This window comes from Paraburkholderia sp. SOS3 (genome assembly GCF_001922345.1).
GTDB lineage: Bacteria > Pseudomonadota > Gammaproteobacteria > Burkholderiales > Burkholderiaceae > Paraburkholderia.
Window position 1 is genome coordinate 687672 of sequence record NZ_CP018812.1, and the last position, 230686, is coordinate 918357.

208 protein-coding genes (1 of these 208 running past the window's edge) are annotated in these 230686 nt (G+C 61.7%); 108 read left to right on the plus strand and 100 right to left on the minus strand.

Translation table 11 applies throughout. The annotated features are described in order from the left end of the window. From BTO02_RS23060 to BTO02_RS23070, 3 genes are all read left to right on the plus strand, one after another. On the plus strand, positions 1–649 hold the 3' end of the coding sequence (locus BTO02_RS23060; RefSeq protein ID WP_075159551.1) for a Rieske 2Fe-2S domain-containing protein. 662 nt of this gene lie to the left of the window's left edge; the window shows 649 of its 1311 coding nt (coding positions 663–1311); its start codon lies off the left edge, out of view; it ends in the stop codon at positions 647–649. Positions 650–821: 172 nt separating this feature from the next. Beyond that, entirely contained in the window at positions 822–1784 is a 963-nt protein-coding gene (locus tag BTO02_RS23065) for a PDR/VanB family oxidoreductase (protein ID WP_075161288.1), read from the plus strand. Between the two features lie 151 nt (positions 1785–1935). After that, entirely contained in the window at positions 1936–3021 is a 1086-nt protein-coding gene (locus BTO02_RS23070; protein WP_075159552.1) for a porin, read from the plus strand. A gap of 68 nt (positions 3022–3089) precedes the next feature. Here the strand turns inward: BTO02_RS23070 and BTO02_RS23075 are convergent, their stop codons facing one another. The 3 genes from BTO02_RS23075 to BTO02_RS23085 all read right to left on the minus strand — a co-directional run bounded on the left by BTO02_RS23075 (position 3090) and on the right by BTO02_RS23085 (position 7262). Further along, entirely contained in the window at positions 3090–4703 is a 1614-nt protein-coding gene (locus tag BTO02_RS23075; protein WP_075161289.1) for a hybrid sensor histidine kinase/response regulator, read from the minus strand. Between the two features lie 10 nt (positions 4704–4713). Then, complete coding sequence (locus BTO02_RS23080) at positions 4714–6219, minus strand: ATPase domain-containing protein (protein ID WP_075159553.1); 1506 nt, start codon at positions 6217–6219, stop codon at positions 4714–4716. A gap of 125 nt (positions 6220–6344) precedes the next feature. After that, positions 6345–7262, minus strand: coding sequence for a LysR family transcriptional regulator (locus BTO02_RS23085; RefSeq protein ID WP_075159554.1), 918 nt, complete (start codon positions 7260–7262; stop codon positions 6345–6347). A 153-nt stretch (positions 7263–7415) separates the two neighbouring features. Between BTO02_RS23085 and BTO02_RS23090 the strand changes: the two genes are divergently transcribed. After that, positions 7416–8180 (plus strand): SDR family NAD(P)-dependent oxidoreductase, encoded by a 765-nt coding sequence (locus BTO02_RS23090; protein WP_075159555.1) that lies wholly within the window; start codon positions 7416–7418, stop codon positions 8178–8180. 90 nt (positions 8181–8270) lie between these two features. Here the strand turns inward: BTO02_RS23090 and BTO02_RS23095 are convergent, their stop codons facing one another. The 3 genes from BTO02_RS23095 to BTO02_RS23105 form a co-directional block, all read right to left on the minus strand. Further along, on the minus strand, positions 8271–9563 hold the full coding sequence (locus BTO02_RS23095) for an SUMF1/EgtB/PvdO family nonheme iron enzyme (protein WP_075159556.1): 1293 nt from the start codon (positions 9561–9563) through the stop codon (positions 8271–8273). A 104-nt stretch (positions 9564–9667) separates the two neighbouring features. Next, a complete protein-coding gene (locus tag BTO02_RS23100; RefSeq protein WP_075159557.1) occupies positions 9668–10324 on the minus strand; it encodes a helix-turn-helix domain-containing protein in 657 nt (218 codons plus the stop codon). A 246-nt stretch (positions 10325–10570) separates the two neighbouring features. Then, positions 10571–11035, minus strand: a complete 465-nt coding sequence (locus tag BTO02_RS23105; RefSeq protein ID WP_075159558.1) for a universal stress protein — start codon at positions 11033–11035, stop codon at positions 10571–10573. A gap of 270 nt (positions 11036–11305) precedes the next feature. Between BTO02_RS23105 and BTO02_RS23110 the strand changes: the two genes are divergently transcribed. After that, positions 11306–11995 carry a FadR/GntR family transcriptional regulator gene (locus tag BTO02_RS23110; protein WP_075161290.1) on the plus strand — a complete coding sequence of 230 codons (690 nt, stop codon included), beginning with the start codon at positions 11306–11308 and terminating at the stop codon, positions 11993–11995. 143 nt (positions 11996–12138) lie between these two features. Continuing rightward, positions 12139–13653: an MFS transporter gene (locus BTO02_RS23115; protein ID WP_075159559.1), complete on the plus strand. Its 1515-nt coding sequence runs from the start codon at positions 12139–12141 to the stop codon at positions 13651–13653. 181 nt (positions 13654–13834) lie between these two features. Here the strand turns inward: BTO02_RS23115 and BTO02_RS23120 are convergent, their stop codons facing one another. Beyond that, positions 13835–14431 carry an acyl-homoserine-lactone synthase gene (locus BTO02_RS23120; RefSeq protein WP_075159560.1) on the minus strand — a complete coding sequence of 199 codons (597 nt, stop codon included), beginning with the start codon at positions 14429–14431 and terminating at the stop codon, positions 13835–13837. A gap of 150 nt (positions 14432–14581) precedes the next feature. Between BTO02_RS23120 and BTO02_RS23125 the strand changes: the two genes are divergently transcribed. Further along, complete coding sequence (locus BTO02_RS23125) at positions 14582–14890, plus strand: helix-turn-helix transcriptional regulator (protein ID WP_075161291.1); 309 nt, start codon at positions 14582–14584, stop codon at positions 14888–14890. Here the strand turns inward: BTO02_RS23125 and BTO02_RS23130 are convergent. Continuing rightward, complete coding sequence (locus tag BTO02_RS23130; protein WP_075159561.1) at positions 14874–15578, minus strand: helix-turn-helix transcriptional regulator; 705 nt, start codon at positions 15576–15578, stop codon at positions 14874–14876. The genes BTO02_RS23125 and BTO02_RS23130 overlap by 17 nt on opposite strands. Before the next feature lie 519 nt (positions 15579–16097). On the opposite strand from BTO02_RS23130, the gene BTO02_RS23135 reads away from it, so the two are divergent. The 4 genes from BTO02_RS23135 to araD all read left to right on the plus strand — a co-directional run bounded on the left by BTO02_RS23135 (position 16098) and on the right by araD (position 21569). Next, on the plus strand, positions 16098–17039 hold the full coding sequence (locus BTO02_RS23135; RefSeq protein WP_075159562.1) for a dihydrodipicolinate synthase family protein: 942 nt from the start codon (positions 16098–16100) through the stop codon (positions 17037–17039). A gap of 81 nt (positions 17040–17120) precedes the next feature. Further along, positions 17121–18701, plus strand: coding sequence for an aldehyde dehydrogenase (NADP(+)) (locus BTO02_RS23140; protein WP_075159563.1), 1581 nt, complete (start codon positions 17121–17123; stop codon positions 18699–18701). 155 nt (positions 18702–18856) lie between these two features. Next, positions 18857–19798, plus strand: a complete 942-nt coding sequence (locus BTO02_RS23145) for an SMP-30/gluconolactonase/LRE family protein (RefSeq protein ID WP_075159564.1) — start codon at positions 18857–18859, stop codon at positions 19796–19798. A gap of 13 nt (positions 19799–19811) precedes the next feature. Then, positions 19812–21569: an L-arabinonate dehydratase gene (araD, locus tag BTO02_RS23150; RefSeq protein WP_198039310.1), complete on the plus strand. Its 1758-nt coding sequence runs from the start codon at positions 19812–19814 to the stop codon at positions 21567–21569. A gap of 89 nt (positions 21570–21658) precedes the next feature. On the opposite strand, the gene BTO02_RS23155 is transcribed toward araD, so the two are convergent. Next, positions 21659–22036, minus strand: a complete 378-nt coding sequence (locus BTO02_RS23155; protein WP_075161292.1) for a DUF3005 domain-containing protein — start codon at positions 22034–22036, stop codon at positions 21659–21661. A 480-nt stretch (positions 22037–22516) separates the two neighbouring features. Between BTO02_RS23155 and BTO02_RS23160 the strand changes: the two genes are divergently transcribed. Both BTO02_RS23160 and epsC read left to right on the plus strand, forming a co-directional pair. Continuing rightward, complete coding sequence (locus tag BTO02_RS23160; protein WP_075159566.1) at positions 22517–22750, plus strand: hypothetical protein; 234 nt, start codon at positions 22517–22519, stop codon at positions 22748–22750. A 266-nt stretch (positions 22751–23016) separates the two neighbouring features. Continuing rightward, a complete protein-coding gene (gene epsC / locus BTO02_RS23165) occupies positions 23017–23958 on the plus strand; it encodes a serine O-acetyltransferase EpsC (RefSeq protein ID WP_075159567.1) in 942 nt (313 codons plus the stop codon). A gap of 86 nt (positions 23959–24044) precedes the next feature. On the opposite strand, the gene folE is transcribed toward epsC, so the two are convergent. Together folE and BTO02_RS23175 are read right to left on the minus strand one after the other, a co-directional pair. Further along, positions 24045–24695, minus strand: a complete 651-nt coding sequence (gene folE / locus BTO02_RS23170) for a GTP cyclohydrolase I FolE (protein ID WP_075159568.1) — start codon at positions 24693–24695, stop codon at positions 24045–24047. 400 nt (positions 24696–25095) lie between these two features. Further along, the gene (locus BTO02_RS23175) at positions 25096–25482 is read right to left on the minus strand and encodes a hypothetical protein (protein ID WP_075159569.1); all 387 of its coding nucleotides are present in this window, start codon (positions 25480–25482) and stop codon (positions 25096–25098) included. A 526-nt stretch (positions 25483–26008) separates the two neighbouring features. On the opposite strand from BTO02_RS23175, the gene BTO02_RS23180 reads away from it, so the two are divergent. Both BTO02_RS23180 and BTO02_RS23185 read left to right on the plus strand, forming a co-directional pair. After that, entirely contained in the window at positions 26009–26710 is a 702-nt protein-coding gene (locus BTO02_RS23180; RefSeq protein WP_075159570.1) for a 3-oxoacid CoA-transferase subunit A, read from the plus strand. A gap of 15 nt (positions 26711–26725) precedes the next feature. After that, the gene (locus BTO02_RS23185; RefSeq protein WP_075159571.1) at positions 26726–27421 is read left to right on the plus strand and encodes a 3-oxoacid CoA-transferase subunit B; all 696 of its coding nucleotides are present in this window, start codon (positions 26726–26728) and stop codon (positions 27419–27421) included. A gap of 136 nt (positions 27422–27557) precedes the next feature. Here the strand turns inward: BTO02_RS23185 and BTO02_RS23190 are convergent, their stop codons facing one another. Then, entirely contained in the window at positions 27558–27809 is a 252-nt protein-coding gene (locus BTO02_RS23190; protein WP_075159572.1) for a hypothetical protein, read from the minus strand. A 187-nt stretch (positions 27810–27996) separates the two neighbouring features. Between BTO02_RS23190 and BTO02_RS23195 the strand changes: the two genes are divergently transcribed. After that, on the plus strand, positions 27997–28518 hold the full coding sequence (locus BTO02_RS23195; protein ID WP_075159573.1) for a DUF6496 domain-containing protein: 522 nt from the start codon (positions 27997–27999) through the stop codon (positions 28516–28518). 65 nt (positions 28519–28583) lie between these two features. Here BTO02_RS23195 and BTO02_RS23200 read toward each other — a convergent pair whose 3' ends face one another. The 4 genes from BTO02_RS23200 to BTO02_RS23215 all read right to left on the minus strand — a co-directional run bounded on the left by BTO02_RS23200 (position 28584) and on the right by BTO02_RS23215 (position 32187). Next, complete coding sequence (locus BTO02_RS23200; protein ID WP_442953521.1) at positions 28584–29669, minus strand: branched-chain amino acid ABC transporter substrate-binding protein; 1086 nt, start codon at positions 29667–29669, stop codon at positions 28584–28586. Between the two features lie 525 nt (positions 29670–30194). Further along, positions 30195–30650 (minus strand): universal stress protein, encoded by a 456-nt coding sequence (locus BTO02_RS23205; RefSeq protein WP_075159575.1) that lies wholly within the window; start codon positions 30648–30650, stop codon positions 30195–30197. Between the two features lie 212 nt (positions 30651–30862). Continuing rightward, entirely contained in the window at positions 30863–31354 is a 492-nt protein-coding gene (locus tag BTO02_RS23210) for a hypothetical protein (protein ID WP_075159576.1), read from the minus strand. Between the two features lie 218 nt (positions 31355–31572). After that, positions 31573–32187: a LysE family translocator gene (locus BTO02_RS23215; protein ID WP_075159577.1), complete on the minus strand. Its 615-nt coding sequence runs from the start codon at positions 32185–32187 to the stop codon at positions 31573–31575. Between the two features lie 546 nt (positions 32188–32733). Between BTO02_RS23215 and BTO02_RS23220 the strand changes: the two genes are divergently transcribed. Both BTO02_RS23220 and BTO02_RS23225 read left to right on the plus strand, forming a co-directional pair. Beyond that, the gene (locus tag BTO02_RS23220; RefSeq protein ID WP_198039311.1) at positions 32734–33585 is read left to right on the plus strand and encodes a helix-turn-helix domain-containing protein; all 852 of its coding nucleotides are present in this window, start codon (positions 32734–32736) and stop codon (positions 33583–33585) included. Between the two features lie 314 nt (positions 33586–33899). Next, entirely contained in the window at positions 33900–35318 is a 1419-nt protein-coding gene (locus tag BTO02_RS23225; RefSeq protein WP_075159579.1) for an undecaprenyl-phosphate glucose phosphotransferase, read from the plus strand. A gap of 106 nt (positions 35319–35424) precedes the next feature. On the opposite strand, the gene BTO02_RS23230 is transcribed toward BTO02_RS23225, so the two are convergent. After that, positions 35425–35670, minus strand: coding sequence for a flagellar transcriptional regulator FlhD (locus BTO02_RS23230; protein ID WP_075159580.1), 246 nt, complete (start codon positions 35668–35670; stop codon positions 35425–35427). Positions 35671–35790: 120 nt separating this feature from the next. Here BTO02_RS23230 and BTO02_RS34435 point away from each other — a divergent pair, with 120 nt between their 5' ends. Both BTO02_RS34435 and BTO02_RS23235 read left to right on the plus strand, forming a co-directional pair. Next, complete coding sequence (locus BTO02_RS34435; RefSeq protein WP_156883956.1) at positions 35791–35976, plus strand: hypothetical protein; 186 nt, start codon at positions 35791–35793, stop codon at positions 35974–35976. 45 nt (positions 35977–36021) lie between these two features. Continuing rightward, positions 36022–36825, plus strand: coding sequence for a helix-turn-helix domain-containing protein (locus BTO02_RS23235; protein WP_232243638.1), 804 nt, complete (start codon positions 36022–36024; stop codon positions 36823–36825). Positions 36826–36869: 44 nt separating this feature from the next. Here the strand turns inward: BTO02_RS23235 and BTO02_RS23240 are convergent, their stop codons facing one another. From BTO02_RS23240 to BTO02_RS23255, 3 genes are all read right to left on the minus strand, one after another. Next, on the minus strand, positions 36870–37862 hold the full coding sequence (locus BTO02_RS23240) for a GlxA family transcriptional regulator (RefSeq protein ID WP_075159582.1): 993 nt from the start codon (positions 37860–37862) through the stop codon (positions 36870–36872). A 773-nt stretch (positions 37863–38635) separates the two neighbouring features. Beyond that, positions 38636–40093, minus strand: a complete 1458-nt coding sequence (locus BTO02_RS23250) for a hypothetical protein (RefSeq protein ID WP_075159584.1) — start codon at positions 40091–40093, stop codon at positions 38636–38638. Between the two features lie 21 nt (positions 40094–40114). Then, entirely contained in the window at positions 40115–41146 is a 1032-nt protein-coding gene (locus tag BTO02_RS23255) for an acyltransferase family protein (RefSeq protein WP_075159585.1), read from the minus strand. 378 nt (positions 41147–41524) lie between these two features. Here BTO02_RS23255 and galU point away from each other — a divergent pair, with 378 nt between their 5' ends. The 32 genes from galU (at position 41525) to BTO02_RS23415 (ending at position 74249) form a co-directional block, all read left to right on the plus strand. Then, positions 41525–42412 (plus strand): UTP--glucose-1-phosphate uridylyltransferase GalU, encoded by an 888-nt coding sequence (gene galU / locus BTO02_RS23260; protein WP_075159586.1) that lies wholly within the window; start codon positions 41525–41527, stop codon positions 42410–42412. A gap of 50 nt (positions 42413–42462) precedes the next feature. Then, a complete protein-coding gene (locus BTO02_RS23265; RefSeq protein ID WP_075159587.1) occupies positions 42463–42891 on the plus strand; it encodes a hypothetical protein in 429 nt (142 codons plus the stop codon). Positions 42892–43238: 347 nt separating this feature from the next. Further along, positions 43239–44345 (plus strand): polysaccharide biosynthesis/export family protein, encoded by a 1107-nt coding sequence (locus tag BTO02_RS23270; RefSeq protein ID WP_075161293.1) that lies wholly within the window; start codon positions 43239–43241, stop codon positions 44343–44345. Beyond that, positions 44342–44779, plus strand: coding sequence for a low molecular weight protein-tyrosine-phosphatase (locus tag BTO02_RS23275; protein ID WP_075159588.1), 438 nt, complete (start codon positions 44342–44344; stop codon positions 44777–44779). The genes BTO02_RS23270 and BTO02_RS23275 overlap by 4 nt, the downstream gene beginning before the upstream one ends. Before the next feature lie 16 nt (positions 44780–44795). After that, entirely contained in the window at positions 44796–47027 is a 2232-nt protein-coding gene (locus BTO02_RS23280) for a polysaccharide biosynthesis tyrosine autokinase (RefSeq protein ID WP_075161294.1), read from the plus strand. A 132-nt stretch (positions 47028–47159) separates the two neighbouring features. Beyond that, complete coding sequence (locus tag BTO02_RS23285; RefSeq protein WP_075159589.1) at positions 47160–48236, plus strand: glycosyltransferase family 4 protein; 1077 nt, start codon at positions 47160–47162, stop codon at positions 48234–48236. A 1-nt stretch (position 48237) separates the two neighbouring features. Next, a complete protein-coding gene (locus tag BTO02_RS23290; RefSeq protein ID WP_232243639.1) occupies positions 48238–49341 on the plus strand; it encodes a polysaccharide pyruvyl transferase family protein in 1104 nt (367 codons plus the stop codon). Then, positions 49271–50449 (plus strand): glycosyltransferase, encoded by a 1179-nt coding sequence (locus tag BTO02_RS23295; RefSeq protein ID WP_232243640.1) that lies wholly within the window; start codon positions 49271–49273, stop codon positions 50447–50449. The genes BTO02_RS23290 and BTO02_RS23295 overlap by 71 nt, the downstream gene beginning before the upstream one ends. Beyond that, entirely contained in the window at positions 50446–51702 is a 1257-nt protein-coding gene (locus BTO02_RS23300; protein WP_075159591.1) for a hypothetical protein, read from the plus strand. The genes BTO02_RS23295 and BTO02_RS23300 overlap by 4 nt, the downstream gene beginning before the upstream one ends. Positions 51703–51728: 26 nt before the next feature. Continuing rightward, positions 51729–53102 carry a glycoside hydrolase family 71 protein gene (locus BTO02_RS23305; protein ID WP_075159592.1) on the plus strand — a complete coding sequence of 458 codons (1374 nt, stop codon included), beginning with the start codon at positions 51729–51731 and terminating at the stop codon, positions 53100–53102. Positions 53103–53224: 122 nt separating this feature from the next. Further along, on the plus strand, positions 53225–53926 hold the full coding sequence (locus tag BTO02_RS23310; RefSeq protein ID WP_075159593.1) for a hypothetical protein: 702 nt from the start codon (positions 53225–53227) through the stop codon (positions 53924–53926). Positions 53927–54146: 220 nt separating this feature from the next. Beyond that, positions 54147–54785, plus strand: a complete 639-nt coding sequence (gene dhaL / locus BTO02_RS23315; RefSeq protein WP_075159594.1) for a dihydroxyacetone kinase subunit DhaL — start codon at positions 54147–54149, stop codon at positions 54783–54785. Positions 54786–55094: 309 nt separating this feature from the next. Beyond that, complete coding sequence (locus BTO02_RS23320; protein WP_442953498.1) at positions 55095–55895, plus strand: transporter substrate-binding domain-containing protein; 801 nt, start codon at positions 55095–55097, stop codon at positions 55893–55895. Between the two features lie 126 nt (positions 55896–56021). Beyond that, a complete protein-coding gene (locus BTO02_RS23325) occupies positions 56022–56702 on the plus strand; it encodes an amino acid ABC transporter permease (RefSeq protein ID WP_075159596.1) in 681 nt (226 codons plus the stop codon). Further along, entirely contained in the window at positions 56699–57352 is a 654-nt protein-coding gene (locus BTO02_RS23330) for an amino acid ABC transporter permease (protein ID WP_075159597.1), read from the plus strand. Before BTO02_RS23325 ends, BTO02_RS23330 begins: the two co-directional genes overlap by 4 nt. After that, a complete protein-coding gene (locus BTO02_RS23335) occupies positions 57336–58058 on the plus strand; it encodes an amino acid ABC transporter ATP-binding protein (protein ID WP_075159598.1) in 723 nt (240 codons plus the stop codon). The genes BTO02_RS23330 and BTO02_RS23335 overlap by 17 nt, the downstream gene beginning before the upstream one ends. Positions 58059–58597: 539 nt before the next feature. Continuing rightward, entirely contained in the window at positions 58598–59608 is a 1011-nt protein-coding gene (locus BTO02_RS23340) for a porin (RefSeq protein WP_232243641.1), read from the plus strand. A gap of 203 nt (positions 59609–59811) precedes the next feature. Further along, positions 59812–60558, plus strand: a complete 747-nt coding sequence (locus BTO02_RS23345; RefSeq protein WP_232243642.1) for a GntR family transcriptional regulator — start codon at positions 59812–59814, stop codon at positions 60556–60558. Further along, positions 60555–61337, plus strand: a complete 783-nt coding sequence (locus BTO02_RS23350; RefSeq protein WP_075159600.1) for an ABC transporter ATP-binding protein — start codon at positions 60555–60557, stop codon at positions 61335–61337. Before BTO02_RS23345 ends, BTO02_RS23350 begins: the two co-directional genes overlap by 4 nt. A gap of 10 nt (positions 61338–61347) precedes the next feature. Beyond that, the gene (locus tag BTO02_RS23355; protein ID WP_075159601.1) at positions 61348–62157 is read left to right on the plus strand and encodes an ABC transporter permease; all 810 of its coding nucleotides are present in this window, start codon (positions 61348–61350) and stop codon (positions 62155–62157) included. Positions 62158–62221: 64 nt separating this feature from the next. Next, positions 62222–63235, plus strand: a complete 1014-nt coding sequence (locus BTO02_RS23360; RefSeq protein ID WP_075159602.1) for a zinc-binding dehydrogenase — start codon at positions 62222–62224, stop codon at positions 63233–63235. A 14-nt stretch (positions 63236–63249) separates the two neighbouring features. After that, the gene (locus BTO02_RS23365) at positions 63250–63690 is read left to right on the plus strand and encodes a PaaI family thioesterase (protein WP_075159603.1); all 441 of its coding nucleotides are present in this window, start codon (positions 63250–63252) and stop codon (positions 63688–63690) included. Positions 63691–63709: 19 nt separating this feature from the next. After that, a complete protein-coding gene (locus tag BTO02_RS23370) occupies positions 63710–64621 on the plus strand; it encodes a VOC family protein (RefSeq protein ID WP_075161297.1) in 912 nt (303 codons plus the stop codon). Beyond that, positions 64608–66143 carry a class I adenylate-forming enzyme family protein gene (locus BTO02_RS23375; RefSeq protein WP_075159604.1) on the plus strand — a complete coding sequence of 512 codons (1536 nt, stop codon included), beginning with the start codon at positions 64608–64610 and terminating at the stop codon, positions 66141–66143. Before BTO02_RS23370 ends, BTO02_RS23375 begins: the two co-directional genes overlap by 14 nt. 43 nt (positions 66144–66186) lie before the next feature. After that, positions 66187–67782 carry a UbiD family decarboxylase gene (locus tag BTO02_RS23380; protein WP_075159605.1) on the plus strand — a complete coding sequence of 532 codons (1596 nt, stop codon included), beginning with the start codon at positions 66187–66189 and terminating at the stop codon, positions 67780–67782. 84 nt (positions 67783–67866) lie between these two features. Then, on the plus strand, positions 67867–68883 hold the full coding sequence (locus tag BTO02_RS23385; protein WP_075159606.1) for an ABC transporter substrate-binding protein: 1017 nt from the start codon (positions 67867–67869) through the stop codon (positions 68881–68883). 34 nt (positions 68884–68917) lie between these two features. Continuing rightward, positions 68918–69514 carry a UbiX family flavin prenyltransferase gene (locus BTO02_RS23390; protein ID WP_075159607.1) on the plus strand — a complete coding sequence of 199 codons (597 nt, stop codon included), beginning with the start codon at positions 68918–68920 and terminating at the stop codon, positions 69512–69514. 134 nt (positions 69515–69648) lie between these two features. Then, positions 69649–70377: a GntR family transcriptional regulator gene (locus BTO02_RS23395; protein WP_075159608.1), complete on the plus strand. Its 729-nt coding sequence runs from the start codon at positions 69649–69651 to the stop codon at positions 70375–70377. A 125-nt stretch (positions 70378–70502) separates the two neighbouring features. Continuing rightward, on the plus strand, positions 70503–71465 hold the full coding sequence (locus BTO02_RS23400) for an ABC transporter substrate-binding protein (protein WP_232243643.1): 963 nt from the start codon (positions 70503–70505) through the stop codon (positions 71463–71465). Continuing rightward, a complete protein-coding gene (locus BTO02_RS23405; protein ID WP_232243644.1) occupies positions 71462–72718 on the plus strand; it encodes an aromatic ring-hydroxylating dioxygenase subunit alpha in 1257 nt (418 codons plus the stop codon). Before BTO02_RS23400 ends, BTO02_RS23405 begins: the two co-directional genes overlap by 4 nt. Then, the gene (locus BTO02_RS23410; RefSeq protein WP_083615332.1) at positions 72711–73220 is read left to right on the plus strand and encodes an aromatic-ring-hydroxylating dioxygenase subunit beta; all 510 of its coding nucleotides are present in this window, start codon (positions 72711–72713) and stop codon (positions 73218–73220) included. Before BTO02_RS23405 ends, BTO02_RS23410 begins: the two co-directional genes overlap by 8 nt. A gap of 12 nt (positions 73221–73232) precedes the next feature. Next, the gene (locus BTO02_RS23415; RefSeq protein WP_075161300.1) at positions 73233–74249 is read left to right on the plus strand and encodes a D-2-hydroxyacid dehydrogenase; all 1017 of its coding nucleotides are present in this window, start codon (positions 73233–73235) and stop codon (positions 74247–74249) included. 293 nt (positions 74250–74542) lie between these two features. On the opposite strand, the gene BTO02_RS34440 is transcribed toward BTO02_RS23415, so the two are convergent. From BTO02_RS34440 to BTO02_RS23430, 3 genes are all read right to left on the minus strand, one after another. Further along, a complete protein-coding gene (locus BTO02_RS34440; RefSeq protein ID WP_156883957.1) occupies positions 74543–74776 on the minus strand; it encodes a hypothetical protein in 234 nt (77 codons plus the stop codon). A gap of 51 nt (positions 74777–74827) precedes the next feature. Further along, a complete protein-coding gene (ilvC, locus tag BTO02_RS23425; protein ID WP_075159610.1) occupies positions 74828–75844 on the minus strand; it encodes a ketol-acid reductoisomerase in 1017 nt (338 codons plus the stop codon). A gap of 201 nt (positions 75845–76045) precedes the next feature. After that, entirely contained in the window at positions 76046–76990 is a 945-nt protein-coding gene (locus tag BTO02_RS23430; RefSeq protein WP_075159611.1) for an AEC family transporter, read from the minus strand. Positions 76991–77353: 363 nt separating this feature from the next. On the opposite strand from BTO02_RS23430, the gene BTO02_RS23435 reads away from it, so the two are divergent. Next, complete coding sequence (locus BTO02_RS23435) at positions 77354–78286, plus strand: LysR family transcriptional regulator (RefSeq protein WP_075159612.1); 933 nt, start codon at positions 77354–77356, stop codon at positions 78284–78286. A gap of 284 nt (positions 78287–78570) precedes the next feature. On the opposite strand, the gene BTO02_RS23440 is transcribed toward BTO02_RS23435, so the two are convergent. Genes BTO02_RS23440 through BTO02_RS23450 form a run of 3 tightly spaced genes read right to left on the minus strand, consistent with a single transcriptional unit; the run spans position 78571 to position 80809 of the window. Further along, a complete protein-coding gene (locus BTO02_RS23440) occupies positions 78571–79200 on the minus strand; it encodes a glutathione S-transferase family protein (RefSeq protein WP_083615511.1) in 630 nt (209 codons plus the stop codon). 14 nt (positions 79201–79214) lie between these two features. After that, the gene (locus tag BTO02_RS23445; protein ID WP_075161301.1) at positions 79215–80093 is read right to left on the minus strand and encodes an aromatic ring-hydroxylating oxygenase subunit alpha; all 879 of its coding nucleotides are present in this window, start codon (positions 80091–80093) and stop codon (positions 79215–79217) included. Next, on the minus strand, positions 80090–80809 hold the full coding sequence (locus BTO02_RS23450) for a Rieske (2Fe-2S) protein (protein WP_075159614.1): 720 nt from the start codon (positions 80807–80809) through the stop codon (positions 80090–80092). Before BTO02_RS23450 ends, BTO02_RS23445 begins: the two co-directional genes overlap by 4 nt. 322 nt (positions 80810–81131) lie before the next feature. Between BTO02_RS23450 and BTO02_RS23455 the strand changes: the two genes are divergently transcribed. The 4 genes from BTO02_RS23455 to BTO02_RS23470 all read left to right on the plus strand — a co-directional run bounded on the left by BTO02_RS23455 (position 81132) and on the right by BTO02_RS23470 (position 86384). Next, positions 81132–82544, plus strand: a complete 1413-nt coding sequence (locus BTO02_RS23455) for an amidase (protein ID WP_075159615.1) — start codon at positions 81132–81134, stop codon at positions 82542–82544. 327 nt (positions 82545–82871) lie between these two features. Beyond that, a complete protein-coding gene (locus BTO02_RS23460; protein WP_075159616.1) occupies positions 82872–83501 on the plus strand; it encodes a cysteine hydrolase family protein in 630 nt (209 codons plus the stop codon). A 77-nt stretch (positions 83502–83578) separates the two neighbouring features. Then, a complete protein-coding gene (locus BTO02_RS23465; protein ID WP_075159617.1) occupies positions 83579–84856 on the plus strand; it encodes a YbfB/YjiJ family MFS transporter in 1278 nt (425 codons plus the stop codon). A 406-nt stretch (positions 84857–85262) separates the two neighbouring features. Continuing rightward, positions 85263–86384, plus strand: a complete 1122-nt coding sequence (locus BTO02_RS23470) for a beta-propeller fold lactonase family protein (protein ID WP_075159618.1) — start codon at positions 85263–85265, stop codon at positions 86382–86384. 132 nt (positions 86385–86516) lie between these two features. Here the strand turns inward: BTO02_RS23470 and BTO02_RS23475 are convergent, their stop codons facing one another. Further along, positions 86517–88946: a TonB-dependent receptor domain-containing protein gene (locus tag BTO02_RS23475; RefSeq protein ID WP_083615333.1), complete on the minus strand. Its 2430-nt coding sequence runs from the start codon at positions 88944–88946 to the stop codon at positions 86517–86519. A 240-nt stretch (positions 88947–89186) separates the two neighbouring features. Here BTO02_RS23475 and BTO02_RS23480 point away from each other — a divergent pair, with 240 nt between their 5' ends. Beyond that, on the plus strand, positions 89187–90296 hold the full coding sequence (locus BTO02_RS23480) for an ATP-binding protein (protein ID WP_083615334.1): 1110 nt from the start codon (positions 89187–89189) through the stop codon (positions 90294–90296). On the opposite strand, the gene BTO02_RS23485 is transcribed toward BTO02_RS23480, so the two are convergent. The 11 genes from BTO02_RS23485 to BTO02_RS23535 form a co-directional block, all read right to left on the minus strand. After that, complete coding sequence (locus BTO02_RS23485) at positions 90197–90928, minus strand: response regulator (RefSeq protein WP_075159619.1); 732 nt, start codon at positions 90926–90928, stop codon at positions 90197–90199. The genes BTO02_RS23480 and BTO02_RS23485 overlap by 100 nt on opposite strands. Next, positions 90925–92163: a pyrroloquinoline quinone biosynthesis protein PqqE gene (gene pqqE, locus BTO02_RS23490; protein ID WP_075159620.1), complete on the minus strand. Its 1239-nt coding sequence runs from the start codon at positions 92161–92163 to the stop codon at positions 90925–90927. The genes BTO02_RS23485 and pqqE overlap by 4 nt, the downstream gene beginning before the upstream one ends. Further along, entirely contained in the window at positions 92160–92477 is a 318-nt protein-coding gene (gene pqqD, locus BTO02_RS23495) for a pyrroloquinoline quinone biosynthesis peptide chaperone PqqD (protein WP_075159621.1), read from the minus strand. Before pqqD ends, pqqE begins: the two co-directional genes overlap by 4 nt. Then, positions 92474–93211, minus strand: a complete 738-nt coding sequence (gene pqqC, locus BTO02_RS23500) for a pyrroloquinoline-quinone synthase PqqC (RefSeq protein WP_075159622.1) — start codon at positions 93209–93211, stop codon at positions 92474–92476. Before pqqC ends, pqqD begins: the two co-directional genes overlap by 4 nt. 14 nt (positions 93212–93225) lie before the next feature. After that, a complete protein-coding gene (gene pqqB / locus BTO02_RS23505) occupies positions 93226–94146 on the minus strand; it encodes a pyrroloquinoline quinone biosynthesis protein PqqB (protein WP_075159623.1) in 921 nt (306 codons plus the stop codon). 51 nt (positions 94147–94197) lie between these two features. Next, positions 94198–94764, minus strand: coding sequence for a cytochrome b (locus BTO02_RS23510; protein WP_075159624.1), 567 nt, complete (start codon positions 94762–94764; stop codon positions 94198–94200). Positions 94765–94830: 66 nt separating this feature from the next. Further along, positions 94831–95724 (minus strand): formylmethanofuran dehydrogenase subunit C, encoded by an 894-nt coding sequence (locus BTO02_RS23515; RefSeq protein ID WP_075159625.1) that lies wholly within the window; start codon positions 95722–95724, stop codon positions 94831–94833. After that, on the minus strand, positions 95721–96680 hold the full coding sequence (fhcD, locus tag BTO02_RS23520; RefSeq protein ID WP_075159626.1) for a formylmethanofuran--tetrahydromethanopterin N-formyltransferase: 960 nt from the start codon (positions 96678–96680) through the stop codon (positions 95721–95723). Before fhcD ends, BTO02_RS23515 begins: the two co-directional genes overlap by 4 nt. A 32-nt stretch (positions 96681–96712) precedes the next feature. Continuing rightward, on the minus strand, positions 96713–98464 hold the full coding sequence (locus BTO02_RS23525; RefSeq protein WP_075159627.1) for a formylmethanofuran dehydrogenase subunit A: 1752 nt from the start codon (positions 98462–98464) through the stop codon (positions 96713–96715). Continuing rightward, on the minus strand, positions 98461–99945 hold the full coding sequence (locus BTO02_RS23530) for a formylmethanofuran dehydrogenase (RefSeq protein WP_075161303.1): 1485 nt from the start codon (positions 99943–99945) through the stop codon (positions 98461–98463). Before BTO02_RS23530 ends, BTO02_RS23525 begins: the two co-directional genes overlap by 4 nt. 215 nt (positions 99946–100160) lie before the next feature. Then, positions 100161–100928 (minus strand): HisA/HisF-related TIM barrel protein, encoded by a 768-nt coding sequence (locus BTO02_RS23535; protein WP_075159628.1) that lies wholly within the window; start codon positions 100926–100928, stop codon positions 100161–100163. Between the two features lie 13 nt (positions 100929–100941). On the opposite strand from BTO02_RS23535, the gene BTO02_RS23540 reads away from it, so the two are divergent. The 3 genes from BTO02_RS23540 (at position 100942) to BTO02_RS23550 (ending at position 103983) form a co-directional block, all read left to right on the plus strand. Further along, complete coding sequence (locus BTO02_RS23540; protein ID WP_075159629.1) at positions 100942–102057, plus strand: ATP-grasp domain-containing protein; 1116 nt, start codon at positions 100942–100944, stop codon at positions 102055–102057. Then, complete coding sequence (locus BTO02_RS23545; protein WP_075159630.1) at positions 102054–103292, plus strand: hydantoinase/oxoprolinase family protein; 1239 nt, start codon at positions 102054–102056, stop codon at positions 103290–103292. The genes BTO02_RS23540 and BTO02_RS23545 overlap by 4 nt, the downstream gene beginning before the upstream one ends. A 100-nt stretch (positions 103293–103392) precedes the next feature. Beyond that, a complete protein-coding gene (locus tag BTO02_RS23550; protein WP_075159631.1) occupies positions 103393–103983 on the plus strand; it encodes an amino acid kinase family protein in 591 nt (196 codons plus the stop codon). A gap of 96 nt (positions 103984–104079) precedes the next feature. Here BTO02_RS23550 and BTO02_RS23555 read toward each other — a convergent pair whose 3' ends face one another. The 3 genes from BTO02_RS23555 to pqqA all read right to left on the minus strand — a co-directional run bounded on the left by BTO02_RS23555 (position 104080) and on the right by pqqA (position 105750). Further along, positions 104080–104778, minus strand: coding sequence for a (5-formylfuran-3-yl)methyl phosphate synthase (locus tag BTO02_RS23555; RefSeq protein ID WP_075159632.1), 699 nt, complete (start codon positions 104776–104778; stop codon positions 104080–104082). Positions 104779–104903: 125 nt separating this feature from the next. Further along, the gene (locus BTO02_RS23560) at positions 104904–105521 is read right to left on the minus strand and encodes a DUF447 domain-containing protein (RefSeq protein ID WP_075159633.1); all 618 of its coding nucleotides are present in this window, start codon (positions 105519–105521) and stop codon (positions 104904–104906) included. A gap of 154 nt (positions 105522–105675) precedes the next feature. Beyond that, a complete protein-coding gene (gene pqqA / locus BTO02_RS35425) occupies positions 105676–105750 on the minus strand; it encodes a pyrroloquinoline quinone precursor peptide PqqA (protein ID WP_075161304.1) in 75 nt (24 codons plus the stop codon). A 355-nt stretch (positions 105751–106105) separates the two neighbouring features. Between pqqA and BTO02_RS23570 the strand changes: the two genes are divergently transcribed. The 5 genes from BTO02_RS23570 to BTO02_RS23590 all read left to right on the plus strand — a co-directional run bounded on the left by BTO02_RS23570 (position 106106) and on the right by BTO02_RS23590 (position 111292). Beyond that, positions 106106–107599 carry a form I ribulose bisphosphate carboxylase large subunit gene (locus BTO02_RS23570; RefSeq protein ID WP_075159634.1) on the plus strand — a complete coding sequence of 498 codons (1494 nt, stop codon included), beginning with the start codon at positions 106106–106108 and terminating at the stop codon, positions 107597–107599. 79 nt (positions 107600–107678) lie between these two features. Next, positions 107679–108137, plus strand: coding sequence for a ribulose bisphosphate carboxylase small subunit (locus BTO02_RS23575; protein ID WP_075159635.1), 459 nt, complete (start codon positions 107679–107681; stop codon positions 108135–108137). A 56-nt stretch (positions 108138–108193) separates the two neighbouring features. Next, positions 108194–109222 (plus strand): CbbX protein, encoded by a 1029-nt coding sequence (gene cbbX, locus BTO02_RS23580; protein ID WP_083615335.1) that lies wholly within the window; start codon positions 108194–108196, stop codon positions 109220–109222. 10 nt (positions 109223–109232) lie between these two features. Continuing rightward, a complete protein-coding gene (locus BTO02_RS23585; RefSeq protein WP_075159636.1) occupies positions 109233–110351 on the plus strand; it encodes a class 1 fructose-bisphosphatase in 1119 nt (372 codons plus the stop codon). A 68-nt stretch (positions 110352–110419) separates the two neighbouring features. After that, positions 110420–111292, plus strand: coding sequence for a phosphoribulokinase (locus tag BTO02_RS23590; RefSeq protein WP_075159637.1), 873 nt, complete (start codon positions 110420–110422; stop codon positions 111290–111292). 58 nt (positions 111293–111350) lie between these two features. On the opposite strand, the gene BTO02_RS34445 is transcribed toward BTO02_RS23590, so the two are convergent. The 4 genes from BTO02_RS34445 to BTO02_RS23605 form a co-directional block, all read right to left on the minus strand. Continuing rightward, on the minus strand, positions 111351–111878 hold the full coding sequence (locus BTO02_RS34445; RefSeq protein ID WP_156883959.1) for a hypothetical protein: 528 nt from the start codon (positions 111876–111878) through the stop codon (positions 111351–111353). Next, positions 111875–112507, minus strand: coding sequence for a glycoside hydrolase family 19 protein (locus tag BTO02_RS23595; RefSeq protein WP_075159638.1), 633 nt, complete (start codon positions 112505–112507; stop codon positions 111875–111877). The genes BTO02_RS34445 and BTO02_RS23595 overlap by 4 nt, the downstream gene beginning before the upstream one ends. Before the next feature lie 8 nt (positions 112508–112515). Further along, complete coding sequence (locus BTO02_RS23600) at positions 112516–114489, minus strand: SH3 domain-containing protein (RefSeq protein WP_075159639.1); 1974 nt, start codon at positions 114487–114489, stop codon at positions 112516–112518. Positions 114490–114903: 414 nt separating this feature from the next. Further along, positions 114904–115233, minus strand: coding sequence for a hypothetical protein (locus BTO02_RS23605; protein WP_075159640.1), 330 nt, complete (start codon positions 115231–115233; stop codon positions 114904–114906). 178 nt (positions 115234–115411) lie between these two features. Between BTO02_RS23605 and BTO02_RS23610 the strand changes: the two genes are divergently transcribed. Beyond that, on the plus strand, positions 115412–116191 hold the full coding sequence (locus tag BTO02_RS23610) for a DeoR/GlpR family DNA-binding transcription regulator (protein ID WP_075159641.1): 780 nt from the start codon (positions 115412–115414) through the stop codon (positions 116189–116191). A gap of 48 nt (positions 116192–116239) precedes the next feature. After that, on the plus strand, positions 116240–117394 hold the full coding sequence (locus BTO02_RS23615) for an MFS transporter (RefSeq protein ID WP_075159642.1): 1155 nt from the start codon (positions 116240–116242) through the stop codon (positions 117392–117394). On the opposite strand, the gene BTO02_RS23620 is transcribed toward BTO02_RS23615, so the two are convergent. The 5 genes from BTO02_RS23620 to BTO02_RS23640 all read right to left on the minus strand — a co-directional run bounded on the left by BTO02_RS23620 (position 117391) and on the right by BTO02_RS23640 (position 125812). Next, a complete protein-coding gene (locus BTO02_RS23620; protein ID WP_075161306.1) occupies positions 117391–118515 on the minus strand; it encodes an ABC transporter permease in 1125 nt (374 codons plus the stop codon). The two genes, BTO02_RS23615 and BTO02_RS23620, sit on opposite strands and share 4 nt — an antisense overlap. 2 nt (positions 118516–118517) lie before the next feature. Then, positions 118518–121337 (minus strand): ribosome-associated ATPase/putative transporter RbbA, encoded by a 2820-nt coding sequence (gene rbbA / locus BTO02_RS23625; RefSeq protein WP_083615336.1) that lies wholly within the window; start codon positions 121335–121337, stop codon positions 118518–118520. Further along, on the minus strand, positions 121301–122377 hold the full coding sequence (locus BTO02_RS23630) for an HlyD family secretion protein (protein ID WP_075159643.1): 1077 nt from the start codon (positions 122375–122377) through the stop codon (positions 121301–121303). Before BTO02_RS23630 ends, rbbA begins: the two co-directional genes overlap by 37 nt. Beyond that, a complete protein-coding gene (locus BTO02_RS23635; protein ID WP_075159644.1) occupies positions 122374–123870 on the minus strand; it encodes an efflux transporter outer membrane subunit in 1497 nt (498 codons plus the stop codon). Before BTO02_RS23635 ends, BTO02_RS23630 begins: the two co-directional genes overlap by 4 nt. Positions 123871–124264: 394 nt before the next feature. After that, positions 124265–125812 (minus strand): methyl-accepting chemotaxis protein, encoded by a 1548-nt coding sequence (locus BTO02_RS23640; RefSeq protein WP_075159645.1) that lies wholly within the window; start codon positions 125810–125812, stop codon positions 124265–124267. Positions 125813–126134: 322 nt separating this feature from the next. Here BTO02_RS23640 and BTO02_RS23645 point away from each other — a divergent pair, with 322 nt between their 5' ends. Then, the gene (locus BTO02_RS23645; RefSeq protein WP_075159646.1) at positions 126135–128822 is read left to right on the plus strand and encodes an excinuclease ABC subunit UvrA; all 2688 of its coding nucleotides are present in this window, start codon (positions 126135–126137) and stop codon (positions 128820–128822) included. A 125-nt stretch (positions 128823–128947) separates the two neighbouring features. Here the strand turns inward: BTO02_RS23645 and BTO02_RS23650 are convergent, their stop codons facing one another. Next, positions 128948–129346 (minus strand): VOC family protein, encoded by a 399-nt coding sequence (locus tag BTO02_RS23650; protein WP_075159647.1) that lies wholly within the window; start codon positions 129344–129346, stop codon positions 128948–128950. A 99-nt stretch (positions 129347–129445) separates the two neighbouring features. On the opposite strand from BTO02_RS23650, the gene BTO02_RS23655 reads away from it, so the two are divergent. After that, a complete protein-coding gene (locus tag BTO02_RS23655) occupies positions 129446–130150 on the plus strand; it encodes a helix-turn-helix transcriptional regulator (protein WP_075161308.1) in 705 nt (234 codons plus the stop codon). A 27-nt stretch (positions 130151–130177) separates the two neighbouring features. Here BTO02_RS23655 and BTO02_RS23660 read toward each other — a convergent pair whose 3' ends face one another. From BTO02_RS23660 to BTO02_RS23675, 4 genes are all read right to left on the minus strand, one after another. Further along, positions 130178–130726, minus strand: a complete 549-nt coding sequence (locus tag BTO02_RS23660; protein WP_075159648.1) for a lipocalin family protein — start codon at positions 130724–130726, stop codon at positions 130178–130180. Between the two features lie 208 nt (positions 130727–130934). Then, positions 130935–132425 carry a PepSY-associated TM helix domain-containing protein gene (locus BTO02_RS23665; RefSeq protein ID WP_075159649.1) on the minus strand — a complete coding sequence of 497 codons (1491 nt, stop codon included), beginning with the start codon at positions 132423–132425 and terminating at the stop codon, positions 130935–130937. A gap of 14 nt (positions 132426–132439) precedes the next feature. Continuing rightward, the gene (locus BTO02_RS23670; protein ID WP_232243645.1) at positions 132440–134740 is read right to left on the minus strand and encodes a TonB-dependent receptor; all 2301 of its coding nucleotides are present in this window, start codon (positions 134738–134740) and stop codon (positions 132440–132442) included. A gap of 204 nt (positions 134741–134944) precedes the next feature. Beyond that, positions 134945–135304: a DUF2946 domain-containing protein gene (locus tag BTO02_RS23675; RefSeq protein WP_075159651.1), complete on the minus strand. Its 360-nt coding sequence runs from the start codon at positions 135302–135304 to the stop codon at positions 134945–134947. A 331-nt stretch (positions 135305–135635) separates the two neighbouring features. Here BTO02_RS23675 and BTO02_RS23680 point away from each other — a divergent pair, with 331 nt between their 5' ends. From BTO02_RS23680 to BTO02_RS23695, 4 genes are all read left to right on the plus strand, one after another. Continuing rightward, positions 135636–136580 carry a metallophosphoesterase family protein gene (locus BTO02_RS23680; RefSeq protein ID WP_075159652.1) on the plus strand — a complete coding sequence of 315 codons (945 nt, stop codon included), beginning with the start codon at positions 135636–135638 and terminating at the stop codon, positions 136578–136580. Positions 136581–136720: 140 nt separating this feature from the next. Further along, positions 136721–137098 (plus strand): c-type cytochrome, encoded by a 378-nt coding sequence (locus tag BTO02_RS23685; RefSeq protein WP_075159653.1) that lies wholly within the window; start codon positions 136721–136723, stop codon positions 137096–137098. A 166-nt stretch (positions 137099–137264) separates the two neighbouring features. Continuing rightward, complete coding sequence (locus tag BTO02_RS23690; RefSeq protein ID WP_075159654.1) at positions 137265–138092, plus strand: AraC family transcriptional regulator; 828 nt, start codon at positions 137265–137267, stop codon at positions 138090–138092. An 80-nt stretch (positions 138093–138172) separates the two neighbouring features. Beyond that, positions 138173–138601 carry a cupin domain-containing protein gene (locus tag BTO02_RS23695; protein ID WP_075159655.1) on the plus strand — a complete coding sequence of 143 codons (429 nt, stop codon included), beginning with the start codon at positions 138173–138175 and terminating at the stop codon, positions 138599–138601. Here BTO02_RS23695 and BTO02_RS23700 read toward each other — a convergent pair. Beyond that, complete coding sequence (locus tag BTO02_RS23700; RefSeq protein WP_083615337.1) at positions 138598–139287, minus strand: PqiC family protein; 690 nt, start codon at positions 139285–139287, stop codon at positions 138598–138600. The genes BTO02_RS23695 and BTO02_RS23700 overlap by 4 nt on opposite strands. Before the next feature lie 362 nt (positions 139288–139649). Between BTO02_RS23700 and BTO02_RS23705 the strand changes: the two genes are divergently transcribed. The 10 genes from BTO02_RS23705 to BTO02_RS23750 all read left to right on the plus strand — a co-directional run bounded on the left by BTO02_RS23705 (position 139650) and on the right by BTO02_RS23750 (position 150098). Then, the gene (locus BTO02_RS23705; RefSeq protein ID WP_232243646.1) at positions 139650–140306 is read left to right on the plus strand and encodes a DUF3313 domain-containing protein; all 657 of its coding nucleotides are present in this window, start codon (positions 139650–139652) and stop codon (positions 140304–140306) included. Positions 140307–140382: 76 nt separating this feature from the next. Beyond that, on the plus strand, positions 140383–141186 hold the full coding sequence (locus BTO02_RS23710) for an NAD(P)-binding protein (protein ID WP_198039312.1): 804 nt from the start codon (positions 140383–140385) through the stop codon (positions 141184–141186). Continuing rightward, complete coding sequence (locus BTO02_RS23715; protein WP_075159658.1) at positions 141183–142913, plus strand: SulP family inorganic anion transporter; 1731 nt, start codon at positions 141183–141185, stop codon at positions 142911–142913. Before BTO02_RS23710 ends, BTO02_RS23715 begins: the two co-directional genes overlap by 4 nt. Before the next feature lie 37 nt (positions 142914–142950). Continuing rightward, a complete protein-coding gene (locus BTO02_RS23720) occupies positions 142951–144405 on the plus strand; it encodes a DUF2252 domain-containing protein (RefSeq protein ID WP_232243647.1) in 1455 nt (484 codons plus the stop codon). Positions 144406–144589: 184 nt separating this feature from the next. After that, positions 144590–144889 (plus strand): hypothetical protein, encoded by a 300-nt coding sequence (locus BTO02_RS23725; protein ID WP_075159659.1) that lies wholly within the window; start codon positions 144590–144592, stop codon positions 144887–144889. 46 nt (positions 144890–144935) lie between these two features. Next, positions 144936–145811, plus strand: a complete 876-nt coding sequence (locus BTO02_RS23730) for a DUF2092 domain-containing protein (RefSeq protein WP_075159660.1) — start codon at positions 144936–144938, stop codon at positions 145809–145811. Between the two features lie 11 nt (positions 145812–145822). Beyond that, the gene (locus tag BTO02_RS23735; protein ID WP_075161311.1) at positions 145823–146740 is read left to right on the plus strand and encodes a hypothetical protein; all 918 of its coding nucleotides are present in this window, start codon (positions 145823–145825) and stop codon (positions 146738–146740) included. 132 nt (positions 146741–146872) lie between these two features. Beyond that, positions 146873–147634: a bestrophin-like domain gene (locus tag BTO02_RS23740; RefSeq protein ID WP_075159661.1), complete on the plus strand. Its 762-nt coding sequence runs from the start codon at positions 146873–146875 to the stop codon at positions 147632–147634. A 68-nt stretch (positions 147635–147702) separates the two neighbouring features. After that, the gene (locus BTO02_RS23745) at positions 147703–148740 is read left to right on the plus strand and encodes an amino acid ABC transporter substrate-binding protein (RefSeq protein ID WP_075159662.1); all 1038 of its coding nucleotides are present in this window, start codon (positions 147703–147705) and stop codon (positions 148738–148740) included. A 17-nt stretch (positions 148741–148757) separates the two neighbouring features. Continuing rightward, positions 148758–150098, plus strand: coding sequence for an SLC13 family permease (locus tag BTO02_RS23750; protein ID WP_075159663.1), 1341 nt, complete (start codon positions 148758–148760; stop codon positions 150096–150098). Between the two features lie 170 nt (positions 150099–150268). Here BTO02_RS23750 and BTO02_RS23755 read toward each other — a convergent pair whose 3' ends face one another. The 4 genes from BTO02_RS23755 to BTO02_RS23770 form a co-directional block, all read right to left on the minus strand. After that, positions 150269–151936 carry a PAS domain-containing sensor histidine kinase gene (locus tag BTO02_RS23755; protein ID WP_232243649.1) on the minus strand — a complete coding sequence of 556 codons (1668 nt, stop codon included), beginning with the start codon at positions 151934–151936 and terminating at the stop codon, positions 150269–150271. Positions 151937–151994: 58 nt separating this feature from the next. After that, positions 151995–152354, minus strand: a complete 360-nt coding sequence (locus tag BTO02_RS23760; protein WP_075159664.1) for a response regulator transcription factor — start codon at positions 152352–152354, stop codon at positions 151995–151997. A 79-nt stretch (positions 152355–152433) separates the two neighbouring features. Further along, positions 152434–152829, minus strand: a complete 396-nt coding sequence (locus BTO02_RS23765) for a response regulator (RefSeq protein ID WP_075159665.1) — start codon at positions 152827–152829, stop codon at positions 152434–152436. A gap of 15 nt (positions 152830–152844) precedes the next feature. Beyond that, positions 152845–154293, minus strand: a complete 1449-nt coding sequence (locus tag BTO02_RS23770; protein ID WP_075159666.1) for an RAD55 family ATPase — start codon at positions 154291–154293, stop codon at positions 152845–152847. A gap of 292 nt (positions 154294–154585) precedes the next feature. Between BTO02_RS23770 and BTO02_RS23775 the strand changes: the two genes are divergently transcribed. From BTO02_RS23775 to BTO02_RS23795, 5 genes are all read left to right on the plus strand, one after another. Beyond that, positions 154586–156958 carry an ATP-binding protein gene (locus BTO02_RS23775; protein ID WP_075159667.1) on the plus strand — a complete coding sequence of 791 codons (2373 nt, stop codon included), beginning with the start codon at positions 154586–154588 and terminating at the stop codon, positions 156956–156958. Positions 156959–156967: 9 nt separating this feature from the next. Beyond that, positions 156968–157405 (plus strand): response regulator, encoded by a 438-nt coding sequence (locus tag BTO02_RS23780; RefSeq protein ID WP_075159668.1) that lies wholly within the window; start codon positions 156968–156970, stop codon positions 157403–157405. A gap of 74 nt (positions 157406–157479) precedes the next feature. Next, entirely contained in the window at positions 157480–159114 is a 1635-nt protein-coding gene (locus BTO02_RS23785) for a sensor histidine kinase (RefSeq protein ID WP_075159669.1), read from the plus strand. Positions 159115–159150: 36 nt separating this feature from the next. After that, positions 159151–159843 carry a biliverdin-producing heme oxygenase gene (locus BTO02_RS23790; protein ID WP_156883961.1) on the plus strand — a complete coding sequence of 231 codons (693 nt, stop codon included), beginning with the start codon at positions 159151–159153 and terminating at the stop codon, positions 159841–159843. 240 nt (positions 159844–160083) lie between these two features. After that, entirely contained in the window at positions 160084–160704 is a 621-nt protein-coding gene (locus BTO02_RS23795) for a LysE family translocator (protein ID WP_075159671.1), read from the plus strand. Positions 160705–160748: 44 nt separating this feature from the next. Here BTO02_RS23795 and BTO02_RS23800 read toward each other — a convergent pair whose 3' ends face one another. Then, positions 160749–161681 (minus strand): MBL fold metallo-hydrolase, encoded by a 933-nt coding sequence (locus BTO02_RS23800; RefSeq protein ID WP_075159672.1) that lies wholly within the window; start codon positions 161679–161681, stop codon positions 160749–160751. Positions 161682–162209: 528 nt separating this feature from the next. Between BTO02_RS23800 and BTO02_RS23805 the strand changes: the two genes are divergently transcribed. Next, positions 162210–164597: a phosphocholine-specific phospholipase C gene (locus BTO02_RS23805; protein ID WP_075161313.1), complete on the plus strand. Its 2388-nt coding sequence runs from the start codon at positions 162210–162212 to the stop codon at positions 164595–164597. Between the two features lie 129 nt (positions 164598–164726). Here the strand turns inward: BTO02_RS23805 and BTO02_RS23810 are convergent, their stop codons facing one another. After that, the gene (locus BTO02_RS23810) at positions 164727–165689 is read right to left on the minus strand and encodes an acetyltransferase (protein ID WP_075159673.1); all 963 of its coding nucleotides are present in this window, start codon (positions 165687–165689) and stop codon (positions 164727–164729) included. Between the two features lie 63 nt (positions 165690–165752). Continuing rightward, positions 165753–166445 carry a phosphoribosyltransferase gene (locus BTO02_RS23815; RefSeq protein ID WP_075161314.1) on the minus strand — a complete coding sequence of 231 codons (693 nt, stop codon included), beginning with the start codon at positions 166443–166445 and terminating at the stop codon, positions 165753–165755. Positions 166446–167335: 890 nt separating this feature from the next. On the opposite strand from BTO02_RS23815, the gene phaZ reads away from it, so the two are divergent. Next, on the plus strand, positions 167336–168622 hold the full coding sequence (phaZ, locus tag BTO02_RS23820) for a polyhydroxyalkanoate depolymerase (protein WP_075159674.1): 1287 nt from the start codon (positions 167336–167338) through the stop codon (positions 168620–168622). A gap of 154 nt (positions 168623–168776) precedes the next feature. Further along, the gene (locus tag BTO02_RS35215) at positions 168777–169040 is read left to right on the plus strand and encodes a hypothetical protein (RefSeq protein ID WP_442953504.1); all 264 of its coding nucleotides are present in this window, start codon (positions 168777–168779) and stop codon (positions 169038–169040) included. 67 nt (positions 169041–169107) lie between these two features. Here BTO02_RS35215 and BTO02_RS23830 read toward each other — a convergent pair whose 3' ends face one another. From BTO02_RS23830 to BTO02_RS23850, 4 genes are all read right to left on the minus strand, one after another. Beyond that, the gene (locus BTO02_RS23830) at positions 169108–169425 is read right to left on the minus strand and encodes a chaperone modulator CbpM (RefSeq protein WP_075159675.1); all 318 of its coding nucleotides are present in this window, start codon (positions 169423–169425) and stop codon (positions 169108–169110) included. Further along, positions 169422–170372, minus strand: coding sequence for a DnaJ C-terminal domain-containing protein (locus tag BTO02_RS23835; RefSeq protein WP_075159676.1), 951 nt, complete (start codon positions 170370–170372; stop codon positions 169422–169424). The genes BTO02_RS23830 and BTO02_RS23835 overlap by 4 nt, the downstream gene beginning before the upstream one ends. A gap of 138 nt (positions 170373–170510) precedes the next feature. Continuing rightward, positions 170511–172067: a methyl-accepting chemotaxis protein gene (locus BTO02_RS35430; protein WP_075159677.1), complete on the minus strand. Its 1557-nt coding sequence runs from the start codon at positions 172065–172067 to the stop codon at positions 170511–170513. 329 nt (positions 172068–172396) lie between these two features. Next, positions 172397–172999: a hypothetical protein gene (locus BTO02_RS23850; protein WP_232243650.1), complete on the minus strand. Its 603-nt coding sequence runs from the start codon at positions 172997–172999 to the stop codon at positions 172397–172399. Positions 173000–173934: 935 nt separating this feature from the next. On the opposite strand from BTO02_RS23850, the gene BTO02_RS23855 reads away from it, so the two are divergent. From BTO02_RS23855 to BTO02_RS23885, 7 genes are all read left to right on the plus strand, one after another. Next, positions 173935–174438 carry a DUF1097 domain-containing protein gene (locus tag BTO02_RS23855; protein ID WP_075159680.1) on the plus strand — a complete coding sequence of 168 codons (504 nt, stop codon included), beginning with the start codon at positions 173935–173937 and terminating at the stop codon, positions 174436–174438. 204 nt (positions 174439–174642) lie between these two features. After that, entirely contained in the window at positions 174643–175665 is a 1023-nt protein-coding gene (locus tag BTO02_RS23860; RefSeq protein WP_083615338.1) for a CobW family GTP-binding protein, read from the plus strand. Continuing rightward, complete coding sequence (gene nthB / locus BTO02_RS23865) at positions 175662–176405, plus strand: nitrile hydratase subunit beta (RefSeq protein ID WP_075159681.1); 744 nt, start codon at positions 175662–175664, stop codon at positions 176403–176405. Before BTO02_RS23860 ends, nthB begins: the two co-directional genes overlap by 4 nt. A 16-nt stretch (positions 176406–176421) precedes the next feature. Beyond that, positions 176422–177045 (plus strand): nitrile hydratase subunit alpha, encoded by a 624-nt coding sequence (nthA, locus tag BTO02_RS23870; protein ID WP_075159682.1) that lies wholly within the window; start codon positions 176422–176424, stop codon positions 177043–177045. A gap of 10 nt (positions 177046–177055) precedes the next feature. Further along, positions 177056–177409 (plus strand): nitrile hydratase accessory protein, encoded by a 354-nt coding sequence (locus BTO02_RS23875; protein WP_075159683.1) that lies wholly within the window; start codon positions 177056–177058, stop codon positions 177407–177409. A gap of 41 nt (positions 177410–177450) precedes the next feature. Continuing rightward, complete coding sequence (locus BTO02_RS23880) at positions 177451–178500, plus strand: HoxN/HupN/NixA family nickel/cobalt transporter (RefSeq protein WP_075159684.1); 1050 nt, start codon at positions 177451–177453, stop codon at positions 178498–178500. Between the two features lie 93 nt (positions 178501–178593). After that, on the plus strand, positions 178594–179643 hold the full coding sequence (locus tag BTO02_RS23885; RefSeq protein WP_075159685.1) for a GlxA family transcriptional regulator: 1050 nt from the start codon (positions 178594–178596) through the stop codon (positions 179641–179643). An 88-nt stretch (positions 179644–179731) separates the two neighbouring features. Here BTO02_RS23885 and BTO02_RS23890 read toward each other — a convergent pair whose 3' ends face one another. The 5 genes from BTO02_RS23890 to BTO02_RS23910 form a co-directional block, all read right to left on the minus strand. After that, complete coding sequence (locus BTO02_RS23890; RefSeq protein WP_075159686.1) at positions 179732–181930, minus strand: xanthine dehydrogenase family protein molybdopterin-binding subunit; 2199 nt, start codon at positions 181928–181930, stop codon at positions 179732–179734. Between the two features lie 3 nt (positions 181931–181933). After that, positions 181934–182395, minus strand: coding sequence for a (2Fe-2S)-binding protein (locus BTO02_RS23895; protein ID WP_075159687.1), 462 nt, complete (start codon positions 182393–182395; stop codon positions 181934–181936). Between the two features lie 546 nt (positions 182396–182941). After that, positions 182942–183733, minus strand: coding sequence for an SDR family oxidoreductase (locus BTO02_RS23900; RefSeq protein WP_075159688.1), 792 nt, complete (start codon positions 183731–183733; stop codon positions 182942–182944). Positions 183734–183833: 100 nt separating this feature from the next. Beyond that, positions 183834–185171, minus strand: a complete 1338-nt coding sequence (locus tag BTO02_RS23905) for an MFS transporter (protein ID WP_075159689.1) — start codon at positions 185169–185171, stop codon at positions 183834–183836. A 21-nt stretch (positions 185172–185192) separates the two neighbouring features. Then, positions 185193–186131 carry a 3-keto-5-aminohexanoate cleavage protein gene (locus BTO02_RS23910; protein WP_075159690.1) on the minus strand — a complete coding sequence of 313 codons (939 nt, stop codon included), beginning with the start codon at positions 186129–186131 and terminating at the stop codon, positions 185193–185195. Positions 186132–186295: 164 nt separating this feature from the next. On the opposite strand from BTO02_RS23910, the gene BTO02_RS23915 reads away from it, so the two are divergent. Both BTO02_RS23915 and BTO02_RS23920 read left to right on the plus strand, forming a co-directional pair. Next, positions 186296–187324: an AraC family transcriptional regulator gene (locus BTO02_RS23915; protein ID WP_075161317.1), complete on the plus strand. Its 1029-nt coding sequence runs from the start codon at positions 186296–186298 to the stop codon at positions 187322–187324. 118 nt (positions 187325–187442) lie between these two features. Next, positions 187443–188336 carry a 2OG-Fe(II) oxygenase gene (locus tag BTO02_RS23920; protein ID WP_075159691.1) on the plus strand — a complete coding sequence of 298 codons (894 nt, stop codon included), beginning with the start codon at positions 187443–187445 and terminating at the stop codon, positions 188334–188336. A 51-nt stretch (positions 188337–188387) separates the two neighbouring features. Here the strand turns inward: BTO02_RS23920 and BTO02_RS23925 are convergent, their stop codons facing one another. The 4 genes from BTO02_RS23925 to BTO02_RS23940 form a co-directional block, all read right to left on the minus strand. Continuing rightward, complete coding sequence (locus BTO02_RS23925; RefSeq protein WP_075159692.1) at positions 188388–189059, minus strand: hypothetical protein; 672 nt, start codon at positions 189057–189059, stop codon at positions 188388–188390. A gap of 62 nt (positions 189060–189121) precedes the next feature. Beyond that, on the minus strand, positions 189122–190591 hold the full coding sequence (locus BTO02_RS23930) for a cytochrome-c peroxidase (RefSeq protein ID WP_075161318.1): 1470 nt from the start codon (positions 190589–190591) through the stop codon (positions 189122–189124). 198 nt (positions 190592–190789) lie between these two features. Next, positions 190790–193111: an alkaline phosphatase family protein gene (locus BTO02_RS23935; protein ID WP_075159693.1), complete on the minus strand. Its 2322-nt coding sequence runs from the start codon at positions 193109–193111 to the stop codon at positions 190790–190792. 664 nt (positions 193112–193775) lie between these two features. Next, the gene (locus BTO02_RS23940; protein ID WP_075161319.1) at positions 193776–194315 is read right to left on the minus strand and encodes a YkgB family protein; all 540 of its coding nucleotides are present in this window, start codon (positions 194313–194315) and stop codon (positions 193776–193778) included. 454 nt (positions 194316–194769) lie between these two features. Here BTO02_RS23940 and BTO02_RS23945 point away from each other — a divergent pair, with 454 nt between their 5' ends. Continuing rightward, positions 194770–195603: a class I SAM-dependent methyltransferase gene (locus BTO02_RS23945; RefSeq protein WP_075159694.1), complete on the plus strand. Its 834-nt coding sequence runs from the start codon at positions 194770–194772 to the stop codon at positions 195601–195603. A 42-nt stretch (positions 195604–195645) separates the two neighbouring features. Here BTO02_RS23945 and BTO02_RS23950 read toward each other — a convergent pair whose 3' ends face one another. The 3 genes from BTO02_RS23950 to BTO02_RS23960 all read right to left on the minus strand — a co-directional run bounded on the left by BTO02_RS23950 (position 195646) and on the right by BTO02_RS23960 (position 197295). Beyond that, a complete protein-coding gene (locus BTO02_RS23950) occupies positions 195646–195960 on the minus strand; it encodes a hypothetical protein (protein WP_232243651.1) in 315 nt (104 codons plus the stop codon). A 4-nt stretch (positions 195961–195964) separates the two neighbouring features. Beyond that, positions 195965–196348, minus strand: a complete 384-nt coding sequence (locus BTO02_RS23955; protein ID WP_075159696.1) for a VOC family protein — start codon at positions 196346–196348, stop codon at positions 195965–195967. A 116-nt stretch (positions 196349–196464) separates the two neighbouring features. After that, the gene (locus BTO02_RS23960; protein ID WP_075159697.1) at positions 196465–197295 is read right to left on the minus strand and encodes an oxidoreductase; all 831 of its coding nucleotides are present in this window, start codon (positions 197293–197295) and stop codon (positions 196465–196467) included. Between the two features lie 94 nt (positions 197296–197389). On the opposite strand from BTO02_RS23960, the gene BTO02_RS23965 reads away from it, so the two are divergent. Further along, the gene (locus tag BTO02_RS23965) at positions 197390–198361 is read left to right on the plus strand and encodes an AraC family transcriptional regulator (RefSeq protein WP_075159698.1); all 972 of its coding nucleotides are present in this window, start codon (positions 197390–197392) and stop codon (positions 198359–198361) included. A gap of 25 nt (positions 198362–198386) precedes the next feature. On the opposite strand, the gene BTO02_RS23970 is transcribed toward BTO02_RS23965, so the two are convergent. The 3 genes from BTO02_RS23970 to BTO02_RS23980 all read right to left on the minus strand — a co-directional run bounded on the left by BTO02_RS23970 (position 198387) and on the right by BTO02_RS23980 (position 200128). Further along, a complete protein-coding gene (locus BTO02_RS23970) occupies positions 198387–198818 on the minus strand; it encodes a hypothetical protein (protein ID WP_075159699.1) in 432 nt (143 codons plus the stop codon). Between the two features lie 132 nt (positions 198819–198950). Then, positions 198951–199646, minus strand: a complete 696-nt coding sequence (locus BTO02_RS23975; protein ID WP_075159700.1) for a hypothetical protein — start codon at positions 199644–199646, stop codon at positions 198951–198953. Next, positions 199646–200128 carry a glycoside hydrolase family 108 protein gene (locus BTO02_RS23980; protein ID WP_075159701.1) on the minus strand — a complete coding sequence of 161 codons (483 nt, stop codon included), beginning with the start codon at positions 200126–200128 and terminating at the stop codon, positions 199646–199648. Before BTO02_RS23980 ends, BTO02_RS23975 begins: the two co-directional genes overlap by 1 nt. 411 nt (positions 200129–200539) lie before the next feature. On the opposite strand from BTO02_RS23980, the gene BTO02_RS23985 reads away from it, so the two are divergent. After that, complete coding sequence (locus BTO02_RS23985; RefSeq protein ID WP_083615339.1) at positions 200540–201136, plus strand: CBS domain-containing protein; 597 nt, start codon at positions 200540–200542, stop codon at positions 201134–201136. Positions 201137–201356: 220 nt separating this feature from the next. After that, on the plus strand, positions 201357–203153 hold the full coding sequence (locus BTO02_RS23990; protein WP_075159702.1) for an L-lactate permease: 1797 nt from the start codon (positions 201357–201359) through the stop codon (positions 203151–203153). Between the two features lie 22 nt (positions 203154–203175). Here BTO02_RS23990 and BTO02_RS23995 read toward each other — a convergent pair whose 3' ends face one another. From BTO02_RS23995 to BTO02_RS24020, 6 genes are all read right to left on the minus strand, one after another. Beyond that, a complete protein-coding gene (locus tag BTO02_RS23995; RefSeq protein WP_075159703.1) occupies positions 203176–204114 on the minus strand; it encodes a dihydrodipicolinate synthase family protein in 939 nt (312 codons plus the stop codon). A gap of 305 nt (positions 204115–204419) precedes the next feature. Continuing rightward, entirely contained in the window at positions 204420–204899 is a 480-nt protein-coding gene (locus BTO02_RS24000; protein WP_075159704.1) for a diacylglycerol kinase, read from the minus strand. Positions 204900–204920: 21 nt separating this feature from the next. Beyond that, the gene (locus BTO02_RS24005; RefSeq protein ID WP_198039313.1) at positions 204921–206609 is read right to left on the minus strand and encodes a sulfatase-like hydrolase/transferase; all 1689 of its coding nucleotides are present in this window, start codon (positions 206607–206609) and stop codon (positions 204921–204923) included. Between the two features lie 208 nt (positions 206610–206817). Beyond that, a complete protein-coding gene (gene cls, locus BTO02_RS24010) occupies positions 206818–208089 on the minus strand; it encodes a cardiolipin synthase (protein WP_075159706.1) in 1272 nt (423 codons plus the stop codon). A 197-nt stretch (positions 208090–208286) separates the two neighbouring features. Continuing rightward, a complete protein-coding gene (locus BTO02_RS24015) occupies positions 208287–208895 on the minus strand; it encodes a uracil-DNA glycosylase family protein (protein WP_075159707.1) in 609 nt (202 codons plus the stop codon). A 90-nt stretch (positions 208896–208985) separates the two neighbouring features. Beyond that, positions 208986–209876 carry a LysR substrate-binding domain-containing protein gene (locus BTO02_RS24020; protein ID WP_075159708.1) on the minus strand — a complete coding sequence of 297 codons (891 nt, stop codon included), beginning with the start codon at positions 209874–209876 and terminating at the stop codon, positions 208986–208988. Between the two features lie 103 nt (positions 209877–209979). Between BTO02_RS24020 and BTO02_RS24025 the strand changes: the two genes are divergently transcribed. Beyond that, entirely contained in the window at positions 209980–211248 is a 1269-nt protein-coding gene (locus BTO02_RS24025) for an MFS transporter (protein ID WP_075159709.1), read from the plus strand. 257 nt (positions 211249–211505) lie between these two features. Next, positions 211506–212516, plus strand: coding sequence for a bile acid:sodium symporter family protein (locus BTO02_RS24030; RefSeq protein WP_075159710.1), 1011 nt, complete (start codon positions 211506–211508; stop codon positions 212514–212516). Here the strand turns inward: BTO02_RS24030 and BTO02_RS24035 are convergent. The 9 genes from BTO02_RS24035 to BTO02_RS24075 all read right to left on the minus strand — a co-directional run bounded on the left by BTO02_RS24035 (position 212457) and on the right by BTO02_RS24075 (position 225320). Continuing rightward, positions 212457–213380, minus strand: a complete 924-nt coding sequence (locus BTO02_RS24035) for a LysR family transcriptional regulator (protein WP_075159711.1) — start codon at positions 213378–213380, stop codon at positions 212457–212459. The two genes, BTO02_RS24030 and BTO02_RS24035, sit on opposite strands and share 60 nt — an antisense overlap. A gap of 60 nt (positions 213381–213440) precedes the next feature. Further along, entirely contained in the window at positions 213441–216839 is a 3399-nt protein-coding gene (locus BTO02_RS24040) for an ImcF-related family protein (RefSeq protein WP_232243652.1), read from the minus strand. Between the two features lie 146 nt (positions 216840–216985). Beyond that, positions 216986–218230 carry a hypothetical protein gene (locus BTO02_RS24045; protein WP_075159712.1) on the minus strand — a complete coding sequence of 415 codons (1245 nt, stop codon included), beginning with the start codon at positions 218228–218230 and terminating at the stop codon, positions 216986–216988. A 9-nt stretch (positions 218231–218239) separates the two neighbouring features. After that, positions 218240–218530 carry a PAAR domain-containing protein gene (locus BTO02_RS24050; protein WP_075159713.1) on the minus strand — a complete coding sequence of 97 codons (291 nt, stop codon included), beginning with the start codon at positions 218528–218530 and terminating at the stop codon, positions 218240–218242. Between the two features lie 32 nt (positions 218531–218562). Continuing rightward, the gene (locus tag BTO02_RS24055) at positions 218563–219633 is read right to left on the minus strand and encodes a WD40/YVTN/BNR-like repeat-containing protein (RefSeq protein WP_232243653.1); all 1071 of its coding nucleotides are present in this window, start codon (positions 219631–219633) and stop codon (positions 218563–218565) included. Between the two features lie 175 nt (positions 219634–219808). After that, a complete protein-coding gene (locus tag BTO02_RS24060) occupies positions 219809–220642 on the minus strand; it encodes a hypothetical protein (protein ID WP_075159714.1) in 834 nt (277 codons plus the stop codon). A 15-nt stretch (positions 220643–220657) separates the two neighbouring features. Next, positions 220658–221902 (minus strand): WD40/YVTN/BNR-like repeat-containing protein, encoded by a 1245-nt coding sequence (locus BTO02_RS24065; protein ID WP_232243654.1) that lies wholly within the window; start codon positions 221900–221902, stop codon positions 220658–220660. A 1-nt stretch (position 221903) separates the two neighbouring features. Further along, on the minus strand, positions 221904–222815 hold the full coding sequence (locus tag BTO02_RS24070; protein ID WP_075159716.1) for a hypothetical protein: 912 nt from the start codon (positions 222813–222815) through the stop codon (positions 221904–221906). Positions 222816–222818: 3 nt separating this feature from the next. Next, positions 222819–225320: a type VI secretion system Vgr family protein gene (locus BTO02_RS24075; RefSeq protein WP_083615342.1), complete on the minus strand. Its 2502-nt coding sequence runs from the start codon at positions 225318–225320 to the stop codon at positions 222819–222821. Between the two features lie 635 nt (positions 225321–225955). Here BTO02_RS24075 and BTO02_RS24080 point away from each other — a divergent pair. Next, complete coding sequence (locus tag BTO02_RS24080; protein WP_075159718.1) at positions 225956–226318, plus strand: DUF4148 domain-containing protein; 363 nt, start codon at positions 225956–225958, stop codon at positions 226316–226318. Between the two features lie 159 nt (positions 226319–226477). Here BTO02_RS24080 and BTO02_RS24085 read toward each other — a convergent pair whose 3' ends face one another. The 3 genes from BTO02_RS24085 to BTO02_RS24095 are packed head-to-tail and all read right to left on the minus strand — an operon-like array spanning position 226478 to position 230538. Next, entirely contained in the window at positions 226478–227860 is a 1383-nt protein-coding gene (locus tag BTO02_RS24085) for a DUF6513 domain-containing protein (RefSeq protein WP_075159719.1), read from the minus strand. Next, a complete protein-coding gene (locus tag BTO02_RS24090) occupies positions 227839–228438 on the minus strand; it encodes a flavoprotein (RefSeq protein ID WP_075159720.1) in 600 nt (199 codons plus the stop codon). The genes BTO02_RS24085 and BTO02_RS24090 overlap by 22 nt, the downstream gene beginning before the upstream one ends. Positions 228439–228444: 6 nt before the next feature. After that, on the minus strand, positions 228445–230538 hold the full coding sequence (locus BTO02_RS24095) for a sigma-54-dependent Fis family transcriptional regulator (RefSeq protein WP_075159721.1): 2094 nt from the start codon (positions 230536–230538) through the stop codon (positions 228445–228447). Between the last annotated feature and the right edge of the window lie 148 nt (positions 230539–230686).

Sequence of the window (230686 nt, forward strand, 5' to 3'; positions counted from 1 at the left end):
CGTCGAAGACACGCGGTTCGGTGTCAGGCTGTACACGCTTCGCAAAGTGGACGGATCAGACCGCTCGTCCATCCGGATCACCAATTTTGTTATGCCCAACGCCTGCGCAGTCGGCGGCTTCGAGGGATACCTCGGTGAAGGCGGCCTGACCATGCTTTGGGATGTGCCAATCGACGACCAGCATCATTGGCGCTGGGAGTTCATTTTCCATCGAAGCGGGAAGCTGGATAAGGAAGCGCTCGAGGCCCAATACGAAGCCGAAAAAGAAGAAGGCGACCGCATGCGACGCAAATGGGACGATCTGTATTCTCAGGATCGCGAATCGATGAAGGGGAAGGCTTATCTGGGTCTTGGGGAATGCTTTTCCGTCCACGACATCGCTATCACGCAGTCGCAGGGAACCATACACCAACAGGCGCATGAGCACTTGTCGTCCTCCGACATCGCTATCGTGCGCGCGCGCCGGATGCTCGACGAAGCGGCGCAGGTCGTTGCGGAAGGGGGCGATCCTCGCGGCATCGTTCGCGCCGATGCCGATAACGACTTCCGCGACATGGTGGTCGTGACTGGAGAGATTTCAAGCGGCGAGTCCAAGGAAGAGTATTGCAACCGTTTCACAAAGCGTTCGGATCTGTTCCGGCCGCAATAGCGCCCGCCTGGTTTGAAACGCGTTGTTGCGTCGTATGGGCATGCATGCGATCCGGTCTCTGTCGGAGAAGGAAAAAAGACCCGGCGCGCGTGCAGTCACGCCAGACGGGGCCCGTTGTCCTTCGTCTATGGCGCCGATCGTGTGGTTAGACTTATCGAGAACTCTTCTTGCCATGAATTCCATCGCTGTTCGCATCGCTGTCGCCGATACCATTGCCCAAAACATTCGCTTGCTGAGGTTGGAGTCTCTCGATGGCGCAAACCTCCCCGCATGGGATCCCGGCTCTCATATCGATCTGCATCTCGGCGAAGGGCTGATCAGGCAATACTCGCTGTGCGGTCCGCAAGGCAACTCAAATTGTTACGAGGTAGCGGTCAAGCTGGAGCCCGAATCGCGCGGCGGATCGAAGTTTGTTCATGAATCGCTTGCGGCCGGAAGCGAGCTCCGCATTTCGGTGCCGCGCAATCACTTCGCGATGGCAGAACAGGCGGACATGACCTATCTCGTAGCGGCCGGTATAGGCATCACGCCGATCATCAGCATGGCGCGCGCGCTCAGGGAAAAGCGGCGGAAGTTCAAGCTTTTTTATTTCGCGCGTTCGCCTGACCATGCGGCGTTCATGGACGAACTCCAGGATGCATCGCTTCGAGAATCCTGCCGGCTCCTCTTCGGGCTGGAGCGTCACGAGGTCGACAGTGTGCTCAGCCAGGCACTCAAGGATGGTTGCGAAGGCAGTCACCTGTACATGTGTGGGCCCAAGCCGTTCATGGACACAGTCCATCTGGTCGCCACGCGTTGCAAGTGGCGCGAAGACCATATTCATCTCGAGTATTTCGTTAACACGAAAGCGACTGAACAGAGCACGCAAACTTCGTTTGAAGTAAAGCTTGCCCGGTCGGGAAGGACCGTGACGATTCCAGAGAACAGGACGATCGTCGATGTATTGCGCGAAGAGGGTATCGACACGGAGACCTCGTGCGAACAGGGCGTTTGCGGAACCTGTGTGACCAGAGTGCTGGACGGCGTACCCGAGCACCACGACTGTTTCCTCACTGCTCAGGAGCAGGCAAAGGGAGACTGCATGGCTGTCTGCGTCTCGCGCTCCAGATCAAGACTGCTTGTACTGGACCTTTAATAGCAATGCGGATACGTGGCAATTCGAAGATAAATGAATGAAGAAAATTAAAACGCGTTGTTCCGGCGCGCAGTGATAGTGACCGGGCAATGGATAAATAATAAAAATTTATAAAAATAAATACGCATTACTATATAAATTGGAGACGTCGATGAAAGAAAGGTGGAGGTTGGGCCTTATGTCGCTTTATGTCATGACGGCAGGAAGCGCATTCGCCCAGGGTAACGTTATCTTGTATGGAATTGTCGATACTGGCGTCCAGTACTACAACCACGCTACATCGTCGGGCGGATCGGTCATTGGAATGCCTGGTCTGTCGGGCAAGTTGCCATCGCGCTTTGGACTCAAAGGCGTGGAGGAACTTGGTGGTGGATACAAGGCGTTCTTTGTGCTTGAGAACGGGTTTGCAGTAAACAACGGATCGTTAGGCTATGGCGGAAGAATTTTTGGTCGCGCGGCCAATGTAGGTCTGGAGAGCAAATATGGAAGCCTGACGCTGGGCAGGCAGATGAACATGACGTTATACGCGCTCAGCGACGCGGACATCATAGGGCCGGCAAATCACTCTCTGGCCGTCTTCGACACGTATTTGCCGAACGCACGCAGCGACAACGCGATCGGGTACATGGGGAAATGGCGCGGGTTTTCCGTCGGCGGAACGTATAGTTTCGGTCGCGACGCCGCTGGCCCTGCGGGCCCATCGGCAACGAATTGTGGAGGGCAGATTCCTGGCGACCTTGTCGCATGCCGACAGTGGACCGCGATGCTCGCATACACCTCGGAGAACTTTGGACTTGCAGCATCCTATGACGTCATGCGCGGCGGTCCTGGAGCCTCAGCTCCGTTGTCCAGCACTTCCGATACGGATACACGAACCATTCTGGATGGCTATGCGAAATATGGGGATCTGAAGTTTGGTGCGGGTTGGATCAGACGGAACACGTCCAGCGCAAACCACACTCAATCGGACCTTTTCTTCGCAGGCGCTAGCTATCTGCTGATGCACACGCTAGCGATCGAAGCAGAGGCAGTACGGTACATATTGCGCACGCATTCGGATGCGACTCTGCTCGTTGGCCGCGTAACCTGTTTCTTGTCCAAGCGGACATCCGTATATTCGTCCGCCGGATACATGTTGAATAGCCAGTTTTCGGCCGTCCCGGTATCTGCAGGAGGTTCCGTCGGGATGGGAAAAAATCAGGTCGGCGTGATGGTCGGAATGCAGCAGCGTTTTTAGAGCGGATGCACGCGAGAGTCGTGCGCGTGGGATTCGTGACACGGGCAACGCGAGCGTCGCCGGCAAGCTCAACCGCGAAGGCCCCGTTCGACGTCGTCAGAGGTACGGGCTTCCCGCGTATCGGCTCGATGCGCGTGCCGGCTGTTGAACAGCGTCATCAGGCTTTCGGGCTCGATTGGCTTGACAAGGTGATGGTCGAAGCCAGCGGCCCTGGAACGCATCACATCATCGACCTGACCATATCCCGTGACGGCGATCAGCACGGCGTGAGCCATCGCGGGCATCGCCCTGATCCGGCGCGCAACCTCATAACCGTCCATGCCGGGCAGTCCAATGTCCAGCAACACAATGTCAGGCAGATCGCGCGCGCATTCGCGCAGCGCCTGAGGTCCGTCGAACGCTGTGCGTAGCTGGTGGCCTTCGATTTCGAGAAGAAGGGACAGCGAGCTCGCTGCGTCGACGTTGTCGTCCACAACCAGTATGTTCAGGCGATCGTGCGCCTCGCGTTGCGCCCGCGACGGCGTATGCATGGTGTCCGGTGTGGCGTGCACGACCGGCAAGGTGACCGACAGGCGTGTGCCGTGCCCGAGCCCGTCGCTGAATGCGGCAACGCTTCCGCCATGCATACCGACAAGCGATCGGACCACCGAAAGCCCGATTCCGAGGCCGCCCTGTGCGCGATCGAGTGCCCGGTTCGATTGCGAGAACAATTCGAAGACATCGCGTAGTTCTTCCGGCGAAATGCCCGTACCGTTATCGCTGACCGATATGACGACCTTGCTCCCGTCGATCTTGACGCCGATTTCGATAATCCCGCCGTCCGGCGTGTACTTCGCCGCGTTGTCGAGCAGATTGCCGAAAACCTGCGCCATGCGCGTCGGGTCTGCATCCAGATAAACTGGCTTGTCCGGCAAATCCATGCGCAGCGTGTGCCGGCGCGCTTCGATGGAATGTATCGCTACTTCGACCGATGCAGTCAGGATAGGCGCGAGTTCAACGGTCGCGCGCTTCAACGTGATTTTGCCGGTCGTGATTCTCGATACATCCAGCAGATCTTCGAGCAGATTTGCCAGATGGCGGCTTTGCCGTTCGATAATTTCGCGCGCCCACTGTACCCGCGGTGGCAGCGACGCATCGACGGTCCGGATCGTTTCCGCTGCATTGCGAATGGGCGCGAGCGGGTTGCGCAACTCGTGCGCAAGCATCGCAAGGAACTCGTCTTTCTGACGGGCCGCGACCACCAACTGCGCATTCGCCGCCACGCGTTCCGCGATCATCGCGCGCGCCTGGTACTGTCTGCGTCTCGCTCTTAGCGCACTGCGCGCGGCGCTTACCAGCGCTCCGCGGCTCACGGGGCGTTCGATAAGGACGACGTTGCCCAACGCTTCCAGACGGCGCGCTTCCGACGTCAGCATGCCCTTCTTGCCGTTACCGGTGAGCAACACGAAAGGGAAGTCCGACCACGGCGGTTCGGAGTCGAGCCACGCACCCAGCGAACTCAGCGCCTGTATGTCGAGTGATTCGTCGGCAATCAACGCGCACGCAGCGCCTTCATGCATCAGTGCGACCAGATGTGCGACATCGACGCAGACAACGCAGTGCATTCCATGATCCGACAGCACGCGCGCGACGACTTCGGCGTCGCGGCCCTGGGGTGCGATGATGAGAATCCGCTCTTCCAAGCACTCTTCCTCAGTCGTTCGGCCGCGCACCGAGCAGCGGCTCGCCGCCGCGATAGGACGGCAATCCGGCAAGCACGCCCTCGAAGTCTTTCAATGGCGGCCCGACGCGCAGGCCGCCGGAATCGATACGGAACTCGCGGATCGTGCGTTCATGCGAACTGGTGCGGCTCTTCAGAACCGACAGCGCTGACAGCACCTCGCCCGCGCTCTCGAAGAACCTGAAGACCAGCATCGCATCGCTTAGATAGCTGAGGTCGATATCCGATGCAACGTTGCCAATCAGCCCATGTTGACCGAGCACCATCAGCGTCGTGATGCCCTGCTGGTTCAAATAACTCAACAACTCGTGCATCTGCAACAGCAGATAGCGATGCCCCGGCATCGCCTGCATGTAGGCATTCAGGCTGTCGATGACGACCATTGTGGCGCCCGCCTGCTCGATGGCCTCGCGCACCAGCGAGATAAACTGACCGGGCGACATTTCGGCCGGATCGATCTGCTGCAGCAGCAATTTGCCGCTCTCGATGTATGCGTCGAGTGGCATGTTCAACTGCCTCGACCGCGACATCAGAGTGCCAAGCGTTTCATCGAACAGCATGTATTTGACACACTCCCCACGCTCGAGCGCGCCGAGCGCGCACCGCACCGCCGTCGTGGTCTTGCCCGCGCCGGAAGGGCCGACCAGCAACGTGCTGGTTCCCGGCGCCAGGCCGCCGCCGAGCAGGGCATCCAGTTCGGGCACGCCGGTCGTCTGAGGGTAGGTCCCAAATTCGCGACGGTGCTGAGCCGCGACAAGCCGCGGATAAATCGTGATGCCGCCGGTGTCCAGTTTGAAATCGTGATGTCCGCCCGCGAACTTGACGCCACGCATCTTGACGACGCGCAGACGGCGCTGCTCGACTCCATACTCCTGCACTCTCTGGTCGAGTTCGATCACGCCGTGGGTAATGCTGTGCAACTGCAGGTCGCCGAGCTGCGAGGTTTTATCGTCCAGTAGCCATACTGTGCAACCTTGGGTCGAGAAGAACTGCTTCAACGCGAGTACTTGGCGTCGATATTTCAAGGCATCCTGGGCCAGCAGCCGCAATTCCGAGAGGCTGTCGAACACCAGCCGCCGAGGATGCAGATCGAGCACTTTGCGTTTGACTTCCTCGACGGTCTCGCCGAGTTCGACTTCGGACGGATGCAATATGGACTGCCGGGCCTCCGACGAGAGCCCGTCCTCGCTGACCAGCTCGTGGATATGCAGGCCCTCCAGCGACCAGTGATGGGAGGCCGCCACCGTCTGCAGCTCCGCTGCGGTTTCGGACAGGGTGATGTAGAGGCCCGTCTCTCCGCGCCTCAATCCTTCCAGTAAGAAATGCAGACCCAGCGTAGTTTTTCCGGCACCGGGTACGCCTTCGACGAGGTAGACGCGGTTTTCGATAAGGCCGCCATCGAGTATGTCATCCAGCCCGGCTACGCCGGTGGATATTCGCGCAGGCAGCGGTGCGACTATGCGGTTGGTTTCGGGCATATTTTCGACTCTTGATCTATGCGGGTTCACCAATTGCAAGTTCCGTGCCACTGCGTCTCGGTACGAAATGTGCGCAGCGCCCATCCGGCTCGACGATCGCACATGCAACGACCCAGGACCGTCGCTCATTTAGGCCATCGCCACGACGGCTCGGAGAGGTGCAGGGCGAAGTAATCGGACAGCGCGCTGACCTTCGCGGGCCGCGCGCGTGCCGACGGCGTGACGAAATAGAGCCCGCCCTTTGTCAGAGACCAATCGGTGAGAATCGCTTCGAGGCGGCCATCGGCGAGATATTCCCCGGCAATGAATTCCGGCAGTTCCGCGATCGCAAGGCCGTCGAGCAGTGTGGGCAACAACGCATCGGAGTTCGTCACGCGTAGCGGCCCGGTCGGCATGACCGGCTCGACCTCGCCTGCGTCGTTCGTGAAGTGCCATAGATCGCTGCGCGCACGATATGCATACGACAGACAAGGGCGATCCACCAGTTCACGCGGATGCATAGGCCGTCCCTCGCGCTTCAGATACGCGGGCGACGCCACGACGTATTGCGTCACCGCGCATAGCCGCCTCGCCACCAGCGAAGAATCCGGCAGCGCCGCAATACGCAGCGCCGCGTCGAAACCATCGGCGACCAGATCGACCGAAACGTCTGACAGATGCAGATCGATCGACACCTCGGGATACGCGCGAAAGAAGGCTGGCAGCAGCGGCGCGACCCAGCGCAGGCCGAACGACATCGGTACGGCGAGGCGTACCGTGCCGCGCGGCTGTAGCGACATCTCGCGGGCGACGCTCTCCGCTTCTTCCGCCTGACGATAGATTTCGCCGGCCTTTTCGCAGATCGTCCGGCCGAACTCCGTGAGCGCAAGCTGTCGCGACGTGCGATTGAAGAGGCGCGCGCCTAGCCGGTCTTCGAGACGGGCGACGCCGCGCGACACCGTCGCTACGGACACCCCCATCGTTCGCGCCGCAGCCGCAAACGATCCTTCCTCCGCCACCTTGGCAAACATGGCCAGTCCTTCGAAGTCGGGCAGCTTCGGCATAAAGCCTCATCTTTGCAAATTTGCAACGTTGGATTTCGATTAATTCTATTTCGAACTGACGGGTGCGTCGATATTCTCCTTTCATCGCAGCAAGCAACACGAGACGCCGCGACCCAATCAAGGCATCCAACTATTGATCGAAGGAGCAACACCATGGCACGCACACTCGACGGCAAGACCGCACTTGTCACCGGCGCGACCAGCGGCATCGGTCTCGCGACCGCTCAGCGTTTCGCGGCAGAAGGCGCGCACGTGTACATCACTGGCCGCCGTCAGGCCGAGCTTGATGCCGCAGTCAAGGGCATCCGGGACGCGGGCGGCAACGCGACGGGCGTACGCGTCGACTCGGCGAAACTCAATGAGCTCGATGCGCTGTATGCCCAAATCAAGGAAGAACGGGGCGGACTTGACGTGCTGTTCGCCAATGCCGGTGGCGGTTCGATGCTGCCGCTCGGCAGCATCACGGAGGAACACTACGACGACACGTTTGACCGCAACGTGAAAGGTGTGCTGTTCACCGTGCAGAAGGCGCTTCCGCTGCTCGCCGAAGGCGCATCGGTGATTCTCACGGGCTCGACGGCCGGGAGCGCCGGCACCGCCGCGTTCAGCGTGTATTCGGCTTCGAAGGCCGCGGTACGCGCGTTCGTGCGCAGTTGGATTCTTGACCTCAAGGATCGACAGATCCGCGTGAACACGATTAGTCCGGGCGCGACGCGCACGCCTGGTCTGCTCGAACTTGCGGGCCCCGACGCGGCACAACAGCAAGGCCTCGCCGACTACCTTGCTAGTCAGATTCCGCTGGCGCGCCTTGGTAAGCCGGAGGAAATCGCAAGCGCAGCCTTGTTTCTCGCATCGGACGACGCGAGCTTCGTGAACGGTGCCGAGCTGTTCGTCGACGGTGGCCAGCAGCAGATCTGAGCGCGGCTCAGGCGTGGTTTGGGGACGACGGGCGCGGTGCTGAATGACCGCACCCGCGGATTGGCCCGGAAGAACATCGGGCTTGACTGGTTAGTTCTTCACGCACCTGAAGCCAGCATAGACATACTGATAGCGCGGCTGAAACCAGTTGCGAAACGTCGGCCGCAGCATGCATTGCGCGGTGCGCGGCGAGCCGCCCTTGATTACATAGTGCTGGCCGTCGAAGAAGTTCGCCGAGTAGCCGAGATAGAACGGAAACGCTTCGAAGCCGGGCAGCGGTTCGAATAGCGACTGCGTCCATTCCCATCCGTTGCCGAACATGCCTTCGACGCCGAACCTGCTCACGTTCCCGGGATGCGCGTGTACTGGCTGCGGATCCCAGCTGCGGAAATCGAAGTTGCCGGGCAGCGCGTCGGCCTGTGGCGTGCCTTCGATTGCGCGCTGCCATTGCGCTTCGGTCGGCAGTGCCTTGCCCGTCCATCGAGCATACGCGCTGGCTTCCGCGTGGCTCACATAGACAGGCCAATCGATCGGCAACGGCACTTCGTCGAACATCGTGCGCAAAGTCCAGCCGCTTTTATCGCGCGTCCAGCCCACCGGATGCTCGATGTGCTCCGCTTCTTTCCACGCCCAATCCTTGTCGGACCAGTACGCGCGAGTGCCGTAGCCGCCGGCATCGACAAACTGCAGGAATTCGCCGTTCGTCACCATGTAGCGGTCGATGTCAAACGCGTCGACATCGACGTGCTGTTCGCCGTATTCATTGTCCCAGCCGAATTGGCCGCTCTCGCGCGACATGCCGAGCGTGGCGCGGCCCGCAGGCACGTGAACCATCGTCGTTGCGTGCGCAACCTTGCCGGCAGTGGCCGATTGCGATGCGCGTGCCGGCGCGAGCTTCTGCTCGAGCGGCAACTGATGCAGCATGTACGCGAGCGTTTCCGCGTGCATGAGCCGGTGCTCGATCGCGACCTGCATCAGTTGCGCAGGCGAATTCGTCGAGACGTCGTCTGCGTCGAAGTCGAATTTCGCAAGCGCATGATCGATTTGCGCACGCGCACGCTGCGCGTAATCGCGCACGACGTCGAGCGACGGCCAGTCGGACGGTTGATCGGTCGGGAAACCACCGTCGACCGGATCGATGCCGAACGCGAACAGTTTGTCGAGGTCGGTATCGAACACGGGCAGCGGGAACAGGCGGCCTGCGAACAGGTTGTGGTCGAACGCCTCGAGATGGCCGATATAAAAGACGATGCGGTGACGTTCGCGGATCGGTCTTTCGTACAGATGTTCGGGTTTGACGACGGCGAACAACGCATCCGTCACGCTACGGGCGTCGTGCAGACGTTGAACAAGCGGGTGTTGCAAACGAAGATCGCGATTCATTTCGCCGGGTCTCCTTGCGAAGGGGACGGGTTTAAGACTGTAACGCGTATTCACTTTTCATGTGAAGCGCGTGGGCAAAGTCCCGGCGACGAGCGATTTAACGGTTACAGGTCACGCAGTCCTTCCAGATCGACAATACGAATGAATTTGCCGCGCGCGTCGATCAGACCGCGCTTCTGGAATTTCGACAACGTGCGGCTGACCGTTTCGAGCGTCATGCCGAGGTAACTGCCCATGTCTTCACGCGTCATGCGCAGATTGAATTCGGCCGACGAATAGCCGCGCTGCGCATTGCGCTCCGACACATCGAGCAGAAACGCCGCAACGCGCTCGTCGGCGTTCAACGAGCCGAGCGTGAGCATCTGGCTCGCCTCGCGCACGATCTGCTCGCCCATCAGCTTGTGCAGCCGTTCCTGCAACGCGCCGCTTTCGCGGCACAGGCGCTTGAGGGCCGCATATGGAACGATGCACACGGAACTGTCCTCGAGGGCGATCGCGCTGCACGCATGCGTGTCGCTGCTGACGCCATCGAGTCCAAGCGATTCGCCAGCAAGACGCAGACCCGTCACCTGTTCGCGGCCGTCGCGGTGCGCCATGGTCGTCTTGAGCGAACCGGAGCGCACCGCATACAGGTTCTCGAAGGGAGCGCCGGCTCGATACAGCGGATCGCCGCGGCGCACCGCGCGCGCCTTGCAGATCAGCGCTTCGAGCTTCGGCAGTTCTTCTGCCGACATGCCTTGCGGCATGCACAGATGGCGCATCGCGCATGTGGAGCAGCGCGCGACGTGGCGGGCCGCCGGGATGGCGGGGGCCGACGGGCCCACGGAGCCTGCAGCGTGGACGCGCGTGAGCGGCTGCGCGGCAATCGGAGTAGTGGCGGGTGTCAGCATGGCGAAGGGCGCTGTAAGGAAAGAGTGCCCCATTGTCCCACTGCGTATGCGCGCGACTTCGCGTCAAAATGACGCTCCCCCCGTTGCGCGGGATGCCGCGCGTGTCCGGTTGTGTCTTTACGCCGCGTTTTCATGGCCCGCCGCGGCTGGCACCAGCAGCACCGGCAGCGTGGATTGACGCACGCAGCGCTCCGCAACGCTGCCGAGGATCAGCCGCTGCATGCCGCGGCGCCCGTGCGTGCCCATCACGAGCAGGTCCGCGTGGTAGTCGGCTGCGGCCTTCAGCACGAGCGTCGGCACATCGTCGTTCGGCGATGCCTCGCCCACCGTCACGTCGCCGCTGACATTGCGCGCCTGCATCGCCTGCGTGAGTTCGACGGTCAGTTCCTTGCCCTGCTGGACGAACTGCTTCTGCAGAATGCCCGGATCGTATCCGGGCGCTTCGAAATACATGGGCGTGTTCTCGACGACGTAGTAAGCGCGCAATGTCGCGCCGAACGACGCGGCGAGATGAACCGCAGCTTCGAATGCGCCGCGCGAGGTCTTACTGCCGTCGACTGCTACAAGGATGCGTTTGTACATGGAAGCTCCGCGCAGTAAAGGTGTCGATGGTGCGTCTATTGCCAGGAAAGCTTAATTGATTGGAAGCGCGAGTGTGCGAATTCGCATGATGTCAATCAAATGCTTAGCAAGTTTCGGTATCCGTCGCGGCCGCCGGCAGTGCTTCCTGAGCCGTGTGGCGCTTACGATTCGGACCGGTCCTGCATGCCGGCGGTATTCTTTTTTATCGTGTGGTTCGCGCGAGTTGCCTTACAATTATGCTCCATGATGACAAGCCGCCTGCCATAGATGATCAACGAGCGAAAATCGACGGGCCTACCAGACAAGATATACGGCGACATCCTCAACCGCATTCTCGAGGGCGAATACAAGGAGGGCGAGCGGCTGCCGACCGAGCACGCGCTTGCCGAACGCTTCGAGACCTCCCGGCCCACCGTGCGCGAGGCGCTAGCGCGCTTGCGTGCGGACGGGATCATCGTCACGCGGCATGGTTCGGGCACGACGGTTGCCCGGCGCCCCGATCCGGATGTGCGCCGTTTCGCGCCGCTCGAATCGCTTTCCGATATTCGCCGCTGCTACGACTTTCGCATCGTGACCGAAGCGGGCGCTGCCTCGCTTGCCGCGCAAATGGCCGACGACGGAGACATTGCCGCAATCGAGCATGCGTGGAACGAGCTCGAGCGCGTGATCGAAACGCAGGGGATCGGCGCGAAGGACGACTACGCATTTCATCTTGCGGTCGCACGCGCGTCGAAGAACCAGTTCTTCATCACGATGATGTCGTTCATCGAAGAACAGATCGCTTTCAGCATGAACCTGTCGCGCAACCTTTCTCTCGTGAAAACACTCGAGCGGCAAAGGCTCGTGCAGGCCGAGCATCGCGCGGTACTCGAAGCGATTCGCGCGCACGACGCGAGGGCTGCCGGCGAGGCAATGCGCATGCATCTGATGAACGCGCGCGATCGCATGTTCGGTTCGTGAAGCCGCCGCGGTGTGCTGACCTCCTTTTCCACCTTTCAGGCCGTTTTTGTCGTGCCTTTTTGCGCGCTTGACCGCGTCGTGCCGAAGTGAATTCTCCCCAACCGAAGTCTGTCGTCCTGCCCTTTCGCGATGCTTTGCTGGCCATGCTCGGCATCGGCCTCGTCAATATGCTGGTCGCGCTCGACCAAACGGTGGTCAGTACTGCGTTGCCATCGATCGTCTCCGAACTGCGCGGCTTCGAGTACTACGCATGGATTGCCAGCGCGTATCTGCTCGCGTCGGTCGTCACGGTGCCGGTGTTCGGCCGGCTCGGCGACTATTTCGGCCGCAAGCGCTTCGTGATCGCCGCGGTGATCGTGTTCACGGTCGCTTCGCTGTTGTGCGGCGTCGCGACAAGCATGCCGTTTCTCGTCCTGGCGCGCGGGCTGCAAGGCGTCGGCGGCGGGATGATGGTCGGTACCGCATTCGCGTCGATTCCCGATCTGTTCCCCGATCCGCGCGAGCGCGTGCGCTGGCAGGTCGTGATGGCGGCGGCGTACGGTATCGGTACGGCGGCCGGTCCGTCGCTGGGCGGCTGGATGAGCCAGCATCTCGGCTGGCGTTCGACATTTCTCGTCAATCTGCCGGTCGGCGCGCTCGCGCTCTATTTCATCTGGGCGCATTTGCCGTATTACAAGCGCGAACACGTGGGCGAAGTGCGCATCGACTGGGGTGGCGCGCTGCTCGTCGCACTCGTGCTCGGCGGTCTTCAGACGTTTATCGAGGCCGTGCCGAAAGACGGGTTGACGGGCGCCAACGTGGCGCTTGCCGGCATCGTCGCGATCGGCGCGGCGCTGCTGCTGGCCTGCGAGCGCCGCGCAACGCACCCGATCATCCCGCTCGATCTGTTCAAGGATGCGCAGCTCGTCACGCTGTTCACGCTGTCGGTGTTGTCCGGCTTCGTGATGTTCTCGCTGATCTTTTTCGCGCCGCTGCTGCTGCAAGGCGGTTTCGGGCTGTCGCCGCAACAGGCCGGTCTGCTCGCGACGCCGATCGCCGCGTGCATTGCGATCGGCAGCATGATCAACACGCGCGTCGTCATTCACATGTCGCGGCCGACCATGATTCTTTCGATCGGCTTCGGGCTGCTCGTCGCGGCATCGATCGGGCTCTCGGTCGCGACGCCTGTGACGCCGCATCTGTATCTCGAGCTTTCGATGGCGGCCGTCGGCGTCGGACTCGGCTTTATCCTCAACAATCTGAACGTGTTCGGCCAGGAAATCGCGGGTCGCGAGCGCTTCGGCATCACGACCGCGCTGCTGCAGTCGACGCGGATGGTCGGCGGCATGCTCGGGACGAGCATCGTCGCAACGATCATCAATCGCCGTTATGTGTCGGGTATTGACGACACTTTGCGCGTGCTCGGCGAGCCGGTCGCCGCGAAGTGGCGCCCGACGCTCGGCGATCCGCGCGTTCTCGTCGACGAAAGCTTGCGCGACTCGTTGCTCGTGCAACTAAAACGCGCGGGGCTCGAAGGGCCCGCGTTGCTCGAGGCAGCGCGGCACGTGCTCGTGCAATCGATTCATATCGGCGTCGTGCTGACCGGTTGCGCGGCGTTGGCAGCGGCGCTGCTCGTGCGCAAGATTGCACACATCACCTTCCGGGGACGTGGCCGATAGTCGATAGCCGCTGCAACTCGCATGGGCGAGCGGGCGAAGCACATCGTGCGGGGTAGCCGCAGCGCGCGCATCAGTGCGGGCCGAAGCGCAACCGTAGGCGCGTGTTGAGTCGTCGCAGCAGGCGTGAACACGCCTGTGCGCTTGGTGACCCTCGTCGTCGCGAGCGGCTAGCCGTTAGCCGCTATGCCGCAACCGCCATCTGGCCGAACAGCGCATTGCGCGTTTGCTCGCTGACCGCGATATCGAGCGCTACCGCGCGCTCCACGCCGATCTGCACCGGCGCGCCGAGCCGGCCGATCTCGATGCCCGTTCTGCGCAGCAGGCGCTCGATCGGCGTGGTCGTCACGGTCACGTAACGCGTAATGCCCATCTTGTCGGCAAACGTGACGAGTTCCTTGATCGCGTGCATCGTCACATCGGCAAAGCCGAAGCTTTGCTCCTGGTCGTCGCCGGCCTCGATCGCGAAGCGGCTCAGTTCCCAGATGTGCCGTCCGAGCGGCGCAGCATTGCCGTGCAGAAGCTGCGGGAACGTATCTCGCAGCATGTTCGGGCCTTCGGTTGGCATCAGGCGCCAACAGCCGCGTACGCGGCGTGTCGAGTCCTGAATCAGCATGTAATGCGGTCCCAGGGCGTCGTAGCCGTCGACCTCCATCCCCGCGATGATCGGAATGTCCCATCCCATACGCCCGTGAAACACGCGGGCTCTCAGACGGTACATCTCGTGGAGGTCAGTGTTGTCGAACTCTTTCGGGGTACCAATTCGAATCGCTGCATGCATGATGTTCTCCTCGCCCGGGTCCGTTCCCGTACGCAGAAAAACTTATGCATTCTGGATAGATATTTGCACCTATCCACCTGGATAGGTGTCCGGGTAGTCTCCGCGTCATCAAAATTGAGATGAACATTGCCCAACCCAATGGGGATTACCATGGAACTGCTGGAAAATCATTGGCAAGCCGCCGTGCAAAACCGGACGACGGATGTTTCGTCTGCTGTCGACCGTGTTTTAATCATCGCTTATCGGAAAAAGAGAAAGGAGAGCCAACGGCAGTTTTGGGCTCGTTTCGGGGTTACGCAATCGCGGGGCAGCCGTTTTGAGTCGGGTGCGGAAATTCCCGCGCCGGTGTCGATTCTGCTTGGTCTTTATTTTTCGAAAACGGTCACCGACGGCGATCTTGGCAAAGCCGGCCGGGTAATGTCCGGTGAGGCGCGGGAACTGATCAACCTGGATCAATAAGGCCGAGTTGCGTCGCAATGACGGCCGCGGCGCGCCGCGAGTTCACGCCGAATTTCGCACGGATATTCTTCAGATGGAAGTTCACCACGGCTTCCGAACATCCGAGGATGTGCGAAATTTCCCACGTAGACTTGCCGCGCGCCGTCCATTGCAGGCATTCGCGCTCCCGAGGCGTCAGTTTCGGTAACAGCGCCTGCGCGTGGTTATTCAGGTACGGCTGGCTCGTATCGATCACAAGATCGCGCAGCAAAACGAGATTTGGCAACACCACGTCGATGTGGCGCCAGAATTCGCTCGTCGGGTTGCTGTCGTTCACGAAGCAGATCATTCCTTTTTCCTGCTGCGGGCCGTGAATCGGTAATGTCACGCCCGCGCGCAGGCCATGCAGGCGTGCTTCCTCATACATCGACTGCTGCGGGTTTGTCGAGAACAGGTCAGGTGACCAGATCAGCGGCGATGACTTCGTCACGCAGTGCGTGACAGTGGGGTCGATGTGCGCAAAGCCGTGCGCGTCGTAAAACTGACGCCATGCGGGTGCGTACGTGCTGCGCAGGAAGGAATTCTCCATCCGGATACTTGGACGCGGCACGATCGCGACCAGCACGCGGTTGAACCCCCATCCTTCGGCGAGGCGGGCAAGTTCGGCGAACCACGTGCTGTCGTCGGTTGCGTTGAGCATCGGCGACAACTGCTCAAAATAAGGTAGCGACAAGGCAGTTCTCTCAGGGCGCGGCGAGCCATGCCGCGGGCTCCAGCCGCGCGCGCGATGACCACTGTTTCTGTACTGTATCAATTTAGCATCATTATTCTTCTTTTACTGAAAAAGCGCGATAGCCGAAATAATTGATTCCAAACCTTACGTAAAAATCAGACGTAGCATTCGGAATTGACGAAAATGGTCGCCTTATATGGCGTTTTATCGAAACAGTTTCGGCAATCGCAGCCTAAACTGCGGGCGATAGCGCTCTAATGGACATCCGAAAGCGATTCCAATAATAAGGTTATATCCGTGCGGCAGTGCCGACACCCGTAGCCGAGCTACCGACCTTTCTTCGGATGTTTGCAGACCACTTCGCTACCAGTATGAACCATTGGTTGCGCCGACGAATACGCATTGTCCCTGATATGCGTACATGTTGCAAAGTTGTTTGACAACATCGGGGGTCAGATGTACCGTGGTTCCAGCGCATTTCCGACGCGAGCCGCCATGAACGTTGCCCCGATTCACGAGCTTGAGTTCTCTGCAAGCGTGATGGCGGTGCCGCCACTTGCGCGCCGTGCCGATTTCAGTCTCGACGCCGTAGAGAACGCCAAGCTGATTCGCCATATCGAATCAGGCGGTGTGCGCACGGTGCTTTACGGCGGCAATGCGAATTTTTATCACGTCGCCGTTAGCGAATATCGGGATCTGCTCGATATGCTTGCGGCAAGCGCCGGGCCGCACACGCGCGTGATCCCGGCGCTCGGCGCGGACTACGGCAAGATGCTGGACGAGGCGCGCATTCTCGCGCAAACCTCGTACCGTACGGCGATGGTGTTGCCGTTCTCGGGCTTTACCACGTCGGCAGGCGTCGAAGCAGGGCTTGCGCGTATTGCCGACGTTGCGGGCATACCGCTCACGCTGTACATCAAGAGCGAGGACTATGTCGACGTCGACGCACTCGCGCGTCTCGTGAATCGGGGCACGCTGATTGCGATCAAGTACGCGATCGTGCGGCGCAATCCGGCGCACGATCCATATTTGCGCAGACTACTCGAGCAGGTGGATCGCGTGCGTGTGATTTCGGGCATGGGCGAGCGGCCAGCGCTCGTGCATGTGCAGGAATTCGGACTCGCCGCATGGACCACGGGTTCGGGTTGCATCGCACCGCATGCGGTGACGGCGCTGCTAAACGCGGTGAAGTCGAATCGCGATCGCGAAGCGCGGCGCCTCTATGACGCGTTCATGCCGCTCGAAACCCTGCGCGATGAAATCTCGCTGATCCGCGTGCTGCATGACGCGGTGACGATGTCGAAAATCGCGGACATGGGGCCGATTCTTCCGCTGCTCAGTTCGACGCCGATCGAACATCATGCGAAGATCGATGCTGCGACGCAGGCACTGCTCGCATTCGAACGCCATCTCGCGGTTTCTTCCGCGAGCAACTGAAGGCGCATACCCACTATTTGGTTTTGAGCCGCGCACAACAACTTCAGTGAGCGCTGCGCGGCACACGACAGGAGTTGCAACATGCAGATTACCGGAGACATGCTGATCGGCGGGTCCGCGGTGCGCGGTACCAAAGGCACGCTGCGCGCGTTTGACCCGGCCCGCAACATCGAGATCGAGCCTGAGTTCGGCGCAGGCGGTACGGTGGAAGTGGACCGTGCCTGCGAACTGGCCGCGCTTGCGTTCGATCCGTATCGTCAGGCGCCGCTCGAAAAACGCGCGCGCCTTCTCGAAGCGATCGCGGACAACATCGTCGAGCTCGGCGACACGCTGATCGAACGCGCACAAGCTGAATCGGCGCTGCCGAGAGCGCGCCTCGAAGGCGAACGCGCGCGCACGGTCGGCCAGTTGCGCCTCTTTGCATCGCTCGTGCGCGAGGGCCGCTGGCTCTCGGCGACGATCGATCCCGCGATGCCGGAGCGCAAGCCACTGCCGCGCTCCGATCTGCGTGCACAGAAAATTCCCGTTGGACCCGTTGCAGTGTTCGGCGCGAGCAACTTCCCGCTCGCATTCTCGGTTGCGGGCGGCGACACGGCGTCGGCACTCGCGGCCGGCTGTCCGGTCGTCGTGAAGGCGCATCCGGCGCACCTCGGCACGTCGGAACTCGTGGGCCGCGCGATCCAGAAAGCCGTGGCCGGCAGTGGCTTGCCCGAAGGCGTGTTTTCACTGCTCGTCGGCGCAGGCAATGAGATCGGCGAAGCGCTCGTCGCGCATCCATCGATCAAGTCGGTCGGCTTCACCGGCTCGCGCCGGGGCGGCGTCGCGCTCGTGAATATTGCTTCGAAACGTCGCGAGCCGATTCCGGTGTTCGCCGAGATGAGCAGCGTCAACCCGTTCTTCGTGTTGCCGGGCGCACTGGCAAAGCGTGCTGAGGCAATTGCAAACGGCTTCGTCGATTCGGTAACGCTCGGCGTCGGCCAGTTCTGTACGAACCCGGGTATCGTGCTGTTGCTCGAAGGCCCGAACAAACAGATTTTCATCGATGCCGCCGCCAAGGCACTCGCGCAGAAGGGTGCGCAAAGCATGCTGACTCCCGGCATCGCAAACGCCTATAAAGATGGCGTTTCGCAGCGCCGCGAACTGAATGGCGTGCAAAGCATTGCGCAAGGACAGCAAACCGATGCGACGTGTTCAGCGCTGCCCGTGCTGTTCCAGACGAACGCGATGCAGTTTCTCGCGACCGCGCAGCTCGAAGACGAAATCTTCGGACCGACGTCGCTTATCGTCACGTGTAGCGACATCGACGAAATGATCAAGGTGGCCGAATACATCGAAGGCCAGTTGACCGCGACGCTGCAGATCGAGCCGGAAGACTACGAGCTCGCGCGGCGCCTGCTGCCGACGCTCGAGCGCAAGGCGGGCCGCATTCTCGCGAACGGCTATCCGACGGGCGTCGAAGTGTGCCACGCGATGGTGCACGGCGGGCCGTATCCGGCGACGTCCGATTCGCGCGCGACGTCGGTCGGCGCGATGGCGATCGAACGCTTCCTGCGCCCGGTCTGCTATCAGGATCTGCCTGCCGCGCTGTTGCCCGAGGCGTTGCACGACGAGAACCCGCTGAAGCTGCTGCGCATTCTGAACGGCAAGCCTGCGCTGGCGTAATACGGCGCGACGCGACACGTAGAAGTAGCGAACGTGCCGGGCCAAGGAAGGCCCGGCACGTCAACGTTCGAACCTGTACCAGAACCCCACGACGCGCAACGCGCAACATACCCGCCTCATCGCGCGCCGCAGCGTCCACGACGACCGACCCCGCGATGACCGACAACACCCGCCGCTATCCCGATCCCGCCGTTCGTATTCTCGATCCACGTTTTTCCGCCTTGCGGCTCGCATCCGCATCGGTCGAGTGCCTGTTTCAAGGTGCGCGCTGGTCCGAAGGACCTGTGTGGTTCGGCGACGGGCGTTATCTGCTGTGGAGCGACATCCCGAACAATCGAATTTTGCGCTGGGACGAAGAGACCGGCGCAGTGACGCCGTTCCGCCGTCCGTCGAACAACGCGAACGGCAATACACGCGATCGCGAAGGTCGGCTCGTGACCTGCGAGCACCTGACGCGCCGCGTAACACGCACCGAATACGACGGTTCGATCACGGTGCTTGCAGATCGCTACGAAGGAAAGCGCTTCAATTCGCCGAACGATGTCGTCGTCAAATCGGACGGCTCGATCTGGTTCACCGATCCGAGTTTCGGCATCGACAGCTTCTATGAAGGCGAAAAGCAGGATCCCGAAATGCCGCAGCGCGTGTATCGCGTCGATGGACAGTCCGGTGAAGTCACACTCGTCAACGACGACGTGACCGGTCCGAACGGCCTTGCATTCTCGCCCGACGAATCGGTGCTCTACATCGTCGAATCGCGCGGCGAGCCACGCACGATTCGCGCTTTCGATGTCGTTCAGAACGGCCGCTCGCTCGCGAATAACCGCATACTTATCGATGCAGGGCCGGCCGGTACGCCTGATGGTTTCCGTGTCGATATCAACGGCAATCTTTGGTGCGGCTGGGGCATGGGCACGGACGAACTCGACGGCGTGCGCGTGTTCTCGCCGCAGGGCGAAGCGCTCGGCCATATCGCGTTACCCGAGCGTTGCGCGAACGTTTGTTTCGGTGGCCGACATCGCAACCGGCTTTTCATGGCCGCGAGCCACGGGCTTTACGCGTTGTATGTCAATACGCAGGGCGTCAAAGGCGGCTAAAAGACTGCGACGGATGCCTAACCAATCAGGAGCACGTGTGGCAAAGAGGAAGACACCAGAAGAACTGCGCAGCCATCGCTGGTATGGCGTAAATGACCTGCGTTCGTTCGGCCATCGCTCGCGCACGGCGCAGATGGGCTACGGCCGCGAAGAGTATGCGGGCAAGCCGGTCATCGCGATCCTCAATACGTGGAGCGAGATCAACCCGTGCCATACGCACTTCAGGCAGCGCGTCGAGGAAGTGAAGCGCGGCATCTGGCAGGCCGGCGGCTTTCCGGTCGAACTGCCGGTGCAGACGCTTTCCGAGCCGTTCCAGAAGCCGACGACCATGCTCTACCGCAATTTCCTCGCGATGGAAGTCGAGGAGACGCTGCGCTCGTATCCGGCCGATGGCGTCGTGCTGATGGGCGGCTGCGACAAGACCACGCCCGCATTGCTGATGGGTGCGATCTCGATGGATCTGCCGGCCATTTTTCTGCCCGCGGGCCCGATGCTGAACGGCAACTGGAACGGCCGCACGCTCGGCTCCGGCTCCGATACCTGGAAGTACTGGGCCGATCTGCGCGCCGGCAAGATCACCGAAGACGACTGGCGCGGCGTGGAAGGCGGCATCGCGCGCTCGCCGGGCCACTGCATGACGATGGGCACCGCGTCGACGATGACGAGCGCAGCCGAAGCGCTCGGCTTCACGCTGCCGGGCTTCGCATCGATTCCGGCGCCCGATTCGCGCCACGCGGTGTTGGCCGCGAAAACGGGCATGCGCATCGTCGACATGGTCTGGGAAGACCTGAAGCCGTCGGACATCGTCACGGCGCGCTCGGTCGATAACGCGGTGACGACCTGCCTTGCGCTGTCGGGCTCGACCAACGCGATCGTGCATATGATCGCGCTCGCGCGGCGTGCCGGCGTCGATCTCACGCTCGAGCGCTACGACGACGTCGCGCGCCGCACGCCGGTGCTCGCGAATATCCGGCCGACGGGCCAGTACCTGATGGAAGACTTCTATTACGCGGGCGGCCTGCGCGCGATGCTGAAGGAGCTGGGCGAGCTGATCGACGGCACGCAGCGCACCGTGAACGGCAGGACGCTCGGCGAAAACATCGGCGATGCGGAGATCTTCAATGACGAAGTGATCCGCCGCCGTGCGGCGCCGCTGATGCGCGACACGGGCCTCGCCGTGCTGCGCGGCAATCTCGCGCCCGACGGCGCGGTGATCAAGCCCGGCGCCGCTGATCCGAAGCTGCACGTGCATACGGGGCGGGCCGTCGTGTTCAAGGACTACAACGACATGGCCGCGCGCATCGATAGCGACGCGCTCGATATCGACGAGCGCTGTGTGATCGTGCTTCAGCACGCGGGTCCGGTCGGCGCGCCGGGCATGCCCGAATGGGGCCAGCTGCCGATCCCGCAGAAGCTGCTGAAGCAGGGCGTGCGCGACATGGTGCGCATCTCGGATGCGCGCATGAGCGGAACGAGCTACGGCGCATGCGTGCTGCACGTTGCGCCGGAATCGTTTATCGGCGGCCCGCTCGCGCTCGTGCGCGACGGCGATCTGATCGAACTCGACGTGCCGCAACGCAGGCTCAACGTGCTGATCAGCGACGCGGAACTCGCGAGCCGCAAGGCGCAGTGGGTCGCGCCGGCACCGCGTTTCACGCGAGGCTACGGCGCGATGCACCAGATTCATGTGATGCAGGCCGACAAGGGCTGCGACTTCGATTTCCTGCAGCGCGGCGGCGCGGTGCCCAACGGCGAGCCTGAGATTCACTAGAAGCGGAAGGCAAGCCAGACCGATTCTGTCGCAATACGTTAAATCGCCCGACGAAAAAAAAGCGGCAAACGCAATACAGATTATCCTCGCTACTTGTTGCGTTTGAACTCGATCACTCGCCCGGGCCGTCGATGATTGAGGGCATAGTGGACACGACCGCGAAATTCCGGGTCTGTTTGCGCACGCGCTTTTTCGTCCGGATGACCGGTGTCGTCGGGCATCATCATGCCCTTCTCGACCACCGTATAACCGGGCTCCACTGCAAGCAGCACGCCGCTGCCGCCGGGCCGGCTATCGAAACCTGCGAGGCCATCGTCCGCTTCGGGCACATGATTGTCGAGCGTCGCGTTGCTCGTCGTCACTTCGTCCGGTCCGATCTTGCCATATCCCGCGAGGCGTGCGGCTTCGCGGTTCTTGCCATCGGTGTCGACAGTGCTGTCATGGGTGCGATCGTTGTGCATTTCCATGCTCAGCGTCGACCGTTCAGGTGAGTTCGTCTGCGAATGATCTCGCGCCTGCTCGGGATGTTGCGATGGATCGGGCTTGTCGCCTTGAGTCGGGTTCATCTGCGTTCCTCCTTACGAATCGGCTTCAATGTAGAGCCAGCAAATCCCGTTCCGGGCGAAGCATGAGGAACGAAGAAGCGCGCGAACACGCGCGCGGACCGGTGCAAGCGCGCAGTGCGCACGATCGAAGCGATGTCGACGATGGCGGTGATCACGCCGGTATGGCAGCAAGACGACTAAAGTGTCCACTAAGCGCGCTCGGCATTTTTTTGTGTTTTTTTAATGGACGCGAATTTTCTACAGAGTATCATCGACTTTCGACCAGGCGTTGGCGGTTAGTAATAATCCTAAGCTTTACGGCGCCACAGTAATGGCCGACGTGGGTAGTACGGTAATGCACTTTCTCGAACCGTCATTGAGGCAGTCAGGAGCTGATGACTCATGCATGTCGATGCTGCATTCACTCATCGTGGCTATTTGTTGAACTGCTCGCCGGCGCGCGCCGGCGACGGAACCTGGCAGGCGTATGTCGTCGTATCCCGATCGAGCGATGGCGAGCTGGTCGCCAACCGGTTCTTTCCCTCCGAACTCCGCTTCACCGATGAAGCCACTGCAATCGCGCATGCGCGCGACTGGGCTGTGCGCTGGATCGACGCAAGCAGTTTGACGATCTGACGCAAAGGGCCGCGCGGCCACCGCGGCCTCATGCATTGCGCGCCTGATCACTCGCTTGATCGCCTATTTCATGCTGCGGTTGATACCACGTTCCACCTCACATTCGATTTCCCCCCATCGATGCATTTGAATCATTAGCCTCCTGTGCCAGAAGGCGTGTGTTTCGGCACGGGCGAAGCCGCGCTGCGCGGGTCCGCAAAAAACGCGGTAATCTCTGGGGACAATTCACTTCCTGCCGTGCCCCCCGCACGGCGGCCGTCCTTGCCATGTCAAACGTTTCGCCGAACCAGTGGGGTCTCGAACAGATCGTTGCCGATTTGCGCGCGTCGCGCGAACAGCTGCATCGCACGCGTCATCCGCGCGGCATTCGCGAACTGCCGTCGCGTCAGGCGGTGATCGATATCCTCGCCGGCCTGCGCGCAGCGCTGTTTCCAACGCATTGGGGTGCGCCCGATCTGACCGATGAAAGCGTCGACTATTACGTCGGGCACACACTCGAAAGCACATTGCGCCTGCTTGCCGAACAGATTCGCCGCGCACTGCGCTTTCTTCCAGAACACGCTGAAACGCCGGATGCGAATCTCGGTGTGCGCGCCTTCGAAGTCGCACGCGAATTCGGCACGCAGTTGCCGGCAATTCGCGCGCTGCTCGTGAGCGACATTCAGGCGGCCTACACCGGCGACCCGGCGGCGCAGCACATCACCGAAATCCTGCTCTGTTATCCGGGCGTGTGGGCAATGACGCACCACCGTCTCGCTCATGCGCTGCATCGCCTCGGTGTGCCGCTGCTGGCGCGTTTCATCAATGAGATCGCGCACTCGGCCACCGGGATCGACATCCACCCGGGCGCGCAGATCGATTCGAGTTTCTTTATCGATCACGGCACGGGCGTCGTGATTGGCGAAACCGCGATCATCGGCAAGCACGTGCGCGTTTATCAGGCTGTGACGCTCGGCGCGAAGAGCTTCGCGGCAGACATCGACGGCGCGCTGATCAAGGGCAATGCGCGGCATCCGATCGTCGAAGACGATGTTGTGATCTACGCGGGCGCAACGATTCTCGGGCGCGTGACGATAGGAAAGGGCTCGGTGATCGGCGGCAACGTGTGGCTGACACACAGTGTGCCGCCGGGCAGCAGCGTATCGCAGGGCAAGGTGCGCGAAGGCGAGCGCAACCGCGATCGCGGCAACGACGACAGCGCGCGCTAGCGCTCGAGGCGCAGACGCGGCTGCGCGATCAAGCAGCGTGACGGCCGACGACCGCAAGGCCGCGTGCGCCGGGCGGCCGCAATGCCCTACGTATTCGCAACGAGCACCGACGACGGGCTGCTGACTATCGACAGAAACTCACGTCGCGTCGAAGGGTCGGTACGGAAAGTACCAAGCATCCGCGATGTCACCATTTCAGCGCCGGCCTTGTGCACGCCGCGCGTCGACATGCATTGGTGCGAGGCCTCGAGAATCACGCCGACGCCTTTCGGCTGCAGGATCTCGTTCAGCGTGTCGGCAATCTGCACGGTCATCTTTTCCTGAATCTGCAGACGCTTTGCGAACGCATCGACAAGACGTGCGAGCTTCGAAATGCCGACCACGCGATGCTCGGGCAGATAAGCAACATGCGCACGGCCGATGATCGGCACCATGTGATGCTCGCAATAGCTTTCAAAGCGAATGTCCTTGAGGACGATCATTTCATCGTATCCGTCCACTTCGGAGAACGTGCGCGCGAGGATCTCGCGCGGATCGATTTCATAACCTGCGAAGAATTCTTCGTATGCACGTATCACGCGCGCCGGCGTATCGATCAGACCTTCGCGCTGCGGGTCGTCTCCGGCCCAGCGCAACAGCACGCGCACGGCGTCTTCGGCTTCTTCGCGAGTCGGGCGGGAGGCTTCCGCGCTTTTCTTCGGCGTGGCGGATGCCAGCTTCTCTTTGTTTGTCGTCATTTTTCCTCCAGTCCCATGCTGTTATCGATTGTCCGGATCGCGGGAACGCGTGCGCCCTGTGATGTCGTCGACGATCACGGTGATCGGCACTTTGAGTAATCGAAGATTTCGTGCCAGCCGATACCGGCATACCGGCACGAATTTACCTGATTGTATCGAAGGCCACGCGTTGCTGATGCGGGCGGCATCCTGCGTTGCACCAGATCACAGGGATTACTGCTGGCGGCGAGAATTCGGGGAAACGACTGGCGAAGAGTCGGTTGCGTTACGCGCTGATTAAGGAAATGATCGTTCGCGCATTCATGCGCTTTACGCGCTATGTCGGCTGCAGGGAAGAGATGTCAGACGAGTGCCCAGCCGGCCGCGCGACGTTAACGCGACAGCACGCGCGGATCGACCTTCACGCGTGAGCCGGATTCATGCGAATGTGCTTGAGCCATTCCTCGGCCGACGGCAAATGCGATACGAGCGCGATCGCTTGCGCGTCGCCGTCGTCCTGGACCGCGATGTAGCTCTCATTGAGAATGGCCGACTGCAGATAGAAGAGAAACGTCAATGCGCGGATGCCGTATCGGCTGGCTACGGCATCGAGCGAATCGACTTCGTCCAGCAGTTCGCGCACGAAGCGCGACGAGAGGCTCGCGCGATGCATCGAAACAATCGCTTCGACTGCCATGTCGGCCGACCTGGCGGGATCGTCGTCAGGGATGTCGGTCGCGCGAATGGCTTCGGAGTGGACGAGGCACTGCATCACGTCGGCAGTAAAGTCGGCACACGAGTACGTCATAATCTATTCCGGATAATCTGACTCACACGCTCGTTAGACAGCCTTCTTACGTTGTTTGCAGGATAGTAAGCAATCCGATATGTGGGCTGGCCAGCGAGGCAGCGAAAATGCGGCTGACCATCATTTATATCAAAAACAGCGGCCTTTAGCAGCCAGCTTGTCGGAATGTCGGCGGCTCAATGCGAAGTAGCGGTTGGTTTGCCCGCCGATATGTACATCCGCTTGCTTTATTTATGCCGAATGGTTCGGCGCGTCGTCATATCGTTATACGACACGTGCAATGAATGAATAAAGCAGCACGGTCTTTCGAATAGCTAATGGATTTTTCCTGAACGCGCGCCGACTTGACTGGCGCTCTCGACGTGCCTCACGTGCACGGAAACCCCGGCCTTGACAACCGATCGTGCCGGCTCGGATAATGCCCTTCGAGCGTTCGCTAAACGAATCGATGTTCTTATAGCGAACAAATTGCGATCCGATCGGCGCGATCAAATCGCACCGAAAGCCATTCGCAACAGGAACCGTGATGATCAACAAGATTTTCGATTCTCTTCAGTCGGCCATTGCCGATGTGCACGATGGCGCGACCGTCATGATCGGCGGCTTCGGTACGGCGGGCATGCCGGCGGAACTGATCGACGCGCTGATTGCGCAAGGCGCGCGCGAGTTGACGATCGTCAACAACAATGCCGGCAATGGCGATACCGGACTGGCCGCGCTGCTGAAGGCAGGGCGCGTGCGCAAAATTGTCTGCTCGTTCCCGCGGCAGACCGATTCGTATGTGTTCGACGCGCTCTACCGCGCCGGCGAAATCGAGCTGGAACTCGTGCCGCAGGGCAATCTGGCCGAGCGTATTCGTGCAGCGGGCGCAGGCATCGGCGGCTTTTTCACGCCGACCGGCTACGGCACGGAACTCGCGAAGGGCAAGGAAACGCGCGTGATCGACGGCAAACCTTACGTGCTGGAAATGCCTTTGCATGCCGATTTCGCGCTGATCAAGGCCTACAAGGGCGATCGCTGGGGCAATCTGATCTACCGGAAGACCGCGCGCAATTTCGGCCCGATCATGGCGAGCGCCGCGAAGACCGCGATTGTGCAGGTGTCGGAAGTCGTGCCGCTTGGCGCGCTCGATCCGGAAGAAATCGTCACGCCGGGCATATTCGTGCAACGCGTAATCGAGGTGCCGCAGGCGGCGCATCGCATTTCGTCCTCCGCTGCGGCGGCCTGACGAGGAGACCAGAAAATGAACCGACTGACTCGCGATGAAATGGCAAAACGCGTCGCGCGCGATATTCCAGAAGGCGCCTATGTGAATCTTGGCATCGGCGTACCGACGCTTGTCGCGAATCATCTTGCGGTCGACAAGGAAATTTTCCTGCATAGTGAGAACGGCCTGCTCGGCATGGGACCCGCGCCCGCACCGGGCGATGAAGACGACGAACTGATCAACGCGGGCAAGCAGCATGTCACGCTGTTGACCGGCGGCGCGTTTTTTCACCACTCCGATTCATTTGCGATGATGCGCGGCGGTCATCTGGACTACTGCGTACTCGGCGCGTTCCAGGTATCGGTGAACGGCGACCTCGCAAACTGGCACACGGGCGCATCCGATGCGATTCCGGCGGTTGGCGGCGCGATGGATCTTGCAATCGGCGCGAAGCAGGTGTTCGTCATGATGGAGCATCTGACGAAGCAGGGCGAGAGCAAGATCGTCGAACAGTGCTCGTATCCGGTGACGGGCGTCAACTGTGTCGACCGTATCTATACGGATCTCGCGGTGATCGACGTGACCGGCGATGGGCTCGTCGTGCGCGAGATCTTTTCCGACATCGAATTCGCGAAGCTGCAGAAGCTGACCGGCGTGCCGCTCAAGGACGGTACGAAACTCGCGACCGGCGCGGACGCACTAACCGGTGCAGCGGCCGCGCGCGTGGCGTAAAAATGGACAGCGCCGCATGCTGCGGCCAACGGCGTCGAACATCTGTACCGGACCTTGCGGTAATACGACGTGCGTGGACCACAGGCCTCAAGCGGTAGAACGCTTGAGCGCTCAAAGGAAAAACGCAAAGGCCCGATCACTCTTCGGCGTCGTGCTCCGCCACAAACCTGCGCAAATACGCCAGCACCGCCGCCTCCGCCGCGCGATGATCCGCGCAACTCTTCGAGCCCGCGCTTTCCTCGTCGCCGAATAGCGTCGACGGCGCGTCATGCACGTCGACTTCCTGTCCCTCGCGGAACACGCGAATCTCGTGCACGTCTTCCGCGTATTCCGCGACCCAGTGAATCCCTTCGATATGGGCGCCTGCCCTGACTGGCGGTATCTTCATCACGGATCTCCACGTGTGCCGCAGACGAATGTCGGCGCTTGCCATAACCATACGCCGTCGGCGCGCTTCGCGCATCCGGGTTTCGCATGCCGCGCATGGTGAACGGGCGTCCACTTGCCGACACGTGCCCGGCGAGGCACACAGGTTGCTCGAATGCTGGAGCCTACAGCCATAGTGGAGGACTGTCATGCCTGAGAAAAAAACTCTGAGCCGCGCTAAAGCCGATAAGCGCGCGGGCAAAGCGCCGAGCACGCAGGCCGGCGAATTCGTGAAGGAAGAGGTCGATCACGTCCGCGAAGGCAAGCACGGCGTGCGTTCGGCGAAGCAGGCGGTTGCGATCGGCTTGTCAAAGGCGCGGCGCGCCGGCGTGGCATTGAAGCCCCCGAAAGCCGGCAAGACGAGCGAGGCGACGCGCAAGAAAGCGGAGAAAGACTCGGCCGCAGGTAAGAAATCCACGGCGAAACGTAGCGCAAGCACGGAATCGAAGACCAAGCGCTCGCGCGTGACGACGTCTGTGCTCAAGCGCGAGAGCGGCCGCGACGCGTCGAGTGCCGCGATGTCGAAGCAGACGAAGGCTGCTGCTAGCCGACGGTCCGCCGCGAGTCGTTCCGCTGCCGCGAAGAAGGGCGCGGCGACGAAGGGCGCGTCTGCCCGCTCGGCTGCCGCGACGAAGGGGGCACACACAAGAGCGGCACGTGCGCATCACTGAGGCGAATCGGATGCGGCGCGCTGCGACGCAGCGAGCCGCAGCGCGCCGCGCTCGCGCCTGGATCGTTACATCTGCACCGAGGTGATCAGCGTTCGCTTCCCGCCCTTGTAGTCGTATAGCGAAATGACGCCGTGCTTGAGGTCGCCCTTCGAGTCGAACGCCGTCTCGCCGATCACACCCTTGTAGTCGGTGTTCGGCATCGCGGCGAGGATTTTCCCAGGATCGGTCGAGTTCGCGCGCTTCATCGCATCGATAAGGATGTTCGTTGCGTCATACGCGAACGGCGCGTAAATCTGGACCGGCTGACCAAAGCGCTTCTGGTACTTCGCCTCGAATTCCTTGCCGCCTGGCATTTTCTGAAGCGCCATGCCGATGTCCGAGCACACGATATTGCCGGTCGCATCGCCGGCCAGGTCAGCGAGCTTTTCGCTGCACGCGCCGTCGCCTGCCAGCACCTTCGCGCGCACGCCGAGCTGCTTCGCCTGCTTCGCGAACGGGCCGGCCGTCGCATCCATGCCGCCGTACATGATCGCGTCTGCATTCTCACCCTTGATCTTCGTCAGAATCGCGCGGAAATCGACGGCCTTGTCGTTCGTCGCATCGTGCGACAGCACGTCGAGGCCCAGAGACTTCGCAGTCTTCTCGAACTCGTTGGCTAGGCCTTGGCCGTAAGCGGTCGAATCGTCGACGATCGCAACGCGCTTCACCTTCAGGCTCTTCGCCGCATAGTTTGCGAGCGCTGGACCTTGCTGCGCGTCGGTCGCCACGACGCGATACGTTGTCTTGAAGCCCTGTAGCGTATAACTCGGATTCGACGCGGCAGGCGAGATCTGCACGATGCCCGCGTCGCTATAGATTTTCGAAGCCGGAATCGACGTACCCGAGTTCAGATGGCCTATCACGCCGATCACCTTGTCATCGACGAGCTTCTGCGCGACCTGCGTCGCGGTACGCGGGTCGGCTGCGTCGTCTTGCGCGTCGAGCACCAGCGTAACCTTCTGGCCGTTGATCGTAAGTCCCTTTGCGTTGCTTTCCTCGATTGCGAGGCGCACGCCGTTTTCAATGTCTTTTCCGAGATGCGCAATCTGTCCTGTTGTCGGAGCGACGTCGCCGATCTTGACCGTCTCGTCCGCATGAGCGACGCTAAACATTGCTAACGTAATAACGGCCGCCGAGCAAATCTTCGAATAGGTAGTGTCCATTTGTCCTTTTCCGGCTAAACGGGTAAATAAAGACTTCTTATTGAGCTGCCGTCTTCCGTTGGATAGAGGCAGATGCGCGAATACGCCGCAACACGTTTGAGATGCTGTCGAACGTGGTCCGCCTAGTCAGGACACGTCATCAGATCAGATATTCCGGGAATGTACTGTCTTTAATCCGGAAAGATGAGGGAGCGCGAAAATGCCAGGGCAACCCAGGCATGCGCGCAATGCGAGAGTTGCGCATGAACATGTGTGGCACACCGGTGCCGAGAATCGAAATTGTGCCATCGCCAGAACACCGCATCGGTGCCCATGCATGTCGTCGACGTGCGCGACACGATGCGTCGAGTAGCAACGCGTGCAAACCTGGATGCAGTGCGATCAAAGCAGCTACATAAAAGTAGGCATGCAAGATGTTGGATGTCGCGGGTGGGTCTGCGACCTTGCGTGAATACCACCCGCCTGTCCACGGCCCTACGATATAAATGCGGGACGCCTGCCGCGCGGCGTAGCCCTATCTTTGACAAGCGTGACAGGGCAAGGTGCAAGGCGCACGAGCCGATGCAGAATCGCGCGTGTGGTCCAGCGCTCGAACAGCGACTTGAATGCGCAGCCGATCACAATCTGCCCGACGTTGTACTCGGTCGCGTATTGAACGATCTCGTCGACCGGATTGCCGATCTTTAGCGCCAGATGAACGGCCTGTCCGCGCGCCGCGAAGTCGGCCTTCAGCGATTCGAGCAAATACTGACGGGAATCGACGCTCGCCGCGATGGCGCTGTCCGTTGCGATGTCGAGTCCTATTTTGGGAAGCGGCACGACCGAGAGCACATGCAGCCTGACGCCGTTGCGCGACGCAACCTCGGCGGCCAACAGAACGCCGCCATACGAAACCTCGGAGCCATCATAAACGGCCAACACGTACTTCATTGCCAGTCTCTCTTTCGTGATCGACAGCAATTGAGACGTCCGCCGGCAGGGCCTTATTCCAACGTGTGCAAGAACACAGAGAGGGCGAACCGAACGTAACGAATGAAAAACGGATGACGCGAAAAAGAATTGAAACGCCGGCAATGGCAGCGCCGTTGCCGGGGCACGGAATCGCAAAACCTCATGCCGTGTTCAACTCGATAGCCCGCTTCTTACTGCTGCACGCGAGAGACGAGCCTTTCACTGAGCTGAACGACTTCGAAAAGCGTACCGGACGTGGAGCGCGCGGCGAGCAGACCCGCGCGCTGCAAGTTGCTGCTCTCCGAATACGCGAGTTCGACCAGGTAGTTCGGCAAGAGCAGTGCCGCCGCGGTGATCTTCGTGGCCTCATCGCGCCCTACTACTCCGAACGCATGCATGATTTCACGTAGCTCGAGTGCGGTATGCGCAAGCAGCCAGAACTTTAAAATTTCCTTGTCGGATTCGTTGAGCCGCGACTGCTCATCGAGACGGTCGACCAGTTCAACGGTGGCGCGCGCAGCCCGCACGCGGTCGGAAACGTCCGACGCGGGCGGTGCTTCACGGTCTGCAATGCGCGCGAGAAAAAGCCCCTGATTTTCCGCGAGATGATGCTGGCGGCTCAGGCGCCGGAGCAACACCGTGACGGTGTCGTGCGGCGAAGGATGATGTCGTAGACCTAGCATGGCTTGCCAAACACGAATGCAATACGGGGAAGCGCGAAGTGTCGCTAACGAAGCTCCAGAAGCCGAAGCCTCGGACGCGAGTACGCAGAGGCAACACTAGCACGCCTGAATCGCGTATGCACCCATTCATTCACGCCGATGCGCGCGAACGAACCATGGTTCGCCGCGCGCGAGTGCGCCCGGACACGAAATTGCCGCGCTTGCACCAGCCGGGTTGCTTACGCGAAAAAGCGCAGCGCAATCGGATAGAGCGACGCGACGAGCAGCGCCGCCATCGCGACGTTGAACGCGCGCAGCCAGCCCGGTTTCGCTAGCAAGCGCCGCACCGCGGTGCCGAAAGCCGCCCACAGGCAGATGCAAGGCAAGCCGATCACATAGAACACGGCCGCCATGATCGATGCGTTGACATCGAAGTCGGTGCTTAGATGAATCGTCGTGGCGGCGGTTAGCACCATCATCCACGCCTTCGGATTGATCCATTGGAAAATCAGCGCTTCGTAAAAGCGCATCGGGCGGCGCTCGCCTTCGCGCACGCGCATTTCGCCAGACGTGCCGATTTTCCATGCGAGATACAGCAGATACACGACGCTCGCGGTTTCGAGCACCGTGTAAAGCAGTGGAAACCGTTGAAAAACCGCGCCGAGGCCGAAGCCAACCGACAGCATCAACACGACGACGCCCGCGCTAATACCGAAAATGTGCGGCACGGTGCGTCTGAAACCGAAGTTCACGCCGGAGGCCAGCAGCATCGTGTTATTGGGGCCGGGCGTGATGCTCGTGACGAGCGCGAACAGAATGCCGGCAGGCAACGCGCTCAGCAGCTCGACGGACATGGGCAGTCTCCGGTTGCAAGGGACGAAAGTGACTTGTTAGTTTCGACGTTAGTCTATCGACCTAAACCAGTACAGTACCGATACAGATGCATAGATGAAATCCTGTACAGATCGGACCAGACCCACCGCAGGCGACCATGCGGCGATGCTGTTGGCGGCATGGCACGCGGCGAGGCCGCCCTGCCGTAGTGTCGTCGTTGCTGGCGGAAAAGATATCGCCCAAAGCGGTCGAACCCCGAAGTGAAGCGAGCGTTCCTGCGACGGCCAAAACATGGTGCAGTTCAGCCATGAACTCGTGGGTCGAGACTGCGGCTCGCTAGACTCCGGGCTCGTATCGGAGTTCGAGCACAAGCCAGTCTACAAATGAACGACACGACTTCTGAGCGATCGGCTGGACATCGCAGTCCGCATCAGAAACACGCGTTCGGACGACGAAAACGGATCGACGAGGAGCTGCATATTGCAGTTCTGGTCTTTCCAGGATTCTCGTCGCTGGACGTTGCCCTCATCGATCAGATATTTCATTACGCGAACCGACTCAACGGCATGAACGAGCGCCGTTATCTGGTCCGGGTGCTGTCCGTAAGCGGCGGCCTCGTCAGGGGAACGGCGAGGATGAAAGTGTGGAGCGAGGTCCTCGGATCATCGCCGGTAGACATCGCATTCGTCGCCGGGGGAGACGGCGTAAGCGCCGCAACGTGCGACGCGCGCCTGCTCGGCTCGATCCGGGAAGCGCATCGCAAAGGTTCGCTCGTCATCGGCGTTGCCGACGGGCGCTCGCTCATCGAGGCGGCGGGTGTGCCGCCTGCGGACGTAACAGGCGGGCTTAGCTCGCTATTCCGGCAGGGCCATCGCGCAACCGGGCATACGGATGTCGCCGCGCAACTGCATGACATCTACGATCCCGGTGGCGCGCTCTTCAGTGCGTTGTCGATTGTGAGTCGCGACCTTGGAATGCCACGAGCCCAGGAAGTGGGTGAGCGAGTCATACCGGATTCGAGTCGCCGGCTGTTCGCGTTTCCCGGTGAGCCAAGCGAAGACATGCGGCGCGACAAGATGCGTGAAGCGGCAGAGTGGATCGAACAGAACTGCAGCAGACCGATTACGGTCGCAGACATTTCCCAATTCGCGCTGATGAGTAAGCGGACCCTGCTGCGGCACTTCACGCAGGTGATAGGCATGACTCCGTCCGACTATCTGCTCAAGGCCCGTTTCGAGCTCGCGTGCAGGTTGCTGATCTCCACTGCACTGCCGATCGACAAGGTGGCGAGGCGTTGCGGCTTCAGCAGCGGCATGGCGCTGGCGAAACTGTTCCGGCGGCGCCTGTCCGTGTCCGCGAGCGAGTATCGTGCGGCTGCGCGCTCGCAACAGGACACCGCCGCGCAGGACAAGCCGTAGGGTTCCTGAGATACATCGGATAGCGAAATACATTTCATCCGGGGATCATGCCGCCAACATATGGTTTTTTTCGGTCATGTCAATTTCGACAAGAAGCGTGCTTAGTATGATTCGATCCGGTCAATTCGCATGACGCAACGGTCACGAGGAGTATCGAAGTGAGTCGGCTTAGCGCGGATCCGGCCGCCGCGGTCCACGGCGTGGTCATCCGGCCCATCAGAAGAAGGCGCGCGTGCGCCTTTACTTGCAATCACATCAACGCGCGGATGGCGCGGCGCTCGAGCAGCGCGCACGTGCGGACTTAGGAGCGCGCCATGCAGGCCGATATTCTCCAGCGCGGCGTAACGGTACGCAACGACCTGAATGGCGTCGTCGCGAGGCTTGCCGATGTCGCGACGATTGCAGGGATCGCCGAGCTGACGGCACAGTCGCGCTTCGGCAGCCTTCTCACGCAAGGGACGCTCGATGCACTGTTTGTCGCGTTTTCGATTGCGTGCGCGCTAGCGTTGATGCCGGCGTTCGGCGTGTATCGATCGTGGCGCGGGCGCCCAACGATACAGCTTGTAAAGCGTGTTCTGCTCGCATGGACATGCGTACAGGCTTGCTGCGTCCTGCTGATCTTCTCGCTTCACTATGCAAGCGATGTGTCGCGCCAGTGGTTCGGGTGCTGGACCGTGGCCGGCGCCGCCGCGCTCGCCGGCACACGTATGGTCGCGTATACGATATTGAGCCGGCTGCGTCATGCGGGCCTCAACCAGCGCCTTGTGGCGCTGGTCGGTGAAAACGCGCATTGCCAGGACGTGCTGCGCAGGATCGATGCCGTGCCGGGCAGTGGCTTTCGATCTGCGGCGGTGTTCGACTCGCGAGGACGCGCGCATGGTACGCCGCCGGGGTTGCGCGTCTTCGCCGAGTTTGACGCATTCGTCGACTATGTACGGAAGGCCGGCATCCAGGAATTATGGCTCGCACTGCCGCTCTCCGAGCAGGCAACGATCCTGCGCTTTCTCGACACCTTCCGCGACGAGCTGATTAATATCCGTCTCGTCCCGGACGTGCGCGGCATGACGTTGTTCGAGGGCGGACTCGTCGAACTAGCCGGCTCGCCGGCCATCAACCTCGCTGCGTCGCCGCTTTCGCCAGCCGCACTCGCTCAGAAAGCGCTATTCGATCGCGTGTTCGCATGCGGTGTGCTGCTTGCGCTGGCGCCGCTCTTTGCAGCGATCGCGGTGGCCGTCAAGTGTTCGTCCCCGGGCCCCGTGTTCTTCCGGCAAAAACGCAAAGGCGCGGACGGCCGCGTATTTCGCATCTACAAATTCCGCTCGATGCGGGTTCATCAACAGACGCAGGGTGTCGTGCAGCAGGCGACGCGCTCGGATCCGCGCATTACTCGGGTCGGCGCATTCCTGCGCCGTACCAGTCTCGACGAGTTGCCGCAGTTCATCAATGTGCTGCGCGGCGAGATGTCCGTGGTAGGTCCGCGGCCACACGCGATCGAACACGACGAGCTTTACGGCAAGCTGATCGACCGATATATCCACCGCTACCGGATCAAACCGGGTATCACAGGCTGGGCGCAGGTGAACGGATATCGCGGCGAAACCGACCGGATCGAAAAAATGCAACGCCGCGTCGAATACGACCTCTACTACCTGTGCAACTGGTCGCTGGTGCTGGATATGCGAATCGTGGCCGCGACCGTAGTCAAAGGCTTCATTCACCGTAACGCGTATTGACTGGCGACACCGGGCAATGCAGCGCCTGATGGCTCGGAAGCGGGGCCGCGAGGCGCTGCGACGATAGGCGGCCGGGAGCGTCGTGCGCTCCTCAGCCGAGCGACTTTCAATGCAGGATGCTCGCGAAGATCGAGGCCGGCCCCGTATGCAGCTGGCAAACCAGTTCCACCGATGTCGCGAGCGCATCGATCTGGGATGGCGTCAGTTCGCCGATCAACGTCGTCATCTCGTCCGAGAAGCCGAATATGCTCGTGCCGTTGCGTCGGTCTTCGAGAATCAGCCGCTGCGCAAGGCGGAGATAAGTGCGATTCCAGTCGCTGATCTCATCCAGCAGGTCTTCGTCGTTCGACATGGAGGCAGCGTGTGAAAAGGTGGGCATTTGTAGCATCGGCAACGACACGAAAGCTCGGTCATACCGATATAGGCATCCTTAATAGTCTAACGATCCAGATTGCAGGCGGGCGCCAAAAGCATGTCGGATTCGGTCAATGTCAAAGCGGACCGAATGATCTGGACCCAAACCGTCAAGACCTGGCGTCAATCCGCCACCGTGTCGATGGCCGGCTTTGCCTTTCGTAACATTGTTGTTGCAAGGCGGACACAATGTCTTGTTGCGATGCGCTTTATCGCGCGGCGCGGCGCATACGGGGTTGATTAAGGAGACGCGGCAAGAGCGCGGATGCAGCCTACCCGGCACGACAAATTGAAAACTATAGGCATTGCAGTATTCGACGGCTTTTCACTGCCGGAAATTGCGCGGATCGTGGAATCGTTCGAGCGTGCGAACGACCTGAGCGAGCGCGGCCGGCACACTCCGGACTGCTACAGAGTCCACCTGCTATCGAGCCTCGGAGGGCGTATCGCCAGTTCATCCGCCGTGCTCGTCTGGACCGAAAGCATCGAGACCGGGCGTCAGCTCGATGATCTGCATGCGCTTTTCGTCGCCGGCGGCCCGGGCGTCAGTCATGCGTTGCGCGACGACGTTCTGCTCGCGTGGTTGCGTCGCGCGTGCGCGCTGACGGGCTATGTATTTCCGGTCGACGAGGGGCACCTGCTTCTCGATGCAGCCGGATTCGCGCCTTACACCGGCTCGCCGCCCAGAATGAGCACACTGCTCGCGCAGTTCGTTCCCAACCCGTTTGCCGAGATTATCCGCCGCAACGAGACGAACAACGTGAGCGAGAAGATCCAGTCGTCGGCACGCTGGCTCGAAGCGAACGGCCATCTGCAGGTGGGCGTCGACGAAGCGGCTCGCATGGCGCAGATGAGCGAGCGCAATTTCCTGCGGCGATTCAAGGCGGAGCTCGGCGTGACGCCGTCGGATTATCTGCTTTACGTGAGGCTCGACATGTCGTGCCGGATGCTTGCGGAGACAACTTTGCCGGTCGGCAGTATCGCGCGCCGCTGCGGCATCGGCAGCGGAGGGCGGCTCGCGAAGCTGTTCCGCAAACACCTCGGCAAGACGCCGACCGCCTACCGGGCCAATCATCGGCGGCCCGGTGCCTAGTGGAGAGGCCATGGCGCTCGCCGGGACGAGCGCGCGGCCGGCGCTCAGCTGGAGGTCCTCGATGCTTCCCGGCCCATCCGGTAGTCGGTCGGCGTAGTGGAAAGATATTTCCTGAATAGCTTGGCCAACTGGCCGCCGCTGCCGATGCCGCAGCGGCGCGCGATCTTGTCTACCGGAAGACGCGATTCCACGAGCAATCGGCAGCTCATGTTCAGACGCGCGCGCAGCAGGTAATCGGAAGGCGTGATGCCCATTTCGCTCTTGAAGCGTCGCAGGAAGTTCCGCTCGCTCATCGCTGCAACCTGAGCGGCGTCGTCGATCGAGATCGGCTGGTCGACATTTGCTTCGAGCCAGCGCGCGGATTCCATGATCTTCTCGCTTATCTGCGGCACCGCTCTACCGGTGATCGGCGAGGCGAACGGCGTCTTGTGATCGGGTACGACCGATTCGGAAACAAGTTGGGCGAGCTCCGCGCCGAGATCTTGCTTCACGATTCTCAACGCAGTATCGACGGCCCCCGGCGGCTCGCCAAACGGTCTTCGCGGATAGACGTCGCGCCATTCATGTCCTGCTTCGAATAGCGGCTGGTCGCGACTCGTGAAGCCCGCCGCCTCGAGGAGCTGCTGGCCTTCCTGAATCGAATGAACGATTTCGCTGGACGGATGCCTGCGGCGCAGCCAATCGCGCAGCCGCTCGTCCCGGCATGCCTGCTGCGCGCCCGTGCCACCGGCGACGAACAGCATATGCACGTCATTGGTGTCGCGGTAACTCTCGACGCTCTCGGTCCAGACAAAGACGGAAGACGAACTGGCAATGCGGCCGCCGGCTGCCGACCATAGAGAAACGTCGTAACGCGAGCGGCCGATCGGTCTCGGCGACACGAGCGCGTTGGCTTTCTGGAAAACTTCGATGATTGCGGCGATCCCCGGCAACGCAAAGCCGTTAAAAAGGGCAATGTCGATGCGCGTGGTTCGGTCTACGTTGAGCTTCGAGATGTTTTGCCGCAAAGCATGTGGCACGGTCCGATTCAACTCCATTTGTTTTCCCCGAGTGATCACGACTCCCAGAGCTCTTTGGTGCGCTCTGTGTTTATTTGTGTCGACGCATCCTATACAAACGGTTCTATCGCCGTTATTGCATGGCCGATTAGGTCAAGACATTGGCTGCTTGAGACACAGTAGGCAATATGTACACCGAACTTCCATGCATTGTGGATTCGATGTGTATCGATATTCTGCTGGGAGTGATGAGTCAAAAAAATGTCGCACCCTGAAGCAGATACAAGGGCATGAAGTTGTTTCGAACTCTACTGCGACGATATTGATTCAAGTAAAACGCAGTCGCGCAAACGATTGCGCGAAAAAAATAAATCTCGAGTGCATCAGTTCCTTTACTCACCTTCTCTATTGAAATAACGCGCATAAGGTCGATGCCGATCGGCATACCCGCATGCCGCTAGTCGGGTCGCGATATTGTTCATTTGGACAATATGTTGCCGTTGTCCGCCAAACAGATGTACATGGGAATCGCGATCACTAGAATGGCGCCTGGTCACTCGAAGCGGACGGCCGCGAGCGCGTCTTCTTCGGGATTCTTGCCCGCCGTGCCCCCCGCCGGCGGGCCTTTTTCATGCTCGCCTGGAGCTGCGGCAAAAGGGAAGCTTTGCGCAACGCTGCTCGCGAAACAGTTGCCGCAGTTGACGGTGGCGGAAATCGTGTCACAACTCGATTACAGTCGCGCATGATGCTGCGCAGGTGCGGTGCAGGTGCGGTCAAGTCATCGCACGAAACGCGTCGTCACGAAGGCACGCTCACGGGGCACCGCGTGGTGTTCGGCTCGCGTGGCGTTGTCCAGCATGCGGCCACCTCAGCGCAAAGCCAATTGGGATACCGAACAGAAGCACCCAGCGAATCATGTAATAAACAAGCACGTTCGAGTCGAACAGGAAATAAAGGAACGGCATCGGCCACAAGACGGCGGCAAGCGCGGTCCAACGCCTCGAGGCGTTGGCGACCGCGTTGACAATGACCAGCAGCCAGGCCGGAATCAGGAACGACAACACAAACCCTGCGAAGCCGAAGTTCACCAGAAACTCGCCGGGCATTCCGAACAGCAGTGTCGTTTTTTCGAGCGTGCCGCGTTCGACCGCTTTTACGATATCGGTCTTTTCCTCGGCGAATGTGTCGGGCTTGTCTTGCCAGACAGCGGTGGGAATGATCGACGCAAGTGCGCCGACGAAACTTCGACCCATCGCAAGCCTATAGGCCGGTTTGCTGATCTCGTTGATTGCGACCGTTTGCACGTCGAAGCGCGACAGATCGCGGAACAGAAACGAACTCAGGGGCCCCATGCTCAGCTCCAGATCGCGTTGCTCCGCGAAACGTTCGGGCAATTTTCCAAGCTCGGAATAACCAAGGCCTAGCTTCAGTGGTATGAGCAGAATGCCCGCCAGCAAAACACCAAGCCCGAACAGGCGCGCCTTTGCGGCGCTGATTGGCTGAACGAAGCCATGATAGAGAAACAGCGCGAAGACGAGCACGAAAACGATGCCTTGGCGGCTGCCTGCAATACCGGCGGAAAGCCACCCCAGAACGCCGAGCTGCACGAAAGCGAGTAGTGTCAAAAGCCTGTTCCGGCGCCGGCGTACGGTCAGGCAGACGAACACCCACAGCGGAGACGTGTTCGCAAATGCCTGGATGACACCGAGTCCTCGGAACGGGTCATATTCGGTGCCGTTGCTTTCGAGACGGGTGTCGTACAACTGGGCGATGCGTGAATATCCCCCGAGTTTCACATAGATGAATGCCAGTGCGCATAGCGACAGCGCCGCAAACAGGTAGGCAGGAATGCCTGCTTGCGCGGTGCGGTTGGTATTTACCGGACGTTCGACGAGCGCACGGCTCTTTGCGTCGAGCACGAGTTTGACTAGCGTGATGCCGAAAATGCAAAGCAGATACCAAACGATGACGGGCGCGCTGTCTTGCGGATATAGCTTCAGGTAAATCTCGTCGCCGGCCAGCAATTGCCAGAGCGGAAAGATGCCGAAAAAGAAAAAGAGAAAAAACCGGAACCAGCGAACCGTTTGATTGCGTGGCCTGATCGCCAGGATTGCGACGATCAGCATCGCGTTCAATACGATCGTCAGTGCATGAGCGCGCTCGGTATAAAGGACGAAGAACGCGACTGCGCATAGCACGCCGGTGGCAAGCGTTGCTGTCAGCGGGTGAGCGCCCTGCCGCCGCGCGACAATGCGTTGGACGATGGTCATAGGCTGGGCCTGGAGCGGCTGCTACAAGTGTTGATCCACTGGCTGGGCGACGCGCCTCAGTCGTCGCAGCGCGGCTTTTGCATGCCGGTTGAGATTGACCTCCACAACCGAATAGCATGCATAGCCCGCGATCGATGCAACCAGACAAAGCGAGGCGACCGACACGGCGGCATCACGCTGGATGCCGAAATGGCGGATCGCGAATCCCGCAGCAGCGAGAGCGAACGGATGCGAAAGATACAGCGAATACGACGCATCGCCGAGCGCGCAGCACGCTCGCACGATGACGCTGCGCGAAATGGACCGGATCGCCGATTCGCCGCCGACGACCGCGCAGAAGATCAGCATGAACGGTATGCCGTAGATCAGCACGCGATTCACGTGTGGATCGAACGCACTCAAGCCAACCAGGGCAAGCAGTCCCACCGTCAGAAGAAGCAGATTGCAGAGCGGGCGGCAAAAGGTGCTACGAAGATACAGGTAGGCGCCGATCCCCATGACGAACTCGAGCAGCAACGGATCGGTCAGAAACCGGGCCGTGAAATCGGCGGGTCGGGCGACAATGCCCAACACGACCAGCGCAAGCATGACGGCACTGACGAAGAACAGTCTGCCGCGAAGCGCAAAGCGCAGTGAAGCGGCGAACACGATGTAGAACCAGAATTCGTAGCTGAGCGTCCACCCGGTCTGGATCAGAAACTTGGCGCCGGTCGGAACGAGCACGAATGAACCGAACACGTCGGTCACGCCGCCACTACTGTTGACGAGCGCCGGATTGGCGACATAGGCCGCCAGCGCGACCAGTGTGAGTGTCCAGTAGAGAGGAACGATCCGCAGAAATCTCGCCGAAAGAAACTCGCGAGCCGTGGTCCGTCTGCCCGCGGTAACGTGGCACATGATGAACCCGGAGATGATGAAGAACAGGTCCACGCCTGATCCGCCGAACTCCCATATGCTGCCGTCGCCGGACAGTTGACCCTGTTTGTGAACCGCATGACATACCACGACCAGCACGGCCGCGATCGCCCGCAATATCTGAACGGAAAGCAACATCTGTGAGCCCGAAGAGGTTCTTGTTGAGCGATTTTCGACGTGGCCTTAACGCACGGCGCAGCCGGATATTACGCATGCGAAGTCAAAACACGGCTTTGCGGCGCTTTTCGACCAGACGTTGTCGGCTCCGAACCAATCTATTTGCAGCGGGCTGGCCCAGAGCGTGGGGTGAACGTTGAATCGTTTTCCTGACTATTTTTAATCCGCCGCGAAAGGTCACGTTACCAAAAATGCCAAAACGTGGTGCGCTTCGGCCAGGCCGCGGCGGCCTCACCATGCTTCATCTACTCTTCGCGCCAGTCGTGCGGAAGCTGACGATAGCCCCGGCCATCGTGTACGGAACGGGACGACGAATTCACAGGATGCAATGGATTACTCATGCTCAACGTTACCAAAGCGGTCTTTCCGGTAGCAGGCCTCGGCACACGGTTTCTCCCGGCCACCAAGGCAAGCCCGAAGGAAATGCTGCCGATCGTCGACAAGCCGCTGATCCAGTACGCAGTGGAAGAAGCGATGGCAGCGGGCATCACGGAGATGATCTTCGTCACGGGCCGCAGCAAGCGCGCGATCGAAGACCACTTCGACAAGTCGTACGAGATCGAAGCGGAACTCGAAGCGCGCGGCAAGGCGAAGCTGCTCGAGCTCGTGCGCAGCATCAAGCCGAGCCACGTCGACTGCTTCTACGTGCGCCAGCCCGAAGCACTCGGTCTCGGGCACGCGGTGCTGTGCGCCGAGAAGCTCGTGGGCGACAACCCGTTCGCGGTGATTCTCGCGGACGACCTGCTGTACGGCACGCCGCCCGTCATGCAGCAGATGATCGAGGTGTTCGACCACTATCACAGCTCGGTTATCGGCGTCGAAGAGATTCCGCGCGACGAGACGAAGTCGTACGGCATTGTCGACGGCAAGGAATGGGAAGACGCGATCATCAAGATGTCGGGCATCGTGGAGAAGCCGGCGCCGGACGTCGCGCCGTCGAATCTCGGCGTGGTCGGCCGCTATGTGCTCAAGCCGCGCATCTTCGAACATATCCGTGCGCTGAAGCCGGGCGCCGGGGGCGAACTGCAGCTGACCGACGCGATCCAGTCGCTGCTCAACGACGAACAGGTGCTCGCGTACAAGTATCACGGCACGCGTTTCGATTGCGGCAGCAAGCTTGGTTACCTGAAGGCGACCGTCGAGTTCGCGCTGCGTCACCCGGAGCTCGCGGGCGATTTTCGCGCCTATCTCGACGAACGCGAAAGCGTCGTCGCGACGATCGACTAGCAGCCGGTTCAGGTGGCATCGGAGACACGATGGACTCGAGCCGGAATCCCATGCGCATAGGGCTTCGTCTGTGGGGCTTCTACGACTTCGAGGTCGAGGGCTGGCTTCAGGACCTTCCCCGTTCCGGAGGTAAAGACTCGTGGGAAATCGCACTGCATCGTGACGGCGAGGGGTTCGACATGATGATCCATCTCGTCAGATCGACGTCCGCGTCGTGCGGACCGTTTTGCTGGAACTGCGTCGGCGCCGATCGGGCGATGCAGCGGTCGATCGGCAGTCTGACGACGCACCTTGCGCTTTTCTTTGGCGACGTGCGTCGTTTGCCTGCGCATCGATCTGGCCTATGGATGTTGCTCGACGGATGCAGCGAACAGGCGGCGTTGCATACGGTGGCCGAAAACGTCGTCATTCCATTGGTTTCGCATGCCAGACGGGCGAAAAGAGCGCGGCATGCGATGGCGTTGCTGACACACGAATAATCGTTTCCCGACTTTGGCCGCCATCTTTCCCCCGTCCTTGGCAGGCCAAATGTTTCGCCCTTCATGACGTTGCGTCATGAAGGGCTTTTTTTTCCGACATCGATCTCGCAAGTGCGGATGCAGGCAGGTCGAGATAGCGGATGAACCACCTTTGCCAATTCCGCCAACCTTTTGTCCTGATCGGACGGAACGGAATTGGACGGCGATTGCCGCGAATATGATTCGCCTCGAAAGCAAGGGACGCAAGTTGGCGTGAATGACGCGATGCGAAAAGGAATGCGATGCGAGAGACGGGCGATCAGATTGCAAAGGATGTCATCGGCGGTGGCCTATGCAGGTTGCTGTTCATGGGTCCGATATGCGCGCTTTCCGTCGTGCTGGCGTCGTGTGCGGTGGCGCCCGGTCAGAAGATGACCCAGCCTGCGTCCATCGACGTTGCTCACGATGCAGAAGGGGTAGCGCAAACCGCTCCGGTGCCGATCGTGAACATCGACACTGCGCTGATCGCACAACAGCGTGCGCTCAAGGTCGAGGACGGCGAACGCGCTGCGCGCGATCTGTCTACCGTGCCGGCGCCGTATCTGGTCGGGCCTGCCGACGTGCTGCAGATCACCGTTTGGGACCATCCCGAACTCGCGATTGCGCAAGGCGCGCCAGGCCAGACTACGACCCGCACAGCGGACCCGGTCCCGGGCTTTGTCGTGGACCAGGATGGCAACCTTCAGTTTCCGTTTGCGGGCACCTTGCACGTAGCCGGACTGACGCCGGCGCAGATCCAGGAAAAGCTGCGAGCGGCATTGGTCAAGCCCTTCGAAAAGCCGCAGATCACGGTTCGTATTGCGTCGTTTCGTGCGAAGCAGGTCTTTATCGAAGGTGAGGTTCGAACGCCTGGCGTGCAGCCTTTGAACGACGTTCCGATGACGCTTTACGACGCGATTGGCAGGGCCGGCGGATTCGCGGCCACAGCCGATCAGAGCCGCCTGCTGCTGGTGCGCAACGGCAAGTCGTATCGGATCGATATGACGTCGATGTTCGAGAGCGGATTCAACCCGGCGCAGATCGTCTTGCATAACGGGGACCTTTTGCGCGTGAAGGCGCGCGACGACAGCGGCGTGTACGTGATGGGCGAAGTGACGAAGCCGTCCACCGCGGTGCCGATGCGCGACGGAAAGCTCACGCTGAGCGACGCGCTGTCGCAGGCCGGCAGTTTCAACAGTGCATCGGCGGACCCGGCCCAGGTGTACGTGATCCGCGACGCAACGACGACGCGTCCGCAGGTCTTTCACCTCGATGCGAAATCGCCGGTCGCGATGGTTCTCGCGGATCAGTTTCCGCTCGCGCCTCACGACGTCGTATACGTCGATGGAAACGGCCTTGTCCGCTTCAGCCGCGTGCTGAATCTGTTATTGCCCGCGGTGAACGCGGGACTCACCGGGGTGATCGTCGGGAAATGATGAACAGGATTCTTGTGGTCTGCGTGGGCAACATCTGCCGCAGCCCGATGGCCGAGTATGTATTGCGCGGCCGGCTTGGCGGAATCGCGGTTGCATCGGCAGGTCTCGATGCGCTCGAGGGATATGCAGCCGATCCCGACGCGGTCCGCGTGTCCGCGGAGCGCGGACTCGATATCACGCCGCATCGTGCACGCCGGGTCAACATGGCGCTCGTCAACGAGGCCGAGCTGATCCTGACGATGGAAGCGGCCCATACGCGCGAACTGGTTCGCCGGTATCCGACCTCTCATGGAAAAGTATTCCGTCTGGGCGAAGCCGAAGATTTCGACGTGCCCGACCCCTATCGGAAACCGATCGACCGGTTTCACGATTCGTTTGGTTTGATCGTTCGCGGCGTCGATGCATGGACTTCGCGTATCAAGGCGCTCGCTTAGACGGATGTCAAAAACGATGAGCAATAAAATCGACAACACGACGGTCGACCTCGGCGAAGGCGATACCGACTTCGTCCGGTATATGGATGTCCTGATCGGCAGGCGGCGGACCGTTGCCGCGATCTGCCTGATCGTGCTGATCCTCGGGACCGCCTATGCGTTTCTCGCCCGGCCGCGCTATGAAGCCAACATCATGGTTCAGGTGGAAGAGGACAACCCCACCAGCGCAGGCTCTCTGCTCAACGACGTGTCGTCGCTGTTCGACGTGAAGACGCAGGCTGAGGGCGAAATCGAAATTCTGCAGTCGCGCGCAGTTGTCGACCAGGCCGTACAGGATCTCAAGCTTTATATCGAGGCCGCCCCGCGCTATTTCCCGTTGTTCGGCTGGCTGATCGCCAGGCATTCGAAACATCTGTCGACGCCGGGTCTATTAGGTTTCGGCGGATTTTGCTGGGGCGTCGAGTCGATCAAGGTCGATACGTTCGACGTACCAGATGATCTCCAGGGCGAGCGATTCAAGCTCACGCTGCTCGATGGCGGCCGATTCCGCCTGACCGAATCGGATCTGGACACGCCGATCGAAGGCACGATCGGTCGCATGGTGGTCTCCGATCAGAGCGTCGGACAGATTCGCCTGCGGATCTCGTCGGTCAACGGCGAGCCCGGCGCTGCATTCACTCTGATCCGGAATTCGGAGCTCAAGACTTTAGCTGACCTGCAGAAGCAATTGACGGTCGAACAAAAGGGCAAACAGAGCGACATCATCGTGGCGTCGCTGCGCGGCAGTAACCCGGAAAAGACGGCGAGAATCCTCAATTCGATCGGATTCGCTTATGTCGCGCAAAACATCAAGCGCAAATCAGCGGAAGCGGACAAGTCCGCCGCTTTCCTCGAAGGTTTGTTGCCGAACCTTAAAAGCGATCTGGAGAAGGCCGAAAAGCGCTACAACGATTACCGGAACCGGCACGGCACCTACGACCTGGGCCTCGAGGCGCAGAGCCTGCTGCAGGAGACCGTCGCATGGCAGACCACGCTGCTGACGCTACAACAAAAACGTTCTGAACTGACCAGCACCTTTTCGCCCGATTATCCGTCCGTGCGAGCGATCGACCGGCAAATCGACGACATGCAGCAACGGCTCAAAGGCGTCGACGGTCGCATGAAGCTTCTGCCGGATCTGGAGCAGGGAACGGTCGCGTTGCTGCGAGACGTGCAGGTCGATACCGATATCTACCTCGGTGCGCTCAGCAACCTGCAACAGCTGAGGCTCGTGTCGGCCGGCAAGGTCGGAAGCGTGCGTCTCGTCGATCATGCGCGTGTGCCCGAAGAGCCCGTGCAACCGAAAAAGCCGCTCGTCATCGCCTTGTCGCTCATGGGCGGATGGATGCTCGGGGTTTGCGGCGCATTCGGCCGCGAACACCTGTACGGCGGCGTGACCGATGCTCAGGACATCGAACGCTACGCGAGACTCAGCGTCTACGGCGCCATTCCGTACTCGCAGCAACAGCGATTTCTCGACGATGCACTGCGTTCGCACGGCCGCGGTCTCTCTCTGCTAGCAAGCCGGGATCGGGCGGACCCATCCATCGAGAGTCTGCGCAGCTTGCGAACCGCCCTGACGTTCGCGATGCTGGAGGCGCGCAACAACCGCCTGCTTCTGACGGGGCCTGGACCAAGTGTCGGCAAGTCGTTTGTCGCGTCGAACCTGGCGGCGATCATCGGTGGCTCCGACAAGCGAGTGCTGCTGATCGATGCGGACATGCGGCGCGGTCACCTGCACAAGTACTTCGGTATCGCCCGGGGCCGCGGGCTGTCGAACATTCTCTCTAACCAGGCATCGTTCGACGACGTGATCAATCGCGGCGTGTCGCCAGGGCTCGACCTTGTCACCACCGGCAGCATCCCGCCGAACCCGTCGGAACTGCTGATGAGCAAGGGCATGGTTCGACTGCTCGATCGTGTCGGCGACATGTACGACCTCGTTGTCATCGACGCGCCACCGGTCCTCGCAGTGGCGGACGCCAGCATTCTTGCGGGAAGCATGGGAACCACGTTCCTCGTGGCCCGATTCCAGAAGACGGTGATCGGCGAGCTGACCGAAAGCGCGAAACAGCTCGAACGTGCAAACGCGTCGCTAAAGGGCGTGATCTTCAACGCCGTCGATGCGCGCGCTTTCGGCTATCGCTCGAAGTACGGCTCATACCGGTATATCGCGTATCGCTACGAGCGGGCCAGAGCCGCCGAGTGAGCGAGGCCGGTTGTTGCGGCTGTTTGAAGTGTGCGAGGGGTTTAGCGGAAGCACATCGCAGGTTGTGAAAAGAAGCGGACCCGTGCGGTGCTGACGCACTGTACGGCGCAAATATCCAAAGCGGGGCGTGACATGAAAATCGTTCATGTAGTCGAGACCTGGATTGGCGGAATTGCCAGCTACGTACGTGCATTGATGATCGAGCAGCGAAACCTCGGGCACGAGGTCGTGCTGCTCTGCGATCCGATGAATCTCACGCAGGTTCAGGTGGGAATCGCTGACGTGGCGGTGGTTCACTATCGATCCAGCCGCAATCCACTGCTGTTTCCGGTCGTCGCCCGGAAGCTGAAGCAACTGATCGACGACATCGACGCGGACGTGATTCACTGCCACAGCACCTATCCGGGCCTTTACGTGCGCCTGAGCCGATATCGAGACCCGAAACGCGTGCTTTACACGCCGCACGCGTGGTCCTTCATGAAGCGGGACACGCCGGCGGCGATCCGGCACCTCTTCGCATCGGTCGAGCGAGCGCTGTCGAAGCGATGCACGAGGATTCTTTGCATGTCGTTCGACGAAGTGCGCGCTGCCCGACGCTACCGCATCCCGCTAGAAAAAATCGATCTCGTGTACACCGGCATTTCGGCCGACGCGGTTGTCGAGCGTGGCACCGGGCAGGCGGTAACGCAGGATGCCGGCCTGTCGATTCAGGTCGGCTATTTCGGCAGGCTCGACTATCAAAAGGGATTCGACATTCTTCTTGGCGCCATACCGCGTCTGAAGGACGGCTTGCACGTGCACATATTCGGCACGGCGGTTCGGGGAGGCGTGAATCTGCGTGCCGACGACCCGTGTGTCACATACCACGGTTGGGTGGGTCCGGAGGAGACCAGCCGGGCGATGAAGCAGATGGACGTGATCGTGGTGCCCTCGCGTTGGGAGGGCATGGCGCTCGTTCCGATCGAGGCGATGCGTGCGGGGAAGGTGCTCGTTGTCTCCAATGAAGGTTCGTTGCCGGAGCAGGTGATTCATGGCTACAACGGCCTGATGTTGCGCGAGTTGACCAGCGAATGCCTGGCCGGGCAGCTCAACGCTTTGTCGCTTGAAGAATGCCGTCGGATGGGCGCCAATGCGCGCCATGTATTCGATCACGCGTTTCGCGCCGATCGCTTTTTCAGATCGATGATGAGCTGCTATGAGAGCGCATGACGTGTTTCTGCTGCACGCCTATAGCCCGCGCAACAGCGGCGACGGATTGCTCGTGAAGTTGAGCCTCGAGGCCATCCGCGCGGCCGGAATACACCAGCGCGTGACGGTGGTGTGTCTCGACAAGGCGGCCTTCGCGAACTACCTCGACGATCCTGATGTCGAGCTGATTTCGCTTGCGGAGTTTGTTCTGAGGACTGCCGTTCGAGTGGTCTCGCGACGTCCTGCGATATTTTTCGGCGTCGGCGGCGGATATCTTCGCTCCGGAAATCCTGCTGAAGGATGGAAGGCACTGATCGCGCATGGCACGCAAATTCTTTGTGCCGCAATCAGTGCGGGAAGCCGGACCATTTATTTGCCGCAAAGCGTTGGACCATTCAATGGCCTGCCCGGCTTCGTTCTGAAGCGGTTGATCCGACGTTGCGTCGGAACGATATTTCTGCGCGACGACAAGAGTAATCTGGAACTGCAGCACTGGCGCGGTATCAGGATCGGGGACCTCGTGGTGCTCGAGATCGCAAGGCGGGTGCAGTTGACGGTGGTTCAACCCGCAATAGACCGGCAGAAGGTGTATTTCGTGTTTCGCGACCTGAGCGGCAAGCCTTACTCGGACGCTTATCTGCGAAACGTCAAGCGCCTCGCGGAGCTGATTCCGGACGCGGAGTTCGTTTTGCAGAGTTCCGGACGAGGCAATAGCGACGACGAGTTCTACCGCCGTGTTTTCGGTATCGAATGCCGCACGTCATTGCGCGAGGCCCTGCAACAGCGCGACGCGATCGTCGTTTCGGTGCGCCTGCACGGAAGTCTGGAAAGCGTGCTGGCCGGCGTGCCGAGCATCCATCTGTCTTACGAGCGAAAGGGCGTCGCCGCGTATCGCGATCTGGGCCTCGACGAATACGTCTTTCATGCCAGTGACTTCGATCCGGCTGCGATAGCGACGCTGGTCGAGCAGTTGCGAACCGTGCCGCATCTGTTCTGGCATCGTTTGAACACGGCATCGGCGAACCGCTACGACGAATTGCTGGAGTACATCAAGAATGAAACGCGACACTTCGATCACGCTGCTGATGGACGGAAACTTCTCGCGAGTCGGGACCGAAGTTTATAGCCCGCACATGGGCTTCGAGAAATTCGCAGCCCGTTTTACGCAGAGTTTCGACGAGGTGCGTATCGCCGCGCGCTCGTTCCCGGTAGCAAGGGCGATCGGCACGCGCGTGACCGGCGAGCGCACATCGTTCCTCGATCTCGGCGCCCATCGGGGTGTCGCTGCGCTGCTGGCCGGCATTCCGCGTCTCATCGCGCGCGTCAGCCGGACTGTCGCGGACGCCGACGTCCTGCTGATTCGCTTTCCGGGGAACATCGCGCTACTGGCGATGCTTGTTTGCCGGTGGCGCGGCAAACGTTTTTCGACCGAAATCGTGGCCGATCCGGCTGATTATTTCAGCGATGCGGCATCGCGGCACCCGCTGCGGCGGATCGCGCGCGCGGTGCATTGCTGGGCAACGCGATATGCCGCGACGCACGCCGAGACCGTTCGGTACGTCACGGCCTACACGCTGCAACTCGAGTATCCGGCACATGACATACGAGGCGTCTTCGGCTTCAGCGACGTCTATCTTCCCGATTCGATGTTCGATCAGGAGGCCGCCCCGGCGAACCATCCGCAAGACAGCTTCGGGATCGTCAACGTGGCGATGATGCACAACGAAAGCAAAGGCCATACGGTGCTGATTCACGCGATAGCGCGGCTTCGCGCGCGTGGGCTCAATGTGCATGCGACCTTGATCGGAGACGGCTCGCTGCGCGAGAAATTCGTCAGGGAAGCGAAGCAGGCCGGCGTTGACGGCGCCGTGCATTTCGCGGGATCGATGGGCGGCGAGGAAGTGCGAGCGGCGGTCGCGCGGCATTCGCTTTTTGTGTTGCCGTCCTTTCAGGAGGGTATGCCGCGCGCCATGCTCGAAGCGATGGCACTCGGCGTGCCGGTTATCGCGACTCAGGTCGGCGGCATTGCCGAGGTGCTCGAAGTCAAAGAGCTCGTCACGCCCGGTGACGTCGCGGGCCTGTGCGATCGCATCGAACGTATCGTGAGAAATCCGGCGCTCCGTAGAAGCGAGGCGCAACGGCACCGCTCGATCGCGCGAAGGTTCCAGTTTTCGACGTTACAGTCGCACTATCTGACCTACTGCGCGGAGCTCAAGGCAAGGAGTGTCACGTGAAGAAGGACTTCCTTTACGTGGTGCTGGCCTCCGCGCTTCCCGCGCTCGGCAATTTTGTGGCCGTCGCATTGGCCTTGCGTCACCTGGACCCGGATTGGCTTGGACGATCGTACGCGCTGCTCGCGTTTTTCTATATTGCCATCGACCTTTTCAATTTCGGTTCCCCGCGTATCTTCACGATCGATCGTGTCCGGTCAAAAGTCTCGACGCTCATCTTTCTCGATGTCGCGAGTGCGGTGGGTTCGACGATCGTCTTTGCGTCGATTACGCATTTCATCGCGCAAAGGGGCCTCGTTGCCGAACCGCGTTTCGCATGCAGCCTTCTGATCGCGCCGGCATGCTTCGGGCTCTCGCACTTTTCACTCGGCGTGCTGCGGCTTTACGGACGCAGTGCGGTCGTGTGCGCAGTGTCGACCGTGTCGGCGTTTAGCCGTGTCGCGGTAGTGTGGCTGATCGTCGCGAGACCCGGTCTTCAGCCGATGCTTCCCGACCTGCTGCTGCTGGTGGAAGCGGGATACGGCGCGATGCTGCTGCTGACTTATCTTGTTACCGTTGTTTCCGGCAATACGTACGTGGGGGACTTCGACGCTTCGCCGGCCGGCGCCGGAAGATTCAATCCGTGGACATTCGGCTACCTTGCTTTCCTCAAGGAACATCGCAAGGAGATCCTGGGAAGCTGGTATTCGAATGCGGTCTTTTCCGGCGCCAAGCATGCGGACATCATGCTTGTCACATTGGTGCTGGGGCCGTCGGCCGCCGCACTGTACCGCGGTGTCAAGAGTGTCCACAATCTCGCGTTCAATAGCGGTCAGGCGTTCGCCCTGGTCGTTGCGAGCAAGCTTGGTGGTGCGATGTCGTCGTTACGGAGGGTGCGGCGCGCGCTGTTCGCATTGGCAGCCGTTGGCGGTGTTGCACTGGTCGCGTCGACCAGTTGGGTCGCGCTGCGTGTTCACCTGTTCCCCACGGCTTCGTTAGGCGAACCGATTCGTCAATTCGCCTTCATGTTCGCCGCGTTTCTCGGTGCCGGCGTGATCTTCGTTTGCAGAATCTATTCGCTGCATGTTTTCTCGATCGATCAGCGGTCGTTTGTCAGGCTGTCCTCACTCGAGGCCGGAGCGTCGCTGCTGCTCGTCACTATGCTGTCCTATGGGCTCGGACTGATCGGCGCGACGCTGGGGCCGGTGCTCGGCGGAGCACTCGTGCTCGGCCTGTCCGCGCGCCTAAGCACGAAACCCATCGCGGTTTCGGCCTGAATCCCGACTTCAGACTGGCGTGAACGATGAAACGACGGAGATTGCTTGAAGCGGCGGCTGCGGCTTCGTGGGCCGCGCTACCGGGCGGGCATGCGCTCGCGGCAGCGGTAGCGGGGCAGCCGGCGGCGCCCGTGTCGCGGAAATACGTGTTCGCGCATTACATGGTGGCGTGGCCGAGGGGCGGCCCGCATGCGGTGCTCGGGGACTACGCCGCGGAGATACGCGATGCCATCGCGCACGGGATCGACGGATTCGCGCTCAATTGCGGTGGTTGGCACGCGAGCGAGCCGCAGTACAAACAGCGCGCCCTGCTTCTATACGAGGCGGCCAGAGGTTTTTCAGGCCGCTTCAAGCTCTTCGTCTCCATCGATGGGAACGCGCAGAACGAACTCGACGATATCGTCGCGACCACACGCGGTCTGGATGCGCAACTGATGCAGGACGGCAGACCCGTGTTGTCTGCATACGGACTCGGCGGCAGGGATCCGGGACGATGCGACGCACTGATCCGTCAGGCGTGTCAGCTCGGCGCGTGGTTCATACCGCATTTCTCGCCGGGCAGGGGAGAAGCGGTGATCGGGCCGGAGCAGGCAGCGGAGATCTCGAAGCGGGCCGCGTCTGCTGACGGTTATTTCTTTTTCGGCGCGGCGGCATTGCCGGACTCGCTGGCTCGCTCGATCAGGCTGCTCTCCTATACGCTCAAGCGCGAAAGGAAGGCGTTTATGGCGCCCGTCACGCCTTATTACCGGGGCCTTGCGTCCGGCACCAACTATCGCGCGTTCGAAACGAATGGTTTCAATGGCATGGCGGACGAATGGCAAGCAGCGATCGACGCCGACGTGGACTGGGTGCAGATCGTGACGTGGAACGACTGGGCCGAGTCCACTTACGTCGCACCCATCGGCTCGACGTCCAGCGCGCTCGTGTACAACAAGCGGTTTGGCATTCTGTTGAACCATACCGGCTATCTCGATGCGAGCCGCTATTTCATCGATTGGTTCAAATCGGGCATTAAACCGGCCATCGAACGTGACGAGATATTTTATTTCTACCGGCTGCATCCAGTCGATCTGCAGACTAACCTGATCGATGCAATCTCCAGCCGCGCGGCGTTTCCGCCGCGCAGCACGGGGCGATTGACGTCCTATATCCATGTCACAGCGTTCGTCGCTCAGGACGCGAGTCTGCAGGTGACGTGCGGACCGAATCGCTGGGTGTTGCCGTTGCATGCAGGTTTCAATGAAGCTGTGTTCCCGTGGACGCCCGGGCGGCCACGCTTCGTTCTAGTCAGAAACGGTCAAGCGGTTCTGCAGAAGGTGGGTGAAGAGACCATCACGCGCAACGACTATAGTGGCGCGTTCAATTACTTTAGCGGAAGCATGAGAGGCCCCGTGTCGTAAAGGCGCTTGCTTGCAGCGATGCGCGGCACCGAATGCGAGCGGCGTAAGCGAGTTTGTTTGGATCCGCCAATAGCGGAGAGCAATCGGCCGTATGTATCGACTGGCCGCTGCGGGAATTTACGATGATGTACTTCGAAGCGGGCCTGCTTGCGGCAGAGGAGCATGAAATGGAGTACGCAGTCGGTATAGTTGGTCAAGCGATGCATCGAACGCCCGCCGCGGGCACGGCAATCGCGCCGCGCCCGCGGCGCATCGCCCTCGTTTTGCTGAGCGGCTTTTCGCTGATGTACCTTGGGCGTGTGGTCGAAACCTTCGACGTCGCCAATCGGTTTTGCGACACAGGTGATCGCATTGACGACACGTACGAACTGTTATTCCTGTCCGCCAACGGTGGTGCAATCCGATCTTCGTCCGGCGCGCTGATCTGGTCGGACTCGATCGAAACACGCTATGGCGGCAGCATTCATGCGGTCTTTGTGCTTGGCGGAGAGGCGGAGGCGGCGGGCCGGGATGAGCGTTTGCTTGCATGGTTGCGTCGTGCTTACAGGCAGACCGTGGCGGTTCAGGCAGTCGGTGGCGGCCGCGGTGTGCTGGAGTCCGCCGGACTTTGCTGCAAAAGCGCTGTTGATGAGAATGCCGCCCATGCTGGTGCGATAGAAAGGCCGATTGACGAGCCGGACGTGGATCGCGATGCCGACGACGCGCTTGCCGACGCGCTATGCGTCGTCAGCCGAGACTGCGGCGACGAGACTGCGCGGGAAGTCGCAGCGCGGCTGGTGCACACTTCGGCGCGTCGTCTGCCCGGACCGGACGGATCGTGCTGACAGGCGCTACGGTCCTGGTTGCTTAACCGCCATGCCGTCACGTTCCAGCCGTGGCTGGAAGGCTGCGTGAATCGGCTCTCCGTGCGTCGCTTATGCGGCGTGGCCAAATCGAGGCGACAACGCTTACCAGACGCAACTTCGGGCCGGGGCGAATGGCAGTAACTCGCTGCCGCTGCACAGCCTGCTAATATTTCCTCTTCGACGGCAGGAGGAGTCCGGCATGAACGGCAGAACGGTCATGGCGTGCATCGAGGCTGCGCATGCTACGTTGAAAAAGCACACCGATGAAATCGCAGCGCTCGACCAGCAGATCGGCGATGGCGACCATATCTTCAACCTGTTACGCGGCGTCGATGCGCTGCTTGCGATGCGGGCCGATATCGAGGCCAAAGCGTTTGCGCCCGCGTTGGATCTTGCCGCGTCGAAACTGCTGTCGACCGTCGGTGGATCGTCCGGGCCACTATTCTTTTCGCTCGTGCACGGAATGGCGAAAGCGTCGGGCGACGTTACGGGCGCTCCGGGTGTGGACCACATCGCGCGCATCTTTGCGGCGGGCGTGGACGCCGTCGCGCAGCGCGGCAAGGCGGGCATCGGCAGCAAGACGATGATGGACGTGCTGATTCCCGTGGCGTCGCGTCTTGCGGAACTTGCCGACAGCGATGCGCCGCCTGAGGCCGTGCTCGACGCATTGCCGCAGGTCGCCGAAGCGAGCATGCTCGCGACGCGCGACATGCTCGCAACCAGGGGGCGCGCATCCTTTCTCGGCGAGCGTGCGCGCGGTCACATCGATCCGGGAGCGCGCTCGACCCAGTTGATGATCGGGGCCATTTGCGCGCAGCTCGCGCAGGACGGACCGTGAAACGAGCGCCGGCCATGAAGGAGATTCATTGACGACGTCGACGACGCTCTGGCCGGCGGCCTGATCGGGTTCGCACTGCGCGGTGAGAGGTGTGACTGATCCCGAGCCTGCGCCCTATTGGTGCATGCGCGAAGCTGGTGCGCAGCGAGACGTTCCAGGCGACACAAGCTGCGATGATGTGGGTCATTTGACATGATCGGATCGCCGCTGCATCCGCGTCTGTAAGCGGGCGCCTGAATTTCATTGCGATTGGCGCGCTTATTGCTGAAGCCTGCCAGCCGTCCAGAACCCTCAATGGAATTCAGAACAATGAACCGCATCCGCCGCACCTGGCTTGCAGCGATTTCGATCGCCGTCTCCGTCACGCCGCTTCTGTTGAACGCCACACCCGCGCACGCCGATGCGCTCAATACCATCATGCAAAGCGGGGTGCTGCGCGTGGCGGTGCCGGAAGACTACCCGCCGTTCGGCTCGATCGGTCCTGATATGCAGCCGCGCGGATACGACATCGATACCGCCGCGCTGATCGCGAAGGCGCTCAAGGTGAAGCTGCAACTCGTTCCGGTGAACAGCGCGAACCGCATTCCGTATTTGCAGACCAACAAGGTCGACCTGGTGATTTCGTCGCTCGGCAAGACGCCCGAGCGCGAAAAGGTCATCGATTTTTCGACGGCCTACGCACCGTACTTCCAGGGCGTGTTCGGGCCTGCGAACATCAAGGTGACGAGCGCCGCAGATCTGACGCCGAATCTGACAGTGGGCGCGACGCGCGGCGCGCTGGAGGAAATCGCGCTTACGCAAATGGCGCCGAAAGCCAATATTCACCGCTTCGAAGACAACAACGCGACGATCCAGGCGTTTCTTTCGGGGCAGGTCGACCTGATCGCGGCGGGGAACGTGGTAGCCGCCGCCATTCTGGCTAAGAATCCGCCTCGCCGCCCGGAGATGAAATTCATCATCAAGAACTCGCCGTGTTTCGTTGGCCTGAACAAGAACGAACCGGCGCTGCTCGCCAAGGTCGACGACGCCATCGCGCATGCGAGGCAAGACGGCACGCTCGAAGGCCTGTCGAAGAAGTGGCTCGGCCAGCCGCTGCCCGCGGGCCTCTAGACAGCGATTGATCGTTTTTGCGCGGGCACAGGCGTGGCGGCAACTTGAGTCGCCACGCGCCTATGCCATGCGGGTGCGCGCCTCACCGGCGCAGCGATTCACGTTGTCGAACGGAACACGGTTCTCATGAGCTATCAGCTTGAATTCAGCGACCTCGACGCTTATGCCGGCATGTTCGCAAGCGGCGCAGCCGTCACGCTCGCGCTTACTGCGCTCGCCACTTCGCTCGGGCTTGCCGTCGGCGTGGGCGGCGCCGCCGCATGCGATACGCGCGCGCCCGGGCTCGCGTGGTTACGCGGCCTCGTCGGCGTTTACGTCGAAGCGATCCGCAACACGCCGTTTCTGATCCAGTTGTTTTTTCTATTCTTCGGCTTGCCTGCGCTCGGCATTCATATCGGCGAATATGCGGCCGCCGTGCTTGCGATGACGCTCAACCTCGGAGCGTACTCCGTCGAGATCGTGCGCGCGGGCGTGGCCGCCGTGCCGCGCGGCCATCTCGAGGCCGCTGCGGCACTGGCGATGTCGCCGGCGCAGACGTTTCGCCACGTCGTGCTGCCGCAGGCCTTTGCGAAGGTGTTTCCCGCGCTCGTGAGCCAGATCGTCATCACAATGCTCGGCTCCGCTGTGGTCTCGCAGATCTCGGTTGCGGACCTCACGTACGCGGCAAGCTATATTCAGTCGCGCAATTTCCGTGCATTCGAAACGTATTTCGTGATCACGCTCGCTTATCTCGGCCTTGCGCTCGTACTGCGGTTCGCCTTGAACGCGGCCGGCCAGCGCCTGTTCTCGCGGAGAGCAGCACGATGATCGAATTCACGTTCTGGCAGATTCTGGAGAATCTGCTGCTCGCGGCGCGCTGGACGATCGTACTGTCGCTGGTGTCGTTCATTGCAGGCGGAATCGTCGGCGTCGCGCTGCTGGTTATGCGCGTGTCGGGTTCGCCATGGCTGCGCGGCATCGTGCGCATCTACATCGAGATCTTTCAGGGCACGCCGCTGCTGATGCAGCTTTTCGTGGTGTTCTTCGGCCTGCCGCTTGCGGGCATCAACGTCGAACCGTGGGTGGCCGCGACGCTTGGCCTGACGTTTTTCACGAGCGCCTACCTCGCCGAGATCTGGCGCGGCTGCGTCGAAGCGATTCCGAAAGGGCAATGGGAAGCCTCGGCGAGCCTGGCGATGAATTATTTCGAACAGCTTCGCCATGTGATCCTGCCGCAGGCTGCGCGCATCGCGATCGGGCCGACGGTCGGGTTCGGCGTGCAGGCAGTCAAAGACACCGCACTCGTGTCGATCATCGGCTTCACGGAGCTCACAAAGGCCGGCACCGCGATTTCGAATGCGACGTTCAGGCCGTTTCTCGTGTACGGCCTGGTCGCCGTCATCTATTTCGTGCTCTGTTATCCGCTCACGCTGTCCGCGCGTGCGCTGCAAAGGAGATGGCATGCCGCTGCTCGTTGAAGCCAAAGGCGTCGAAAAGAACTTCGGCGCGAATCAGGTCCTGAAAGGCATCGACTTCGCGGTAGAGCGCGGGCAGGTGGTGACGATCATCGGGCGTAGCGGCTCGGGCAAGAGCACGTTCCTGCGCACGCTGAACGGGCTCGAGAGCATCGACGCCGGTTCGATCGAGATAGACGGCGAGCACATCGACGCGCGTCACGCGGATTTGCGCGCTCTGCGGATGAAAGTCGGCATGGTGTTCCAGCAATACAACCTGTTTCCGCATCTTTCCGTGGGCCAGAATGTCGCGCTTGCGCAGACGGTAGTGAAGAAGACGCACCGGGAAAAGGCGTATGCGATTGCGGAGACCATGCTCGAACGGGTCGGTCTCGCGGACAAGTTCGACGCTTATCCCGATCAGCTGTCAGGCGGTCAGCAACAGCGCGTCGCAATCGCGCGCGCCCTCGCAATGAAGCCGGCCGTGCTGTTGTGCGACGAGATTACCTCGGCACTCGACCCGGAGCTGGTCGGCGAGGTATTGAGCGTGGTCGAAAGTCTCGCGCGCGAAAACATGACGCTCATCATGGTCACGCACGAAATGCGCTTCGCAAAGGCGGTCAGCGATCGCGTCGTGTTCATGCACCAAGGGCGTGTATGGGAAAGCGGCACCCCGGAAGACATCTTTGAAAAGCCGTCGACCGTGGAGTTGCGGCGTTTCGTTCAGTGACGCTCCTGGAGCGGCCTGTTTCATTGCGTTGACCTGCGCGCACTCAAATCCATGGGCGGCGATCCAGTCGTGCCGTCCATGCGTCTCTCTTGCCGACCGAGTCGCTCGGCAGATCCTGGTCTCTTCAAAAGAACAGTCATAACGACGCGCTCCTCGCGCGGGTCGACAGTTTCGACGCTGTAACGGCGACGTCCGTTTATCGCGCAGATGAAATGGCGCGAACTTCTCCCGCAGCCGGTTTTTATCCCTGTTTTTCGGCTGTTCGTGAGCATTTCACGACTTAAAAATTTTGAAATTGTTCTTGTGTCAGATTTTTTTGTCGTTCTAAATTCCCTGAAACGAACGACCTACCTGATGTTGGTGAGCAGCCCACAGTGGGTTGCGAAGAATGGTGTTCGGTACCGGTTTCATCGGGAGAGTTACCGGGGAAAAGTGGATGTGGATCTGTTCAATACGATTAGGCATCCAAAGTTAAACGATATATAACCGGGTTGAGAAAAATGCTTAAGTCGATTCAAAGCTGCTCAGCGGTTGTTCTAGTGCTTGCGGCCGTTGCATCCAAACCGGCATGCGCAGAGGTCACGCTATACGGAATTCTTGATACGTTTGTCGGTTATACCAACGCGGGCGGAAAAGGCGCCCAGACCGCGGAACAGAGCGGTGGTCTCTACGCAAGCCGCGTCGGTCTAAAAGGCAGCGAAAATCTCGGAGGCGGCCTGCGTGCGACATTCGACCTCGAGAACGGCATTCTGACCAACAACGGCGCGGCCACGGATTCGACGCTGGCGTTCAGCCGTAACGCGTGGGTAGGTCTCGCGAGCCGTTACGGCGAAGTGCGCTTCGGACGGCAAAACTCCGCTCTACTGATCATGCACAGCCGGTTCGATGCATTCAACGGCGGGACGTACGGCTCCTTGCTGCACAACGCATCGTCGTTCACGTTCCGGTACGACAACATGATCACGTACTGGTCGCCAAACGTGGCGGGTTTTACGTTTTCGGGAGGCGTTAGCCTCGGTGGGCAGACATCGCCGCACGACGCATTGAACGCCTACGTGGGGGCGATCGACTACACGCACGGCCCCGTTTATCTTGGTGTGAGTCACGCCGAGCAGAACGGCGCAAACGGCGAAGTTCTCACGAAAACGACCTTTGCCGGCGGCAGCTATCAATTTGGCAACCTGACCGGCTACTTCGGCTTTTATCGCGGTAACAACCTTGGCGCGAATCTCAACACGAATGTCGCCGGTAAGTATCACAGCGTGTACTGGCTCTCGGGCGGGTACCTGGTTACGCCTGCATTGCGCGTGACGGCCGGCTTCGGCTATGTGCAGGACAGCACCGCGCAACACAACAACGCGGGCGAGGTCAGTCTCGGAGCGTTCTACAACCTGAGCAAACGCACGCTTGTTTATGCGAGCGTTGCGCGTCTCGTCAACCGGCATGGTGCAACCTACGCGCTGATCGGCAATGGGCCTATCACGCCGAACACGCCCGCTCGCGGTGAGGGCGCAACAGGCGCCCAGCTGGGCATCGTGCAGTTTTTCTGACGGTGCGTGACGTGAGAGTAGCGATGGGTGTCGCGATAGAAGATGAACCCGCGCTTGAACGAATGTCCCTTGTTTTTCTCATCTGAACAGCTCAGAAGCACTCAATTTTTTCGCGTGCAATTTTTTTATGGCTGTTCTAAGTTAACTCAACGCCTGCCCAGAAACACGCTTGTGAGCAGCTCACGAATCGAAGGAGAGATGTCGTGGAAGAGTCAGCCGTTGCGTCGCCGGTGCAGTTGATCGATTGCTCGAACGAAGCCAAGTTGCTTAGCGAGCGCGCATGCTCCGCCATCCGGCATGACATCCTGTCGTGCGTGATCGAACCCGCGGCGACACTGACCGAAGCTTCGCTGATGGCGCGTTACGGCATCGGCAAGGCGACGTGCAGGGTTGCGCTGCAGCGGCTCGTGCAGGAAGGTTTTTTGCGAGCGGTGCCGCGGCAAGGCTACGTGGTGCGGCCCATCACGCTGAAAGACGTCGAGGAGGTATTCGCACTGCGCCTGCAACTCGAACCACTTTCCGCACGGCTCGCCGCGGGTAGGGCCGATATCGGGCTGCTCAGGGATCTCGAACGCGCTTGCCGCAACGACGATGTTTCGCTGGGCATCAGCAATCGCATCGGCATCTTCATGGACGCAAACGCAGCCTTTCATATGGCGGTTGCGGAAGCGTCGGGCAACAGCCGGCTCGTGAAGACGCTCGGCGGACTGCTCAACGAGATGGCGCGGCTCGTGGCGCTCGGCTTCGGCGTGCAGAAGACGAAGCCGGAAATTCGCCACGACCACACGAAGATGATCGATGCGCTCGAAAGCGGCAATGGGCGCCGCGCCGAACAGATCGCCTACAGGCACGTCGCGACGTTTCGCGACATGACAATGGAGAAAGTGATGGCCAGTCTCAGAGACACCCACGCGGGCTCACCGATCGTCCCGTTGCGAGGTACGCGATGAGCGCGATGCCGATGCGGGTCGTCGCTGCCGCGGCGAGCGAGCCGGTGCGTCATGCAGTCGAACTTGCGCATGTGTCGAAGCGCTTCGGCAAGCTCGCGGTGCTCGACGACATTTCGCTCGCGGCGCCCGTGGGCTCCGTGCTGGCTATCGTGGGCGCGTCCGGGTGCGGCAAGAGCACGCTGCTCAACATCATCGCCGGGCTCATGAAGGCCGATAGCGGCAACGTGCGGATCGACGGAGTGGCGGGCAAGCGCTCCGAAGACACGCGCGTGATCAGCTACATGTTTCAGGAGGACCGGCTGCTGCCGTGGCGCACGATCGTCGCCAACGCGGAGTTCGGACTCGAGGCCGGTTCGCTCAATGCAGATGTGCGCCGCGAGCGTGCGCTCGAGATGCTGCATATGACGGGCCTCGAGGGTTTCGAGAACGCATATCCGCACGAACTGTCGGGCGGCATGCGCAGCCGCGTCGCTTTGGCGCGCAGCCTCGTCGTCAGGCCGTACATCCTGCTGATGGATGAGCCGTTTTCGAAGCTCGATCCGCAGATGCGCTCGCAAATGCACGCAGAGCTGCTGCGCGTGCGCGAACAGTTGAAGATGACGGTGGTGTTCGTCACGCACGACGTCGAAGAAGCGATCGTGCTGGCCGACCGCGTCGTCGTGTTGCGGCCGCGCCCGGGACGAGTGCGCGACGTGCTCACTATCGATCTCGCGCGTCCCCGCGACCCGCTTGCGGCCGACGTGGCTGAAACCGTGCGCCGCGTGCGCGCTCTCATCTAAGGACAATGCAATGTCGTCGGTACCCGTAGCATCTTCCGCTTTGCCGGCTCGATCCGCACGGATGGGCAACTTCGTGCGCGTTGCGTTGCAGCGTCTGTCTCTTGTGGCGGTGTTGCTGGTTTTATGGTGGCTCGCCGCGCAACGCGTACCGGCGTTCATTCTGCCCGGTATCGGCAAGACCTGGGATGCGCTGCGCGAACTCGTCGCGTCCGGCACGTTTACCGAAGATCTGAGCATCACGCTGTACCGGGTGGTGGCGGGTTTCGTGCTCGCGGCACTGGTGGGCACGCCGCTCGGCATTCTGCTCGGTTCGAACCGCACACTCGGCCACTATTTCGAACCGGTGCTATCGGTGCTCAACACGGTCTCCGCCGCGATCTGGGCCATCTTCGCGCTGATCTGGTTCGGCATCTCGAATGGAACGACGATCTTCGTGGTGTTCATGGAAGCAATGCCGCTGATCCTGACCAACGTCTGGCAGGGCTCGCAAAGCGTCAACGCCGAATACGTCGAGCTGGCCCGTAGTTTTCAGATGTCGCGTGCGAAGGTGATGGCGAAGATCTATCTCCCGACTGTGCTGCCCTACTTCTTTTCGGGGGCGCGGCTTGCGTTCGGTTTCGGCTGGCGAGTGTCGCTTGTCGCCGAGACGATCGGGTCGTCAAACGGCGTCGGCTACCGGTTGCGCCAGGCCGCCGACCTCGTTCAGACCGACCAGGTGTTCGCATGGACGCTCACCCTGATCTGTCTGATGGTCCTGCTCGAATACGGCATTCTGAAGCCGATCGAGAACTACCTTTTCCGCTGGAAACGACGGGTGTAACCCGCTAACAAGAATCACCACAAACCCCTTTGATTATTCTTGCTGGATATATATAGGATTCCATATGAGTGAAATGATGAAAGCATTGATTCTCGATGAGCATGGCGATGTCGACAAGCTGCGTGTCGGCGAAAAGCCGGTGCCGAAGGCGATTGCGCAGCACGTCGTCATTCGCGTGCGTGCGTCGTCGTTCAACTATCACGACGTGTTTACCGTGAGAGGCATGCCCGGCATCAAGGTGCCGCTGCCGGTCGTGATCGGACTCGATATGGCGGGCGAAATCGTCGAGGTCGGCGACGACGTCGAAGGCTGGCAGGTCGGTGCGCGAGTGCTCGTGAATCCGCTCAACAAGAAGAAAGGCCTGATGGGCGAAATGCTGGACGGGGGCATGGCCGAGTACTGCCTTGTCGCCGCCGATCAACTGATCGCGATGCCCGACGAAGTGAGCTTCGAGCAGGCCGCGTCGTTGCCGGTCGCATACGGTACTGCGCATCGCATGATCGTGACACACAAGACGATCAAGGCCGGCGACCGCGTCGTGATTCTCGGCGCGAGCGGCGGCGTCGGCACGGGCTGCGTCGTGCTCGCCAAGATGCTCGGCGCCGAAGTGGTAGCCGCCGCGGGCAGCGCCGACAAGGCCGAGCGACTGAAGGAGCTCGGCGCGGATCACGTGATCAACTATAAGGAAGTCGATTTTTCGAAGTGGGTCATCGAAAAATACGGCAAGCCGCAGCGCCGCAACTATGAAGGCGGCGCGGACGTCGTGATCAATTTCACGGGCGGCGACACGTGGGTGCCGTCGCTCCGGTGCATCAAGCGCGGCGGCAGCCTGCTCGTGTGCGGCGCGACAGCCGGGCACGATCCGAAAGAGGATTTGCGCTACATCTGGAGCTTCGAGCTGCGCGTGATCGGCTCGAATAGCTTCTATGACGACAACCTGTCCGCGTTGATGGAACTGATTCGCACGAAGCAGATTTCCGTGCAGATCGACAAGGTGTTGCCGCTCGAACAGGCCGCCGAGGGCTTGCGCATGATTCGCGACCGCGAAGTGCTCGGCAAGATCGTCGTTACCCCTTGAGCGCGGAGACCAACATGACGGAAACAACAAAGCTGAGCGCCGAAGACATCCAGGCGCTGCTCTCGCGCGGTCCTTATCATCAATGGCTTGGTCTGCGAGTGTTGAGCGTCGGCGAAGGGGAAATCGAAATCGCCGCGACGTGGCGCGAGGAATGGGTCGTCAACCCGGAACGGCGCTATACGCATGGCGGCATTCTCGCCGCACTCGTCGATCTGACCGCCGACTGGGCGCTCGTTTCGAAAACGGGCAGAGGCGTGCCGACGATCGATCTGCGTGTCGACTATCACCGTGCGGCGATGCCGGGCGATCTGGTCGCGCGCGGCAAGGTCATCAAGTTCGGCAGTTCGGTGTCGGTCGCCGAGGCGTCCATATACGACCAGACGGGCGTATTGCTCGCGAGCGGCCGCGGTGTCTACTCGACCGCGCCTGCCCCCGCTCCTGCGCCGAAAGCGTGACCGCGACGTGATGCAGCGCATGAACACCCGCCCCTCGAGCGCCATCGGTCGGATACTCGATCACGTCGTGGTCAACGCGATGTTCGACATCGACGCCGCCGCGGACTGTTTTACCGAACTCGGCTTCGCGCTGACGCCGCGCGGTCATCACTCGCTCGGCTCGGTCAACCATCTGATGATGTTCGGCGATCACTACCTCGAACTGGTGGGTTTGCCGGCCGGTTCGACGCGGTTGCGGCGCGAAATACTCGAAAGCCGCCTCGGCATCGACGGGCTCGTGTTCAGAACCGATGACGCGCATTCCACCCATGCGCGGCTGATCGCCGCGCGCATCAAGGCAACCGAGCCTCAATCGTTCTCGCGGCCGGTGGCGATCGACGGCGTCGAGCAACTGGCGAAGTTCGCGACGACGCGCCTCGAACCCGGTGAGCTGTCCGCGGGACGTGTCTACTTTTGCGAGCACCTCACGCCGCAATGGGTGTTCCGCGACGAATGGACGGTGCATCCGAACCACGCAACGCGACTCGCTGAACTCGTCGTGGTGAGTGCGGAGCCGCGCGCCGAAGCGCAACGCTATGCGCTGATCGCCGGCGAGGGCAGCGTGGCGGATACGGCGGATGGCGCCGGCGTGCAATTGAGCCTGCAGGGGTTCGGCTTGCACTTCGTCGACGCAGCCGGATATCGGGTCCGCTACGGGCCGCTTGCGTGCCACGCCGCCGACCGTGCGAGCTATTTCGGTGCGCTCGTCGTCGAAACCGCGGATCTGCATTCCATGGGCGAAAAGCTGGCATCGATGGCGTGCGGCGATCCTGCCATGGTGAAAGTTGTCCACACAACGACCAGCGACGGCGCACCGGCCGTTCGCGCGCTGCTGCTCCCATTCAACACCTTGATCGAATTTATCGGAACTGTCGAACATGCACACTCCTGAGAATCTCGGCGACCTGATCGACGCCGCACGCGATCCGCACAAGCTTGCGTTGATCGCGCTCGGGGACCTGGACGAAACGGAGGACGGCTGGCGCGACACGCGCATCACGTACGGCGAACTCGACGCGCTGGCCAACGGCGTGGCCCGCGCGTTGGAGCGGCGCGGGTTCGCACGCGGACAGCGCATCGCGATTCTTGCCGCCAATTGCGCGGAGTACGTGGCGGCCTTGCTCGGCATCATGCGCGCGGGGCTCGTCGCGACGCCCGTCAACTTCAGGTTTCCGCAAGCGTTGTCGACGTTCGTCATACGCGACAGCGGCGCGCAACTGGTGTTTTGCGATGCGGCGCGGCTGGCCGATTGCCCGGCTGATCTGCCGACGGTGGTGTTCGATTCGGACGGCGCCGACGGCTTTGCATCGTTCGTCGATCCCGGCGCCTATGACGCCGTCGTGCCCGAGCCGGGAACGCCCGCGATGTTTCTCTATACGTCAGGGTCCACCGGCAAGCCCAAAGGCGTGATGCTGTCGCACGACAGTCATCTATGGGTCGCCCGCACGCGTGCCGCCGCGCAACCCCCCGAGGCGCATCGATTCCTCGTTGCGGCGCCGCTCTATCACATGAATGCGCTGACGCTCGTGCTGATGTCGCTATACGGCCACGGCACAGTGGTGCTGCTGCCGCAGTTCAAGGCACGCGCCTACATCAGGGCCATCGAACGCTATGGCGTCACGTGGCTGACGTCGGTTCCGCCGATGATCGCGATGATGCTGCGCGAACCAGACCTGCTCGCGCGCACCGATCTCGCGTCGGTGCGCTTTATCCGGATGGGTTCGGCGCCGGTCGGCGAAAGCCTGCTCGCGCAGATCGCCGAGGTGTTCCCCAATGCGAAAGTGACGAACGTGTATGGGACGACCGAAGGCGGGCCGATCGTATTCGGTCCGCATCCGGATGGCCTCGAGCCGCCGCCGCTGTCGGTGGGCTACCCGCACCCCGAAGTGCGGGTCAAGCTGCTCGAAGCGCCTGCACATGACGCGGCGACTGGCGTGCTGGCGGTCAAAAGCCCGGCGGTAATGCTTGGCTATCACAACCGCAAAGACTTGCCGGTCCCGCTGACCGACGACGGTTTCTATATCACCGGCGACGTATTTCATCGCGACGAGCAGGGCTTTTTCACATTCGTCGGCCGCGCCGACGACATGTTCGTTTCGGGCGGCGAGAACATTTTTCCCGGCGAAGTCGAACGCATGCTCGAAACGCACCCCGATATCGCGCAAGCCTGCGTCGTGCCGGTGGACGACGACATCAAGGGCACCAAACCCGTTGCATTCGTTGTGCGCCGCGCGGGCGTCGCGCTGACGGAGGACGACGTGAAGCGATACGCACTTGCACACGCGCCTGCCTATCAGCATCCGCGCCGGGTCTGGTTTGTCGACGCGCTGCCGCTTGCGTCGACCAACAAGATCGATCGCGCGGTATTGAAACACACTGCACACGCGGAACTGTCCGCAAGCGGAGCCGCCTGATGACCAAACGGAATTCCGCACTCACCCCATCGAGGAGACCGGCATGAAAGAGAATTTTCGCGCGTTTCTGGAGCGGCTCAGGGCCGGCCAGGAACTCATCGATATCCGCCAGCCCGTCGATATCCGGCACGTTGGCACACTCGTCGACCAGAGCGACAAGGCGCTGCTGTTCCATAACGTGATCGGTTACGACATGCCGCTGCTGTCGGGCATCATCCGCACGCAGAAGCGCGCGATGATGGCGATGGGCTGCGACAACTACTTCGAAATCGAGAAGATGCTGCAGCGTGGCATCCAGAATCCGATCGCGCCAGTCTATGTCGATACGTCCGCGACGAAGGAGGTCATTCTCAAAGGCGACGACGTCGATCTGTTTCGCCTGCCCGTTCCGATGTCGTCGATCTACGACGGCGGCCCGATGATCACCGCAGGCATCGTGATTTCACGCGACCCCGAATACGGCCTGAACAGCGGTATCTATCGCTTCATGGTGAAGGAGAAGGCGCTGACCGGCATCGACATCGTGACGCCGAATAATATGCGCATGTTCGCGCAGCGCGCATACGAGCAGGGCAAGCCCTGTCCGATTTCGATTTCGATCGGCAACCACCCGATGGAGATCATGGGAGCGGGCTATCGTGCGCCGATCGGCGTCGACGAAATGGCGATCGCGGGCGGCATTCGCGGCACGCCGGTCGAACTCGCACCGTGCGAGACCGTCGATCTGCCTTATATCGCGGACTCCGAAGTGGTGATCGAGGCGGAAATCCTGCCGACCGGATGGACGCAGCCCGAAGGCCGATTCGGCGAATTCACCGCGTTGATGGGCGGCTTGCACTGGAACCCGAATGTGCGCATCAAGGCGATTCTGCATCGGCGCGACGCGATGTATTACTCGCTGCATATGCCGTGGGAGAACACGTGGCTTGCCGCGCCGACGCGTTATCAGGCGATTCGCAGCGCATTGCGCACGGCGGGCGTGCAGGTCAAGGACATCAACGTCACGCTCGGCGGCCGCGCGTTCTGGCACGCGGTGATCTCGATCCGCAAGCAGGCAGGCGAGGGCAAGAATGCGCTGCTCGCGGCACTATCGGTGATGGACCTCAAGCATGTGGTGGTAGTCGACGACGACATCGACGTATTCAACGGCGAGGAGGTTGAATGGGCCATCGCCACGCGCGTACAGGGCGACCGCGATCTGATCGTGATTCCGGGCGCGCGTGCGAAGCCGCTCGATCCGAGCTTGCCGGTGATGCCGCCCGGACAGGTGCCGACCGGCGCGAAAGTCGGCATCGACGCGACGATTTCCGAAGGCATTCCGCATGAACGCTACGAGCGCATTTCGTATGCCTACGCGGATACCGCGAAAATCGCCGATTACGTCGCGGGCAAAGCCGACGAGGGCGTCGTGTCCGGGCCGGGCAAAGTGGAAGACGCGGCACGCGATGCGCTCGCTGCGATCGGCGAAACGCCGCTTTACTACACCGCGCTTGCCGAACGTCTGTCCGGCTACGACTTCCAGACGCTGGCGCGTGCGCTGGGTCTGTTGCACGAGCGCGGGCAGATCTGGAAAACCGCGGAAGGCAAGCTATGCATCCGCGGTTCGCGGTTCGACGCGGTGCCGCCCGCTTCGCGGTGAGGCACGGCGACCGGCCCTCCACCTTCAACCTGGGCTGCGTCGCCGCGACGAGGCGGCGGCGCAGCCCTTCCAGGAAGAGCTGACATGACGCAATTTCTCCAGCGCGCGACGCGACTGCTATTTGCCGCCGCGTTCTGCCTCGCTTCAATTGCAACCCAGGCCGCACACGCCGCACCGTTGCGGATCGGCTACTGGACGAGCGGCGTGAGCCTCGGCCTCGGCGCGGTGCTCGAAACCGGCGATTTCCTGAAGAAAGCCGGCATCGACGACGCGCGCTTCGTGCACTTCGCCGAAATCAACGCGCCGGCAAGCGGGCTCGCGGCGAACGTGATCGACATCAGTTTCAGCGTGCCGGCCACGAGCGCATTCAGTATCGCGGCGACGGGCGTGCCGGTCAAAATCTTCGGCGCGACGGCGCCGGCGGACGTGACTTTCGTTGCGCCCGCAACGTCTTCCGTTACGTCGCTGGCCGGTTTGCGCGGCAAGAAGGTCGGCATGTCTCCGGCGGGCAGTTCGGTCGCGCTGATGACCGCGGCGGTGCTCCGCGCGAACTACGGCTTCACGCCGGCGGATTACGCCCTCGTGCCCGGCAACGAAGCACGGCTGGCACAATTTCTGATGCAGCAGCAAGTGGATGCGGCTGCGCTGCGTTCGGTCACCGTTGCTCAGCTCACCGAAGTCAAAACGAAACGGCTCGGCACGCTTGCCGACGAGTGGCGCAAGCTCACGCATTCGGACGCGATGCCGTACCTCGGCGTCGGCGCCGCGCGCAGCGAACTGATTCAACGCGATCCGCAAACGGTGGCGAAATTCATCGTCGCGGTTCATAACGCGATCGCGTGGGGCAATGCGCACCCCGATCAGGTCGCCGCGATTCTGCAGAAGGTGGCGAATCTGCCGGCCGACGATGCACGCATCTATGCCGCACATTGGGCCGAACTCAACACGATTTCGTTCGAGCCGACCGATATCGAAACGCTCAAGCGCGAACACGAGATCTTCGCGGCAAGCGGCACGATCAAGGGAACGCTGCCGGCGGACGTGTTCGTGACCGAGCCGTATCAGATGGCGAAGAAGATCATCGCCGCGCAAAAGCCGTGAGCGCCCCGTATCGATCGAAGACGCGAGACCCGTCATGGATATGAACTCACTACCGTTAGGTACCCGCCGGCGCATCGTCGTCGGCATCAGCGGCGCGTCTGGTGCGGTCTATGGCGTGAGGCTGCTGCAACTGTTGCGCGAGCTCGACGTCGAGACGCACCTCGTCGTCAGCCGTTCGGCGCAGGTGACGATGGCGCAGGAGATGGACATCCAGCTCGCGGACGTGAAAGCGCTCGCCGACGTCCATTACCCGAACGCCGATATTGGCGCGGCGATTTCGAGCGGTTCGTTTCGCGTCGACGGGATGATCGTTGCACCCTGCTCGATCAAAACGCTGTCGGAGATCGCGACCGGCTGCACGAGCTCGCTGCTCTCGCGCGCGGCCGACGTGATGTTGAAGGAGCGCAGACGGCTTGTGCTGATGGTGCGTGAAACGCCGTTACATGCCGGACATATCCGCAGTCTTGCGGCAGTGACGGAGGCGGGGGCGATCGTTTATCCGCCGGTGCCCGCGTTTTATGCGCGGCCGGCGTCGATCGAAGAGATGATCGACCACACGCTTGGCCGGGTACTCGATCTATTCGGCATCGATGCGCGGACAGTGCGCCGGTGGCAGGGCGCCGTCGGTTGAATTAAAGATATTTTGACCGCTATTTACTCCGAAATTTGCCTCTCCTAGAATGGGTTTCAGAAAGGCTGTGAGGTGCTCACAAAAGCACGTAAGCCTAACAAGCGAAACATAACGGGTGAGTGAAGCGAGGTTCTATGCGAGCAAAGATCGTATCAGCGGGTAAGGCGGCCGGCGAGAGCATGCTGCTGGGCGAATCCACGTATATCGCCATCAGGCAGGCCATTCTGTCCTGCACGTTGCAGCCGGGCAGCATGTTGACCGAAGCGGAGTTGATGGATCGATACGGTGTCGGCAAGTCCACCTGCCGCCTTGCGCTTGCGCGCCTTACGCACGAGGGCCTCGTGCGTTCGGTGCCGCGCCATGGCTATGTGGTCGTGCCGATCACGTTGAAGGACGTCGAGGAAGTGTTTGCACTGCGCCTGATCCTCGAACCGGAAGCCGCGCGGCTTGCGGCCGGGCACGTCGATGCGAAAGCGTTGATGCGTATCGACAAGGCGGCGCGCGGCAATACCGCGTCGAAGAATCACGGTAACCAGATCGGCTTCTTTCTCGACGGCAATCGCGCATTTCATTTGCAGATCGCATCGGCGTCCGGGAACGAGCGTCTGGTACGCAGTATCTCCGTGCTGTTCGACGAAATGGCGCGTCTCGTCGCACTGGGCTTTAGCGACGAGGACGACAGCCCGGAAATTTCCGGCGATCACCGGCTGCTGGCCGAAGCGCTCGGCGCCGGCGACGGCAAGACCGCGTCGCGCATCGCACGGCGGCATGTCGAGCGGTTTCGCGACATGACGATGGAGCGCGTATTGCGCAGCATGAAGGAGGATTTCGAGCACGCGCCGCTGATGGCAACAGGGAGGTAGGCGAGCGGGGCGCAATGTCTCGCAGCCCGATTCGGGTCCTCGATTCGAGGTCGTTTCACATAGGCCGCACGGCCGCATCCGCGTTCGACACAATGAAGATATCTCGTGTTATTTCGCAGCTTCTGATGATCTGCATTTTCGCGTTCGGCGCCATGCGCGGTGCCGTTGCGGCCGAATTGCGCGTCGGCTACTGGACGAGCGGCATCAGCGTTGGTTTCGGCGCGGTGCTCGAAGCACAGAAGTTCTTCGAGAAGCAGGGCTTGCAGGTGAAGTTCGTGCATTTTCCCGATGTGAACGGGCCCACGACGGCGCTAGCCTCCAATGCGATCGATCTCGCGTTCGGCGCGAGTCTTGCCGGTGCATTCAGCCTCGCCCAGCAAGGCGTGCCGGTGCGCATCGTCGCGGCCACGCAGCTGGTCGACGCGCAAGTCGTGGTGCTTGCCGATTCGCCGATACGCAACTTTAGCGAGCTGCGCGGCAAGAAGATCGGCATGTCGCCGCTCGGCAGCGGGACGACCGGTGTCGGCACCGCGGTGCTCGACGGTAACTACGGTCTGAAGCTTGCCGATTACCGGCTGATAGCCGGCGACGAGCCTCGTCTTGCGCAGTTTCTGCTGCAAAAGAACGTCGACGCCGCGGTGATACGCCCGACGACGGTCGCTCAGGTGTCCGACAGCGCGACCCGGATTCGCGTGCTCGGCACGTTGTCCGATCAGTGGAAGCAGATGACCCGGTCTTCGTCGCCGCCATACATCGGCGTAGCCGTGATGCGCGACGAGTGGCTGAAGAGCAATCCGGCCGACGCGCCGAAGGTGCTCGCCGCCATGCGCGAAGCGGTGCAGTTCGGCGCCGCGAATCCCGATGCGGTCGTATCGATCCTGAAGAAGGCGGCCAACCTGAACGACAGCGGCGCGCGCTTTTACGGCGACCACTGGAGCACGATGAACACGGTCTCGCTTGAGCCCGTCGACATCGCCACGCTCAAGCGAACGTTCGACGTGTTCAAGGCGTCGGGTACCTTGAAGGGCGAGTTGCCTGCGGACCTGTTCGACCCGAAACCCTATCTTGACGCGGAGAAGATGAAATGACGACGAGCACCGTCGCTATGCCGGCGAGCAGGATCGTATGGCCTGCGGAAGGCATCACGCGCGTGCCGCTGCGTGTGTTTTCCGATACGGCCACCTATGAACGCGAGCAGGACGCGGTATTTCGCGGTCCGACATGGAGCTTTCTGTGCCTCGACATCGAGATACCGAACCCTGGCGATTACGTGACGACGAAAGTCGGGCATACGTCGGTGATCGTCGTGCGGCATCAGGACGGCGGCATCCGCGCGCTCGTGAACAAATGCGTGCATAAGGGCTCGGTGCTGTGTTACGAAGCGCAGGGCAACCGCAAGCGCCCGAATTTCGTCTGCCCGTACCACAACTGGGTCTATAACTTCGAAGGCGAACTGACGAGCGTCGCCTTCGAAAAGGGCGTGCAAGGCAAGGGCGGCATGCCCGACGATTTCGACAAGACGCAGTTCCGCTTGACCACGTTGCGCGTGGCGAGCATCCGCGGACTCGTATTCGGTTCGTTTTCGGTTGAAGCGCCGCCGCTCGAAGACTATCTCGGTCCGACGATGGTCGCGCATATCGAGCGCACGCTATACGGCAAACCGAAGATTCTCGGCCGCTACAGCCAGGTCATGCACAACAACTGGAAGCTGTACGTCGAGAATAGCCGCGACAACTATCACCCGAGCCTGCTGCACGCATTCTTTTCGACGTTCAAGATCAACCGGCTGTCGGCGGAAGGCGGCACGCTGCAAGACGAGGACAGCCGTCATCACATCACGTTTACCAAACGCTTTACCGACGCCGGCGACGCGGCATACGACTCCGGCATCATCCGTGCGATGCGCGACGACTTCGGGTTGAAAGACCCGTCGTTGATCGACCAGTGGATGGAGTACCCGGATCAGATCACCAACGCGATCCAGAGCATCTTTCCGGGCTTCGTGCTGCATCAGATCATGAACTCGATCGGCGTGCGCCAGGTGGTGCCGCTCGGGGTCGACCGTTGCGAATTGATCTGGACCGTGCTCGGTTTCGAGGAAGACACGCCGGAGCAGACGCTGATCCGCCGCAAGCAGAGCAACCTCGTCGGTCCGGCCGGGTTCGTATCGATGGAGGACGGCACGATCGGCGCGTTCGTCGAGAAGGGGATTCGCGGCGACCTCGACGATGCCGCAGTGATCGAGATGGGCGGCAAGGGCACCGGGCCGATGGCGACCCGAGCAACGGAGACATCCGTGCGCGGCTTCTGGAAATTTTATCGGGAATTGATGCATGTCTAGCACGACCACGCGGTTTCCCGACATCGAAGTCGGCTCGCAGACGATGGCGCGTATCAGCCGCCTGAATGCGCACTATTGCAGCGCGATCGACAATGGCGATCTCGAACGCTGGCCCACATTCTTCGCCGACGATTGCACGTATCGCATTCTGACCCGCGCCGATTTCGACGCGGGCCGCGATTTCGGCATCTGGTTCTGCAACACGCGCGGCATGCTGCTCGATCGCGTCAGCTCGATACAGTCGGTCAACGTGTTCGAGCCGCATGTGTATCGCCATGTGATCGGCCCGACGGAAATCGTCGGCGTCGACGCGGACGGCACGATTCGTTGCGAGACCAGCTATATGGTCGTGCGCACGGGCTATGAGGGGACGATGGTGGTGTTCAGTGCAGGCCGGTATGTCGACGCGGTGCGCATGGAAGGCGAGGCCGCGCTGCTGCGGGAACGCACGGTCGTCACCGATTCGTGCCGCTACGACACGCTCGTCGCGTTGCCTTTATAACTGGCCATGTCGATGCGCGAAGCAACAAAGCGTTTCCGGTTGCACCTCGAAAGCCAGAGCCGGCAGGCGTCGGCGTTCCATCTGGACCCCGCGGCCTGGCAGCAGGCGTCGCTGCGCCATGCGGAGCTGGCACGGCACATCGACGTATCGTTCGGCTGGGACGGCGAGCGGTTCGCCACGCCGCTCGACGACGTCGATTTTCTGCTCGCCTCGCGTTTTCCGCATGCGGCGGTCAACGATGCGCAGCGCTTGCGATGGATTCATACGACCGGCGCCGGCGTCGACCAGTTGTTGCCGCTCGACGGTCTGCGCGACGACCTGATATTGACGAACAGCAGCGGCATTCATGTCGACAAGGTTGGCGAGTTCGTGCAAATGGCGCTGCTGATGCTGAATGCGCAACTGCCGGCGGTATTGCGTGCGCAGCATGAACATCGCTGGGATGCGCGACTGACCGCGCCGATTCGCGGCAAGACCGTGCTTCTGATCGGCCTTGGAGATCTCGGACTTTCGGCGAGCCGCGCGGCGAGAGCGCTTGGTTTGCGCGTGCTCGCGCTCAATCGCAGCGGTCGCGCACCGGAGCCGGCGGCGTCGGAAACCGCTATGCCCGATGTGCTGGCGTCTGTGTCGGAGCTCGATAGGTGGCTTCCCGAAGCGGACTTCGTTGTCGTCACCGCGCCGTTGACGCCGGCAACGCGCGGCCTTCTTTCCGCCACACGTCTTGCGGCGATGCGACAGGGCGCGTGTGTCGTGAATCTGTCGCGCGCGGCACTCGTGGACTATCCGGCATTGTTCGAGCGGCTGCGTGCGGGCGCTTGCGGCGGCGCGGTGCTCGACGTATTCGAGCCCGAGCCGCTTGCGCACGACAGCCAGGTATGGGACGTGCCGGGTTTGATCGTCACGCCTCACATCTCATGCGACGCGCCGGATTACAACCAGCGTGTGCTCGATTTGTGGTTCGGCAATTTCGCAAGATGGCTGCACGGCGAACCGCTTGCCAATATCGTCAGCCGCGCGCGGGGGTATTGAATCGAATAACTGCGAGGCATTTGCTTCGCAGTTAGTGGGAGCCCGCCAAAAGGCCGCCTGCGATTCCTCGCAGATCGTGTCGAATAACTCCCAAGGGGGCGCAGCCTAGCGGCGTCGCATTCGTCAAGGCATTGGGTGAGAAGGGCAATTACGTCGAACTCGTCGAACTCGTTGAACGCGAAGCGGACATCAGCGCTGGATTCGTTCGAACGGCTATCACGACGTGATCGACCAGTTCCCGAACTGGAGATGGTCAGGCGGCAATCGGCGAACTGGAGCAAGGCTGAGGCGCTTCAAGGTGATAAACGATCTTGCCAAGCCAGCGCGATAGCAAACAAAGCGCAGTTGCGGGCAACGAGACGATGGCGATGGGCGCGTCGGCCGCGCTGAAAGCGGCGAAACGCAGCGGCGTGATCGTCGTCGGCATCGACGGCAGCAACGATGTGCGCGATGCGATCATGCACGACGATATTTGCGCGACGGTGCTGCAACCGGCCGCGCTGGCGGCCACCGAAGCCGTCGACCAAGCCGGCAAAGTCGAAGTTGGGCGATGGCGTACTTCCAGAAGTCGCACGCCGTCAGTTCACGCTTTTATCGACGAGCTTGTTCTTCGCGATCCACGGCATCATCGCGCGCAGCTTCGCACCGACCTGCTCGATCTGGTGCTCGGCCGTCAGACGGCGGCGCGATTGCAGCGTCGGCGCACCGGCGCGGTTTTCGATGATGAAGCTCTTCGCGTATTCGCCCGTCTGGATGTCTTTCAGCACGTCCTTCATCACCTTCTTCGTTTCGTCGGTGATGATGCGCGGGCCCGTCACGTACTCGCCGTACTCGGCGTTGTTCGAGATCGAGTAGTTCATGTTCGCGATGCCGCCTTCGTAGATCAGGTCGACGATCAGCTTCAGTTCATGCAGGCACTCGAAGTACGCCATTTCCGGCGCGTAACCGGCCTCGACCAGCGTCTCGAAGCCGGCCTTGATCAGATCGACCGTGCCGCCGCACAGCACGGCCTGTTCGCCGAACAGGTCGGTTTCGGTTTCTTCGCGGAAGTTCGTCTCGATGATGCCGGCACGGCCGCCGCCGTTCGCCGCCGCATACGACAGCGCGATATCGCGCGCCGCGCCCGATTTGTCCTGCGCAACCGCGACGAGGTGCGGCACGCCGCCGCCTTGCGTGTACGTGCTACGCACCGTGTGACCCGGCGCCTTCGGCGCGATCATGATCACGTCGAGGTCCGCACGCGGAATCACCTGGCCGTAGTGCACGTTGAAGCCGTGTGCGAACGCGAGCGCGGCGCCCTGCTTCGCATTGGCGTGCACTTCGTTCCTGTACACCTCGGCGATCTGCTCGTCGGGCAGCAGCATCATGACGACGTCGGCGCCCTTTACCGCCTCGGCCACTTCCTTCACGGCGAGGCCCGCGTTCTCAGCCTTGCTCCACGAAGCGCCGCCCTTGCGAAGACCGACGGTCACCTTCACGCCGCTTTCTTTCAGGTTCAGCGCGTGCGCATGGCCCTGCGAGCCGTAACCGATGATCGTGACCTGCTTGCCTTTGATCAACGAGAGGCTCGCGTCTTTATCATAGAAAACTCGCATACCATTCCTCGAAAAATGCAAATGTTTAAATCACATAACGCTGACGGGATCGCCTGCGCCACGCCTTCTGCGGTCCGATCGCATCGAGCGGAACGTTACCGCTAAGCCCCAGCGGGTTGGCCGTGTGCCCCGGCCATCCATGTTGCCGGCTCGTTCGCCAGCTCAGTTGCCAATCGGGTTGCCGACTATGGCTCAAAGAAATCAGAACCCGTGCCGCTGCATGATCATCAATAGCAGTGAAAGCGTCACAAGCGAAGCAACCGTGGAATAGAGAATGGTCTGCGACGTCACTTGCGCTTCACGCCGATAGAATTCCGCGAGCATGTACGGCCCGGTGCCCGTAGGCAGGGCCGCAAGCAACACGGCGACGCCTACCGTATCGGTCGGTAATGCGAACGCACGTGACGCCATCCACCACGCGCATGCCGGCTGCACGATCAGCTTGATCGCGGTAAATGCGAACGGGGTGCCGCGTCCGTTGACCGCTGGCCGTTTCTCCGCCAGAAAAAGCCCGAGGCTTATGAGCGCGCAGGGGCTCGCCGCGCCGCCGAGGAGCTTGAGAAATGTCTCGATACTGTGCGGCATCGCCCATTGCGCGCTCGAAACGAGTACGCCAGCGACCGGCGAAACAATCAGCGGATTTTTTGCCAGCGAGCGCAGCACCTTCAAACCGATCTTGTGCGGCGAACGTTCGGTCTGCAATCCGATCTCGATCAGCACGATCGCGAGCGCGAAAAGCACGCACGACACGATGATCGTCGCGATCGTCGTCGGCGTGAGTCCCGCATTGCCGAACACGATCAACGCAAGCGGAAAGCCGATATAGCCGGTATTCGGATTGGACGCCGCGACCGCATCGACGCTTGCGTCGGCTAGATGCCGTCCCTGCGCGAGCCGCACGATCAGCACGCCTAAAAACAGCAAGGCGCATGCAACCGAGAATGTTGCCACGAATCCCGGCTGATCTAGCTGTTGCCACGTGGAATGCGCCATCGAGTCGAACAGCAGCGCGGGCATGGCAAGCCACACGACGAAACGGTTTAGTTCGGCGGCGGCGGTCACGCCAAGCAGATTGCGCCGTCGGCAGACGGCGCCCGCGAAGATCAACGCGAAGACGGGAGTCAAGATTTCGAGCGTAGTCAACATCGGGTTGTACAGATAGGCGAGTTGCCCAATGAGGAGGTTTAGCGGACTGCTCGAACGACATCGCACGGCGTGCACATGCAACCATACGACGGCGCCCGGACAACTCGAGGCTATTACTGCAATCGATGCTCACAAAGATCATTGAGCGCTCCTTGATTAGCGTGGCTGCTGTAGTGATGCGATCTGGACCGGTTCGAGGCAGTATCGACGGCTCCTGCATGAAAATGAAGTGACTTATAGTCATCGTCGCCATAAGCATTCGTTATAGGAGACAGCGATCGCGGATCGGGAAGAATTTAATACTTAGCGTGTAGAAAGCGCCTACAATTGCTTCCGCATAACGAATGGTTATCGGAGTAACGCTTGGACATTCGCGCGTTGCGCTATTTTGCAGAGGTAGTCAATTGCGGCGGCTTTAGTCGCGCTTCCGAGATTCTGCACGTCACTCAACCGGCAATCAGCCGCGCGGTGCGCTTGCTCGAAGAGGAATGCGGGGTTCGACTACTGACCCGCGAGCCAAAGACAGTCAAACTCACTCGCGAAGGCGCCGTAGTCTATCGGCACGCTACCCAGATGCTGCGTCAAGCTCGTCGGCTAACATCGGAACTGACAGATATGAAGTCAGAGCTGAAGGGAGCGTTGCGCCTCGGGTTGCCGCCTCTGGTTGGATCGACGTTCTTTTCCGACACAATCACGCGGTTTCGAAGAGAATATCCCGGCATCGAACTTCAAATTGCGGAGTTTTTCTCAAGCCACCTCGAGCAGGCGCTCGACGACGGAGAGATCGATATTGCGGCGGCGATGCTGCCCGTCGACACGGAACGCTTTGTCCTGCAGCAGTTCGCCGCCGATCGACTGATGTTCGTCGTCAATCCGGGCCACGAAATAAGCACTCATTCAGCAGTCAGAATACTTGCGCTGAAAAACCAGCCGTTAGTCACCTTCACCAAAGACTTCAAGCTGTGCCGGCTGATCGAGGACGCGTGTCGGGCGCAAGGATTCGCCCCCTCGATCGTTGGACGGAGCAGTCACCTTGATTTCGTGCTGGCAATGGTGGCCTCCGGAATGGGTATAACCGTCTTGCCCAGGTCGGTTATCGAGCGGACCAGTGCAGGGCACTTCGTCACGGTACCCATCGTGAAACCCGCTATCCATTTCGAGCTTGCACTCGTGCGACCGCAGGAGAAATACGTTAGCCATGAATGCAGGGCCTGGGTTGAGCTCGCGGCGGATGTCCTCGGATTTGAGATTTCCGACTCCTTCGTGTCCCGGGTCGACCACGAACCACGGCGTTAATATGATACGTCCATCGATAAGCCCGACGTCGGCGGGCGGGACTGCCGCAGCGAAGCAACGCCTCGCGCGATGCATGCCAGTTCAGACTGTGTGCTGTGCAAGGATGTTTCGTGACTCATCCGCTGTACTTCGCGCAACCCTGCCGTATATCCACCAACGGCTGATATCGACACACGCCTGACCACCATCGATCAGAGCCGTTCAGCGGCAACGCGACTTTGCACTGCGGCACTTAAATGAGTTCGTATGACTCTATCGTTTTGTCACCGTCGTCACGATGATCGTCAACGAGGCGGACCCAGAATACCGGGCATCGCGACAAAGCCGTCGAGGTGTCGCATTCGGTCTATCCAGCGGCGAATCGCAGGAAAATCATCGCGAGCAATGCCGCCTTCATGTGAAAGCGCAATGCACGGAAAGCAGGCTATATCGGCAAGCGTCGGCGCTTCGCCGGCCAGCCAGTGCCGCCCTTCGATTTCTCTATCAGCGAGATGATCATCGACAAGCCTGAAAATCGCACGCGCTTCGTGACGCGCGCGTTTAACGTCGAGCACGCACCCGAACACGTCATGTAGCCGCGCGCCCGATGCCGTACGAGTGAGGTCACGCGCGATCGGGAACCATGCGACGACTTGCGCGCGTGCCGCAGGTTGGGCCGGGAACCAGGCTGCGCTCGCGTCGTAGCGACCCGCGAGATATACGAGGATCGCTTCGCTATCGTGCAGTCGCGAGACGCCGTCTTCGAGAACCGGCAACCGCGCCCACACATCGTTCTGTGCGAGCTGCGCCGTTTCATGCTCTCGCCCCGGATAAAAATCGACGGCTACAGTCTCATACTCCACGCGCAGAAAATGCATGAAAAGCCGCAGCTTGTAGCACTGTTCCGAGAGTTCGTAGTTAAAAAGCCTGATCATGAAGGCCATCTCCTTCAACGCGAGGATGTGACTTCCACGCCATAGCTAAGGCGCTTCGTCTTCAGCCATCGCCGGTAGGCCATCGACATCGCATCCGCGCTAGTCGACACTTCGGCGCGCACATCGAGCGGCAACCGCTTCGGCAACTGGTTTTCGAGAATCGGTTTGTCTTGCCCGAAGATGGTGTGCTGGAAGCTTACGAGTTCCGTGTTGTCGTGCTCGTCGTCAAACAGCAGCATCAGAAGATGTGCGCGGCTTTCCACTTCGCTAAGTGGTTGCACGAAGAGCGCGATCACATCGCGCTCCGCAGGCATGCGAGGACTTGTCTTGTAGAGCAGCGCACAGAATGGCTGCGGCACGCGATACGTGTAGTCGACGTCCATGCCCGTGTCTGCGGCCGCGGCCGCGCGGGGCTGCCAGAATGCGCAATCGGTGGCCCAGAGTTCGCCGTTCTCGTCCTCGTGCACCGCGTAGTCTTTTACTTCAGTGTGCGGCTCCTCGCCGAGAATGCCTGCGTGCACATAAGGGAAATGCCCCATATCGAGAAAGTTTTCGATCACGCGAGGCGCCGACGTATGCACGCCGAAGGCGCCGCAATCGATCAAGCGACGGCCCGGCTGCGCATATTGCGGCAGCGTGAAGAGCGCACGTCGTGGTGCGGCGAGCGAGACCCACGTGTAGCCGTAACGGTCGATTGCGCGATAGCGCTGTGGCGCGCCGATGTCGGGCGCGGCGATAGGTTCGCCAGTTGACGGGTCGCGCCACACCGCTAACGGCCGGCCCAACAGACGGGTGCGTAGCGGCGTCACGCCGATGCGAGCGGTAGTCGATACGACGAACCACTCGCCTACGACTGCGGTATCGAGTGCGGCTCGGTGATGCGCATCGCTCATCGTCCGCTCCATACCCGCGCATGTGGCATATCGGCTTCGATCTGCGTGCGCAGTTTTTTGAACTCGCGCGCTGCACGCGACATTGCATCAATGTGCAAAGCGCTACCGGTTTCGTCCAAGGCGTCGATCCACAGATAAACGACGGTTCGCTCGCCGCTCATCGGTTGAAGGAAAAGCACGTGGCGCGCGCCGGACCCGTCGCGCCGTTCCATCATCGCATCGTCCACGCCCACCGCCGCGAAGTGGTTCTGCAGAAACCTGCGCGTGTAGTGAGGCGATCGATAGACGACAAAGCTGCGACAGAACGCACTCGGCATCGACACATCGCCGATACCATTCCACGGCATATCGCCGAGCGTCGCCCAGATCAATCCGCTGTCCTCGCGCGCAGCATAGCTTTTCGCGCATGCGCTTTGCGGCGGCGAAATATCTGGTTTTGCGGGAATGTAAGTGCAGGTGCCGTCTTTGTCGAAGCGCCAGCCGTGGTAGGCGCAACTGAGCGTGTCACCGGCGACATATCCTAAGGAAAGACGCGTGCCGCGGTGCGGGCAACGGTTTTCCCATGCGCGCGCTTCACCGTCCGCGGAGCGCCAAAGTGCGAGTTCCTGACCATTGAGAATCGACTGCACGATGCGCCCCCTGCCGACTTCACGCGAAGCGGCGACGGGATACCAACGAATGTGCGCATCGAAACAGTCGGGCTCTACATCGGTCAATTCATGCTCCCTGCTGGCGCCAAACGCCGTTGCGTGTCAAAGGTTTCGCCACGCATCATTGAACGCGTGTCTGCGCAGATTATTCCGGTTCGAATGCGTGGCGCTGGCCCCGGAACGGTTACGCCGGATAGGTCGACAATTTTTTGAACGTCGCGCTTGCGCGCCGACGCCATCCATTGTGGCCCATTCGAAAGGTGTTGACGAAACGAAGCATAGCGCCTAATCTTGGACCCTAACAAACGTTAGACAGCCTTCAGGACTGGCTTCGCTGGTTACGACTGGCTTCGCTGGTCACTTTTCCGACACTTTCAGGACACGCCTGATGAGCACCGAACTTATTTCCCAAGACGCCACCCGGCTCGCCGAACTGATCCGCAACAAGGACGTCTCGCCGGTAGAAGTCATGCAAGCGCATCTCGCGCGCATCGATGCGTTCGATTCGAAGATCAACGCCATCGTCACGCTCGCCGACGGCGCGATCGAAGCCGCGCGCGTCGCCGAGGCTGCCGTGATGGCCGGTCAGGAACTCGGCCCGCTGCACGGCGTTCCCTTCACCGCGAAGGACTCCATCGATACCGCCGGCGTGCCGACGCAACGTGCCTCGCCCATCTTCAAGGGCCGTGTGCCCGACACCGACGCCACGAGCATTGCTCGCATGAAGAAGGCAGGCGGCATCCTGCTGGCGAAAACCAACCATCCCGAATTTTCGTTCTGGATCGAAACCGATAACCTGCTGTCGGGACGCACGCGTAATCCGTGGAATCTGGATCGCACGCCAGGCGGCTCGAGTGGCGGCGAATCCGCAGCCGTCGCAGCGCTGATGTCGCCGCTCGGTCTCGCAACCGACGTCGCCATTTCGGTGCGCGGCCCGGCAGCGCTAACCGGCGTGGTCGGACTCAAGGCCACCCACGGACGCATTCCGATGACCGGTATCTGGCCACGCGTACCGCGCCGCTTCTGGCACATCGGGCCGATCGCACGCAGCGTTCGCGACATCGCGCTCGCCTATTCGCTGCTGGCCGGCCCTGACGGCGCGGACGGCTTTTCGACGGCGCCGCCCAGCCTCGATGCCGGCGTGGCGTCCAGCCCGGGCCGGCCGATTCGGGTTGGCCTGCTCATCGATGCCTTCGCGCCCGTAGACCCCGACGTCGCCGCTACCGTGCTCGCCTCGGCCGAAGCGCTGAAGAGCCTGGGCATCACCGTCGAGCCGGTGCGCATTCCAGTGCTCGAGCAGATCAACGCGCTCGAGCTGCTCTGGAAGCTTCAGGTCATGGAAACCAAACCCGCCTTCAGGAAAGTAACGGCCGGACACGAAGACAAGATCTTCAAGCACGTCCAGGGCGTCTACGACACGCCGGACACCTCGATCGCCGATTTCGTCGACGCGGAGCAGAAAGCGGAACAGTTGCGCGACGGCTTTGCCGGGTACTTCCAGCAATACGACGCGTTGCTCTGCCCGGTCACGACAGTACCGGCGCACGCACACGACGCTGCGGAGTTCAACATCGACGGCCAGTCGGTGTCGTCGCTGCACGTCATGACCGCGACGGCGCCGCTCAATGTGACCGGGCTTCCGGGCCTGTCGCTGCGTTTCGGCACGAGCCGCGAAGGTCTGCCGGTCGGCGTGCAACTCGTCGCACCGTGGATGGCGGAGTCGACTGTTCTGCACCTCGCCTCGCTGCTCGAAGCCGTAAGCCCGGTGCGCGGACTTCATCCGGACCTGTCGGCTATCTGAGTCGAGCCAGTGATCCGTCCGGCCCCTGAATGACTTGCAATGCGGGCCGGGCGGCACACGAGCGATAAGCCCATAGGGTCACGTAACCGCCTTCGCCAATTCCAGAGATGTCGAATCCAGTCAACACCCAGCGCCGCCGACTGTTGAACAGCACCACAGCCCTCGCCGATCCAAGCTTGCTGGACTCAAGCGGTGCTACAGGTCGTCACGCTATAAACGCAACGAGCGCTGCGTGCTGGTCGGGCGAAATGAAGGTGCTTGCAGGAAACCTAATTGTCTTTATTCACTAACCGTCGTCTGGCGATGGTCTTTTTCACAGGTACTAGCATGTCAAAGCAAGCACCGCGCCGCGCGTTGATTGTCATCGACGTCCAGAATGAGTACGTCACAGGTAACTTCCGCATTGAATATCCGCCTGTCGAGTCCTCATTGCCGAATATCGGCAAGGCGATTGACGCCGCCAACGCACATGGCGTTCCGGTCGTGCTGGTGCAGCACGTCTTGCCGGCTGACGCACCGATATTCGCAAAGGATAGCGATGGCGCGAGATTGCATCCTGTCGTTGCGGACCGCCCTCACGATCACGTGGTGACAAAAGTCTTGCCAAGCGCATTCTCCGGCGCCGGCTTCGACGACTGGCTAAAGGAACACAAGATCGATACTTTGACCGTTATCGGCTACATGACGCAGAACTGCAATGACGCCACGATGCGCGAAGCGATGCACAAGGGCTATGTCGTCGAATTCTTGCCGGATGCGGCCGGCTCGCTGTCGTACAAGAACAAGGCGGGCTACGCGAGCGCCGAGGAGATGCATCGCATTATTAGCGTCATTATGGAGTCGACCTATGCGGCGACGATGTCTACCAAAGAGTGGGTGGAAAATGTGAATAGCCCAACCCCGGTTGCGTGCGACAACATCTACTCCTCGAATCTCCGTGCGCACGGGAAGGTGTGATCGTGATGCGGAGCGCCGCTTCATGGCCGTCGACCGAACTCTGAGGTTTTCTCGCGATTTACTGTTCGGAGCTGACTTTGTCCAAACCCATTTTACCGGCGGCAACGGGCCACCCGAAAGCTGTCTGGCCTTCTATTTTTGCGGGATTCTGCGCGAGTCTGATCGGCATTGGCCTGGCACGTTTTGCTTATACCCCGCTCCTTCCGGTTCTCATTCAGGCGCACTGGTTTGCGGCATCGGATGTCGTGTATCTCGGTGCCGCGAATCTGGCGGGTTACCTCGTCGGGGCTGTACTGGGCCGGCCGCTGGCTGCCGGGCTTGGCAACGTCACCGCGCTGCGCGCGATGAAGGTTCTGGTTACGCTTGCGTTTCTCGCTTGCGCATTCCCCGTCTCTACAAGCTGGTTTTTTATTTGGCGCTTGCTGTCTGGCATCGCCGGCGGAGTCATCATGGTGCTGGTCGCGGCGACCGTTCTTCCGAATGTGCCCGACGACCAGAAAGGTCTGGCGACGGGCGCGGTGTTTCTGGGGCTTGGGTGCGGCATAGCAGCATCCGGCACGATCGTCCCGTTGCTACTGAAGTTCGGTCTACGCGAGACATGGATTGGACTTGCCGCGTTGTCCGCCATCCTGACCGCGGCCAGTTGGCGCGGTTGGCCCAGGCGCGCTGTGCCGGCCACCGGGCAGACCGCGACGACTTTATCGAGCGGTCCGAACGCCTTTATACGAGTCCTTTACTTGCAGTATGCGTTCATGGCGGCGGGCCTGGTGCCGGCCATGATTTTCCTGGTTGACTTCATCGCGCGCGGCCTTGAAAGTGGCGCCGCTCTGGGTTCACGATTCTGGGTGCTTTACGGTGTGGGAGCAATGATCGGCCCGCCGCTGTATGGTGTCTTCGCCGACCGTTTGGGCGCGCGTCGGGCGCTGCGCCTGATTCTATCGGTTCAGGCAATTGCACTGGCTGCGCTTGCGGCGGCCAACAATTACCTGCTAATCGGTTTGCTCACTGTCATGATCGGCAGCTTTCCACCCGGAATCATTCCTCCGGTGCTGGCGAGGGTACGTGAGATCGTGCCGGGTAACGCTGTCCGACAGAACGCCATCTGGAGCCGTGCCACCACTGTGTTCGCCGCGTCTCAGGCCCTCTCCGGATACGCGTCGTCCGCCATCTTTAACAGCTTCGGCGGCAATTACCGGTGTCTGTTTCTGATGAGCGCTGTTGCGATTGCATCAGCGTTGCTTGCGGACTTCGCATCGCTGCGCTGGCGCGTCCGCGAGCCATTGTCGGAAGTGTCGACGTCGACGTGCCCTGAACAACTGGACGGCCCTCGCATGATGGCCGCCGATGCAGTCTAAAAAGAAACGTCAGGTCGAAAACTTCGAGAGGATGCTTTCCGATCTGGACATTGAGCGGTAGAACGACGCTTTTGCTCCATCTTTCCCCTGCTTGCCCAACCCGATGAACGGCATTCCTCGGTCCACGGAGCCAATGCCAGCACTGCTTGTCCGGACGATGGTCCTTTCATCTTAGGACGCGGCGCTTTCAATTCTCCGTTTTGCAGCAGACGCCAGCAAGCGTCGGCGCGGCCGGGGCAACACCATTTTCGCGCGGAATTCGGGAAAAATTCCTGCCCCATTTCGTTGTCAACACACCTTGCAATGCCCAAACTGGTCGAGGGCGTGCGCCGTCGCCTGCATGCTGCTGCGCGTCAATCGGGCCCGCTATGCCCTCGCTCCAAGAACAACTGTCGGAGACATTCAAATGCATCGCACAACAAAAAGCGCGCATGCCGCGCTGTTCGCAGTGACCGCGTTTGCCGCGGCCGCCGCTTACGCCTCCGCGGCGCCGATCGCCTACGTGACGAGCGAGACGAACGGTGTCGGCATTATCGATCTCGGCAACATGTCGCTCGAAAAGACCATCTCGCTCGGCAAGGACGGCCCGCGCGGCCTAAGTCTCACGGCGGACGGAAAGCGTCTTCTCGTGGCGGCCAAGACCGGCGAACTGATTGCCATCGATACGTCGACCGGCAAAGTGGTCGATCGCGTGAAGATCGGCAAAAACCCTGAGTTCGTGCGCGTGCATCGCGGCTACGCCTATGTGACCTACGAACCCGGCGAAAGCGGTCCGCCGCCCGAAGCGCGCCAAGGCGGCGCGAAACCCGGTCAGCCGGCCGCGAAGCCGGAACAACAAGGTGAAAAAGACGCGGCTAAAGGCCACGCCGATGACGACGACGCGAACAGCCCGCCGGCCGAAATCGCCATCGTCGATCTGAAGACGATGAAAGTGCTGCGTTCCGTGAAAAGCGGCCACGAAACCGAGGGCGTCGAATTCTCTCCGGACGGGCACGAGATGCTCGTCACCAACGAAGGCGACGATACGGTGTCGGTCTACCAGACCGGCTCTGGCAAACTGCTGCGTACGCTGAAACTCGATGCCGGCTCGCGGCCGCGCGGCATCAAGAGGTCGCCGGACGGCAAACAGTATGTCGTCACCCTCGAAAACACGAGCAAGTTCGTCGTGCTCGATGCGGCGAGCTTCAAACCTGTGAAAACCGTCGACACGAAGCTTGGGCCCTATGGTGTCGCGTTCGATCCGACCGGCAAGCATCTGCTCGTTGCGGCGGCGCGCGACAAGACGCTGCAGGTGTTCGACGCGAAGACCTACGAGCATGTCGCCGACGTACCGGTCGGGCAGCGCTGCTGGCATTTCAGCTTTACGCCCGATGGCTCGAAACTGATGCTTGCGTGCGGCCGCTCGAATGCGGTTTATGTGCTCGATGCGTCGAATTATCAGACCGTCGGGCAGATCGGCAATCTGCCGCTCGCGTGGGGTATCGTCACGTCGCCGCCGAGCGCGGGGTCGATCGAATCGGCGAGATAAGCAGGCGAGATAAGCAGGCGAAATAAGCAGGCGAAATAAGCAGGCGAAATAGCAGGGGTTTGATTCGCCGCGGGCGGCGTTTTCCTCGCGCCGCCCGTTTCGATTCCATCCGCAGTCCGGCGGGCCGGTCCGTCAATCCCACTGATACCGCATCCCCACCCAGAACCCGCGCGGCGCGCCAAGTCCAAGAAACTGTTCGTTCGTGACGTCGTCCGGCGAGAAAGTGTGGTTCGGCCCGTTGAAGAAATTCTGGCCGAGCACCGCGAACGTCGCATAGCGCTTGTTCAGCAGGTTCTGGATCGAGCCGAATACCTGGAAGTGCTTCGTTACGTTGTACGTCGTGTCGAGATTGATGAGGAAGTAACCGGCAAGCGTGCCGTTCACGTCCGAGTTGTTCTCGTCGCCGCGCGCGAAGATGTTGCTGCGGTAAATCAGGTTCGTCCCGATGTTCCATTGCGGCAGCGCCGCATAGTCGAATCGCACTTTTACCGTGTTGGCCGGAATGCCGGGGATGCGGTCGCCCGAGTGCACCGTGATGTTGCCGTCGGCATCGGCGCTCGAATTGCTCGAACTGCTCTCGGTCCACGTCGAGCGGTAAGTCGCGTTGATGTAGCTATAACTCGCGCTCACGCCGAGCGGCCCCCATTGCGTGCGTGCCGCCAGTTCGAAGCCTTGCCGGCGCGTCTTGCCGACGTTCTGGAAGTATCCGAGCGTGCTCGACGCGCCCTCGCTGCTGATGAACTGGATATCGTCGTCGAGGGTCGTGCTGAATGCGGCAGCGCTCCACTGCGTATTGCTGCCGATGCGACCGCGCGCGCCGACTTCGAATGTCTTCGAGATCACGGGTTTCAGCGACGGATCCGCGATGAAATCGTTAGGCAGCGAGCAAGGCGCCGTCGGGTCCGCGCACGCGAGTTCGATCGACGTCGGCGTGCGCATTCCTTCGTTATAGGTGAAGTATGCGGTGAACGACGACGTCGGGTTCCAGTTGATGCCGACCGCCGGATTGAAGCGCGAGAACGTGTGGTTGCCGTCGAGCAGCGGTTGAATGCCGCTCTCGTCGCCAATCCTGGTGCGAGCCCAGTTATAGCGGCCCGCCAGCGTCAGCGACCATTCGTCGGTGAACGAAAACGTATTGGTAAAGTAAATACCGTAGTTCTCATTGCGCGTTTTCGCATCGGTTTGCTGAACGAATGGACCGTCGCCGATGGTCGCGCGCGTGTCGGTGAAGAACGCGTTCTGCTGCGATTGGGTAAAGTGCGTATTCGCGAGATCGGCCGCCGCGCCGACGGTGAACTGGTTGTTCTTGCCGAAGAGTCTCTGCAGAAATGTCATCTGAACGCTCGCGCCGTAGCTGTCGGTCACGATCGTCGACTGCGCATTCGTTGCCGGCGGTTCGTCGTCGTCTTCAGGATCGAAGTCGTCGTTCACGTTGCTGCTCGTGTTCACGTTGCGGTAGTGCCGGTAGTACGCGTTGCCCGTTATTTCAATGTCGGGCGTGAAATAGTGCGAGCCGTTGATGGTCAGATAGCCGAGCTGGTTTTCGTTCGTGTCCGGAAACGTGTACGCCTGGGACCAGTTGCTGAGGAACGAGCGCGGAATGGTCTGCGAGCCGTTCAGAGTGTTGTCGGCGCCGCCCATCGAAACCGAGACCGTCGTCGACGAATCCATGTAGCGCAGCTTGCCGAACGCCTGGCGCAAGCGGCTCGAATTGTGATCGGCCCAGCCGTCGTCGTTCGTGATGTTGGCGGTGAAGTAGTAGTCGAGCGGCGAATCGCCGATCACGCCGCCTTGCTGGATCTGCGCGAGCTTGCGGCCCCACGAACCGGCCTGGATTTCGGCTTCGCCGCCCGGGTTCGAACGGCCGTTCTTCGTCGTGACCGCGATCGCACCGCCGAGCGTGTTGAGGCCGAAGGTCGGATTCGAGCCTGGAATAACCTGGATGGTCTGGATGGCCGCTTGCGGAATCAGATCCCAGTTCACGACGTCGCCGAACGGCTCGTTCACGCGCACGCCGTCGAGAAACACCGACAGCCCCTGCGGCGTGCCGAGCACCGGCGACGCGGTGAAGCCGCGATAGTTGATGTCGACCTGCCACGGGTTGCCTTGCGCATCGTTGATGTCGACGCTTTGCAGGTTGTTCGAGAAGTAATCGGTTAGCGTATGCGAATTCTGCTGGACGATCTGGCTGCCGCGGACCGTCTGCACATTGGCCGGTACAAGCTGGATCGGCGTACCGAGGCCGACGAGCGGCGTCGTGCCGATCACGAGGATGTTCGGGAGCACCGTGTCCTGATCGGAAGCCCGCGTGTTTTGCGGTGTCTGCTGTGGCGAATTCCCGGCTGCATTATCCGGTGCTGGCTCCGTTTGCGCGGCGGGCGCCCCCTCGGCCTGCTCCGCAATTTGTCCGCTAGCAGCCGGATCGGCCGCGCGAGGTGCGTTTTCTGTCTGTGCCCACGCAGACGTCGCCAGGGCGGTCAGCACGGCAGCAACGGAGAGCCGCAGCGCAACTCGGGGTTTTAACGTCTGCACGCACCGCTTTTTGCGTGGCATGGTTCTCATTGTCAGCGTCTCCCTATGCTTTTCTTGTGCGCAAGTGGTGAAGATCGGTTGCACCCGCATCTATATTGCGTCGGCGTGGGCAGCGCGATTCGCTTGCATCAAGCGTCGCATAGCCGCGTACCGAAGCACACAGGAGGATTTCCCGAAACTTTCAGGAACCCTTCCTGAACCTGCGGATTCCGATACGCAACTCCCGTGTGCGATGCGTAGAATGCGTTTCTAATCCCACCCGACACAGCGATGCATCCCGTGAAAATGGTTCGCTCAGGCGTGTCACGGCCGTCCTCGTCGCGCTCCGCCACATGGCGCGATTTCGCATGCGTGCTCGTGCTGACGCTCGTGACTGCGGTGTTGTGCTCGATATTCGACGTCAGTGAGCTCGCGTACCGCTGGACGCGCAGCGCGGAGCGATTTCAGCTCGACGAACTGCCGGTCACGCTATGTGTGCTGGCGGCGGGGCTCGCGTGGTTCGCGTGGCGTCGCTACCGCGAATCGCAGCAGGAATTGAAGCATCGGAAGGTGCTCGAGGAACAGGCCGAGCGGTTGCTCGCCGAGAACCGGCGGCTTGGGAGCCAGGCGATCGAAGCGCAGGAAACGGAGCGTCGGCATCTCGCGCGCGAGCTGCACGACGAACTCGGCCAGTATCTGAATGCGATCACGCTCGATGCGGCACGCATCCGCGATCTGTCGGCTGCGAGCGAGCCGGAAATTCATCATGCGTCGCTTGCGGTGATGCAGAGCGCGAGCTTCGTCTATCGACAGATCGGCGGAATGATTCGCCGGTTGCGCCCGATCGGCCTCGACGAGCTAGGTTTGCTCAGTGCGCTCGAGCATTGCGTCGACGGTTGGCGCGAGCGTCTGCCGCACGCGTCGTTCGCGTTGGCCGTCGAGGGCGATTTCACGGGCCTTGCCGACGCGCTGAACATCACGCTATACCGGCTGGTGCAGGAAGCTTTGACAAACGTGTCGAAGTTCGCGCGCGAGTCGCGCGTCGAAATTTATCTCGTGCGCACGCCGTCCGACGGCGAGCGGCACGGCGAGGTCGTCGTGACGATTGCCGATGATGGGCCGGGCGTCGATTTGAAGCAACCGCGTGCCGGGCTGGGGCTCGTCGGCATGCGCGAGCGCGTCGAATCGCTCGGCGGCGAGTTTCATCTCGCGAGCGAACCCGGAAATGGATTCATGTTGTGCGTGCGCTTACCGGTTCAGACAAGCAATGGTCCGGAAGCGAACGGTACGCCTTGCGGCGATCAGAGCGCGGAACCTAAACGGGAGCCGAGAGAAGAACCCAGCGGGGCACCCAGCGTGGAGCCGACCGCGCCACCCGGCGCGGTCAGATCGGAGAACTGAAGTCCGAGCCGGCTCGCCATCTGCGCGAGTTGCACGCCGTTGTTCGCACCGAACTTCTGGCGAATCGCCGATTGATGATTCGCAACGGTCTTCTGGCTGAGCCCGAGCCGTTCCGCAATCACCGGCAGCGTGAACCCCTGCACGAGCAGCCGCAGCACCTCGAATTCGCGTGCCGAAAGCTGGCGTCCCGGCGGCCCTTCGCTGAACATCGTGCGCATGGCGAGCGTTTGCGACACGTCGGTGCTCAGATAGCGCACGCGGCGCGCGACTGCGCGCACCGCTTCGACGAGCACGTCCGGTGCACTTGCCTTCGTCACATAGCCGCTCGCGCCGGCATCGAGTGCGCGGCGCACGAACAGGCTTTCTTCATGCACGCTGAAAATCAGCACGCGCGCGTCGGGCGTGCGCGCGAGCATGCGCCGCATCGCCTCGATACCGCTCGCGCCTGGCAGCGCGAGGTCCATCACCACCACATCCGGTTGCAGCGCGCAGAAACGCTGGTACGCCTGCGTCGCGTCGCCCGCTTCGCCGGCGACGCGTACGTCGGGGCTCAGTTCGAGCAGACGTCGATAGCCCTCGCGCACGACAGCATGATCGTCGACGAGCAACACGGAGATATCGGTGGTGGTCATCTGCGCGCTCCCTGATCGTTGCCTTTATCGGTCGCGGTTGCCGCATGCCGAGGCGAAGTCGGACGCTCGCCGCTCAGCCGCCGGGCATTCGCGTCATTGCGGAAAACGACCGGCTGCTCGTCGGGCGCAAGCGTCGCGCCGCGCTCTGCGGCCTCGCGCACCACACGCACCACCGACTCGTGATGCGCAGACTTGTCGCACACGGGGTCCGCGTTTGCCGCGTCATGCGTGAGCAGATACGCCTGGCAGCGGCAGCCGCCCAGGTCGCGGGTTTTTTCTTCGCAGCTGCGGCACGGCTCTTTCATCCAGTCGAAGCCGCGAAAGCGATTGAACGCGTCGCTCTCGTACCAGACTTCGGATATCGACGTATCGCGAACATTCGGGAATGTGAGCCCCGGCAGCGAACGCGCCGAGTGGCACGGCAGCGCGGCGCCGTCCGGCGCAACGCCGAGGAACACCGAACCCCAGCCGTTCATGCAGCGCTTCGGCCGCGTTTCATAGTAGTCAGGCACGACAAAGAAGATCTTGCAGCGGTTGCCGATCTCCTTCCGGTACCGTTCGACGACGGCTTCCGCTTCCTGCAATTGCTCGGCGGTCGGCATCAGCTGGGCGCGGTTCGTATGCGCCCAGCCGTAATACTGCGTGTTCGCGAGTTCGAGATATTCGGCGCCCATCGCGAGCGCCATGTCGATGATCTTGTCGACGTGCGGCAGGTTGTAGCGGTGCAGCACGCAGTTGAGCACCATCGGAAAGCCGTGCGCCTTGATCGAACGTGCGACGCGGTTTTTGAGGTCGAACGTGCGCGTACTGCTGAGGAAGTCGTTGAGTTCCTGCGTCGAGTCCTGAAACGATAGCTGGATATGGTCGAGGCCATTTTCCTTCAGTACGCCGAGGCGTTTTTCAGTCAGGCCGACGCCGGACGTGATCAGGTTCGTATAGAAACCGAGCTTGCGCGCTTCGGCAACGAGGTCTTCGAGGTCGTCGCGCATCAGCGGCTCGCCGCCTGAAAAACCGAGTTGCGCGGCGCCGAGCGCGCGCGCTTCGCGCAGCACGCGCAGCCATTCTTCCGTGTCGAGTTCGTTCTGATGCGCGGTGTAGTTCACCGGGTTGTAGCAGAACGCGCAGTGCAGCGGGCAGCGGTACGTCAATTCCGCGAGCAGCCATAGCGGCGGCGCGATATCGGATCGCGCGGGGTGACCAGGCGAATGCTGCGCTGCAACTGAAAGATCGGTCATGCTGAGTGCTCCAGCCATCCGCGGGCAAAGGCATGCGCGATAAACGCCTCTACTTCGGGCGCGATGCCGGCCGCGTTAAAGCTGCGTTCGAGATCGCCGACAATCGCCGCGACGTCGCGCGTGCCGTCGCAACGCTTCAGGATTTCCGCGGCGCTCTGGTTCAGTTTCACCATGCCTTCCGGATAGAGCAATACGTGCGCGTCCTGAGCCGGTTCCCATTGCATGCGAAACAGCTTGTTCAGTTTCGGGCGCGCGGCTGTGTCGAGGGCTGCTCCTGGATTCGACGCCGAGGGTGTTTCGTTCGTTTCGCTCATGTCGGGAAGGCCTTTTCGATTGCGTCCAGCATGGTCCACAGAATGTCGAGCTTGAATTGCAGAATGTCGAGCGCGCGCTCCTGCTGCTCGCGCGTGCGGAAATGGTCGAGCGTGACCGCGAGCCCGTGTTCGACGTCGCGCTGCGCGAGCGAAATGCGCGAGCGGAAGTAATTGAGACCCGACGATTCGATCCACGGGTAATGCGTCGGCCATGTCGACAAGCGGTCTTTATGGATCTGCGGCGCGAAAATCTCGGTCAGCGACGAACACACGGCTTCCTGCCATGGCGCGCGGCGCGCGAAGTTCACATAGGCGTCGACGGCGAAACGCACGCCCGGCACGACATGCTCGAGCGACCACAATTCGTCGCGCGACAGGCCCACCGCGTCGCCTAAACGCGCCCACGTTTCGATGCCGCCTTCGTCGTCGCCATAGCCGTCGTGATCGAGAATGCGCAGGACCCAGCGGCGCCGTGTCTCGCGGTCCGGGCAATTCGACAGAACCGCGGCGTCTTTGAGCGGGATATTGATCTGATAGTAGAAGCGATTCGCCACCCAGCCGCGAATCTGTTCGCGCGAGCAGCCGCCGCTATTCATCTTCACGTTGAACGGATGATGGATGTGATACGCACGGCCTTTCGCACGCAATTGCGCTTCGAATTCCTCGCGGCCCCATGCGGCGCCGGAATCGGATGCGGATCGTTCGGATGCGCGTGTCGCGCTCGTACTGTTCATTGGAAGTCCAGGAGTCAGAGTTCGAAAGTCATGCCGTCGTGGGCGACTTCGATGCCGTGCTGCGCGAGCATGCGCCGCTCGGGCCCGTCGTCGACCAGAATCGGGTTCGTGTTGTTGATATGGATCAGCACCTTGCGTGCGCCGGGGCGATCGAGCGCATCGAGCACATCGATCATGCCGCCCGGACCCGATTGCGCGAGATGGCCCATATCGGCCGCGGTTTTCTTCGACAGGCCGAGGCGAATCATCTCGTCGTCGGTCCACATCGTGCCGTCCACGAGCAGCAGGTCAGCGCGACGCATCGCATCGCGCACATGCGGCTCGAGCGCGCCGAGACCCGGCGCATAGAACGCGCGCTTGCCGGAATCGTTGGCCGTGAGCAGCAGGCCAATGTTGTCGCCACGTTCCGGTGCGTTGCGATGCGGCGAATAGGGCGGTGCCTTGCTCGACAGCGGCAACGCTTCGATGCGCACGCCGGGCAACGCCGGAATTTCGAGCGGCGCGTCGTCGAGCGCGATCGTGCGGCGTTCGACGCCGCAGTAATGCGACAGGATCGAAACGACCGGAAAGCCGGTCGACAGGTCCTGCCACACGGCATCCGTTGCGTAGATCGGCAGCCGCGCGCTGTTTTCGCGCAGCATCAGCAGGCCGGTGACGTGGTCGATCTGCGCATCCATCAGCAGTACCGCCGCGATACCCGTATCGCGCGCGTGACGCGCGGGCTGCAGTTCGGGGTTCGCCGCAAGCTGCGCGAGGATATCGGGCGACGCGTTGATAAGCAGCCACGACACGCCATCGACGCTTACCGCCAGCGACGACTGCGTGCGCGGCCTGGCCGCGATCGAACCGTTACGCACGCCCCTGCAATTGCCGCAATTGCAGTTCCATTGCGGAAAACCGCCGCCCGCCGATGAACCGAGAACCCTGATTTTCATTACGCTTTCTGCCGTCCGTTGTGTTTTCAACCAGTCCAAACGTCATACCTATTAAAGTAGCATTCTCCGCATCAGTCCGTCTTTGTCGATGAGCTGATGCTTGAGCGCGCCGGCGATATGCACCGCGATCAGCGCGATCAGAATCCACGCGCTGAACTCGTGGATCGTGAACCAGAAGTGGCGCAAGCCCTTGTCGTCCCAACCCCACCTCGGCAGCAAGATGCCCCAGAAACGCGTGCCGTATGTGTTGAACGACGAGCCGAGATAGCCCGTTACCGGCATCACCACCATTGCAACGTATAAAAGACCCTGCGTTGCGCGCGCGGCGGCGCGTTGCCACGCTCGCATCGGCGGCAGCGGCGGCCTGCCGTAGACCGTACGGACCACGATGCGTAACAGCACAAGCAGGAAAATCGTCAAGCCAAGCGATTTGTGAAAGTTGATCAGCGAGGCCTTGAAAGGCAAACCGCGCGGCAAGCCGACCATATAAAGCCCGATCGCGATCATGGCGATGATCGCGATGCCGATCAGCCAGTGCAGCGCGACGAGCGGCCGCGAGTACCGGTCGCTCGCGGCGCGGCCCGCGCGTGTGGCGTCGCTCGTATGCGTTGCGTTCATTTCGCTCCCGGCGGTACCGCTTGTTCTTGATTGCGTGGGCATACTGCGGGGATCTGAGTTCATTCGTCAGTGTGCACCCTGGCTGGCTGCGTGTGCGATCAGCAATTCCCCGCGTCCGTCGACCGCGAGATCGCCCGACAGGCGGCGCGGCATCATGCGTGAATCGAGCGTAAAAAACGGTGCAAGCGCCGCGTTCAGCGATGCGGCGCCCGTCGCTGCAAGCGGTTCGCGCAGCGCGGCCAGGGCGCGCACGAACAGTTGCCAGAACACGTCGAAGCCGCGCCCGCCTTCGACGAAGGTTGGCGGCACCCGCTCGGGCTCGCGCAAAAGCAACAACGTGCCCCGGCGCATTCCATACGCATGATGCGCACCGATGCGACCGGCTATGCAAATTGTTCCGGCGACTAAACGCGATGCGGAAAAATCGCCCGCGTCGCCGCCGACCAGAACGGAGCCGCGCCGCATTCTGTCGCCAAGGCGTGCGCCCGCATGGCCTGCGATCGCGACGGTGCCGCCGGTCATCCCTTCGATGTCGCCGGGCAACGCTGCTGCTGCGAAGTCGCCGGCATTGCCGGCTACCGTAAGCAGGCCGCCGCGCATCTCGCACGCGGCAAACGATCCGGCGTTGCCGCCTATCTGCAATGCGCCGCCCGTCATGCGGAGACCGGCGTAGTCGCCTGTTGCGCCTGTCACGCGCAGTTGACCTTCGGCGAGATGCGCGCCGATGCGGTCCAGCCACGGCGCGTCGCCTTCGATGATCAAGGTTGCCTGCTCGTCTTTGCCGCCATCGCTGCGCGATACGTCGAACAGGTCGCCGGCCGTGCACGTCACATTGCCTGCAGCGAGCACGAGGCGCGCCACCTCGTCGGACGACCGAGCGGCGAGCGCGGCCGGCAGCAGTGCCGAACCGTCGACGCGAAAACCGGGCGCGTGTTTCACGCGCAGCGTCGTCGTGCTCATGGGGCGCTCCCGCTGCCCGCGGCACTCGCAGGCGGTGTGCCGATCGACGCGGCGAGTTCGCGCAAATGGAAGTGATACGGCCCGAGCTTGCCGCCGTAATTGCCGGCCGAAATGCGCAATACACCGCCCGCCTTCGATGCGGCCGCCATGCCCACTGTCATCGCCGCGCCGACGTCGGCATCGGTAAGCCCGTCGATCACGATCTCGAGCACGCAGCCCACTTCGGCTGTGAGTTCGGTGCGCTTCGCGACGCCGACCAGCGTGGGGCAGAACGGATCGTTCGTCGATGCGACCGCACCCGCATATTTGGACCCGATCTTCGAGCCCGAGCGCACCACGCCACCCGGAAACGGCGTAATCACATTCGGCAATCGATGCATTGCGGCAACCGCCGCTTCGGCCGCGGCGAGCGCATGGTCGGTGTCGCGCGCGAGCAGCAGCAGGTTGCCGCCGCCGACCGCTTTGACCGTCACCGCCGATTCCTCGGCGACGAATTCGCCGTCCATCACGGGCACGCGCCAGTAACGCGTATTGCCGAGCATCTTGGCGATCTGCCAGCCGTCGCCGAAAAAGCGCAGCGCGCCGCCGAGCGGCGCGAGGTCCGACAAAGGCGCACGGCTCGTTTGCGGATCGATGCCGCTATAGACAGCCGTGGTCGGGCATGTCAGCACGCATTGGCCGACGCGCCGCATGATCTGCTTCGCGAGTTCCTTAGACGACACCGCGAACATCAGCACGCCAATCCCGGGCCGGCCATCGGGCGTGTCGGCGGCGTCGATCTCGTGCTCGATGCCGGCTTCGCAGCCGCAGTCGATCACCGACGTCGCGAATCCCGATAGCGACTGCGCCGCGGCGCGTGCCCACGCGGGCGTATGCGCCGTGATGACGAGCCGCGTCGCCTTCATCGGGAAGGCTTCCGCAAACGTGTCGTCGATCAGGGTGCCGTTGATCTGCATCGTTCGCTCGCTCGTTTGCTCGCTTGTTCGCGTTAAGGCCGGCTGGCCGACGAGGGCGGCGTCGCGTCCGGCGCTGTACGCGTTACGCCATGCCCGAAGCATTCGACGGGCAGCAGCCGGCCGCCGCGGCAGCATGCGCAGATTTCGTCGTCGCTGATCGCCGCATGCCTGAAGCCGCCGACAAGGTTTGCCTCGCTGAATTCGCGCACCGTTTGCGCGATGCCGCGATCGAATTCGGGCGACACGTAATGAATGCCGCCTGTCGGCGTCGACACGAGATTGCCGTCGCGCGCGACGAGCGCGCCGTCCTTGAATACATAGGCCGGCGATGTGAACATGCGCTCGCGATCGGGATCGTCGCGATAGACGGCGATATCGGCGGCGGCGCCGGCGCCAAGCTGGCCTCGATCAGCAAGGCCGAGCAGCCGCGCCGGACCCGCGCGCGTGATGATCGCAATCTCGTACAGCGAAAATTCGCGCTTCAATTCCGCGAGTACGCTCGCGACTTTTGCCTCCGGATGCAGTTTGTCGAGCTGAGCATCGCGAAACGGTTTGTCCATCAACAGGCGGATCAGGTGCGGATAGCTCGTGAACGGCGCGCCGTTCGGGTGATCGGTGGTCATCGAAACGCGCCATGGGTCGTCGACGAGCAGGAAGATTTCGAGCCCGATGATCCATTGCAGCGCATTCACATAGCTTTGCTCGCGATAGCGGAACGGCACGATGCCGCAACCGGCATCGCATTCGATGTCGCCCAGAATCCATTTGCGCGGGTTCGCGAGCGGCGCGTTCTTGAACTGCATCATCGTGTCGCCGGACGCGGTGACGGTTTGCCCGAAGATGATCTGCCCGACGTCGATCGATACATTGGGCCGCGCATTCACGGCTTCTGCAATCGCGCGTGCGCCCGACGAAAATTTGCGTGGGCCTTCGGTGCCGTAGCTGTGAAACTGGATGTGGGTCAGATGAATCGGCAGGCCGTCGGCGGCGTCCATCGTCGCGATCGTCGAGGCGATATTGCCCGGCACGCCGAGATTGCTCGAGTGCACGTGCAATGGATGCGGCACGCGCAGTTCGGTTAGCGCACGGGTCAGCGTACGCAGGATGTCGCGCGGCGTGATGCCGTAGTGCGCGTGCGCTTCATCCACGTCGAGCGCGCGCTGGTTGAACTTGAACGCCGAGATGCCGCCCGGGTTCACGACCTTCACGCCGAGCGCGCGGCTTGCATGCATGGTCCAGCCGACGTAGTCGCGCAAGCGCTCGAAGTCCTGATGGGCGGCGAGCATCTGCAGAAACAGTTCGTCGTTGCCGAGCATCACGTACGCGCCGTGATCGATGATCGGCGTGTCGCCCATCTCGAGATGCGCGTGGCGCGCGTTCGACGCGATCATCGCCGGTTCGAACGCGGCCGTATAGCCCATTTCCGCGTATCGGTAGCCGGTGGCGAGCGTGCCCGGCGTGCAGACGCCGCACGATGGCATGCGCAGATAGCGGCCGTTTGCGTCGCGGACCGATTCGTAGGCCGCATCGCGTGGGCGGTCTTCGCGATGGTCTTCGGGCAACAGCAGTCGCGAGAGATTCGTTTTGCCGCCGCCAATGTGCGAATGCAGATCGATACCGCCGGCCATCACGACCATGCCGTGCGCGTCGTAGTCGTGGTCGACCGTCGCGCCTGAGGGAGCGTCGACGATGCGCCCGTCGCGAAAGTACAGGTCGCGGCGCTCGCCGTTCACCCCTTTGGCCGGATCGTAGATGATGCCGCCCGTCAAACGCGCGAGGCTCATGATGGCCTCCGCGCGCCTGCATGCGCGTTTGCATCGGCAATGCGCTCGGCGAGGTCGGCGGCGATGGCGGCGACGGTGCGCACATTCGTGCCTTGCCGCGCCGCGTGCAGTGGCGTGACGACGGACGTGTCGAGCCGGAACAGATGGCCGTCGCTATCGATGCCCGGTGTGGCGACCGGTATAAACACGGTCGATGCGCGGCGCGGTGTGGACGATGCCGCATGCGCAAGCATATCGGCCAGAGCCGGTAGACCGAGCACGATTGCCGGCACCTGCGGATCGAGCGCGGTGGGCAACGGGTGCGGGGCGAAGCTCGTGACCCAAAGCAAGGTGTCGACTTCGCGCGCTTCGAGCAGGCGTTCGGTTCGATAGCGATACGGATCGTGTTCGAGCGGCGGCGTGCCTTCAGGCCGATCGGGGCGCGACACGCGCGTGCGAAGCGGAAAGCCCGAAAGCCAGGTGACGGCCTGGTTCATGGTCAGCGTACCGTCCGCGCCGCCTAACGCGAGCGCGCCCGCGCGAGTCGTTCGATTAATCGCCTTGACGATGCGGTGCAGCGCTTCGATCAGCAACGCCGCGTGCGGGTGCGGCAGCGCGGCCGGTTCATAGACGAATGCGGTATAGCTTGCGGACGCGATGCGTTCGGTTAGCGTGGCGAGTTGCGCCGCGATTTGCGAGGTCGGTGCGGTTTCAGCGGCTTGCGATGATTGCGATCGCGTTTGCGCAGGGCGTTCTTCAAACGCGCTTGCGCGGCGGCCTTCCGCGATGGCGGACCATAGTGCAAGCAGATCGTGCGGCGACGCGTCGGCCAGGATCGACTCGCAGGTCGCTTGCGCAACGCGGGTCGCCGCCGGATCGACATCGCAGCCGACAAAGCAGATCGCGCGCGCTCTGATGTGCGTGCCGGCTTCGGCCAGTGCGCGCTCGTAAAACCGCGGATGGCGTTGCGAAGGCACACAGCCGAACACGATCAGCAGATCTGCGTGCGAGCGCACTTCGGACAGCGTCGTGAAGAATGCGCCGCGATCCTGCAAAGCTAGGGTCGTCGCGCTCAGCGCATCGCCGTGCAGCGTATCGAGCATCGCGCCACACGCGGCGGCGAGCGTGTAGAGCGCGCGTGCGCCCGCAACGTCGGTCGCGCATGCGCCAAACAGCGGTCGCTGTGCGCGCGTGAGGATATCGGCCGCGTGCGAAAGCGCGTCTTCAAGCGCGACGGGCTGGCCGTCGATCGATGGCGTGCTGTGGCTGTCGGCTGCGCCGTAGTGTTTGAGCGCATCGGCAAGGCGCGGGCAATCTTCGGCGGGCGCGGCAAGCGTCGCGTCGCGGGCCGCGTGGGCCTCGATGTCGTCGCACAGCAGCGGGCAGAACGGGCAGGTCCAGTCGTGCGTGACAGATCCGGCAGCAGATGTCGCCGACGCCGGCCGCGCGGCAGGCGCGGCCGGCTGACCGGCAGTCGGCGCGGGGGAGGTTGGTTCGTGCATGAGGCGCGATACAGCAAGCTCCATGCCGATCGCGCGCCGCGAGATGGGCAGCAAAGGCGCGATGCGAAGGTTAACTACAAGTCAGCACACGCAACACAGTATGTGCGTCGCGCTGAAACACAGTGTCACCCGCGCGAGCCGCGCCGCACCTTCCTTGCGATTGGATTGCGGTGTAAGCGCGCGCAGCCGCTTGGCATGGATATTGTGTTTGCGATTCACCTGACAGCGTGCGGCGGCGCAGCGAGCTTGCCGTCGTGCAGTGCCGAGCCGACAAGCCACGCGTGTGCGCCGCTTTGCGCGGCGGCATGGAGATCGTTGCGATTGCGAATGCCGCCCGCGCCGATCAGCGCGCGTTCACGGCCGGCGCGCTCGCGCAGCGTGTGGAACGTATCGAGGTCGGGGCCTTCGTAGGCACCGACGCGATCGAGGGTCATGACGATGACGCGTGCGGGCCACACGGCGGCCGTGTCGTGCAGCGACGTGGTGGTGCCGGATGGTCGGAGCAAACGGCCCGCGCGGCGGTCGAGCGACAGGATCGGCTCATAGCCGGACCGTTCGGCCTCGCGCAGCGCGTCAGGTGTACGAAGCGTCTCCGAGCCGAATACGGGGACGAGCGCGCCGGGTGCGTTGCCGCGCGGTGCGCCGATGCGCATCAGGTGGGCGTGCATCGAGGGGTAATCGGCGAAGCCTGCGTCGAGCCAGATGTTTACGCGCCGGGTCGTCGAAGCCGATGCGCCCGGCGGATTGAGGCCCTCGCACAGCGCGGCGAGTGTCGACGTATCGGCGCGCTGCGCGACGATTGCGCCGAGGTCGGCGACGTAGAGCGTGTCGGCGCCGCACGCGGCAAGCAGGGCACGCGCGACGGCGAGTGGTTCGCTCGTCGCGCACAGGGACGACTGGACAGGGCGGTAGTTCGCGCGGTCGCCGCGCACCGCGCGCACCGCATGTCCGTCGAGCAGATCGAGAACCGGTATTACGCGCATCGGAGAGTGTCCCTTGATCAGGCTGTTTGTCTATGAGTATCTCACCGGCGGCGGTATCGACCCCGAACTCGCGGGCGAAAGCGGTCTTGCCGACCTGAGTGCGCTGATCGTCGAAGGCCGCGCGATGCGCGACGCGATCGTGCACGATGCGCGCGCGCTCGACAACGTCGAAGTGAGTTTCGCGAGTTCGCGATTCGAGGCCGCCGCGGCGTCGCGCAGTCCGCTGTCGCATTACTGCGCGGCGCCCGGCGAGCCGATGATGGAGTTTGTCGCGAGGGTCGCGCGGGCGCACGACTATGCGTGGATCGTGGCGCCGGAATGCGATGGGTTGATGTTGAAGCTCGCGGATGCGGTAGGCGAGAGCCGCTGGCTTGGGTGCACGAAGGAGGCGATCGGTATCGCGTCGAGCAAGCGCGCGACGGCGGCGTTGCTTGCGGCGAACGGGATTGCCGCGACGCCGGCGCTCGATCCGGGCGCGCTCGACGTCAATGCCTGGGCGGCGCATAGCAGCGGTGCGAACGGCGCAGCGGCCGGATGGGTCGTCAAACCCGACGATGGGGCGGGCGGCCTCGATACCTATCGTTACGACAATCTCGCCGAGGCGTGCGACGCCTATTGCGCACGCGTCGCCAACGGGCACCGGCCGGTGCTGCAGCAATGGGTGGACGGCGAGGCGTTGAGCCTGTCGCTGATCTGCGGCGCGCATGGTGCGCGGCTGATCAGCATCAATCGGCAGCGGATCGGTGTGGCCGATGCGGCGTCGGCGGGACATGCGGGGCGTGTCGTCGAGTTCGACGGCGTCGATATCGATCAGGTCGATCGCGATAGTCCGGAAGGGCGCTTGCTCGAGACGCTCGCGCAGAAGACCGCGGCGTTGGTGCCGGGGCTGCGCGGGTTCGTCGGCATCGACGTCGTTTGGCACCCGGGCCGTGGACCGGTTGTCATCGAGGTGAATCCGCGCGTGACGATGGCGTATGTCGGCTTGTCCGCGCGTCTCGGACGCAATCTCGCGGCCGATGTGTTCGCCGCGCATGGTGTGCGTGGCGTTTTCGCGCCAGAGCCAAAGCCACAGCTGCAGCACGGCGCGGCCGGCACTGCGCCGCGTTTCGCCGGCAGGACGCAGCGATGAGCGGCTCGCGCGACGGCAATGGCGCGACCGATACGCCGCGCGCCGTGTTCGGCTGGGACGTCGGCGGCGCGCACGTGAAAGTGTCGGTTGTCGATGCAGCGGGGGCGCTCGTCGATGTCGCGCAGTGGGCGTGTCCGCTATGGCAGGGACTCGTGCATCTCGAACGCGTGATCGACGAGGTGTTTGCGCGCTGGCCCGCTGCGGGCGTGCCCCGTTCGCATCACGCGGTCACGATGACCGGCGAAATGGTCGATCTGTTTGCGGATCGTGAGCAAGGCGTGCTCGTGCTCGCACGGACACTTGCGGCGCGTTTGGGCGCTAACGCCCGGTTTTTTGCGGGCAAGCGCGGCTGGCTGCGTGACGAAGATGCAGTCGCGCAGTGGCGCGCGGTAGCGTCGGCAAACTGGCTCGCTACTTCACAGTGGGTCGCCACGCAGGTGCCGAACGCATTGCTGATCGACATCGGCAGTACGACTACCGATATCGTGCCGATTGTCGATGGGCACGTGGCGGCGCGCGGGTCGAGCGACGCGGCGCGGCTTGTAACCGGCGAACTCGTTTATCAAGGTGTCGTGCGCACGCCGCTGTGTGGTATTGCGCATCGCATTGCATTTCGCGGCGCGACGACGGGTGTGATGAACGAATGGTTCGCGACGAGCGCAGACATTTACCGCTTGACCGGCGAGCTGTGGCCGCCGCACGACCAGCACGCGAGCGCGGACAACGGTCCCAAAAATATCGACGCGAGTTGCGAGCGGCTCGCGCGGATGATCGGCCGCGACGCGGTCGATGCGAGCGTCGACGAATGGCGCGCCTTCGCGCAGACGTGGCGCCTCGAGCAGTTGCGCATGATCGGCGAAGGACTCGCGCAAGTGTGCGCGGCGCATCCGGCGCTGGCGGACGCGCCGCTGGTCGGCGCCGGATGCGGGCGATTTCTTGTCGTTGCGCTTGCATGCGAGACGGCGCGTGCTTATGTGGATTTCAGCGAGCTTGTCCGTGACGCGACGCTTTCGAGCGCGCATACGGAAGCGCATCTGGACGACGGGGCGCACGCACCAGCGGATCCGGATGCGGACGTGCGTGCGCAGACGCACACGCCCTCGCATGAACCGAACGAATGGATTGCGACCTGCGCGCCAAGCGTCGCTGTTGCGTTGCTGACGGCGATGGGCGAGACGCGGCGTGACGGCGATTCGAAACATGCTGCTTGCGCCGAACCCGTGCGTGCGGTCTAGGGGGAGCGTCGAACGAGACAAGCGACACATGCCGTAACCATCCGGCCGCGGACGGCAAGCGCGGATGCCGGTGAAAGTCGGAACAGAGCGAGGAAAAGACATGTGGGTGGTGAAAATCGGGGGCAGCCTCAGTCACGACCCGTCGCTGCGCGATTGGCTGACGCAGCTTTGGGAAGTCGGCGGCGGGCGCATCGTGATCGTGCCTGGGGGCGGCGATTTCGCGGATCGGGTCCGCGACTATCAGAAGGAATGGCAGTTCGGCGATCTGGCGGCACATAACATGTGCCTGCTCGCGATGACGCAATACGCGCTGTTGATGCAGGGCGTTTTGCCGGAACTCGTGCTCGCGACCAACGAGGACATGATCCGCCGCGCGTTGCGTAACGGCAAAGTCGCGGTGTGGATGCCGATCGGGCTGCTCACGGCGACGCCGAATGCGATGTCGAACTGGGAAACGACGTCGGATAGCCTGGCTGCGTGGCTGTCGACGTCGTTGAACGCGGAGCGGTTGATGGTGGTGAAGTCGTGCGACGTCGATTCGGGGCGGCCGCTCGAAGTGCTGGCCTCCGAGGGGGTGCTCGATGCGCGGTTTGTCGACTATGTGAACGACGCGAATTATGTGGTGGAGCTGTTCAACAAGCGGGATGTGGGGCTGATGCGCGAGCGGCTGTTGAATTCGCCCGCGGCTTAGCCAGTCGCGGACGCGTCCGGTTAAATCAGGTAAAGCAGGAATTTCCGGTTAACGTCGGCATGCGTAACATTAACCGGGCCGGCCAGTAGCGCGCCGTCAAGCGTACTGAACCTGCGCATGCCCATGTAGCGCATCGGCCCATTGCGCGACCCGCTGCGGATCGAGCCGCGCCGTCCGCCCACCCTCACATAGCGCAGTACGAAATCCCGCGACATCGGGCGAGTGCGCGCGAATCTTGTCTAGCTGGGGCCAGCCTAGCGAGCCTGCAAGTCCGACCATCGCGCCTTTCGCATGAATCGTATCGATGCAGGCGGCGAGCGCCGCCTCATCGACGCAATCAAACAGCGTACGGCCATTTTTCGCAGCCGTGTCGAATATTACGCCGGCAAAGCCGAGGATTGCCGCATGTTCGACGAGCTCGGGGTCGATGCCGTCATCGCACAGCAGCACTGGCAACACCGGCGCCGGCAGTCCCGCGAGATGCGTAAGACACGCATGCGCATGGGGCCCGGCGTTGACGCCGACCTTCACGTAATCGACACCGGCATCGCCGATCTCGATCACGCGTGCTGCGATTGCGTCGAACGCGTCGGCCGGCATGTCGCCGATCGTCGCGCTGATCGGCTTGACCGGATAGCGTGCGCGCAATTCACGCGTGATGCGCGCGATTTTGTGGGTCGCGACACGACCGAGCGCGCCGCCGTGAGGTTCCTTCAGATCAATCAGTTCGGCTCCCGCTTCCGCGGCATCGAAAGCTTCTTCAGCCGAGCGGACGCTCGCTAGCAATGCAGTCATCGACGTCTCCGAAACGTTGCGTGCAAATGATTGGCGAATGTTTCCTGAACAAGGTAGCAGCGGATCTTTGCTACATGACGCAGTGCCGCATTCGACGTGCCGCGCCGCAATATCTAACCATCGTCTCAGCGCGCTTCGTGCATGGCGTGCGGTGCATGATCGGGCGAACCGCCGGTTTTCGATGCGGCGCTCGCTCGATAGCGCTCGATAGCCGCGAGAATCCAGGACCATGCGGTCTGCTCGTCCGGCCCGGCGGTCTTGTCGATCGCAATCTGCAGATAGGCGATCTCGCGATCGACCTTGTCGGCCGGCAGCATGAACAGACGGCTTACAAGAATCGCGCCTTCCACCACCGCCGCCTGCGCGCGATTGAAACCGCCGAACGGCGCATGCGTTTCCGCGTGCACGCAGCGCATTTTCAGCGTCGGCCGCTGCGCATCGTCGAGTGTCTCGGCAAGTGTCAGTTCGGTATGGGCGAGCGACTGTGCCAGTCGTACGGATGGCACCTGACTCGCGCTCACGGTCGGCCATTCGCGTTGCGTGCCGGTAACGCAGCCTGCAAAGATCCTGACGTCGGTCGTGAAATTGACCACTGCAGATTGGCTGGCGACGATATTGTCGAGCGTGGCCGAAGGCCGAAACGGTGCGAGGATCGCGAGGCCGTGTTCAAAGCGCACGCCCATCGGCGCAACGTGTACGGTGCCGTCGCGTGCCGCGGTCGTGATGATCGTTTCGTGAATCATGGCGAACAAGGCTGGTGGTGCGACGCGCGATACACCGACGCTCTGCTAGTGAAAAAACGCTGAAAAAGCGGAATAAACGCGAGTGCGGTAATACGGATGAACCGGAGCAGGGAGTGCGGGACCGCCCGAAGGAAGCCCCGCACGTTCGGCGTTTTTAGCGGGTCGCGATGTACATCGTGACTTCGAAGCCAAAACGCATGTCCGTGTAGCTTGGGGTTGTCCACTGCATAATCTTCCCTCCTTGAAAAAAGACGATTGCCTTGGCGACCATCGCTTGCTGCCTGCGCTAGCCGCGTCGACCCGTGTCACGACGCAAAGTGCGTGCCACCAAGCATAGATTGTGTGCGAGTCAACTACAAACAATCCAGGGTTTGTGCTTACACGCCTTACTGTCGCGATATTGCAGCAAAGTGTTGCACCAGCCGCCTCACTGATTGTGAGCGCATCTGGTTGCATCGTCACCTGTCTTAACGCATCACTTAAGGCCGCGCAAGAAAATCGTGAATTCACTTCGTTGCGCGTCACGCCTACATTGACCTCCATGGCAGCAAGCTCGCAGCAAGCCAATAACTGGAGGAACTCCGATGAACGATTTCAGCGAGGCAGCGATTGCGCCTGCCGATACGCCGGCGCGGCGCTCGCGTTACGACGCAGGCGTGCTCAAGTATCGCGAGATGGGCTACTGGCAGCCCGATTACGAGCCGAAAGAGACGGACGTGATCGCCCTGTTCCGCATTACGCCGCAACTGGGCGTCGAGCCCGAGGAAGCGGCTGCGGCAGTGGCCGGCGAGTCGTCGACGGCGACGTGGACCGTGGTGTGGACCGATCGTCTTACCGCGTGCGACATGTACCGCGCCAAGGCGTATCGCGTCGAACCGGTGCCGGCCTCGGGCCTCGGCAACAGCGAGCCGCAATATTTTGCCTATATCGCTTACGAGCTGGACCTATTCGAGGAGGGTTCGGTCGCTAATCTGACTGCATCGATCATCGGCAATGTATTCGGCTTCAAGCCTTTGAAAGCGTTGCGGCTTGAAGATATGCGCATTCCGGTCGCGTATCTGAAAACTTTTCATGGTCCCGCCACCGGCATCGTCGTCGAGCGCGAGCGGCTCGACAAATACGGGCGCCCCCTGCTTGGCGCAACCGTGAAGCCCAAGCTTGGCCTGTCCGGCAAAAACTACGGACGTGTCGTTTACGAAGGGCTTAAAGGCGGACTCGATTTCCTCAAGGATGACGAAAACATCAACTCGCAAGCGTTTATGCATTGGCGCGACCGGTATCTGTTCTCGATGGAAGCGGTCAACCGCGCGCAAGCGGAAACGGGCGAAGTGAAAGGTCATTACCTGAACGTAACGGCCGCGACGATGGAAGACATGTACGAGCGCGCGGAATTCGCTAAAGAACTCGGGTCGTGCATCGTGATGATCGATCTCGTGATCGGCTGGACCGCGATTCAGTCGATGGCGCGGTGGGCGCGCAGAAACGACATGATTCTGCATTTGCATCGCGCGGGGCACGGCACTTACACGCGTCAGCGCAATCACGGCATTTCGTTTCGCGTGATCGCCAAGTGGCTGCGGATGGCGGGCGTCGATCACGCGCATGCGGGCACCGCGGTCGGTAAGCTCGAAGGCGACCCGTTGTCGGTGCAGGGCTACTACAACGTGCTGCGCGAGGCACATAACCCGGTCGACCTGTCGCGCGGGATTTTCTTCGATCAGCCGTGGGCAGGCTTGCGCAAAGTGATGCCCGTCGCGTCGGGCGGCATACACGCGGGCCAGATGCATCAGTTGCTCGACCTCTTTGGCGACGATGCGATCCTGCAGTTCGGCGGCGGCACGATCGGGCATCCGGCCGGCATCCAGGCCGGCGCTACCGCAAATCGCGTCGCGCTGGAAGCGATGGTCAAGGCGCGCAACGAAGGGCGCGATATCGCGAACGAAGGGCCGGAGTTGCTCGACGCGGCCGCGCGCCACTGCCTGCCGCTCAAGCAGGCGCTCGATACGTGGCGCGATGTGACGTTTAACTATGCATCGACTGACACGCCGGACTTTGCGGTGACGCCAAGCGTCGCCTGAGCCTGATCCGACCGACCGTTGCGCGCGCAACGAGTGCGCAAGGTTCCGATCATTGCGTTCTGCAAAAAGGGGTACCGCCATGCGTATCACGCAAGGGACGTTTTCTTTTTTACCCGATCTGACCGACGATGAAATCCGCCTGCAAATCGACTATGCGCTGGCTCAAGGCTGGGCGTGTTCGGTCGAATACACCGATAACCCGCATCCGCGCAACACATACTGGGAGATGTGGGGGCTGCCGATGTTCGATCTGCGCGATGCGGCGGGTGTCATGCAGGAAGTGAGCGCGTGCCGCGACGCGCATCCGCAGCACTACATCAAGGTCAATGCGTTCGATTCGGTGCGTGGCTTCGAAACGATGCGGCTGTCCTTTATCGTGAACCGGCCCGACGACGAAGCGACGTACTCGCTCGAGCGCCAGGAAAACGAGGGACGTGTGCAGCGATATGCATTGAGGCGTCGCGCCGGCGATGCGCAAAGCGAGGCGCAAAGAGAATCGCGCCAAAGCACGCAGGCCGACGCCGCGCGAGGCTGGTGATTTGCCCCGGCTCAGCACGCGGCCCCCGTAGGGATTCCATCGAAACGGAGACGACCATGACTGCCGATACGCTTGAATTGCCGGCGCGCCGCGAGGCGCTGTCGCAACATTCGTCGCATCCCCCCGCCGAAACGGCGCTCGACGGACCGCATGTGAACCTGCTCGCGTTATATCGCGAATCGGGCATCGCGGGTGTGCTGACCGAACTCGATCGCGATCTCGTCGGTCTCGCGCCGGTAAAGACGCGCATTCGCGAGATTGCCGCGCAATTGCTCGTCGAACGCGCGCGCGCGACGCTCGGCATCGCGACTGGCGCGCCTACACTGCATATGTGCTTTTCCGGCAACCCCGGCACAGGCAAGACGACGGTCGCGATGCGCATGGCCGATGTGCTGCACCGGCTTGGCTATATCCGGCGCAACCATCTGGTGTCCGTCACGCGCGACGACCTGGTGGGCCAGTACATTGGCCATACCGCGCCCAAAACGCGTGACGTACTGAAGCGCGCGATGGGCGGCGTGCTGTTTATCGACGAAGCGTACTACCTGTATCGCCCCGAGAACGAGCGCGACTATGGGCAGGAGTCGATCGAGATTCTGCTGCAAGCGATGGAGAACCAGCGCGACGATCTCGTGGTGATTCTCGCCGGCTACGCATCGCGAATGGACACGTTTTTTCAGAGCAATCCCGGCTTTCGCTCGCGGATCGCGCATCACATCACCTTCCCCGACTACGGACCCGAAGAACTGCTGGCGATTGCCGAGCGCATGCTCGACACGATGCACTACCGCTTCGATTGCGATTCGCGTCGTTCGTTCGAAGATTATCTGGACCGCCGCATCAGACAGCCGAATTTTGCGAATGCACGTTCGGTACGCAATGCGATTGACCGCGCGCGGCTGCGTCAGGCGAATCGCCTGTTTGCCGCCGCGCTCGATGGCGCACAACCCGCCGACCCTGCGGCGCTGACGCTGATTACAGCGGGCGACATTCGCGCAAGCCGCGTGTTCGACAGGCTCACGCCCGGCCCGCAACATGGAAGTGCAACCGACAGCGCCGCGATCGATAAAGCGACGGCGTGCTGAGGAGCGTGAGATGCGAGACGGACGAACGACACTCTCGAAGTTCCTGATCGACGCACTCGACAGGCAATGTCCGCCGCGGCGCACGAGCGGTTTGTCGGCGTTGCTGATCGACGTCGCGGCATCGATCAAGACGATTGCCGCGACGCTTACGCGCGGCGCGCTCGACGGCAATTACGGATCGGCGCGCTCGGCGAACGTGCACGGCGAAGAGCAGAAGAAGCTCGACGTGCTGACCAACGATATCTTTCTGCAACATTGCGAATGGGACGGTTTACTTGCGGGCATGGTGTCCGAAGAGATCGAGCAGGTTTATCAGATACCGCCGGGCTATCCGCGCGGCGAGTATCTGCTCGCCTTCGATCCGCTCGACGGTTCGTCGAATATCGATATCAACGGCGCGGTGGGTTCGATCTTTTCGGTGTTACGCGCGCCGCCGCAGGACGCGGCCCATGCAAACGGGAACGCAAAGGCGGCTGACCGTAGCGCGTTTCTGAGGCCGGGCCATGAGCAGGTGGCAGCCGGTTATGCGATCTATGGCCCGGCGACGATGCTCGTGCTGTCGATCGGCAACGGCACGCATGGCTTCACGCTCGAGCGGGACGTCGGCAACTTCGTGCTGACGCATTCGGACATTCGCATTCCGGAAGACACGAGTGAGTTTGCGATCAATGCGTCGAACGAACGCTTCTGGGAGCCGCCAATACGTCGCTATGTGCAGGAATGCAAGGACGGCAAGAGCGGTTGCCGCGAACGCGACTTCAATATGCGGTGGATTGCGGCGATGGTGGCCGAGGCGCATCGCATTCTGATGCGTGGCGGCGTGTTTATGTATCCGCGCGATTTCCGCTCGGCGCGCACGACGCAGGGCCGTTTGCGTCTGCTGTACGAGGCGAACCCGATGAGCTTTCTGATCGAACAGGCGGGCGGCGCGGCGATCACCGGGCGCGAGCGCATTCTCGACGTTGTACCTAAAGACCTGCACGAGTGCGTGCCGGTGATACTCGGTTCGAAGAACGAGGTGACGCGCATTGGCCGCTATCACCGCGAGCACGACCTCGGTATCGATCGGCCGTTTTCGTCGCCGCTCTTCAGGGAGCGGTCGTTGTTTCTGCCTGAAGCGCCGGCATAAAGCGTGCATTGACGGGACCCGCGTATCGACGATGTTTACCGTGCCGATTAGCGAATGGGAGAGCGCGTATGTCAGTCAAGCACCCGATTATCGCGGTGACCGGATCGAGCGGAGCCGGTACGACCACCGTCATGAAGAGTTTTCAACACATTTTCAGGCGTGAAAAGATCAATGCGCAGATTGTCGAAGGCGATGCGTTCCACCGCTATGACAGGCTTGGCATGCGCGACGCGCTGAAGCAGGCCGAGCGCGACGGTGTGCATAACTTCAGCCACTTCGGGCCCGATGCGAATATGCTCGAAGAACTCGAGCAACTGTTTGCAAGCTATGGGAAGTCGGGTTCAGGCAAATTTCGACGCTATGTGCACGACGAAACGGATGCGGCGAAGTTCAAACTGCCATCCGGCACGTTCACACCGTGGGAAGACATCGACTCGGGCACCGATATGCTGTTCTACGAAGGACTGCACGGCGCGGTGGTGACGGATAGCGTGGATATCGCGCAGCATGCGGATCTGCTCGTGGGCGTGGTGCCGATCATTAACCTCGAGTGGATACAGAAGCTGCATCGAGATCAGAACATGCGCGGCTATTCGCATGGGGCGATCGTCGATACGATTCTGCGGCGCATGCCGGACTATGTGAACTACATCTGCCCGCAGTTTTCACGTACCCATGTGAACTTTCAACGCGTGCCGACGGTGGATACGTCAAATCCATTTACGGCAAGGGAGATTCCGCAGCCGGATGAGAGTTTCGTGGTGATCCGTTTTGCACGGCCCAAAGGCATCGACTTCCCGTATTTGCTCACCATGCTGCACGATTCGTTTATGTCGAGGCCGAATGTGATTGTGGTGCCTGGCGGCAAGATGGGGCTTGCGATGCAGCTGATTTTTACGCCGATGATCCTGCAATTGAGGGATCGGTGTGCGCGGGCTTGAGGTTGTGCTGGATAGAGGACGAGCGTCGCGATAACCGGGCACCGCGGCGCTGATCCAGTTACTTGCTGCCCTCATCGAAATTGTCAGTCCAATCAGCTACGCCATACTCCAGGCCCTGCCATGCGGCGCCATTAAATGGTAGGTAGGTACTGCCTTTACAGACATGATTAAAGATAACCCTGCCTTCTTTGGTCACATAGACTGCTCCGGGAACGAGCGCATTGGAGACGATGTACGTGTAATTTCCACTCGCGAATTTCAAATGACTACCTAATCCATCCGGCAATCGAGAAACATCGACAATGGATATCTTTCCGCGTGGAGACGTCAGTGTGTCGGGAAATTTGTACTCAATCTTGCTTTGTGTTCCGAAGCGGTACTGTACATAGCCGTGATCGGGTGAAATGTTATGAGCGGCACAAACAGAGACGATTTTTCGGGACTCTTGCAGTCTGCAGCTAAAATACTGCGTCTCACCCTGATGACATAGACTTGTGGCTCCGAGGTAACTGGCGGCTTCGACAGATCCCCCGTAACAGGCGATCGCGATAGCGAAAAGGCATGCGCTTCTTAAGCGATTTCTCATGCGAGGCCTCCCCATTTGTGAATCTCTAAAAAATTGCGTTGTCTGCCATTAATGCTTTCTATCTTTATATGATTGGGCTTTCCTGAGAACAATCCAGGGTTTATCACCTTGCTGATGGAGTCAACGGTAGTTTTATCATCACCTTTATCTGCGAGTCTATAAAGACCATGGTCAACCCAGAAGAAGCACGCGGAACGGACCGCATACTTTATTTGGCTAAGACTGTCAGGATCGTTTTCGAAGTTCATATCCACATCCGTGGGCCACGCGCTGCTGTTGGCTTTATGCCACTCTGTGAACCGCTGGTATCCACCTCGATGTGTGAGTTGGATCATGCCGCGGCCTCGATAGCGGTAGCCGTCCCCGCTTTCTGGATCTCCGTTGCCATCGCGGCTCGCATATATGCGGTTAGCAATGGCCTCTTCGTTTGCGGGATGTTCTTTCGTTCGCCCGTACTGCTCGGCCTCGCTAGGGTGCTTCAGAAAATAGGAAAATGTCCCGCTGGTAAGCGCCTGAGCATCGTAGTTCAGGCTCTCGCTGTGCAGTAGCAATGCTGAACCCGTTTCTTGTTTTACCTGAGCAAAGAAATGCACTCTTCGAAGGGCGTCGTCGAGTTTGTAAACGCTCATGTGCGCATTCAACTCGTCAGCGACTTGCTGAAGCAAATGTGCCGATGCATTGGGAAATATATGCTGAAGCATTGCCGGTGTGAATTGAAAAAGCGACGTGAAATTCGCATCAGGCCAATCGGGTGAATATGAAACACATCCGGTTCCGGAAAGCCCGGCACCCGAGCCTTCACCTCATCCCACCACGCAAGCTTGCCGATCCGCTTTAGCTCTTCCTCGCGCTGCGGCTTCGTGCCCGTGCGCTGGTCGAGTTCCGCAATCAGCTTCGTCCATTTGGCCGGGTTCGCCCACTCGCTCCCGTGCTTGACGATCAGCCGCGACGCAGCCTGCACGAGCCACGGATAACCGCCCCGTTCGGTCTTCGACAGTGAGCACAGCTCGACCGCCGCCTGCCGGCCGTCGCCGCGGGTGAACAGCGCGTCGTACACCTTCAGCATCAGTGGACTGAGCTTCGCGCGCGAGGCCGTGTCGGCCACCTCGGCATGACTCGCGTAATCGATCCATTGCGCAGAGTTCGCAAAGATCGTATGGGTCGCATCGTGAGCGTCCTCGATGCACCGGAAATCGATCCACTTGCGCGAGAATTCGCGCGTGACCATGCCGCCCTTGTGGCTCGACTCCCGTACCCAGCCCTCGATCGGATGCCCCAGCATATTGGCGCTCTGGACAAGCCACCAGTTCACCGTGCGCTGCTGGATCGGGTCCGGCTCCGGTTCCGCGTAGTGCCGGCTTCTGTCCCGGGCGAGCCCGGCCAGCGGGTAGACCTGGACCACATCGGTTTTCCTCGACTGCGGCTCCATCCCTTCGGCAAACGTATCGCCGTTACGCTGGTTCAGCACCGTGTTCGGCCCGATCCGCAGGATGGTCGGATCGGCCGGCAGGCCCAGCTCGCTCCAGTCCTCCCTGTGCGGGCCATGCTGCGAAATCCAGGCGCGGCTCTGCTCGATAAACGGCCTGATGCTGCCGTCGCAGAACACTTCGATGTGGGCCATCCGTGTCCCGCTCGCGCCGCCTTCGGTCAGCGCGTCATAACGGCCCATGTGGCCGATCGGGTCGCCCGCCCTCACGCAGAAGCCCGCGCCTTGCGCATCGTCCGGCCGGCAATGCGCAGCCGCGGTGATCACCACCTGGTCGAATGCTGCGTCGGGGAAGACTTCATCAACCAGCGGGCCGCCGTTTTCCTGACCCATGCAGATCCATCCGCCGATCGCCGCCGACGCTGAGACGAACGTTCCCGCAATCGGTGGATGCAGCTGCGCGCCGTGCAGGTCCTTCAGCTGCCCCCAGCCCTTCTCCTTCTTTCCGATACTGACGCTGGCGCCCTGCGGCAGGATGCCGATCGCGTTGCTGTGCGGCGTCGGCGCAGTGCGTACGCGCAGCCCCAGCTGCCTCGCGTCCGCTGCCTGTCCGTTTCTGCCGATGACCGGTCTGTCGCGCGCAAAAGAGGTGACCAGCCACTGCCTCGTCCAGTAGGACGGTTTTCCCCGCGCCGGGAAATTCGCATAGTCCTCATCGGACATCAGGTGCATGTACAGGCTATAGAACGTCAGCGCCGAGCCGCGTGGAAACTCCATCGAGTGGCGCAACAGCGCAAAGCCGGTGCTGTAGGGCGCGCGAACCGTGCCGCCGCCCGGCGCGGCAAACTCGCTGACCGGGTAGGCGCGGTTGGCGCGATAGGCGATCAGATGACCGTCGGCAAGTGCACGCAGACCTGCATCGAGGTCCATTGCCCGGCCGGCACCGGCTTCCGTAATGTGGATGCCGCCATGCCACATGCCGCTCCTGCTGACGGGATACGAGCCGGACGGCTCGCGTTCGGCCAGCAGACGGTGAATCTCGTGCTCGTCGGTAAACGGCGACGCCTTCTGCGCCTTGCCTTCGGCTTTGCGCAGGAACGGAAAGGCAAACTGCAGCTGCCGCAGTCGAGGTTTTGCCGGTTGAGGAGCTTGCGCTGATTGCTTCGGCGTGTGCTTTGTTGTCATGGGTCAGGCTTATTCAGAGAATCCGAAGCCGATCGCTCTCAACGTCGGTTTCGATTGAGGTCATGTCTGAGATTGCGTGTGCCGAGGGCAGAAATGTCCCGCTTTTTATGGGACATATTCAGAAGTGGCGTGAATCACATCGTCCGCACAATCGGCACGGAAGAAACTAATCGCCAAACAGCGCGGCGTCCATCCTGCCTGCCTGAAATTGACAAATCTTTTCAATGGAGCCGAGACGGTACGCGGGCAATTCGCGCCCGGATCTCGATGAGCCTGGAGTTCAGTGATTGATGCGCAAGCACTTGAGACGTGCGTGTTTGATTAGGCAAACGAAAGGCCACTGCCCGTAAGGGCAGCGGCCTTTTGCAAACAGGTGGTATCTATGCCACCTGTTTGGCTTCTTAACGCTTCCTGTTATTGACCGGCAGCCGGCGATTTCACACTCGGTGTCGCCAGCGTATTGTTAGTCGCGGGAGCCGGCGTATCCGCCGGTGCGCCACTGTTAGCGGCCGGCAGGCCCGAGTTCGGCTTTCTCGTCATTGCACCGCTATCCGAATTACCGGAACCCGGCGTGCCGTAGCTATTCGTCGCGCGGTTCATCTGATTCGACGGGCTAGCCGTGCTGCCGTTCGACGAACCGGCGCCGCCTGCACCGCCCGCGCCGCCGGCAGATTGTGCATAAGCGGCGCCCGACAGCGCGAGTGCGGCAGCGGCAGCGATCAATATGCGGGATGCGTTCTTCATGATCCGTCCTCCTTAATTGAATTGAATTTCGACGCAAACAAACGCTGTTTGCTTAACGACGAAGACGAGCAACCGCCGTGCCGCGTATTTCGATCTGCATACCTTCCCTATTTTCTCCGACGTTGAATGCACGTTGATGCACGTTTACATTCCGGATTGTGCACGATAACATGCGCCCATGAACGACAACATTCCCCTTGCACGGCGAGACGAAATTGCTCATCGGCTCGCTCAGGGCCAGCCGGTCGTAGCGGCCACGCTCGCTGTCGAATTCAATATTTCAGAAGACGCGATTCGCCGGGATCTACGTGCGCTTGCGGCCGAGGGGCTGTGCCGCCGGGTCTATGGAGGCGCGTTGCCCATCACGCCCGCGACCGCCCCGATGACAGCGAGGATGGTCGAAGCGCGTGAACGAAAAATGGCGTTGGCTCGCGCAGCAGTGCGGCTTATCGAGCCACGCGAACTTCTGTTTCTCGACAGCGGCAGCACGAATCTCGCGCTTGTCGAGGTGTTGCCGGAGGAAAGCGAGCTGAGCGTCGCCACCAATTCCATCGATATCGCCGCTGCCGTCCTTCACCGCGGCGATCTGCAACTCATCATGATAGGAGGCGCAGTCGATGCGGCAGTCGGAGGGTGCGTCGATGCCGGCGCGGTGCAGAGCGTCGAGCAGATGAATATCGACCGATGCTTCCTCGGCTCGTGCGCGATATCGCCAAAAGGCGGTATCAGTGCCTTCAATCTCGCCGACGCCACGTTCAAGCGCGCTGTCCTCGCGGCAAGCGCGCATAGCGCGGTGCTGGCGACCACCGATAAATTCTCCGCTCGTGCGTCTCATCGGGTCGCAGCCATGGCGGCGATCGAATGCGTCGTCGTCGAACACGATTTGCCTCGTGCAGAGCGCGCGTTTCTCTCCAAGGCTGGGCCAAAGGTCCTGGCTGCATTGCCGGCCGGTTTTTAGGTACACGGTAAAGCCCAATGGGAACCGACAATGTCCATATCGAGTGAGATGAATTCGAATCAGCCGGCCGCCCGATTCGCTACCCGCCTTGCGTTCCTTGTAGCCGGTTTCGGTGTTGCGTGCTGGGCGCCACTCGTGCCATTCGCGAAGGATCGGCTTGGCGCGAGTGACGGGCTGCTTGGCATGCTGTTGCTTTGCCTGGGCTTAGGGTCGGTGATTGCGATGGTATTCACCGGTGCGCTCAGCGCGCGATATGGCAGCAAGCCCGTCATTGCAGCAGGAGGGATCGGGCTAGCTGTAGTTCTCCCGTTGTTGACGCTGGTGAGTACGCCGCTTACGCTGGCCCTCGCCTTGCTTGCGTTCGGCGCGTGTCTCGGCTCGCTCGATGTCGCCATGAACGTCCACGCAGTCGAAGTCGAACGCATGGAAGCGCGCCCGTTGATGTCGGGTTTTCACGCGCTATTCAGCGTCGGTGGATTCTTCGGCTCGACGTTGATGACATTTCTGCTTTCGATGCAGATGGGAACACTTGCCAGCACCGTGCCCTGTGCTGTCCTGATGTTCGCCGCAATCGTGATCGCGCAACCGCGGCTGCTCGATACGACCCAGCAGAATGACGCCCCGCTGTTTGCCATCCCGCGTGGAGTCGTTCTGTTGCTGGCGGCACTTGCGGCCATCACGTTTCTCGTTGAAGGTGCGCTGCTCGACTGGAGCGCGTTGCTCATTACCGGCAAAGGGCTCGTCGATGCAGCGCGCGGCGGAATGGGCTATATGCTGTTCTCGATAGCGATGACAGTGGGCCGTTTGTGCGGCGATGCAATAACGGCACGCGTTGGCGATCGCATGGTGATGTTCTGGGGCGGCGTTGTCGCCACGGTCGGTTTCGTTGTCTTGCTGATCGCAACGATACCTGTCGCTGCAATGTCCGGTTTCCTGCTGATCGGCCTCGGCGCTTCCAATGTGGTGCCCGTACTGTTTCGCAAGGCGGGCGCGCAGCGCGTGATGCCATCTGCGCTTGCCGTCGCGGCGATCACGACTACCGGCTATGCCGGAAATCTCCTGGGCCCGGCAGGCGTGGGCTTCGTCGCCAATCATGTCGGCTTGCCCGGTGCGTTCTGGATATTGGCCGCGCTGCTCCTTCTCGTTCCTTGCTGCGCACGGTCGGTGACAAGCAGGCGGGCGATCTCTTCCGGGGCCAGCTAGGCCATCTGGCTAATCGTCCTGCGAAACCTGTGCAAGGACAGCGCAAACAGCGTTGCGCCGATCGCGATCAATGCGCAGAACGGTCTCCACACCATGTCGATCCCAGCGCCCCGGTAAAGGATGGCCTGCCCCAGTTCGACGAAATGTGTGGTGGGCGCCGCGAGCATCACGTCACGCACGATTTGCGGCATGCTTTCCCGCGGCGTTATGCTGCCCGAGAGCATCTGCATGGGCAACAGCACGAGCACGATCAGCATACCGAACTGCGGCATGCTGCGTGCGAGCGTCGCCAGGAAAATACCCATCGACGTGGTCGCGAACAGATGCAGCGCGGCGCCCAGCATGAACAGCGCGACCGATCCCTCGACCGGCACGTGCAGCACGCCGCGTACGACGAACGTCAGCGAAAACGCCGCCGCGATCATTACCACGAGCCCCATCGACCAGACCTTCGAAAGCATGATTTCCACTGGCGTGACGGGCATGACGAGCAAATGCTCGACGGTGCCGTGTTCGCGCTCCCGGATCAACGCCGCGCCCGTGAGAATGATCGACAGCATCGTGACGCTGTTGATCACTTCCATCAGCGCGCCGAACCGCACATGTTCGAGATTCGGGTTGAAGCGCATGTGCATGGCGATATCGACAGGCAGCGTCGCAGTGGCACGATAGCGCCGTGCGAATGCATCAACCTCGCCGCTCACGATCTGCTGCACGTACCCGCTTCCGGTGAAGGCTTGACTCATCCGCGTCGCGTCGACATTCAGCTGGATGACGGCGCGGCGGCCCGCGAGGATATCGCGCTGGAAGTTCGGCGGAATGTCGAGCGCGAACGTATAGGTGCCGGTATCGAGGCCGCGGTCGACTTCCGATGCCGATATCAGCGCGGGCGTTCCGAACTGCGGCGGGAAGAACGCCTCGACGATACGCGCCGAAAGGGGCGATGCGTCTTCGTCCACCACCGCGATCGGCGCCTTGTGTAGCGTATCGGGCTGCGCCGTGGCGGCGGAGTAGATCGAGACGGTAAATGTGTAGACGATCAACACGAGCATGATCGAGTCGCGCCGCAGGCTCCACAGTTCCTTGATGCCGAGCCGGTAGATGTTCGAAAGTCGCTGCACGATCACGTCTCCTGCTTGCGTAGCATCGCCATGGCCATGCCCATCACCACCGGTATCGTGATCAGCAGCGGCCAGAACTGCGACTGCAGCTCCTCGAAACCGAGCGCCTTGTTGAACACGCCGCGGCTGATCGTGAACATATAAGTGGCGGGATAAATCCGCCCGATCAACCGCCCGCTGCCTTCCATCGAAGAGAGCGGATTAATGAGGCCCGCGAACTGGATCGTCGGCACCATCGTGCCGATGATGGTCAGAAAAATGGCCGCAATCTGGCTGCGCGTGAACGTCGATGCAAGAAGCCCCAGACCCGTCGCCACGATGCTGAAGACAAGCACGGCTGCGAGCAGCGTGATGAAGCTGCCCTTCACCGGAACGCCGAATGCGAATCTCGCCATCACGGTCATCAGCAGGAAATTGACGAGCGCAAGCAACACATACGGCACCTGCTTGCCAAGCAGAAATTCGGCGCGAGTGACCGGCGTGACGTACAGGTTCACGATCGAGCCCAGCTCGCGTTCGCGCACGACCGCGAGTGCAGTCAGCATCGCGGGCAACATCAGCAGCAACATTGGAATGATGGCGGGCACCATGGCGGGAAGACTTTTCACGTCGGGGTTGTAGCGAAACCGCGTTTCGATGTCGAGCCGGGCTGCAGGGGCCACGCCGAGCCGGTACTGCGCTTGATCGGCAAGCCAGGCGGCGTGCATCCCTTGCACGTAACCGCGAATCGTCTCCGCTCGCTGCGGCATTGCACCGTCGACCCAGACGCCGATCTCTACGTGTCTGCCGCGCTGCACGTCGCGTGCGAAGTCGGGTGGTATCTCGATTGCGAGCGAAAGCTCGCCGTTGCGCATGCGCCGGTCGAGGTCTTCATAACCGGCGAGCGGCGCCTGCTCGATGAAGTAGCGCGAGCCCGAGATGTTCAGCTCGTAGTTCCGGCTCAGCTCGGTCTGGTCGCGGTCGAGCATGGCGAAACTGAGGTTCTCGACGTCCATATTGATACCGAAACCCATCACGAACATCAGCACGAGCGAACCCAGCAGCGCCAGCGTTGCGCGCACCGGATCGCGCCGCAGTTCCAACGCTTCGCGCCACACATAAGTGAACATTCGCGCCGGGCTGAAGCGGCGGGGGCGGGGCGTGCGGACTGCCCCTTCGCGCGGCGCCGCGATCGCTGTCGTCGACGACGCGGTGTCGAGCGCGGCCTCGCCGCTGGCTTCGGTCAGATAGCCGACGAACGCCGCTTCGAGCGTCGCGGCGCCGCGTGCGCGCACCAGTGCGGCGGGGGCGTCGCTGGCGAGCACCTTGCCGGCATGCATCAGCGAGATGCGATCGCAGCGCTCGGCTTCGTTCATGAAGTGCGTCGAGATGAAGATCGTCACCCGGTCCTGGCGGGCGAGGTCGATCATCAATTGCCAGAAGCTGTCGCGCGCGATTGGATCCACGCCCGAAGTCGGTTCGTCCAGAATCAGCATTTCGGGCTTGTGCACCATCGCCACGGCGAGCGACAAACGTTGCCTGACACCGAGCGAGAGATTCATGGGCAGCGCGTCGAGCACGTCCGCGAGACCGAAGCGGTTGACCATTTCGTCGACGCGCGCGGGAATCTCATGTTCGTTCACATGGAAAAGGCGCGCGTGAAGCACGAGGTTCTGGCGCACGGTGAGTTCGCTATACAGCGAGAACGCTTGTGACATGTAGCCAACGCGCCTGCGTGTGTCGATGTCTTGGGGATCCACGGCGCGGCCGAACAGCATGGCGGAGCCTTCGGTTGCAGGCAGCAGGCCGGTCAGCATTTTCATCGTGGTCGACTTGCCGCAACCATTGGAGCCGAGGAAGCCAAAGATTTCGCCTCTGCGGATGCGAAAGCTCACGTGGTCGACTGCGACGAAGTCGCCGAAACGCATCGTCAGATCGTGGGCCTCGATGGCGATGTCCGCTTCGTCGACCGCTTCGAGCGGAGCGATCTGCACGGCGCGGTGACCGCGTCGCCTCGCCTCGGGAAGCAGCGCAATGAACGCTGCTTCGAGCGTTTTACAGCCCGTTTGCTCGAGAAGCGCGGTGGGCGTGTTCGTCGCGAGCACGCGGCCGGCGTCGAGCGCGACGAGCCAGTCGAAGCGCTGTGCTTCGTCCATATAGGCGGTGGCGACAATCACGCTCATCGCGGGCCGCGCTTCGCGAATGCGCGCGATCAGGTTCCAAAACTGCATGCGCGCGAGTGGATCGACACCCGTGGTCGGCTCGTCGAGAATCAGCAGGTCGGGGTCGTGAATCAGCGCGCAGCACAGCGCGAGCTTCTGTTTCATGCCGCCGGAAAGCTTGCCTGCCGGGCGCGCCAGAAACGGATCGAGCCCCGTGCGGTGCGTCAGGTCCTCGATGCGGCGGCGGCGTTCCGCTGCGTCGTGGCCGAAGAGCCGCGCGAAGAACTGCAGGTTCTCTTCGACCGACAGCGTGGGGTACAGATTCTTCCCGAGGCCTTGCGGCATGTACGCGATGCGCGGGCAGACCCGGTTGCGGTGACTCGCCGACGCCATGTCGCCGCCCAATGCCTTGACCGTCCCGTGCTGCACCTTGCGGGCGCCCGAGGCCAGCGCGAGCAGGCTCGACTTGCCCACGCCGTCCGGTCCGATCAGACCCACCATGCGACCTGCCGGAATGTCGAGCGTAACGCCATCGAGCGCGAGCGTCTGGCGATAGCGCAGGGTCACGTCGTGCAGACGCACGACGGGTGCGCCGCTCGCGTCGCCGCTGCGTAGACCGTTTGCGGTGCATGGCAGCGTCGCGTTCACTGCGGCACCCGGATCGACAGTTTTGCCGGCCATGCGACGCGCGAGTCGAGCCGGACCCATGCGACGCCCGGCAATCCGGTCTTGACGAGTTTCAGATGCTGCAGGAGCAGCTCGCGGCTGATCCGCGCTTTGACGCGAAACATCAGCTTCTGACGCTCGCTCGCGGTTTCGACAGTCTTCGGCGTGAACTGCGCGGTGCTCGCAACGAAGGAGACCGCAGCCGGAATCACGTAGTTGGGCGCGGCGTCGAGCACTATCCGCACTTCGGCACCGAGCGCGACCTTGCCGGCTACCGTCTCAGGCAAAAAGAAGGTCATGTAGACGTCGGAGAGGTCGATCATATTGAGGACCGTTCCGCCGGCTGCGAGCACTTCGCCCGGTTCCGCCACGCGGTACTGCACGCGGCCGTCGCGCGGCGCGGTGAGTTCGCTGTCGACGATATCGGCATTGACCCGCGCGACGGTGGCCTGAGCGGCCACCACCATCGAACGCGCGGCAACAAGCTGCGCGCGTGCCGCGTCGATCGCGGCCGCCGCAGTGGCGACCTGTGCGTTGGCGGCGTTGACGGCGGCCTCGGTGCTGCGCATCCGGGCGCGGTCGTCGTCGAGTTCCTGCATCGACGAAGCGCCTTCGCGCGATAGCGTTTCCGAGCGCGCGAGCTTGCGCTGCGCGGCGTCGCGTTCGGCTTCGCGCTGCGTCACGAGCGCCTGAGCGGCGGCCTTGTCGCTCACACGCTGCGCGACCTGAGCCTCGACGCTCGCTGCGTTGTTGATGGCTTGCTGATGCTGCGCGCGCGCTTCGTCGAGTTGTGCCTCGAGCACGGTGACCTGCATTTTGGCGAGTGGTTGGCCCGCCTTCACGAAGTCGCCTTCGTCCACATAGATGGCATCGACCCGGCCGGCCAGCTTCGTCGCCACGTCGATTTCGGTTGCTTCGACGCGGCCGTTGCCGCTCGCGAATGCGTCGCCCGGGCCGTCGGCGTGCAGCCGCGTCCACGCAAAATAGCCGGAGGCCGCCACGATCAGCAGCGCCGCGACGGCGATCAGTTTTTTTGTTGTGGCTGCAACGTTCATTGCGGCGCGCCCCGTAATGTTGAATGGTCCGGTACCGCAGGCGAGTGGTCGGCCGATGGGGCGTGTTCCAGATTGCCGCCGAGCGCCGCATACAGCGCGACCCGGCTCGACAGCAGGGCCCTGCGGGTCTGCACGAGCGCTTGTTGCGCGTCGAGCAGATCGCGCTGCGCGTCGAGTACTTCGAGAAACGGCGTGGCGCCGCTGTCGTACCGCAGCCGCGCGAGCCTCGCGCGTTCGGTCTGCGCGTCGAGTGTCGCGCGCGCGGATTGAACCTGGTCGGCGAGCCATTCGCGCGCCGACAACGCATCGGCCACATCGCGAAACGCGGACTGGATGCTTTTCTCATACTGCGCAACCGCCTCTTTCTGGCGTGCCTGTTCGAGATGCAGATTGCTGCTGTTGCGTCCCGCGTCGAAGATCGGCATCGAGACGCTTGGCAGAAAGATCCATGTGCCGGTATTTGCCGCGAACAGATCCTGAAGGGCGGTACTGCTGCTGCCGAGTGCGCCGGTCAGCGTGATGCGCGGGAAGAACGCGGCGCGCGCTGCGCCGATGTTCGCATTGGCCGCGCGCAACTGGTGTTCGGCCGCGACGATGTCAGGGCGATTCTCGAGCAGTTGCGACGGCAGACCGGCGCCGAGATCGGCGCGAACGCTGAGGTCGTCGAGTTCCGATGGCAGCGACAGGGTTGCCGGTGCGCCGACCAGCACGTCGAGCGCGTGAGCATCGGTGGCGCGCTGCTGTTGCAGTTGCGCGGCGAGCGTGCGCGCTTGTTCGAGCAGGATCTGCGACTGCATCAGGTCGAGCCTCGACGTTGCGCCGACCTCGAAGCGGCGCCGGAAGATGCGCAGGGATTCCGTGCGCGTCGTAATTGTCTGGCGCGCGATGGCAATGCGCTCGTCGAGTTCGCGCAGCAAAAGGTAACTGTCGGCGACCTGCGCGATCAGCGTCAGGGTAGCGGCGCGTTGCGATGCGTCGCTAGCCAGAAAGTTTTCGAGCGCGGCGTCCTTCAGGTTGCGCACGCGTCCCCAAAAATCGAGTTCCCAGTTGCTTTCTGTCAGGCTCACGCTATAGCCTGCGCCGTCGATCGGCTGGGTGCCCAGGATACCGCCCGGCGTCCGGAAGCGAACATAGGACGCGCCCGCGTCGACGGTAGGGAATTGATCGGCGCGGCGTATGCCGTATGCGGCGCGCGCCTCTTCGACACGCTGCACGGCAATGCGCAGGTCGCGGTTATGCGCGAGCGCCTGCGCGATCAGCGCCTGAAGCTGCGGGTCCGGGAAGTAGTCGCGCCAGGTCACGTCGGCGGCGGTGGTGTGACCCGCGTCCGGTGCGTCGGCAGGCCACGAGGTTGCGACCGGCAATGCGGGCCGTTCGTAGTGTGGCGCGAGCGACAGGCAAGCCGATAGCGACAGCGCGAGCGCCAGGACGGCCGCACGCAGCCGATAGGCGTACTGCTTCAGGCGTTCGCTGGGAGCGGCATCGTTATGCATGGCATGGCTGCGGATAGATTATTCGCACCGCCGCGCCGAGGCACGAGCGGTAATGCGTTTGGCAGGCGCGTGGCGACGAGCAGGGCCCCTGGTCTTTATAGCCGCATGCAGGCTACGTATCGTTGATGCAAGTCAACGGGCCGACCGGCCAGCAGGAGCTGATGCGGGTTCTGGATAAAGCCGACGCGCGAACGTCTGTGGGGAGGGGAGGCCGGTTTCCGAAAGTGACCGATCACTGCTTCATGATGTCGGCGCAGGCGGCTAGAGGCAGGAATTCAACGCTGGTGAGAAAGCCCGCGACCGAATCTCCTAACCATAGGAAGATGCGGTCACGAGCAAACGTAGAAAAGCACGTCCAACGGGTGCCCCGCGCACCCGCCTGGCGCTAAATTGGCTAGATGGCCATCCGGAACATCGAGACCGCGGAATTCAGATCGCTCGCCTGCGACTCCAGCGAACTTGCGGCCGCAGCGGCCTGCTCAACCAACGCGGCATTCTGCTGCGTGGTTTCATCCATTTGCGATACCGCCTGGTTGACCTGGCCAATCCCCTTGGTCTGCTCCTCGGATGCGGCCGTGATCTCCGCCATGATGTCGGTCACGCGCCGGATTTCGTGGGTGATTTCGCCCATCTTTGCACCGGCTTCGCGCACGTAACCCGCGCCCGCCTGAACGCGCTCGACCGAGTCATTGATCAATTCCTTTATTTCCTTCGATGCGCTCGACGAGCGCTGCGCGAGCGAACGCACTTCTGACGCCACGACCGCAAAACCTCGCCCTTGCTCGCCCGCGCGCGCGGCTTCGACGGCCGCGTTCAGAGCGAGAATATTCGTCTGGAACGCGATGCTCTCGATGATGCCGACGATGTCAGCGATCTTGTCCGAACTCTCATTGATGCCCTTCATGGTTTCGACCACCCGTGACACCGCCATACCGCCCTGCTCGGCGACGGCGACCGCCTGCGAGGCGAGCTGGTTGGCCTGGCGGGCATTGTCGGCGTTCTGCGTGACGGTCGACGTCAGCTGTTCCATGCTGGCCGCTGTTTGCTGCAGCGAAGCCGCTTGTTGCTCGGTGCGCTGCGAGAGGTCCTGGTTTCCCGCCGCGATCTGGTGAGTCGCGGTAGCGATCGAGTGGGCCGACACCTTGATCGTGCCAATCGTTTGCGCAAGTTGCGTCTGCATGCGTTTGATCGAGAACAGGAGGCTCGACTTGTCATCCGGCGCTGTCGTCACCGCCGCAGTCAGGTCGTTATCGGCGATCCGGTTGGCGATCGCGGCTGCGTATGCGGGCTCGCCGCCGAGCGAGCGCAGGATGCCGCGATTGAGCAGCACGACAATGGACGACAGAGCGCCCGCGAGCACCACCAGGATGCCTAGGCTCCGGTACAGCGACGAACGGAACGCCGCGTCGATGTCGTCGACATAGAGACCGGTGGTAACGATCCAATCCCAGGGCTGGTACGCCGCGGCGTAGATGATCTTTGGCGACGCTTCGGTTGCTCCCGGTTTAGGAAATTCGAAGCCAACAAATCCCTTACCGTCGCGCTTGATGGCGGAGACGATGTCCCGGTAGAAGTAGACATTGTTCCGGTCCTTGACGTCACCGACAAACTTGCCGATCGACGCCGGCTGGATCGGGTGCATCAAAATCGTCGGGTTCGAGTTGAGCACGACGAAGTAGCCCTCTTCGCCGTACCGCATGTTGCGGATGCTATCCATCGCATGTCGCTGGGCTTCCGCCACAGGCATGCTGCCGGAGTTGGCCTGGTCGCCAAAATTCCTGACCACGCTGAGCGCGATTTCCGATGCGTGTATCAGTTCGTCTTTACGCTCGGCGAGGCGTATGTCGCGCGTTTCGTAAGCGTTGTAGACCGATATGCCGGCTAGGCAGAGCACGCCCAGAATCAGCGGCAGCCACAGCTTTTGAGCAAAGGACAGCTTCATATTACAGAACCCCATTCGTGTAAGCGTCACGGCCTGTCTGTTCTTCTGAACGCGCTTCCGGAACCATGTGTGCCAAGTAACAGGTAAACGGCTTCGTTCCCAAAATCTGAAGGGCCGCTACGGGTCTCGTTGCTTCCGGCGTGGACTGGATCTGCTCTCGATCGAAGCAACGAGAAAGTTGGGAAAGGTATTTGAAAATTCGTTTACCAGACGAATCGATGTTGTCTCGACGCATAGCCACGTCGCCACAAGACCCCGGGCATGCTCCGTGCAACCTTATTGGCGTTGGACGCAAGGCCATGCTTATTCGACCCGCATCGATATGGACGCCATCCACAACAAAGCTCGCCCGGCAGCGCCGCCGTCAGGGGAACCCGCCTTCACCGGCTTCGTGCGGGTGCGCGGCGCTCGCGAACACAATCTGAAAAATATCGATGTGCAGATACCGCGTGATGCGCTGGTCGTCTTTACGGGGGTGTCCGGATCGGGCAAATCGTCGCTGGCATTCGGCACCTTGTACGCCGAAGCGCAGCGGCGCTATTTCGAATCGGTCGCGCCGTATGCCCGGCGTCTGATCGAGCAGGTCGGCGTGCCCGAAGTGGACGCCATCGAAGGCCTGCCGCCCGCCGTTGCGCTACAGCAGCAGCGCGGCACGCCGAGCGCGCGCTCGACGGTCGGCAGCGTAACCACGCTGTCGAGTCTCGTGCGCATGCTTTATTCGCGTACGGGCGACTACCCGCCGAAGCAGCCCATGCTGTTCGCCGAGGATTTCTCGCCGAACACGGTGCAAGGCGCCTGTCCGACTTGCCACGGACTTGGCCGTGTGTACGAGGTCACCGAAACATCGATGGTGCCGGACGATTCGCTGAGCATTCGCGAGCGCGCAATCGCCGCATGGCCTCCCGCGTGGCACGGACAAAACCTGCGCGACATTCTGGTGACCCTTGGCTACGACGTCGATAAACCGTGGCGCGATCTGCCAAAGAAAGACCGCGACTGGATTCTCTTCACCGACGAACAGCCGACCGTGCCCGTCTACGCCGGACTCACGCCGAAAGAAACGCGTGCCGCGCTCAAGCGCAAGGACGAGCCAAGCTACCAGGGCACATTTACCGGTGCACGCCGCTATGTGCTGCACACGTTCGCGAACACGCAAAGCGCGCTGATGAAAAAACGCGTGTCGCAATTCATGATCGGCAGCGTCTGTCCAGCCTGTCACGGCAAGCGGCTCAAGAAGGAAGCGCTGTCGGTGAAATTCGCCGGGCTCGATATCGGCGCGTTCGCCCAGTTGCCGCTAGCCAGACTTGCCGAGATGCTCGAACCGATCGCGCGCGGCAAATGGCCCGAGCCGGATGCCGCTCATTCGGGAAAAGACGCCGGCAAAGGCAGCGTGCTCAGCAGGAGCGCCATGCGCGATGCCGTCGATAAACGGATCGCTGCAGGCGGGTCCGCGCATAAAGCCTCGCCCGATGTGCGGCGTACGCCGAACCTGTCCGAGGAAAAACGCGTCGCCGCGCAACGCATTGCAGCCGAGTTGCTCGAACGCCTGACCACTCTGGTCGATCTGGGCCTCGGCTACCTCGCGCTGGAGCGCAGTACGCCCACACTGTCATCCGGCGAACTGCAGCGTTTGCGGCTCGCCACGCAGTTGTCGTCGCAGTTGTTCGGTGTCGTGTATGTGCTCGACGAGCCATCGGCCGGCCTGCACCCCGCAGATGGTGAAGCGCTCTTCGGCGCGCTGCAGAGCCTGAAGACCGCGGGAAATTCGCTGTTTGTCGTCGAACACGATCTGCAGATGATGCGGCGCGCCGACTGGCTCGTCGATGTCGGTCCCGCGGCCGGCGAAGCCGGCGGCCATGTGGTCTATAGCGGACCGCCGGCTGGCCTCGCGAATGTCGAAGCGTCACATACCCGCCGACATCTGTTCGCGCCGCCCGTGCCCGTTGCGCGCACGACGCGCGAACCGGCCGGCTGGCTGAGGCTCGTCGGCATCACGCGCAATAATCTGCATGGACTGGACGCCGCGTTTCCGCTCGGCTGTCTGACTGCCGTCACGGGCGTGTCGGGCTCGGGCAAATCGAGCCTCGTGAGCCAGGCATTGCCGGAACTGGTCGCTAGCCACCTTGGACGCGCCTTCGAAAAACCGGACGACGACGAGCAGGATCCGTTGCTCGCGGGCTCGAGCGCGCCGACCGGCGGCCGCATTGCCGAGGGCATGGACGCGCTGCGCCGCCTCGTGCGCGTCGATCAGAAACCGATCGGCCGCACGCCGCGTTCCAATCTCGCCACCTACACGGGCCTCTTCGACCACGTGCGCAAGCTGTTCGCCGACACGCCCCTGGCTCGCAAGCGTCGCTATGGCGCGGGCCGCTTCTCCTTCAATGCGGCGCAAGGCCGTTGCCCGACGTGTGAAGGCGAAGGCTTCGTCAGCGTCGAACTTCTGTTCCTGCCAAGCGTCTATGCGCCGTGCTCGACCTGTGGCGGCACGCGCTACAACACACAGACGCTGGAAGTCACATGGCGCGATAAGAACATCGCGGAGGTGCTCGGCTTGACCGTCGATGCGGCCTGCGATTTCTTCGCCGACGAAGCCAGCGTGATGCGCGCACTGAACGTGCTGCGTGACATCGGCCTCGGCTATCTGCGGCTCGGTCAACCTGCCACCGAATTGTCCGGTGGCGAAGCTCAGCGCATCAAGCTCGCCACGGAACTGCAACGCGCGCAACGCGGCGACACGCTGTATATCCTCGACGAACCCACCACGGGCCTGCATCCCGCCGACGTCGACCGGCTGATGGTGCAACTGCAGGGACTGGTCGATGCCGGCAATACCGTCGTCGTCGTGGAGCACGACATGCGGGTCGCCGCACAAAGCGACTGGGTTGTCGACGTCGGCCCGGGCGCCGGCGGTGCCGGCGGCAAGATCGTGGCGAGCGGTACGCCGGCCCAGGTTGTGCGCGTGAAGGAAAGCCGCACCGCGGCGTATTTGAGGCAGCACCTCGCAGTATGAATGATGCAAGTACGCACGCTAGCGTGCGCCGCGCTCTTCTTTCTGAAGGAAGCCCGGCACATGGGTCTGTCCGTGTCCGCGGATTTTTGATAGAACGCCAAGCAGTAAGCCATGGCGTGCCGTGTTCAGTGCTTCTCGAATCTGCGGAGCGCTTCAGGCGTGATCGGCGTGAAGAAGTTGATGAGGTTGCCGTCCGGATCGCGAAACAGCAGCGAACGGTTGCCCCAAGGCTGGGTCGTCGGCGGCTGCACAATATCGGCCGACATCGCGAGCAACTTCCTGTGTTCGTCGTCGGCATCCTGTACGCGGAATTCGATGATGACCGAGCGATTGCTCGCCGGTGTCGCCGCTGCGCCGAAGAACTGATTCATCGTGCGGGTGGTACCGATCGCCAACGTGCAGGACGGCGACGCGAGTTCGGCGAATTCGTCGGTAAGCCACGCGGCCGTCAGCCCAAGTTCTTCATAGAAGCGCACGAGCCCTTTGATGTCGTCTGTAATAATACGGGTTGAGACGAAGTCCATTTTTCTCCCTCATGTGATTGCATCGTGCGCCGGATGGTGCGCGACGTCATGGACATCCTACAAAGGTGCTGCTGCCAGCATACTGTCAGCAGCGAACGCATGCGTCGATCCGACCGGCTGTTTCAGCTCATCCAGATTTTGCGGCGCGCGCGACGCCCGGTCACCGCACGCACTATTGCCGCGGAACTGGAAGTGTCGATGCGTACCGTCTACCGCGACATCGCCGATCTGATGGCGCAGCGTGTGCCTATTCGCGGCGAGGCGGGAACCGGATACGTGCTCGATCGCCACTACGACATGCCGCCTTTGATGCTGACCGCCGAGGAACTGGAGGCCGCGGTGCTCGGGGCGCAATGGGTGGCACAGCGCAGCGACTCTGTGCTTTCCCGGGCTGCGAAGGACCTCGTCGCAAAGATCACCGCGGCGGTGCCCGAGCATCTCCGGCCATTTATCGCAGAACCGACGATCGGCCCGGTGGCGCCACTCGCTGTGTCGGCAGACGCGATCGACATGGGGCGCGTGCGACAGTGGATTCGCGAGGGACGCAAAATGCGCATCCGTTATTGCGACGAACGCAAGCGCATCAGCGAGCGTACGATCTGGCCGATCATGATCGGCTACGCGGACGCCGTGCGTCTGCTGGCTGCCTGGTGCGAACTGCGACAGGATTTTCGCCACTTCAGGACAGATCGGCTCATCAGCGCGGATTATCTCGATGAGCGCCACGGTGAACGAAGACTCGCTCTCGCCATGCGCTGGAAGCGTTATATGAAGGAGTCACGCGGGCTCGATCTGTCGGGGTAGCACGATTGCAGGAACACATGATCGCCTTTACTGCCTCGTCACTCTGACAAGCGACCAATCGTATCCGAGCGCCTTCACGCGTGCCTTCAGATCATCAAGCGTTGCCGGGGAAGGGTGTGCGGTTCGGGTCAGCACCCATAGGTAACGCCCCGACGGCTCGCCCACGATCGACCAGTCATAGTCATCATCGTGATCGAGTATCCAGTAGTCTCCGTAAAACGGACGGAAGAAAGATACTTTTAGTTTCGCATTCGTAGCGGGATCCGCAACTTTCGCTTTTCCGACCGATTGTTTGAACCCACCGGAATTGCCGGGTTTCCGGCCGCGGTTGACCACGTTGACCGTCCCGTCCGCGTTAAGCGAATAGTCTGCCGTGACTTCGTCCATGTCTTTTTCAAACGAGGCCTCATAGCGGAACTGCTCGTACCAACGGCCCATATACCTGCTCAGATCGACCGGTCTGGCCGGCTGTGGCACGTCACGATTACCGACCGGACCGGGGCGAGGAATGTATGCGCACGCGCCGAGAAGCATCGCCGTTCCCGTTAGCGCTAAAAGCAGATTCTTCTTTTGCATGGCGATTGCTCATCCGAATGAAAAAGACTTTTGGAACGGCAGCGAAGTGCTACGTACATTCCCCTGGCTACCGATATATCACTTTAGTTCACTTGAATGAGCCGTGCCGTAGCGCGGATATCGAACGCTACGTCGCGACGAAAGTAAGCCATGGAGACCATGCTGACACCAGGTGCCCGGCAGAGTTCAGCTGTTCCTGTCCACGGCTTCATGGAAGCATCCACTGCGATCCACGGCCTAACCACACACGGTCGGCGAGCCAGACAGCAATCAGCGTGACGCCCATCAGAGGAAAAACTATCCCGAGAACCACGAGGCCAAGTTTCCAGCCGCGCATCGGTACCGTCGTGCGGTCGCGCGCCGGCGCGCCGAGCTTGCCCGCCGGCCGGCGCTTCCACCACATCACGAAGCCCGTCGCAGCGAGCGCCGCGAGTCCAAGAGAAATCGCCGAACATACGATCTGGTTCGCCACGCCGAAATAGCGGCCCATATGCAGTGAGGTGCCGTACGACACCGCCTTGCCCACCGCGCCATAGTCTCCGTAGCGGATGTCCTTCAGGACTTTGCCGCTGTACTGGTCGACATAAATCGTGCGTTCCAGCTTCGGATCGGCCGGAAAGTACGACACCGTATAGACGCCGTTCGCGGCAGCGGGCAGCGCGACATCGTAGCCATCGGCGAGACCGAGCCCGCGCATCTGCGCGACGATGCGATCGAGCGGCAATGCTGCCGCAGCGGCATCGTGCGACTCAGGTACGTGCGTCGCGCCTGCGGCCCACGGCACTTGCGGCAACGGCAGATCGTCCATCGTCATGCCGGGCATCGCATCCATGCCGCTCGTCGGCGACGCATGCATCGCATGCTCGTCCACATCGGCCGCGCGAGTGTCGGTACGCCGCGCGGGCTGGCCGCCGGGCGGCCTCGACTGCAACGGCAATCCGCCCCACGATCCTGGCGGCGAGCCGAGTTTGGCACTCGTGGCAAGCGCCTTGAACTGCTTACCCCATGAGCCGGTCCACGGCAGGCCGGTCACGACAAACGCCAGCGCACCGACCGCGAGCCAGATGCCGAGCGCCGCATGCACGCTTTTCCACAACGGCCGCCCGCGCAGCGAAAGGCGCGGCATGAGCGCCGCGCGCAATGTGGTGCCTGCGTGCGGCCACCACAATGCGACACCCGTGCCGATCATCACGAGCGTCCAGCATGCGACCAGTTCCATCAGCAGCTCGCCCGGTTTGCCGAGCAGCAGCTTGCGGTGAATCATCCGGTCGACCTGCATGAAGCGTCGCTCGACGCTCAGTGTGCCGAGCACCGAGCCGTCATAGGGATTCACGTAAACGCTTTGCCGGTCGCCGTTTGGCAGCCGGAAAATAAACTCCGCGCTGCGGTCCGCTCGCGACGAGATGCGTGCGGTCGTCGCGACCGAGCCCGCCGGCAGCGCACGGCGCGCGTTCGCGAGCAACACGTCTTCGTCGAGGCGTGCGACGTTGCGCGGCTCGACCACGAGCCGGTGCGGATAAAGCAGCGGCTCGATCTGCGGCTGGAAGCAATACAGCGTACCGGTAATCGCGAGCACGACGAGAAACGGCATCACGAAGAGGCCTGCATAGAAATGCCAGCGCCATAGCGTGCGATAACTGCGGCTCGATGCGCTCGCGCCAGCCGGCGCGGGACGATGTTCGATTGCTGCGGTGGACATGCGCTTAGCCTCCTTCACAGATGGAGCCGGCCTTCGACGTAGAAGGTGCGGCCCGGATACGGGTGATAGACGAAATAACGCGAGTCGAAGAGGTTGTCGACGCCGACGCCGATTTCGCTCTGCTTCGTCGGCCGGAACGTGAACTTCGCATCCGCGACCACATACGTGCTGGTGCCGCCGAACACATCCGGATTCGTATCCGTGTTGGTCAGCGTGTTGTACTGCCGGCCGGAATAGCGCACCGCGAGCGTCAAGGCCGAGCGCGCGTCGAAGCGATACGTCGTGGCGACGTTCGCGCGCCATAGCGGAATGCGGTAGAAGTACTTGCCCACCGTCGCCGGGTTCTGCGCGTTTTCCAGAATCTTCGACTGCGTGTACGCGGCATTCGCAATCAGGTCGAGACCGTGCACGAGCACGTCCTGCCCCTGATAGCTGACTTCGGCGCCGCGCGAGCGCACCTTGCCGATGTTCTGGAAATTCGTGACGTTCGGAATGACGGTCGTGTCGGTCTGGCTGAAGATCGTGTTTTTCACGTCGTCCTGAAACAGCGAGAATCTGAACACGCCGTTCCAGTGCGCCCACTCTGCCGTGAGTTCTTTCGAGAGGTCGTCCTCCGGCCGGAGGTTGGGGTTGTTGTTGATGATCGACGATCCGTTGATTTGCCCCTGGAACAGTTCGCCGACCGTCGGGAACCGGTACGCGCGAGCAATCGATGCGCGCAGCGTCAGATCGTCGGTGACGTCGAACGACAGCGACGCCTTCGGCGAGAAATGATGCTGATCGGCGTCCGCGTAAGGCAAGCGTGTTGCGCCAAGCGCCTGCGAGCCGTCGTACGCGCGCCAGTCCTCGTAACGCACGCCATAGACGAACTTCCAGCGCGGCAGGAAACCCCACGCATCCTGTGCGTACACGGCCTGCGTTTGCGTGCGGCCGCCGAACGCATTCGCGAAGCTGCCGGCCGCGCCGTCGCGCCAGGCCGCCGTGTTGTACGTTTCGTTATCCAGAAAGTAATTGTCGAAGTGGTAGCCGAACGCGAGCGTGTGATTCGACAGGCCAGCCTGCGGCGTTGCGGGTGTGTAGGTCGCTTTCAGGTCGAGCGTCTTCCAGCCCGTGCCGTCGCCGAACGTGACGATCCCAGGCCCGTTGCCCGGTCCGCCGGCACTCGCGGTGCGCGCGACGCTGTTGGTCACGTCGTAGTACGACGCGATCGCTTCGCCGTTCCAGCCCGTCGCGTTGTGCGTTTTCAACCATGCGCCATACAGCCAGTTCTCGCTGTTGCCGAGACTCGGCGCCAGCGCCGCGGCGGGAATGTTGTATTCGAATCCATTGATCGCCACGCTGCCGCTGTACACCGGGTTGCCGTTCGCGTCGCGCAGGAACGTCGTCGTTTCGCTGTTGTAGGTCTGATGCCAGTAACCGAGCGTAAAGCCGGCCTGCACGGTCGGCGTGAAGTCGTACTGCATCTTCAGCTTCAACTGGTCCTGGATCGTGCGCTCGATTCCTTCGCCGTTCACACCGAGCACCGCAGTCGGCGTATTGGTCTGGTTGTTGTAGAAGTACGCGCCGGTAACCGGTGTGTCGCCGGTTTTCGCGGGCGTCGTCGATTGCGCAAGCGTCGCGAACTGCAGCGGCTGGCTCGTGTTCTCGAGGTGATTCGCGCCGATGAAGAACGAAAACTTGCCGATCCGATCGCCGATCGTCGCGCTCGATTCGGTGCCGTTGAAGTTCTGGTTGACACCGTACAGGTCGAAGTGCTGCGTGAACGCCTTGACGTCCGCGCTCGCTTCGAATTTCTCGGGCATGCGCGTCGTGATCAGCACGGTCGCTCCGAGCGAGTTGCCCGGATACAGCGCTGAGAAAGGGCCGTAAATGACGTCGACCTGCTGGATCTCGTCGGGAAATACCATCGACCAGCGCGGCGGAAACGAGTAGCTGTTGCCAAGCAGATTCGACAGCAGCAGTCCGTCCGCGTAGACGAGACCTCTTGCGCTTTGCACGTTGCTCGTGCCGCGCACCGCGATAATCGAATTGAGGTCGCCGACGAAGCGCTTGCGCACCGCGAGATTCGGCAGATATTTCAACACGTCTTCGGTGTTGACCACATTCCAGTTTTCGAACTGTTCGCGCGTGATCGTTTCGGTCGACGCGGGCAGATTCGGATCGACGACCGGGCGATAACTGCCCGCGTTACTGGCAGTGACGTTGATTGCCGGCAGTTCGGTAACGGCGGGCCCGGTGCCGGCCGTGGCAGACGCGGTGGCAGACGCGGTGGCAGACGCGGCAGACGCCGCTGATGTGGCGACGGTGTCCGCCATGGCGGGCGACACCGCTAGCGTAAGCGGCAATAGGCCGATGACGGCGCGATGCATCGATGGTTGCGCGCCGCGACGGAGCCTTCGCAAAGCGAAGTACAACATCGGGTTATTTTCCTGTGCGTACGGGTGAACAGCCGCAATCGATCGCTGAGCGCGCGCCTTCGAGGCGCGCGCTTAGCTACGGCGTGCGGTACTGGACGACGATCAGGAAAAAACGGGAGGGGCGCGCGGACGCCCTGAGGGGAAAGCGCCGAGCGGTGTGAAGCGTGTGGAAAGCACGGTGGCGGCAACCACCACCGGCAGCAGAAGAACCGGTTCGACGGCCGGCGCAACAGGCGGCGGCGCAGCATGCGTGGCGAGCAGATCGCAGTAGCCGCACGCGGATAGGGGATCGCCGGCATGATGCGTCCCTGCGTCCGGCTGCGTGGCCGAACACAACGCGGCCAACGGTTCGCTCGCATGCGCCGATGCCACCAGCTGACTGATGACCGGCACGAAGACGACGAGGCAGATGGCAAGCATGCCAAGCCATGCGCTGAATCGTCGACGGGCGTGAAAGGTCATCGGGAAGTTGAATCCGGCATATCCGTTAGCGGGCGCAGTTTAACACCGCCGTGTAAGCATGTTAAACATTTCCGGCAACCGGTTGCACTGGCAAATCGTCACAACCCTTTTCTGAACAGGCCCAGCACGAGTTCCTCCACGCGCAGGAGCAGGTCGGCCGGCCGACCGGATTCTGGTTTCCCTGGTTTCGAAGGCCAACCTAGCAGGCGATGAAGTGAATCACGGCAATCGGGAATAAACCGGCGGCACAGGAAGTAATGCACCGTGAACCGTACAGGAGGCCGTCGGATACCCGTTCGGATCACCTGCTGTACCCGCTTACGAGGACTACATGTCATCCACTTTCCCAACTGATCCGGCACGTCGCCGTGCTTTGAAATGTCTCGCGTTCGGCGGTGCAGGGACGCTGTTCGTGCTGGCCGGCGGCGTACTCGCGCCCGTCGACATTGCTTTGGCTGCCGATCAAAAGCATCGGGCGGCCGCTACGGGAACCCCACTGTTCCTGCAGATCAGCGACACGCATATCGGCTTCAACAAAGAGGCCAATCCCGATGTCGCCGGCACGCTCGCGCAGACGATCGACTATGTAAACACCATGCCGGTCAAGCCGGCGCTGACGATTCACACGGGAGACATCACTCACCTGTCCAAGCCGCAACAGTTCGACGATGCCTCCCAGTTATTGGCGCGTCTGCGCATCCCCGAGCTGCATACCGTTCCGGGCGAACACGATGTCACGGACGGAACCGGCACGGAGTATTTCAATCGCTTCGGTCAGGCGTCTGCCAATAAGGGCTATTACAGCTTCGATCATCAGGGCGTGCACTTCGTCGCGCTGAATAACGTCATGAGCTTCAAACCGGAAGGCCTCGGCGCACTCGGTGACGATCAACTGGCCTGGCTGAAGGCGGATCTTGCGAGACGCTCATCGAGTACTCCGATCGTCGTTTTCGCCCATATGCCGTTGTGGACGATCTACCAGCCATGGGGCTGGGGCACCGGGGACGCGGACGAGGCAATGAGCTATCTGAAGCGTTTCGGCTCTGTTACGGTCCTGAACGGTCATATCCATCAAATCGTTTCGAAAGTGGAGGGCAACATCACCTTCCATACCGCGCGCTCGACCGCCTACCCTCAACCGACCGCCGGCAACGGACCGGGCCCCATGCCGCTGACCGTCCCTGCTGCGCAGCTTCGGAAAATGCTGGGCGTGACGGACGTGAGGATCGCGCTGACGCCTCCTCGCGCGACGCTGACCGATGCAACCCTCGCCTGAACCGCTACGCACAATCAGAGACAAGCGGACTGCATCGCCGGAATCACCCTTGATTTCCTAAGCATGCCTCACTGCCATCGATGATGTACCGATTGGCTGATGGCTGTGTTCGGCCGTGCCAAGCCTGGAGAAAAACGGATATGAGCAAGACTATTTCGAGTGTGTCCTTTAAGGTGGTTCTCGTCTCGGCGACACTCTGCGCCGCCTCGCATGCAGCGGCGGCCGGCGATCCGGCCGCGGGAAAAATTGCGTACGGAGCCTGCATGTCATGCCATTCGATCGAAGACAACGACATTGGACCTGCGCACCGCGGCGTCGTAGGACGCAAGGCGGGATCGGTACCGGGATACTCGTACTCCATTGCGCTGAAAAACTCGGGCATCGTCTGGACGCCCGAGATGATCGACCGTTGGCTGCAAGGCCCACAGAAGTTGGTTCCCGGAACGAAGATGTTTTTCTCGGTAGGGGACGCGAAGACTCGCGCGGATATCATCGCCTATCTCGCCACCCAGAAGTGATGATGCGCTATGCGACCGGCGTTCGCGTCGCGTGTGTCGACGCAAAGCAGGAAAGCGGCTTTGATGGTCGAATGTGCCGCGCGAGGCTGTTTCATCGGGCAACCTGTAAAATGGACATCCGCCTTGCACCGACGCGAATTTCATTCACTGTGTTTCGCGACCCACCATGTTCCGAAAAGCTGCATCCGCTCGCCAGGACTGGGTGATGCGCGCCGAGCCGACCGAGGGCATTGAGCGCATCGAAGCCTGGTTTCACGGCAAAGCCTATGCGTTGCATCGCCACGATACGTACGCGATCGGGCGCACGCTCGCAGGCGTGCAAAGCTTCAGCTATCGGCGCGGCCGGCGCGACAGCCTGCCGGGAAATACCATCGTTTTGCACCCCGACGAAGCGCATGACGGTCAGGCGGGTACGGGGGAAGGCTTCCGCTACCGCATGATTTATGTGCAGCCCGCGCTTTTTCAGCACGCGTTGGCGGGTCGCGCGTTGCCGTTCGTCGAGGGCGGCGTGACCACGGATCCGCGCATCGCAGCGGCTACCGAAACCTTGTTGCAGCGTGTCGATCACCAGTTCGAGCCGCTTGAGCAGAGCGACGCACTGGCCGAGCTTGCGCGCGCGCTCGCCGCGGCGGCGGGCATGACGGGCGAGCGAGGGAAGGGCGATTATTCCGCGGCACGCCGAGCGCGCGAGTATCTGCATGCAAACCATACGCGCGTGGTTACACTCGAAGAAGTGGAAGCAGCCACGGGCCGCGATCGGTGGAGTCTCTCGCATGATTTCCGCACGTTCTACGGCACGAGTCCGTATCGCTACCTCACGATGCGCAGGCTCGACGCAGTACGGCGCATGCTGCTCTCCGGCGTCTCGCTCGCGACCGCCGCCGCAGACGCAGGCTTCGCAGATCAAAGCCACATGACGCGTCATTTTCTCAAGACCTTCGGCCTCACGCCGGGACGCTGGCTTCAGATCGTCGGCAACGTGCCTCGTGTTTGAACCTTCACCCAAGATCGTTCAATACGCGTTCCTCGCGACCACGTATTCTCGACGGACATCCACAGTGAACGGAGAAAACGATGTCCGCACCAACGCATCCCCGCATTAAGGCTCCCGCTATGCGCGGCCAATGCGAGGCAATCGACCTTGCTGGCAAGACTGCCTTGATCGAGGGCCATTGGCAGCCGCGCGTGGTCGCGGAAATGAACGACTATCAGTTCAAGGTCGTTAAGATCGAAGGCGAATTCGTCTGGCACAAACACGGTGATACGGATGAGACCTTTATCGTGCTGGACGGTGAACTGAGGATTGACTTTCGCGGTGGACCGTCGGGCGACGGCTCGATCGTTTTGCATGCCGGTCAGATGGCCGTTGTGCCGAAAGGCATCGAGCACAAGCCCAGCGCGCATGCCGAAGTGAAAGTGCTGCTTATCGAGCCGCGCGGTGTGGTGAACACCGGGGACAACGCGACAAGCGAACGTACTGTGCAGAATGATCAGTGGATTTAAGTCTCTGCCTTTGAATGAGCGGTGGCGTCCATGTCTGCAGCTGGTAACGGCTGATTCGATCTGACGTCGTAGATTCTCCCGGGTGCGTGCGATTTCTTCTGCAGGGCCGACATGATCGCATCCGCCATGTCGCCGCTGACGGCAGCGAGCGCACGGCTTTGTGCATCGACGAGCCCGTCGAAGCTCTCGCGACCGACGCGTTGAAGCACGATCGATCTTCCATTGAGCACCCGCTTCGAATCGGGCGTCAGTATTGACCATTCGACGGAAAGCACCGCGCCTTCGCCGAGTCTGAGGTCAAAGGTCTGCACATTGATTGCGATGCGGAATGTCGGCACATCATGCGTGTGCGGCTTGACGCCAGGGGGAACGCGAAGCATGCGTTTCAGGTCCACTGTCAGGACCGAGGCAATCTGCGTTTTTAGCGGCTCGCTCCACCGCGCAGTTTCGACAACTCTAACCTGCAAAGGGTTGATGCGGAGTACGAATTCCGGCCGATCGACCACTTCAGGAATAGCTACATAATCGACGACGACTCCGAGCGGCAAGCCGGATTCGTGGTTCTGGCTTATTTGGCTTATTGGCGTGGGGTTCAAGCTATAGACGCCTCCATTAGGCATGCCTATACAACCGCCAGCACACAGCAATACGGGTATCGCCGCCGTCGCCCATCTCATGTTTTTCATTGTCCACCCTCCATCCTGCGGATGCTTAAGAGGGATAGCGGAATCGCAACTTTTATACGTGTCGCAATCCGAACTATTTAATCATCGATTAAAAACGGGCAATGAACCCGCACCATGCAAACCTGCTTACGTACTACGCCTTGATCACCCCAGGCGCCTGCACTTGATTCAGGTCAATCTGATAGATACCGTTCGCACTAGCCTTTCATACAAGGTTCACACAACAAGCGAATCGCGGCACCAGATAAATGTGACGCCTTGAACGGTTGTGCATGTAAGCGCAGAGCACAATCCCCACGGACTGTTAAGCAAAGGGTGTAACGATGCGAACGACTAATTTTTCAGGAGCGGCTTCGATTGCGATGGCGGCGATGTTAATAGCTGGCTGTGCCAGTACCAACAACACGCCGACTCAATCGGAGTATTCGGGCTTCCTGGGCGACTATTCAAATCTGCAGCAAACCACGGACCCGAATGGCCAGACTTTCCTGCGATATATGAGCCCGAAGCTGAACCCGACAAACTACAGCGCCGTAATAGTCGAACCCGTCTCGATGTACCCGAAAGCCGAGCCGACGGAACAGCTGACGCAGGCGACGATCGATCAGGTGCGCAGCTATGCCACCACTTGCCTCAGGCAGTCCATAGGGTCGAGAGTGCGGGTCGTCAATGCGCCTGCGCCAGGCGTTGTCAAGCTTCAGGTCGCCATTACGGGGGTAGCCAGCTCGGCGGAAGGGTTGAAGCCGTATCAGATTTTGCCGATGGCCTTCGTCGCCACGATGGCGGTCGATACCGTCGCCGGCGCGCCGCAGCAGGCGAAGCTTCTCGTCGAGGCGTTGGGCACGGACAGCGTTTCCGGGGAAGTACTGTCGAAGGTGGTGCGTACGCATACCGGCGAACGCTTGCAGCGGGTCGCATCGAATCAGCCGGTCATCACATTCGAATCGGTCAAGCCAATCATGGACGAATGGTGCGACTCGGTCTCGAAGACGGTTTCCCAGTACGTCAAGCCTCTGTGACTGCAGAGGAGCGATCGGGCATCGGTGCCATCAGCGGTGCCGTCAGCAAACACATGCGAAACGGACGGTAGCGTCTATGTGGATCTATCGTGTGAACGAGCCGCGCCTCGGCGCGGTTCGAGTGCGCGAATGGCGGCGACGGGCGCGTCACGCCGTCGCCCTGCTTTTCCTGTCGCTCGCTGTATCCACGACCGGGCTCGTGTTGCTGGACGATTCGAACGCGCCTTTCGGCAAGCGCCTCTTCACCGCCATGTGGGACGCTGTCAATCTGACCACGACACTCGGCGATTTTTCCGACTTCGACGAGCGCCAGAAGATATTCATGCTCGCGGCAATGTTCGTGACGATGCTGGTCGCGGCATACGCGATATCGAGACTGACTGGCATCCTGTCCGGAGACGATGTGATGGTGTACAGGGAGAACCGCGCAATGGAGCGTAAATTCGAAAGCCTCGCGAACCATGTCGTCGTAGTAGGGTATCGCTCGCTCGGGCAGCGCACTGCGACGAAGCTAAAGCGCGCAGGCGAAACGGTATTGGTGCTCGTTGGCGATTCCGCGCTTGCCGATCTGGCCGCCGAAAATGGTCATATGGTCATCCTGAGCGCGCCCGAGACATTCGACGACGCGCTTCGGCGCGCACGGCTGGACAGTGCAAAGGCGCTGGTCGTGACGACCCCCGATAGCGACGCGAATCTGGCCGTTACGCTGCTGGTAAATGCCGCGAACCGGGCGCTGCCGATCGTCGCGCCAGGCGAAAACGATCTGAGAAAGACCCTGCTGGAAAACGCCGGCGCGGCCGCGGTAGTGATCGGCGACGACATTCTTGCGGACGCACTGATCGACAGGCTCGCCGTACACGCGGAGACCGCATCATCATGAAGGCGTTGACCCCGAGCGAATCGTCCACCCGCCGGATTCCTGTGCTGCGGGGTGTTTTCCCCTTCTCGCGCATGCAGTTGCCGCGCGACGTCGTCGCGGGCGTTACGCTCGCGGCGCTCGGCATTCCGGAAGTCATGGGCTATACCAAGATCGCGGGCACGCCCGCCGTGACGGGTCTTTATACGATCCTGCTGCCTCTCGTCGCCTTTGCGTTCTTCGGCGCTTCGAAGCATCTTGTCGTCGCCGCCGACTCCGCCACCGCTGCCATTCTCGCGGGCATGCTCGTGAGCGTTGCGGTGCCTGGCAGCAGCGAATACGTCGAATTGACCGGCACCGTCGCGCTCGCCGTTGCGGCCATGCTCGTGCTGGCGCGGATCTTCCGGCTCGGTTTCCTCGCTGATTTTCTGTCGCGCAGCGCCTTGATCGGATTTTTGAGCGGCGTGGGAATTCAGGTCGCGGCCGGTGAAGTGGCAGGGTTGATCGGGCTGGAGAAGCAAGGTCATGGTCCGGTGATGCAACTGGCTTCGGTGTTTCACCGGCTCGACAGCGCAAGCTTCGGGACGGCGGGACTCTCCGTTGCGGTGCTTGCGATCATCGTCGGATGCAAGCGTCTCTCGCCGCGCGCGCCAGGTGCGCTGATCGCGGTGATCGGCGCAATCGCGGCAAGCGCCTTCATTGGTTTCGCGAGGCATGGAATCGGTGTGATCGGCGAGGTGCCGGGCGGCATACCGTCCCTGACGATCCCGCCCATCCGCCTTGCCAACCTGAATCAGGTGCTCGCGACGGCGGCGTCGTGCTTCATCGTCATCATCGCGCAGAGCGCCGCGACCGCGCGTGCTTATGCCAACCGCTACAACGAGCGCAGCGACGACAACCTCGACATCGTCGGACTCGCGGTTGCAAACGCGGCGGCTGCGTTCACCGGAACGTTCGTCGTGAACGGCAGCCCGACCAAGACCGAAATGGTGGACGACGCGGGCGGGCGTACCCAGATCGCCCACCTGACGACAGCGGTTATCGTGCTGCTCGTCCTGCTTTTTCTGACGAGGCCATTGAGTTATTTGCCCACCGCGGTGCTGTCGGCAATCGTGTTCATGATCGGTCTGAAACTGATCGACGTGAAAGGCATGGCGGAACTGTTTCGCGTGCAGCGCGACGAGTTCGTTGTCGCCCTGATCACCGCTGGCGTCGTGGTGTTCGCCGACGTGATGCACGGCATCATCGTGGCCGTTCTTCTGTCGATCATCGACAACACGCGCCATAGCTATCGGTTGCGCACCCGCGTGCTCACGCGCAGCGATACGGGCCACTGGATTCCTCATGCGGTGGGGCCGAATCTGCTCGCCGCACCGGGGATCATTGTCTATCGCTTCGAAGCGGATCTCTTCTATGCAAACGCCGGACGCTTCATGGATGAGATCCTGAAGCTCGTCGAGCAAACGCAACCCGCGCCACGCTGGATCGTCGTCGACGCTTCGCAGATCAGCAACATCGACTATAGCGCCGGTAAGACGCTGTTGCAGTTGCGAGAGGAGTTGTCACGACGCGGCGTCGGTATTGTCTCGATCGCGATTCCGGAAGGCGTCAGTCATGAACTCGAGCGTTACCGGTTACTCGGAGACGTGGCCAGCGCAGGTCCGATCTACCCGACGGTCGATGCCGCGATCGATGCACTGCGCGATGTCGCTGCCCCGGTTCCGACGTCGGCTCCGGCTACGAATCCGTAGCACGAACTTCGAGCGGCGCGGCCAGGAGAGAAACGACGTGGCGGCAATCAACGTTCAACCGGGCAGCGAGTGGGCAGCCAACGAAACGGCATGCGCCTTGGGACAGATAGAGTCACGTCCGCAGCCACTTTTTCATGGACGCGGACCGCGCGCGGCGCGGATCCATGCCGGAAAAGCAGCGCGTGGCAGATTTCCCCGATCCAGTCTCGCGCATTGCGAGATTCCGGAGCGCGACGTCGTCGCTTTGCTGGAAGCGTCCAACGAAGGACGGCTCGCCGAGTTGATACCGATACGATACGGACGCATGGTTGCGAGTCCGTTCGGCTTTTATCGCGGCGCCGCAGCACCGATGGCATTCGATCTCGCCCGCTTGCCACGTAGCGATATTTTCGTGCAGCTAACCGGCGACGCACATCTCGCGAACTTCGGTCTCTTTGCGAGCCCGGAGCGCCGCGTGCTTTTCGGACCGAACGATTTCGACGAGACGCTGCCAGGTCCATTCGAATGGGATGTGCGCCGGCTTGCGACATCGTTCGTCGTTGCCGCGCGGGAACGTGGATTCAGTACCGCGGTCCAGCGAGAGGTGGTGCGGCGTTGTGCATCGACGTTTCGTCAACATGTCAATATGTTCAGCGAAATGGACGTGCTCGATGTCTGGTACCACCAGCTCACCGCGGACAGCATGCTCGCAACCGCCGACACCTCGAAAGAGAGAAGGATGGAACGTGCCGTCGTCACGCGCGCCCGCAATCGTACGTCGCATACGGAGATGGTGCATGCGACGACAATGATCGCCGGGCATCTGCGCATCAGGGACGAGGCTCCACTCGTTTATCACTATCCGATTTCGAACCCCCGGGAAGCCGAGCTGTTCGAAGCCACAGTTCGCCACTTCATCGCCGATTTCCGTGACACGTTGCCTGACGAGCGGCGGGCGCTGTTCGATCGTTTCGAACTCGTGGATGTGGCGATACGGGTCGTCGGAGTTGGATCGGTCGGTACGCGCTGTTGGCTTGCGCTGTTCATGGCAGACGAAAAGTATCCGCTGTTTCTGCAGATCAAGGAGGCTCGCGCCTCGGTGCTCGAGCGCTATCTTCCGCCAAGCCGCTATGCAAATCATGGACAACGCGTAGCGACGGGGCAGCGTCTGCTGCAATCGGCGAGCGACATCTTCCTTGGTTGGGCGACGTCACAGGTCAATGGCATCGATTTTTATGTCCGACAGCTACGCGATATGAAGGGCGCTTTCGACGTCTCGGTCTTCGATGAGCGGGACCTGAGCGAATATGCCGCTCTTTGCGGGCAAGCGCTCGCACATGCAATGGCCAAAGCGGGCGATCCGGCTGTGATAGCGGGATACGTGGGATCGTCTGAAGCGTTTGACGAAAGCATCACACGGTTCGCCATGGCCTATGCCGACCGTAACGAGCGCGACTGGCAGGTGCTGAAATTCGCGATCAAGAACGGACGCATACATGCCATGCGCGAATAGCACTGTGGGGATGCAACGGTCTTCCGGTCTCCGATACGTTGCGCCGTCGGCCGAACTCGTTGACATACGTCAAGCGGCTGGCAGACCGTCAGCATAACTTAAGTACCATGCGCGGCAACAAGCGCCGAGTCCTGACGTGGGACTTTGTTTCGACATCTGCCACACGATCGAACGAGGACACATCATGAGTAAGCACATCATCAAGTTTGCAATCACGGCTGCTCTGCTATTCGCGAACATCGTCAATGCACAGCAATACCCGATGCTCGATGCTGCGGCGGGCCGTGTGGTCCAAAAATATCAGCAATCGAGTTGCGAGCAGTTGTGGCAAGAGCGCGCCGCCAAAAAAGGCCTGGCGCCGTCGCCGGGTGAACAGAAAGTGATTCAGGCGATGCGCAGCGATCCGGAGATGCGCGCCGAATTCATTAACAGGGTTGCGGCGCCAGTCGTGAACAAGATGTTCGAGTGCGGCATGATTCCGTGAATACCTCGCAATACGTTCAACACAAGGTTTACTCAACGAGGCGGCCATGATCCCTTCCAGACGAACCTGTCGGTTGGTGTCGATCGCGCTGGCTGCGTGCATCAGCGCGAACGGTGTTGCGCAGCAGGCGCCTTCTGGCCGCGAGGGATCGAAGTCTCGCGCCAGAAGCACACAGACGCCCGTGTTGCTCGACTATCAGCCAGGCATCGAATCACGCGCGGTCGACATTCTCAAGTCGTCAAGCGAGCGGCTCGCCGCAGCGAGGTCGATGACTTTCACCGCAACGGTCTCATACGAGAGCCCTAGCCGTCTCGGGCCTCCGCTGATTTACTCGACAAGGTCGGAAGTGGTGATGCAACGGCCCGACAAGCTCCGGGTGATCACGCTCGGCGACGGGCCACGCTCGGAGTTCTACTACGACGGCAAGACCATCACGGCCGTCGACCCCGCGCAGAAGCTGATCGCGGTTGCCGACGCACCACCCACGCTCGAAGCGGCGCTTCAGAAAGCCTACGAGATCGGTGCCGTTTATTTCCCGTTTACCGATGTGATCGTCGCGGACCCGTACAAGGACATCGCAGACGGGCTAAATACCGCGTTCTACATCGGCCAGTCGAGCGTGGTCGGAGACACGACGACGGACATGGTCGCGTATGTGAGCGGCGATGTGTTCGTGCAGGTCTGGATCGGCACACAGGACAAACTTCCGCGTCGTATTTACGCCGTCTATCTGAACGACCCCGCCCGGCTGCGCCACGTGCTCGCCCTGTCGGACTGGGTGCTGGCCCCGCCCCTATCAGCGGAGGCCTTCGCGCCCGCCGGCACGTCCGGCGCGGCACGCATTGCCTTCGAGCGACCCGATGCTGCGGGGGCGCACGCTATGCAACCGCCGCCGAAGTCCCAGCGCTCACGGCCTCAATGAGGAAGCCCATCATGAAGACAGATGCGAGCCACGTCGCCGCTCTCCTGATTCTCGCGTTCGCTTCCGGCACCGCTCCTGCCTGGGAACACGCAGGCGGCTGGTCACGCGAGAACGCCGCCGGTGGAATGACTTCTCATGCAGCCGGTTCGGGATCGACGACGCGCACCAACGCGATGGGCGGCAGCGAGACTCGCACGTATGGGCAAGGCACAAGCGCAACGAACCGCTATGGCGATACGGCCACCCACACGGAAGGTTCCGGTCAGACGACGTTCAGCAATAAATACGGCGGAAGTGCGACACATACGTATGGCCAGGGCACCACGGCCACGAATGCCGCTGGCGGGACCGCCACGCATACCGCTGGGTCCGGGCAGACCACTTACAGCAACTCGTACGGCGCTACGGCGACCCATACGTATGGCCAGGGTACGACCGCCACCAACGCGTATGGCGCGACGGCGACGCATGCCACGGGATCGGGATATACCACTTACACGAGCGCATCGGGCGCAACCGCTTACCACAGCACGTATTACGGAGCGACCTACGCCGCCTATCATCCGCCGACGACGGTAAACGTCTATGGGGCCGGCTGCTACAACTGCGGTGGCTGGTCTGCTGCCGGAGCCGCCGCCGCTGGTGCGGCGGTTGGTGCAGTGGCCGGCGCATCGGTCGCATCGGCCAACGCGCAAGCAGCCACGGCAAATGCCTATAACGCCGGTTACACGGCCGGCGCGACCGCCGCCGCACCCGCTCCCGCGCCCGTCAGCGCGAGCTATGCGATGGGCGCGATCTACGCGACGCTGCCCGCCGGTTGCGTCGCGCCAACGGTGCAGGGCGGCACCTACTACTTGTGTGGCAATACCTGGTTCAAGCCCTCTTACGGTGCGAACGGCGTCTACTATCGCGTGGTAAGCGCACCCTGAGGGCGCTTGCGCGCACGCGTGCATGGGCGTGCACCGGGGCAAAGAGGCATGGCGACGGCTTGTGCAACACCGCAATCGCGTGAAGCTCGTTATTCGATGCGCCGCTGACTCAGCGTAATGGAGAACTGAACAATGCGCCATCTGAGCATTGCCTTGATCATTTTCGCCGGTGTCTTCTGCAGTGCGCTGTTGGGTTTGCGTTTGCGCACATTGCTGCCGAAGAACCATCTTGGCGAAGACCCGATTGGCGTCGTCAAGCTGGCCACCGGCCTGATCGCCACCATGGCTGCGCTGGTGCTGGGCCTGCTCATTTCGTCGGCGAAGAACTCATTCGACATGGTGAATGCCAGCGTGATCCGCGACGCCGCCAGCGTGATTCTGCTCGATCGTGTGCTTGCACGTTACGGACCGCAGACGCAGGGGATCCGCGGCGGGTTGAAGCAGGCCGTCGCCGCGGCAGTCCAGCAGATGGCCTCACGCAATCCGGCGCAGCTCGAAAATCTGCACAGTCCAGAAGCCATTGAGCGCGTGGAATCTCTCGTGCGCCAGATCGAGAATCTTTCACCGCAGAACGACGTTCAGCGGCGGTTGCAGGCACGCGCGATCGAGATGGCCGACGATGTGCTAGCCGTGCGCGAGCTCGGCCTGCTGCAGGCGGCGGGCTCGACCCCCGCGGCGCTCCTGATCGCCCTCGTGCTGTGGCTATGCATAATCTTCGGCGCGTTCGGCCTGTTCACGCCCGCGAATGCGACGGTCATCATCGCATTGTTTCTGGGCGCGTTGTCGACGTCCGTTGCGATCTTCCTGATACTGGAAATGAATACGCCGCTCGATGGAATGGTGACGGTATCGCTCTCGCCAATGCGCGAAGCGCTTGCCGTTCTTGGACGTTAGCGACCGGGCTGACCCGTTAGGAAAGATGCTGATCCGTTTGACATGCTGCTGGAGGAGGGACCGAAGTCATGACGGAAAAAGCGGAACTCCTCGGCGTGGCGCTGCTGGTCGTATTGCTCGCGTTCACGGGCCTGGCTCCTGCCGCGCAGCCCACGGACGGAAAAACGCTGATCAGTGTGCGCGCACGCGGCGTTCTGCGCTGCGGCGTGAGCGAGGGAATCGAAGGTTTCTCTTCCCGGAATGCCGCCGGACAATGGACCGGCATCGACGTCGATTTCTGCCGCGCATTGGCGGCCGCCGCGCTTGGCGACGCGCGCAAGGTACAGTTCGTTTCCCTCAGGACGGCGGCGCGATTTCCCGCTCTCGTGACGGGCGACATCGACGTACTCTCCCGCAATACGTCCTGGACATTGCTTCGAGAGGCGGCCCTCAAGGTTCAGTTCGCGGGCGTCATTTTCTACGACAGCCAGGCGTTCATAGTCCCGGCAAACAGCGGACTACGGTCGGCTACGTCGCTCAAGGGGGCCACCGTCTGCGTACAGAAAGACACGTCCACCATGAACCATCTGGTCGTTTATTCGACAGCGCTCGACCTGCGTATGACACCGCTCGTGATGGAGTCCGCGGACGACGCAAGCGATGCGTTTCTGAGCGGCCGGTGCACCGCGTACACGGCTGACGCGTCTTACCTCGATGCACTTCGCCTGCACGCACCGGGCGGGGCGGCAGCCTTTACGATTCTCCCCGAGCGCATCTCGAAGGAGCCGCTTGGACCTGCGGTGCGAGGCAACGACGATGCATGGCTAACTCTCGTGCGGTGGGTGCTTCTGACGTTGATCGCAGCCGAAGAGCTGGATGTGACGCGCGAAAACCTGCAGACACGGCTACGCGATCCAACCGTCGAACAGGCACTCGTACCGGACGATACGGTTACGCGGGCGATCGGCGTCGAGCCGGGATGGACCTTGCGGGCGCTGCAAAGTGCGGGCAACTACGGAGAACTATTCGATCGGAACGTCGGCGCTAACAGTCCTCTCGGTCTCGAGCGCGGGATGAACGGTTTGTGGACCCGCGGCGGCCTGATGTATGCGCCTCCCCTTCGTTGAATCGTGCGGGGCATGGCATGAGCGAAATACAGGTCTATCTGGTCGTAGGAGTATTTTCAGCGGTCATTCTCGCGATCGCGTTCAATGTGGTCGACATGGCGGTGGCGGCGCTCGTCGGCATGTGCGCGCTCATTGCGCTCGACATCCTCGACGAGCAGGATCTCGCCGCGGCGGCGCGAACGGCGGCCGGCCCTATCAGCCTGCTGTTCGGAGGCATGGTAGTCGCGCGGATTCTGTCGACGACCGGTCTTTTCGATCTCATAGGCGATCTTTACTTACGGGCGACCGGCGGCAGCGGCAGACGCTTCCTGCTGATCTTGATTGCCATCGTGGCGCCGCTGTGCGCGTTCCTGCCGAACGCTACGACGGTGATTCTTCTGGCACCCATCGTCATTCGCGTTGCGACAGCACTCGAGGTGGACATCGTCTCGCCGCTGATACTGAGCGCGATGATCAGCAATGCGGCCGGGCTGCTGACGCTGGTTGGCGATCCGGCCACATTCCTCGTCGGCAGTTCGATCGGCATGACGTTCGTGGAGTATCTGAAGCACGTGAGCGCCGGAGCGCTCCTTGCGCTGGTCGTAGTGCCGCCGTTGCTGCCTTTTCTGATGCGGGACATCTGGCGCGTTCGGCGGACCTTGCCCGCTTCCGGGCGCCGTGCTCGACTCACGAGGCCCGTGTACGCCGCTCTTTCGCTCGCCGTACTGGCGGCAATGATGGTGCTGTTCGTGTTCGGCGAAAACCTGCCTACTCGCATCATGCCGCCCGCGGTCGCACTTATTGCGAGCGCGCTGGCGCTGCTCGTCGGGTACATGGCCAAAATCGAGCCGACAGAAAGCGTGCTGCGCGACGTCGACTGGAAAACGCTGCTTTTCCTCGCCTGCATTTTTTGCGTGGTGCAGGCGATGGTGAAAACGGGTCTGCTTCAAATCATGTCGGTGCGGCTCCACGAGCTTTTCGGTGCCCAGTTGTCTCTCGTTGCGCTGGCGATGGTCTTCGGGATTGGCGCGCTTTCGTCGCTGCTTGCTAATGTTCCCGTTGCCGCGGCGTCGATTATCACGGTAAAGGGCTACCTGGTCGTGGCAGAGGTTGTGCCCGATATCGCGCTTTCGGACCAGTTCTCATCGTGGCCTGCGAGCACGCTTCCCGTGTTCATCGGCATGATGTTCGGCGCGACGCTCGGCGGTAATGCCACACTTGTCGGCTCTTCGGCAAATATCGTGACAGCGGGAATCTGCGCGCGCGAAGGCAAGCCCGTTACATTTTCCCGATTTCTCCGCTACGGATTGCCTGTGACGACCGCGCAGCTTGCCGCGTCCGCGGTCTACGTGCTCGTGCTTCCCTATTTCATGCGCTAAATTCGGATTCAAGCGTCGGCGAGCCGGTTCGCTTCGTCCAGCGCGCGCTCCGGGTAGCCGCGCTTTCGCTCCCAATCGCGATTCGCACGCCACGTTGTTACTGACGGCCAGCATCGCGCTGGCCGCGGACTTGCAATCTTTCGACCAGAAACATTTCACCCCCCGTCGCGTCAGTCGACCGCTCCGTCTCGGTCGCCGGAACCGGAGGCGAGCGGCAGCCGCACGGTAAAACAGGCGCCGCGATCGGGGCCGTCGCTCGCGACGGCGAGCGTGCCGCCATGCAAGCCGACGATATGCCTCGCGAGCCAAAGTCCGAGCCCAAGCCCGCCCACGCGGCCGCTCTCGCGCGGCGCGATCTGCTGGAAACGCTCGAACACGAGCGGCAGCGCGTCCGCCGAAATGCCGCGGCCAGTATCGCGCACGCTCATCTGCGCGTATCCGTCGACCTCGGACACCGATACCTCGACGCTGCCGCTATCGGTAAACTTGACAGCATTGGTCAAGATGTTCCAGACCACCTGCTTCATGCGGCTTTCGTCGGCCATCACGATGCACGGCGAAATAGCCGAGGCGCGCAATTCGATACCTTTGTGCTCGGCCGGCTTGCGCATGTCCTGCGCGATGACGGCGGCCAGCACGCCGAGATCGACGGGCTGCAGATTCACCGACAGTTTGCCTGTCGCAATCGCACCGCTGTCGAGCAGATCGTCCACCATCAACGAGAGCTGTCTGCCGTTGCGGCGGATCGCCTCTCCTGCGCGGGACGCGTGCGCCGGGTCGGCAACGAGCCCGAGCAGTTCGGCCCAGGAAACGATCGCGTTGAGCGGCGAGCGCAGTTCATGGCTCACGGCCGCGATAAAGTGGTCCATGGTGCGCGCCAGTGCCTCGCTGCGCTCGCGCGCCGCCCGTTCGGCGTCGGCAAGCGCGCCCAACTGCAATTCGTGCTGTTTGCGCGACGTGATGTTCAGCGTAAAGCCCATCACATAGCGCAGCGTGCCATCCGCGTTGAATCGGCCCATCCCGCGCACGAGCACCCAGCGTTGACCCGAACGGTACGCGTCAGAAGGCGTCACGCAGCGCTCGAACTCAAACGCCTCGCCGCTTTCGAGCGCGGCCCAGTTGGCAGACACGTGTTCCGTGCTGTCGCCGAGCAACTGTTCTTTCACGAGGTCGCCGGGTTCGCCTGCGTTCAGGTCCTGCAAGCACCGCTCGCTGCACACGAAGGCGCCCGTGGCCGCGTCGATCTGCCAGGTGCCGAGGCCCGCGAACGCGCACGCCTGTTCGAAGTGGTTCACGCGATCGTCGAGCCGCTCTTCGGTTTCGCGATGAAGAATTTGCCGCAGCCGCGCGTGAGAACGAAAGCGCGCCTTCTCGCGCCGCTCATCGTCGACGGCAAGATTGCGCGCGGTGACGTCGTCGACGCGCAGCGCGATCAGCGCGGGTGCGCTCGACGTGGCGGGGATAAACGACGCATGCATTTGCCAGTAGCGTGGCCGCATCGCCACATGCGCCGATGCTTCGACAACGTCCATGCGGAATACGGGCGACAGGCGCGTGCGGTTGCTGCGCATCGTGCCGGCAAGCGTTCTGATCAGTTGCTCGTGCCGCAGCGGCGCGCGGCTTTCCGGCACGCCCGACGTTCCCCGCGCCTGCCCGGTGGCGCCCTCGGAGTCCGTCGCATGGCCAACGGCAAATAGCGCACGCCACGCCGCGTTGGTGGCGACGATAGCCAGCTCGCTGTCGAGCACCACATACGGGTCGATCAGATGTTCGAACAGCGCGGCATGGTCGAGCGCCGCGGCGCTGCCGGCCGGTGCGAAGCGCATCGGCTGGTCCATCACGGCACCAGCTGAGTACGTCGGACCTTGCGCGGCAAAGTGGGGTGCATGGTTCGGTTTACCTTCGGGTCAGTTTTTCAATCGTTGCCAGCAATGCGGCCATTTGCGCCGGCTTTCTGAGCACGGCGTCCCACAGGCGCGGCGAGGCCGTCGTCGCGCCGATATGTGCCGACGAGTGCAGCAGGACCGGGATATCGGACCATTCGCGTGATTCGCGCAGTGCGCGGCACAGGTCTTCACCGCCCATGCCGGGCATCATCAGATCGGTAATGACGAGATCGGGCCGCCGTGTGCCGATCGCCTCGAGCGCCTGATGCCCGTTTCGCGCGAGGTCGACGTCGTAACCGGCGAACTCGAGCGCGAAACTCCACGCTTCGAGCATTTCCGGTTCGTCATCCACAAGAAGTACGCGCGTCATGAAGTACTCGAAGCCGATGCATTGATCTCGACGGGAACAGGCCCGACAACGACAAAATGGCAGCGCGCGCAGCCCGTACTCACGCCGGCTCGCCGGTAGTGGCCTCGCCATCCGGCGCGCGGGCCGCATGCAGTGCGACCAGCTCGACGAGCCGGGCCGGCGCGTACGGTTTGCGCAGTATCGCCGCGAACAGATGAGCCTCGTGTGGCGTGACCGGATCCGGTGCGGCTGTGCACAGGATGATGGGCAATTGCCGGAACGCGGCGCGTTCCCGCAGGGTTCTTGCAAATGCCAGGCCTGACATGACGGGCATCATGAGGTCGGTGACGACCAGCGCGGGACGCACCCGGTCGACGACGTCGAGCGCCTCCTTGCCGTTCGAAGCGGCATGGATCGCGTATCCCTCGCCTTCCAGCAGGAAGGTCAGGAAATCCGTGACCAGCGACTCATCGTCGACGACAACCAGGTTTGTCATGCGCTCGATCCACGCTTATTGATCGGCAGGCATGCGGCCAGGCAGCGCGCCCGTGCCCGAGACCGGCAAGATTCCGGTTACGCGCAAACCGACGCCGGTGTCGGCGAACTCCACCTGCGCGACCGACGACTCGAACTGGCTGTCCCGCACCTTCATCACCGTCACGCTGCGTTGCAGAACGCCGTCCACTACCACGTGCTGCATGCCGACGATGTTATCGAGCAGGCTCAGAATTTCGGGCGACGGATTGGTCACCCACGGGCCGGACAGCTCCTTGACCTCCCACGTGCACACGGTAGTCACGCCCATCGAACGCAATTCGTTGGTGAGCGCCGCGAAAAATTCGACGATACGGTGCGGCTCGACCGTCGCGCGCTCGAAACCCGTCAGCCCGTCGATGAAAAGCCGCTCGGCTTTCGTCTCGCGCACCGCCTTGAGCAGATCGTAGGCCAGCTTGTCGAGCAGGTTTTCCGTGAGCGGGCGCCACAGCATGGTTAGCGCTTTCGATTCCACGAGCGCCTCCAGATCGATGCCGAGCGCGAGCGCCTTGGCGCACAGGCGCTCAGGCGTCTCGTAGAAGCCGAAGTGAACCGCGGGGCGCTTTGGCGTGGCAAGCCGCAGGAAGCCGAGGCCGAAGGTGGTCTTTCCGCTGCCGGCGGGCCCGACCACTACCGACACCGAACTGGCCGGGATACCGCCGCCGAGCCGCTCGTCGAGGCCGTGCATGCCGGTGCCGATGCGCGCCGCGTTGGCCCGGTCGGCGTTCGACGGATTGGCGAGCGCCGCTTCGAGGCGCGGATAGACGTCGATACCGCGATTGCTGATTTCGAACAGGTGCAGGCCGCCGAGCGAGCGGCTGCCGCGCGATTTGGCGACACGGATATGGCGCACGGTGCGCGACGCAACGAGGTTTTCCTCGAGCTGCAGCACCCCATCGACCATCGTATGTTCGGGGCTCGATTCGTCGATGCGCGCGCTCGTCAGGAACAGCACGGTGCAGCCGGTGAAGGCAGCATGGCCTTGCAGCTCGGCGACGAAGGTCTTGACGTCGAGATTGCTCTGGCCGCTTTCGCGCGCGTTGAGCAGCCCGTCGAGAATCAGGATGCTCGCATTCTGACGCGCGAGTTCGCCGCGCAGCGTGCTGACCAGCGCGGCAAGGCCTTCTTCGCGCAGCGTGCGAAACAGGCTGATGTAGGTCAGATCCTTGCCGACGCGCGTGGCGTCGTAGAAGTCGAGCGTGGACAGCGACTGGAACAGACGGTCGTGAGACTCGGCGAGCAGCGTGACATAGAGCACTTTACATCCCTGCCGCGCCTGCGCGAACGCGATCTGGTTCGCAAGGATCGTCTTGCCCGCTCCGGGCCGTCCCTGAACGATGTAAGACGAGCCGGCGATGAGGCCGCCGCCGGTAATCTCGTCAAGTCCGGGAACGTCGCTGCTTAGCCGCGCAAGCGTCTTGTCCATTGCCTGAATCCGTAAAAAGGAAGGTTCGTACCGGCTGGCAGGGCGCGCGTGCCTTACCGGCGCGACGCCCGGGGCCTTGCGCGCCGCCGGTTGCTCACGAAACGGGTAGTTTACTTTAATAAGCGGCGCGGACCGTTTGTAAATCACGGCTCTTACGCATTTTTCGATCGGCACGCGGGCTGCCCGGGAACGCGGCTTGCTCACGCCCGGCGCGTGTGTGTCGCGAGGGAAATGCCCGCGCGTTGCGTCGCATTACCATGCGAAAATGGCTGCCGATCCGTAGGGAGCCCGCATGACCATCGCGACCACTGCCATCGCCGACGACCTCGCCGCCAATTGCGCGAAAGAGCCGATCCATATCCCCGGCGGCATCCAGCCACACGGATTTCTGCTCAGCGTGGATACGCACGGGGCGATCGTCCAGGCCAGCGAGAACGTCGCGCAATTTGCAGGGAGGCCACTCGAGGCGGTGCTCGGCATGCCGCTCGCCGACGTGCTCGGCGCGGCCGCGCCGCGCGTCATGGCGTCGCTCGAATCGCTACAGAAAGAAGGCGTGCCGCTTTACGTCGGTTCGATCGAAGATCCGCGCAGCCGGCCCGACGCACCGCGCTCCGCGCTTGCGATCATCGTGCATCGCTACGACGGCGTAGCGATCGTCGAACTCGAACCGGCACGCGGCACCGTCGACGTGTTCTCGTCGATGTATCCGCTCGTGCGGACGTTTATCAATAGCCTGCAGAACGTCCACAACGTCGAGGACCTGTCGCGGCTTGCCGTGCAGGAAATCCAGCGCATTACCGGTTACGGTCGCACGATGGTGTACAGCTTCGATGCGGACGGTCATGGGCAGGTGCTGGCCGAATCGCTCGAAGCCGGCTATCCGTCGTATCTGGGCCAGCGCTTTCCGGCGTCCGACATTCCCGAACAGGCGCGCGCGCTTTACGTGCGCAACCGTATTCGCCTGATCGCCGACGCGGACTACACGTCCGCGCGCCTCGTGCCCGCTGTGCATCCGCAAACCTGCAAACCGACCGACCTTACCTATGCGTCGTTGCGCAGCGTGTCGCCCGTTCACGTTCAGTACATGAAAAACATGGGCACATGGTCTTCGATGTCGATGTCGATCGTCGTGCGCGGCAAGCTGTGGGGTCTGATTTCATGTCATCACGACACGGCGCGCGTACCGCCGTTCGAAGTGCGCACCGCGTGCGAGCACGTCGCCGAAGTGCTTTCTTTGCAGATCGAGGCCAAAGAAGACCGCGCCGAAGCCGAACATCGGCTCGAATTGCGCAGGCGTTTGTCTACGCTGCTCGCCGCGCTGGCGAACACCGATAACTTCGTCGAGGCGCTCGCCGACGAGCAAACCGGGCTGCTCGGTCTGACCGATGCGACGGGTGCGGCAGTGGTATTCGACGGGCGTACCGTGCTGATCGGCAGGACGCCGTCGGCGCAAACGGTCAACGATCTCGTGACGTGGCTCGATACGAAGACCGACGACATTTTCTCAACCGACGATCTCGCGTCGGCCCGGGGCGCGCCCGTCGATCCGGACAATGCCGGCATTCTCGTGCTGTCCATCTCCAGACTTTTCCGCAATTACGTGATCTGGTTTCGCGCCGAACTCGTGCGCACCGTCGAATGGGCGGGCGACCCGTACACGAAGCTGAGCGGGCTGTCCGCATCGCTGTCGCCGCGCAAAAGCTTTGATACGTGGACCGAAACGGTACGCGGACGCTCGCGGCCGTGGCGTCACGCGGAACTCGAAATCGCCATGGAGTTTCGCACGGCGATGCTCGGCATCGTGCTGCGCCGTGCCGAAGAACTCGCGCAACTGGCGATGCAGCTCGGGCGCGCGAATCAGGAACTCGAAGGCTTCTCCTATACGGTGTCACACGATCTGCGTGCGCCGCTGCGCCATATCGTCGGCTTCGCGGACCTGCTCTCGCAAATGGAAGGCGACCGGCTCTCGGAGCGCAGTCGCCATTTCGTCGAACGCATCATGAGCGCTGCGCGGTTTGGCGGCCGGCTCGTCGACGATCTGCTCGCGTTCTCGCAAACGGGCCGCTCCGCGCTGCGCCCGCAGCCGATCGAACTGCGCAAGCTGGTCGACGCACTGATCGCAGAGGAGCAGAAGGAAAACCCCGGACGCAACATCGAATGGAAGGTCGATCCGCTTTGCCAGGTGGTGGCCGACCCGGTGCTGATGAATGTCGTGCTGAGGAACCTGATCAACAACGCAGTAAAATTCACGCGCAATCACACTGCCCCCGACGATGTCGCCGTTATCGAAATCGGCCTGCAAGCGCCCGGGACGCAAGACGATCCGTCCGGACAAGACGTGATTTTCATCCGCGACAATGGCGTCGGTTTCGATATGCGCTACGTCGACAAGCTGTTCGGCGTGTTTCAACGGCTGCATCGCTTCGAAGATTTCGAAGGCACCGGCATCGGACTTGCGACGGTCAGGCGCATTGTCGAGCGGCATGGCGGCAAGTCCTGGGCAGAAGGCGAGACCGACCGTGGCGCGACCGTCTATTTCTCTTTGCCGCGCGGTTTCAACCTGCAACGCGTCGAAGACGAAGAAACCGCTGCGCAGGCCGTGGCGCGCCTTGCCGCGTTGTCGCAAGGGCAACCGTTCAATCCAGTACCAAAAGATTCCAAATAGGGGAAGGCCGTGCTAAGACCCATCCTGCTAGTCGAAGACAATCCGAACGACATTGAACTCACGATGATCGCGCTGGAAAAAAGCCGGATCGCGAATCCGGTCGTTTCGGTGCGCGACGGCGCGGAAGCGCTAGACTTCCTGCGCCGCGAAGGTCAGTATGCGACGAGATCGGACGATAATCCCGCCGTGATCCTGCTCGACAAGAAGCTGCCCAAGGTAGATGGCCACGAAGTGCTGAAGGCCGTGCGCGCCGACGACCGGTTAAAGAGAATACCGGTGGTCATGTTGACCTCGTCGCGCGAGGAAAAAGATCTGCTGCGCAGCTACGATCTCGGCGTCAACGCATACGTGGTGAAGCCCGTGGAATTCGACGACTTCATGGCAGCCATCAACGACCTCGGCATGTTCTGGGCCGTGCTGAACGAACCGCCGCCCTACACGAGCTGAATGCGGGCGATGCGCGAAACCGTAGCGGGCGCGTCCCCTGCCATCACCGGACGTTTTCTTCGAACGCGGGCTCTATGGATGAACTGACTCGAGGCCACGTCGTCGCCGGTATCGACGCTGCCTCGTTTTTCGATCTGCTTCCCGATGCGTGGCTCATTCTCGACGAGCGAGCGGAGGTCGTGTCCGCGAACACGGCGTATCTGCAATTGCTGCGCACCTCGCTGGCGGAGGTTCGGGGCCGCTCTGTCTACGACATCAATCAGCACGGCGAGACCGAACAGCGCGAGGCGCGCCGGGCGTGGCTGCGCAGTACGCTGACCGGTCTTGCGCCAGGCGAAATGCGCGAATCGTCGATTCTGCGTTACGACTCGCCGGCACCCGGTGCGTCATCGGCCGATGCGTTCGAAGTCCGGTTCTGGCGCATCGCGGCTGCGCGCCTGGAGCGCGGCGCAAGCGCCGAGCCGCTGATCGCGCTGCGCATCAACGACGTGACCGCCAGCGTCGAAGTGTCGGAGCGTAGCCAGCGGGAACGCGCGAAGCTGCGCTCGCAAGCGCGCCTGCGCCAGTTGCTGGTTGAAGAAGCCAACGCTTTGCTGCACGAAAACAAGGAGCAGCTCACGTTCGCGCTGACGTTCGCGCGGATCGGTTCGTGGGAATTCGACCCGAAAGCGGGACGCGTCGAATGCAGCGACGAATGCCGTGCCTGCCTTGGTTTACCGTTCGGCGAAAGTCTCCCGATCAAACAGCTGTTCAATGAAGTGATCGACAAATCGGACCGCGCCCGTGTGCAAGCGATCGTGGTTCGCGCGCTGCGGCGCCGCGAGCACTTCGAAACGGACTTCCGTACCGTGTGGCCCGACGGTTCGACGCATTGGGCGCTCGTGCGCGGTGCCGGGCGATATCTCGCGGATGGCGGCTTGCGCGCGGTATTCGGCTGCACACTCGACATCACGCCGCGCAAGGAAGCCGAACTCGAGCAGCGTGCGATCGCGCAATCGGAAAAACGCGCGCGCGTGGAGAGCGAACAGATGGCGCGCGCGATGGACCATTTCGTGAGCGCGGTCAGCCATGAGCTGCGTTCGCCGCTCGGTGCGATTCTTTCATGGTGTACGCTGCTGCAGCGCGCCGGCGACATGTCGCATGTCGCGCGCGCGAGCAGCGTGATCGAGCGCAACGCGCGGCAGCTCGCGCATATGGTCGACGATCTGCTCGACAGCGGCGCAATCGCGACCGGCAAGCTGTCGGTCGAATTGCGGCCGGTCGACCTCGGCTCGCTCGCCGGCATCGTCGCCGAAGACATGCGCATGAACGCCGAAAGCAAAGGCCTCAAGCTCATCGTCCAGGACCTCTCGCCATGCGAGGTGCTGGCGGACGAGAGCCGCCTCAAGCAGGTCGCCTGGAACCTGCTGTCGAATGCGGTGAAGTTCTGTTCGTCAGGGTCGATCGAAGTCTCGGTGACGCGAAGCGATGGCCGCGCGGAACTGACGGTTCGCGATACCGGCTGCGGTATCGAAGCGGATGCGCTGGACAAGATCTTCGAGCGCTTCGAACAGGTGCGCACGACGGGCAGCGGTCGCGTGGCGGGTCTCGGGCTTGGATTGTGGCTCGTCAGGCATCTCGTCGAACTTCATAATGGAACGATCGTTGCCGAGAGCGCCGGCCGCGGCCATGGCTCGACATTCCGCGTTTCGCTGCCGCTTTACGGCTAGGGCGAAGCCGCATTTCCCACTCTGCTTGCGCACTGCATGAGCGTCTTACCTGCAAGAATGGCCGACGACTATCCCGATGTGCTCGAGGCGCTGCGTTCCGCCACGGGTGCGCGGCATGGCGTGCTCGATCGGGCCATGCCGTTATCGAAAGAACAGCCGACGCTCGCCGACTATCGCGATCATCTGTTGTTGTTGAAAGGGTGGCTCGCGCCGATCGAATCGTGGTTAGCAGGCTTTAGCGACGGTCCGCAGCGGGCATCGGTGCTGCAGCCCGTCACTCGAGCAGGAATCATCGACGCGGATCTCGCCGATCCGGCGACGCCCGCATCGGCGTGCACCGATGCTGCGGGTAATGTCACCGAGTGGCCGCGCAGCGAACGAAGCGCTGCGTATCGCTGGGGCGTCGGTTACGTGATCGAAGGTTCGCAGCTCGGCGGCGCGGTGCTATATCGACGCTTGCACGAAGCGTTGGCGCCTCATCCGCTGCACTATCTCGCGCAGCGCGATATGCCCGCCGGACCGCGCTGGCGCCACTTCGTGCAGGCGATGCGCAGCGAAGTGCAGCATGAAGGGCAGATCGAGGACGCCTGTGCCGGCGCCGTCGATGCGTTCGATCGACTGATCGCGCTGGTCTCTCGTCTACACGCAGGAAGCACTTCTGCGCGGGGCGTTGAAGGGCACTCGCATGGGGACATGTCAGGCTTGTTCAAGTCCGTAATTCCCCGCTAAGTCTCAACCTCTAGATTCATCTTTGCCTGTCTACGCGTCGGCCTTCGTCGTCGAAGCAAAGATGCAGCGATGTTCCATGCGCATCGTGATACCGACGCCGGCGAAATATCTTCGTGCCAATAACACGATTGAAAAACCGGCCGACGACCGGGCGTTGCGCCGACGCACACTTTCTGTCGCAAGCGGAATACACACAGGCAGCGTGTTGCGCGAATCGCCGAATCTATATGGAGCGAGACGATGATTTACCTGCCTGAGTTATTGACAATCACCGGCGTGGTGTTGCTATTTTGCATTAGTCCCGGTCCGGACTTCCTGGCCGTCAGCGCTCACGCACTCGCGACGCGCCGGGCGGCGATCGCAGTAGCGTGCGGAATTGCCTGCTCCCATATTCTTTGGGGAATTCTGGCAGTGTTCGGCGTAGGGGTGCTCGTCTCGCAGATTGACTGGTTGTATCAGGGCGTGCGCATCGCCGGCGCTGCTTACCTGTTTTTTCTCGGTGCGCGAATGTTGATCAGTCTGCGCCGCCCTGGCGAGATGGGGGCAACTCGTGAGAAAGAGGAAGATACAGTCAAATCGCTTCGCAAGGGCCTGGTGGTGGGATTGACGAATCCGAAATGCGCGGCATTTTACGGAAGCCTGTTTGGAACGTTCCTGCCGTTGGGGGCACCGGCGTGGATCCACGGAACGACGCTCGCAATTGTCGCGGTGGTTGTCGGCGCCTGGTTTCTGACTATCGCGTTTCTGTTTTCGTCATTCAGGGTGCAACGCATTTACCGAACGCTGCAGCGACCCATCGATGCCGTAATGGGCGCATTACTCATCATTCTGAGCGTGAGTCTTGCGTTCGGACTATTTTGATTTACGAGTCCGATATCCGACGAAGGTCGAAGGCCGAGCATTAATCAGTAGTCCCACGGCACCGGCACGAAGCGGAAGCCATCACCGTTCTTTGCAATGTGACCAATGGACGGGAACGCAATGTGCGCCGCGGCTAGCAGAGCGCCGGTTTCAGCGGCTTCGTCGAGCAGCGCGAGACGCACATCCACCGCCGTTTCGGGATCGTGCTCAAAGCCGTTTTGCCACTTGGGATTGTCGAAGCCGACTTCGAAAATCGCGTCGCCCACGAACGTCAGCTTCTCGCCTTTCGATGCGACGTCCACCACGCAGTGGCCCGGCGTGTGTCCACCCGTCACGCGCGCCGACACGCCCGGTGCGATTTCCACGGTGCGATCGAACTGCACGATGTTGTGACTGTAGAGCTCCACGAACTTCGCAGCGGCCTTGCGCAGCGCGGGAGGAACCGTTTCCGGCATCACCGTCTTGCTGAAGTCCGGCTTTTTCCAGAATTCCACTTCCGCGCGCGATACGTGAATGCGTACGTCCGGGCGCAACCTCGCCTTGACGCCGTCGACGTTCAGGCCGCCGACATGGTCCATGTGCATATGTGTAATGACGATGTCAGTGATGGCAGCCAGGTCGATGCCAGCCGATTCCAGGCGCATCACCGACCGACCGGCGCGCGTGAAGTATTCGAAACCGTCGCCTACGCCCGAGTCGATCAGGATCAAACGCTCGCCGCTGCGCACGAGTGCAATATTCAGCGCCCAGTCGAACATGTCGCGCTGCAGAAAACGGCTATCGAACCATTCGTTGCGTTCCGCTTCGCTGACGTTCGTGGACATGGTGGAGGTCGGTAACGGCAGAATGCCATCGCTGATCAGCACGACGTCGACGTCACCGACACGCACGGCGTAGCGGGAGGGTATGAATTCGCCGGCACCTTCCTTGCCAAGCCTGGCGGTAACCGGTTGCACATTGCGGATTGCTTTGCTCATCTTCAATAGTCCTGTCATGTGGGAGTAGGCCGCACCGGGCGGCGCGGTTTCACGAGCGCGACTATGAAATTTCGCGTGCTTCGTTTGGCTCGCGTCTCGACCGACGCCGTGACAAATCTTAGTCAGCGGACGCCGACGCCAGAAGCATCGCGAACGCGTCCAGCATGTTGTCCGAACGGCAACAATCGGCGACGAACGGTCAATCGTGAGCCACGCCAACCATCGATGCCCCACGACAGATATCTCGAGCATCGACACCGTATCGTCATTGTCGATCCCTATATTTGTCAGTCGTCCGATCCTGATAACGACCGCACAAACAGGTTACGGGCGTGCAAAAAACATCCTTGAGCTTCCACGAGCGGGGTCTCGGCAGGCAGCCGTCGTGACGGGCGACATCGAGCAGGGAGCGCGAACGGTGCATGCCGACCGATCGTGACAAGCCATGCGGATACGCCGGGCGATCGGCTGCAGGGAACGCTATCGAAGGCTTCGAAGATCACCCTGACAAGAAGGAGCACCTGCACCGTGAACTCCCGCCGCAAATTTCTCCAGAGTACCGCCACGGCCGGCCTGTCGGCAGCCGCACTCAGCGTATTTCCGCCCAGCATCCGTCGTGCGCTCGCGATTCCGGCGCATCACGAGAGCGGCACGATCAGGGACGTCAAGCACGTCGTGATCCTGATGATGGAAAACCGCGCATTCGACCATTATTTCGGCACCTATAAAGGTGTGCGAGGCTATGGCGATCGCTTCACGATTCCGCTGCCGGACGGTCGTAACGTGTGGCAGCAGATCGATGCCAACGGCAATGTGGATCTGCCTTACCATCTGGACGAGACCAAGGGCAATGCACAGCGTGTGGCCGGCACGCCGCATAGCTGGGTCGACACGCAGAACGCGTGGGATGGCGGCCGCATGGCGGCCTGGCCCGTGTCCAAGAAGAACCAGACGATGGGCTATTTCGACACGGCTGAAATCCCGTTCCAGCGCGCGCTGGCCGAAGCGTTCACCCTCTGCGACGACTATCACTGCGCGTTCCTCGGCGGCACGCACCCGAATCGCATTCTCCATTACACCGGCACGAATGGTCCGGCGTACGGCAAGACCTTCGTGAACAACTTCAGCGGCGACTTCTCCGTCACCACGTCGGCGTCCGCCTACTTCGACTGGAAGACCACGGCCGAGCGCCTGGAAGAAGCCGGCGTGACCTGGAAGGTGTATCAGAACATCAAGAACACCTACGGCTGCAATGCGCTGCTCGGCTTCAGGCAGTACCGTCAGGCCAACGAGGCGCTGCCGCAGGCGCGCCAGGTCAACACGTCGCTGAGCCAGGCCGCCGAGCCGGTCTTCGATCCGACAGATGCCGTTGCGCAGCCGCTGATCAAGGGCTATGCGAACACCATGCCGACCACCGATACCGATCCCAACACCAACGGCACCTTTGTCGAGGCGTTTGCCGATGATGTGAAGAACGGCCGTCTGCCCGAAGTTTCGTGGATCGTTCCGACCGACGTCTACTCCGAGCACCCGGGGCCCTCGAGCCCGGTGCAGGGCGCCTGGTTCGTCCAGCAATTTCTCGATGCGTTGACTGCGGTGCCCGAGGTGTGGAGCAAGACCGTCCTGCTCGTCAACTTCGACGAGAATGACGGCTTCTTCGACCATGTGCCCCCAGCCGCCGTGCCGTCGCCGAACGGCGATGGCACGTACGCCGGAAAGACCACGCTGAACGGCGCCGAGCTCGGCGTCGAATACTTCACCCATCCGTACGTGACACGCGCCGACACGGGCGCGATCCCCGACAGTCAGCCGAGTGGACCGGACGGCAAGCCGTATGGCCCGGGTCCGCGCGTGCCGCTGTGGGTGATCTCGCCGTGGAGCCGCGGCGGCTGGGTCAATTCGCAGACGTTCGATCACACGTCGGTGCTGCGCTTCCTCGAAGCGCGCTTCGGCATCAAGGAAAGCAACATCTCGCCGTACCGCCGGCTCATCAACGGCGACCTGACTTCGGCCTTCAACTTCGCAACGCCGAACAACGAGCCGCTGCCGACCATCGCGGGCGAGAAAACCAAGGCGGACGCCGATGCGTTGCGTGCCTCGCAGCAGGCGCTCGGCCAGATCGTGCCGGACGCCAGCCGCGCCATGCCGAAGCAGGCGAGCGGCTTCCGCCCGTCGCGTGCGCTGCCCTACGAGCTGAACACCAGCGCGCATGTGGACGCGACCGCCGGCACCGTCAAACTACTGTTCGCGAATACGGGTCGGCAAGGTGCTGTATTCCACGTCTATGACAAGTTGCACCTGGACCGCTTGCCGAAGCGTTACGCAGTCGAGCCCGGCAAGACGCTCGACGACGTGTGGGTGCCGGCGTCCGCAGACCTTGGCAAGTACGACCTGTGGGTGCTCGGGCCGAACGGCTACCATCGCGAATTCAAGGGCGACCTTACCGCACTGAAGGGACACCGGGCCGCCAATCTCGAAGTGCGCGTGGGATACGGTTCCCTGACGGGCAATCTGCACCTGCAGCTGCGCAACCAAGGCGCCGGCCTCGCGCAGTTCACGGTGAAGTCCAACAAAGTGTACGGCGCGCTGCAGGCTTTCCCGGGTCTGCCGAACGCGATCTTTGGCCAAGGTCCTTCGGGCTTCGGTGGATTCCCTGTGCCGGGTTTCGGCGCATGGCCAGCCCCGGCGCCGTTCTCGCGGAATGATCGCTTCGACTCCGGTCATACCTGGACGGTCAGCACGATCGGCGCGCTTCCGGTCGCGCTCTTCTGGAACCTTTCCCAGACCGGCTTCTGGTATGACTTCGAGATCACCAGCAGTACGGACAGCAGTTTCTTTCGTCGCATCGCCGGGCGTATCGAGACGGGCCGCCACTCGGTGACCGATCCTGCGATGGGGATGATCGACCTCTTCTGATCGAAGCATGGCCTGGAGGCACCTCGCGTGAGCTCGGTGCCTCTGCGCGCAACCCGCTCATCACTCGCGCGCATCGACGAGCCAGGATACGAACCTGACCGACGCGCGCGCGGCGGCCTCATTCAAGCGCTATTTCGACGTCTTGAAGTCGTCATAGAACGCGCTGATGAATTCGTCGAGCCGCTCGCGTGCGAGGCTCGTGACGCCGGCTGCCCTGGGACGGCCATTACCGCCGAAGCGGCGGCACAGCCGGTCCGCGTTTCCAGGCCGTGCTAGCGGTGCGCGCACGCTGACCGCGTAATCGCCGGACCGACGCGGACTCAAGACCGCGTGCGCTCGGGATGGGGCGGCGCTCGCCAGCGCATTGGCAAATTCACCGCGCACGCGTCTCGCCCACCGGTGCTCTGGCAGCACGTAAACGTCGCCATCAGACCGCACGTGCAATGGCGGCTCACGCCACGCGAACGAAAGATCGGTGGCGCGTGCCGCTTCGATCTGCCGCACGAGCGCCTCACCTTCGAGGAAGTCGAACGGGTCCGCATACGGTTGCAATATTCGGTAGAGCGTCTCCGGCGAAACGATCAGATCGTCGATACAGTCGCCGTACGCGTTGTAGTTCACCGCCTGGCCGAGCGCGCCTAACCGTTGCTCGCGCTCGGCGTCGAGTCCGCACGCCGCGGCGCTGCGATGCGCCGCTGCGGCCAGATTGTCGCCGTATGCGGCCGCCACGGCCCAACACCGGTAACGCCCGCCCAGATGACGATCGACGATCAGGCTCGTGCATATGTCCGCAGATGGATCGATGTGCGCGGCAAGCCGCGCATGCCGCGGTATTTCACCCGCGAAATGATGATCGAAGTATTCGACTTCGACACCGCGCCCGAGCAGCGTCTGCAATGCGGCGCGATTCGTGTCGAGTGAGATATCGAGCACTGTCGCGCGGTCGCCGGATCGTGCCGGAACGCGTGCAAGCAGTTCGACGTCTTCCTTGGTGCCGGTAACGAGCATCGCTGCGCGCGGCGTCGCAAGCCTCAACTGATGAAGGGCGAAGAGACCGTCGGCGTCGCCGTTGAATACATCGAATTGCGTCATGGCCTATGTCTTGACACACGGTTCTTGTCGACGCGTTCCGCACCCGCGGCAACTGCTCCCGCTTCAGCCTGGCCCTTCGGCCGCGTTCCGGTGCGAGGGCGCCGCATGGTCGGCCGGCGTCTGCTCGCGAGCGGCGCAAAGCAGCGCACGCACTTGCGTGTCGTCGACCTGGCGGAAATCGCGATACAACGCGCCGACGCCATCGAACCAGCCCGGCTGCAACAACACCACCGTTTCGTCCGCGATATCCGCGAACGCCTGCTGCGTCCCGATCGGCGCGACCGGCACCGCGACGATGACGCGTGCAGGCCGCCTCGAGCGCAGCGCCTGCAAGGCCGCCCGCATCGATGAACCGGTTGCGATGCCATCGTCCACGACGATCGCGGTTCGCCCTTCGACCGGCAAGACAGGGCAGGCGCCGCGATAGACCGACTCGCGACGTGCGACTTCCGCCTGTTCGCGTGTGACCGCCTCGGCGAGCTGTTCGTTAGCGACACGCGCCGCGCCTACGATTTGCCGGTTGACATAGAGCGCACCGCCGCTCGCGAGCGCTCCCATTGCCAGCTCGGGATTGCCCGGCGTTCCGACCTTTCTGACGATCAGGATATCGAACGGTACATGCAACGCGTTCGCTACTTCATAACCGACAGGAACGCCTCCGCGAGGCAGTGCCAGCACGATGACATCCGTGCGTCCGGCATAGTCGCGCAGCGCCTTGGCAAGCCGTGCGCCCGCGTCTTTCCTGTCATCGAACATGTCTTGCCCCTTGCTGTATGTCGCGAGCGGCGCGCTGGGCCCGATTCGTCGGAGAACCGGGAGCTTCACCGCATGGCCGCGTGGATACATCGTCAGCGCGACGATGCGGTCCCGCTCTTTCAACGCAGCGACCTTTATATGCAGCGTAGCCGTGCCCGACCTCGCGCACTTGATACAGGTCAAGCTTCGCCCACGCATCGACATGACTCGCATACTGCGCTGGCCGCGCTCGCCTGACGCTTGATGCGTGTCAAGCGCGGCCGCAAGAGCTGCTCTACGCTGAAATCATCGTTGATCGAATCGGGTAGCGAGGCGCAGCATGTTCAAGCGGTTACTGCTGATCGGTTTTCTTACATTGCCGGGATCATTCGTGCTTGTGTCCGTCGCGTGTATTCATCCGCGCTACCGCGCAAGACTTTCGCAGCTCGCCTATATTCCGCAGCTACTGTCGCTTGTCAAAGGCTTGACGCGATGAGAGGGTCGCTGTGAAGCATGCGCACGCGGCAAGCGGGCAAGCGCTTCATGATCACAGTGCGTCGTCGAGGCGCAGTCCGATTGGGCAGAAACAGTGGCGAAGGGCGTTCCAGGCGTAACATCCGTGAAAACTCGCTCGCCGTGCGCGCCGTACGCAGTCGATAGGTGTCGACGCATCGCAGTTCGAAGACTGTGTCCACGGCGGGGACCAGCGCGATCCGACCGTCTGCCGTGGAAGTCCAGCCGGCATTCGGCGAACGCAATAGTTGACGCACAGGTGGCGCTGGAAGCGAGGCAGCGCGCGGCAGCTTATGGCGATGGCGCCGCCGGATCGGCGGGCAAGCGTATCGGTCCTGGCGTCGAGCGGGCCAGATATCGGCGCGGCGCCTCAGCGTCCGATACCTCGGAGGGTTGGCATGTGGTACGCAATGCTGGACGCGCAGCGGCGTCTGATACGCGCGATGGCGCACGGCGTATTGCAGGGTCGCGGCGACAACGGCTGCGACGCGCTCGCCGGTTGGATGAAAGGCGGCGATGCGCTGCCCGCGTTACGCGGCTGGCTGTGCCGATCGACATGCTCGCTCGACCGGGCGCCGTCGTTCTCGATCGATTCAGTGTGTGCAAGTGGCCGCGTGGTCCCGGTCCAGGAGACCATCGCAGACGAGGTGCCCGCCGGCGCGTTGCGCAAGTTCACGCGAGCCGGCACCGCAGCGAGGCGGTCCGGAAGCTGGCCGGTCGTTCTGTGCGCGCCGCTTGCCGGGCATCACGCCGTGATGTTGCGCGAAATGGTGGAAGCATTGCTCGCGCATCGCGAAGTCTATGTCACCGATTGGACGGATGCGCGCGATATACCGGCCGAAGCGGGTGCATTGACGCTTGACGACTATGTGCTGGCAACCGAGCGTTTTATCCGTTTCGTGAGTTCACCGGGTACGCGCGTGCACGTGATCGCCGTCTGCCAGGCGACCGTCCCCGCGCTTGCCGCCGCCGCATTGCTCGCACGCGAGCCGGCTTCGCCGTTGGCGAGCCTTGCGCTGCTGGGCGGCCCGATTGACGCCGGCCTCAACCCAACCGCGGTCGAGCGCTTTGCGATGTCGCATTCGCTGAGCTGGTTCCGCGAGCACGTGATCGACACCGTGCCGCCGCCTTACCGGGGCCGTGGGCGGCGCGTGTATCCAGGCTACCTTCAGCAGGCGGCGATTGTCGCTACCTATCCCGCACGGCTGATCGGCCTCGAGACACGTTACTGGTCAGCATGGCTTGCGGGGAACACCCGCGAGGCGCAGGCTGCCCTGCGCGCCTTGAACGAATATGCCGCGGTGCTCGATATGACCGAGCAGTACTTTCTCGATACCATTCGCGTCGTTTTTCATGAGCGCCGGCTCGCATGCGGTGAGTGGACGATCGCCACGCGGCCCGTCGAAACACGAGCGCTCGCACGCGTTGCACTGTGCACCGTCGAAGGCGACAGGGACGACATCACCGGTGCGGGACAAACGCACTGCGCGCACGCGTTGTGCGCTGCCGACGATGCTCCACCGCGGCATCGCCTCACCGTTGCGCAATGCGACCACTACGACCTGTTCACGGGGCCGCGTTGGCACGAGACGGTGCATCCTCGACTGTGCGCGTTCTGGCAAGAGACCGAACGCGTGTGGCGCAGCGCGCGCGACAAACGGTCCGTGGCCGGTATGCCCGCGTGACGCGACCGGTGTATACGGCCATGCTCGCGCCAACCGCCGAGAGTTGCTGTTCCGCACCGATTGACGCACGTCAACGCGAGCGCTCCCGGCAGCACATACTCTTTTTCCATGCAATCGTGCAGGATGCGCGATCACCTGCGTGAAGGAAGATATTGTGCGTAACCAAACGGTGGGACAGGCGGAGCAACCGGCTACCGCAAATGACATCCGGGCAATCATCGGCCCTTTCGAAGACGACGTCGTCGTGAAGATTCTCGACGTTCATCCGACAGCGGCCGAAGTATTGAACGCGTTTACATGGCTGCGTTCCGACGAGCACCTGCAGCGCCGACTTGCGCACGAGTTGCATGGTCGCGCGGCGCAGGTGTTTGAAATACTCGATCAGGAATATCCGGAGATCGACGGCAGTCAGATGTGAGGTCAGTTCGCCGACCGTCTCGAACACGGTGGCTTTTTCCATGTCGAACGGCGGCATACCGCCTCGGTCAGTTGCTGCGCGAACGTTTGGAGCGTGTCTTCAGCGTCTCGATTTCGTCGAGCAGATCAAGCGCGAGCGCGATTCCCGGCGCGTTCACCTGAAGGTCGTGAGCCAGCCGGAACGCGGTGCGCATGCGCTGCAGGCAGGCGCCACCGAATCGCCATTCCTGCGGCGCAGCGCCCTTCGGCTCAAAAGCGCCCTCAGCCACCCAAAGCTTGATCTCTTCTTCCGATGCGCCGCTTACCCGGCTCAGCTCGACAAGCGTGAACTCAACGTTGTCATCGACAATCTGGCCTGCGATATAGGTCGTCTCGAAGTCTTTCATGATGGGCCACCCATAAAACGCGCACGCGGGTCGAAGTTGAACGCTTTGCGCATCGTTTCGTAAGCCGCTTTAGCCGACTCGCTGTCGGCGGGCGGCAATACGATATTCAGGATCGTGTACATGTCCCCGGGCGGATTCCCGGGAATTCCCTTGCCCTTGAGTCGCATGCGCGTGCCGCCTGCCGAACCCTTCGGCACGCTCATTTCGACCCATCCGTCGGGTGTCGGCACCGTTACGCGTGCGCCAAGCGCCGCTTCCCACGGCGCCACCGGCAGGTCGAGCAGGACATCGGCGCCCTCGATGCGAAAGCGCGGATGCTCGCGAAACGCAATTTCGAGGTAGAGGTCCCCCGCCGGCCCGGCCCCGACGGCGGCTCCTCCCTGGCCGGCGAGCCGCAAATGCTGTCCGGCCCGCACCCCTTTGGGAATCGAAACGTTCAATGTGCGTGACTGCAGCGAGACACGGCCACGCGCGTCGACGACCGGCAATTGCAAAGAGATCGTCCGTTGTGCGCCGCGATAGGCGTCCTCGAGGTCGATGAGCACCTTCGCATGGTGATCCTGTCCCATCGCGCGCGAGGATCCGCGCCGTGCATGCTCCGTTCGCGCACCGCCGAACATCGCTTCGAAAAAATCATCGAGACCCGCGTGCGTCGCGTCCTCGTCGCCGGCGCCGCGAAACTCGAAACCTTCATCCCAGTTCGGGGGCGGCTGAAACTCCTCGCCGCTGTGCCAATGCGTGCCCATGCGGTCGTAGGCGGCACGCTTTTCCGGATCCTTGAGCACCTCGTAGGCTTCGCCCAATTCCTTGAAGCGATCCTCCGCGTCCGCGTCCTTACTGACGTCCGGGTGGTATTTGCGCGCGAGCTTGCGATATGCGCGCTTGATGTCCTCCTGAGCCGCCGTACGCTCGACGCCCAAGGTTGCGTAATAGTCCTTGTATTTCATCTGAAGAAAGCCCCAGGCAGACGTACACGGAAGCGGTCAGACGGCGCGATGCAGCAGGAATTCTCGTTTGCTTTGACACGGATAACAGTAGCACTGAACCGCGCCTCCATCAGCCGCCGCGTTGGCCGGTTTGCCTCCCTAAGCCGACTCCAGCTTGAACACCGCAACCGCGTTGCGCAATAGTACCGCCTGTTCTTCGAGCGAACGGGCCGCCGCCGATGCCTGTTCGACGAGCGCCGCGTTCTGCTGCGTGGTCGAGTCCATCTGCATCACGGCGCGGTTGATGTCCTCGATGCCCGCGCTTTGCTCTTGAGCCGCCGCGAAGATTTCGGTCATGTATTCGCTGACCGTCTTCACGGACGACACAATGTCGGTCATCGTGTGGCCCGCCCGGTCGGCCAGCGACGAACCCTCGGCAATCTTGTCGACCGTGTCGACGATCAGCTGTTTGATTTCCTTTGCCGCGCTGGCGCTACGCTGAGCGAGACTGCGGACCTCGCTTGCCACGACGGCAAAGCCTCGGCCCAGTTCGCCGGCCCGTGCGGCCTCGACCGCGGCGTTCAAGGCGAGGATGTTGGTCTGGAATGCGATGCTGTCGATCAGACCGACGATTTCCGCGATCTTCGACGAGTGCACTGAGATGCCCTGCATGGTCCTCACCACGTCGCTCACGACTTGCCCGCCCAGTGCGGCTGTCTCGGATGCGCGCAACGCTTGCCGGTTTGCCTGATCGGCATTGTCGGCATTGCGTTTCACGGTCGAAGTCAGTTGCTCCATGCTCGCGGCCGTCCGCTCGAGCGAGGCTGCCTGCTGTTCGGTGCGGTGCGATAGATCGGCGCTGCCGGTGGCGATTTCCTGTGCGCCGCCGTTGATCGATTCGGTGCTCGACCGCACGCTTCGCACCGTATCGGCGAGCGCATCCTGCATGGTCTTCAGATCGGCGAGCAGCGCCCCCATTTCGTTGCGCCGCTCGATCACGACGTCGGCGCGCAGATCGCCCGACGCAATGCGCCGCAGATGCGTCACCAACTGCGCGACGGGACGTGCGACGACGCCGATCAGCATCGCGCGAGCGAGAAGACCGATGACGAGCGCGAGCACCGACACGCCCCCGAGCGCGGCCACCATGAACCTGAAGCGCGCCTGCGCATCGGCATAGCGCGATTTCTGCCTGTCGATTACCACATTCGCGCGCGCGGTCATCGCTGTCTGATAGGCATTCGCCAGGGCTTGTGTTTTCTTTCCCTGCAAATCCTTGAAGCCACTGAAATTCATGTCGTTTAACGCACCGAGCGACGGCAGCACCGCGTCTTTGATGAAGCTCATGCGTTTCTGTTTCAGCTCCGTCGCGGCGGCCAGCGACTCGGAATTCTGCGCCTGAAGCGCAAGATAACTGGCGAAAGCGCGATCGGATTCCGCCAGGTCGTTACGCGCTGCGGCGAGCAACTCCGGCTCGGGATCGCCTACGCCGTAGAGGGCCATGTAACTATCGAGCGACACACGCGCATGCTGCAGCAGCTCGTCGCTGGACTTCAGACTGACCAGTGCGCTTGTGTCGTACTCGTACATCTCGCGTAGCGCATCGTTGCTTCGCTTCAGTGCGACGACACCGGCCGCGCTCGCCACCGCAAGAATTGCGAAGAACACTGCGATCACGAGCGTAATGCTCGCTCGAATGCTCATATTTCGTAGCATGCAAGTCTCCCCGTTTGTTTTATCTTTCGACGATGCGATGCCGCGAGTGGCGCGGCTCGTCGCTCTTTCTTTGGCTTCTTCGTCTTTTACGTCGTCCGCGAGCCCACGGAAGAAAGGGCAACGCGACAGGCCGGCCTTGCATTGCCGCGGTGCGGCCGGCTTGTGCAATGAGCTCGACGGGCGGCGGCGCGCACTTCTCCATCGTGGACGCCGGATCATAGCCCGACGTATCGGCGAACTCCAGATTCGCGCGGAGTGTCCACATATTCGGACACTTGCCGCAAAAGCGGTCGAGCGGGCTCGGGTTCGCAACCCGGCCCGCTACGCCTTTATTGCCATACCTGGTAAATCATCGGCCCGCTGCCATACGGCCTCGGATACGACCCGGCCCAATACCCGGCCCGATAGACGGGGTAGGGACTCGTGACTGCAACGACCGGCTGCACGACCGTTTGCACCGGGTACGGCGGAAACTCTTCCTGCGCGTAGACGGGAACATACGGCACCGTACGCACCGGCGGCGCATACGGTTGTTGCACATAGACCGGCTGCTGCCGATACGGCGAAGGACCGTCTTCATACGCCGGCGCCTGCGCATAAACAGGCTGAGGCTGGTAATGCGGCGCAGGTGGTGCATACCTCGGTTGCTGCTGCGCCGCAGCCTGGTAGCGCGGCTGAGCCGCCATTGCGCGCTGCGCTGCCTGCGGCGGTTGCGGGACCGGTGTCACCTCGGCCTCGTCTTCTTCATCGCCCGGCATGCCAGGCGGGAGCGGCGGCACATCTTTAGCCTTGGCCGGCTTCGCCGTTTGCTTCAATTGATCCCGCAACGAAGCGTACGTTTCGGCGTCCTCCTTCGCCCGGGCAGCGTAGCCGTTGTGATACGCATCGCTCAGGTCTTTCTGGCGGGCCTTGTTTTCCTCATCGGCTGTCATACGCTCTTCGCCGGGGTCGAGCGATACGTCCGTCCCGCCGTTGTCGTATGCCGATTTTGGACCGTCTGCAAATGCTGGAATGGATTGCAGCGATGGCGCTAAAGCCACCGAAGCAACCGCAATCCCTAACAACGATTTAGTTCTCATGGTTTCACCTCGTAGCTAGAGGACAAATGAAAATGCGTGAGCGACCTCCCTGATGGACCCCGTGCCGATACGCAGCCACATGTGCCGTAACAGACGACAATCTTCTCGTGACTACATAGCGCTCCCCGAAAATCCGATCTCCTGAGCATTTCACGGTCTCTATCGCGACGGTACGAAATGGCTCATGCAATGGCTTGCATATCGCATATCGGCCGTCGATCACCGGCAACGGCTTCGGGATGCCAGCCAGGCATCTTTTAGCCATTAGCGATGGCGCTATTCATATCTCATGTGTCCGGCTTCATTGCCGGAACGCTTATATGCGCAAAGGCGGCGCCAGATAACCAACGCCGCTGAAACCATGTCGGCAATCGGATGGTGTTCGATCGGAATTGGAAACTCCGTGCGGGAATACTCACATCCTGTAGCGGGATTGCGGGGGGAAACACTAGTTGCCGCACGATGATGGCGGTTCGCACGGAGCGCGAGTCATGCCCGTGCATACCGCGACGCACGGATTCGGTGACTGTCGCACCACACTGGGCCACCGAAAGCCTTTCTGCCCCATCTCGCGTCTCCCTCCGCACGCTTCTCCTCCAGGTCGCTGGTGTCCGTCGAACGGCTGACCCGTTCGTTTCGGACACCCGCTCCGTCGTTTCCGGCCAATCGTCGCAAGGGCGCGGACAGCGTCGCCAGGACGGCCCGGAAATCGCTGAAGACTCGCCGTTCAAGCGCTTTTCCCCGCTTTTCCGTCGTCGCGCTTGCATCCATTTCAACCGGAGAGTTTGATGAAACAGTCAGAGGCATACACGCTAAGCATCGGCGTGCTGGCAGTCGTCGATACGTGGCTGACGGGCACGGTCTTCCCCGTGCCCGTGTGGGTCACGTTTATCGCGTGGGCGTCGTTCTTCGTGCTAGGCGGAGGAACAGCAGGATTGGTGAAAAGCGTCGCCTCGAATCTGACCGGCCTGCTGATCAGTTCGCTGACGCTGCTTGCAATCGCGACGACTCACCGGAGCGACTTCGCCATCGCGATTTGCGTAGGCATCGGCAGCGCCGCGATGGTGCAGGCGTCGAAGATCAGGCTGCTCGATGTCCTGCCCGCGATCGTCTGGGGCTTTGCTTCGACCGTCGGCACGACGGTGGCCACCGGCAAAGCGATCACCACGCCCGGCATGTCGAATCCGGCGCTCGTTGCGGCCGCCGCGCTTGTCACGGGCGCGGTGTTCGGTTTTGTCTCGGAGCGGCTCGGTAACGCGTTGACGTTCAAGCGCGACGTGCGCCTCAACTAGCTTCGCGCGTTCAGGCCGCATCGCAGAACGCACGTGCATGGAGACGCGAATCTGTCCGTTTCGGTCGATTCGGGCATTTTCCGCCGTCCTCGCATCTGTCTGGCGACAATGTGCGCGCACAGAGGGACAGCGGCGGTTTTGCCGCGCAAAAAGCCATTATCTTGCTGATATATCAGCGCGGCCCCGCGACAAACGGAGGACAAAATGCGAATCAGGAAACTCCCCACGACAGTCATCACCGGCTTTCTGGGGGCGGGCAAGACAACCTTGGTCAATCATATTCTCGACGCCACGCGGCCCATGCGGATCGGTGTCGTGGTGAACGAATTCGGCGAAGTCGGTATCGATGGCCATTTGATCGTAGCCGACGAGCAAGCGGTTATCGAAATCAACAACGGGTGTGTGTGCTGCACGGTGCGCAGCGACCTCGTCGAGAGTGTGCTGCAGCTGCTCGCGCGCTACGGCGACGGTCTCGATCGTCTGATCGTGGAGACCTCGGGCCTCGCCGATCCGGCGCCAGTCCTGCAGACGTTCCTCGCCGATCCCAAGGTGCGCGAGCACGTCGAACTGGAGTCGGTGATCGCGGTGGTCGATGCACGGCATGCACGAGGCCAGTTGAGCGACGACATCGCGCGCGAGCAGATCGTGTTCGCGGACCGCATTGTGATCAACAAGACCGATCTCGTCGCGCCGCCCGGCGTCGCCGAACTCGCGTCGACCATCCGCGCGCTGAATCCGACCGCGACGCTCGACTTTGCGATGCGCTCCGCCGTCGATATCGACGCGCTGCTCGGCCGGCGCAGTTTCTCGATCGACAATCTGCTCGCCGTCGAACCCGGGCTGCTCGCCGAAGACGAACACGACCACGAGCACGACACAAGCATCGAGTCGTGCGCATTTCACATTCCGGGCGAGCTCGACGGCATCCGCTTTAACCGCTGGGCGAATCAGGTCGTGCAGAAGCAGGGCGCGTCGCTGCTGCGGATGAAAGGCGTGCTGAACGTCAGCGGCGAATCGCGGCGCCTGCATTTTCACAGTGTGCACATGCTGACGGAGACGAACTTCGGCAAGGCATGGACAGCCGGCGAAGCGCGCGAGAGCCGGCTCGTGGCGATCGGTCGCGCGCTCGATGCAGACGCGCTGCGCGCGGGTCTGCTCGATTGCGTCGTCCGCCCAGCCGCAATTGGACCGGCAGAAATTCCATTACCCATCGGGAGCACAGCGTGAAGTTACAGCACCATATTGGAGGCATTGAAAACCTTGGGCCGGTCAATCTCGACACGCGAGTCTTCGTCGAATCTTGGGAGAAGCGCATCTTCGGCATCCACACCACGATGATGGCCGAGAGCGCACATCTGGCGGATGCATTGCACGCCTATCCGGTCAGGGAATTGCCGACGCGCTTCAAAAGCAACTGGACGTGGGCATCGCTGCGCACGGGCGCGGAAGGCATGCAGCCGTTCGATTACTTCAAGTACCGCTACTACGAGAAGTGGCTCGGCGGGATCGCCCAGTTCTTCGTCGACGCGGGCTATATCAGCGCCGCGGAGCTCGACGAGAAAAGCGCGTTCTATCGCGCGCATCCTGATGCCGCATTACCCGATAGTCCAAATACGGCGCTTGCCGCGCAGATCGACGCGTATCTGCAGAACGGCGATTCGGGCTTTCACGAGCCGGTTCGCGCACCGCGCTTCGCGGCGGGCGATACGGTCCGCGTGGCCGACCCGGATCCGGTCGATCACACGCGCCTGCCGGGCTATTTGCGCAACAGGACCGGCAAAGTCGAACGGGTCTATCCGGGCAGCTTCTCGTACTTCGTGTCGACAGGCGTCGACGGCGTCGGCCAGCCGATGCCCATCTATCGGATCGCATTCGACGCCGCCGAAATCTGGGGCCCCGACAAGAGCGAACCCAACACGACCATTTATGCGGACCTGTTCGAAGCATACGTGCAAGCCGCCAACTGAACGGAGACAAGGCAACATGAGCGAAATCTTTGGTTTTCCTGAAGACCGCGAGGCAACCAGTGCGGCGAAGGTCCGTGCGCTCGAAGCGCTGCTGATCGAAAAGGGCATTATCGGCAGCGATTCGGTCGACACCGTGCTGCGTCATTTCGAAACCGTCGCGGGTCCGTTCAACGGCGCAAAGATCGTGGCGCGCGCCTGGGTCGACCCCGAGTACCGGAAGCGGCTCGTCGCGGACACCCCCGCGGCGATCGCCGAACTCGATCTGCCGGTCGGCATGGCCGGTGCGGAAGGCGAGCACATGGCAGCCGTCGCCAACGACGAGAACGTGCACAACCTGATCATCTGTACGCTGTGTTCATGCTATCCGTGGCCGGTGCTGGGCCTGCCGCCCTACTGGTACAAAGACCCGGTGTTCCGCGCGCGCGGCGTGCGCGAACCGCGCGCCGTGCTGCGCGAGTTCGGTGTCAGCGTGCCGGACACCAAGGAGGTGAAAGTATGGGACAGTAGCGCGCAGATTCGCTGGTTCGTGATCCCCGAACGCCCGGCGAACACCGACGGCATGAGCGAGGAAGCACTCGCCGCGCTGGTCACGCCGGAATCGATGATGGGCGTTGCGCTGGTCGCTGCCCCGCAACCCTAGGGAGCGCACGATGTTCATGCGATTCGAGGAGTACGCCGCGGCATCGATGCTCGGCGAGCCGGACTCGCCGCCGCGACTCGACGGCAAGCTGTTCTTCACCCAGCGTTGGGAACGCGACGTGTTCGGGCTTGCCCTTTCGCTTTCGAAGGCCGGTTGTTTCGAGTGGGAAGACTTCAGGCAGAGTCTGATCGCGTCGATCGCGCGATGGGAGTCGATCGAGTGTGCGAATCAGCCGCGCTGGGACTATTACGAGCGCTTCCTCGAAGCGCTCGTGAGCGTGGTCGAGTCGAGCGGTATCATTTCGAGGGCCGAACTCGAGCGCGTGCTGACCGCCCGCAAAACTGCGGCCCCCATCGCTCCGTGATTCACGACGTCACACTGCACACACCGCATAGGACACCGTTCATGTCTACCATAACCGGAAGCTCACGCTCCGCCGCTTCGACGCGAAGCAAAGTCGTTGCGATGTATATCGCGCTTGGATTGATCAACGTGTTCGCCTGGGGATGGGCGTATGCGGTCCTGCGCGCGTCGCCGGCGCTGATCGGCGCGGCGTTTCTCGCGTACAGTTTCGGCCTGCGTCATGCGATGGACGCGGACCATATCGCGGCGATCGACAATGTCACGCGCAATCTGATGAACGACGGCAAGCGCCCGGTCTCGGTCGGCTTCTTCTTCGCACTCGGGCATTCGCTGACCGTGGTGGTCGGCGCGGTCGTCGTGGCGTTGGCCACGAAAGCGCTCGCGCATCACTTCGATGCGTTCCGACAAACGGGCGCGATAGTCGGCAGCGTCGTGTCGGCGTCGTTCCTGCTGGCGATCGGCGTGCTCAACCTCGTTCTGCTGGCCGACCTCGTGCGTGCATTCAGGCGGATGAAAGGCGGACGCACACAGGAGATCGGCGACCCGCGGCTGCTGCAATTCGACGGCAATCTGCTCGCGCGCGTCTTCAAGCCGCTGTTTCGTTTCGTCCGCTCGAGCTGGCTCATGCTGCCGCTCGGCATGCTGTTCGGCATCGGCTTCGAAACGGCCACTGAAGTCGCCTTGCTCGGCACTTCGGCGTCGCAGGCATCGGAAGGCCTGTCGATGTGGACCATCCTCGTCTTTCCGTGTCTTTTCGCCGCCGGCATGCTGACCGTCGACACGACCGATGGCATTCTGATGCTTGGCGCCTATGGCTGGGCATTCGTCAAGCCGTTGCGCAAGCTGTACTACAACCTGACGATCACGTTGATCTCGACCGTCGTGGCACTGTTGATCGGCGGGATCGAGGCGCTCGGCATCGCGGGACAGGTACTGAGCCTGTCGGGGCCTTTCTGGCATTTCGTCGGCACGCTCAACGACAATTTCGGCGCACTCGGTTACGCCATCGTCGGGATTTTTATCGCTGGTTGGATCGTCTCGGCGTTGCTCTATAAAATCAAAGGCTACGACAGGGATGTCGCCGCCGTCTGACCGGTATGTCGCGCGGTGCGGCGCACCGTCATGCCGGCGCCGCCCGACAGCCCACGTCGGCTCCATCGCTGCACGTATCCGCGGGTGACTTCGATGAAACGCATCAAGATTGGCCTCGTCGTGTTTCCCGGCTTCCAGCTTCTCGATATCGCCGGGCCGCGCGACGCGTTCGGCGAGGTCAAGGTGTTGAGCCGCGGCGAATGCGAGTACGAAATGCTCACGATCGGCACGACGCGTGGCGCCGTGCAGTCGTCGAGCGGTCTGACGGTCACGCCCGATCGCACGATCTTCGACGTCTGTCCCGAATTCGATACGATTATCGTGCCCGGCGGTCTGGGCATTTTCGATGTGTTCGACGACCCCGCACTGAGCGAATGGCTGCGCCAGCAGTACCGGCGCGTGCGGCGGCTTTGCGCGATCTGCAACGGCCTGTTCGCGCTCGGGCCTGCAGGGCTGCTGGACAACCGCGTCGTGACGACGCACTGGATGGACGTACCGCGGCTGTCGGCCACTTTCCCGAAGGCGCGCATCGAGCCCGATCATATCTACACGAGCGACGGCAGCATCTACACGACAGCCGGCGTAACGGCCGGGATCGACCTGTCGCTCGCGCTGATCGAGGAAGATTTCGGCAAGGCGATGGCACTCGACGTTGCGAAGTACCTGATCGTGTATTTGCGCCGTGCGGGCGGCCAGTCGCAATTCAGCCCGCTGCTCGAGTCGCAGGCGGCGCCCGGTTCGCAAACGCGCGCGCTGCAACACTACATTCTCGACAACCTGCAGGTGGAACATACGGTTGAATCGCTTGCGCAACGCGTGCACATGAGTTCGCGCAATCTCGCGCGAACTTTCATCAAGGAATGCGGCATGACGCCGATCACATTCCTGAGCAACGCACGTATCGACGCTGCGCGGCGCTATCTGGAATCGACCGATCTGTCGCTACGCGAGATCGCGAAACAGTGCGGGTTCGATGGCACCGATGCATTGCGTCGCGTATTCGCACGCCGCCTGCAGATCAACCCCAGTGAATATCGCGAGCGTTTTCGCACCGGCAACGCGACGCCGGCGGAGGACACGGAGCGCGAGGCGAAGCCCGCGTCGAAGAAGGCCGGGTCCGCTGCGCGAAGCGCATCGGCGTAAGCGCCGAGCCGGGTCAATCACGCACGGCGGATCGGGTTTCCGCACTCCGGAACCCGGCCCGCCGTGATTTGCTCCTGGCCGTACCGCGTCAGGCCGTCTTCTCCTGAACAAACGGCAGCGAGTACGACCGTTTACCCGTCGCTGCAAAAATCGCGTTAGCCACTGCGGGCCCGACCGGTGCGACGCCCGGTTCGCCGATACCGGTGGGCGCCTGCGCGGACTGCACGATGTGCACTTCGACCTTCGGCATTTCGTTCATGCGCAGCACCTGATAGCCGTCGAAGTTGTTCTGCTCGACGCGCCCGTCCTTCAACGTGATCGCGCCGTACAGCGCGGCGCCGAGGCCATAGCCGATGCCGCCTTCGATCTGCGCGGCGATCACGTCGGGGTTGATCGGCGTGCCGCAGTCGACCGCGCAGACCACACGGTCCACTTTGACCTTGCCGTCCTTGTCCACCGAGACTTCGGCCACCTGCGCGACGAAGGTGTGAAATGCCTCGGCCACCGCAATGCCGCGGCCCTTGCCCGGCGGCAGCGGCGTGTTGCTCCAGCCCGCTTTGCTCGCTGCCAGATCGAGCACGCCGCGCATGCGCGGCTGGTTGGCAAGCAGATTGCGCCGGAACGTGTACGGATCCTGGCCTGCGGCATGCGCCGCTTCGTCGATGAACGCCTCGACGGCATACGCGGTGTGCGAGCTGCCGACCACCCGCCACCACAGCACCGGTACGCCGGCGCGCGTGGTCGCAAGCTCGACTGACAGGTTCGGGATCGCGTAGGCGATGTTCGCCGCGCCTTCCACCGAAGTCGAATCGATACCGTTCTTCGCGAGACCGGAGAACGGTGTGTCCGCAACGATCGACTGGCCGACGATGCGGTGCTGCCAGCCCACCAGCTGGCCGTCGTTCGTCAATCCGGCTTCGAGTTTGTGAAAGTAGGTCGGTCGGTACAAGCCGCCGTGAATGTCGCATTCGCGCGTCCATTGCAGCTTCAGCGGCGTGCCGTTTGCCCCCAGCGCTTTGGCGATCGAGACCGCTTCGACGATGTAGTCCGAGCCGGGGTTCGCGCGCCGCCCGAAACTGCCGCCCGCATACAGCGTATGAATTTTCACCTGCTGCGGTTCGAGCCCCGCAGTGCGCGCCGCATTGGCCTGGTCGACGGTCTGGAACTGGTCGCCGGCCCAGATTTCGCAACTGTCGGCGCTCAGCTTGACGACTGCGTCGAGCGGCTCCATCGGCGCGTGGGCGAGGTACGGAAATTCATAGCTTGCGGAAATTTTGCGAGGCGCGCCGGCAATTGCTTTCGCGGCGTCGCCTTCGGTACGCGCCGGCAGGCCAGGCTGCTCGGCGAGCTTGCGATACTCGGCCATGATGGCGTCCGAGCTGCGCTTTTCCGCATGCGTGTCGTCCCATTCCACTTTCAGCGCGTCGCGACCCTGCTTCGCGGCCCAGAAGCTCTTCGCCACTACGGCGACGCCGCGCGGTATCTGCACGACCTCGACGACGCCGGGCACGGCCTTTGTTGCGCTCGCATCGAACGACTTGACGGTGCCGCCGAACTGCGGCGGACGCTGCACCAGCGCGACCAGCATGCCGGGAAACGTGACGTCGATGGTGAACTGCGCGGTGCCGTTGGTTTTCGGCGGCACATCGACGCGCGGCACACGCGTGCCGATCAGCCTGAAGTCTTTCGGATCCTTCAGTGTCACCTTTTCCGGCACCGGCAGCGCAGACGCCTGCGCCACCAGCGAGCCGTAGCTTGCGTGCCGGCCGCTCGCGTCGTGATACACGACGCCGCGCTCGGTGCGCAGCGACGCAGGCGGCACCTGCCATTGCTGCGCGGCGGCCGAAACGAGCATCGCGCGGCCCTTCGCGCCGGCCTCGCGCAGCTGTGTCCACGAATTGGCCATCGCCGAGCTGCCGCCGGTGCCCTGCATCTTGCCGAACGCAAGGTTCGCATAGCGCGTCGCATCGGCGGGCGCGCTTTCGACGCGCACGTTGGACCAGTCGGCATCGAGTTCTTCGGCGACGATCGTCGCAATGCCGGTGTAGGCACCCTGGCCCATCTCGACGTGCTTCGCGATGACGGTCACGCTGTTATCGGCGCCGATGCGCAGGAACGCATTGGGCGCAAACGTGCCGCTGCCGGCCGGCGTTTGCGCGGCAAGCGCGTGTTTGCCGAGGCCACCCCATTCGAAGCCGATGGTCAGCGCGAGCGCGGCAGCAGTGCCGACGCCTTTCAGAAACGTGCGCCGTGCCGGGCGCTGTACATCCACGATATCGGTCGTCATCGTTCACCCCTGCATCGATTCGGCAGCCGTGTGGATCGCAGCGCGAATGCGCGTGTAGGTCGCACAGCGGCAGATGTTGCCGCTCATCGCGGCATCGATGTCCGCATCGGTGGGCGCGGGCTTTTCAGTGAGCAGCGCGGTGGCCGACATCACTTGGCCCGACTGGCAGTAGCCGCACTGCGGCACCTGATGTTTGACCCATGCGGCCTGGATCGCTTGCGCCTGTTTGCTGTGCAGCCCTTCGATGGTCGTGACGTGGCGACCGGCCACCGCCGACAGCGGCATCATGCACGAGCGGATCGGCTGGCCTTCGAGATGTACCGTGCAAGCGCCGCATTGCGCCATGCCGCAGCCGAACTTCGTGCCGTGCAGGCCGGCTACTTCGCGAATCGCCCATAAGAGCGGCATGTTGGGATCGGCGTCCAGCGTGGTGGACTTGCCATTGAGTATCAACGTGGTCGACATCGACTGCTCCGTGGAGAGGATGGTTTTGTGGTTGTGCGTTTGCGCATGCGTGGCGCAGGGCTGCGCTGCCGGCTAGCGGCCGTCAGCGGCGCATGTTCCGCGTGGCGCGGATGCGCAAGACATTGCCGGGCGTCTCGGTTGATGTCCGCGAGTGAGGCCGGACGCGGCGGCGGCAACGTGCCAGAGTTTCGCCGAAAACGCGCGGATAAGGGTTGTTCGAAACTCCGGAAAGCTTGCCTAATCCTGTTTGATCATGTGGTCAGCATGATGAATGATGACCGGCGGGCGGCCACACGATGCGCGATGCATTCAGACGCGACGGTTGCGATGAGCGCGGCGGTCGTCCTGAGACCCGAGTGCGATAGCCTGATGAGCCGAAGCGCTGTCGCCGTCGCCGCCGCAACCCACGAGAACCGAACGATTGCCGGACAAGCCACGCACGCAACCTGCGGACGACCGGGGTGTATCGCTGCCATGATGTCTCCCTTCTTCGTTCTGGCGGAATTCCACCGGCTTTCTGAAGAGAGGCCGCGATGCGCAGCCTTTCTAGAGATATTCGACGTTGCCGTCGACGCTGATCGCTTGTCCCGAGATGTGCCGACCCGCCGGCGACGCGAGGAACAGTGCCATCGCAGCGATATCGTCGGCCCTGACCATCCGGCGAAGCGAGATCTTGCGAAGGTATTCGTCCTTCATCGCCTCGAAGGTGACGCCTGTCGATGCGGCGCGGGCGGCAATCACGCGGTCCATGCGCTCGCCCTGCACGACGCCGGGCAGGATGGCGTTGACGCGGATGTTGCCTGGTCCGAGCTCGATCGCGAGCGATTTCACGAGCCCGACAATGGCCCACTTGGTGGCCGCATACGGCGTGCGAAACGCGTAGCCGAGGCGCCCGGCAACCGACGACATCGCAATGATGCTGGCGCAATCCGACGTTTCCTTCAGGACCGGAACGGCCTTGCGCAGAAAGTAATACTGGCTGTTGAGGTTCGTCGAGATGGTGCGGTCCCAATCATCCGGACTGATCGCCTCGACCTCGCCCGTGGGCCCCGCGATGCCCGCGTTATTGACGAGAACATCGAGTCCGCCAAGCCTCGTGCGGGCGTCGTCGATCAGGTCGTCGACTTGCCGGCGGTTGCCCACGTCGGCCACGCCGGCGTGAAGTTCCGGATTGCGCTCTTTGGCCCGCTCGATCGCTGACGCGTCGACGTCGCAGATATAGACGCGAGCGCCGGCCTCGAGAAACGCGTCTGCGATTGCCGCTCCGATACCGGATGCCGCACCCGAAACCAATACGCGCAGCCCAGATCGCGGCTTCATGCGTTCAAAGACGTTCATAGGGTATCCTGATCGAATGGCCAGTCGAATAATCCCGTGGCGATAGCAGTCGGCGAGAATGTGCCGGGCAGAGCAGCCCGGCGAATCGACCTTCGATGTTTTATTGGACTGCGGCCATGTGCGCGGCTGCGGGCCGCTCTTCAGCGCGAATGGCCCGCGCGAGAAGCGGCACCAGGCCCAGGCCGACGACGGACGCCGCAACGATGACGTGAAAGCCCGAATCGCTTCTCTTGCTGAGCGTCTCCGCCAGACCGAACAGATAAGGACCGGCGAATCCGCCCAGCAAGCCGACCGTGTTGATGAAGGCGAGACCGGCGGCGGCCTGGACGCCCTGAAGGCGCTTCATCGCAACTGCCCAGTACGACGGCAGAATGCCGCCCGCGAAGAAGCCCGTTGTACCAAGAAGAATGATTTGAACCGTCTGGCTTCCGGTCGCGATAAACGCGCAGCCGCTAATGACGAGGCCTGCAGTCAGGCTGCCGAGAAATGCGCAGTCGTTGCTCATGCGACGGTGAATGCGCGGAAGCGCGAGCACTCCGACGAGGAAGCCAAAACCCACGCTGCTCGACAGCAGACCGACGAGCAGTGGCGACGTCACATGCATCTGGGCGACGATTGCGGGCGTGAAAAAGTACAGACCAACGAATGCGACCTGATTCAGGAAGTAAATCAGACTGATGAGGATCGTGGTGGGCCGCCTGATTGCTGCGAGCCAGTCTGCCGAGAACAGTTCCGCATGACCATGGGTGTCGATGACCGCGTGCGATTCAAGGGCTTGCGCTTCCTGCGCGGTTAGCCATCCAACCGAAGCGGGCCGGTCCGGAAGCTTGAAATAAAGAACGATGCCCGCCACGATGGTCGGCACGCCCTCCAGCAGAAACATCCATTGCCACCCGCGCAAACCGCCGGCGCCGCCCAGTTGCATCAGCGCCGCGCCAAGCGGATTACCGACGATGAGTGCGATAGACGGGGCCGTGTAAATCCAGCCGACTGCGACAGCACGATCTTTCGGCGCGAACCACAGGGTCACCATGTACATGAGCGCCGGGAACAGTCCGGCTTCGGCAACCCCAAGCAGAACGCGAAGGATGTAGAACGACCACTCTCCTTGCACGAGCATCATCGCTGTCGACAACACGCCCCAGCTCACGGCAATGCGAGCGATCCATCTGCGCGGTCCGACCCGATGTGCGGCCAGATTGCTCGGAACTTCGAGCAGCGCGTAGCCGATAAAGAAAATGCCCGCTCCGAGACCATACGCGGCGGCGCTGATGCCGAGGTCCGCGGCAAGCGCGGTTTTGGCGAGCGCGACATTCGTGCGGTCGATGAACGACAGGAAATAGATCGCGCACATCAATGGGATAAGCCTTGCCATCGCCTTGCGCGTGGCAAGACGATGAATGACGCTCGTGCCTTCGTCAACGGTAGTGGCATTCATAACGTCTCCAGAAATGCTCGCTCACAGCGAAACGTTGTCGCGTCCCTTCAGCCCGAGTATTTCGCGAGCGTCTGCGGGTGTTGCAATGTCGAACGACAGCTCTTCGAGAATCCGGCGGATTTTCCGGACCTGCTCGGCGTTCGTCCTTGCCTTCACGCCTCTCGACAGGTAGACGCTGTCTTCCAGTCCGACGCGAACGTTGCCGCCCATGATCGCGCCCATGGTCACGAGGGACATCTGGTGCCGACCGGCGCCGAGAACCGAGAACTGATACTGATCGCGGCCGAACAGACGGTCGGCAGTCGAGCGCATCACATTGAGGTTCTCCGGGTCGGGGCCGATGCCGCCGAGAATGCCGACCACGGACTGGATAAAGAACGGCGGCCTGATCAGTCCGATATCGACGAAATGGGCCAGGTTGTAGAGGTGCCCGACGTCGTAACACTCGAACTCGAAGCGGGTACCGTACTCGCCGAACTCGGTCAGAATGTTTTTGATGTCGCGAAAGGTGTTACGGAAGATCATGTCCTCCATGCCTTCGACGTACTCCTTCTCCCAGTCGAATCGCCACGACGGCATCCTGGCCGCGATAGGGTGCAGCGAAAAATTCATCGAGCCCATGTTGAGCGAGCACATCTCGGGCTTCGCGACGCGTGTATAGGCCAATCGTTCATCGAGTGTCATGCGCGTGCTGCCGCCGGTCGAGATATTGATGACTGCGTCGGTCTGCGCGGCAATCGCCGGAACGAACTGCCTGAACACGTCAGGCGAGGGCGTCGGCCGGCCATCGTCCGGATTTCGTGCGTGCAGATGCAGGATTGCCGCGCCGGCCTGCGCCGCTTCGATCGCTTGAGCCTGAATGTCGGCGGGGGTGAGCGGCAGGTACTCCGACATCGACGGAACATGCGCGGACCCTGTGACCGCACACGTAATGATGACCTTACGATTTGCGTTGCTCATTCTTTAGCGCGCCGCGAGGGCGCCCGTGTCTCCGATATGTTTGCGGGCCGCCGTTCAGCACGGAGCCCGCATCTTGTTGTACCGATGATAGTTAGATACGATCTGCCCCGTAAGGTCGTTTCCGGACAGAGTGATGTCCCTGCAGGACATCCGGAGGAGGCATGTTGTCTTCGAAATTTCCGCTGCTGAACGAGCGCATCTATGCGCCGTATAAGATCGCGGCACTGGTCGAGGTTCTCGCGGAACAGGGCATTAGCGCAGAGGAGAGCCTGAAAGGAAGTGGCGTGGCGCCGAGCCAGATATACGACGCATCGTTTCTGACGTCGGTACGTCAGTACGCTGCGGTCTGCAGCAATGCGGTCAATCTCTCATCGAGCGCTGCTACGCCTTTCATGACCGGTTCGCGTCTGCATCTCGCGGCGTACGGCATGTATGGATACGCGCTGATGTCTTGCCTTTCGCTGCGCGATTACTTCCGGCTTGGCGTGAAATACCATCGCCTCGCAACGCCGACGTTGACGATCGAATGGACCGAGTATCCGGACAGATCCGTCTGGACGTTTCCCGATGCATTCGCTTCGAACCTTCCGCACGACGTTCAGCGGTTTTTGCTCGAGCAGCAATACACGCAGCACGTCACGCACCTGCAAGACGTTGCAGGACGAAGCTGCCCGCCGGTCCTCGCGCGTTTCTCCTATCGGGCGCCACCGCACGCGAATATTTATCCCGTGTATCTCGGCTGCCCTTGTGAATTCGAGGCGCAGCAGTGCGAGCTCATCTATGACAGCGCGATACTCGAATTCAGGCCGCAGCTCGCGCACCGGCATTCGGCGGCACTGCTTCAGGAAACATGTGACCGGCTGATCGGGCAAGCCAAGACATCGTTCGGCGTGTCTGGCGAGGTTTATCAGGAATTGATGCGCAAACCCGGCGAGTTTCCCGATATGGAAACGGTCGCCGCGGTCCTGAAGATGACGAGCAGAACGCTGCGCCGGCGGCTCGAGGCGGAAGGCACGTCCTTTCTTGCCATCGTCGACGACGTGCGCTGCTCGTTGGCAACCGAGTACCTGAAGACGACGAAGATGAGCACGGAAGACGTTGCCATGCTCGTGGGCTTCAGCGACACGGCCAATTTCCGCAGGGCACTGAAGCGCTGGACAGGAAAGGGCCCGGGCGGAATCCGGCAGCAATGAGCCCGATCTTTTTTGTTTTGCGAACCGGTATGTGCATACGCTAGCGTCATGGACGGCCGCTATCATGGCGGCTCGCTGTTGCGTTCATAACCTGCCTCGCTTTATCTGCGATATACCGATGACAATAACAGTCAGTTTTCCTGCCGAAATCCGCGACTGGATCGCCCACAATCTGACGCGCGGCGTGGCGCCGTCGGCGATCATCGAGGAACTGGTCGGCCGAAGCAACCCGCTCGAGCTTGCATCGGCGATGGTCGATGCGGTGTCGTCGGCGTTTATGTATGGCATGCCATTGCCTGGCGGCACCATAGAGGTCGGCGCGCCGCCATTGACGTACCAGCCGGAGGCGTTGCGCATACCAGACGGCCCGTTGATTCCGCTCGGCGAACGCACGGCGCGGGTCGTCGCGCGCATGCAGCGGCCAGCCGCGGTCCAGCTCGCCAATTTTCTCGGCGCGAACGAATGCGAGCAGTTGATTGCACTCGCGCGACCGCGCCTCGACCGCTCGACTGTGGTCGACCCGGTGACGGGCCGTCATGTCGTGGCCGGGCATCGCAGCAGCCACGGCATGTTCTTTCGCCTCGGCGAAACGCCGCTGATCTCACGCCTCGAAGCGCGTATCGCCGAACTTACCGGGCTGCCGGTCGAAAATGGCGAAGGCCTGCAACTGTTGCATTACGAAGCCGGCGCCGAATCGACGCCGCACGTCGACTATCTGGTCGCGAACAACACGTCGAATATCGAGTCGACCGCTCGCAGCGGCCAACGTGTGGGCACACTGTTGATGTACCTCAACGATGTCGATAGCGGCGGCGGCGAAACGGTCTTCCCGCATCTCGGCTGGTCGGTCACGCCACGGCGCGGCGACGCACTCTATTTCGAATACGGCAACCGCTTCGGTCTGTCCGACCCGAGTTCGCTGCACGCGAGCACGCCGTTGCGCGCAGGCGAGAAGTGGGTTGCCACGAAATGGATTCGTACGCGTCGCTTCGTGCCGCGTGAAAGTACGTAAGCGGCCGCGGGCGGCGGCGCGTAGCCGCCCCCATACTTGCCCGCCGGCACTTCAGCGCTGGAATACCTCGTCGGCGACCCAGCCATCCGCTGTCAGATGCACGCCTTCGCGCAACTGCATCGTGCCCGCGCCCTCGATCACGCGTTTGATCATCGGGAACACGCGCTGCGCGTCGGCGTCCTTCGCCCACGGCGCCGGGTCGATCCTGTACGTGTAGACCACCGACGTCACGGTCTTGCCGTTCAGTTGCATCGGCTTTTCCCAACCCACCACCTTATCGAGCGTGAGAGTCGCGGCGCAGAAGTCGGCCGGATGCGTGACGCGCGACGTCGCTGTTGCGACCACTTCGGGCGTGTGCAGATAGTACTTCTGACCTTCGTGCGTCAACTGATACTGTCGCGCCATCGCGGTGATCTTCTTGCCGTCCGTGTCGACACGCTCGACCTGCATGTCCTTGCCCGCCACGAGGGTAAGCTTTTCGAGCACGGGCATCTGGATCGCGTCGCGCGTGCCGCTGGCACGATCGTCGGTCGTCACGTAGATCGGCCAGTCGTATTTGGCGAGACACAGATGGCCGTGCTGCGCGAGGAAGCCGTTGACGGCGGCGGTGAAATTCTCGCGACTGGCATCCTGGCGGCTGTTATGGCAGCCGGCGAACAGCGTCAGGGCGATCAGGGACAGCGCGCCGCCAGCAAGGCGGGCAGCGGTAGAACGTCGCATCATGGTCTATGTTGCTCAGGTTGGGTCGTTTCTGGATTGAGTCGTCGCTCGTGCGTCGTTCTTCTTCAGTTGACGCAGGCGCCGCTCGTCGGTGGCGTGGCGGGCGGTTGATAGCCGTCCGTCAGCGTGTTCAGGAAGCAGATCACGTCGGCGATATTCTGCGGCGTCATCTGCGGCGCAGAATGGACCGCGCGCGGTAGCGCACCGTCCGCCGCGGTCGTGCCGCCCGCATCGGTTTGCCCCTGGCCGAGCGGCAACTCTTCGTCGATATTGCCCTGGAACTGCGCGGGCAAATCGTTGAAACGCGCGACCGTGGCGCCCGACGCGGCCTGCGCGAACAGCGCGAACGACGGGTTTTGAACCATCTGACTGGTGTCGCCACCCGTGCTCGGATACCAGTATTCCGGGTTCGTGTCGCGCGTGTTGTAGAAGTTCAGTACCTGCGCGAGCGAGTGGAATACGCCGTTGTGAAAGAACGCCGTGCGCGTCGAGACGTTGCGCAGCGTCGGCACCTTGAAACGGCCGCAATACGGATCAGGAACGTTCACGCCGGTGAACGGATCCGGACCGCTGCCGCTGTTCGCGGTGCCGGGCGGGTGAATCGTCGCGAGCGGACCGCACAGGCCCATGTCGTAATACGCGGTATCCGCATTGCTCGGGATCGGGTCTGGATTGCCGGGAATCTGCGCATCGTTGCGCGGCGCGCCGATCGCCTGATACGTAAAGTCCGTCATCAGCCCCACCGAGCCGTTGAAGTTCGCTCCGCCGTAATGGCAAGCCACGCATCCCGCGCCGTTGTCCGTGTTGTTGAAGAGCGCGAGTCCGCGCAGCTCCGCTGCCGTCAGCGTGCCGCCGATCTTGTTGCCCAGATACAGGTCGAACTTGCTCGTGTACGGCTCGAAGCTCGGATCTTCTTCCTGAAATGCCTTTAGCGCCAGCCCGATGTCGGCGAACGCGGTATCCGTATTCGAGAACACGCCCGCGCCGTACGCTTGCTGGAACAGCGCCGCATAGGACGCGCCTTGTACGGCCTGCACTACGTTCGCCGCGGACGCGTTGTTCATTTCAAGCGGATTGAGAAGCGGCAGCGACACCTGAGTTCCGAGCGTCGTTGCACGGCCGTCCCACATGAAGCCACCGCCTGGCGCATTCTGCGTGAGGCCGTCGGGGTTCGCCGCGATGTCGTCGTATGGCGGCGTCATCGATTTGTAGCGCAGCGAGGGCACCGCGCGTTGGCCGGCCACCGAAGGATCCGAGCCGAGTTGCACGGACAGGCTGTTGGGCGGTCCGTACGCGAATTGAGGGCTATGGCAGGTCGCGCAGGACATGTTTTTGCCGCGCGACAGATTCTGGTCGAAGAATAGTTGCTTGCCGACCTGGGCAGCCGCGCTGAGCTTGACCTGCTGCGTCGTGCCCCCGCCGGACCCGGACGCCCCGCCCGACGAGGTCTGGGACGAATCTCCGCTGCCGCCGCCACACGCCGCCAGCATCAGTAAGAGCGCACCCGTGAGCGTGCCGACATAAAGCTTGCGCATATCGATTCCTTGCTGGTCCGCCTTTTGTCGATTCCGTTTGAGAACGGCATTCGAAAGCAGGCGCAGATGCGATGTCACACAATGCAACGGGCAGGCCGCGCATCACGCGGCCTGCCATGCATCGACTGGTATTGAGGAAGGGACAGTCTCTGCGGCGGGGCACGGTGATGCGCGTCCTCGCCGCTGCGTCTGCATTGCTTACTTTTGCGTCCAGGCGTTGGTCTGGCTCGCGTCCGGCCCGACCTGAGCGGTAGCGAGCGACGTGCCGCTCACGTCGCCCGGGTTGAGGCGCTGCGTGTACGCCGCCGGAATGACGTAGGCGTGGTTCATCGGGCGCACCGAATCGAAGTGCGTATCCGCGCTGCTGGCGAATTCCGGCAGGTTCAGGATGTTCTGAGCGATGAACGATTCCGTGTACTTCGCGCGGGCCAGGTACGTGGCCGGTTGCTGCGGGTCGGCAATCTGGAACATGTCCTGCAACGTGCGCACGAGCGAGAAGTGGCTGTACGAATCGCTGTCCGTGACGCCCTGCGTCGCGGTCTGCTGGTTCGTCAGCATGCCGAAGATCGAGTTGCCATGGCCGAAGTTGCCGTTGCCGTACTTGAGGAGCGGCGCCGCCACCGGGGAGAAGGTGCCGTCCGCGTTCTGTTGCAGCGGCTGGTCGCCGCTCGTCTTCGACGTGTTCCAGCCGCAGCACGAGGTGCTGGAGCCGCCGCCTTCGTCGAACATGACGACGATCGCGACCTTGCGCTGACGGTTCGTCCACAGCGGCGATGCCTGGATCTTGTCGACGATCAGCTTGACGTACGCGTCGCCGCGCTGGATCAGATTGGTGTTCTTGCACGAGGTATCGTTACCCACGCCGTGCATGTCGTCGCACTGGTCCGGCATGATGAAGTTGATATTGCCCACATCGCCGGTCGCAAGGTCGGTGCTCAACTGGTCGTAGTTGTAGCCAGTCGGGATCGTGTAGGCCGTCGACTTCGCCCAGTCCGCAGCGGTGTATTGCGTGCCGAACACCGTGCGGTTATCGGCGTAGAACTCGGGCAGATCGCGTGTTGTCTGATAGGCCATGCCCGGATGGTGCTTCGTCTTGTAGAGGCCGTTCGGAACCGCGAACGCCGTGCCCACCGAGCCCGGACCCGTGTAGGTGTCGGACACCGCCGCATCGGCAATGCTGTCCGAGCGCGGATCCTGACCCGGGTTCATCGATTCGCTATACGTGCGCCAGTTCATGCCGGCCTGCGAAATCAGCGTGAACAGGCTTGGCGCCGAGACGTTGTGGTTCGCAGCCGTACCGACGTTGCAGGTGGCGGTGCCGACGTTCGATAGGTGCGCGGTGTCGAGCGGCGGGGTGATGCCCGTCGTCGCAACGAGCGGCGCGCCGTCCGATGCCGTGCCGCCCGGGAACAGCGCGTCCGTCGGTGCATTGTTCACGCCGCTGCCCGGCGCGCCGGCGCCGCAACCCCACCAGTTGTCGTCGGTGATACCCCAATCGTCCGCGCCGCCGAGTGCCGTGTAGTTCGGCTCGCTCGGGTTGCCGGTCGCGTAGTAGGTGGTGAAGTTGTTGTTGGCAGCGAGCAGCGCGTTGATGTTCGGCGCGAACTGCGAACCGAGAATCGTGTTCGTGCTCTTGTTCTCCAGCATCACGATAAAGATGTTGTCGTAGCGCGGAATGCCTTCGATGTTGAACGCGGCCTGCTGCGACTGTGCGAACGTGATCTGCGTTTGCCGTTTCGCGGGTACGACGGCGGTGGCGGTGCTTACGTTCGTGAGGCCGACCAGCGACGGATCGCCGCCCGGCACGGCGAGGTTATCGGGGTACAGGTCGTGGCGATCGAATTTGGTCGTCGCGTACGTGTAGCGGTTCGCCAGCTGATTGTCTTCGAACAGAATGGATTGCTGCGCGGCGCCTGACAACGCGTTTACATCGCCGAGCACGTTCGATGCGTTCACTGCCACCGACGATGCACCCAATGCCGGTGCGCTCATGCGCGAGGCCAGGTTGCTTTTCTCGGTCGCATAGCTGGTGCCGTTCGCCTCGACGAGACGCTGCACTTCGCTCGACATCGGGCTGATCACGACGCTCGTTGCGCCCTGATCGGCGATCTGCGCAGACGATGCGCGCAGAATCATATGGCTGGCGACGGCCTGGCCGTTCGCGGTGTTTTTGGCCTTGGTGCCGACGTCGGCGATCAACTGGCCGGTACCGGTGGTCTTCAGCGTGAAGCGGCCATTCGCGTCTGTCGTCGTGGATGCGGAATCGCATGCGCCGTCGCCGTTCGCGTCGAGGCACACGGTAGCGCCGCTGTAATAGCCTGCCTTGATGGTCGGGTTGCCGGTCGTATTGCCGGGAACATAGCCCGCGGCTACGACGACGCCCGATAGTGTCTGCTCTTGCTGCGCGCTGCCTGCGGACGTCGACGGGCTATCGTCGCCGCCACCGCACGCGGTCAGCATGCATGCCGACGCGATCGAAGTTAGAAGAAAAATATTACGAGGTTTAGTTATGACCGACATGTGGGAGCCCCTGGGGATAGTTGCGTTGCTACTTCTTGTGCTCTTTTGAACGCTGGATCTGCTAGCGGCGGGGTCGGATTATCGGGGCGCAAAATTAACATTTTGTGAAAAATGACATTCAAAATCGCTTTCAATACTTTCCGATAACCTTTAATTCAATTCCTTTCAATTGTATTTATATGAAAAGGAACGCTGATAAATATCGCGTTCGTTCCAGGGCTGCGGACGCGACTCTCGATGGGAGGCAATGGGTGTTGACGGGGCAACAGATTCCAGGCCGGGCTTGGGGACGGACGAATGAGGTTTGATCCAAGGGAACCGCTTCAGAAGAGCTGACGAACGTCCTCTGGGTTATTGTCATTATAATGTAATATGTTAGTAGTTAGATCGTATGTTTTTGGAAATGGGTATTGAAAACATGTTTTGAATCAATCGATGCGCGCACCGCGATGCCGGCGGTTCAACGAGCGGCCGCCGTAAGTTTGAACTGATATCGAAACAGCGACGATGTGCGCGCACAGCGCTCTTAAAAACTGGATTGGTTCATCGTATTCGGCTGGTTTGGGGGGCCGAGTTTCTTCACCGGCACCTTCGGCGCCGGTATTTTTTGATGCCGGACCAGATCACCCGCCGCGCAGCGAGGTGAGCGGCGGGGCTGGGTTCTTTACGCCGTTACGCGGCGAGCTTGCGAAGCAGAAGGTGCTCCCTTAATCGACGCAGTACGAGCATCGATGACTCGGGACACATCCTGCTTGAGCAGGTAGATCGAAACGACGAGCAAAACAAGGTCTTTCAAAAGGAAGGCCGACACGATTGTCATCGCGGGAAACCCTCCTGCTGCAGGATCCCATGCGCCTGGAGCGAACGGGAAAATCGAGAACGTGGCGATGAAGCTGAACGTCGAACCCAAGGCACCCAGCACGCCCAGTTTCTTGTTCCAGTACCCAAGGAACAGTAACGAGCCAAAAGTCCATTCTGCAGTTCCGAGCAGGACGCTCGTGCCGCCGACGCCCAGCACCGGAATCATCCAGAAGATAAGCGGGCCGTGCGTGATCAGTGGAATCAGTCCCGTGATTTCGGCGTTGAACCATTTGTCGTAGCCGAACCACGCGAAGATGACCACCATCGCGGCGCGCAGCAGGTGATAGTCGAGATCGTGCTTCAAAAGACCCGAACGGCCCAGTATGTTGACAAGGTAATTCATGATTTTCTCCATGTTGGAACAGTGAGCCCTCCGGCGCCGGTATCGGCCCGAAGTGCAGAGCCCTGAACGCGCACCGTTAAAAGCGCTTTTCAACGGTTCGCTTTCGTCAGTGGAAGCAGTATGTCCGTCAGCAGCGGTGCTTTTAATACTCAATCGGATCGGAAAATTGCCTGAAAGCATCAGGCGGCCGGCGCAGCAGCCGAGCAGACCGACGGGTTGCGCTGCCGCCTTGACTGCCTGGCCGGACCGCAGCCAACGAGGCCGAGCATCAGTTCCGGCGTCCCGCGCAAAATATCTGGACGCCCGGTCATTTCCCGATACGAATGGCATGCCGATACTAGGACTCACGCAATTTGGCAATAAAGAACGGTGAGGCGCTCGTCGAGCATCGAAGATGCGACGCTGCGCAACCCGGCATGCGCGAATTGCTGCTCTCGTCTTTCAGGAGTTCCTTATGTCCGCTGCTGATTCCGCTTTCGCACCCGTTGCAGACTTCGCCGCCGTCAAGGTTCGCCAACAGGCAGCCTGGTCGACAGGCAATTACGCCGTCGTCGGCACCACGCTGCAGATCGTTGGAGAAAACCTTTGTGAGGCGCTCGATGTGCGCGCCGGCAGTCGCGTGCTCGACGTTGCCGCCGGCAATGGCAATGCGACGCTCGCTGCCGCGCGCCGCTGGTGTGACGTCACGTCGACCGACTACGTCGCCTCGCTACTGGATTCGGGCCGCGCGCGTGCGCGAGCCGAGGGGCTCTCCGTACAGTTCGAGGTAGCGGACGCTGAAGCGCTGCCATATGGCGATGCTTCATTCGACGTCGTGATGTCGACCTTCGGTGTGATGTTTACGCCCGACCAGCAAAAGGCGGCAGCCGAGCTCGCGCGTGTTTGCAGGCCGGGCGGCCGGATCGGCCTCGCGAACTGGACGCCCGAGAGTTTCATCGGGCAGGTATTCAAGACGATCGGCAAGTACATTCCGCCGCCGGCAGGCGTGAAGTCGCCGGCACTCTGGGGCACGAAGGCGCGCCTCGAAGAGCTGTTCGACGGCAGCGCCCGTACGATCACGACGATCGATCGCCATTTCACGTTCCGCTATCGGTCGCCGGCGCATTTCATCGAGGTCTTCCGCACGTTCTACGGCCCGATGAACAAGGCCTTCGCCGCGCTCGAAGGCGAATCCCGGGCGGCATTCGTCGCCGACCTGACGGCACTGATCGAGAGCCGGAACCGGTCGAACGACGCGACACTCGTGCTGCCGAGCGGGTATCTCGAAGTCGTGGTGGAACGCCTGTGAATGGCTCGCTGTGCGATAACGCAGCGGCGCGTTGCGCGGACACTAACGGTAGTTCACGAAGTTGATGATGTCGTTGAGAAACCACGGCAGAATCAATTGCGTATCCGGGAAACTGGTGCCGACGCTGAGCCGCGGCGGTTTCGACGCGGCGTGAGCAGGTATCGCCGCGTTGGGTGCGTGCAGCATGGCCGGGTGCGCGTCGTCTGTTTCCGGCGACGCGATCTGGTTTGTCGCGGGCGGGGGCCGCGTCGACGCGCAGCCGTTGATGAGCGCGATCATTACGACGGCGACGCCCGCAGCCGTTGAAGTCCGCACGCCCGCCCCGACGCGTTGGCGCCGATTCGTGGTGATTTTCAAGCCGCTAGGTCCCGATCTTGTAAGGGCGCGTCATGACCTCGAGAAAATGACCATCGGGATCGTCGAAATACATTCCCCGGCCGCCGTTGTGCAGATAGGTTTCGCCGGCGCGCTGTTTGCCCGGGTCGGCCCAGTATGGAAGTCCTCTATCGCGAATACGGGCGAAGGCGTGGTCGAATTCGTCCTCGCTGACCAGAAACGCATAGTGCTGCATCGAGATTGCGCCGTCGCGTTCGAAGAAGTCGAGCGACACGTCATTGTCGAGCTGAACGACGAGCATCTGCCCGAACTCGACGGGATCTGGAAGCGCCAGGATGTCCATCAGGAATCGAGTCGACTTCCGCTTGTCGCTGCACCAGACAATCGTGTGATTTAGCTGGACGCCCATGTCGTCACCTCACTGGATGTTGGCGTTGAGTGCTGTGTCGCCATCATTCAACATAGTCGAGGTCTGATGGCATTCAAGTAAATCCGACCTCCGTCCAGGTGCCTGATGAACGGCGCTCACCCGTCCGTCGAGACCGTCACCGTTTCCCATGCGCGGATTTCGTCTGCAAGTGCCGACAACCTGTCTCGCACGAGTCCCAGTGCATCGCTGCCGAGCAACAGGTGGGCGGGTGGATGGTCCGCGGCAATCGCCGCGAGCATCGCGAGCGCTGCTTTCCGTGGATCCCCCAGCTGCCTGCCGTCTTTCTCCTCGCGTGCCTTGCGGATCGGATCGAAGATCGCGTCGTAGTCGGGAATCGAGCGAGGCGTTCGAATCATCGAGCGGCCAGCCCAATTGGTGCGGAACGAACCCGGCGCAACGGCTGTTACGGCGATACCGAAAGACCCGACCTCCTTGCCGAGCGTTTCGGAGATCCCGACAAGCGCGAATTTGCTACCGCAGTAGTAAGCGATCCCAGGCATGGTGATATGACCGCCCATCGATGTCACGTTCAGAATGTGGCCGCGTCGACGCTTGCGCATGTAGGGCAAGACCGCTTTCATCATCGCGACCGCGCCGAATACGTTGACATCGAACTGCCGCCGCATTTCCGATAGCGGCGATTCTTCCATGATGCCTTCGTGACCATAGCCTGCGTTGTTGACCAGTACGTCGACAGGCCCCACGCTCGCCTCGATCTCCGACACGATACCGTCGATGCTGTCGAAATCGGTCACATCGAGGACACGTGCAAAAGCAGCCGCTGACAGCGACTCGAAATCGTATTTGGCCTGTGCACTCCTTACCGTGCCGACCACCGTATGACCGACAGCTAGCGCTTCCTTCGCGAGCGCGAGGCCAAAGCCGCTGCTGACGCCTGTAATGAGCAGAATTTTGCCGGATGCCATTTAAACTTCTCCCGAATGTTGTTTCGAGAGTGCATACTAGTCTGCACACCGAATGCAAATAAGCCAGATTTCGCTGAATTTATTGCCTAAAACTATGAGTACGAAGCGCGCGTCCACTGACCATTGCGCGCCGGTCTCTCGCAGCCAGAAGCGCATGGTCGCGCTGCTGCACGCATTGGCGCCCGATGAAGGCTACAACCTGACGGCACTGCCGAGCGTGCGGATCCTGCGGTCGAACCGGGCGTTATCGCGCACGCCGGTTCTGTACGATCCGGGCATCGTGATTGTTTGCCAGGGCCGCAAGCGCGGCTACTTCGGCGATCAGCTCTATCTGTACGATGAGCATCATTACCTGGCGGTGTCCGTGCCCGTACCGTTCAGCATGGAAACCGACGCAACGCCAGAGCGCCCGCTGCTCGCGCTCTATCTGCACCTCGACTTCGCCCTCGCCGCCGAACTGGCGGCGCTGATCGACCGCGAAGGCATAGCGGAACGCATGCAAGCGCCTCGCAGCATGATGTCCACACCGATGGACGACGCAATGCAGGCTTCCGTGTTGCGTTTTCTGGAGGCGATGAACCGCCCGCTGGAAGCGGCGGTGTTGGGCCCGGGCCTGCTGCGCGAACTGTATTTCCGGGTGCTTACCGGAGCCCAGGGGCGCTCGATCCGAGAAGCGTTGGGAATGCGCGGACAGTTCGGCAGGATAGGCAGATCGCTACGCCTGATTCACGCCGGCTACGCGCAATCGCTCGATGTGGCGCAGCTCGCGGAGGAAGCGGGTATGAGCGTGCCGAGTTTCCATAGTCACTTCAAGGCCGTTACGCAGGTGTCGCCGATGCAGTACGTGAAGTCGACTCGTCTGCATCAGGCCCGTCTGCTGATGGTCCGTCAGGACCTGACCGCGGAGGCCGCGAGCAACGCCGTCGGTTACACGAGCGCGTCGCAGTTCAGCAGGGAGTTCAAGCGGCTATTCGGATTGACGCCTGCCGCGGAGACGAAACGCATGCGCGAGAGCTTTGCCGTTCCGGAAGCGTTCGCCGATGGAATCTATGTTTCGTCACATTGAGTGATTCATGCTTCGGTGGGGCCATTCAATGGTAAGTCGTCTTCGACGATTGCAGCTTCGTCAGCGTGCCGCTTTTGAACCGGAACCAGCCCTGCGAGCCTTGCAAAACGACTTCGTCGTCTTGCCAGAACACGCGCTTGACCGCCATGCGCCTGTTCGAGCGTTGCACAAGTGTTGGATGGTGGCGAAAGTCATACAGCACAGGGCCGGAATCTGTCTGCACGAGTGTGCGCGTCACGGTTTGAGTTGCATCGCCGATGTCGTCGAAATGCGTGAGCGTGTTCGCGCCGAAGCGATCGAAAACCTGGTTGTCGAGCATCCCCACGAAATCGCGGTCGACCCGCGCGAATTGCAGTTCGCCGGAGGGCGTGGCGAGCGGGCCGGGCGCGTTGCTCTGCGCATGGGCGCAGGTCGCGAAGCAGGTGGCGCTCAGGGCAGCGAGGAAAAGTCGTCTCATGTTTTCTCTGGACTCGGCGGCGTATAAGCAATCATTGTCCCGCATTCCTCTGCTTCAGGTACTGTCGAGTCTTCACGGAGAACGCGTGTGCGGGCGGCGCACTGGCCGCCCGCACAGTCGTGCCGCCGCATATCACGATTCGCCGAAAATCGGGCCTTGCCCGCCCGGTGCAAATGCCGGGAACAGCTCGGCGAGCGGCGCGCTTGTCGCGGCATGCGGCCGCAGCGTCGGTGCCGTCGGCGGTGCCGGTTCGCGGAGCGTAAGCGCGCTATCCGCGGTGATTGGCACACTGGGCATGGCGAGCAGTTCCGTCTTTCGTACCGAACCGGCCGACGTGCCGAAGTAGTAGCCGATGATGCTGATCCATGCCGTGCCGAGCGCGCCGATCACGACATTGACGAGATTGCTGTTCTCGGCCGGCAGCGCCTTTAACGTCATGAGCAGCAGAATGCCGAAGAAGCCGCCGGTTACCGACATCGCAAGCGCCTTCGGCACCCAGTCCTTGTTAGCGATACCCATCGCGCGGGCATCGGCGCGATCGCGTGCCTGGATGCGCGCCATGTTGGCCTGATACGCGAAATGAGCTTGTGACACCATCAGTTGCTGCAATTGCGCCGCGTTAGCGCCTTCTGCCTGTCTGAGCTTGTCGAGTGCCGCGGGGTCGTCGTTCAGCGCCGTTTGAACCGCCTGCGGATCGTTGGGTGTCCGCAGCGTGTGCGAAATGAGCGCGGCGGCGGTCGTTACGCCCAACCCGATCGGGCCGCCGATCAGTTCGGCAAGCAAAGGAGTTGTGCTGCCGATGCTCGATGCGACTTTTGACCAGTCCATCATGCTGCTCCCAGGAGAAGGTTGGTTGCCATGCGGTCTGTCCACCCGCGACTGAAAGTGGACCACGTAGGCAGGTTTCGGAGGTACCGGAGCCGATACGCGACGAATCGCAGGATAAATTTCATCGGGTCCGCGCTTTTGACGGCCGCCATCGTGTCCGGACCGAACCTGCCGTCCGCTTGTGCGCCGGAGGCCTTTTGCATCCACAAAACCACGAGGCCGCCGTTATAGTTCGCGTCGAATATCTGGAAGGCGACGCGCGGATCGAGTTCATCCAGATGCAGCGGATCCCAGTATTTTTCCTTGGCGATCCGCATGGCGGTTTCGAGCGGCAAGTCCTTCATCGCGCCTGTATAGCCGAAGCTGCGCGCCACGCGTGCCGTCACGCCCCACATCGTCTCGCCGCCGGGGTCCGCGGGATGGAAGCAATAGCCGCCTTCACTTCCGATCAGGGACCTGAACGCATCGTCGAAGCTGTTCATTTACCGTCTCCTTGCTCGAGATGTTCTCGATGGACGACTCTTGACGGCCTCATTCACGCATTGACCGTGCCATGCGCACGGGCCTTTGCCGGCCGCGGTTCGGGCGATCCGTAGCCGCACGGATGCAGGAGAGTGTCGTGCATCGGCCAACGCTTTGCAGCAGAGCGTTCGTCTGCGGAAGACATCTCGTACGACCGGGATAAATGAACGATGCCCCTTGCCGTTCACATATATATCATGTTGTGATATTGTCGGTGGGTGACGCGGACAGTGGAGCATCCCCGATCGACTCGGGCATGACACAGGGAATTGCCAAGCGCGAAAATCGGTTCCTCTTTGCACACTTAGTACTGCGCTGCATTGCTTTGCTGCTTTATCGCACAGCATCCGGCAATTCAACGTGGGACGGACATGATGAGCTTTCGCTATCTCGGCCGACGCATCGTCGGAAGAATGCCTTTTCATCACGTGTCGGCACATGCGCACACCGCGGGCCATGGCGGTGGCGCCGGGGGCGCCGTGCAGGACAGGGCGCTTCTTGCCGAGTTGCGGCGTCAGTCCATGCTGCATGGTCTGCTGGAACTCAGGTGCGCCGACGTCATGCAGGCGCCCGTCATCACCGTCAGGCCCACTGACAGGAAGGAGCGCGCGGAAGATCTGCTGTCTCGCTATCGCTTCAAACTGTTGCCGGTTATCGATGCATCCGACCGTCTTCTGGGCGTGGTGAGCCGCGCGGATCTGCGACGCGTCGCCGGCCATCTCCGTGCAATTGGTGACGCACCATCGAGGGAAACTCCCTCGGCAGCGGGCACGGATGGCGTATCGAGCATCATGTCAGCCTCCGTGGCGACCGTTTTTTCGGACGAGAAGCTCACGGACGTCGTTCCGCGCTTTATGGCGAAGGGGCACCATCATCTGCCCGTCATCGATCGCCAGTGCCGGCTCGTCGGCATTCTCACGCAATCGGATCTCTTCGCATTGATGTGCGATTTGAATCCGATGCGCTAGCTGGAACTCCATTCAATCGGCATTGCGCAGCCCGTCCGCGTCGGCTGATCAGTTGCGCAACTGCAGCAAAACTTGACCTCGACGATGCACCCCGCTATACATCTTGGATGTAAGGCGAGCGTCGGCATTTAGAAAGCATGCGAGGCTCGGCCGGATGACCGCCTTACGCGGGAAAAGTGCACGGTAGTCCCTAATCCTAAGACAAGAAAGAGGAAGGACCATGTACCACCAAACCTATAACCCGTTCGGCAATGCGCTTCTTTCGACGGTCGCCGCCGCCATTCCCATCCTGACGCTGCTTTATTTCATCGCATTGCACCGGCATCGCGATTCGCAGGGCAATGTGCACCTCGGCATCTCCGCGCCATATGCGGCCTTCTTCGGCGTCATCGCTGCGTTCGTCATCTCATGTCTCGTGTTCCGGATGCCGTTGGTATCGGCCGTCTCGGCGTTTGCACTCGGCACCCTGTCGGGGTTTCTGGGCATCATCTGGATCGTGCTGGCCGCGATGTTCCTCTATACGATGAGTGTCGTGAGCGGCAAGTTCGAGATCGTGAAGGAATCCATCGTTCATATCTCGTTCGACCGGCGCTTGCAGTGCGTGCTGATCGCGTTCTCGTTCGGCGCGATTATCGAAGGCACGTCGGGGTTCGGGACGCCGGTCGCGATCGCCGGGGCCGTAATGGTAGGCCTCGGCTTCAGGCCTTTCCAGGCCGCGGTGCTGAATCTGCTCGCGAACACGGCGCCGGTCGCATGGGGTGCGATCGGCACGCCGATCGTGACACTGGCAGCGGTCAGCGGGCTCGACCAGGTGACCCTGTCGGCGATGGCGGGGCGGCAGTTGCCGTTCGTGTCGGTACTCGTGCCGTTCTGGCTGGTCGCGACGTTCGTCAAAATGGAAGGTGGCACCTGGAAGCAGGTGTTCGAAGTCTGGCCGGCAATGTTGTGCGCGGGTTTGACGTTCGCGGCGATGCAGTTTTTCGCATCGGGCAGCAGCGCGCTGCATTTGATGACCGATGTGGTGTCAGGTGTATTTTCGGTGATCTGCACGGCGCTGTTTCTGCGCTTCGTCTGGCATCCAAAGACGCGGTTTCTGCTGCGCTCCGAGCGCGAGGCGCTCGAGCGCGCGGGTCAGAACCCGGAAACCGTCACTGCGGACTCGAACGGATGGAAGTACCGCTACACCACGCGGGAGACGATTCATGCATGGATGCCGTGGGTGATTCTGATTGCGTGTTGCGCATTGTGGGGTGTGCCGGAGTTCAAGAAGCTGCTCAACGGTCTGTTTTCAGGCGTGACGTTTTCGACGACATTGCTCGGCTCGCCGTTTGCCGGTTCGCTGTCGCTGCCTGTGTGGGACATGCCTGCGCTGCACAACCTCGTTCAACGCATGCCGCCGGTCGCGCCCGTCAACGCGAAGGCGGAAGCGGCCAAATTCACAATCAACTGGTTATCGACCGCGGGGACGGGCGTGTTCGTCGCGGCCTTGCTTGCCGGCATTGTTCTTAAGTTGAATGCAGCGCAATGGAAGGAAGCGTTCATCCAGACCATGCGGCGGATGAAGATTCCGGTGCTGGTGATCGGTCAGGTTCTGGGGCTTGGATTTCTGACGCGCTATTCGGGCACGGACGCAGTGCTCGGTCTTGCGTTCACGCATGCCGGCTTTCTTTATCCGTTTTTCGCTGCCTACCTCGGCTGGCTCGGCGTATTCCTGACCGGCTCCGATACGGCGTCCAATGCGCTGTTCGGCAGCCTGCAGCGGATTACGGCGCAGCAACTGAACCTGAATCCGATACTGATCGTCGCGACGAATTCCACGGGCGGGGTGATGGGGAAGATGATCGACGCGCAGTCGATCATGGTGGCCTGCGCGGCTTGCTACGATGATCCGAAGGAGCGGTCGTTCGCGTTAGGGCCGATCTTCAGGACGGTATTTTTCCATTCGATTGCGGGGGCAGCGGTAATCGGGATCATCGCCATGCTGCAGGCGTATGTGTTTCCCTCAGTCATTCCATAGGCGAGAGAAGGGCCGTAAGGCCCTATCGAATCTCATTGAGCCGTTTTGCCTGCCGCCTGACAAGACGCTCGATGTCGCCGATATCGGCCGCCGAAAGCCGGGGGCCCGGTTTGCGCAGCGCCGCCGAAGCAATCACGCCGCGTTGCGCCATGATGTGCTTGCGCACCGCGAGGCCAATGCCCGGCTGTTGCTCGTAGCGCGCGAGCGGCAGATATGCGTCGAACAGATCGTGCGCGCGTTCGACGTCGCCGTTCGCATGGGCTCGGCACACGTCTACCATCATTTCGGGGTAGGCAAAACCTGTCATCGCACCGTCCGCGCCGCGCGTCAGCTCTTCCGGCAGAAAGAGACCGCCGCCATTGCCGGTCAGGATCGAAACGCGCTCGAGTTCGCCCTTGTCGCTCGCGGCGCGGATCGCCGACAGCTTCGCGAGGCCGGGACAATCTTCATGCTTGAGCATCACGCAGGTCGGCGAGTTCTTGAGGATTCGCAGGACCACCGGCGTGGACATCTGCACGCCCGTTGAAACCGGGTGGTCTTGCAGAACCCACGGGCAGCCGTCGCCCAGGGTCTCGTTGACCATGTCGAAATAGGCGACGATCTGGTCGTCGGTGCGCAGCGTTGGAGATGGTGCGACCATGACACCGGAGGCGCCCATGTCCATCACGCTCACCGTCAGTCCGCGCATGGGCGCGAAACCCGCTGCCGATGCGCCGACTACCACCGGCACGCGATCGGCCACGCGCGCGAGTACCCGCTTGACGAACGTGCGTGACTCGTCGGCCGTCAGCTTGGTCGCTTCACCGAGGATGCCGAGAATCGTCAGGCCGGTCGCGCCGCGCTCCAGATAGAAATCCACCATGCGGTCGGTACTCTCGAGATCGAGTTCGCCGCTTTCGGTGAACGGCGTCACTGCGATCAGGAAAACGCCTTTGGCAGTGGCATTCAACAGATTGCTCATGAAGTCGTGCTCCTCGTTGGGTTCGGCCTGGCGATGATGGCAGTACTTCGACGCCGCGAGACGCTCGCGTGTTCGCGATCGAGATCGCGGTGGATCGCCTCGATCCGCCTTTCAACGATGCCAGGACGACAGATCCCGCTGGAGCCGCAGGACTTCTGCTCGGGCGGCCGGAGATGTCCGCATCGGAATGCGACGTTGGCCGATTAGTATAGGCAACGGCAAGTCCGATACAAAACGGATAGTTTCTTGTCTGAGCACCGAAAAATTCGATGCATATGTAGCTTCCTTGAAGCTGCCGGTTTGCGCTATAGCAGCGCACGCAACCAGCGCACGACGAATGGCCCCACGATAATCCCCCACGTCATCAAGCAAAGGCCAAGTGCCGCCATTACAGCCGCGCTGCCCAGATCTTTCGCGCGGCGCGATAGTTCATGACGTTCGAGCGAGATGCGGTCGATCGCCGCTTCGAGGCTCGAATTGAGCAGTTCGACGATCAGCACGAGCAGCACGGAAGCGAGCAACAGCACGCGCGAGGCCGCATCGACGGGCACGGCGAGGGCGCACGGTATCAGTATCGCGGCCAGCAGGAGTTCCTGGCGAAACGCGCTTTCTTCGCGGATCGCGACGCACAAGCCGGCTACCGAGTGCTTTGCCGCGCGCCAGCCGCGCATAAGCCCGCGGCTGCCTTTGTACGGATTGAACGATAACGGCGAGAGCGGATCGTCTTGGGAAAGCGGTTCGGGCGGGACGTCTGGCTGCATATCGTGTTGGATTGAGGGAATGATGAACTAGCGTAGTGATGCGAATTAATTGACCTGGGCCTGAACGGAGTGTTGCCCGGCGGTTTCCATTCGCGGCCGCTGCACGAAGGGGTCGACGTCGTGCCAGTTGGCTTGCGAGCTGAATACGCCGAACAGGTCGTCCGAGACGAAGCGTGGTTTGGTATCGAGGTCGCGCAGAAGCGATTCGTCGTAAATTGCGGCGATATCGGATGGCGTATAGCCCATCAGTTCGAGTAGCGTCGGCGCAATGGCGAAATGAGATGCGCGGCCCGGAAAGCGCCGCGACACGTCGGTGAAGCGCTGCCTCAGTCTCTGGTCCCCGGTGGCAACCATCAGCGGCACGATACCTTCCTGAGCATCGACATTGCTGGCGGAGCTGCAATGGGTCAGGTGTCCCGGACTAAAGTTCTGACCATGGTCGGACGTGTAGATCATCGTCATGCCATCCCAGTTCGCCTCGCGTGTCAGTTGAGCCATTGTCCTGTCCGTCGACCAACGGACGGCCCTGGCATACGTTGCAAGCGTTGCGGGATCGTTGCCCACGTAGTTGCCGTCGATGGACACGGGCGGCTTCTGGTTGCCGGGAGCGTCGTTCACGTAAGGGAAATGGGCGCCATTCTTGTTCGCATAAATGAACACGCGATCGCCGCGGCCGAGTTCGGACAGGGTAATACGGACCAGTTCGTCGTCGAGCTGATACGTGGGGATGCTTGCATCCAGTTTGTAGAGACGGTCGATCGAGTTCGTCTCCGAGGGAGTCATATAGTTTTGCAGCTTGCCATAGGCGCTGATGAAGCCGGCCTGCGCATCGATATAGACGGTGCGGAATCCTGCCGCTTTCGCGTACTGCCAGACCGTCGGATTGGTTGTGATGCTGGTCGTGAGATTGCGCGGGTTGGCCATAAAGCGCAGCAATGCGTTCGAATTGTTGGAACAATTGCTTCCCGACACCGCAGGACCGAAGTCGATCCAGGGCCGGCTCGCCGAGGCCCATTCCGGCGTGTACGGATTGCCCGGCTGGAGGCTCACATGGTCGGCACGCACGCTCTCATCGACCATCAGAACCAGTGCGCGCACCAGTGGGGCACCAGGCTCGAATTGCACCTGATGGCGATCGGGGAATCTGCCGGTATCGATCTTGTAGGCGGCCAGGGCCGACAGCGAGAGCGGCGCAAACTGCTTGGGCATGGCATCCGATCCTTTACCGTCCCGATAGAGCACGACGAGGATCACGATCCCGATCGGCAGAAACGGGGCCATGGAAAGCGCAAATCGCATCGGGCGACGAACTTCGGTAGACAAGCCTGTTGGCATGGCGAACGCGACGAAGCTTGCGCATAAGACGGTTAGCGACGGCGCGATTGCGCCGGAATAGAAATCCAGCGCCCGATTCACGTCATGGCGAGCGGACCAGAAATTCAGCACGTCGAATATGAAGAATTCCGACTGCTGAACCGCATAGTAGGCAAATGCTGCCGTCCCGGCGACGCTGAGCGGAACTGCCCAGAACAGGCGCACGACAGGAGAGGGATGAAAAGCGGCTGCCAGAATAGCGGCCAGAGAAAGAATCCAGATCGCGCCGAATATCACAAGCGTCATCAGGCGTTTATCGACGAGCAGAAAATGCACGCGACTCAATGCGCCATGGTTCGTGGCATTGATTACCACGAGCAGTAGCCCGGTCTTTACCAGGAAAGCAGGTTTAATTCTCATGGACCTTCTCGCTCTCGATGACGAGTTTCCCCGGGGAGGCATAGCCTTCCCGGTCGCGTTATAAGCAGCGGATGAAGCGCGACCATGAGAACCGGAACGTGCGGGTCGCAGAGGTGAATGAAAGGCGACGGCGGGGATAATGTAAATCTTAAAACGCCTGCTTCTGCGCGATGGCGCACAAAAGTGTGTCAATCGTGTGACGGCTTCGCTAGAGTTGCGGATCGAGCAGCGCGACAACGCGCTCCAGCAGCTTTTCGATGAACGGACGGCGGCGCCAGTCGTCGAGTGTGATGCGTTTTGCGTGGGCGACATCCTCGTCGAAAATCGCGGTTTGCTGCTGCGCGAAATCGCGGTCGTAGATGTTGAGATTAGCCTCGTCGTTGAGCTTGAACGAGCGGCTATCGAAGTTAGTCGAGCCAACCGATACCAGATACTCGTCGACCACGATCAGCTTGCAGTGGAACATCGTCGGCTGATACTCGTGCATCTCCACGCCCGCTGCGAGCAGATCGCCCCAGCACGCGCGCGACGCCTCGCGCACCGTATGGGTGTCGATGCGCTTGCCTGGCGTGATGATGCGCACCTTCACGCCGCGCTTCGCCGCTTCGACGATTGCGTTGATGGTCAGCTTGTCCGGCACGAAGTACGCGCTCGACAAATGGATGGAATGCGTCGCTGCGGTGATGGCCATGAGGTACATGAGCTGCATGTCGTCGCTGCCGCCCGACGGCGAGCTGCTGAACATGTGCGCCAGGCCATCGCCCGCCGCGTCGATTTCCGGGAAGTAGTGCGGGCCATGCAGCACGTTCCCGGTTGCCTTGACCCAGTTGTCCATGAAGACTGCCTGCATCTGGCCGACGGCTGGGCCTTCGACGCGGAAGTGCGTATCGCGCCAGTGCTTCTCGTCCTGTGCGTGCCCGGTCCATTCGTCGGCGATACCGACGCCGCCCGTGAAGCCGATGCGCCCGTCGATCACGAGCAGCTTGCGGTGCGTGCGGTCGTTCATGCGGCCGAGGCCCGTCCAATGCGGCTTGTGATACTGGATGACTTCCGCGCCCGCTTCACGCAGCATCCGCAGATAGCGCCGGTCCATCTTCGACGAGCCGACCCAGTCGAGCAGCACATGCACCGCGATACCCGCGCGCGCCTTGTCGGACAGCGCCCGCGCGACTTCCTCGCCGACCGCGCCGGACCAGTAAATGAAGGTTTCGAAGGTGATCGTGTGCCGTGCGGAACGAATGCCTTCCAGCATCGACGGAAAGATCTCGTCGCCGTTCACGAGTACCTCGAAGCGATTGCCCCCGACAACAGGAGGCCCGAGTAGCAGGCCCATCGAGCGCATGAACTGCGGGTCTTCGCTGGGGTACAGCCGTTCGATCTTGTGCTCGATCTTCTTTTCGCCGCTCGACAGGTTCGCGATGATCAGTACGACGACGAGCGTTACTACTACAGTCAGGACAATCAGGGCAATCGTCGGCATGCGCGTGCCTCGCGTAGCGAACATTCGTCCGGAGCCGCTAGTGTACGACGGCCGTCCTGTCCCCTCGATTCAAGCTGAATCGGATTTCCCGTATAGGCGAGCCAGCGGCACATGATCGATCTCCCGGAAAGCGCGCGATTTGCCTCGTCGGCTGACGACACCTTACCGCGATTGCGCTTCTCGCGCGGCGCAGCGCGTCACGAGGCAGAACCGGACAACGCGAGTGCGACCCGCTCCCGAAGCGTCGGCAACACTTCTGCCTCAAACCACGGGTTGCGCTTGAACCACGCGATATTGCGAGGAGACGGATGCGGCAAGGGAATCACCTTGGGGCTGAAATTGCGCCACCGCAGCAGTGTTTCGGTCAATGTCGTACCGGGCGCATTGCCGAGTCCAAAGCGCAGCGCGTATTGGCCGATCAGTACCGTGAACCGAACGGAGCGCATCTGCGCCAGCAGATCGCCGTGCCAGCGTGCGGCGCACTCGGGCCGTGGCGGAAGGTCGCCGCTTGCGCCGCGGCCCGGAAAACAGAAACCCATCGGCACGAGTGCGAATTTCGTATCGTCGTAGAACGTCGCGTCGTCGACGGCGAGCCAGGTGCGCAGGCGAGCGCCGCTTGCATCGCTCCAGGGAACGCCCGATGCGTGCACGCGCGCGCCGGGCGCCTGGCCGATGATCAGAATTCGGGAATGTTCGGATGCGGCGAGTACCGGGCGGGGAGCGTGCGGCAGCACAGGCGCGCAAATCGTGCAGGCGCGGATGTCGCGTAACAGGACATTCAGTGGAGATTGCTTCATAACCGGCATTATCGACGAAGTGTGCCGACATCATGCAGAGCCCGGCGATCACCTCGCAAAAGCTTCATCTCGTCGCTGCGGCTGATGCATGGCGCTCGCTCATGCCATTTTTGACACCGCTGCAAATGAAGCCGCCTGCGGCGAAGGCTGACGGGTCTGCAATACCAGCCACATGGCCGATCGCGCACCTTTCTCCTTAAGCGGCCTGTAGACCACGCCGTTCGGGCCGATGCTGCGCAGCGAGTCAGGCACGACCGCCACACCGAGCCCCGCCGCCACGAGTCCGACTATCGTCGCCATTGCATGTGCTTCTTGTGCGATGGTCGGGGCAAAGCCCGCCTGCCGGCACAGCATGATGATCTGGTCATACACGCCGGTCCCGCTATCGCGCGGGTACATGACGAACGCCTCGTCTGCCAGCGCTCCGATCGGCAGTGGTCTGGAGGCGCCGGCAAGTCGATGCTGGGCGGGCAGTGCCACGACTAGCGAGTCTTCGAGCAGACGCGTCGCGCGCAGCGTAGGAGGGAGGTCGGGGGGCGATACGCTACGCACGATGGCTACGTCGAGTTGCTGTTGAAGTAGCGCGTCCAGTTGCTCCTGGGTTGTCAGTTCGTCGATGCGCAGACGCACGCCGGGAAAACGCTGGCGGTACGTGAGGATCAATCGCGGAATCACGACGGTGAACATGGCCGAGCCGGTCAATCCGACCCGCAGCTCGCCAATTTCGCCGCGCTGCGCGCGCGCCGCCACGGTCGACGTGCGGTCCGCTTGCGCGAGTAACGCGCGCGCCTCGGGCAGTAGCGCTTTGCCAGCGGGTGTCAGCTCTACGCGCCGGTTGCTGCGCTCGAACAGCCGCGCGCCCAGTTCCTGTTCGAGTACGCGGATCTGCTGGCTCAGCGGCGGCTGCGCAATGTTCAGCGACAACGCGGCACGGCCGAAATGCAGGGTTTCGGCCAGCACGACAAAGTAGCGAATGCGACGCAGGTCCATGATATGGATTATGTATCAATTACGGCGCAAACGATATTGGACGGCGATGCTTCGCAGTTGGATCATTCGAACCATACGAAAGATTTTCGACTGGGAACGGATCATGGCAGGACAGCACGCCGACACGTTGGAACAGGAAGTCGCGCCCGCGGCAAAGGCGGCGCCGCCGGCACCCGATGCGGCGATCGGCAAGATCGAATTCGGGACGCCCGCCTTCATGCGCACGAACTGTGCGCTATTTGCGGCCGGCTTTGCGACGTTTGCGCTGCTTTACTGCGTGCAGCCGCTCATGCCGCTTTTTTCCGAGCGCTTTCATGTGGATGCGGCAGGCGCCAGTCTCGCGCTGTCGTTGACGACCGGCCTGCTTGCGGTCTCGCTACTTGTAGCCGGCGGACTCTCCGAAGCGTGGGGCCGCAAACCGATGATGGTCGGCGCGTTGCTGTTGTCCGCTGTGCTGGGCATGCTCAGTGCGGTCTTGCCGCACTGGCCGGCGTTTCTCGCGACGCGCGCGCTGATGGGGGTGGCGCTGAGCGGTTTGCCTGCTGTTGCGATGGCCTATGTCGGCGAAGAGATGCATCCGCGTTCGCTCGGTATCGCGATGGGGCTATATGTCGGCGGCACCGGTTTGGGCGGAATGTCGGGCCGTCTGCTGACGGGCGTCGTGACGGACCTGTGGGGCTGGCGCGCGGCCGTGATGACGATGTCAGTTCTCGCGATGCTGTGCGCGCTTGCAATGTGGCGCTATCTGCCGGCGTCGCGGCACTTCGTTCGTCGTCCGTTGCATCTTGGTTTGCTCGCGAAGACGTATGCGCTGCAGTTGCGGGACCGCACGCTGCCATGGCTATTTGCAAGCGGATTCATGCTGGCGGGCGGCTTCGTGGCCGTCTACAACTACATTGGCTACCGGCTCGTCGCGCCGCCGTTCTCGCTGAGCCAGACAAAAATCGGCCTGATTTTCGCGGTCTATCTGTGCGGTATCGTCAGCTCGGCGTGGATCGGCAGCCTGTCGGAATGGCTCGGGCGTCGAACGCTGTTGCCGGTCGCGCTCGGACTCATGCTGCTTGGCACGTTGCTTACGCGTGCCGATTCATTGCCCGTCATCGTGATCGGCATTGCAATATTGACCGTTGGCTTTTTCGGCTCGCATTCGGTTGCGAGCGCTTCGGTCAGCGCTCGCGCGCGAACCGGCAAGGCGCAGGCTTCTTCGCTGTACCTGTTTGCGTATTACGCGGGGTCATGCGTCGTGGGTTCGTTAGGCGGCGTGTTCTGGAGCCTGGGCGGATGGTCCGGCATGACGTGGATGACGGGCTCGCTCCTGCTCGTTGCGATCCTTGTCTCGCTCTGGTTGCGCGCAACTGGCAGGAGCGCGTGATTCAACGCGTCCTTCCCGGCGCGTTACGAGCCGTCGGGTTCCGCTCTGCTTGGTCTGTGGCCCGCGGAGGCCAGCCGGGCTTCGCTCCGAATCGTTACGCCTGGCGTAAACATTCGCCATCCGGTTGATTGATCGCTTTTTTACGGCGACTTATCGTGCATGTCATACATGAGCTCGTAAGCGACGTCGATTTCCTACGAAAGAGAACGGGATGCAGAGCCAGGTAACCACGGTTCTGAATTCTGAAAGGAAAGGAAATGTCGCTGCATAAGCTGATACCGGACAAATTCACGCTGGCGCTCGTATGTACCGTTGTCTTCGCCACGCTGCTTCCATGTCGGGGCTCCGCGGCCACGGCTTTCAACTGGCTGACCGACGCCGCGATTGCCCTGCTGTTCTTTCTTCACGGGGCGAAGCTTTCCCGCGAGGCGATCGTCGCCGGGGCGTCGAACTGGAAGCTTCATGCGGCGGTGTTTTGCAGCACTTTTGTGCTTTTTCCGCTGCTCGGCGTCGTGTTGCACCCGGTGCTCGGTGTGTTCGTCAAGCCGTGGTTGTATCTGGGCGTGCTGTTTCTGTGCACGCTGCCGTCTACCGTGCAATCTTCGATTGCGTTCACGTCGATGGCAAACGGAAACGTTTCGGCGGCTGTTTGCAGTGCCTCCGCGTCGAGCCTGCTCGGCATCTTCCTGACGCCCGCTCTCGTTAGCCTGATTGTGAGCAACCACGCAAGCGGCGGCGGTTCGGCATTCAGCTCGGTGGGCGACATCGTGCTTCAGCTTTTCGTCCCGTTTATTGCCGGCCAGCTGTTGCGCCCGGTCATCGGTCGCTGGGTCGACGCGCGCAAGGAACTGCTTCGCTTCGCCGACCAGGGCTCGATCGTCCTTATCGTATATGTCGCTTTCAGCGAAGCGGTGAATGGCGGCATCTGGCATCAGCTTTCCGCAAGCTCGCTTGTCGGCATCGTTATCGTCAATATGATTCTGCTTGCCAGCATTCTTTTACTGACGACCTATGGGAGCAAGTGGTTAGGATTTTCGGATGAAGACCGGGTGACGATCATCTTCTGCGGCTCCAAGAAAAGCATGGCGTCGGGTATTGCGATGGCGAAAATCCTGTTTGGCGCGCATGCGGGACTGATCGTGCTGCCCGTTATGCTGTTTCATCAGATCCAGTTGATGGCGTGTTCCGTGCTGGCGCAACGCTGGGGTTCACGTACGAAGGCTGAACCGCTTCGCCATGGCCCTGCAAACCACGCCAAGCTTCAATAGCGCGGGGTCCCGTTCGCGAACGCTCAAATAGGTCAATCCGATTTGCTGTTTCATCTGGAAGCGTGAATCCAGAGGAATGAAGCGGACCCGGTCTTTCAGAAAGCCGCGAATTCGTCCGGGCAAAAGCGTATATCCGACGCCGCCGCTCACCAGACTCGTCAATGAGAATACGTCTCCGACGGTCATGGCAATGGTGGGCGTCGTTCCGGCCAGATGGAATGCGCGTTGAAATCCATGATACGTAGCGAACCCTTCGTGTAGCGAGACGAACGGTTCGTGCGAACAGGCCTTCAAATCGATCGTCTTGTGCTTGTCGTACTTCGATCCCGCAGGCGCAGCGAAGAATATCTCGTCTTCGAACAGTTCAATGGTCTGAAACTGCGCACCCAGGTCGGAGACGGCCAGCAGCGCGGCGTCGAGTGCGCCGTTCGACAAGCGCTCGAGCAGTTCGGTGTTGGAGCCGAGCGTGAGGTCGACCTCGAGGCCCATCTCGCGTGTTTTCAGTTCGCCGATGATGGCCGGGACGGTCTCGAGTGTCAGCGAGTAAAGGGAGCCCAACCGGATCACGGACGACGCATAGCCTGCCACCTCGCGCGTCGTGCGAATTCCGCTGGAGATGGTCGACAGAACCTCGCGCGCGGTGGCGGCCAGAGTTCTCGCAGCCTCGGTCGGAATCAGTTGTCTGCCTTGATGCAGAAACAGTTTGCAGCGCACGCCCTTTTCCAGCGCGTGCAACGCGCGGTGAACGCTGACGGTGCTGGTATCGAGCCGTTCCGCTGCTTTTCCGAGGCTGCCGCCTTCCATGAAGGCGAGCAGAACCTCAAGCCGGCGGAAGGTCACTTGCTCGTCGATTCTTTCTTCCATGGCGGCGGCGATGTGTGGGTATCGATTCGATCATACCTTTTCGCGGCTGCCGGAATCTAATCACTGAAAAGGCGAATCGATTGGCGGCAACGGCGGGAGTGCCGCTGCGGCCAGGGCGCCTGCGTCCTTGCCGACGCTAAAGATGCGCTCCGGCATTCGAAAGCCGCGCAGCTTGAGCAGCGCGAGCGGTCCCGCGCCGACCTGCGTGCGCATCACGTAGCGCAGCGGCGCCGCATTCGGCTCGTTCCACGTCAGTTCGTAACGCGTGCTGTCGAGCGGTTTGATTTGTGCCTGCGCGAGCAGTCGCAGGAAAGCCCAGTCTCCGGTTGCGTCGAACGCCTGACGCAATCCCGCGTTGACCATTTCCCACATCAAACCCGCGCGGCCATTCAGGCCGTTGCCGGGCCACGTCAGAGCGGTCCACGATTCCTTCTGGTTGAAGTAGACGATCGGCTTGCCGTCGACGCTCAATTCCGTACGCGTCACACTAGCCGTGGGCAGCGCCATGATCTCGAAGTGGTAGCCGGCGTCCCCCTGTGCATAGGCGAGTGCGCCGAGACCCGATAACTGGCGGATCGCCGCAAGAAACGCGGGATCGAAGCGCAGCGCCTGTGGCGCGAGTTCGTCCGGTCTCCACTGGTCGCCCTGACGTTTGAGCATGCCGGCCAGTTCGGTCGTCAGAAAGCGTGAGATCAGTCCGGTGTCGGGGCGCACATAGCGGCCCAGTTCAGCAAACGATGCATCGGCATTCGTATCGAAGAACGGATAGCGGCCGTCGAATGAAGTCTTGAACGGCATGGCGATGCTTGTGCGCCATGCCTCGTTCAGACTTGCTGCTGCCGGCTGCAGGATCGTTTGCCAGGCGGTGTCGAGCGGTCGGGCAAAGAGTGCGTCGCCGAAGCCGGACCACTGCGTGCCGAGGCTCGCGGCGGTCAGCGCTGCATCGTCGCGCGCCTGGGTGAGTTCGGAAAATTTGCCTTGAAATACCGCCTGCGCGAGCGAACGGGCCATGGCCTGCGCATCGGGACTCGCGGCAATCTGCTGGAGCTTCAGGCGCATGGTCGTGGTGACGGTCAGGTAGTGTGCGAGGCTCACGCCGCCTGCTGTGATGGGCGCGGCGCCCGGATGGTCGCCGTTGTTCGCGTCTGTATTCGCACCGTTGTCTCCCATCAACGCGAGCAACGCGCCGAATGGTCGGTCGAGCGGGTTCGCGCCGGATGTCTGCGGATTGATGCCGTTGCCGATCAGACTTTGCGCCTTGCGCACGAGGGTATCGCCAAGCGCCTGCGAAGGGCGGCCCGCTTGCGCCTGATATTGGACAGACTTCATCAACGCGATAAGCGGCGACGTTTGTGCGTCGGCCAGTCGCGTGAGCTGGTCGATCGCGGCATTGAGGTTCGCGGCTGGTTGCCACTGGATGCTGTTGAGTATGCGTTGCCATGCGATGGTGTAGTCGGCGAAGTAGCGTGCGGTGAGGCGCTGTTTGAGCGCTTCGCTGGCGCGTTTCTTATCGGTTGCCGATGCAGTTGCTGGAGGCGGCAGCGCGGCTGCTTGCGTGGATGGTGCCGGTCTGTCGCCGCTCAGCACCCAGTCGCCGATCGTGTGTTGCTCATTGGCCGCTTGCTCGATCGCCTCGGCGATCTTGCCGTCCCACGCAGCGCGGGTGTAGATGCCGGACACCGTTTGCGCGGTCGAGAAAAGGCCGCGTGCGTCGGCGCCATTCAGCAGGGTGGCAAGCGAGGCATCGGCATACTTGCCGTTTGCATCGTCGAGAATCGCGCGATATACGGTGTCGTCGTCGTTTGCGAGGCCGATCTGGTTGATGAGCGTGTTGCGCGACCTGGCGATGAGCGAATCGCGCGCATGGATGCGCCATTCAGGGTGATCGTTCAAATGCGCGGCGTAGAACCGGGCAAGCTGCTGTGCAAGGTCGTCGCGTTCGCCGGCGGACATGCCGGCCGGCAAGGGCCACGACGACACCAACATCTTCGCGAGAAAAGTCGCATCGGTGCGCTGCGGATGCGAGAGCATCAGGTACGCCTTGAGCGTGTCGTAGCCGTTTTGTCTCGCGCGCTCGGTTTGCAGTGCATCGGCACGCGTGCGGTTCATGTCGTCGAGGCGGGCCTCGAGCGATGCGACGACAGGCTGCTGCAGGTTGCGTGCGGCGACTGCCGCGTACGGGCGCCACAGCGCTTCGAGCAATGCGTCGTTGCGGCTCAAGCCCGCGCGCAGATACCACGGCGCGCCATGTTGCTGTCGATGTTCGAGTGTATCGATCTGCAGTTGCAGTGCCCGTTGCGCGCGCAGCGCGGCAGGTGTGGCGGGCGATGCGTCGAGTGCGGCGTTGGCTACGGCTTGCGCTTCGCGCGTCAATTGCCGATTGCCGATAAATGAAACCGTCATGGCGATACACGAGGCGATCGATGCGAGCATGACGCTCGCCGCCAATGCGTTTGGCCAGTGAAGTCCGACGCGCCGGCCGCTGCGATGACGCAAGCGGCGGCCAATTTCTTGCCATGTGGATTCGAGCGCGAGCGGTTGGGTGCGTGCCGCGACTGCGGTGCCAGGGTCTACTTCGACTGGTATTGGGACCGAGTGCACGCCGCTATCGAAGACGGGCGCGAATATCACGCCCGCGAGCGGCGCACGCAACCATCCGGACGAGACGAGCGAGCGCCAGGTTTCCACGATCTTTTCGCGTTGTTCTGTGATGTATTGCGACACCTGAGCGAGATAGAAGAGGTGCTGAGGCGAACAACATAGCGGGACGCCGGACAGGGCGGTATCGATTTCGAGGTTGGCGAGATCGTTTGAAAGCGCATCTGCGGCGCGCTGCATCGCTTGACGTGTGCGGGCGTGCACGAATGTGCCGATCGGGTCGTACTGTGTCGGCTGCGTGCCTGTGGCTTTGACCGCATGCAAAAGCGTGATCGGCGCGGCCCAGCCGAGATCGGCGGCGATCGTTGCGAGCGTGCGAGGCGTTGTGGCGTCGCGCGGCTCGTCTTTCCCGAGGCGCGTGATGTGTACGAGGACGTCGATGGGACGGCGGCGACGAAGCCGTTTGATCTGGCGGCGCCAGTGGGCCGAATCGATGTCGTCGGGCGCTGCGTGAAGGAGCACGGTGCCGGCAATCAGCATGGCGCCTGACTGTTTGAGACCGGGCGCGACTTCGTCGATCTGTTTGTCGCTGCCGGTGAGCATGAGCCATGAGAGGCGGTAGCGCCAGCGTATGCCGTGGGTGTGGCGCAGTTCGTCGTGGAGGTGCTGGAGGCGGGGGTCGCGGTTTTGCGCGGCTGTCACCGCCGCCTGCTGCGAACCCCGTTCGCGCTCGGCGCTATAGACCGCGCCAGCAAGCTTGTACGCGCCTACGCGGGAGACGATCGCATGCAGCAGGAGGATAAAGAGCAGCACGCCGAGTATCCACACGCTGACTGTTTTCTTCAGATCAACGGATTCCAAGTTGAGATCAGAACCGCCCACCCACACGATGACTAGCGCGAGCGCACCGAGGAGCGAGGCGAATACCGGCAGCCCCCACGTCGCCAGGGGGCGCGGCGCCGGAGACGCTTTGGCGATGGTTTCCTGAGTAATCGGAGATTCAGTTTTCATGGCGGAGACGAATGAACGCGCACGACGGCAGCCTCGACCGCTTGCGTTCGGTTGAGAATGATTTGCGGATTGAGGACGCCGTGTTCTATCGCGGTGGCGATCGAGAGCCACGCCGCCGCTGCACCTGTATAGCCGATAGCGTTGTCGGGGTTGTGCCTGCGCGAATGATTGACCAGCGTGGTTAATCCGGTGCGCCGGCATGCATCTGCGATCAGCACGTGTTCCTGCTCGCCGAAGCCCGTGATCCATGCATGCTCGATGGCCTGCGGATCGACGTTGCCCCATAGCGCGGTAAGCGCTATGCCTTTAGCGAGGTTATCGTCTGGAACCTCAACGGGTCGATGAATTGACGCGCACGGCGCAATCTTTTGCGGAAGACAAGTGCCTTGGCTTGCTAGTAGCAGGGACACGCCACCTTCCGCGCTGCCTGGCGGCGCTATTTCGTGCAGTTCGATGGCGATAACGAGCAAAGGACGGGGGCTTTTTGCGTCGAGCCATGCGTCGATAAGCATTAAACCGGCGCTTGAACCGACGGCTTTGCAATCAAGTGTCGGCAAATCGAACGCGCGCATGACAAAGTCGATCTGAGCCAGCGCCGGACCGGTCGACGAGTCGTCCTGCGTGATCAGCCGGATTGCCGGCGGAGTTCCGTTCGCGATCATGCTGGTGATGGTATCGACAAGCGGCGTCAGCACATGCGCAATCAGCTTTCCCTCGCGCGTGAGCGGAAGCTGCGTCAGGACGTCGATTGCGGATGGTTCTGGGGTATCGATAGCCTCGTCGTTCTCGGGTAACCGCGTATGCCGCAAGATTGCGCTACCGTCGCGCGTTGGTCGCGAAGCCAGCAGAGCCGGGCCGGCTATTACGGACTGAGCGAATGTTCCATTTTTCAGAGGGAGGCTATACGCGTAGCCGAGTACGAGCAGCGCGCGTTGGCCTTCCGCGATCAGTTCCGCGCGGTGGCGCTCGCGGTGGTCGTTATAGAACAACACGTGCAGATGCGCGCTTTCAATGCATGTCCGGTTCCACGCTACTAGCGCGATATATGCGGCGTTGGGGAGGCCGGTCAACAGTGACCAGAACAATAGTCCTTGTGCTGGTACGTTTCGAGGCCAAAACAGAATGACGGCGCCGCCGATCAGCAATGCGCACGCGATCCATACGATCGACCAAAGGCGAATTTGCAGACCCGCGCGCGGATACTGCTTTGGCGGACCAATCTGATTGAGATCAACTGGCACCGCGTTCGCCTATGTTCCGGAAAATGAGGAGGTCTGCGACGGGATTAAAACCGGGTGCGGCCGGCATTCGCATAGGCAGAGGTCGTCGGCGAGCGCGGGCCGTTTTCCACCATCACCGAACTCGACGTGGCGTAAGCCAGCGCATCCGATCGTGCCGTATGTACCGCACTGCGGACACCAGACCGGGTCGCCCTCATAAGCGGCGATTCTTCCGTCGAGCATGTCGTTGCGAATGGGCGTGGCGACCTGGCCGCCTGCACTGGTTCGGTCTTCGTTGCGAATATAGGGGCGACGAGTCATCGATTTTTCATCAAACAGAAAATGGGCCGTTGTTAGAACGAGCGCTTCTTGAGCGTGTAGGCGTAGAGCCCGTATTGGGTATTGGTTTGCGGGTCAAATGAACTGCCCTGGACGATGCCGTCATCGATGTCGTCCCAGGACTTCCCGTGATCGCGGCTGTAGAAGGTGAGGTCGTGCGGTGCGCCGTCGCGCGTTGCGTCGGTGGCGTAGACGAGCATCACGCCGTGCTTGCCGACACCCATTCCGTCGAGCGAGTAGCGCTGATCGAATGTATGCAACTGCTCGACCTTCGATTGCGCATGGCTCGACCATGTCGAGAGTGCGCCGGTACGGCGGGCGTTATCGTTGCGATCGTCCCGGTTCCGGGGCGGTCCCAGCGTCGAGAGCGCGTGGACCGAGTAGGTGTAGCCGGGTGGCTCATTGGACGATGCAAGCTGAACGACGACCTGGTCGGGCAGTACGACATCCTGTTCGAACCGGGTTGCGTCCCAGCGCAGCCGGTAGACCACGCTGGATTGCCGGATCCTGCCGAGCATCGGCACGTAATAGGCGACACGCAGCACGCCGTCGGGACCGAGGTCGCTCGAGCTGAAGGCCCTGCGCGGTTCGCGCGGATCGGTCGCCATCGGTGGAAGCGCAATCTCGTGCCAAGACCGACCGCCGTCCATCGTGCGCCAGACGCGTGGGCCCCAGCCTATCGCATAGCCGCGTTGCGAGTCGAGAAAGTGCAGGCGATTGACGTTGTGGTCGTCTGGCCAGTCCAGTTGCGCCCACGTCTTGCCGCCGTCAACGGAACGCCAAAGCCTCGCGACATGCGGCGATAGCCCGCTATCGGGTACGGGAATCCTGTAATCCATCCAGTCGGTGGCGATGTAGATGGTATTCCAGTCCTTCGAATACCACCACGCGGCGTTTTGGGCAGGCTCCCGGAAGTGACGTGTCATCCCTCTCTCCAAGGTCCCGCGAAGCAAACTTACCGTCGAACGGTTCAGTCTTTCGGCTGAATTGTCCATCCACGGCTCAGCGTGCTCGGCAACGTCCGGATTCTTCCATTCGGATGCGGGTTTAAATGGCGCTTCCGGACCGACGATCTTCAAAGTCATTGTTTCACTGCTACGCAGCTGGAACGCTCCTCCGCCGTATGGCTTGTCACCCTTCAAGAAATTTGTAGAAATCGTTTCCCAACTCGGTACTGTCATTCTTTGATATCCGTAAGTCAGGGCAGCCACTAAAGCCAGGCCGCCAACAAATAGCATTGTTCGTCGCGATATATGCATGTTACTTTTCCACTAGCAGGCTAAGCGCCTCGACTACCCAGTCCTTTGCGACGACATATCCGCTTTCGACAGCTTGTCCCCAGGTGCGTGTATCGCGCCACTCTTCGATACTCGGCTGTCCCGCAATTCTGATCAGATCCGACAGCGGGAGATCTGACAGCCCTGCATCCAGGTATGCGAGCGGGTGTGTCGCGAAGGCAAAAGTTTTGAAGTTGTCGTCATTCAGTTCAAGTTCGCGCTGTTTAACATTCGCGAACGCGAAGCTGCCGTTGCCGGGCTTCCGACTGGCCATCGAAATTCCATCGCCGCGCATGTTCTGGCTGAGCCCGTCTTCCATGTTTTCCTGCAGTTTCTTTCGTGCCATAGCAAGCCATGCCTTTCCACGGTCACTTAACATCGGTTTGAGTCTCTCGCCATAGTTGGAGCAGTAGTAATAGCCATAGCTAAGGTAGTACGAAGGTGGCTTGTGTCCACAACCGATGTGACGCAGCATGAAACTGCTATGACGTGACCAGTCGGAGTCTGTACATTCAGGTGAAACAAGTCGATCGCGCTTACCCAGTAGCTTCGCGACAACAGGCTCTTCGGACCATGAATTGAAGTTTCTAGCCCAGTCGACGAGCTCGTTGAAACTTGGTAACTTTTCTACCGTTTCCTTGTACGCGCAGTGCAACGGCCTGTAGTAGTACTCGCACTGTCCGATGATCGAACCGGCAGCGGGCGGCACGTTCAGATCGCACACCGTCCTCGTGGCTTCAGCGCGTTGCGTGTAGCCCGATGGCGTCATGTACGAGTGGAAGACCCCGTTTAACTTCGGATTGTCGTTATCAGTCATGTTATTGCCTGAGAATCAGAACGAGCGCTTCTTGAGCGTGTAGGCGTAGAGCCCGTATTGGGTATTGGTTTGCGGGTCAAATGAACTGCCCTGGACGATGCCGTCATCGATGTCGTCCCAGGACTTCCCGTGATCGCGGCTGTAGAAGGTGAGGTCGTGCGGTGCGCCGTCGCGCGTTGCGTCGGTGGCGTAGACGAGCATCACGCCGTGCTTGCCGACACTCATTCCGTCGAGCGAGTAGCGCTGATCGAATGTATGCAACTGCTCGACCTTCGATTGCGCATGGCTCGACCATGTCGAGAGTGCGCCGGTACGGCGGGCGTTATCGTTGCGATCGTCCCGGTTCCGGGGCGGTCCCAGCGTCGAGAGCGCGTGGACCGAGTAGGTGTAGCCGGGTGGCTCATTGGACGATGCAAGCTGAACGACGACCTGGTCGGGCAGTACGACATCCTGTTCGAACCGGGTTGCGTCCCAGCGCAGCCGGTAGACCACGCTGGATTGCCGGATCCTGCCGAGCATCGGCACGTAATAGGCGACACGCAGCACGCCGTCGGGACCGAGGTCGCTCGAGCTGAAGGCCCTGCGCGGTTCGCGCGGATCGGTCGCCATCGGTGGAAGCGCAATCTCGTGCCAAGACCGACCGCCGTCCATCGTGCGCCAGACGCGTGGGCCCCAGCCTATCGCATAGCCGCGTTGCGAGTCGAGAAAGTGCAGGCGATTGACGTTGTGGCCGTCTGGCCAGTCCAGTTGCGCCCACGTCTTGCCGCCGTCAACGGAACGCCAAAGCCTCGCGACATGCGGCGATAGCCCGCTATCGGGTACGGGAATCCTGTAATCCATCCAGCCAGTGGCGACATAGATGGTGTTCCAGTCCTTCGAGTACCACCACGCGGCGTCCTGCGCGGGCTGCTGGAAGAAGCGTGTCATCTCACCGTCGAACATACCTCGCAGAAAACTCACCGTACGGCGATTCAATGTCTCGCTCGCGTTGTTCATCCACGGCTCTGTGGGTTCAGCTACATCGGGGTTCTGGCGTTCATTTATCGGTTTGAACGTGATCACCGGGCCAGCGAGCTTGAGCGTCATCACTTCATTTCCATGAAGCAGGAAAGCACCGCCTCCGTAGGGCTTTTCTGATTTCATGAACGTGGTCGATATGGTTTGCCAGCCCGGTGGTGTCATTACTCGATATCCATGCGTTACGACAGCCAGCAGCGCGAGGCCGCCGACAACAATTTGCCAACGTTTGAGTCGAATCATGTTATTTGCTTTCCATCAGACGACTCACTGCCCTGCTGACGGGATCATCAAGGTCATCTTTTGTAGCGCTCCACGCGTCGCGCGCCTGCCCCGCCCACCTCTGACCCACAACCTTGCCACTGTCCCACGCCTGTTTATAGGTAGCCGGGTCTGCCCATTCCTGAAGATTCGGCCCGCCCATGATCCTGAATAGATCGTCCAGCGGCAGCTTTGCCAGGCCGCCGTCCAGGTATGCGAGCGGGTGTGTTTTAAGGGCAAATTGCTTGAAGGTATCTTCATCCAGTTCCAACTGGAGGCGTTGGACGTCCATCTTGCAGCCTCCGTGACCGGAGGTCTCACTGCTCAGTTCGATGGTGTCTCTCCGCACGTTCTGTTGCAGACCTTCTTCCATATACTTCTGCAGATACCACCTGGCGTTATCGAGCCACTCTTGCCCGGCCCGCGATAGCCTGGGCCTCAACTTCGCTCCGTAATTCGAGCAGTAGTAGTACCCGTACGCGACGTAGTACGAGGGCGGCTTATGTCCGCATCCGATATGTCTCATCATGAAGTTGCTGTGTCGCGACCAGTCGGAGTCGGTGCAGTGCGGCGGGATCAACTGCTCGCGCCGATTTAACAGGCGTTCGGTTGCTTCGATATCGGTCCAGGGATTGAAGGTCCGCGCAAACACTTTGACGGCCGTATACGCCGCGGCTGTCGATACGCTCGACACACTGACCTTCTCGACGGTGTCCAGATACGCGCAGTGCAACGGCCTGTAGTAGTACTCGCACTGTCCGATGATCGAACCGGCAGCGGGCGGCACGTTCAGATCGCACACCGTCCTCGTGGCTTCAGCGCGTTGCGTGTAGCCCGATGGCGTCATGTACGAGTGGAAGACCCCGTTTAACTTCGGATTGTCGTTATCAGTCATTCTTCAGTCGTTCATGAGTTTGAGTACCGCATCCTGTGGCACATGGCTTTGCACCAACGACGTCTCGCCCATCTCATTGGTCGTACCTTCGGCGATCACCTTTCCTTCGGAGAGAAGGGTGTACTTCGTGTTGCGCGCCGGAATCTGCGTACCGCTCCAGCGCACGACGAAAGCCTGATCGAATGCGCCGGCCGTCGCGGGCAGTGCGGGAATGGCGGCCGACACGGATTGCGGACCGAGCTTCTGGTACGAGGCACTATGGATGACCCGATCACCGCGCGTCCCGTCCTCGATGCCAGCCGGTGTGATGCGCAGATACGACGCGCCGCATACCAACAGGATTTCTTTCTTGGCGGTGATAGTCACGTGACCATTTGCGCTCGCAATACTCATTTCATTCTGGGAAACCAGGCTCATTTCGCCATGCTGGGCCTGAAGATCGATTTTCCCGTTTGCTGCCAATGCCTTGATGCCGCTCTGATTGGCATACAACGAAACTGCGCCGTTGGATGCGACCGTGAAGTTGCGGCCGACACTAAAATCGGCACTCGCACCCGCTGTCACGGCGAGGTTTTCTCCTCCCGATAGCTGAATACTTTTAGGCGTCACCGCACCGATACCTTCGGGCGCGGACAACAAGATGACGGCTTGTTTCAGATCCCTGAATGCGGTTTCAAGTTGGGCTTGCTGCTCCTGCACCTGCGCGAGCTCGGCCGTGGCGCGCTGTGCGAGGGAACGAAGTGACTGTGCCTCTGCGAGTGCAGCCTCAAGTTGGGCGAGTGCCGCCGTCATCTCCGTTTGCGGCGCATCCTTGCTCGACAACGCATCAGCCGAAAAAAACAATCCCTTGGGCGCATGCACCGTACCGCGCCCTTCGGTATGGATCTCAAACCCTTCGCCGCGCGGTTGCCGATTGCTGTCCACCAGATAACCAAGACTGACCGACGTCTGCATATAAACCGTCGAAGCCTTGAACCCTTCCTGGCCCTTCTCATCCTCAAGACGAACCTTTGCGCCCCGCAACGGGCTACGCCACATCGAGCGGGTATACCAACTCCGCAAACCGTGCACGACGTCCGGGTGCGCATAGTCGTGCAGCGCACCTGCGATAAACAGACTATCGACATCGCCATCCGTTGCAACGAGCTGCACCTCTGTCTCCGACAACAGCGGTGAATGAAATCCGCTTTGATACGACGCCGACGGACGCAACAGCCGCAGCGACATCAAATGCGTGCCGCGCATGCCGCTCCGTCTGCTAAAGAGCGGCTCGACGTCATAGCGGCCATGCTCATCGATGGACGCATACGGTGCGTTGGAACCCGACTTGATCACGCCGGTCAGCGCCCCCGTCACTTTGCGCCAATGCGTTGCAGGATCGTATGGCGGGCGCCATGTCAGATGAGCGGGCGTTGCCTCGAACTCGTTGAACACGGGCATGCTGCGGCTGCCCTTTGTCTTGAGACGCGTGATCATAAAACCGTAAGGCGCCTCGGCCAGCTTGCGATTGCTCAAACGCACAACGAGCCCCGGCATCATGCCGATCGCGTTGCTCGTGCCGTACAACGTCTGTTGCCGCGAGACCAGTTCCTCGCGTCGTGCGTGAGCCAGCATCTCGCCGACATCGCCCGTGCGATGGTGCTCATCGCTGCGATTGACGCGGCCGAACAGCGATTCGTCATCGTGAGCTACCACGGTGCTCGCCTTTAGCGAGTCGGCAGGCTCGCGGTAGTTGCGCTCCCATAGCTCGACCGTGGCCGGCACCAGTTCGCGCACCGTGCCGATCGACAGCACGGCTTCGTGCCAATTGGCATTGAGTCCCGCGTCGGGCATCAACGGCAATTCGAGTGCACGGACATAGCCGCGCGGGTTATTGCCGAACACCACGATGTCGCGCCACGCTTTATCACCCTGCTTGAAGTAGTAGTAGATGCCCGCGCGTCGGCAATGGCGATCGATAAAGCCTTTGACGGTCTCCTCGTACATCACCGTCTGCTCGAATTTTTCTTCGACGCCCTCAAGATGAAACTCGATGTCGTGCGGATCGAACAACTTGCGATCGACGATGCATTCCCTGATCAGATCACTCATCGTCTTGTTGCGGAATACGCCCGAATCGTGCACATGTGCAAGCAAAGCGAAACGCGGTTCGATGCGCAGCGCGTAGGTCGTTTCATCGCGGCTCGACGATCGGCGCTCCCAGCGTGTCACGACCCCGTGTACGAGTCGCGCGGGTTCGATCACCGGCTCCATCACATCGACCAGCGACGGTACAGAGCCCTCTTCGATAATCGTGAAAGTCGCACGCCGCCCGACGCAGGCACCACCGTCCATTTCGTGATCGGACGAGGTGACGACGAGATCGAGCTTGTATGTCGTGTTCAGCGCTTCCTCGAGTTCGAAGCTGACGACAGACAAAGATTGCTTGACTGTGACAATCGATAAATCGAACTTTTGTCTTAAGCGTGCGCTTGGATACCGCAGAATTTCCTGGATCTTTCGCATAGAGGCCGAGATTGCGAATGCTCTTCTTAGGGTAATTGACGAGGCGTGCAAATATAGGCGACCGTGCACGGTTATTAACCCTGAAAAGCTAATGTCCAAATTACGCGGTGTCCATCCTCCTCGTCGATCTTTGACAAATCTTTTCAATCGAGTCTTGAGGAAAACTTCGGATGGCTATTTCCTCGCGAGCTCAAATTTTCCCAAAGACTCGCGTGGAAGTGCGGAAGGAGACGAAGTTGGTTACGCTACGCGATCTGTAATAGTAGTAAGCGTGAGGCACAGAGGCTAATCTGCTCTTATCCCTGTAAAAGTTCATCGACTCTTCTTCCAGACTGCGGGGCGCGCCCATGCCGCTCGTCGAGAAATCTTCAGGCTTGGTCCTCCATCAATGACCGATTCATAGTGGAACGAGAAAAGAGTTCACAAGTAAGGGTTGCGAGATCACGCATCGGCCGGTAATCGAGGCCGGCTGACGACGCCTATAGCGCTTATGACATGACTACACAATTGCGCTAATTCAGAACGCAACGAAATTATTTCCCATCGCGCAATGGCGAAAGCCAGCGTTCGCGATGCCGGGCACAAGGGATGCACCTTACCTCGTGCATCTCAACCTCATTCATGGGAGGACTACGATGAAGTCGATTAAACACGTTGCTGCAGTAGCCGCACTCGTTGCCACTCCGCTGGCTGCTTTCGCGCAGCAGACCTATGCACCAGTGAACAATTCGCTAACGCGCGCGGAAGTGAGACAGGATCTGATCGACGTTCAGCGGGCCGGATACAATCAGTCGGTTGGCGACCAGACATCGTATCCGCGCGAAGCGCAGGCTGCCGAGGCACGCATTGGCGCGCAGCAGATACGCGCAGCGGAAGCGAGCAGCGGATACGGCGGGGTGATGCCTGGCTCGTCGGCATCCGGCGCATCGCAACAGCCGATGCAGCCGGCTAACACGCCAAGCGCAGACGGGGAACAGCCGGTCTATTACGGCAAGTAAGTCACGCCAAGTAAGTCACAGCAAGTAAGTCACAGCAAGTAAGTCGACAAACAGGCCGGCAAACGAGCCGGCCGAAGTCCGATTTGACGGCGGTTTGATCCAGGACGCGGCGCTGGCTCGACGAAATATCGATCCGGCCCGCGTTCATCTTTCTACGCGTCAACCCTTCTTCTTTGTGCTTCCCGGCGCATGCCACGCGGTAAGGTCTTGTTCCGGCCGGTCCACTGCGCATCCCCAATCGAGCATTTCATCCTGATCGAACCGCTTGCCTAACTGCCAGGCGATTTCCGCGCGCGCGAGCTGTACGCCCAGATAAAAAGCGTGTCCGCCATCGTGCTCCACGTTTAGCTGCGGATAAAACCCGAATGGATCGACGCCCGTCAAATGTCCGTCGCGGTTATAAACATGAATCCCATCGCTCGACACTTGCACGCGAAAGTTCGGATCTCGCACACCGGCAGCAAATTCGGCGATTTCTTGAGCGTCATAAGGAAACGGTCGTTTCGAATGCAAAGCAGCGAGGTCGCCAGAAATACCTTTGGGCAGCATCTGCGCGTGTTCTGCCGCATGCATGACACGCCGCGCGACGTCCGCTTCGCGCACCGCTCGCCGCGCATGCAGGCTCACGGAAGTGGTCAGCACGGCGGAAACATGCAACTCAGCCGCGATGCCCATCAACACCGCATTAATCCCTGTCGTATCCGCTTCGGTCAACTCGGTCACGTTGCCGATCCCGAGCATGATCGCCACATCCGGATACCGCTCGCGTAACGCGACATAACGCGCGACAGAAGCCGCAAATCCAAATGGAATCGGATCGAGAATCGGATCGGCGAGAAACGGCCTGCCGCGCGCAAGCAATGCATCGATCGCCTGGTGCAGCGATGCCGCATCGCGCGGCTCGCGTGCAACGACGATTGGCGTCGCGGGCACTTCATCGGCGATCCACAGCGTATCGACGCTCAGGCTCATCAGATAGTCCGCGCCTGCACGCCCAGCGCGCAGCAATTCATCAGTAACCATCGAATCGACGCTAACGCGGTAGCCTGCTTCCTTCAGCATGCGCACCGCGTCTTCCAGATGAGGAAACGGCGTATCGGGCAAGCAGCCGACATCGATCACATCAGCGCCTTCATCCGCATAGCGCCTGGCACGCGCGGCAATGCCATCGAGATCGAGGCGCGGCGCATCGACGATCTCCGCGAAGATCTCGGTCTCATAGCGCGATAAATCGAGCTTGCGCGCTGCCTGCCCGAAGAACTGCGGCAAGTCCTTGATCTCTTCCGGCCCGCGCTCAACCCGTACGCCGAAATGCGCAGTCAATGCGTCCATATCGCCACGACAACGTCCAGGCACGATCACCCGATCGGCGTTCACCGGCACAGCCACGCGCCGCCGGATCATATCGGCCGTCATCAGCCCCGCGACCTGCAGCCCGATTTCGCGTACTTCCCACGTAAATGTCGGATTCGCGAAACCCTCGAGCACTTGCACGACGCTTTTTTCGGCGAGCCTGCCGGTCAGGAAGACGATGTGTTCCATGCGAGCCCGAGTATCGACAGCCGTTGCGTGAGCGCGGCGCGCAGCTCGTCGAGCGAGCGCGCGACGGTCGTGTGTTCGATCCGCGCGAGCCGCTCGACATTCTCGAACTCGATCGCGCGTGGACGCAATTCGACCCACTCGTGCGGGCTCTGCGTAATCACGGTCGGCTCGGTGTCGCACGCGAAAACGATGCCGGGCACGCATTGCTTGCCCGCTTGCGCGTACAGATTCGTCGGCAAGGTGTCGGAGATGCCGAACGCGCACTTCGCAACCGTATTGCTCGTTGCGGGCGCAATCACTACCGTGTGGTAGAGGCCTTCATACAGCATACCGACCGGCACGCTGCTCGCGCTGTTGTCGCGTATCACGCGGAAATGTTCACGCAGCTTCGCGACAGGCCAGCCATAAAGCGGCAACACTTCTTCGCCGGCTGCCGACAGGAACATATCGACGCCCGGCAATTGCAGCGCGAGGTCGACCGATTCCTCGATCATATGACCGGAGCCCGTCACGCACCATGCAAAGCGCGCGTCAGACCTGAATTCGCCGGGGCGGCGGGCGGGCGACGGCGCGCTCATCGAACCTCACGCATCGTTAAGCGGCGGCGGTGTGTCGTGCGAAAGCCGGATATACAGCCTGTGCATCTTCCGGTACAACGTGTTGCGGCTGATGCCGAGCGTCTTCGCAACATTGCTCACGTTCCAGCGGTGTTCGTCGAGCATCGCGAGCACCGTTTCGCGCTCCTTGATCTGTATTGCGTTCAGGCTCGACACGTCGCAGTCGTCCGGCAACGCAAGCATGTCGTTCATCGACGAAGGCGAAGCTTGCGCGGCGCGCGCCGCAATGGTTGCGGCCGCAACGGTGCCCTGCGTGATTTCCGGCGGCAAGTGCGCGCAGCGAATCTCCGGTCCGTCGCACAGCGCGATCGCCATTTGCAGAACGTGCCGCAACTGGCGAATATTGCCTGGCCATGCATAGTTGAGCAGCGCCTGGCGCGCTTCGGCGCTAAGCGGCGGCGCATCGTCCGCTTCGCTACCGAGCAGATGCTGGATCAGTGCGCCAATGTCTGCGCGTTCGTGCAGTGCCGGCAGATTGATTTCAATGCCGCTTAGCCGGTAATACAAGTCTTCGCGGAACATCCCGCGCTGCACGAGATCGAGCAGATTGCGGTGACTCGCGCTGATCAGCTGGAAGTCTACCTTCAAGGTGGTTTCGGTGCCGAGCGGCGTGACCTCGTGTTCCTCGAGCACGCGCAACAGGCGCGCTTGCAGCGCCATCGGCATATCGCCGATTTCGTCGAGAAATAGCGTGCCGTTATTGGCTTGCACGATCTTGCCGCGCCGTCCTTCGCGTTGCGCGCCCGTGAATGCTCCCGCGCGATAGCCGAACAGCTCGCTCTCGATCAGATTCTCCGGTAGCGATGCGCAATTCACCGCGACAAAGCCGCCGCCGCTATTCGGGCTGATGCTGTGCAGCGCATTCGCGAACACTTCCTTGCCGGTGCCCGTCTGGCCGCGCAGGATAATCGGAATCTTGCGTTGAATCGCCCGCGCCGCGAGCTGAATCTGCGAGGCCATGCGCGGATCGCCGAATTCGAGTTGCGACAGCTTGTCGAGGCGTCCGCTTGCGGGTGCGCGCGCGGCTTCCTTCGCTTTGGCGGCGATGCGCCCACGCGTTGCCGTGTCGCCAGCGCCGGCTGTGCCGGCGCGCGGCGCCGGCAATGTCGAGAACGCGCTCGCGAATGTCGTCGCATCGCGCGGTGTCTGCGCGACGAGGAAAAACCGGTTGTTCGTATGTGCGCCATAGACCGTAACCGGATGGAACGAGCCGCGAATGCTGCGCGCGATCATATCCTCGAGGCTCGCGTTGAACGCCTCTTCGATGCGTTTGCCGCATAACTGATCCGGAGAACGCAGATCGAGCTGGAATAGCGCGCTGCGGCTCGCGGCGAGCACGATCCCTTCGTCGTCGACGGCGAGCTTGCCAGCGTGCAGCGTGCCGACGAATTCAGGCCGGCTATGAAAATGAATCATGTTGGCGCGCCGGTAGCGCGAATCGATGAGCCGGTTTTCGATCATCTGCCGCGACATGCCGACCAGCACCAGCGAATGCTGCTGCAGCAATCTCGATCGGCTCGTCACGTCGAGCACACCGGCGACAATGCCGCGGTCGTCGAAAATCGGCGCGGCCGAGCAGGTGAGGGACGTGTAGCGCGGATAGAAATGTTCGTGCTGATAGACCGCAAGACATTCGCGTTCGGCAAGACAGGTGCCCATGCCGTTCGTGCCCGCGGTGCGCTCGCTCCACACGGCGCCGACGCGCAGCCCGTCCGCTGCGACCGCTTCGCCGAACGGCACCGAGGACACCTGATGCACGATCACGCCGTCCGCATCGGTCAGCACGACTGCGAGGCTCGGATCGGCGAGCTGCTGGTAAAGCGTCGTCATTTCGAGCTTCGAGCATGCGATCAGATCGGTCGCGGCTTCGCGGCGCGCGGCAAGTTCATGCTGCGTGAGCACGGGCGGCATGATGAAGCGGCCCGGGTCCAGGCCGAACTCGTTCAGGCAACGCGTCCACGACTGCGCGACCGAGTCGCTCGTCTGTCGAGTGGGCGACTGGTTGTGGACCGTGTTTAAAACATCACGAACATGCGAGTTGATGTCAGCGAGCGATGACATATTGGGGCGTCTCCATTGCGTTCGGCTTATCCGTACCGTTCGAGCGGCGCGCCGACGCCTTTTATAGGTGTACCTCTTCCCCTGCGCGCCACGCGATTCTGCGTCGCGCATCCGCCAAGCCACAACAGACGATTGTAGGCACCTGCTC

Bases quoted from the DNA above. Each gene is read 5' to 3' on its own strand.
- BTO02_RS23510 (WP_075159624.1), bottom strand. From the start codon at position 94,764: ATGAACGCAACGCATACGAGCGACGCCACACGCGCGGGCCGCGCCGCG.
- BTO02_RS23145 (WP_075159564.1), top strand. From the start codon at position 18,857: ATGACCGACAACACCCGCCGCTATCCCGATCCCGCCGTTCGTATTCTC.
- BTO02_RS23815 (WP_075161314.1), bottom strand. From the start codon at position 166,445: ATGTTCGATGACAGGAAAGACGCGGGCGCACGGCTTGCCAAGGCGCTG.
- BTO02_RS23655 (WP_075161308.1), top strand. From the start codon at position 129,446: ATGCGTCGATCCGACCGGCTGTTTCAGCTCATCCAGATTTTGCGGCGC.
- BTO02_RS23945 (WP_075159694.1), top strand. From the start codon at position 194,770: ATGTCCGCTGCTGATTCCGCTTTCGCACCCGTTGCAGACTTCGCCGCC.
- BTO02_RS23775 (WP_075159667.1), top strand. From the start codon at position 154,586: ATGACCATCGCGACCACTGCCATCGCCGACGACCTCGCCGCCAATTGC.
- BTO02_RS23570 (WP_075159634.1), top strand. From the start codon at position 106,106: ATGAACGATTTCAGCGAGGCAGCGATTGCGCCTGCCGATACGCCGGCG.
- BTO02_RS23615 (WP_075159642.1), top strand. From the start codon at position 116,240: ATGAATTCGAATCAGCCGGCCGCCCGATTCGCTACCCGCCTTGCGTTC.
- BTO02_RS23725 (WP_075159659.1), top strand. From the start codon at position 144,590: ATGAGTAAGCACATCATCAAGTTTGCAATCACGGCTGCTCTGCTATTC.
- BTO02_RS34445 (WP_156883959.1), bottom strand. From the start codon at position 111,878: ATGAGAAATCGCTTAAGAAGCGCATGCCTTTTCGCTATCGCGATCGCC.
- BTO02_RS23410 (WP_083615332.1), top strand. From the start codon at position 72,711: ATGTCTAGCACGACCACGCGGTTTCCCGACATCGAAGTCGGCTCGCAG.
- BTO02_RS24050 (WP_075159713.1), bottom strand. From the start codon at position 218,530: ATGACTCGTCGCCCCTATATTCGCAACGAAGACCGAACCAGTGCAGGC.
- BTO02_RS23960 (WP_075159697.1), bottom strand. From the start codon at position 197,295: ATGGCATCCGGCAAAATTCTGCTCATTACAGGCGTCAGCAGCGGCTTT.
- BTO02_RS23155 (WP_075161292.1), bottom strand. From the start codon at position 22,036: ATGGAAATGCACAACGATCGCACCCATGACAGCACTGTCGACACCGAT.
- BTO02_RS23880 (WP_075159684.1), top strand. From the start codon at position 177,451: ATGTCTACCATAACCGGAAGCTCACGCTCCGCCGCTTCGACGCGAAGC.
- BTO02_RS23515 (WP_075159625.1), bottom strand. From the start codon at position 95,724: ATGAGCACGACGACGCTGCGCGTGAAACACGCGCCCGGTTTTCGCGTC.
- BTO02_RS23905 (WP_075159689.1), bottom strand. From the start codon at position 185,171: ATGAATGCCACTACCGTTGACGAAGGCACGAGCGTCATTCATCGTCTT.
- BTO02_RS34435 (WP_156883956.1), top strand. From the start codon at position 35,791: ATGTCGGATTCGGTCAATGTCAAAGCGGACCGAATGATCTGGACCCAA.
- BTO02_RS23440 (WP_083615511.1), bottom strand. From the start codon at position 79,200: ATGATCAGGCTTTTTAACTACGAACTCTCGGAACAGTGCTACAAGCTG.
- BTO02_RS23600 (WP_075159639.1), bottom strand. From the start codon at position 114,489: ATGACAACAAAGCACACGCCGAAGCAATCAGCGCAAGCTCCTCAACCG.
- BTO02_RS23940 (WP_075161319.1), bottom strand. From the start codon at position 194,315: ATGAATTACCTTGTCAACATACTGGGCCGTTCGGGTCTTTTGAAGCAC.
- BTO02_RS23095 (WP_075159556.1), bottom strand. From the start codon at position 9,563: ATGAATCGCGATCTTCGTTTGCAACACCCGCTTGTTCAACGTCTGCAC.
- BTO02_RS23925 (WP_075159692.1), bottom strand. From the start codon at position 189,059: ATGATGCGACGTTCTACCGCTGCCCGCCTTGCTGGCGGCGCGCTGTCC.
- BTO02_RS23690 (WP_075159654.1), top strand. From the start codon at position 137,265: ATGTTCCGAAAAGCTGCATCCGCTCGCCAGGACTGGGTGATGCGCGCC.
- BTO02_RS23790 (WP_156883961.1), top strand. From the start codon at position 159,151: ATGAGCGTCTTACCTGCAAGAATGGCCGACGACTATCCCGATGTGCTC.
- BTO02_RS23360 (WP_075159602.1), top strand. From the start codon at position 62,222: ATGAGTGAAATGATGAAAGCATTGATTCTCGATGAGCATGGCGATGTC.
- BTO02_RS23470 (WP_075159618.1), top strand. From the start codon at position 85,263: ATGCATCGCACAACAAAAAGCGCGCATGCCGCGCTGTTCGCAGTGACC.
- BTO02_RS23910 (WP_075159690.1), bottom strand. From the start codon at position 186,131: ATGAGCAACGCAAATCGTAAGGTCATCATTACGTGTGCGGTCACAGGG.
- rbbA (WP_083615336.1), bottom strand. From the start codon at position 121,337: ATGGCCGGCAAAACTGTCGATCCGGGTGCCGCAGTGAACGCGACGCTG.
- BTO02_RS23575 (WP_075159635.1), top strand. From the start codon at position 107,679: ATGCGTATCACGCAAGGGACGTTTTCTTTTTTACCCGATCTGACCGAC.
- BTO02_RS23485 (WP_075159619.1), bottom strand. From the start codon at position 90,928: ATGACCACCACCGATATCTCCGTGTTGCTCGTCGACGATCATGCTGTC.
- BTO02_RS24030 (WP_075159710.1), top strand. From the start codon at position 211,506: ATGTCGCTGCATAAGCTGATACCGGACAAATTCACGCTGGCGCTCGTA.
- phaZ (WP_075159674.1), top strand. From the start codon at position 167,336: ATGTGGTACGCAATGCTGGACGCGCAGCGGCGTCTGATACGCGCGATG.
- BTO02_RS23885 (WP_075159685.1), top strand. From the start codon at position 178,594: ATGAAACGCATCAAGATTGGCCTCGTCGTGTTTCCCGGCTTCCAGCTT.
- BTO02_RS23430 (WP_075159611.1), bottom strand. From the start codon at position 76,990: ATGTTGACTACGCTCGAAATCTTGACTCCCGTCTTCGCGTTGATCTTC.
- BTO02_RS23190 (WP_075159572.1), bottom strand. From the start codon at position 27,809: ATGAAGATACCGCCAGTCAGGGCAGGCGCCCATATCGAAGGGATTCAC.
- BTO02_RS23975 (WP_075159700.1), bottom strand. From the start codon at position 199,646: ATGGACTGGTCAAAAGTCGCATCGAGCATCGGCAGCACAACTCCTTTG.
- BTO02_RS35430 (WP_075159677.1), bottom strand. From the start codon at position 172,067: ATGCTACGAAATATGAGCATTCGAGCGAGCATTACGCTCGTGATCGCA.
- BTO02_RS23970 (WP_075159699.1), bottom strand. From the start codon at position 198,818: ATGAGACGACTTTTCCTCGCTGCCCTGAGCGCCACCTGCTTCGCGACC.
- BTO02_RS23480 (WP_083615334.1), top strand. From the start codon at position 89,187: ATGCATCCCGTGAAAATGGTTCGCTCAGGCGTGTCACGGCCGTCCTCG.
- pqqC (WP_075159622.1), bottom strand. From the start codon at position 93,211: ATGAACAGTACGAGCGCGACACGCGCATCCGAACGATCCGCATCCGAT.
- BTO02_RS23730 (WP_075159660.1), top strand. From the start codon at position 144,936: ATGATCCCTTCCAGACGAACCTGTCGGTTGGTGTCGATCGCGCTGGCT.
- BTO02_RS23320 (WP_442953498.1), top strand. From the start codon at position 55,095: ATGAACCGCATCCGCCGCACCTGGCTTGCAGCGATTTCGATCGCCGTC.
- BTO02_RS23685 (WP_075159653.1), top strand. From the start codon at position 136,721: ATGAGCAAGACTATTTCGAGTGTGTCCTTTAAGGTGGTTCTCGTCTCG.
- BTO02_RS24095 (WP_075159721.1), bottom strand. From the start codon at position 230,538: ATGTCATCGCTCGCTGACATCAACTCGCATGTTCGTGATGTTTTAAAC.
- BTO02_RS24060 (WP_075159714.1), bottom strand. From the start codon at position 220,642: ATGACTGATAACGACAATCCGAAGTTAAACGGGGTCTTCCACTCGTAC.
- BTO02_RS23595 (WP_075159638.1), bottom strand. From the start codon at position 112,507: ATGAGCGTTTACAAACTCGACGACGCCCTTCGAAGAGTGCATTTCTTT.
- BTO02_RS23550 (WP_075159631.1), top strand. From the start codon at position 103,393: ATGTGGGTGGTGAAAATCGGGGGCAGCCTCAGTCACGACCCGTCGCTG.
- BTO02_RS23415 (WP_075161300.1), top strand. From the start codon at position 73,233: ATGCGCGAAGCAACAAAGCGTTTCCGGTTGCACCTCGAAAGCCAGAGC.
- BTO02_RS23990 (WP_075159702.1), top strand. From the start codon at position 201,357: ATGTACCACCAAACCTATAACCCGTTCGGCAATGCGCTTCTTTCGACG.
- BTO02_RS23100 (WP_075159557.1), bottom strand. From the start codon at position 10,324: ATGCGCCATCTGTGCATGCCGCAAGGCATGTCGGCAGAAGAACTGCCG.
- BTO02_RS23715 (WP_075159658.1), top strand. From the start codon at position 141,183: ATGAAGGCGTTGACCCCGAGCGAATCGTCCACCCGCCGGATTCCTGTG.
- BTO02_RS23985 (WP_083615339.1), top strand. From the start codon at position 200,540: ATGATGAGCTTTCGCTATCTCGGCCGACGCATCGTCGGAAGAATGCCT.
- BTO02_RS23460 (WP_075159616.1), top strand. From the start codon at position 82,872: ATGTCAAAGCAAGCACCGCGCCGCGCGTTGATTGTCATCGACGTCCAG.
- BTO02_RS24015 (WP_075159707.1), bottom strand. From the start codon at position 208,895: ATGCCGGTTATGAAGCAATCTCCACTGAATGTCCTGTTACGCGACATC.
- BTO02_RS23380 (WP_075159605.1), top strand. From the start codon at position 66,187: ATGAAAGAGAATTTTCGCGCGTTTCTGGAGCGGCTCAGGGCCGGCCAG.
- BTO02_RS23395 (WP_075159608.1), top strand. From the start codon at position 69,649: ATGCGAGCAAAGATCGTATCAGCGGGTAAGGCGGCCGGCGAGAGCATG.
- BTO02_RS23385 (WP_075159606.1), top strand. From the start codon at position 67,867: ATGACGCAATTTCTCCAGCGCGCGACGCGACTGCTATTTGCCGCCGCG.
- BTO02_RS24090 (WP_075159720.1), bottom strand. From the start codon at position 228,438: ATGAGCGCGCCGTCGCCCGCCCGCCGCCCCGGCGAATTCAGGTCTGAC.
- BTO02_RS23105 (WP_075159558.1), bottom strand. From the start codon at position 11,035: ATGTACAAACGCATCCTTGTAGCAGTCGACGGCAGTAAGACCTCGCGC.
- BTO02_RS23085 (WP_075159554.1), bottom strand. From the start codon at position 7,262: ATGCCGAAGCTGCCCGACTTCGAAGGACTGGCCATGTTTGCCAAGGTG.
- BTO02_RS23750 (WP_075159663.1), top strand. From the start codon at position 148,758: ATGAGCGAAATACAGGTCTATCTGGTCGTAGGAGTATTTTCAGCGGTC.
- cbbX (WP_083615335.1), top strand. From the start codon at position 108,194: ATGACTGCCGATACGCTTGAATTGCCGGCGCGCCGCGAGGCGCTGTCG.
- BTO02_RS23640 (WP_075159645.1), bottom strand. From the start codon at position 125,812: ATGAAGCTGTCCTTTGCTCAAAAGCTGTGGCTGCCGCTGATTCTGGGC.
- pqqE (WP_075159620.1), bottom strand. From the start codon at position 92,163: ATGACCGATCTTTCAGTTGCAGCGCAGCATTCGCCTGGTCACCCCGCG.
- BTO02_RS23115 (WP_075159559.1), top strand. From the start codon at position 12,139: ATGCTCGGCATCGGCCTCGTCAATATGCTGGTCGCGCTCGACCAAACG.
- ilvC (WP_075159610.1), bottom strand. From the start codon at position 75,844: ATGCGAGTTTTCTATGATAAAGACGCGAGCCTCTCGTTGATCAAAGGC.
- BTO02_RS23930 (WP_075161318.1), bottom strand. From the start codon at position 190,591: ATGCGCAAGCTTTATGTCGGCACGCTCACGGGTGCGCTCTTACTGATG.
- BTO02_RS23895 (WP_075159687.1), bottom strand. From the start codon at position 182,395: ATGTCGACCACGTTGATACTCAATGGCAAGTCCACCACGCTGGACGCC.
- BTO02_RS23070 (WP_075159552.1), top strand. From the start codon at position 1,936: ATGAAAGAAAGGTGGAGGTTGGGCCTTATGTCGCTTTATGTCATGACG.
- BTO02_RS23830 (WP_075159675.1), bottom strand. From the start codon at position 169,425: ATGAAAGACTTCGAGACGACCTATATCGCAGGCCAGATTGTCGATGAC.
- BTO02_RS23230 (WP_075159580.1), bottom strand. From the start codon at position 35,670: ATGTCGAACGACGAAGACCTGCTGGATGAGATCAGCGACTGGAATCGC.
- BTO02_RS23665 (WP_075159649.1), bottom strand. From the start codon at position 132,425: ATGTCCACCGCAGCAATCGAACATCGTCCCGCGCCGGCTGGCGCGAGC.
- BTO02_RS23400 (WP_232243643.1), top strand. From the start codon at position 70,503: ATGATCTGCATTTTCGCGTTCGGCGCCATGCGCGGTGCCGTTGCGGCC.
- BTO02_RS23695 (WP_075159655.1), top strand. From the start codon at position 138,173: ATGTCCGCACCAACGCATCCCCGCATTAAGGCTCCCGCTATGCGCGGC.
- BTO02_RS23650 (WP_075159647.1), bottom strand. From the start codon at position 129,346: ATGGACTTCGTCTCAACCCGTATTATTACAGACGACATCAAAGGGCTC.
- BTO02_RS23250 (WP_075159584.1), bottom strand. From the start codon at position 40,093: ATGACCATCGTCCAACGCATTGTCGCGCGGCGGCAGGGCGCTCACCCG.
- BTO02_RS23530 (WP_075161303.1), bottom strand. From the start codon at position 99,945: ATGCACGAACCAACCTCCCCCGCGCCGACTGCCGGTCAGCCGGCCGCG.
- BTO02_RS23365 (WP_075159603.1), top strand. From the start codon at position 63,250: ATGACGGAAACAACAAAGCTGAGCGCCGAAGACATCCAGGCGCTGCTC.
- BTO02_RS23375 (WP_075159604.1), top strand. From the start codon at position 64,608: ATGCACACTCCTGAGAATCTCGGCGACCTGATCGACGCCGCACGCGAT.
- BTO02_RS23310 (WP_075159593.1), top strand. From the start codon at position 53,225: ATGATGTACTTCGAAGCGGGCCTGCTTGCGGCAGAGGAGCATGAAATG.
- BTO02_RS23855 (WP_075159680.1), top strand. From the start codon at position 173,935: ATGAAACAGTCAGAGGCATACACGCTAAGCATCGGCGTGCTGGCAGTC.
- BTO02_RS23795 (WP_075159671.1), top strand. From the start codon at position 160,084: ATGATTTACCTGCCTGAGTTATTGACAATCACCGGCGTGGTGTTGCTA.
- BTO02_RS23120 (WP_075159560.1), bottom strand. From the start codon at position 14,431: ATGCATGCAGCGATTCGAATTGGTACCCCGAAAGAGTTCGACAACACT.
- BTO02_RS23090 (WP_075159555.1), top strand. From the start codon at position 7,416: ATGGCACGCACACTCGACGGCAAGACCGCACTTGTCACCGGCGCGACC.
- BTO02_RS24020 (WP_075159708.1), bottom strand. From the start codon at position 209,876: ATGGACCTGCGTCGCATTCGCTACTTTGTCGTGCTGGCCGAAACCCTG.
- nthA (WP_075159682.1), top strand. From the start codon at position 176,422: ATGAGCGAAATCTTTGGTTTTCCTGAAGACCGCGAGGCAACCAGTGCG.
- pqqB (WP_075159623.1), bottom strand. From the start codon at position 94,146: ATGAAAATCAGGGTTCTCGGTTCATCGGCGGGCGGCGGTTTTCCGCAA.
- BTO02_RS23370 (WP_075161297.1), top strand. From the start codon at position 63,710: ATGAACACCCGCCCCTCGAGCGCCATCGGTCGGATACTCGATCACGTC.
- dhaL (WP_075159594.1), top strand. From the start codon at position 54,147: ATGAACGGCAGAACGGTCATGGCGTGCATCGAGGCTGCGCATGCTACG.
- BTO02_RS23205 (WP_075159575.1), bottom strand. From the start codon at position 30,650: ATGAAGTACGTGTTGGCCGTTTATGATGGCTCCGAGGTTTCGTATGGC.
- BTO02_RS23675 (WP_075159651.1), bottom strand. From the start codon at position 135,304: ATGACCTTTCACGCCCGTCGACGATTCAGCGCATGGCTTGGCATGCTT.
- BTO02_RS23705 (WP_232243646.1), top strand. From the start codon at position 139,650: ATGGCGGCGATGTTAATAGCTGGCTGTGCCAGTACCAACAACACGCCG.
- BTO02_RS23065 (WP_075161288.1), top strand. From the start codon at position 822: ATGAATTCCATCGCTGTTCGCATCGCTGTCGCCGATACCATTGCCCAA.
- BTO02_RS23995 (WP_075159703.1), bottom strand. From the start codon at position 204,114: ATGAGCAATCTGTTGAATGCCACTGCCAAAGGCGTTTTCCTGATCGCA.
- epsC (WP_075159567.1), top strand. From the start codon at position 23,017: ATGTCAAACGTTTCGCCGAACCAGTGGGGTCTCGAACAGATCGTTGCC.
- BTO02_RS23140 (WP_075159563.1), top strand. From the start codon at position 17,121: ATGCAGATTACCGGAGACATGCTGATCGGCGGGTCCGCGGTGCGCGGT.
- BTO02_RS23220 (WP_198039311.1), top strand. From the start codon at position 32,734: ATGAACGAGCGCCGTTATCTGGTCCGGGTGCTGTCCGTAAGCGGCGGC.
- BTO02_RS23545 (WP_075159630.1), top strand. From the start codon at position 102,054: ATGAGCGGCTCGCGCGACGGCAATGGCGCGACCGATACGCCGCGCGCC.
- BTO02_RS23710 (WP_198039312.1), top strand. From the start codon at position 140,383: ATGTGGATCTATCGTGTGAACGAGCCGCGCCTCGGCGCGGTTCGAGTG.
- BTO02_RS23080 (WP_075159553.1), bottom strand. From the start codon at position 6,219: ATGCCCGAAACCAACCGCATAGTCGCACCGCTGCCTGCGCGAATATCC.
- BTO02_RS23680 (WP_075159652.1), top strand. From the start codon at position 135,636: ATGTCATCCACTTTCCCAACTGATCCGGCACGTCGCCGTGCTTTGAAA.
- BTO02_RS23160 (WP_075159566.1), top strand. From the start codon at position 22,517: ATGCATGTCGATGCTGCATTCACTCATCGTGGCTATTTGTTGAACTGC.
- BTO02_RS23785 (WP_075159669.1), top strand. From the start codon at position 157,480: ATGGATGAACTGACTCGAGGCCACGTCGTCGCCGGTATCGACGCTGCC.
- BTO02_RS23850 (WP_232243650.1), bottom strand. From the start codon at position 172,999: ATGACAGCCGATGAGGAAAACAAGGCCCGCCAGAAAGACCTGAGCGAT.
- BTO02_RS24080 (WP_075159718.1), top strand. From the start codon at position 225,956: ATGAAGTCGATTAAACACGTTGCTGCAGTAGCCGCACTCGTTGCCACT.
- BTO02_RS23560 (WP_075159633.1), bottom strand. From the start codon at position 105,521: ATGATTCACGAAACGATCATCACGACCGCGGCACGCGACGGCACCGTA.
- BTO02_RS23305 (WP_075159592.1), top strand. From the start codon at position 51,729: ATGAAACGACGGAGATTGCTTGAAGCGGCGGCTGCGGCTTCGTGGGCC.
- BTO02_RS23185 (WP_075159571.1), top strand. From the start codon at position 26,726: ATGAACCGACTGACTCGCGATGAAATGGCAAAACGCGTCGCGCGCGAT.
- BTO02_RS24025 (WP_075159709.1), top strand. From the start codon at position 209,980: ATGGCAGGACAGCACGCCGACACGTTGGAACAGGAAGTCGCGCCCGCG.
- BTO02_RS23350 (WP_075159600.1), top strand. From the start codon at position 60,555: ATGAGCGCGATGCCGATGCGGGTCGTCGCTGCCGCGGCGAGCGAGCCG.
- BTO02_RS23935 (WP_075159693.1), bottom strand. From the start codon at position 193,111: ATGTCGGTCATAACTAAACCTCGTAATATTTTTCTTCTAACTTCGATC.
- BTO02_RS23835 (WP_075159676.1), bottom strand. From the start codon at position 170,372: ATGAAATACAAGGACTATTACGCAACCTTGGGCGTCGAGCGTACGGCG.
- BTO02_RS23585 (WP_075159636.1), top strand. From the start codon at position 109,233: ATGCGAGACGGACGAACGACACTCTCGAAGTTCCTGATCGACGCACTC.
- BTO02_RS23285 (WP_075159589.1), top strand. From the start codon at position 47,160: ATGAAAATCGTTCATGTAGTCGAGACCTGGATTGGCGGAATTGCCAGC.
- BTO02_RS24065 (WP_232243654.1), bottom strand. From the start codon at position 221,902: ATGATTCGACTCAAACGTTGGCAAATTGTTGTCGGCGGCCTCGCGCTG.
- BTO02_RS23295 (WP_232243640.1), top strand. From the start codon at position 49,271: ATGAAACGCGACACTTCGATCACGCTGCTGATGGACGGAAACTTCTCG.
- BTO02_RS23135 (WP_075159562.1), top strand. From the start codon at position 16,098: ATGAACGTTGCCCCGATTCACGAGCTTGAGTTCTCTGCAAGCGTGATG.
- BTO02_RS23210 (WP_075159576.1), bottom strand. From the start codon at position 31,354: ATGCTAGGTCTACGACATCATCCTTCGCCGCACGACACCGTCACGGTG.
- BTO02_RS23330 (WP_075159597.1), top strand. From the start codon at position 56,699: ATGATCGAATTCACGTTCTGGCAGATTCTGGAGAATCTGCTGCTCGCG.
- BTO02_RS23860 (WP_083615338.1), top strand. From the start codon at position 174,643: ATGCGAATCAGGAAACTCCCCACGACAGTCATCACCGGCTTTCTGGGG.
- BTO02_RS23325 (WP_075159596.1), top strand. From the start codon at position 56,022: ATGAGCTATCAGCTTGAATTCAGCGACCTCGACGCTTATGCCGGCATG.
- BTO02_RS23635 (WP_075159644.1), bottom strand. From the start codon at position 123,870: ATGCATAACGATGCCGCTCCCAGCGAACGCCTGAAGCAGTACGCCTAT.
- BTO02_RS23760 (WP_075159664.1), bottom strand. From the start codon at position 152,354: ATGACGCGCGTACTTCTTGTGGATGACGAACCGGAAATGCTCGAAGCG.
- BTO02_RS23610 (WP_075159641.1), top strand. From the start codon at position 115,412: ATGAACGACAACATTCCCCTTGCACGGCGAGACGAAATTGCTCATCGG.
- BTO02_RS23670 (WP_232243645.1), bottom strand. From the start codon at position 134,740: ATGGCGGACACCGTCGCCACATCAGCGGCGTCTGCCGCGTCTGCCACC.
- BTO02_RS23225 (WP_075159579.1), top strand. From the start codon at position 33,900: ATGCAGGCCGATATTCTCCAGCGCGGCGTAACGGTACGCAACGACCTG.
- BTO02_RS24085 (WP_075159719.1), bottom strand. From the start codon at position 227,860: ATGGAACACATCGTCTTCCTGACCGGCAGGCTCGCCGAAAAAAGCGTC.
- BTO02_RS23125 (WP_075161291.1), top strand. From the start codon at position 14,582: ATGGAACTGCTGGAAAATCATTGGCAAGCCGCCGTGCAAAACCGGACG.
- BTO02_RS23920 (WP_075159691.1), top strand. From the start codon at position 187,443: ATGACAATAACAGTCAGTTTTCCTGCCGAAATCCGCGACTGGATCGCC.
- BTO02_RS23195 (WP_075159573.1), top strand. From the start codon at position 27,997: ATGCCTGAGAAAAAAACTCTGAGCCGCGCTAAAGCCGATAAGCGCGCG.
- BTO02_RS23660 (WP_075159648.1), bottom strand. From the start codon at position 130,726: ATGCAAAAGAAGAATCTGCTTTTAGCGCTAACGGGAACGGCGATGCTT.
- BTO02_RS23900 (WP_075159688.1), bottom strand. From the start codon at position 183,733: ATGAACGTCTTTGAACGCATGAAGCCGCGATCTGGGCTGCGCGTATTG.
- BTO02_RS23965 (WP_075159698.1), top strand. From the start codon at position 197,390: ATGAGTACGAAGCGCGCGTCCACTGACCATTGCGCGCCGGTCTCTCGC.
- cls (WP_075159706.1), bottom strand. From the start codon at position 208,089: ATGCCGACGATTGCCCTGATTGTCCTGACTGTAGTAGTAACGCTCGTC.
- BTO02_RS23335 (WP_075159598.1), top strand. From the start codon at position 57,336: ATGCCGCTGCTCGTTGAAGCCAAAGGCGTCGAAAAGAACTTCGGCGCG.
- BTO02_RS23255 (WP_075159585.1), bottom strand. From the start codon at position 41,146: ATGTTGCTTTCCGTTCAGATATTGCGGGCGATCGCGGCCGTGCTGGTC.
- BTO02_RS24070 (WP_075159716.1), bottom strand. From the start codon at position 222,815: ATGACTGATAACGACAATCCGAAGTTAAACGGGGTCTTCCACTCGTAC.
- BTO02_RS23890 (WP_075159686.1), bottom strand. From the start codon at position 181,930: ATGACGACCGATATCGTGGATGTACAGCGCCCGGCACGGCGCACGTTT.
- BTO02_RS23800 (WP_075159672.1), bottom strand. From the start codon at position 161,681: ATGAGCAAAGCAATCCGCAATGTGCAACCGGTTACCGCCAGGCTTGGC.
- BTO02_RS23200 (WP_442953521.1), bottom strand. From the start codon at position 29,669: ATGTTTAGCGTCGCTCATGCGGACGAGACGGTCAAGATCGGCGACGTC.
- BTO02_RS23645 (WP_075159646.1), top strand. From the start codon at position 126,135: ATGGACGCCATCCACAACAAAGCTCGCCCGGCAGCGCCGCCGTCAGGG.
- BTO02_RS23475 (WP_083615333.1), bottom strand. From the start codon at position 88,946: ATGAGAACCATGCCACGCAAAAAGCGGTGCGTGCAGACGTTAAAACCC.
- BTO02_RS23280 (WP_075161294.1), top strand. From the start codon at position 44,796: ATGAGCAATAAAATCGACAACACGACGGTCGACCTCGGCGAAGGCGAT.
- BTO02_RS23955 (WP_075159696.1), bottom strand. From the start codon at position 196,348: ATGGGCGTCCAGCTAAATCACACGATTGTCTGGTGCAGCGACAAGCGG.
- BTO02_RS23405 (WP_232243644.1), top strand. From the start codon at position 71,462: ATGACGACGAGCACCGTCGCTATGCCGGCGAGCAGGATCGTATGGCCT.
- BTO02_RS23755 (WP_232243649.1), bottom strand. From the start codon at position 151,936: ATGGACCAGCCGATGCGCTTCGCACCGGCCGGCAGCGCCGCGGCGCTC.
- BTO02_RS23445 (WP_075161301.1), bottom strand. From the start codon at position 80,093: ATGAGCGATGCGCATCACCGAGCCGCACTCGATACCGCAGTCGTAGGC.
- BTO02_RS23355 (WP_075159601.1), top strand. From the start codon at position 61,348: ATGTCGTCGGTACCCGTAGCATCTTCCGCTTTGCCGGCTCGATCCGCA.
- BTO02_RS23275 (WP_075159588.1), top strand. From the start codon at position 44,342: ATGATGAACAGGATTCTTGTGGTCTGCGTGGGCAACATCTGCCGCAGC.
- BTO02_RS24075 (WP_083615342.1), bottom strand. From the start codon at position 225,320: ATGCGAAAGATCCAGGAAATTCTGCGGTATCCAAGCGCACGCTTAAGA.
- BTO02_RS23455 (WP_075159615.1), top strand. From the start codon at position 81,132: ATGAGCACCGAACTTATTTCCCAAGACGCCACCCGGCTCGCCGAACTG.
- BTO02_RS23980 (WP_075159701.1), bottom strand. From the start codon at position 200,128: ATGAACAGCTTCGACGATGCGTTCAGGTCCCTGATCGGAAGTGAAGGC.
- BTO02_RS23390 (WP_075159607.1), top strand. From the start codon at position 68,918: ATGGATATGAACTCACTACCGTTAGGTACCCGCCGGCGCATCGTCGTC.
- BTO02_RS23745 (WP_075159662.1), top strand. From the start codon at position 147,703: ATGACGGAAAAAGCGGAACTCCTCGGCGTGGCGCTGCTGGTCGTATTG.
- BTO02_RS23265 (WP_075159587.1), top strand. From the start codon at position 42,463: ATGCGCATAGGGCTTCGTCTGTGGGGCTTCTACGACTTCGAGGTCGAG.
- BTO02_RS24055 (WP_232243653.1), bottom strand. From the start codon at position 219,633: ATGACTTTGAAGATCGTCGGTCCGGAAGCGCCATTTAAACCCGCATCC.
- BTO02_RS23215 (WP_075159577.1), bottom strand. From the start codon at position 32,187: ATGTCCGTCGAGCTGCTGAGCGCGTTGCCTGCCGGCATTCTGTTCGCG.
- BTO02_RS23735 (WP_075161311.1), top strand. From the start codon at position 145,823: ATGAAGACAGATGCGAGCCACGTCGCCGCTCTCCTGATTCTCGCGTTC.
- BTO02_RS23770 (WP_075159666.1), bottom strand. From the start codon at position 154,293: ATGGACAAGACGCTTGCGCGGCTAAGCAGCGACGTTCCCGGACTTGAC.
- BTO02_RS23175 (WP_075159569.1), bottom strand. From the start codon at position 25,482: ATGACGTACTCGTGTGCCGACTTTACTGCCGACGTGATGCAGTGCCTC.
- galU (WP_075159586.1), top strand. From the start codon at position 41,525: ATGCTCAACGTTACCAAAGCGGTCTTTCCGGTAGCAGGCCTCGGCACA.
- BTO02_RS23740 (WP_075159661.1), top strand. From the start codon at position 146,873: ATGCGCCATCTGAGCATTGCCTTGATCATTTTCGCCGGTGTCTTCTGC.
- BTO02_RS23700 (WP_083615337.1), bottom strand. From the start codon at position 139,287: ATGAAAAACATGAGATGGGCGACGGCGGCGATACCCGTATTGCTGTGT.
- BTO02_RS23810 (WP_075159673.1), bottom strand. From the start codon at position 165,689: ATGACGCAATTCGATGTATTCAACGGCGACGCCGACGGTCTCTTCGCC.
- folE (WP_075159568.1), bottom strand. From the start codon at position 24,695: ATGACGACAAACAAAGAGAAGCTGGCATCCGCCACGCCGAAGAAAAGC.
- BTO02_RS23605 (WP_075159640.1), bottom strand. From the start codon at position 115,233: ATGAAGAACGCATCCCGCATATTGATCGCTGCCGCTGCCGCACTCGCG.
- BTO02_RS23590 (WP_075159637.1), top strand. From the start codon at position 110,420: ATGTCAGTCAAGCACCCGATTATCGCGGTGACCGGATCGAGCGGAGCC.
- pqqD (WP_075159621.1), bottom strand. From the start codon at position 92,477: ATGAGCGAAACGAACGAAACACCCTCGGCGTCGAATCCAGGAGCAGCC.
- BTO02_RS23270 (WP_075161293.1), top strand. From the start codon at position 43,239: ATGGGTCCGATATGCGCGCTTTCCGTCGTGCTGGCGTCGTGTGCGGTG.
- BTO02_RS23630 (WP_075159643.1), bottom strand. From the start codon at position 122,377: ATGAACGTTGCAGCCACAACAAAAAAACTGATCGCCGTCGCGGCGCTG.
- BTO02_RS23555 (WP_075159632.1), bottom strand. From the start codon at position 104,778: ATGACTGCATTGCTAGCGAGCGTCCGCTCGGCTGAAGAAGCTTTCGAT.
- BTO02_RS23765 (WP_075159665.1), bottom strand. From the start codon at position 152,829: ATGACAAACCTGGTTGTCGTCGACGATGAGTCGCTGGTCACGGATTTC.
- BTO02_RS23240 (WP_075159582.1), bottom strand. From the start codon at position 37,862: ATGGAGTTGAATCGGACCGTGCCACATGCTTTGCGGCAAAACATCTCG.
- BTO02_RS24005 (WP_198039313.1), bottom strand. From the start codon at position 206,609: ATGAGAATTAAACCTGCTTTCCTGGTAAAGACCGGGCTACTGCTCGTG.
- BTO02_RS23180 (WP_075159570.1), top strand. From the start codon at position 26,009: ATGATCAACAAGATTTTCGATTCTCTTCAGTCGGCCATTGCCGATGTG.
- araD (WP_198039310.1), top strand. From the start codon at position 19,812: ATGCCTAACCAATCAGGAGCACGTGTGGCAAAGAGGAAGACACCAGAA.
- BTO02_RS23535 (WP_075159628.1), bottom strand. From the start codon at position 100,928: ATGCGCGTAATACCGGTTCTCGATCTGCTCGACGGACATGCGGTGCGC.
- BTO02_RS24035 (WP_075159711.1), bottom strand. From the start codon at position 213,380: ATGGAAGAAAGAATCGACGAGCAAGTGACCTTCCGCCGGCTTGAGGTT.
- BTO02_RS23875 (WP_075159683.1), top strand. From the start codon at position 177,056: ATGTTCATGCGATTCGAGGAGTACGCCGCGGCATCGATGCTCGGCGAG.
- BTO02_RS23525 (WP_075159627.1), bottom strand. From the start codon at position 98,464: ATGAGCCTCGCGCGTTTGACGGGCGGCATCATCTACGATCCGGCCAAA.
- fhcD (WP_075159626.1), bottom strand. From the start codon at position 96,680: ATGCAGATCAACGGCACCCTGATCGACGACACGTTTGCGGAAGCCTTC.